This window comes from Corynebacterium aquatimens (genome assembly GCF_030408395.1).
Lineage (GTDB): Bacteria > Actinomycetota > Actinomycetes > Mycobacteriales > Mycobacteriaceae > Corynebacterium > Corynebacterium aquatimens.
Genome location: NZ_CP046980.1, coordinates 172,293 through 402,978, shown reverse-complemented (window position 1 = coordinate 402,978; position 230,686 = coordinate 172,293). Strand labels below are relative to the sequence as shown.

209 protein-coding genes, 7 tRNA genes, 1 other RNA gene and 1 pseudogene (2 of these 218 only partly in view) are annotated in these 230,686 nt (G+C 61.4%); 91 read left to right on the top strand and 127 right to left on the bottom strand.

Features of this window, described 5'->3' with window-relative positions; genetic code table 11:
• Window positions 1-95, bottom strand: the 5' end (the start) of a protein-coding gene (locus tag CAQUA_RS01825) for a hypothetical protein (protein ID WP_196824762.1). It extends 811 nt beyond the left edge of the window; only the first 95 of its 906 coding nucleotides appear in the window; it begins with the start codon at window positions 93-95; its stop codon lies beyond the left edge, outside the window.
• A gap of 31 nt (window positions 96-126) precedes the next feature.
• Between CAQUA_RS01825 and CAQUA_RS01820 the strand changes: the two genes are divergently transcribed.
• The 3 genes from CAQUA_RS01820 to CAQUA_RS01810 are packed head-to-tail and all read left to right on the top strand — an operon-like array spanning window position 127 to window position 4,867.
• Window positions 127-417 carry a rhodanese-like domain-containing protein gene (locus tag CAQUA_RS01820; protein WP_196824763.1) on the top strand — a complete coding sequence of 97 codons (291 nt, stop codon included), beginning with the start codon at window positions 127-129 and terminating at the stop codon, window positions 415-417.
• A gap of 57 nt (window positions 418-474) precedes the next feature.
• Window positions 475-918 carry a MarR family winged helix-turn-helix transcriptional regulator gene (locus tag CAQUA_RS01815; protein ID WP_196824764.1) on the top strand — a complete coding sequence of 148 codons (444 nt, stop codon included), beginning with the start codon at window positions 475-477 and terminating at the stop codon, window positions 916-918.
• Window positions 919-922: 4 nt separating this feature from the next.
• Window positions 923-4,867, top strand: coding sequence for a Pls/PosA family non-ribosomal peptide synthetase (locus CAQUA_RS01810; protein WP_196824765.1), 3,945 nt, complete (start codon window positions 923-925; stop codon window positions 4,865-4,867).
• Between the two features lie 200 nt (window positions 4,868-5,067).
• Here the strand turns inward: CAQUA_RS01810 and CAQUA_RS01805 are convergent, their stop codons facing one another.
• Together CAQUA_RS01805 and ppk2 are read right to left on the bottom strand one after the other, a co-directional pair.
• A complete protein-coding gene (locus CAQUA_RS01805; RefSeq protein WP_196824766.1) occupies window positions 5,068-5,688 on the bottom strand; it encodes an enoyl-CoA hydratase-related protein in 621 nt (206 codons plus the stop codon).
• A gap of 85 nt (window positions 5,689-5,773) precedes the next feature.
• A complete protein-coding gene (gene ppk2 / locus CAQUA_RS01800) occupies window positions 5,774-6,679 on the bottom strand; it encodes a polyphosphate kinase 2 (RefSeq protein WP_196824767.1) in 906 nt (301 codons plus the stop codon).
• Between the two features lie 579 nt (window positions 6,680-7,258).
• Here ppk2 and CAQUA_RS01795 point away from each other — a divergent pair.
• Window positions 7,259-8,443 (top strand): IS1249 family transposase, encoded by a 1,185-nt coding sequence (locus CAQUA_RS01795; RefSeq protein WP_196824321.1) that lies wholly within the window; start codon window positions 7,259-7,261, stop codon window positions 8,441-8,443.
• Between the two features lie 145 nt (window positions 8,444-8,588).
• Here CAQUA_RS01795 and CAQUA_RS01790 read toward each other — a convergent pair whose 3' ends face one another.
• The 8 genes from CAQUA_RS01790 to CAQUA_RS01755 all read right to left on the bottom strand — a co-directional run bounded on the left by CAQUA_RS01790 (window position 8,589) and on the right by CAQUA_RS01755 (window position 14,588).
• Window positions 8,589-8,723: a hypothetical protein gene (locus CAQUA_RS01790; RefSeq protein WP_269208577.1), complete on the bottom strand. Its 135-nt coding sequence runs from the start codon at window positions 8,721-8,723 to the stop codon at window positions 8,589-8,591.
• 48 nt (window positions 8,724-8,771) lie between these two features.
• Window positions 8,772-8,996 (bottom strand): hypothetical protein, encoded by a 225-nt coding sequence (locus CAQUA_RS01785; RefSeq protein WP_196824768.1) that lies wholly within the window; start codon window positions 8,994-8,996, stop codon window positions 8,772-8,774.
• A 342-nt stretch (window positions 8,997-9,338) separates the two neighbouring features.
• The gene (locus CAQUA_RS01780; RefSeq protein ID WP_196824769.1) at window positions 9,339-9,527 is read right to left on the bottom strand and encodes a hypothetical protein; all 189 of its coding nucleotides are present in this window, start codon (window positions 9,525-9,527) and stop codon (window positions 9,339-9,341) included.
• 27 nt (window positions 9,528-9,554) lie between these two features.
• Window positions 9,555-9,773 carry a hypothetical protein gene (locus tag CAQUA_RS01775; protein WP_196824770.1) on the bottom strand — a complete coding sequence of 73 codons (219 nt, stop codon included), beginning with the start codon at window positions 9,771-9,773 and terminating at the stop codon, window positions 9,555-9,557.
• Window positions 9,774-9,856: 83 nt separating this feature from the next.
• Window positions 9,857-10,009, bottom strand: a complete 153-nt coding sequence (locus tag CAQUA_RS01770) for a hypothetical protein (RefSeq protein WP_196824771.1) — start codon at window positions 10,007-10,009, stop codon at window positions 9,857-9,859.
• A 54-nt stretch (window positions 10,010-10,063) separates the two neighbouring features.
• Window positions 10,064-10,336, bottom strand: coding sequence for a hypothetical protein (locus tag CAQUA_RS01765; protein ID WP_196824772.1), 273 nt, complete (start codon window positions 10,334-10,336; stop codon window positions 10,064-10,066).
• A 240-nt stretch (window positions 10,337-10,576) separates the two neighbouring features.
• A complete protein-coding gene (gene groL / locus CAQUA_RS01760; protein ID WP_196824773.1) occupies window positions 10,577-12,211 on the bottom strand; it encodes a chaperonin GroEL in 1,635 nt (544 codons plus the stop codon).
• A gap of 319 nt (window positions 12,212-12,530) precedes the next feature.
• Window positions 12,531-14,588, bottom strand: a complete 2,058-nt coding sequence (locus CAQUA_RS01755) for an OPT family oligopeptide transporter (RefSeq protein ID WP_196824774.1) — start codon at window positions 14,586-14,588, stop codon at window positions 12,531-12,533.
• A 24-nt stretch (window positions 14,589-14,612) separates the two neighbouring features.
• On the opposite strand from CAQUA_RS01755, the gene CAQUA_RS01750 reads away from it, so the two are divergent.
• The 8 genes from CAQUA_RS01750 (at window position 14,613) to CAQUA_RS01715 (ending at window position 23,643) form a co-directional block, all read left to right on the top strand.
• The gene (locus CAQUA_RS01750) at window positions 14,613-15,986 is read left to right on the top strand and encodes a M20/M25/M40 family metallo-hydrolase (protein ID WP_196824775.1); all 1,374 of its coding nucleotides are present in this window, start codon (window positions 14,613-14,615) and stop codon (window positions 15,984-15,986) included.
• Window positions 15,987-16,281: 295 nt separating this feature from the next.
• On the top strand, window positions 16,282-16,836 hold the full coding sequence (locus tag CAQUA_RS01745) for an acetyl-CoA acetyltransferase (RefSeq protein ID WP_196824776.1): 555 nt from the start codon (window positions 16,282-16,284) through the stop codon (window positions 16,834-16,836).
• Between the two features lie 187 nt (window positions 16,837-17,023).
• Window positions 17,024-20,176 (top strand): Na+/H+ antiporter subunit A, encoded by a 3,153-nt coding sequence (locus CAQUA_RS01740; RefSeq protein ID WP_196824777.1) that lies wholly within the window; start codon window positions 17,024-17,026, stop codon window positions 20,174-20,176.
• A complete protein-coding gene (locus CAQUA_RS01735; RefSeq protein ID WP_196824778.1) occupies window positions 20,177-20,677 on the top strand; it encodes a Na(+)/H(+) antiporter subunit C in 501 nt (166 codons plus the stop codon).
• Window positions 20,661-22,451 carry a Na+/H+ antiporter subunit D gene (locus CAQUA_RS01730; protein ID WP_196824779.1) on the top strand — a complete coding sequence of 597 codons (1,791 nt, stop codon included), beginning with the start codon at window positions 20,661-20,663 and terminating at the stop codon, window positions 22,449-22,451. Before CAQUA_RS01735 ends, CAQUA_RS01730 begins: the two co-directional genes overlap by 17 nt.
• A complete protein-coding gene (locus tag CAQUA_RS01725; RefSeq protein WP_196824780.1) occupies window positions 22,451-22,966 on the top strand; it encodes a Na+/H+ antiporter subunit E in 516 nt (171 codons plus the stop codon). The genes CAQUA_RS01730 and CAQUA_RS01725 overlap by 1 nt, the downstream gene beginning before the upstream one ends.
• Before the next feature lie 3 nt (window positions 22,967-22,969).
• A complete protein-coding gene (locus tag CAQUA_RS01720) occupies window positions 22,970-23,248 on the top strand; it encodes a monovalent cation/H+ antiporter complex subunit F (protein ID WP_196824781.1) in 279 nt (92 codons plus the stop codon).
• Window positions 23,248-23,643: a monovalent cation/H(+) antiporter subunit G gene (locus tag CAQUA_RS01715; protein ID WP_196824782.1), complete on the top strand. Its 396-nt coding sequence runs from the start codon at window positions 23,248-23,250 to the stop codon at window positions 23,641-23,643. The genes CAQUA_RS01720 and CAQUA_RS01715 overlap by 1 nt, the downstream gene beginning before the upstream one ends.
• 27 nt (window positions 23,644-23,670) lie before the next feature.
• On the opposite strand, the gene CAQUA_RS01710 is transcribed toward CAQUA_RS01715, so the two are convergent.
• The 3 genes from CAQUA_RS01710 to CAQUA_RS01700 form a co-directional block, all read right to left on the bottom strand.
• Window positions 23,671-24,801, bottom strand: coding sequence for a glutamate--cysteine ligase (locus CAQUA_RS01710; protein WP_196824783.1), 1,131 nt, complete (start codon window positions 24,799-24,801; stop codon window positions 23,671-23,673).
• Window positions 24,802-24,873: 72 nt separating this feature from the next.
• Entirely contained in the window at window positions 24,874-26,061 is a 1,188-nt protein-coding gene (locus CAQUA_RS01705; protein ID WP_196824784.1) for a LytR C-terminal domain-containing protein, read from the bottom strand.
• A gap of 83 nt (window positions 26,062-26,144) precedes the next feature.
• Window positions 26,145-26,372: a DUF3263 domain-containing protein gene (locus CAQUA_RS01700; protein WP_196824785.1), complete on the bottom strand. Its 228-nt coding sequence runs from the start codon at window positions 26,370-26,372 to the stop codon at window positions 26,145-26,147.
• A 15-nt stretch (window positions 26,373-26,387) separates the two neighbouring features.
• Here CAQUA_RS01700 and CAQUA_RS01695 point away from each other — a divergent pair, with 15 nt between their 5' ends.
• From CAQUA_RS01695 to cls, 4 genes are read left to right on the top strand one after another with little or no spacing between them, the layout of a single operon-like run.
• A complete protein-coding gene (locus CAQUA_RS01695; protein ID WP_196824786.1) occupies window positions 26,388-26,960 on the top strand; it encodes a peptide deformylase in 573 nt (190 codons plus the stop codon).
• A 1-nt stretch (window position 26,961) separates the two neighbouring features.
• On the top strand, window positions 26,962-28,047 hold the full coding sequence (locus CAQUA_RS01690; protein WP_196825655.1) for an N-acetylglutamate synthase, CG3035 family: 1,086 nt from the start codon (window positions 26,962-26,964) through the stop codon (window positions 28,045-28,047).
• Between the two features lie 37 nt (window positions 28,048-28,084).
• Window positions 28,085-28,888: an exodeoxyribonuclease III gene (locus tag CAQUA_RS01685; protein ID WP_196824787.1), complete on the top strand. Its 804-nt coding sequence runs from the start codon at window positions 28,085-28,087 to the stop codon at window positions 28,886-28,888.
• Complete coding sequence (gene cls / locus CAQUA_RS01680) at window positions 28,888-30,393, top strand: cardiolipin synthase (RefSeq protein WP_196824788.1); 1,506 nt, start codon at window positions 28,888-28,890, stop codon at window positions 30,391-30,393. Before CAQUA_RS01685 ends, cls begins: the two co-directional genes overlap by 1 nt.
• 538 nt (window positions 30,394-30,931) lie before the next feature.
• On the opposite strand, the gene CAQUA_RS01675 is transcribed toward cls, so the two are convergent.
• The 4 genes from CAQUA_RS01675 to CAQUA_RS01660 all read right to left on the bottom strand — a co-directional run bounded on the left by CAQUA_RS01675 (window position 30,932) and on the right by CAQUA_RS01660 (window position 34,851).
• On the bottom strand, window positions 30,932-31,972 hold the full coding sequence (locus CAQUA_RS01675) for a PDDEXK family nuclease (protein ID WP_196824789.1): 1,041 nt from the start codon (window positions 31,970-31,972) through the stop codon (window positions 30,932-30,934).
• 561 nt (window positions 31,973-32,533) lie between these two features.
• A complete protein-coding gene (locus CAQUA_RS01670; RefSeq protein WP_196824790.1) occupies window positions 32,534-33,301 on the bottom strand; it encodes an ABC transporter permease in 768 nt (255 codons plus the stop codon).
• Entirely contained in the window at window positions 33,294-34,376 is a 1,083-nt protein-coding gene (locus CAQUA_RS01665; RefSeq protein ID WP_196824791.1) for an ABC transporter ATP-binding protein, read from the bottom strand. The genes CAQUA_RS01670 and CAQUA_RS01665 overlap by 8 nt, the downstream gene beginning before the upstream one ends.
• Complete coding sequence (locus tag CAQUA_RS01660; RefSeq protein ID WP_196824792.1) at window positions 34,369-34,851, bottom strand: NUDIX domain-containing protein; 483 nt, start codon at window positions 34,849-34,851, stop codon at window positions 34,369-34,371. Before CAQUA_RS01660 ends, CAQUA_RS01665 begins: the two co-directional genes overlap by 8 nt.
• A gap of 73 nt (window positions 34,852-34,924) precedes the next feature.
• Here CAQUA_RS01660 and CAQUA_RS01655 point away from each other — a divergent pair, with 73 nt between their 5' ends.
• The 3 genes from CAQUA_RS01655 to CAQUA_RS01645 are packed head-to-tail and all read left to right on the top strand — an operon-like array spanning window position 34,925 to window position 40,209.
• The gene (locus CAQUA_RS01655; protein WP_196824793.1) at window positions 34,925-36,430 is read left to right on the top strand and encodes a GlnX family signal transduction membrane protein; all 1,506 of its coding nucleotides are present in this window, start codon (window positions 34,925-34,927) and stop codon (window positions 36,428-36,430) included.
• Complete coding sequence (locus CAQUA_RS01650) at window positions 36,430-37,506, top strand: glutamate ABC transporter substrate-binding protein (RefSeq protein ID WP_196824794.1); 1,077 nt, start codon at window positions 36,430-36,432, stop codon at window positions 37,504-37,506. The genes CAQUA_RS01655 and CAQUA_RS01650 overlap by 1 nt, the downstream gene beginning before the upstream one ends.
• A gap of 3 nt (window positions 37,507-37,509) precedes the next feature.
• Window positions 37,510-40,209 (top strand): serine/threonine protein kinase, encoded by a 2,700-nt coding sequence (locus tag CAQUA_RS01645; protein ID WP_196824795.1) that lies wholly within the window; start codon window positions 37,510-37,512, stop codon window positions 40,207-40,209.
• Window positions 40,210-40,224: 15 nt separating this feature from the next.
• Here CAQUA_RS01645 and CAQUA_RS01640 read toward each other — a convergent pair whose 3' ends face one another.
• The 4 genes from CAQUA_RS01640 to pta all read right to left on the bottom strand — a co-directional run bounded on the left by CAQUA_RS01640 (window position 40,225) and on the right by pta (window position 43,997).
• Complete coding sequence (locus tag CAQUA_RS01640) at window positions 40,225-40,599, bottom strand: hypothetical protein (RefSeq protein WP_196824796.1); 375 nt, start codon at window positions 40,597-40,599, stop codon at window positions 40,225-40,227.
• A 215-nt stretch (window positions 40,600-40,814) separates the two neighbouring features.
• Complete coding sequence (locus tag CAQUA_RS01635) at window positions 40,815-41,270, bottom strand: helix-turn-helix domain-containing protein (RefSeq protein WP_196824797.1); 456 nt, start codon at window positions 41,268-41,270, stop codon at window positions 40,815-40,817.
• A gap of 135 nt (window positions 41,271-41,405) precedes the next feature.
• Entirely contained in the window at window positions 41,406-42,608 is a 1,203-nt protein-coding gene (locus CAQUA_RS01630; RefSeq protein ID WP_196824798.1) for an acetate kinase, read from the bottom strand.
• Window positions 42,609-43,997, bottom strand: coding sequence for a phosphate acetyltransferase (gene pta / locus CAQUA_RS01625; protein ID WP_196824799.1), 1,389 nt, complete (start codon window positions 43,995-43,997; stop codon window positions 42,609-42,611).
• A 131-nt stretch (window positions 43,998-44,128) separates the two neighbouring features.
• On the opposite strand from pta, the gene CAQUA_RS01620 reads away from it, so the two are divergent.
• Complete coding sequence (locus CAQUA_RS01620) at window positions 44,129-45,523, top strand: FAD-dependent oxidoreductase (protein ID WP_196824800.1); 1,395 nt, start codon at window positions 44,129-44,131, stop codon at window positions 45,521-45,523.
• Window positions 45,524-45,700: 177 nt separating this feature from the next.
• A pseudogene (locus CAQUA_RS01615) lies at window positions 45,701-46,879 on the top strand (IS1249 family transposase); the annotation flags it as partial.
• Between the two features lie 175 nt (window positions 46,880-47,054).
• On the opposite strand, the gene CAQUA_RS01610 reads toward CAQUA_RS01615, so the two are convergent.
• From CAQUA_RS01610 to CAQUA_RS01520, 19 genes are all read right to left on the bottom strand, one after another.
• Window positions 47,055-51,401, bottom strand: coding sequence for a YPDG domain-containing protein (locus tag CAQUA_RS01610; RefSeq protein WP_290178544.1), 4,347 nt, complete (start codon window positions 51,399-51,401; stop codon window positions 47,055-47,057).
• 330 nt (window positions 51,402-51,731) lie between these two features.
• On the bottom strand, window positions 51,732-53,078 hold the full coding sequence (locus tag CAQUA_RS01605; protein ID WP_196824802.1) for a Rib/alpha-like domain-containing protein: 1,347 nt from the start codon (window positions 53,076-53,078) through the stop codon (window positions 51,732-51,734).
• On the bottom strand, window positions 53,008-53,286 hold the full coding sequence (locus CAQUA_RS01600; protein WP_196824803.1) for a hypothetical protein: 279 nt from the start codon (window positions 53,284-53,286) through the stop codon (window positions 53,008-53,010). The genes CAQUA_RS01605 and CAQUA_RS01600 overlap by 71 nt, the downstream gene beginning before the upstream one ends.
• A 238-nt stretch (window positions 53,287-53,524) precedes the next feature.
• A complete protein-coding gene (locus CAQUA_RS01595; RefSeq protein ID WP_196824804.1) occupies window positions 53,525-56,524 on the bottom strand; it encodes a hypothetical protein in 3,000 nt (999 codons plus the stop codon).
• A 21-nt stretch (window positions 56,525-56,545) separates the two neighbouring features.
• A complete protein-coding gene (locus tag CAQUA_RS01590) occupies window positions 56,546-60,523 on the bottom strand; it encodes a YPDG domain-containing protein (RefSeq protein WP_196824805.1) in 3,978 nt (1,325 codons plus the stop codon).
• 156 nt (window positions 60,524-60,679) lie between these two features.
• Window positions 60,680-61,666: a cell envelope lipid trafficking protein PgfA gene (gene pgfA / locus CAQUA_RS01585; RefSeq protein WP_196824806.1), complete on the bottom strand. Its 987-nt coding sequence runs from the start codon at window positions 61,664-61,666 to the stop codon at window positions 60,680-60,682.
• Between the two features lie 172 nt (window positions 61,667-61,838).
• A complete protein-coding gene (gene rplL, locus CAQUA_RS01580; RefSeq protein ID WP_196824807.1) occupies window positions 61,839-62,228 on the bottom strand; it encodes a 50S ribosomal protein L7/L12 in 390 nt (129 codons plus the stop codon).
• A gap of 54 nt (window positions 62,229-62,282) precedes the next feature.
• Complete coding sequence (rplJ, locus tag CAQUA_RS01575) at window positions 62,283-62,807, bottom strand: 50S ribosomal protein L10 (RefSeq protein WP_196824808.1); 525 nt, start codon at window positions 62,805-62,807, stop codon at window positions 62,283-62,285.
• 457 nt (window positions 62,808-63,264) lie between these two features.
• Entirely contained in the window at window positions 63,265-64,320 is a 1,056-nt protein-coding gene (locus CAQUA_RS01570) for a choice-of-anchor M domain-containing protein (protein WP_196824809.1), read from the bottom strand.
• A 340-nt stretch (window positions 64,321-64,660) separates the two neighbouring features.
• Window positions 64,661-65,368 (bottom strand): 50S ribosomal protein L1, encoded by a 708-nt coding sequence (rplA, locus tag CAQUA_RS01565; RefSeq protein WP_196824810.1) that lies wholly within the window; start codon window positions 65,366-65,368, stop codon window positions 64,661-64,663.
• Window positions 65,369-65,480: 112 nt separating this feature from the next.
• Entirely contained in the window at window positions 65,481-65,909 is a 429-nt protein-coding gene (rplK, locus tag CAQUA_RS01560) for a 50S ribosomal protein L11 (RefSeq protein WP_196824811.1), read from the bottom strand.
• 228 nt (window positions 65,910-66,137) lie between these two features.
• Window positions 66,138-67,016 carry a transcription termination/antitermination protein NusG gene (nusG, locus tag CAQUA_RS01555; protein ID WP_196825656.1) on the bottom strand — a complete coding sequence of 293 codons (879 nt, stop codon included), beginning with the start codon at window positions 67,014-67,016 and terminating at the stop codon, window positions 66,138-66,140.
• A 390-nt stretch (window positions 67,017-67,406) separates the two neighbouring features.
• On the bottom strand, window positions 67,407-67,853 hold the full coding sequence (gene secE / locus CAQUA_RS01550) for a preprotein translocase subunit SecE (RefSeq protein ID WP_196824812.1): 447 nt from the start codon (window positions 67,851-67,853) through the stop codon (window positions 67,407-67,409).
• A 29-nt stretch (window positions 67,854-67,882) separates the two neighbouring features.
• Window positions 67,883-67,958 (bottom strand) — tRNA-Trp (locus CAQUA_RS01545).
• Window positions 67,959-68,049: 91 nt separating this feature from the next.
• Window positions 68,050-68,121: transfer RNA gene (locus tag CAQUA_RS01540), tRNA-Met, on the bottom strand.
• 45 nt (window positions 68,122-68,166) lie between these two features.
• A tRNA-Thr gene (locus CAQUA_RS01535) sits at window positions 68,167-68,239 on the bottom strand.
• Window positions 68,240-68,448: 209 nt separating this feature from the next.
• The gene (locus tag CAQUA_RS01530) at window positions 68,449-69,357 is read right to left on the bottom strand and encodes a hypothetical protein (protein WP_196824813.1); all 909 of its coding nucleotides are present in this window, start codon (window positions 69,355-69,357) and stop codon (window positions 68,449-68,451) included.
• Window positions 69,358-69,567: 210 nt separating this feature from the next.
• Window positions 69,568-69,649 (bottom strand) — tRNA-Tyr (locus CAQUA_RS01525).
• Between the two features lie 70 nt (window positions 69,650-69,719).
• A complete protein-coding gene (locus CAQUA_RS01520) occupies window positions 69,720-70,730 on the bottom strand; it encodes a polyprenyl synthetase family protein (RefSeq protein ID WP_196824814.1) in 1,011 nt (336 codons plus the stop codon).
• 95 nt (window positions 70,731-70,825) lie between these two features.
• Here CAQUA_RS01520 and CAQUA_RS01515 point away from each other — a divergent pair, with 95 nt between their 5' ends.
• Entirely contained in the window at window positions 70,826-72,109 is a 1,284-nt protein-coding gene (locus CAQUA_RS01515; protein WP_196824815.1) for a geranylgeranyl reductase family protein, read from the top strand.
• 154 nt (window positions 72,110-72,263) lie between these two features.
• On the opposite strand, the gene CAQUA_RS01510 is transcribed toward CAQUA_RS01515, so the two are convergent.
• The 7 genes from CAQUA_RS01510 to CAQUA_RS01480 form a co-directional block, all read right to left on the bottom strand.
• Window positions 72,264-72,953, bottom strand: a complete 690-nt coding sequence (locus CAQUA_RS01510; protein WP_196824816.1) for a demethylmenaquinone methyltransferase — start codon at window positions 72,951-72,953, stop codon at window positions 72,264-72,266.
• An 86-nt stretch (window positions 72,954-73,039) separates the two neighbouring features.
• Entirely contained in the window at window positions 73,040-74,167 is a 1,128-nt protein-coding gene (locus CAQUA_RS01505; RefSeq protein WP_196824817.1) for a glycosyltransferase family 4 protein, read from the bottom strand.
• Window positions 74,168-74,208: 41 nt separating this feature from the next.
• The gene (locus CAQUA_RS01500; protein ID WP_196825657.1) at window positions 74,209-74,613 is read right to left on the bottom strand and encodes a DUF3592 domain-containing protein; all 405 of its coding nucleotides are present in this window, start codon (window positions 74,611-74,613) and stop codon (window positions 74,209-74,211) included.
• Between the two features lie 128 nt (window positions 74,614-74,741).
• On the bottom strand, window positions 74,742-76,457 hold the full coding sequence (menD, locus tag CAQUA_RS01495; protein ID WP_196824818.1) for a 2-succinyl-5-enolpyruvyl-6-hydroxy-3-cyclohexene-1-carboxylic-acid synthase: 1,716 nt from the start codon (window positions 76,455-76,457) through the stop codon (window positions 74,742-74,744).
• Window positions 76,432-77,130 (bottom strand): hypothetical protein, encoded by a 699-nt coding sequence (locus CAQUA_RS01490; RefSeq protein WP_196824819.1) that lies wholly within the window; start codon window positions 77,128-77,130, stop codon window positions 76,432-76,434. The genes menD and CAQUA_RS01490 overlap by 26 nt, the downstream gene beginning before the upstream one ends.
• A 79-nt stretch (window positions 77,131-77,209) precedes the next feature.
• Complete coding sequence (locus CAQUA_RS01485; protein ID WP_231375896.1) at window positions 77,210-78,154, bottom strand: o-succinylbenzoate synthase; 945 nt, start codon at window positions 78,152-78,154, stop codon at window positions 77,210-77,212.
• A gap of 84 nt (window positions 78,155-78,238) precedes the next feature.
• Entirely contained in the window at window positions 78,239-78,442 is a 204-nt protein-coding gene (locus tag CAQUA_RS01480; protein ID WP_196824820.1) for a FeoA family protein, read from the bottom strand.
• A 90-nt stretch (window positions 78,443-78,532) separates the two neighbouring features.
• On the opposite strand from CAQUA_RS01480, the gene CAQUA_RS01475 reads away from it, so the two are divergent.
• Window positions 78,533-79,504, top strand: coding sequence for a 1,4-dihydroxy-2-naphthoyl-CoA synthase (locus CAQUA_RS01475; RefSeq protein WP_196824821.1), 972 nt, complete (start codon window positions 78,533-78,535; stop codon window positions 79,502-79,504).
• 50 nt (window positions 79,505-79,554) lie between these two features.
• On the opposite strand, the gene CAQUA_RS01470 is transcribed toward CAQUA_RS01475, so the two are convergent.
• Together CAQUA_RS01470 and CAQUA_RS01465 are read right to left on the bottom strand one after the other, a co-directional pair.
• Window positions 79,555-80,658 (bottom strand): DUF8462 domain-containing protein, encoded by a 1,104-nt coding sequence (locus CAQUA_RS01470; protein WP_196824822.1) that lies wholly within the window; start codon window positions 80,656-80,658, stop codon window positions 79,555-79,557.
• Window positions 80,659-80,963: 305 nt separating this feature from the next.
• Window positions 80,964-81,731 carry a CAP domain-containing protein gene (locus tag CAQUA_RS01465; RefSeq protein ID WP_196824823.1) on the bottom strand — a complete coding sequence of 256 codons (768 nt, stop codon included), beginning with the start codon at window positions 81,729-81,731 and terminating at the stop codon, window positions 80,964-80,966.
• A gap of 216 nt (window positions 81,732-81,947) precedes the next feature.
• On the opposite strand from CAQUA_RS01465, the gene menE reads away from it, so the two are divergent.
• Complete coding sequence (gene menE, locus CAQUA_RS01460; protein ID WP_196825659.1) at window positions 81,948-83,084, top strand: o-succinylbenzoate--CoA ligase; 1,137 nt, start codon at window positions 81,948-81,950, stop codon at window positions 83,082-83,084.
• Window positions 83,085-83,100: 16 nt separating this feature from the next.
• On the opposite strand, the gene CAQUA_RS01455 is transcribed toward menE, so the two are convergent.
• The gene (locus CAQUA_RS01455; RefSeq protein WP_196824824.1) at window positions 83,101-83,976 is read right to left on the bottom strand and encodes a glycosyltransferase; all 876 of its coding nucleotides are present in this window, start codon (window positions 83,974-83,976) and stop codon (window positions 83,101-83,103) included.
• 51 nt (window positions 83,977-84,027) lie between these two features.
• On the opposite strand from CAQUA_RS01455, the gene CAQUA_RS01450 reads away from it, so the two are divergent.
• Both CAQUA_RS01450 and CAQUA_RS01445 read left to right on the top strand, forming a co-directional pair.
• The gene (locus tag CAQUA_RS01450) at window positions 84,028-84,915 is read left to right on the top strand and encodes a 1,4-dihydroxy-2-naphthoate polyprenyltransferase (RefSeq protein WP_196825660.1); all 888 of its coding nucleotides are present in this window, start codon (window positions 84,028-84,030) and stop codon (window positions 84,913-84,915) included.
• Between the two features lie 33 nt (window positions 84,916-84,948).
• Window positions 84,949-85,884, top strand: coding sequence for an AEC family transporter (locus tag CAQUA_RS01445; protein WP_196824825.1), 936 nt, complete (start codon window positions 84,949-84,951; stop codon window positions 85,882-85,884).
• Here the strand turns inward: CAQUA_RS01445 and CAQUA_RS01440 are convergent.
• Window positions 85,881-86,198, bottom strand: coding sequence for a DUF4229 domain-containing protein (locus CAQUA_RS01440; protein ID WP_196824826.1), 318 nt, complete (start codon window positions 86,196-86,198; stop codon window positions 85,881-85,883). The two genes, CAQUA_RS01445 and CAQUA_RS01440, sit on opposite strands and share 4 nt — an antisense overlap.
• 529 nt (window positions 86,199-86,727) lie before the next feature.
• Between CAQUA_RS01440 and CAQUA_RS01435 the strand changes: the two genes are divergently transcribed.
• A complete protein-coding gene (locus CAQUA_RS01435; protein ID WP_231375481.1) occupies window positions 86,728-87,087 on the top strand; it encodes a hypothetical protein in 360 nt (119 codons plus the stop codon).
• Window positions 87,088-87,138: 51 nt separating this feature from the next.
• Here CAQUA_RS01435 and CAQUA_RS01430 read toward each other — a convergent pair whose 3' ends face one another.
• The 8 genes from CAQUA_RS01430 to hemL form a co-directional block, all read right to left on the bottom strand.
• On the bottom strand, window positions 87,139-87,393 hold the full coding sequence (locus CAQUA_RS01430) for a helix-turn-helix domain-containing protein (RefSeq protein WP_196824827.1): 255 nt from the start codon (window positions 87,391-87,393) through the stop codon (window positions 87,139-87,141).
• Between the two features lie 45 nt (window positions 87,394-87,438).
• Window positions 87,439-88,470 (bottom strand): UDP-glucose 4-epimerase GalE, encoded by a 1,032-nt coding sequence (gene galE / locus CAQUA_RS01425; RefSeq protein WP_196824828.1) that lies wholly within the window; start codon window positions 88,468-88,470, stop codon window positions 87,439-87,441.
• Between the two features lie 12 nt (window positions 88,471-88,482).
• On the bottom strand, window positions 88,483-89,499 hold the full coding sequence (gene ccsB, locus CAQUA_RS01420) for a c-type cytochrome biogenesis protein CcsB (protein WP_196824829.1): 1,017 nt from the start codon (window positions 89,497-89,499) through the stop codon (window positions 88,483-88,485).
• Between the two features lie 70 nt (window positions 89,500-89,569).
• Window positions 89,570-91,243 (bottom strand): cytochrome c biogenesis protein ResB, encoded by a 1,674-nt coding sequence (locus CAQUA_RS01415; RefSeq protein ID WP_196824830.1) that lies wholly within the window; start codon window positions 91,241-91,243, stop codon window positions 89,570-89,572.
• A gap of 24 nt (window positions 91,244-91,267) precedes the next feature.
• Entirely contained in the window at window positions 91,268-92,011 is a 744-nt protein-coding gene (locus CAQUA_RS01410) for a cytochrome c biogenesis CcdA family protein (protein ID WP_196824831.1), read from the bottom strand.
• Complete coding sequence (locus CAQUA_RS01405) at window positions 92,012-92,605, bottom strand: TlpA family protein disulfide reductase (RefSeq protein ID WP_196824832.1); 594 nt, start codon at window positions 92,603-92,605, stop codon at window positions 92,012-92,014.
• Window positions 92,605-93,213: a histidine phosphatase family protein gene (locus CAQUA_RS01400; RefSeq protein ID WP_196824833.1), complete on the bottom strand. Its 609-nt coding sequence runs from the start codon at window positions 93,211-93,213 to the stop codon at window positions 92,605-92,607. The genes CAQUA_RS01405 and CAQUA_RS01400 overlap by 1 nt, the downstream gene beginning before the upstream one ends.
• A 3-nt stretch (window positions 93,214-93,216) precedes the next feature.
• Window positions 93,217-94,551 (bottom strand): glutamate-1-semialdehyde 2,1-aminomutase, encoded by a 1,335-nt coding sequence (hemL, locus tag CAQUA_RS01395; protein ID WP_196824834.1) that lies wholly within the window; start codon window positions 94,549-94,551, stop codon window positions 93,217-93,219.
• A gap of 153 nt (window positions 94,552-94,704) precedes the next feature.
• On the opposite strand from hemL, the gene CAQUA_RS01390 reads away from it, so the two are divergent.
• From CAQUA_RS01390 to CAQUA_RS01355, 8 genes are all read left to right on the top strand, one after another.
• Window positions 94,705-95,103, top strand: a complete 399-nt coding sequence (locus CAQUA_RS01390; RefSeq protein WP_196824835.1) for a helix-turn-helix domain-containing protein — start codon at window positions 94,705-94,707, stop codon at window positions 95,101-95,103.
• 56 nt (window positions 95,104-95,159) lie between these two features.
• A complete protein-coding gene (locus tag CAQUA_RS01385) occupies window positions 95,160-96,176 on the top strand; it encodes a DUF3039 domain-containing protein (RefSeq protein WP_196824836.1) in 1,017 nt (338 codons plus the stop codon).
• A 77-nt stretch (window positions 96,177-96,253) separates the two neighbouring features.
• On the top strand, window positions 96,254-97,177 hold the full coding sequence (locus CAQUA_RS01380; protein ID WP_196824837.1) for an aldose 1-epimerase family protein: 924 nt from the start codon (window positions 96,254-96,256) through the stop codon (window positions 97,175-97,177).
• A gap of 68 nt (window positions 97,178-97,245) precedes the next feature.
• Window positions 97,246-98,889 (top strand): sodium:solute symporter family protein, encoded by a 1,644-nt coding sequence (locus CAQUA_RS01375; RefSeq protein WP_196824838.1) that lies wholly within the window; start codon window positions 97,246-97,248, stop codon window positions 98,887-98,889.
• Between the two features lie 29 nt (window positions 98,890-98,918).
• Window positions 98,919-99,212: a hypothetical protein gene (locus CAQUA_RS01370; protein WP_196824839.1), complete on the top strand. Its 294-nt coding sequence runs from the start codon at window positions 98,919-98,921 to the stop codon at window positions 99,210-99,212.
• 19 nt (window positions 99,213-99,231) lie between these two features.
• Window positions 99,232-100,368 (top strand): galactose-1-phosphate uridylyltransferase, encoded by a 1,137-nt coding sequence (galT, locus tag CAQUA_RS01365; protein ID WP_196825661.1) that lies wholly within the window; start codon window positions 99,232-99,234, stop codon window positions 100,366-100,368.
• Window positions 100,369-100,372: 4 nt separating this feature from the next.
• Window positions 100,373-101,590, top strand: coding sequence for a galactokinase (gene galK, locus CAQUA_RS01360; protein WP_196824840.1), 1,218 nt, complete (start codon window positions 100,373-100,375; stop codon window positions 101,588-101,590).
• A 459-nt stretch (window positions 101,591-102,049) separates the two neighbouring features.
• Window positions 102,050-102,787, top strand: a complete 738-nt coding sequence (locus tag CAQUA_RS01355; protein ID WP_196824841.1) for a hypothetical protein — start codon at window positions 102,050-102,052, stop codon at window positions 102,785-102,787.
• Window positions 102,788-102,866: 79 nt separating this feature from the next.
• Here CAQUA_RS01355 and CAQUA_RS01350 read toward each other — a convergent pair whose 3' ends face one another.
• The 11 genes from CAQUA_RS01350 to CAQUA_RS01300 all read right to left on the bottom strand — a co-directional run bounded on the left by CAQUA_RS01350 (window position 102,867) and on the right by CAQUA_RS01300 (window position 115,400).
• Window positions 102,867-103,649, bottom strand: a complete 783-nt coding sequence (locus tag CAQUA_RS01350; protein ID WP_196824842.1) for a DedA family protein — start codon at window positions 103,647-103,649, stop codon at window positions 102,867-102,869.
• Window positions 103,650-103,673: 24 nt separating this feature from the next.
• A complete protein-coding gene (locus CAQUA_RS01345) occupies window positions 103,674-105,185 on the bottom strand; it encodes a protoporphyrinogen oxidase (RefSeq protein ID WP_196824843.1) in 1,512 nt (503 codons plus the stop codon).
• Window positions 105,178-106,263: a uroporphyrinogen decarboxylase gene (gene hemE / locus CAQUA_RS01340; RefSeq protein WP_376993178.1), complete on the bottom strand. Its 1,086-nt coding sequence runs from the start codon at window positions 106,261-106,263 to the stop codon at window positions 105,178-105,180. The genes CAQUA_RS01345 and hemE overlap by 8 nt, the downstream gene beginning before the upstream one ends.
• A gap of 16 nt (window positions 106,264-106,279) precedes the next feature.
• Window positions 106,280-108,745 carry a heavy metal translocating P-type ATPase gene (locus CAQUA_RS01335; RefSeq protein WP_196824845.1) on the bottom strand — a complete coding sequence of 822 codons (2,466 nt, stop codon included), beginning with the start codon at window positions 108,743-108,745 and terminating at the stop codon, window positions 106,280-106,282.
• Complete coding sequence (locus CAQUA_RS01330) at window positions 108,745-109,230, bottom strand: hypothetical protein (protein ID WP_231375484.1); 486 nt, start codon at window positions 109,228-109,230, stop codon at window positions 108,745-108,747. The genes CAQUA_RS01335 and CAQUA_RS01330 overlap by 1 nt, the downstream gene beginning before the upstream one ends.
• A gap of 14 nt (window positions 109,231-109,244) precedes the next feature.
• Window positions 109,245-109,862, bottom strand: a complete 618-nt coding sequence (locus CAQUA_RS01325) for a hypothetical protein (protein WP_196824847.1) — start codon at window positions 109,860-109,862, stop codon at window positions 109,245-109,247.
• A complete protein-coding gene (gene hemB, locus CAQUA_RS01320; RefSeq protein WP_196825662.1) occupies window positions 109,859-110,908 on the bottom strand; it encodes a porphobilinogen synthase in 1,050 nt (349 codons plus the stop codon). Before hemB ends, CAQUA_RS01325 begins: the two co-directional genes overlap by 4 nt.
• A 46-nt stretch (window positions 110,909-110,954) precedes the next feature.
• Entirely contained in the window at window positions 110,955-112,670 is a 1,716-nt protein-coding gene (locus CAQUA_RS01315) for a bifunctional uroporphyrinogen-III C-methyltransferase/uroporphyrinogen-III synthase (RefSeq protein ID WP_196824848.1), read from the bottom strand.
• Between the two features lie 150 nt (window positions 112,671-112,820).
• Window positions 112,821-113,708, bottom strand: coding sequence for a hydroxymethylbilane synthase (gene hemC / locus CAQUA_RS01310; RefSeq protein ID WP_196824849.1), 888 nt, complete (start codon window positions 113,706-113,708; stop codon window positions 112,821-112,823).
• 25 nt (window positions 113,709-113,733) lie between these two features.
• Complete coding sequence (locus CAQUA_RS01305) at window positions 113,734-115,092, bottom strand: glutamyl-tRNA reductase (protein WP_290178528.1); 1,359 nt, start codon at window positions 115,090-115,092, stop codon at window positions 113,734-113,736.
• A gap of 68 nt (window positions 115,093-115,160) precedes the next feature.
• The gene (locus CAQUA_RS01300) at window positions 115,161-115,400 is read right to left on the bottom strand and encodes a glutaredoxin family protein (protein WP_196825664.1); all 240 of its coding nucleotides are present in this window, start codon (window positions 115,398-115,400) and stop codon (window positions 115,161-115,163) included.
• A 69-nt stretch (window positions 115,401-115,469) separates the two neighbouring features.
• Between CAQUA_RS01300 and CAQUA_RS01295 the strand changes: the two genes are divergently transcribed.
• Window positions 115,470-116,456 (top strand): HAD-IB family hydrolase, encoded by a 987-nt coding sequence (locus tag CAQUA_RS01295; protein WP_196824850.1) that lies wholly within the window; start codon window positions 115,470-115,472, stop codon window positions 116,454-116,456.
• A gap of 383 nt (window positions 116,457-116,839) precedes the next feature.
• Here the strand turns inward: CAQUA_RS01295 and CAQUA_RS01290 are convergent, their stop codons facing one another.
• From CAQUA_RS01290 to CAQUA_RS01255, 8 genes are all read right to left on the bottom strand, one after another.
• Window positions 116,840-116,941 (bottom strand): 30S ribosomal protein bS22, encoded by a 102-nt coding sequence (locus CAQUA_RS01290; protein WP_003855542.1) that lies wholly within the window; start codon window positions 116,939-116,941, stop codon window positions 116,840-116,842.
• 296 nt (window positions 116,942-117,237) lie between these two features.
• Window positions 117,238-117,441 carry a helix-turn-helix domain-containing protein gene (locus CAQUA_RS01285; protein ID WP_196824851.1) on the bottom strand — a complete coding sequence of 68 codons (204 nt, stop codon included), beginning with the start codon at window positions 117,439-117,441 and terminating at the stop codon, window positions 117,238-117,240.
• Window positions 117,442-117,733: 292 nt separating this feature from the next.
• Window positions 117,734-118,546, bottom strand: coding sequence for a pyrroline-5-carboxylate reductase (gene proC, locus CAQUA_RS01280; protein WP_196824852.1), 813 nt, complete (start codon window positions 118,544-118,546; stop codon window positions 117,734-117,736).
• A 70-nt stretch (window positions 118,547-118,616) separates the two neighbouring features.
• Entirely contained in the window at window positions 118,617-119,789 is a 1,173-nt protein-coding gene (locus tag CAQUA_RS01275) for an Rv0497 family membrane protein (protein WP_196824853.1), read from the bottom strand.
• Window positions 119,790-119,943: 154 nt separating this feature from the next.
• Window positions 119,944-120,870, bottom strand: coding sequence for a Ppx/GppA family phosphatase (locus CAQUA_RS01270; RefSeq protein ID WP_196824854.1), 927 nt, complete (start codon window positions 120,868-120,870; stop codon window positions 119,944-119,946).
• A 133-nt stretch (window positions 120,871-121,003) separates the two neighbouring features.
• On the bottom strand, window positions 121,004-121,702 hold the full coding sequence (locus CAQUA_RS01265) for a response regulator (RefSeq protein WP_196824855.1): 699 nt from the start codon (window positions 121,700-121,702) through the stop codon (window positions 121,004-121,006).
• Window positions 121,699-122,982: a sensor histidine kinase gene (locus CAQUA_RS01260; protein ID WP_196824856.1), complete on the bottom strand. Its 1,284-nt coding sequence runs from the start codon at window positions 122,980-122,982 to the stop codon at window positions 121,699-121,701. Before CAQUA_RS01260 ends, CAQUA_RS01265 begins: the two co-directional genes overlap by 4 nt.
• Window positions 122,983-123,000: 18 nt before the next feature.
• Window positions 123,001-123,759, bottom strand: coding sequence for a phosphoglyceromutase (locus CAQUA_RS01255; protein ID WP_196824857.1), 759 nt, complete (start codon window positions 123,757-123,759; stop codon window positions 123,001-123,003).
• Between the two features lie 65 nt (window positions 123,760-123,824).
• Between CAQUA_RS01255 and CAQUA_RS01250 the strand changes: the two genes are divergently transcribed.
• On the top strand, window positions 123,825-125,159 hold the full coding sequence (locus CAQUA_RS01250; protein ID WP_196824858.1) for a chymotrypsin family serine protease: 1,335 nt from the start codon (window positions 123,825-123,827) through the stop codon (window positions 125,157-125,159).
• 19 nt (window positions 125,160-125,178) lie between these two features.
• Here the strand turns inward: CAQUA_RS01250 and mshA are convergent, their stop codons facing one another.
• Together mshA and CAQUA_RS01240 are read right to left on the bottom strand one after the other, a co-directional pair.
• On the bottom strand, window positions 125,179-126,414 hold the full coding sequence (gene mshA, locus CAQUA_RS01245; protein ID WP_196824859.1) for a D-inositol-3-phosphate glycosyltransferase: 1,236 nt from the start codon (window positions 126,412-126,414) through the stop codon (window positions 125,179-125,181).
• Window positions 126,415-126,557: 143 nt separating this feature from the next.
• Complete coding sequence (locus tag CAQUA_RS01240) at window positions 126,558-127,736, bottom strand: MinD/ParA family ATP-binding protein (RefSeq protein ID WP_231375486.1); 1,179 nt, start codon at window positions 127,734-127,736, stop codon at window positions 126,558-126,560.
• 216 nt (window positions 127,737-127,952) lie between these two features.
• Between CAQUA_RS01240 and CAQUA_RS01235 the strand changes: the two genes are divergently transcribed.
• Window positions 127,953-129,824: a long-chain-fatty-acid--CoA ligase gene (locus CAQUA_RS01235; RefSeq protein ID WP_196824860.1), complete on the top strand. Its 1,872-nt coding sequence runs from the start codon at window positions 127,953-127,955 to the stop codon at window positions 129,822-129,824.
• Window positions 129,825-129,955: 131 nt separating this feature from the next.
• Here CAQUA_RS01235 and CAQUA_RS01230 read toward each other — a convergent pair whose 3' ends face one another.
• Window positions 129,956-131,074 (bottom strand): UDP-N-acetylmuramate dehydrogenase, encoded by a 1,119-nt coding sequence (locus CAQUA_RS01230; protein ID WP_196824861.1) that lies wholly within the window; start codon window positions 131,072-131,074, stop codon window positions 129,956-129,958.
• 24 nt (window positions 131,075-131,098) lie between these two features.
• Between CAQUA_RS01230 and CAQUA_RS01225 the strand changes: the two genes are divergently transcribed.
• The 3 genes from CAQUA_RS01225 to CAQUA_RS01215 all read left to right on the top strand — a co-directional run bounded on the left by CAQUA_RS01225 (window position 131,099) and on the right by CAQUA_RS01215 (window position 133,402).
• The gene (locus tag CAQUA_RS01225) at window positions 131,099-131,590 is read left to right on the top strand and encodes a DUF2505 domain-containing protein (protein ID WP_196824862.1); all 492 of its coding nucleotides are present in this window, start codon (window positions 131,099-131,101) and stop codon (window positions 131,588-131,590) included.
• A 67-nt stretch (window positions 131,591-131,657) separates the two neighbouring features.
• Complete coding sequence (locus tag CAQUA_RS01220; protein ID WP_196824863.1) at window positions 131,658-132,473, top strand: class I SAM-dependent methyltransferase; 816 nt, start codon at window positions 131,658-131,660, stop codon at window positions 132,471-132,473.
• Window positions 132,474-132,514: 41 nt separating this feature from the next.
• A complete protein-coding gene (locus CAQUA_RS01215) occupies window positions 132,515-133,402 on the top strand; it encodes an LmeA family phospholipid-binding protein (protein WP_196824864.1) in 888 nt (295 codons plus the stop codon).
• Window positions 133,403-133,459: 57 nt separating this feature from the next.
• On the opposite strand, the gene CAQUA_RS01210 is transcribed toward CAQUA_RS01215, so the two are convergent.
• Genes CAQUA_RS01210 through CAQUA_RS01180 form a run of 7 tightly spaced genes read right to left on the bottom strand, consistent with a single transcriptional unit; the run spans window position 133,460 to window position 139,999 of the window.
• Window positions 133,460-133,738 (bottom strand): DUF2516 family protein, encoded by a 279-nt coding sequence (locus CAQUA_RS01210; protein ID WP_196825666.1) that lies wholly within the window; start codon window positions 133,736-133,738, stop codon window positions 133,460-133,462.
• Window positions 133,739-133,783: 45 nt separating this feature from the next.
• The gene (locus CAQUA_RS01205; RefSeq protein WP_196824865.1) at window positions 133,784-134,383 is read right to left on the bottom strand and encodes a CGLAU_01105 family protein; all 600 of its coding nucleotides are present in this window, start codon (window positions 134,381-134,383) and stop codon (window positions 133,784-133,786) included.
• A 42-nt stretch (window positions 134,384-134,425) separates the two neighbouring features.
• Window positions 134,426-135,841: a DUF445 domain-containing protein gene (locus CAQUA_RS01200; RefSeq protein ID WP_196824866.1), complete on the bottom strand. Its 1,416-nt coding sequence runs from the start codon at window positions 135,839-135,841 to the stop codon at window positions 134,426-134,428.
• 23 nt (window positions 135,842-135,864) lie between these two features.
• Window positions 135,865-136,239, bottom strand: a complete 375-nt coding sequence (locus tag CAQUA_RS01195) for a hypothetical protein (protein WP_196824867.1) — start codon at window positions 136,237-136,239, stop codon at window positions 135,865-135,867.
• A gap of 49 nt (window positions 136,240-136,288) precedes the next feature.
• Window positions 136,289-137,038, bottom strand: a complete 750-nt coding sequence (locus CAQUA_RS01190) for a succinate dehydrogenase/fumarate reductase iron-sulfur subunit (RefSeq protein WP_196824868.1) — start codon at window positions 137,036-137,038, stop codon at window positions 136,289-136,291.
• Window positions 137,038-139,218, bottom strand: coding sequence for a fumarate reductase/succinate dehydrogenase flavoprotein subunit (locus CAQUA_RS01185; protein ID WP_231375488.1), 2,181 nt, complete (start codon window positions 139,216-139,218; stop codon window positions 137,038-137,040). The genes CAQUA_RS01190 and CAQUA_RS01185 overlap by 1 nt, the downstream gene beginning before the upstream one ends.
• 28 nt (window positions 139,219-139,246) lie before the next feature.
• Window positions 139,247-139,999 carry a succinate dehydrogenase cytochrome b subunit gene (locus CAQUA_RS01180; RefSeq protein ID WP_196825668.1) on the bottom strand — a complete coding sequence of 251 codons (753 nt, stop codon included), beginning with the start codon at window positions 139,997-139,999 and terminating at the stop codon, window positions 139,247-139,249.
• Between the two features lie 470 nt (window positions 140,000-140,469).
• On the opposite strand from CAQUA_RS01180, the gene CAQUA_RS01175 reads away from it, so the two are divergent.
• Window positions 140,470-140,919 carry an SRPBCC domain-containing protein gene (locus tag CAQUA_RS01175; protein WP_196824869.1) on the top strand — a complete coding sequence of 150 codons (450 nt, stop codon included), beginning with the start codon at window positions 140,470-140,472 and terminating at the stop codon, window positions 140,917-140,919.
• Between the two features lie 311 nt (window positions 140,920-141,230).
• Here CAQUA_RS01175 and CAQUA_RS01170 read toward each other — a convergent pair whose 3' ends face one another.
• Window positions 141,231-142,088 carry a DUF4352 domain-containing protein gene (locus CAQUA_RS01170; RefSeq protein WP_196824870.1) on the bottom strand — a complete coding sequence of 286 codons (858 nt, stop codon included), beginning with the start codon at window positions 142,086-142,088 and terminating at the stop codon, window positions 141,231-141,233.
• A 426-nt stretch (window positions 142,089-142,514) separates the two neighbouring features.
• On the opposite strand from CAQUA_RS01170, the gene CAQUA_RS01165 reads away from it, so the two are divergent.
• A complete protein-coding gene (locus CAQUA_RS01165; protein ID WP_196824871.1) occupies window positions 142,515-142,970 on the top strand; it encodes a DIP1984 family protein in 456 nt (151 codons plus the stop codon).
• Between the two features lie 667 nt (window positions 142,971-143,637).
• Here the strand turns inward: CAQUA_RS01165 and lpdA are convergent.
• On the bottom strand, window positions 143,638-145,050 hold the full coding sequence (gene lpdA / locus CAQUA_RS01160) for a dihydrolipoyl dehydrogenase (RefSeq protein WP_196824872.1): 1,413 nt from the start codon (window positions 145,048-145,050) through the stop codon (window positions 143,638-143,640).
• Window positions 145,051-145,445: 395 nt separating this feature from the next.
• On the opposite strand from lpdA, the gene CAQUA_RS01155 reads away from it, so the two are divergent.
• The 12 genes from CAQUA_RS01155 (at window position 145,446) to CAQUA_RS01100 (ending at window position 158,417) form a co-directional block, all read left to right on the top strand.
• Complete coding sequence (locus CAQUA_RS01155; protein WP_196824873.1) at window positions 145,446-146,651, top strand: alpha/beta hydrolase; 1,206 nt, start codon at window positions 145,446-145,448, stop codon at window positions 146,649-146,651.
• 22 nt (window positions 146,652-146,673) lie between these two features.
• Window positions 146,674-148,011: a M1 family metallopeptidase gene (locus CAQUA_RS01150; protein ID WP_196824874.1), complete on the top strand. Its 1,338-nt coding sequence runs from the start codon at window positions 146,674-146,676 to the stop codon at window positions 148,009-148,011.
• 5 nt (window positions 148,012-148,016) lie between these two features.
• Window positions 148,017-149,303 (top strand): hypothetical protein, encoded by a 1,287-nt coding sequence (locus CAQUA_RS01145; RefSeq protein WP_196824875.1) that lies wholly within the window; start codon window positions 148,017-148,019, stop codon window positions 149,301-149,303.
• Between the two features lie 113 nt (window positions 149,304-149,416).
• Complete coding sequence (gene rfbB / locus CAQUA_RS01140) at window positions 149,417-150,391, top strand: dTDP-glucose 4,6-dehydratase (RefSeq protein WP_196824876.1); 975 nt, start codon at window positions 149,417-149,419, stop codon at window positions 150,389-150,391.
• A gap of 76 nt (window positions 150,392-150,467) precedes the next feature.
• Complete coding sequence (locus tag CAQUA_RS01135; protein WP_196824877.1) at window positions 150,468-151,412, top strand: hypothetical protein; 945 nt, start codon at window positions 150,468-150,470, stop codon at window positions 151,410-151,412.
• Window positions 151,409-152,767 (top strand): sugar nucleotide-binding protein, encoded by a 1,359-nt coding sequence (locus tag CAQUA_RS01130; protein WP_196824878.1) that lies wholly within the window; start codon window positions 151,409-151,411, stop codon window positions 152,765-152,767. The genes CAQUA_RS01135 and CAQUA_RS01130 overlap by 4 nt, the downstream gene beginning before the upstream one ends.
• Window positions 152,768-152,968: 201 nt before the next feature.
• A complete protein-coding gene (locus tag CAQUA_RS01125) occupies window positions 152,969-154,600 on the top strand; it encodes an HNH endonuclease signature motif containing protein (protein ID WP_196824879.1) in 1,632 nt (543 codons plus the stop codon).
• An 87-nt stretch (window positions 154,601-154,687) separates the two neighbouring features.
• The gene (gene rfbA / locus CAQUA_RS01120) at window positions 154,688-155,551 is read left to right on the top strand and encodes a glucose-1-phosphate thymidylyltransferase RfbA (protein ID WP_196824880.1); all 864 of its coding nucleotides are present in this window, start codon (window positions 154,688-154,690) and stop codon (window positions 155,549-155,551) included.
• Between the two features lie 40 nt (window positions 155,552-155,591).
• Window positions 155,592-156,458: a glycosyltransferase gene (locus CAQUA_RS01115; protein WP_196824881.1), complete on the top strand. Its 867-nt coding sequence runs from the start codon at window positions 155,592-155,594 to the stop codon at window positions 156,456-156,458.
• 53 nt (window positions 156,459-156,511) lie between these two features.
• Window positions 156,512-157,222, top strand: a complete 711-nt coding sequence (gene ppgS, locus CAQUA_RS01110) for a polyprenyl-phospho-N-acetylgalactosaminyl synthase PpgS (RefSeq protein ID WP_196824882.1) — start codon at window positions 156,512-156,514, stop codon at window positions 157,220-157,222.
• Window positions 157,219-157,593: a DUF2304 domain-containing protein gene (locus CAQUA_RS01105; RefSeq protein WP_196824883.1), complete on the top strand. Its 375-nt coding sequence runs from the start codon at window positions 157,219-157,221 to the stop codon at window positions 157,591-157,593. Before ppgS ends, CAQUA_RS01105 begins: the two co-directional genes overlap by 4 nt.
• On the top strand, window positions 157,590-158,417 hold the full coding sequence (locus CAQUA_RS01100) for a DsbA family protein (RefSeq protein ID WP_290178514.1): 828 nt from the start codon (window positions 157,590-157,592) through the stop codon (window positions 158,415-158,417). The genes CAQUA_RS01105 and CAQUA_RS01100 overlap by 4 nt, the downstream gene beginning before the upstream one ends.
• Window positions 158,418-158,435: 18 nt before the next feature.
• Here the strand turns inward: CAQUA_RS01100 and CAQUA_RS01095 are convergent, their stop codons facing one another.
• The gene (locus tag CAQUA_RS01095) at window positions 158,436-159,266 is read right to left on the bottom strand and encodes a GDSL-type esterase/lipase family protein (protein ID WP_196824884.1); all 831 of its coding nucleotides are present in this window, start codon (window positions 159,264-159,266) and stop codon (window positions 158,436-158,438) included.
• A gap of 251 nt (window positions 159,267-159,517) precedes the next feature.
• On the opposite strand from CAQUA_RS01095, the gene CAQUA_RS01090 reads away from it, so the two are divergent.
• From CAQUA_RS01090 to CAQUA_RS01070, 5 genes are all read left to right on the top strand, one after another.
• Entirely contained in the window at window positions 159,518-161,206 is a 1,689-nt protein-coding gene (locus CAQUA_RS01090) for an AMP-binding protein (protein WP_231375490.1), read from the top strand.
• 9 nt (window positions 161,207-161,215) lie between these two features.
• The gene (locus tag CAQUA_RS01085) at window positions 161,216-161,716 is read left to right on the top strand and encodes a DUF4442 domain-containing protein (RefSeq protein WP_196824885.1); all 501 of its coding nucleotides are present in this window, start codon (window positions 161,216-161,218) and stop codon (window positions 161,714-161,716) included.
• A gap of 29 nt (window positions 161,717-161,745) precedes the next feature.
• Window positions 161,746-163,761: a CAP domain-containing protein gene (locus tag CAQUA_RS01080; protein WP_196824886.1), complete on the top strand. Its 2,016-nt coding sequence runs from the start codon at window positions 161,746-161,748 to the stop codon at window positions 163,759-163,761.
• A 188-nt stretch (window positions 163,762-163,949) separates the two neighbouring features.
• Window positions 163,950-165,641 carry a hypothetical protein gene (locus CAQUA_RS01075; protein ID WP_196824887.1) on the top strand — a complete coding sequence of 564 codons (1,692 nt, stop codon included), beginning with the start codon at window positions 163,950-163,952 and terminating at the stop codon, window positions 165,639-165,641.
• 15 nt (window positions 165,642-165,656) lie between these two features.
• A complete protein-coding gene (locus tag CAQUA_RS01070; protein WP_196824888.1) occupies window positions 165,657-166,043 on the top strand; it encodes a hypothetical protein in 387 nt (128 codons plus the stop codon).
• Between the two features lie 31 nt (window positions 166,044-166,074).
• Here the strand turns inward: CAQUA_RS01070 and CAQUA_RS01065 are convergent.
• Both CAQUA_RS01065 and CAQUA_RS11175 read right to left on the bottom strand, forming a co-directional pair.
• Window positions 166,075-167,417 (bottom strand): IS3 family transposase gene (locus tag CAQUA_RS01065; RefSeq protein WP_414600122.1). Its coding sequence is split into 2 segments (ribosomal slippage): window positions 166,075-166,976 and window positions 166,976-167,417, totalling 1,344 coding nucleotides; the frame shifts between segments, so codons are not numbered across the junction.
• An 82-nt stretch (window positions 167,418-167,499) separates the two neighbouring features.
• Complete coding sequence (locus CAQUA_RS11175) at window positions 167,500-167,970, bottom strand: DUF3800 domain-containing protein (protein ID WP_196824889.1); 471 nt, start codon at window positions 167,968-167,970, stop codon at window positions 167,500-167,502.
• Window positions 167,971-167,984: 14 nt separating this feature from the next.
• Between CAQUA_RS11175 and istA the strand changes: the two genes are divergently transcribed.
• Window positions 167,985-169,184 (top strand): IS21 family transposase, encoded by a 1,200-nt coding sequence (istA, locus tag CAQUA_RS01060; RefSeq protein ID WP_196824890.1) that lies wholly within the window; start codon window positions 167,985-167,987, stop codon window positions 169,182-169,184.
• On the opposite strand, the gene CAQUA_RS01055 is transcribed toward istA, so the two are convergent.
• The gene (locus tag CAQUA_RS01055) at window positions 169,143-170,492 is read right to left on the bottom strand and encodes an IS256 family transposase (protein WP_196824891.1); all 1,350 of its coding nucleotides are present in this window, start codon (window positions 170,490-170,492) and stop codon (window positions 169,143-169,145) included. The two genes, istA and CAQUA_RS01055, sit on opposite strands and share 42 nt — an antisense overlap.
• A 105-nt stretch (window positions 170,493-170,597) precedes the next feature.
• Here CAQUA_RS01055 and CAQUA_RS01050 point away from each other — a divergent pair, with 105 nt between their 5' ends.
• The gene (locus CAQUA_RS01050; RefSeq protein WP_196824892.1) at window positions 170,598-171,068 is read left to right on the top strand and encodes a hypothetical protein; all 471 of its coding nucleotides are present in this window, start codon (window positions 170,598-170,600) and stop codon (window positions 171,066-171,068) included.
• Between the two features lie 7 nt (window positions 171,069-171,075).
• The gene (locus tag CAQUA_RS01045; RefSeq protein ID WP_196824893.1) at window positions 171,076-171,873 is read left to right on the top strand and encodes an ATP-binding protein; all 798 of its coding nucleotides are present in this window, start codon (window positions 171,076-171,078) and stop codon (window positions 171,871-171,873) included.
• Here the strand turns inward: CAQUA_RS01045 and CAQUA_RS01040 are convergent.
• Window positions 171,850-172,332: a DUF3800 domain-containing protein gene (locus CAQUA_RS01040; protein ID WP_196824894.1), complete on the bottom strand. Its 483-nt coding sequence runs from the start codon at window positions 172,330-172,332 to the stop codon at window positions 171,850-171,852. The genes CAQUA_RS01045 and CAQUA_RS01040 overlap by 24 nt on opposite strands.
• A 315-nt stretch (window positions 172,333-172,647) precedes the next feature.
• Between CAQUA_RS01040 and CAQUA_RS01035 the strand changes: the two genes are divergently transcribed.
• Complete coding sequence (locus tag CAQUA_RS01035; protein ID WP_196824321.1) at window positions 172,648-173,832, top strand: IS1249 family transposase; 1,185 nt, start codon at window positions 172,648-172,650, stop codon at window positions 173,830-173,832.
• Window positions 173,833-173,951: 119 nt separating this feature from the next.
• On the opposite strand, the gene CAQUA_RS01030 is transcribed toward CAQUA_RS01035, so the two are convergent.
• A tRNA-Thr gene (locus CAQUA_RS01030) sits at window positions 173,952-174,027 on the bottom strand.
• Window positions 174,028-174,090: 63 nt separating this feature from the next.
• The gene (locus tag CAQUA_RS01025; RefSeq protein WP_231375908.1) at window positions 174,091-175,257 is read right to left on the bottom strand and encodes a DNA polymerase III subunit delta'; all 1,167 of its coding nucleotides are present in this window, start codon (window positions 175,255-175,257) and stop codon (window positions 174,091-174,093) included.
• A 197-nt stretch (window positions 175,258-175,454) separates the two neighbouring features.
• On the opposite strand from CAQUA_RS01025, the gene CAQUA_RS01020 reads away from it, so the two are divergent.
• From CAQUA_RS01020 to CAQUA_RS01005, 4 genes are all read left to right on the top strand, one after another.
• Entirely contained in the window at window positions 175,455-176,903 is a 1,449-nt protein-coding gene (locus CAQUA_RS01020; RefSeq protein ID WP_196824896.1) for a hypothetical protein, read from the top strand.
• Between the two features lie 124 nt (window positions 176,904-177,027).
• A complete protein-coding gene (locus CAQUA_RS01015) occupies window positions 177,028-177,645 on the top strand; it encodes a copper chaperone PCu(A)C (protein WP_196824897.1) in 618 nt (205 codons plus the stop codon).
• A complete protein-coding gene (locus CAQUA_RS01010; protein WP_196824898.1) occupies window positions 177,635-178,876 on the top strand; it encodes a Dyp-type peroxidase in 1,242 nt (413 codons plus the stop codon). Before CAQUA_RS01015 ends, CAQUA_RS01010 begins: the two co-directional genes overlap by 11 nt.
• 125 nt (window positions 178,877-179,001) lie before the next feature.
• Window positions 179,002-180,528, top strand: a complete 1,527-nt coding sequence (locus CAQUA_RS01005; RefSeq protein WP_196824899.1) for an adenylate/guanylate cyclase domain-containing protein — start codon at window positions 179,002-179,004, stop codon at window positions 180,526-180,528.
• A 130-nt stretch (window positions 180,529-180,658) separates the two neighbouring features.
• Here the strand turns inward: CAQUA_RS01005 and topA are convergent, their stop codons facing one another.
• Window positions 180,659-183,532, bottom strand: coding sequence for a type I DNA topoisomerase (topA, locus tag CAQUA_RS01000; protein WP_196824900.1), 2,874 nt, complete (start codon window positions 183,530-183,532; stop codon window positions 180,659-180,661).
• 117 nt (window positions 183,533-183,649) lie between these two features.
• Here topA and CAQUA_RS00995 point away from each other — a divergent pair, with 117 nt between their 5' ends.
• On the top strand, window positions 183,650-184,276 hold the full coding sequence (locus tag CAQUA_RS00995; RefSeq protein WP_196824901.1) for a DedA family protein: 627 nt from the start codon (window positions 183,650-183,652) through the stop codon (window positions 184,274-184,276).
• A 37-nt stretch (window positions 184,277-184,313) separates the two neighbouring features.
• Here the strand turns inward: CAQUA_RS00995 and CAQUA_RS00990 are convergent, their stop codons facing one another.
• Window positions 184,314-184,517 (bottom strand): cold-shock protein, encoded by a 204-nt coding sequence (locus tag CAQUA_RS00990; protein WP_196824902.1) that lies wholly within the window; start codon window positions 184,515-184,517, stop codon window positions 184,314-184,316.
• 82 nt (window positions 184,518-184,599) lie between these two features.
• Between CAQUA_RS00990 and CAQUA_RS00985 the strand changes: the two genes are divergently transcribed.
• Window positions 184,600-186,948, top strand: coding sequence for a DEAD/DEAH box helicase (locus tag CAQUA_RS00985; protein WP_196824903.1), 2,349 nt, complete (start codon window positions 184,600-184,602; stop codon window positions 186,946-186,948).
• Here the strand turns inward: CAQUA_RS00985 and CAQUA_RS00980 are convergent.
• From CAQUA_RS00980 to ssd, 7 genes are all read right to left on the bottom strand, one after another.
• Window positions 186,945-187,304, bottom strand: a complete 360-nt coding sequence (locus tag CAQUA_RS00980; protein WP_290178503.1) for an Rv3654c family TadE-like protein — start codon at window positions 187,302-187,304, stop codon at window positions 186,945-186,947. The two genes, CAQUA_RS00985 and CAQUA_RS00980, sit on opposite strands and share 4 nt — an antisense overlap.
• On the bottom strand, window positions 187,301-187,636 hold the full coding sequence (locus tag CAQUA_RS00975) for a hypothetical protein (protein ID WP_196824904.1): 336 nt from the start codon (window positions 187,634-187,636) through the stop codon (window positions 187,301-187,303). The genes CAQUA_RS00980 and CAQUA_RS00975 overlap by 4 nt, the downstream gene beginning before the upstream one ends.
• Complete coding sequence (locus CAQUA_RS00970) at window positions 187,611-187,856, bottom strand: DUF4244 domain-containing protein (protein ID WP_196824905.1); 246 nt, start codon at window positions 187,854-187,856, stop codon at window positions 187,611-187,613. The genes CAQUA_RS00975 and CAQUA_RS00970 overlap by 26 nt, the downstream gene beginning before the upstream one ends.
• Before the next feature lie 70 nt (window positions 187,857-187,926).
• Window positions 187,927-188,514: a type II secretion system F family protein gene (locus CAQUA_RS00965; protein ID WP_196824906.1), complete on the bottom strand. Its 588-nt coding sequence runs from the start codon at window positions 188,512-188,514 to the stop codon at window positions 187,927-187,929.
• On the bottom strand, window positions 188,511-189,290 hold the full coding sequence (locus CAQUA_RS00960; RefSeq protein WP_196824907.1) for a type II secretion system F family protein: 780 nt from the start codon (window positions 189,288-189,290) through the stop codon (window positions 188,511-188,513). Before CAQUA_RS00960 ends, CAQUA_RS00965 begins: the two co-directional genes overlap by 4 nt.
• Entirely contained in the window at window positions 189,287-190,420 is a 1,134-nt protein-coding gene (locus CAQUA_RS00955; RefSeq protein ID WP_196824908.1) for a TadA family conjugal transfer-associated ATPase, read from the bottom strand. Before CAQUA_RS00955 ends, CAQUA_RS00960 begins: the two co-directional genes overlap by 4 nt.
• A complete protein-coding gene (ssd, locus tag CAQUA_RS00950; protein WP_196824909.1) occupies window positions 190,420-191,433 on the bottom strand; it encodes a septum site-determining protein Ssd in 1,014 nt (337 codons plus the stop codon). Before ssd ends, CAQUA_RS00955 begins: the two co-directional genes overlap by 1 nt.
• A gap of 153 nt (window positions 191,434-191,586) precedes the next feature.
• Between ssd and CAQUA_RS00945 the strand changes: the two genes are divergently transcribed.
• The 3 genes from CAQUA_RS00945 to CAQUA_RS00935 all read left to right on the top strand — a co-directional run bounded on the left by CAQUA_RS00945 (window position 191,587) and on the right by CAQUA_RS00935 (window position 193,950).
• Entirely contained in the window at window positions 191,587-192,372 is a 786-nt protein-coding gene (locus CAQUA_RS00945) for an HAD family hydrolase (RefSeq protein ID WP_196824910.1), read from the top strand.
• A 75-nt stretch (window positions 192,373-192,447) separates the two neighbouring features.
• Entirely contained in the window at window positions 192,448-193,014 is a 567-nt protein-coding gene (locus CAQUA_RS00940; RefSeq protein ID WP_196824911.1) for a phage holin family protein, read from the top strand.
• Between the two features lie 78 nt (window positions 193,015-193,092).
• Window positions 193,093-193,950 (top strand): alpha/beta fold hydrolase, encoded by an 858-nt coding sequence (locus CAQUA_RS00935; RefSeq protein ID WP_231375491.1) that lies wholly within the window; start codon window positions 193,093-193,095, stop codon window positions 193,948-193,950.
• Window positions 193,951-193,965: 15 nt separating this feature from the next.
• Here CAQUA_RS00935 and CAQUA_RS00930 read toward each other — a convergent pair whose 3' ends face one another.
• Genes CAQUA_RS00930 through CAQUA_RS00920 form a run of 3 tightly spaced genes read right to left on the bottom strand, consistent with a single transcriptional unit; the run spans window position 193,966 to window position 196,462 of the window.
• A complete protein-coding gene (locus CAQUA_RS00930) occupies window positions 193,966-195,165 on the bottom strand; it encodes a MarP family serine protease (RefSeq protein ID WP_376993193.1) in 1,200 nt (399 codons plus the stop codon).
• Complete coding sequence (locus tag CAQUA_RS00925; RefSeq protein WP_196824912.1) at window positions 195,165-195,869, bottom strand: NUDIX hydrolase; 705 nt, start codon at window positions 195,867-195,869, stop codon at window positions 195,165-195,167. Before CAQUA_RS00925 ends, CAQUA_RS00930 begins: the two co-directional genes overlap by 1 nt.
• Window positions 195,869-196,462, bottom strand: coding sequence for a TlpA family protein disulfide reductase (locus CAQUA_RS00920; protein WP_196824913.1), 594 nt, complete (start codon window positions 196,460-196,462; stop codon window positions 195,869-195,871). Before CAQUA_RS00920 ends, CAQUA_RS00925 begins: the two co-directional genes overlap by 1 nt.
• 259 nt (window positions 196,463-196,721) lie before the next feature.
• On the opposite strand from CAQUA_RS00920, the gene glxR reads away from it, so the two are divergent.
• On the top strand, window positions 196,722-197,405 hold the full coding sequence (gene glxR / locus CAQUA_RS00915) for a CRP-like cAMP-activated global transcriptional regulator GlxR (protein ID WP_196824914.1): 684 nt from the start codon (window positions 196,722-196,724) through the stop codon (window positions 197,403-197,405).
• Window positions 197,406-197,429: 24 nt separating this feature from the next.
• On the opposite strand, the gene CAQUA_RS00910 is transcribed toward glxR, so the two are convergent.
• Genes CAQUA_RS00910 through CAQUA_RS00895 form a run of 4 tightly spaced genes read right to left on the bottom strand, consistent with a single transcriptional unit; the run spans window position 197,430 to window position 199,228 of the window.
• On the bottom strand, window positions 197,430-198,236 hold the full coding sequence (locus CAQUA_RS00910; RefSeq protein WP_196824915.1) for an MBL fold metallo-hydrolase: 807 nt from the start codon (window positions 198,234-198,236) through the stop codon (window positions 197,430-197,432).
• 29 nt (window positions 198,237-198,265) lie between these two features.
• Window positions 198,266-198,724 carry a RidA family protein gene (locus CAQUA_RS00905; protein WP_196824916.1) on the bottom strand — a complete coding sequence of 153 codons (459 nt, stop codon included), beginning with the start codon at window positions 198,722-198,724 and terminating at the stop codon, window positions 198,266-198,268.
• Window positions 198,725-198,880 carry a Sp36 family protein gene (sp36, locus tag CAQUA_RS00900; protein WP_196824917.1) on the bottom strand — a complete coding sequence of 52 codons (156 nt, stop codon included), beginning with the start codon at window positions 198,878-198,880 and terminating at the stop codon, window positions 198,725-198,727. It lies immediately after the preceding gene.
• An 18-nt stretch (window positions 198,881-198,898) separates the two neighbouring features.
• Complete coding sequence (locus tag CAQUA_RS00895; RefSeq protein WP_269208579.1) at window positions 198,899-199,228, bottom strand: WhiB family transcriptional regulator; 330 nt, start codon at window positions 199,226-199,228, stop codon at window positions 198,899-198,901.
• A gap of 195 nt (window positions 199,229-199,423) precedes the next feature.
• Here CAQUA_RS00895 and CAQUA_RS00890 point away from each other — a divergent pair, with 195 nt between their 5' ends.
• The gene (locus CAQUA_RS00890; protein WP_196824918.1) at window positions 199,424-201,832 is read left to right on the top strand and encodes a penicillin-binding protein; all 2,409 of its coding nucleotides are present in this window, start codon (window positions 199,424-199,426) and stop codon (window positions 201,830-201,832) included.
• A 39-nt stretch (window positions 201,833-201,871) separates the two neighbouring features.
• Here CAQUA_RS00890 and CAQUA_RS00885 read toward each other — a convergent pair whose 3' ends face one another.
• Window positions 201,872-202,321 (bottom strand): GatB/YqeY domain-containing protein, encoded by a 450-nt coding sequence (locus CAQUA_RS00885; RefSeq protein WP_196824919.1) that lies wholly within the window; start codon window positions 202,319-202,321, stop codon window positions 201,872-201,874.
• Window positions 202,322-202,381: 60 nt separating this feature from the next.
• Between CAQUA_RS00885 and CAQUA_RS00880 the strand changes: the two genes are divergently transcribed.
• Together CAQUA_RS00880 and CAQUA_RS00875 are read left to right on the top strand one after the other, a co-directional pair.
• Window positions 202,382-203,269: a metallophosphoesterase gene (locus tag CAQUA_RS00880; protein WP_196824920.1), complete on the top strand. Its 888-nt coding sequence runs from the start codon at window positions 202,382-202,384 to the stop codon at window positions 203,267-203,269.
• Between the two features lie 88 nt (window positions 203,270-203,357).
• Window positions 203,358-203,434 (top strand) — tRNA-Pro (locus CAQUA_RS00875).
• A 177-nt stretch (window positions 203,435-203,611) separates the two neighbouring features.
• On the opposite strand, the gene CAQUA_RS00870 is transcribed toward CAQUA_RS00875, so the two are convergent.
• Window positions 203,612-205,201: a GumC domain-containing protein gene (locus tag CAQUA_RS00870; protein WP_196824921.1), complete on the bottom strand. Its 1,590-nt coding sequence runs from the start codon at window positions 205,199-205,201 to the stop codon at window positions 203,612-203,614.
• A gap of 83 nt (window positions 205,202-205,284) precedes the next feature.
• Here CAQUA_RS00870 and CAQUA_RS00865 point away from each other — a divergent pair, with 83 nt between their 5' ends.
• The 6 genes from CAQUA_RS00865 to CAQUA_RS00840 are packed head-to-tail and all read left to right on the top strand — an operon-like array spanning window position 205,285 to window position 211,031.
• A complete protein-coding gene (locus CAQUA_RS00865; protein WP_196824922.1) occupies window positions 205,285-208,122 on the top strand; it encodes a DUF4040 family protein in 2,838 nt (945 codons plus the stop codon).
• A 2-nt stretch (window positions 208,123-208,124) separates the two neighbouring features.
• Window positions 208,125-208,505, top strand: a complete 381-nt coding sequence (locus CAQUA_RS00860; RefSeq protein WP_196824923.1) for a sodium:proton antiporter — start codon at window positions 208,125-208,127, stop codon at window positions 208,503-208,505.
• Entirely contained in the window at window positions 208,502-210,019 is a 1,518-nt protein-coding gene (locus tag CAQUA_RS00855; protein ID WP_196824924.1) for a monovalent cation/H+ antiporter subunit D family protein, read from the top strand. Before CAQUA_RS00860 ends, CAQUA_RS00855 begins: the two co-directional genes overlap by 4 nt.
• Window positions 210,016-210,426: a monovalent cation/H+ antiporter subunit E gene (locus CAQUA_RS00850; RefSeq protein WP_196824925.1), complete on the top strand. Its 411-nt coding sequence runs from the start codon at window positions 210,016-210,018 to the stop codon at window positions 210,424-210,426. The genes CAQUA_RS00855 and CAQUA_RS00850 overlap by 4 nt, the downstream gene beginning before the upstream one ends.
• Window positions 210,427-210,696 (top strand): cation:proton antiporter, encoded by a 270-nt coding sequence (locus tag CAQUA_RS00845; protein WP_196824926.1) that lies wholly within the window; start codon window positions 210,427-210,429, stop codon window positions 210,694-210,696.
• Window positions 210,696-211,031 carry a Na+/H+ antiporter subunit G gene (locus tag CAQUA_RS00840; protein ID WP_196824927.1) on the top strand — a complete coding sequence of 112 codons (336 nt, stop codon included), beginning with the start codon at window positions 210,696-210,698 and terminating at the stop codon, window positions 211,029-211,031. Before CAQUA_RS00845 ends, CAQUA_RS00840 begins: the two co-directional genes overlap by 1 nt.
• 221 nt (window positions 211,032-211,252) lie before the next feature.
• Here CAQUA_RS00840 and CAQUA_RS00835 read toward each other — a convergent pair whose 3' ends face one another.
• Entirely contained in the window at window positions 211,253-212,827 is a 1,575-nt protein-coding gene (locus CAQUA_RS00835) for a catalase (protein WP_196824928.1), read from the bottom strand.
• Window positions 212,828-212,909: 82 nt separating this feature from the next.
• On the opposite strand from CAQUA_RS00835, the gene CAQUA_RS00830 reads away from it, so the two are divergent.
• The gene (locus CAQUA_RS00830; RefSeq protein WP_290178486.1) at window positions 212,910-213,464 is read left to right on the top strand and encodes an RNA polymerase sigma factor; all 555 of its coding nucleotides are present in this window, start codon (window positions 212,910-212,912) and stop codon (window positions 213,462-213,464) included.
• On the opposite strand, the gene CAQUA_RS00825 is transcribed toward CAQUA_RS00830, so the two are convergent.
• Window positions 213,453-214,484: an aspartate-semialdehyde dehydrogenase gene (locus CAQUA_RS00825; protein WP_196824930.1), complete on the bottom strand. Its 1,032-nt coding sequence runs from the start codon at window positions 214,482-214,484 to the stop codon at window positions 213,453-213,455. The genes CAQUA_RS00830 and CAQUA_RS00825 overlap by 12 nt on opposite strands.
• Window positions 214,485-214,516: 32 nt before the next feature.
• A complete protein-coding gene (locus tag CAQUA_RS00820; protein ID WP_196824931.1) occupies window positions 214,517-215,782 on the bottom strand; it encodes an aspartate kinase in 1,266 nt (421 codons plus the stop codon).
• Between the two features lie 144 nt (window positions 215,783-215,926).
• Here CAQUA_RS00820 and CAQUA_RS00815 point away from each other — a divergent pair, with 144 nt between their 5' ends.
• The 6 genes from CAQUA_RS00815 (at window position 215,927) to CAQUA_RS00790 (ending at window position 223,093) form a co-directional block, all read left to right on the top strand.
• Window positions 215,927-216,736, top strand: a complete 810-nt coding sequence (locus CAQUA_RS00815) for a DMT family transporter (protein ID WP_290178483.1) — start codon at window positions 215,927-215,929, stop codon at window positions 216,734-216,736.
• 192 nt (window positions 216,737-216,928) lie between these two features.
• The gene (gene leuA, locus CAQUA_RS00810) at window positions 216,929-218,770 is read left to right on the top strand and encodes a 2-isopropylmalate synthase (RefSeq protein WP_196824933.1); all 1,842 of its coding nucleotides are present in this window, start codon (window positions 216,929-216,931) and stop codon (window positions 218,768-218,770) included.
• Between the two features lie 59 nt (window positions 218,771-218,829).
• Window positions 218,830-220,146: a hypothetical protein gene (locus CAQUA_RS00805; protein WP_196824934.1), complete on the top strand. Its 1,317-nt coding sequence runs from the start codon at window positions 218,830-218,832 to the stop codon at window positions 220,144-220,146.
• Window positions 220,140-221,132, top strand: a complete 993-nt coding sequence (locus CAQUA_RS00800; protein WP_196824935.1) for a DNA polymerase III subunit epsilon — start codon at window positions 220,140-220,142, stop codon at window positions 221,130-221,132. The genes CAQUA_RS00805 and CAQUA_RS00800 overlap by 7 nt, the downstream gene beginning before the upstream one ends.
• 10 nt (window positions 221,133-221,142) lie before the next feature.
• The gene (locus CAQUA_RS00795; protein WP_196824936.1) at window positions 221,143-222,390 is read left to right on the top strand and encodes a MurT ligase domain-containing protein; all 1,248 of its coding nucleotides are present in this window, start codon (window positions 221,143-221,145) and stop codon (window positions 222,388-222,390) included.
• Window positions 222,383-223,093: a type 1 glutamine amidotransferase gene (locus tag CAQUA_RS00790; protein ID WP_196824937.1), complete on the top strand. Its 711-nt coding sequence runs from the start codon at window positions 222,383-222,385 to the stop codon at window positions 223,091-223,093. Before CAQUA_RS00795 ends, CAQUA_RS00790 begins: the two co-directional genes overlap by 8 nt.
• On the opposite strand, the gene recR is transcribed toward CAQUA_RS00790, so the two are convergent.
• The 6 genes from recR to ffs all read right to left on the bottom strand — a co-directional run bounded on the left by recR (window position 223,090) and on the right by ffs (window position 228,945).
• Complete coding sequence (gene recR / locus CAQUA_RS00785; RefSeq protein WP_196824938.1) at window positions 223,090-223,713, bottom strand: recombination mediator RecR; 624 nt, start codon at window positions 223,711-223,713, stop codon at window positions 223,090-223,092. The two genes, CAQUA_RS00790 and recR, sit on opposite strands and share 4 nt — an antisense overlap.
• Window positions 223,714-224,049 (bottom strand): YbaB/EbfC family nucleoid-associated protein, encoded by a 336-nt coding sequence (locus CAQUA_RS00780; protein ID WP_196824939.1) that lies wholly within the window; start codon window positions 224,047-224,049, stop codon window positions 223,714-223,716.
• A gap of 79 nt (window positions 224,050-224,128) precedes the next feature.
• The gene (locus tag CAQUA_RS00775; RefSeq protein WP_196824940.1) at window positions 224,129-225,811 is read right to left on the bottom strand and encodes a DNA polymerase III subunit gamma and tau; all 1,683 of its coding nucleotides are present in this window, start codon (window positions 225,809-225,811) and stop codon (window positions 224,129-224,131) included.
• Between the two features lie 6 nt (window positions 225,812-225,817).
• The gene (locus CAQUA_RS00770; RefSeq protein WP_196824941.1) at window positions 225,818-227,083 is read right to left on the bottom strand and encodes an aspartate aminotransferase type Ic; all 1,266 of its coding nucleotides are present in this window, start codon (window positions 227,081-227,083) and stop codon (window positions 225,818-225,820) included.
• A gap of 38 nt (window positions 227,084-227,121) precedes the next feature.
• Window positions 227,122-228,600 carry an HNH endonuclease signature motif containing protein gene (locus CAQUA_RS00765; RefSeq protein WP_196824942.1) on the bottom strand — a complete coding sequence of 493 codons (1,479 nt, stop codon included), beginning with the start codon at window positions 228,598-228,600 and terminating at the stop codon, window positions 227,122-227,124.
• A gap of 248 nt (window positions 228,601-228,848) precedes the next feature.
• An RNA gene (gene ffs, locus CAQUA_RS00760) (signal recognition particle sRNA small type) lies at window positions 228,849-228,945 on the bottom strand.
• A 118-nt stretch (window positions 228,946-229,063) separates the two neighbouring features.
• Here ffs and CAQUA_RS00755 point away from each other — a divergent pair.
• Window positions 229,064-229,152 (top strand) — tRNA-Ser (locus CAQUA_RS00755).
• Between the two features lie 35 nt (window positions 229,153-229,187).
• Here the strand turns inward: CAQUA_RS00755 and CAQUA_RS00750 are convergent.
• Together CAQUA_RS00750 and CAQUA_RS00745 are read right to left on the bottom strand one after the other, a co-directional pair.
• On the bottom strand, window positions 229,188-229,550 hold the full coding sequence (locus CAQUA_RS00750; RefSeq protein ID WP_196824943.1) for a hypothetical protein: 363 nt from the start codon (window positions 229,548-229,550) through the stop codon (window positions 229,188-229,190).
• A gap of 26 nt (window positions 229,551-229,576) precedes the next feature.
• Window positions 229,577-230,686, bottom strand: partial view of a YPDG domain-containing protein gene (locus CAQUA_RS00745; protein WP_196824944.1) — the 3' end only. The gene runs 1,743 nt beyond the window's last position; only the last 1,110 of its 2,853 coding nucleotides appear in the window; its start codon lies beyond the right edge, outside the window; it ends in the stop codon at window positions 229,577-229,579.

Genomic DNA, 230,686 nt, shown 5'->3' with positions numbered 1-230,686 from the left:
CGCGGGGAATCAGCGTCTTTAGGGCGCTGCCTGGTGCTGGCGCGGCGTGGCGTGCGATCCCGCAAGCGGTGTTCGCGTCGAGTCTGCCCAGCCATGAATGGCACTTTACCTTTAGACTGAAGCGTTATGGAGCATGTAAACCCCACCGACGTGCCGCGCGAGGCGCAACTCATTGACTGCCGCGAGCCGGATGAATTTGCCGAAGTCCACGCAGAAGGCGCTGTTAACCTGCCGCTGTCCAACTTCGCTGCGTTGACGGACCGCATCGATTTCAACAAACCCGTCTACGTGATCTGCCGCTCCGGCGGGCGTTCGGTGGAGGCATCGCAGTACCTAGAGGAGGTCTTCGACGCTGACGTCTACAACGTCTCCGGCGGAACGCAGGACTGGATCAACGCCGGGTTGCCGACCGAATAACCCCCTCAACTAGTTGGGATTACCAACTATCAGAATTCGCCATATATGATCGGCGTTATGCCTGATCAACGTGAACTTCCAGATTCACTTTTGCAATCCCCGTCGTTCCAGATTGAGCGCGTTCGCCGCCACACGAAGGATGAGGTAGAGCGCGCCCTCGCCGCAGCGAGTACCACGATGCGCGAGTTTTGGGCGCTTACCTGCGTCGCTGACGCGCCCGCGAGCCAGAAGGAGCTGGCGGGTCTGCTTGGCGTTGATGCCTCCGACATGGTGCGCCTCATTGATTCGCTCGAGTCCAAATCGTGGGTGAGCCGCGACCGTGACCCGGGGGATCGTCGTCGCCAGATTGTTACTGCGACGAAGAAGGGACGCAGGAAGCTCAGTGACCTCGCGGTGACGGTCGCGGAGGCGGAGCAGCGCGCCCTCGACGCGTCCACGAACAAGCAGCTCAAGCACCTTCGCAAGCTCAGCCAGGCCCTTTTGTCGGAGGACGCCGAGTAAACGTATGTCTAATCTCTTACGCTCCCAGTTCGCGCCGGAGCCTCGCACGCTTGTCGACGTCTTCCGCGCTACAGCTTCCGCCTACCCCGACGCCGCCGCGCTTGACGACGGCGACATTTTGACCTATTCCGAACTCCTCGCCGAAGTGGAGTCACTGGCGTCGAAGTTGAACCGCGACGGAATCGGCCGTGGTGACCGGGTGGGAATCCGCATGTCCAGCGGCTCGCGCGACCTGTACATCTCTATCCTGGCGACGCTGTTTGCCGGCGCGGCCTACGTGCCCGTGGATGCCGACGACCCGGATGAACGCGCCGAAACGGTGTTCACCGAAGCAAAGATCGGAGCGATGATCACTGATGCTGGCGTGCGGGTGCTCAAGCCCAGAACGACGTCGGTGGGTGTTCCCGCTTCTTCCTCGTCGGTGAGTGCGCCGGGATCGTCGTCGTTGGAGGGTGGGTACCCCACCCTCAACGACGATGCGTGGATAATCTTCACCTCTGGGTCCACGGGTACGCCGAAGGGTGTGGCGGTGACGCACCGCAGCGCAGCCGCGTTCGTGGACGCGGAGGCGCGGTTGTTCTGCCAGGACAACCCGTTAGGCCCGGAGGACCGGGTGCTGGCTGGGTTGTCGGTGGCGTTCGATGCGAGCTGTGAGGAGATGTGGCTGGCCTGGGGCCACGGTGCGTGTCTGGTTCCCGCGCCGCGTGAACTGGTGCGCTCGGGCCAAGACTTGGGTCCGTGGTTGATCCGCCGCGACATCACGGTGGTGTCTACCGTCCCGACCCTGGCGGGCCTGTGGCCCGCCGAGGCATTGGATAACGTCCGTCTTCTCATCGTTGGTGGTGAGGCATGTTCGGCGGAGCTCGTCGAGAGGCTGGCCACCGGTGAGCGCGAAATGTGGAACACATACGGCCCGACGGAGGCCACCGTTGTTGCCTGCGCGACGCGGTTGTTCCCTGGTCAGCCGGTGTCCATTGGGTGGGCGCTGGATGGATGGGACCTGCGCGTTGTACGCACGGACGACAACGGCACCGTGTCTGACGTACCGGACGGCGAAGTCGGTGAACTGGTCATTGGTGGCGTTGGGCTTGCGCGCTACCTCGATCCGGAAAAGGATGCTGAGAAGTTCGCGCCAATGGAACCGTGGGAGCGGGCGTATCGCTCCGGGGACCATGTGCGCGCGGGTGAAAACGGCCTGGAGTTCATCGGTCGCGTCGATGACCAGGTAAAGATCGGCGGCAGGCGCATCGAGCTCGGCGAGGTCGAAGCCCATGTTGCGGCACTGGACAACGTGTACAACTCGGCGGTGGCGGTGCAGACCACAGGCGCGGGCGACAAGGTACTCGTGGGATACGTTTCCCTCGACGACCCGGAGAAGGGCTTTGACCAGTCGTCGGCACGCGAAAAGCTCGCGGAGGAAATGCCGAAGGCCCTGGTCCCGCGCATCTGCGTGATGGATGAGCTGCCCGTGCGTACCTCCGGCAAGGTGGACAAGGCAGCCCTGCCGTGGCCGCTGCCGGGCACGGGTGTGGACGCTGCTGGTCTCACAGAAACAGAGGCGTGGCTCGCTGGCCTGTGGGTGGACGTGTTGGGTACCTCTGTGGAGGACCAGAACGCTGACTTCTTTGATCTCGGTGGATCGTCCCTGGCTGCGGCGACGCTGATCAGCCGGATTCGTGAGCGCTACCCCACCATCGCGGTCCGCGATCTGTACGATTACCCGCGGCTCGAAGCCCTGGCGTCGCGTTTGGAGTCCATCGCTGATTCCTCACCAGCGGCTTCGACGCGTGAGCAGCGCCCGCCGGAACCAGTGCGAGGCTGGTTCCGCGCGGCACAGACCGCGATCCAGATCCCCATGATGACTCTGGCTGCTACGCCGTTCGTCGCTGCCTGGCTAGCGGTGGCGAAAATTTTTGGATGGGTCTCTACTCCGTGGTGGCTGGTCATCGCGCTTCTTGTCGTTTTTGCCACTCCGCTCGGCCGGATTCCCATCGGGACCCTGGGCGCGCGGCTGATCCGTCCCCGTTTCGGCGCCCAGCACGACGCCTTAGAGGTAGTCGCCTTCCCGCGCGGGAGCGCGAAGCATCTCAGGCTCTGGGCCGCGCAGCGGTGGTTGGATTGCTCCGGCGCGTTGGCGATGTCCGGCGCAACCCAAGTGAAACTCGTCGCGCGTCTGCTTGGGTGCAGAGTCGGCGCCGGTGTGGACCTTCATTCCATGCCGCCGGTCACCGGTCTACTAACGCTGGGGCCGCGCGCAGCGATTGAGCCCGAGGTCGACCTTTCCGGCTCGTGGGTCGACGCCCATGAAGTACACGTCGGGCCAATCGAGGTGGGCAAGGATGCTCGCGTCGGTGCCCGATCGACGCTGCTGCCAGGCAGCGTGATCGCGCAAAGTGCGCACGTTGAGGCCGGTTCTACAGTCGTTGCTGGTGGAACGCCGGGCGGCAAACCGATGAAGAAGGGCTCACGCTGGTCCGGCTCCCCCGCGCAAAAAGTGGGGCGCTCCAAGCACCGCTTCCCGGAAGAGTTGCCGCCGCGCCGCCCCTACTGGGCATGGATCTACGCGGCGACGTCGATTGGCCTGGCGCTCATCCCGGGTCTGGCAGGGCTGGCGGCCTTCGCCGTTGCGGCCGGCCCGGTTATTCGGCCCGGTGTCGCCCCTTCTGCCGGGGACATCTCAACGGCTCTCGCTCTCGCGCCTCTTGCCGGGCTCGTCGCATTCGCGGTGCGGATGCTGCTCACATGGGCGTCGGTACGCATCTGCTCCATTGGGCTGACCACGGGCGTGGCACCGATGCGCTCGCCGCAAGGGTGGCGCGTGTGGACAGTCACCCGACTCCTCGACAACGCGCGCACGCACCTCTTCCCGCTCTACGCCTCACTGCTCACCCCAGCATGGTTCCGCGCGCTCGGTGCCGACGTGGGCAGAGACGTTGAAATTTCAACGGCGGTCACTATCCCCACGCTCACCACGATCAAAGAGGGAGCATTTCTTGCCGACGACACCCTCATCGGCACCTACGAACTCGGCCATGGTTGGGTGAGCACTGATGAGGTGACCATTGGCAAGCGCAGTTTTGTGGGTAACTCCGGGATCGCTGCCCCAGGCCGCAAGCTGGGCAAGAATTCACTGGTCGCCGTGCTGTCTTCTACCCCGAAGAAAGCTAAAGCCGGCTCGAACTGGTGGGGGTCCCCGCCGGAGCGCATGCGGCGCGTCGAAGCCACGCTGGATTCTGCCGGGCACGGTGAAGGTTCAGAAGAGGCGACGTACCGGCCGTCGATAAGCATGCGTGCGCGACGCGGGCTGATTGAAACCTTGCGTCTTGCCGCTCCCATGACCCGCGCGGCGCTGATCGCGCTGGCGCTGGCCGCGATTCACCTTGCGATGATGCGCAGTGTTGCGATGGCGTTTGTGCTCGGCGGGTTGATTTTAATGGGTGCGGGGCTGATTTCCGTTGTGGTGACGGTCATTGCGAAGTGGGTGTGCGTGGGCCGACACCACGCGGGCGACCACGCTCTGTACAGCTGGTTCGTGTGGCTCAACGAGCTGCAAGATCAGTTCGTTGAAGTCGTCGCAGCACCGCTGTTTTTCAATCACGCGCTGGGTACCGGGGAGATGAATCTGGCGCTGCGCGCGCTCGGAGTGAAGATCGGGCCCGGCGCGTGGATCGAGTCCTACTGGTTCCCGGAAACCGACCTCTGCCACGTCGGCGCGGGAGCGACCGTGGGGCCTGGCACCGTGGTGCAGACGCACCTCTTCCAAGACCGCGTTATGAGTCTTGACACCGTCACCATCGCCGATGGCGCCGCGCTGGGTGCGCAATCCGTCGCACTGCCGGGCTCCGTGATCGGCAACGGCGCACTGGTTGGGCCGGGATCGCTGGTGATGCGCGGCGACCATGTACCGCCGCACACCCAATGGCAGGGCAACCCCATCCAGCCCTGGTAGCTGTAAATTGCCTCGCGGGGCTTACTAGCGAGGCAGACGAAGGACTACACTTTTGCCGGTGGACACCGCCAGCCCATGGAAGCTCGTTCGCGAAATTTGTATCCAACTTTCGGCGGTCCTAGCAAAACTGCAGCTCAGAACGTTGCTTAAAACCGCTGCTGCATCAACAAAGCAGAATTTCGCGAATGCGCGATGGGAGCCTAGGCGAACGCGGCCTTGATCGAGGCGACCGTGCCCGGGTCACCCGTGGCGCAGACCTGCGCGAGCTCCAATGCTGTTCCTACGTCCCCCGCAACGGCCGCGAAACCACACTCCACCGCGGTCGCGGCGGACAGCGGCATCCCGGCGAGCAGCATCGCGCGGGCGCGCGCTCCCCCGACCAGTTCCGCCAGAGTTTCAGCGAAATCCCGGTCAACGTGGACGCCCATCTTGGCCACCGGGATCATGAACCTGGCCGACGGATCAACGACCCGGATGTCACACGCCACGGACAGCAGCGCCCCAGCACCGATCGCTGGGCCATTAACGTGTGCAATCACGGAAATCGGCGCAGTGCGGATTAACTCAACAACCCGCGCAAATGATTCGTAGATCGCGACCGGGTCCCCGTCGGAAAGATCAGCTCCCGCCGAAAACGCAGTCCCGGCGCCCGTGATCACGATGGCCTTGGTCGGGTCGGACGACGATCCGTCGTTAAGTAAGGCCTCGATGATTGCCGCGAGTTCTTCGCACACCTCAACGTTAAGGGCGTTGCGCTTGTCGTGGCGGTTAAGGGTTAAAAGCGCGATGCCGGGCGCGGGGCGGGACGATTCAATCAGCACGCTTTTAAAGACTAGCCGTTCCCTTTATGGCGTGGCCCGAAATGAGAAATGCCCCTAGCCACTAACGGCTAGGGGCACAACCGACTTAGTCACCGATTTGGTCGCGGCCACGCTTCACAATCAGCGGGTCGGGCTCACCGACGAGTTCATGATCCTTGTTGGTGTATTCAAACTTGGACAAAATGTAGCGCATCGCGTTGATGCGGGCACGCTTCTTGTCGTTGGACTTGATGGTGATCCACGGCGATTCATCCGTGTCCGTGTAGCGGAACTGCTCTTCCTTCGCGCGGGTGTAATCGTCCCACTTGTCCAGGCTGGCCAGGTCCATCGGAGACAGCTTCCACTGGCGCACGGGGTCGACCTGACGGATGGCAAAGCGCGTGCGCTGCTCCTTCTGCGTCACGGAGAACCAGAACTTCGTCAGCGAAATACCCGAGCCCAGGATCATGTTCTCCAGCATGGGGACCTCACGCAGGAACTCCGCGTGCTGACTTTCGGTGCAGAAGCCCATCACGCGCTCCACGCCGGAACGGTTGTACCACGAGCGGTCAAAGAACACGATCTCACCAGCTGCCGGGAAATGCTCAATGTAGCGCTGGAAGTACCAGGACGTCGATTCGCGGGGGCTCGGCTTCTCCAGTGCAATCGTGCGCGCACCGCGCGGGTTCAGGTGCTCATTGAAACGCTTGATTGTGCCACCCTTACCAGCGGCGTCGCGCCCCTCAAAGAGGATGATGTGGCGCTGGCCAGTGTCTTTGGTCCAGTTTTGCCACTTCAGAAGCTCAATCTGCAGAGCGCGCTTGACCTTCTCGTACTCATCACGCGTCATGCGCTCGTCGTACGGATAGTTCTCCCGCCACGTCTCAATCGGAGTGCCGTCCGCCTGCAGCAGGACCGGATCATCTTCGTCAGAATCATCGACGTAGTAACCCTCGGTCTGCGCGAGGTCAATCATCGGCATTTCATCGTCTTTGTGCTCTTTGTCGGCCATAAGAACAGTCTAGCCACCCACCGCGACACGCGCCCCTTTCGCTTATCCCCGCCCCAAAACCCCCCGCCCGGCGGCAATCCTGACGACGCTGACACTTTTCCTCGGTGCCATCTCGATTGCTACTTAAACCCGCAGGTCAAAAACATGCGCATCTGCTAATTGGTTTTTTGGTGTCAACACATTCAGGATCCACGCTGGGGGTTCGTGGTTGCGCTGGCCGGGTGTAGATCCGTACGGATTTTCGAGCGCAAAACCGCAGGTGGCGATCGGCTGATTTTCGCACGCATCTACAGGGGCGGCGCACGGCGCGGGTGTGCTCGCGGCGCGGATGAGCTGGGCGTGGAGGCATGGCGCGCGGGTGTGCTGGGCGTGGCGCGCGGGCGTGGCGGGGCGTAGGGTCGGCCGGTTCCCGAGAAAGGGTTAAGTGACAAAATGTGTGTCTGATTTCCGGTATATCTGCTGATCAGGCTGCATAAATCGGGCTCGAATAGGGTTTTTCGCCTTATTCTGGCTCGTTTTTCGTTCAATCCACCGGAATGGCACCTTCATGTGCTAGCGGGGTGTTGGTGTGCTTTCCCGGTGACACCAAACAGACCACGATGCCCCTCATGTCATGGGGAAACAAAGAAAAACGGTCCCACTCCCAAAGGCTCCACTAGGTGGCGGTGCAAAGACTGCGGAGCCACCTTCATACGCCACCGCACCGACCAAACCCAAGCTCGGGACTTCACAGCGTTTCACGCCTACGTCACTGGCACAGCGTCACTTAACGACGTAGCTGGTACCTTGAACGTCTCCCGCCGCACGCTCGACCGCCGGTTCGCCCCGTTTTGGCTCATCGATGTTCCCAACACCCCAGACCCACACCGGGTCTACGACCAGATTTTCATCGACGGCACCTACACCGACGCTGGCTGCCTGCTGGTTGCCGCAAGCCGCGACCACGTCATCGCCTGGCACTGGGCTAAAAGCGAATCAGCCCACGCCTACACTCAACTACTAAGCGGCATCGCCGCACCGTTATGCGTCGTCCTCGACGGCGGCCAAGGCGCCTTATCCGCCATCAAAGCCTGCTGGCCCAACACGCTGATCCAGCGCTGTCTCGTCCATGCCCAACGCGTTGTCCGCCGCTACACCACAACACGCCCCCGCACCGATGCCGGCAAGGCCATCTATGCACTAGCGCTGAAACTGACCACGATCACCACCGTGGACCAAGCCCGGGAATGGACGCTGCGTCTACACGACTTCGCAGTGGTCTACAAGGCCTTCCTCAACGAGAAAACACTCCTACCCAAAGAGCGCCGCACCCTCAACCACCAATGGGAATGGACCCATATCCGTGTGCGTAGGGCTTACAACTCGCTTGTGCACCTTTCACGCAACAACTGGCTGTTCACCTACCTCCAACCCCCGACAGACGCACTCGAACCCGACCGGTGGGCAGCAACCACCAACAGTCTTGAAGGCGGGATCAACGCCCAACTCAAACGCATCGCTGACGCCCACCGCGGCAGATCAGGAGAGCGGCAACGCAAAATGCTCGAATGGTACCTGCACTCGAAAACGCAACTGCCTGACGCCCCATTACAGATCGCCAGGCAGTGCAGGTTCGGACAAGATCAACTCGCCAAAGTTCCCGATCTCGTCACTAAAGACCGAAACGAATCCGACCATCAAACAGGCCGACCAGCCTTCTACGACAACGCTATCCCAACCGACTACGAACACTCAGTAGGAATCAGAAAAGGACCCCTCAAATAACAAAAAGCGTGCCCCACCGGCGACACGCCGACCAGACACACTTTTTGTCTATTAACCCCCGAGAAACACGAAACCCTGCCACAGTAGCGGCAGGGTTAGGCGGTTGTAGCGAGCGGTGCCGATAGCACCCGATTCGCTGACAGGACTACTTGATCAGGTCAAGCAGGGTGCTGAAGCCGGAAGAGGACTCAACGAACGGACGCATGGTCTCGAAGAGCGAACGAAGGCCTTCGATGGAGAACAGCTGGCCGAAGAATGCAGCAATCTGTGCAGAGATCATTGGAAACTCCTTGAGTTGAGACTTGTTGAAATTAGTTCTTGACGGGGCTTAGAGCGGCCAACGATCGTTGCCGAGGCCTTCAGGTTTGGTGGAGCTGAATGCATCGAAGAAGGCCTTCGCACCAGCGCCCGTGTTATCTCCAGCTTCCTTTGCACCGCCGATACCAGCGATCAGGCGCTCGATGACCTGGATCAGACCGTTGAGGAAGTGGTACCAGCCGTTCCAGGTGTTCACGAAGTTGTCAACGTGAAACTGAATGTTGTCAACACCCATGTTGAAATCTCCTTGTGTCGACCGGCCCCAACTGATTGAGCCGGTGTGAAATGAAATCCGTGCAACAGTTTGCCAGATCCTTAACAGCAAACAAAGACACTCCGGCAATCCATGAACTTTGGTGAATTGCATCTACCTTAGACTTTCCTATGCAAACGGTAAGCTTTCACGAATTCACCCAGTACAATCGAAGGAAATTATAGCCACCGGCCGGAAACTCTCTCAGAAACTAAATCGGGGGCCGCGTTCCGATGTGACGCAAATCGCAGAAAAGCTGCGTGTCGCCTGAAAATGGGCATGAAAAAAGCGGGGCATAAACCCCGCTTTCGAGCATCCCGTTCTTTACGGAACGAGCTCCAGAAGGCCGCCGACGCCACCGGCGATGCCGGAGGTCGGAACCATGAAGCCGAAGATCGGCGAGAGAATCTCGTTCCAGAAGTTGATGATGAAGTTTACGATCTTGCCCAGGACGCCTTCAGACGAGGCAGCGCCCATCTTGTCAACGCCATCGAGTGCTTTTTGGGTATTCATTGATGTTCTCCTCCTACAAGAATTGGGTTACTTAACGGCTTCTGGCTTCTTGGAGCTGAAGCCCTCAGCGTTGTCCTTGTCGAATGCAGCCTTCAAGTTTTCTGGCTTCAGGGTCTCGGTGAAGAGCTTCTTCAGCGGTTCGAAGACCTCGAACTTGCCCTCAGAATCCTTGTCGAAGAGGTCGATGAAGCCCTTGATGATGTCGTACAGAGCGGAAATGACATCCTTGATCAGATCAAAAGACATGTGTTTCTCCTTGCGATGGTCCGGCGTGGGCCGGAGATGTGTCGTGGTCGACGCCCAGACCGGGCATCACAGGTTAGTTTTCTTTACAGCAGGCCAGCGAGGGTCTTGATGCCGCTACCCAGGGTGATGATGGGCTCCAGGACCTCCCAGAACGGTGCGAAGAGCGTGTTCCAGATGGTCGCGAGCTGACCAATGAAGTCGTTGAAGCTGGAGGTGGTTTCCACTGCGTTTTCCATTGTGATTTTCTCCTTTAGATGAAGCTGCGATGAGATCCGAGGACGCTCAAAGAGTTACTTGGAAGAGCCCTTGACGCTAGACAGGCCGTTGAACTCGTACTTGCCCTCTTCGTTCGGCTGTGCCGGCTCCTTCAGGGCAGCAGAAAGGTCGTCCTTGTTCGCCGGGTTCAGCAGGCCAGTCTCCGGATCAAAAGCCCGAATGAGGGCCCGAAGAGCGTCACGCCACTCTTCAGAGATGAGCTTTACGATGCTGCTGATCACGTCGCCCCAGCCGCTCCAGGTGTCAGCGAAGTTGGTGAGGTGCACCGAGATGTCGTTGAGGTTCATTCGTATATCTCCTTCAGATGATCCGGACGGGCCGGAAGGATGCTCGATTTCCTGACGCTCGCTAGGAACGTCACTCGGAACATATTGCCATAGATTTCTACGGATTAAGTGACCAATTCGTGACATTTCGGTTAATTATCGCCACAACCTGCGGTGACGCAGATCACAACGGGAGCGCTACCGTAAAAAGGCATGAAAAAAGCCCGCGTGAGCGGGCTCCTTTCGTCGATAAGCGAGTGCTTACATCATGCCACCCATGGCCTCTGGGTCCATGGCTGGTGCCGGCGGCTCAGGCTTCTGAGCAACGACAGCCTCAGTGGTGAGGAACAGACCAGCGATGGATGCGGCATTCTGCAGCGCGGAACGGGTCACCTTCGCAGGGTCCGCGATGCCGTTGGCCAGCATGTCTACGTACTCGCCGGTGGCTGCGTTCAACCCCTGGCCAGCAGGCAGGTTAGCAACCTTGTCAGCCACAACGCCCGGCTCCAGGCCAGCGTTGAGAGCGATCTGCTTCAGCGGAGCAGACAGTGCCTCGCGCACGATCTTCACACCGGTTGCCTCGTCGCCGTCCAAGCCAAGCTCACCCTCGAGCTCCTTCGCAGCCTGCAGAAGCGCAACGCCACCACCAGCGACGATGCCCTCCTCGACAGCAGCCTTCGCGTTACGCACAGCGTCCTCGATGCGGAGCTTGCGCTCCTTGAGCTCAACCTCGGTTGCCGCACCAACCTTGATCACTGCAACACCGCCAGCGAGCTTCGCCAGGCGCTCCTGCAGCTTCTCACGGTCGTAGTCAGAGTCAGAGTTCTCAATCTCAGAGCGGATCTGGCGCACACGGCCAGCAATCTGCTCCTCTTCGCCAGCACCCTGAACGATCGTGGTGTCGTCCTTGGTGATGACAACCTTGCGTGCCTGGCCCAGCAGATCCAGCGACGCGGTGTCGAGGCTCAGGCCGACCTCTTCAGAGATGACCTGGCCGCCCGTGAGGATCGCGATGTCTTGGAGCATCGCTTTACGACGATCGCCAAAGCCCGGCGCCTTGACAGCAACCGACTTGAACGTGCCACGGATCTTGTTCACGACGAGCGTGGACAGGGCCTCACCCTCAACGTCCTCAGCGATGATCAGCAGCGGCTTACCGGACTGCATGACCTGCTCCAGAACCGGGAGGAGGTCCTTAACGTTGGAGATCTTGCCGGAAACCAGCAGGATGTACGGGTCTTCGAGCACAGCCTCGCCGCGCTCCATGTCGGTTGCGAAGTATGCGGAGATGTAGCCCTTGTCGAAGCGCATACCCTCGGTGACCTCAAGGTCAACGCCGAAAGTGTTGGACTCTTCAACGGTGATGACGGATTCCTTGTTCACGGAACCGTTACCGACTGCGTACATAGCCTCGGCGATCTTCTTGCCGATGTCCGGATCGGATGCGGAAATACCAGCGGTGGAAGCAATCTCCTCCTGGGTCTCCACTTCCTTGGCGGAATCAAGCAGGATCTGGGAGACCTTCTCGGTGGCGGCCTGGATGCCGCGCTTGATGCCCATCGGGTTGGAGCCAGCAGCCACGTTGCGCAGGCCCTCGCGGACCAGCGCCTGTGCCAGAACGGTAGCGGTGGTCGTACCGTCACCAGCGACGTCATCCGTCTTCTTGGCAACTTCCTTGACCAGCTCAGCACCGATCTTCTCGTACGGATCCTCGAGCTCGATGTCCTTAGCGATGGTCACACCATCGTTGGTAATCGCCGGCGCGCCCCAGGACTTCTCCAGGACCACGTTGCGGCCCTTCGGGCCTAGCGTTACCTTCACGGCGTCAGCCAGCTGGTTCAGACCAGCTTCCAGGCTGCGGCGTGCTTCCTCATCGAACGCAATCATCTTTGCCATGTGAGTTTGGTACTCCTCTATATATAGGTGCGTTTATCTAGCAGTCTCGTGCAAGCAGTCTCTGCTCATGAGTGTGTTAGCAGTCTCTGCTCATGAGTGCTAACGCCATTTTTAGCACTCTCATTCCCCGAGTGCAAGATTCTACGCCCCAGCCCGGCTGCGGCCGCGCTGCCCCCTTACAAACCCAACAATCCTGACGATGCTGACCAAAATCCCTCCCCGGCGCGACAAAACACCAGGTGGAGTCTTGCCGGGTGTCACCATCGTCAGGACGTCACCCCTGGCGTCAGGGCGCCGGACGCCGCCAAGCCTTTAAAGATCATCGGCTAGTTGACGGGGTTGAGTCTAGGCTGGAAGCCATTCGCCGGGTGAGGCCGTAGATTACCGCCACGGATGCAGCGAAGATGGCCACACCGAAGAGGTTGGCGAAGGTGCCACCTGGGAAGATCTCCAGCGGACTCTCACCTGCCGAAGCTGCAATGATTCCGGCGTTTACCACGCCGAACAGTGATTCACCGACGATGAGGCCCGTGGCAGCAAGCGTGCCCATCCGCTTGGCAACTTCGGAGCGGCTGCCAGCGGCGGTGTCCGTGGAACCGGAGTCCGTGCCCAGGCCGTCGGCCCAGCGGTTGTAGAGCCACCCGATCAAAGCTCCCAGCGGGACCATGACGGAAACGGACACGGGCAGGTACATGCCCATGCCTACTGCGAGTGCGGGCAGTGAGTACTTTTTGCCGCTGGCGCGGGTGAGGATTTCATCGATGATGATCACGATGGCACCGATGCCGGCGCCGAGCAGGATCAGGTTCCAATCCAGTGAATCACTGAAAATACCGGTCGCTACCGAGGACATGAGTGCAGCCTGCGGTGCGGCGAGCGCATCCGGGCCGGCGCCCTCCATTCCTTGGAAGCCGAATCCGGTGAGCATGAGCTGCAAGATCGGCGGGATGACCACGGAACCGAACGCCACACCGATGATCAGCGCGACTTGCTGTTTCCACGGGGTCGCGCCGACGAGCTGACCGGTCTTGAGATCCTGCAGGTTATCGTTGGAGATCGTGGCGATACCGAACACAATCGCGGCGGTGAACAAGGTGTAGGCCACCAGCGATGCCGCGCTGGCCTCAGTGCCGTTCATGAAGGCGGCGATGATCAGTGCGCTCGAGAGCACAGCGATGATCCCGATCGAGGAGATCGGCGAGTTAGACGCACCGATCAGACCAGCCATGTACCCACACACGGACGCGACGATCAGGCCGATGATCAAGATGAACAGCACCGAAATCGTGATCAAGGTAAAGGCGTGCTCATGAATGTCGGTTCCACGCAGGAAGTCCCACAGCAAGAACCCAATGGGGACCAAGGACGCGACGATCGTGCCGGAAACGATAGGGAAAGGAATATCGCGTTCGGTTAAGTCAACCTCTTTGCCAGCAGCGCGGCTTCGCGACGACTTCAAGGATCCCGCCACGCCTTTCACCACCGGACCGGTGATTTTCACCAGGGTCCACAGGGCAGCGACGGCCATTGCGCCCACACCGATGAAGCGGATTTCGGACGCGAACGTGCCGGAAACAAACTCCATGAGTGCCTCCGAACCAACCGCAGCTTCAGCACCGCCCCAGGTGCGCCACGGCAACAGCACTCCGAAGGAAATTACCACGCCGACCAGCATCGCAATACCCACGGTCATGCCCACGAGATGTCCCACGCCAACGAGGGCGAGCGAGAGCGATGCACCCATCATCGTGCCGCCAGCGCCTACTTTAAAGGCCCCTGCGACTTCACTCGCTGCCGCTTTCATTGCAGCGAGTAGACCATAGAGCGCGGACAGGATTCCGCCGATCAAAATGATGTGCAGGCCCTTCTTGTTTTCCTCATTATTCGGGTCCGCGTCACCAACACGCAGAACCTCAGCCGCAGCGACGCCCTCCGGATACGGGAGATCAGACCCAGTCACCAGTGCACGACGCAGCGGCACGGAGAACATCACGCCCAGCGTTCCGCCGATCGCGCAGACCAGCATGGTTGTCCAGAACGGAAACCCTGACCAGTAGCCCACCATCACCAAGCCAGGTAGGACGAAGATGATCGCGGACAGCGTTCCCGCCGCCGATGCGATCGTCTGCACGATGTTGTTCTCTTTGATGTTGTGACCCGCGAACTTCCGCAGAACAGCCATCGAAATCACGGCCGCAGGAATGGACGTGGCAAACGTGAGGCCTACTTTCAGCCCCAAGTAGACGTTTGCGGCGGTGAAGACCAAGGTGATCAAGCCACCAATGATGATTCCGCGTAGCGTCAATTCACGCAGGGAGGTCTCAGCTGTGGGGGTGTGTGGTGCGCTGCTGGCGGTCGTCGATAAGCCGTGGTCCATGGGAAAAAGTGTACCGTCGGGCACATGAGCACCTTTATTCCGCAACGTGACCGTATTTTTTCTGACCTTTCGGCGCTGGTGTCGTTCAACTCCCCGCACTCCGTCCCTGAGCTTGCGGATGAGCACGCCGCAGCCGCCGAATGGGTAGAGGGAGCCTTGCGCGACGCTGGGCTTGACGTTTCCCGCCACCCCACCATCGACAATGCTGACACGATCATCGCGCGGAGCACGCCGCTTATCGACGGACCACAGGTGCTCCTATATTCCCACTACGACGTTGTCCCGGCGGGCGACCCCGCGAAATGGACCTCGGATCCCTTCACCCTTACGGAGCGCAATGGGCGCTGGTACGGCCGCGGCGCCTCGGACTGCAAGGGCAACGTGGCGATGCACCTGGAAACGCTTCGCTTGCTGCGCGAACGTTCTGGTGAGCGCCCGGACAACGGCGGCTTTGAAGGACTGGGGATCAACCTTGTTGTGGTGGTCGAAGGTTCGGAAGAACTCGGCGGCGGCGGGTTGGAAGTCCTTCTGGAAGAACAACCTGAGTTGTTTGCAGCCGACGCTATTTTGATTGCTGATTCTGGCAATGTCGCCGTTGGTGTACCCACGCTGACGACGTCTCTGCGTGGCGGTGCGCAACTGAAAGTGACGGTGAAGACGCTCAATGATGCTGTGCATTCCGGCACCTTCGGCGGTGCAGCACCGGACCCGGTGGCCGCGCTGATCCGCATGCTTGATTCCTTGCGTGATGAGAAAGGCCGCACCGTGATCGACGGTGTGGAATGCACCCAGACATGGTCCGGCCAGCCGTATGATTCTGCTACCTTCCGCGCTGACGGCGGCGTTCTGGACGGGGTTGACCTCATGGGCGGCGATGATGAAGTGGCAGACCTGGTTTGGGCGCGACCGGCGGTAAGCGTGATCGGCTTCAGCTCGACCCCGGTCGATCAAGCAGTCAACGCCATCGTGCCGCACGCTTCCGCGCAGCTTAACTTGCGCACACCTGCGGAAATGGACCCCCGTGCCGCCGCTGAAGCGTTGCGCGAGCACCTGCTCAGCCATGCCCCGTGGAACGTTCACGTTGAGGTAGACATCGAAGACATCAACAACGGTTTTGCCACCGATCCCGCCAAGCCCGCCGTGCAGCTCCTTGGCCAGTGCCTGCAGGAAGCCTACGACGGCGCTGAGCTCGCCGTCGTTGGGTCCGGCGGCTCGATCCCGCTCACTGCCGCTTTGCAAAAGCAGTTCCCCGACGCGGAAATCGCCATGTTCGGCGTGGAAGACGCCTTGGCCCGGATCCACTCCGCGGATGAGTCGGTGGACCCAACCGAAATCGAAGCGATCGCGGTTGCGGAAGCCCTCTTCCTCACCCGATACGGCGCAACAGCCCGCCGATAACCGATTTTTATTCTTCAGAATTCTTAGGCCCCTGAACTGCGCGTTCAGGGGCTTTTTATACGTTGATCCAAAAAGATTCCAAAAACGTATTGCGCGCCCGGGCCAGGTTTTGTAATCTAGCCCACATGTATTCAGCAATCCTTCTACGTGCCGTAGGGCTAGTACTACGGGCCACCGACCCCGACGCGGAGTAACCGACTCCCCAGCGGTACGGGATAGTGGTCGTTAGTAACCCAGCCACCCAAGGAGTCGGATCCCGTACACAACGCACATACGTAGAAGGACTCTTCCAATCATGTCGAACTTCGACGCTTTTTCCACGACCACCATTTCCGACTCCCGCACCTTCACTTCCCAGACTGCACCGGCACCGGCAACGAAGTCCGGTAGCGATCCGCTGAAGACCCGCTTCCCCTCCTCCCGCCCACTGCCGAAGGAACTGCGTGATGAGGCCCAGGGGATGAGCTGGGACCTGTTCACCGCCACCTTCGCGCCGACCCCAATGACGCGCATCACCTTCACTGGTGAGGAGAAAGCCAACTGGTGCTACAACTCCTACCGCGCTGACGTCACCGAAATGTCCAAGACGTTCCCACCGCGCACCGCCCAGCACGAGGTCACAGCCTCTGGCCCCGCCCACGCTTTCGCCCAGATGCTTGGCGACGCCAACCGTTACGTTGAGATCCTGGACTTCCACCAGTGGGAAATCCACGAGGCCACGTTCACCGCGATCAAAGTCGCCCACCAAATCAACGAGCGCCACACCGCCTGGGCAATCGGCTTCGGCGCCACCCCGCAGGCCTCCATCGCCGCCGCAATGTCTTCCGCGGCACAGCGCATCTACGGCTAAAGCATCGCTTATCGACGATCCCGTTATCTGTTCGTTTCCGCTGGCCAAAGGCCACGGTTTTATTGAGGCTCTTCTCTTTTCGTTTCCGCTGGCCAAAGGCCACGGAAATGGAATGTCGGGGCCGTTATGTACTGTGTAAGTGTTGCTTTTGATTTTGTGGACAAGTACGCGAGGAGGTTAGAAAACCGTGCTGGTTTTGCTCTTCGCGTTGATCGCGGCCACCGCCGCAGCACCGTTTTTGATGCGGTCGATTGGTCGTCCTGCTTTCGGTCTTTTGGCACTCGTCCCCTTAGGGGGATTTTTGTGGCTCACCCGCGAGTTCATTAGTGGAACGTTCGCGAACGGGGGTGAGATCCGCGCGTCAATTCCGTGGATGCCTCCGATCCATCTGAACTTGGACTTCCGCCTTGATGCCTTGGCGGGTCTGTTCGGTCTCATCGTTTTGGGAATCGGGGCGCTGGTCCTCTTTTATTGCTGGGGGTATTTCGATTCAAACCCACGCAGGTTGGCGCTCTTTGCCTCCCAGCTCACGATGTTTGCCACGGTCATGTACGGCCTGGTCATCGCGGACAATTTCTTACTGATGTACGTGTTCTGGGAGATCACGTCGCTGCTGTCGTATTTGTTAGTTAACTACTACGGTGAGCGTGCGAGTTCCCGCCGTGCAGCAACCCAGGCACTGTTGGTCACCACCTTCGGTGGTTTGGCAATGCTGGTGGGAATCGTATTGTTCGGCACAAGCACTGGGATCTGGAAGCTTTCGGAAATCTCCCAGTTCTCCACGCTTGAGTCGACGATGCCCATGCAGGTCGCGATCGTCCTGATCCTGCTTGGTGCTCTATCGAAATCAGCTCAGGCGCCGTTCCACTTCTGGCTTCCCGGTGCAATGGCTGCGCCGACGCCGGTGTCGGCGTATCTTCACTCGGCCGCCATGGTGAAGGCGGGAATCTACCTGGTGGCGCGTTTGGCCCCGGATTTCCACACGGTCAGTAGCTGGCACTTGGTTGTCATCCCCGTGGGTATTTTCACGATGCTGCTTGGTGGCTGGATGGCGCTCAAAGAGTATGACCTCAAGCTGATCTTGGCGTACGGAACGGTTTCCCAACTTGGGTTCATCATTGCTGTGATCGGCGTGGGATCGCGCGAAGCAATGATGGCGGGATTGGCGTTGACGTTCAGCCACTCGCTGTTCAAGGCAGCGCTTTTCATGATCGTGGGCGCGATCGACCACACACTGGGTACTCGCGATATTCGGGAGCTCTCCGGCCTCGGCAGGTCAAGCCCGTTCGTCGCTACGTTGGCGATCATTTCTGCTGCTTCGATGGCTGGGATTCCGCCCTTGTGGGGCTTCGTGGCTAAGGAAGCTGCGTTGGAAGCCACGCTGCACGAAGAGCTCTTGGTGGGCATGCCGCGCAACCTGATGATGGTCGGTTTTGTGGTGGGTTCGATCCTGACCATGGCGTACGCGTTGTACTTTCTCTACGGTGCGTTTAGCACCAAGGAAGGCTTCGTCGGGGTCATTGATAATCACCCCGAAAATCGTGGTGAGAAGATCGTCAAAGAGGCAAACCTACACACTCGTGATCTGACGCTGTGGGCATCACCAACGGTATTGACGGTTTTGACCACGGTATTTGGTCTATGGCCAGCGCCGCTATCGCACGCTTTCACCGAGTTTTTAAACGTCCGCTTCCCCGGCATGGAAGCCCATGAGCTCAAGCTGTGGCACGGAATTACGGTCCCGCTGATCCTCACAGTGGTCATCATTGCCGTCGGTGCACTCATGCACTGGCAACGAGAACTCGTGGCTAAAGCGCAGTTTGAACGACCAGCCTTGGGTGATGCTGATGAGCTCTGGGACAACATTTTGCGCACGCTGCGTACGTTGTCGCTGCGCTTGACGGCGTCGACTCAGCGCGGTTCGGTGACGATCAACCTGGCGGTGATTTTCGCGGTTCTCATGGTTGTGCCGCTCGCGGGCTTGATCTTGGGCCAAAGCAACACCGTGCGCATGATTTTGTGGGACAGCCCATGGCAGGGTGCCGCCGCGATCATCATCATGCTCGCGGCGATCGCTGCTACTCGGCAACGCAACCGTTTGTCCATGGTGGCGATGGTCGGCATGGCCGGATACTGCCTGGCCATGATCTTTGCGCTCCACGGCGCACCGGACCTGGCGCTGACTCAGATCCTCGTGGAAACGATCGTGATGGTCGTCTTCATGTTGGTACTCCGCCGATTGCCGACGGAGATTGAGCCGCGCAAGGATGCTGATAACCGCTTACGCGCATGGCTCTCGGTCGGTGTTGGTGTGTCCGTCGTGGTGGTTGCCATGGTGGCGATTTCCGCGCGGACCACCAAGCCGATCTCCACCGCGATGCCGCAGCTTGCCTACGACATCGGCCACGGTCGCAACACGGTGAACGTGCTGCTGGTTGATCTCCGTGCAGCGGATACCCTCGGCGAAATCAGCGTTTTGGTGATCGCCGCTACCGGTATCGCGAGCCTGATCTACCGCACGCGTAGCTTCGACCGGCGCTCCCGGCGCCCGACGTTGGCGTCAACGAATCCGCGGTGGTTGGCCAGCGGTGTCGCGGATGAGAAAGAGCAGAACCGCTCCATCATGGTCGATGTGGTGACGCGGATCCTGTTCCCGTCCATCATGCTGCTGTCGATGTACTTCTTCTTCTCCGGCCACAACGCACCCGGCGGTGGTTTCGCCGGTGGCTTGGTCGCGGGGCTTGCTCTGACATTGCGCTACCTAGCCGGCGGACGTCAAGAGTTGGAAGAGGTTCTGCCCATTGCCCCGGCATCGCTGCTGGGATTTGGGTTGCTGACATCGGGGGTCACCGCGATCGTGCCGATGTTCCTCGGTTACCCACCACTGACCACAGGCTATGTCGAGCCGACCTTGCCGCTGATCGGGGAGGTTGCAATCCCCTCGGCGCTTGCCTTCGATGCTGGCGTGTACCTCATCGTGGTCGGCCTTATCATGCACATCCTCAACGCCATGGGCGCGCAGCTTGACCTCGAAGAAGATCAGCGCAAGGCGCGGGCACGCGACCGCGCCCGTGCAATGCAGGTCAAGAACGAAGAGCGTCAACGCATCAACGCCGAAAAGAAGCGTGCACGCGAAGCCGCCCGTGCTCAAGCCCGCAGTGAGAAGGCCCACCGTGAGAAGGCCCGGAGCGACAGTGCTGGCAGCGGAAAAACAAAGGCAGAAAAACTGTCCGAGCTCGCTACCGCGGGTGTGGGATCGGACGTCGCCCCGACGGCGTCGTGGAAGGTGACGTTGCCTAGGGAGTCGACGATAAGCAAGCGCGAAGGAGGCGAGCGTTAGATGGAAGCGAACCTGTTTCTGCTGTTGGCGTCAGGCGTTCTGATTGCCGCGGGCGTGTATCTGATGCTTGATCGCGCTTTGACGCGCATGCTGATGGGAGTGATGCTGCTGGGCAACGGAGCGAACTTGCTGCTGCTGCAAGCTGGTGGTCAGGCTGGCTCGCCGCCGATTATTTATCGTGACTCGCTGGAGTACGGGGAGAAGATCGCCGATCCGCTTGCGCAGGCGATGATTTTGACGGCGATCGTGATTTCGATGGCGATGACGGCGTTCATTCTCGCCCTGATTTACAGGCAGTATCGCTACCGCACCGACGACGTTATCGAGGATGACGCAGAGGATGCAGCAATTGCGGCCCGGCCGACAACACCGTCGGCGGCGCCGGATGCGGACGCGTCCGATGACCCGGAAACGGGCCGTCTGCGCAGCGGCGGTGACGCGTTTGGGCCAGCAAGTTTCGAAGACCCAGTGAAGGAGGCAGAACATGAACGCCACCGTTGATGCGTACGTGAACTGGCTCCTGCCGTATGCGCCGTTCCTTATCCCCCTGCCGGTGCTGTTGCCGGCCTTGGCTGCAGCGTTAATTTTGCTGGCGGGGCACCGCACGTCGATCCAACGCACCGTCGCGTTTGTCACTTTGTTGGCGTTGGCGTTGATTTCTGGGTCGTTGATTTTGGTCGCGGATATCAAAGGCATTCAAACCGTGCAGATGGCCGGGTGGGATGCACCGATAGGAATCACGCTGGTGGCGGATCGTCTCAGCGGAATCATGCTTTTCGTGTCCGCGATTGTGCTGGTGTCCGTGATGTGGTTCGCCATCTCCCAAGGAATCCGGGACGGTAATGAGAAAGATCCGGTATCCGTTTTCCTGCCCACATACATGCTGCTGACCATGGGCGTGAACTTGTCGTTTTTGGCGGGTGACCTATTCAACCTCTACGTCGGTTTTGAGATCTTCCTGATCGCTTCCTACGTCCTGCTCACGCTCGGCGCATCTCCCGGCCGCGTTCGCGCAGGTATCGGTTACGTCATGGTGTCCATGGCGTCGTCGATGGTCTTCCTGTTCGCGCTCGCGTTGGTGTACGCGTCCGTGGGCACGATGAATATGGCTCAAGCGGGCATGCGCATGGAAATGCTTGATGACGGCACGAGGACCGCAATCTTCGCCACACTGCTCGTGGCCTTTGGTATTAAGGCCGCGGTCTTCCCGCTGGATGCGTGGCTCCCGGACTCCTACCCCACTGCCGCGTCGCTGGTGACTGCAGTATTCGCTGGCTTGTTGACGAAGGTCGGCGTTTACTCCATGATCCGCATGCGCGTGACGGTATTCACCGACGGTTCTTTGGACACCCTGCTGATGTGGGTGGCTCTAGCGACCATGATCGTGGGTGTCATGGGTGCTTTGGCGCAAAATGACATTAAACGTCTGTTGTCATTCACGCTGGTCAGCCACATTGGATACATGGTGTTCGGCCTAGCGCTTGGATCGAAGCAGGGCCTGAGCGGGGCGATCTTTTACGCGGTGCACCACATTTTGGTGCAGACCTCGCTGTTTTTGGTGGTTTCTCTCATCGAACGCACCACTGGGTCCTCGCAGCTACGCCGTTTAGGATCGTTGCTTTACACCGCGCCGGTGATCGCGATCTTGTACTTCATCCCGGCATTGAACCTGGGTGGCATCCCGCCGTTCTCTGGTTTCTTGGGCAAGGTGATCCTGCTTCAAGCTGGCGCCGAGGAAGGCACCTGGCTTGCATGGTTGCTCATCGGTGGCGCAGTGATCACCTCACTGTTGACCCTGTACGCGATGATCCGTGTGTGGTCAAAGGCCTTTGTCCGCGACCGTGCCGATGCGCCTGAAGGGGACGTGACATTTGAACGCCTCAGCCCGTTGGGCGATATCACCGACACAATCTCGGTCGCGGACCGCAATGACGTGGGCCGCACACCACCGGGCATGGTTCTTTCCACCGCGACGTTGGTGGCAGCATCAGTGTCCATCACCTTCCTAGCTGGGCCGATCTCCGCGATTACTGGCCGCGCCGCCGAGAGCGCCTTAGACATTTCGATCTACCGCTCCGCCGTGCTGGGCCCAGAGTGGACGGAAGACACCGAGCCCGGGCGCACGCTGGATAATCCCGGTGGCCAAAACGTTGAAGACGACATCAGCAAGAGACGATCGGACGCACCTGCGCCTAAGGCCGAGGTCACCACCGCGGAGGTCCCCTTGCCCAATCCTGATCGCGTCCCAGCTGAAGCCGAAAGGGAGGTGCAGTGATGCTCTCCAAACTCGGTGACCGCACCCGGCCCTTGAGCGTTATATGGCTGACCGTCATGTGGATCCTCCTGATGGGTGAGCTCACATGGGGAAACTTCTTCGCAGGACTCGCCCTGGCCTTGGCTATCGTGTGGCTCCTTCCGCTCCCACCGGTTCCGCTGTGGGGAATTCGCCTCAACCTCTGGGAACTGCTCAAGTTCGGTGTCCATTGGCTCTGGGAACTGATCGTTGCATCCGTGAAGGTGTCCTGGCTGGCAATCCGCCCGGCTGACCCACCGATGAGCGCAATTTTCGTCGTTCCCATGCGCCTTGCCACGGAACTCGAACTGTACTTTGCGGCCTGTGCGTACAATCTTCAGCCCGGTGGGTGCGTCACCGACTTCGACCTTGCCAACCGCACGTGGACCATTCACGTCCTAGACGCGCACACGCAAAAAGACATCGAACGCGAACTCGCTAACGTCGCTAAGCTCGAGCGCTCTATGCTCGCGATTTTCGAGGGGACAAGGAGCTAACCGATGGACCCGACCCTGTACAACGGAATCCTTGCTATCGCGGCCGTGTTGCTCACCGCGGGATTCTTCATCACAACGTGGCGCATGATCGTGGGCCCGAACTCTCTTGACCGCGTGGTGGGGATGGACGGGATGACCGCGTCACTTCAATGCGCCCTAGCAACCTACATCTGTTGGACGCTTGACACCACCGTGGTCAACGTCATGTTTGTGATCGCCATGCTCAGCTTCATCGGTTCACTGTCCGTGGCCAGGTTCCGCAAGAGGGACGGTGCGTTGTAATGAACTGGGAACTCATCGCGGACATCGCATCCCTGGTCTTCATCCTCTTTGGATCGCTTCAAGTGTTCTTTGCTGCGGTTGGCGTGGTGCGGTTCAACAACACCGTCGCGCGGATCCATGCCATCACTAAACCGCAAACAACCGGCCTCCTCCTGGTGGTCATGGGCACGATCATTCGGCTAGCCGGGTCTCCTACCTTCGACGTGGGCCACCGCGGCGACGCCGGCATGCTCCTTCTCCTGCTGCTCTTCGCGCTGATGACCAGCCCTGTTGTGGCTCAACGTCTTGGACGCGTTTCCCGCCTCGAAGGACTCTACGGCGGCGAAGACCAGCTCACCGTCAACGAGAATCCGTCTCGCTACAAAGACCCCCGGCCCACCAAGCCAAAGCCGTAGCACTCTCGCCCCGGCCCCTATTTGGCGCTAGGTGCGGAGGTTGGATTCGAGGTCGTCGCAGGTGGCGTCGACGACGTTCTTCCAGTCGCCGGTGCGCTGGAAGATCTCACGTTGGCGCTGGTAGGCGGCGCCGTTGGAAATGATGTCGGCGACCCAGCCGAGTTCCGTGACGCAGCCGAGTCGGTGCGCGACTGGTTGCAGCTGCTCGATTAAGTCGTGGAGCTCGTCGGTCACCCAGCGTTCATCGGTATCGCGGGAGGTAATCACTTCGGCTTCCAACCCATATCGGGCGCCGCGCCACTTGTTTTCGGCAATGTGCCAGGGTTGGAGGGTGGGCAGTTCCTTCCCGTCGTCGATAAGCGAGTCGTAATAAACCACCAGGCAGTGGGTGAGCGCCACCACCGCGGCGAGTTCCTTGAGCGACGCCGAACAGTCAGAGATGCGGACTTCGATCGTGCCCCATTTAGCGGCGGGGCGAACGTCAAAGTGCATGGAACCCGTGTGCGAAGTGACCCCGGACTTCGCCTGGTCGCGCATGAACCCCACCCATTCATCCCAATTGCGGAACTGGTACGGCATTCCGGCGGTGGGAAGTTGCTGGTAAAGCATGGTCCGGTTCGATGCATACCCCGTGTCCAGGCCTTCCCACGCGGGGCTCGAGGCGGAGATCGCCAGCAGGTGGGGGTACTTCGTCATGATGGCGTTGATGATCGGCCAGACGCGCTCTTCATGCCTAATGCCCACGTGCACGTGTGTTCCCCACAGCAACATCTGCTGCCCCCAGTATTGGGTGCGGTTGATGATCTCTTTGTAGGTCTCTTTGTCCCCCACGGGCTGCTCGCGGAAATCCGCAAAGGGGTGGCCACCGCTGGCCCACAGCCGCAAGCCCATCTCATCAGTCACCGTTTTGACCTGGCCAAGAGTGCCGCGCAGCCACCCGATCGCCTCGCTCGTCGTGTGGCACACCGGCGTGACAAGCTCAACGGTGTTCTTCAGGAATTCTTTCTCCAGGTGCGTGCCATATCGCTTCTCGACGGCCTCAATGACCGCCCCGGCCTCCGCCACCATATCCCGGCTAACTGGGTCGACAAGCGCAATCTCCCACTCCACGCCCAGGGTGGGCTCGGGTGAGCGGGCAAAATCCTTAAACGGGTCCACGCTGAAATCTTACAGCCCAGCTGGCGTGATCACCTCGACGCCCGCCGGGTGATCTGGCCGGGGCCGGTGGGGTTAAAGCTCCACCGGGCCAACCATGATAAGGGTGATGGTGTCCGGCTTCTTAGCTTCCTCCGGTAGAGACTCAATGTTGGCACGAGCAATGCCACCCACGCGATCCGCGAGGATTCGCGCACGCTCCTCTGCACCCGGGGTATTCGGGTCAAAGAATACGGTGGTTTGCTCCAGAGTTTCGGCGTTGAAGTTACCCACACCACCGACCTCGGTGCCCTGGCCGCGCAGGTTGTCCGCTACGTCCGCGGCAAGCCCGCTTACGGTGGAGTTGTTGTAGACGTTGATTTTCTCATTATCCGCAGTCATCTTCTCACCAGCAGGAATCGAGCCCCGGTTTCCGCCTTCGCCTTCGCGCCCAGCTTCTCGACGATCCCCTTCACGCCCATCTTTCGGCGCACGGTTTTGGGAATCACGGTTGTGATCGGCGTCGTCCTTCGGTGCGTTCGGGTCCTGACCCGGTGCCTGTGACTGGCCCGGCGCGGGAGCGCCCGTAGGAACGGTTTGTCCCGTTTGACCTGGGTCGTTGGCGGTGTTTTGCACATCTTTATTGCCCTGAGTCAGCGCGTAGAGGCCCCAGAGGCCAAGTAACACAGCAACCGCGATGAGCACCATCGCCAGGCCACGCTTCGGAATGCCACGAGGCTGGTCGTCCTCGGGATACTCCTCGTATTCCTCGGAGTACTCGATCGGCTCAGCCCGACTAGGGCGGGGAGCCTCACCGCGCACGGGCGCGGCTGCGGGAGCCGCCTCACTGCGTTGCGTAACCCGTGGATCGTCTTCGACCTCTACTACCTCTTCGAACTCCGCGTCGTGGATATCGCCAGCAGCGCTGGCAGCGCCAGCGACACCGGCAGCTCCAGCAGCACCAGCAGCGGCAGAACCCCCGCGAGTTTCGGGGCGGCGTGCGCCGGAGTCGAACATGGAGTTGAACACCGGGCTGTCCTCCTCACCCGGGGCGTCCGGGCGGGAATGGCGGCCGCGTGGTGCGGGGTCCTCAACGACGGCTTCGTCGTAGTACTCCTCATAGGCCTCGGCGAATGCGCCATCATCGGCAGGTTCGTAGAAATCGACCTCGCCGCGGCGAGCTGAGGCGTCCACAGAATCGGCCTCGACAAAGTCGGCCTCCGGGGCGTTCTTAGGCTTCCCGGTGGGCTTCCAACGGCTGGATCCAGAATTCACATTCGTCACACACGTCACTGTATCCTGGGGATTCCTAACCTTTCGGGCGCGACTCGCCGTAAAATCAACCGAACCAAGGGGCCCGCGCACGCTCACGCCCCGGGATTAATCACCCGCTCATCCCGGATGCGCTGGAGCCGCCGGACCAGTTGGGGGCGGGCGGCTAGGGCTGAGGGATCGTCGATAAGCATGTTGAGGCGCTGGTAATAGCGCACGGGTGACATGGAAAGCTCACGGCGAATGGCCTCCTCGCGTGCGCCGAGGCTGCGGGGGGCGCGGTCGGCGAAATCGAGGACGGCGAGGTCTGCGTCGGTGAGCATGCTTAGACTATAGCCATGGCTATTCGACCAATCGTGATCTACGGCGACCCCGTCCTGCACAACCCCACCGAGCCTGTGACGGAGCCCGTGGAGGAGCTCGCGCAGCTCATCGCCGATATGCATGACACGATGGATGCGGCACATGGCGTGGGCCTGGCCGCGAACCAGATCGGCGTGAACAAGCGCCTGTTCGTGTACAACTGCCCTGACGGGGACGTGATGCGTCGCGGCACGGTGATCAACCCCGTGCTGGAGACGTCAGAGATCCCCAAGACAATGCCGCGCGATGACGGCGAGGATGATGAAGGGTGCCTGTCCGTCCCGGGCGAGGGCTTCCCCACTGGGCGCGCGGACTGGGCGCGCGTGACAGGCACTGATGAAAACGGCGACCCCGTGGACATTGAGGGCACCGGGTTCTTTGCCCGTTGCCTTCAGCATGAGGTGGGTCACCTCGATGGCTTCGTTTACCTCGACGTTCTCACCGGCCGATACAAGCGCGAGGCGAAGCGCGCGGTCAAGGCCAACGGCTGGGGTGCGGCGGGCAACACCTGGATGCCGGGCGATGACCCGGATCCCTTCGGTCACTAGAGTGTCGCGCCTGTTCCGCACCGATGAGGTCAGCGTCGGCGAGCGCGTTGTCGTGCGCCGTTACCTTGATGGCCCCGGCAGCCACGTCACCGACGTCATCGGCCACGTCGTCTCGCTCGACCCGTTGGTCCTCCGCCCGCAAAAGGTCGGCGGCCTGCCCTCGAGCGCGCCCACTCTTTCGATCCCGCGTGAGCAGATCCAGGTGCTCAAACGCTTAAGCCCCCGCCGCGTCCGCAACTCCGACATCCGCGCCATCGAGGTCGCCACGGCGAAGGCGTTCCCAGGCCAAGAGCACACGCTTATCGACGGCTGGTTCACGCGCGCTGGCGCAGACATCGCCGAACGGTCCAATTCGGCTACCCCGATCGGTCCGTCTGCGGGCTTTAGACCCGTGCCGATCCGCGAGATTCATGAGTTTTACGCCTCCCGGGGTTTACCCACCCGACTACTGGTTCCGGAGCGCATTGGGGCTGCGGCCGAGAAGTTGCTCGTTGGTGCTGGTGAAGGGCACTGGAGCGTTGGGCCGGAGATCATCACTATGACCACTGCGTTGCACGGCAGTGCCGCCGCGGACGAACCAATCGAGGCCGAAGAGTTGAGCACCCTCGTTTTCGAGGTAACCGATGAGCCGGATGAGGACTGGCTGGCCATGTACCATTTTCGGGGCCAGCCGCTCCCGCCGGATGCGCTGCGGGCATTAGCAAAAACCATCGACGGAAAGATCACGTTCGGTCGTCTGAAACACCAGGGGCAGACGATCGCGGTGACCCGTGGGACCTTGACGTCATCGAGTATGGATACGCCGAGTTTTGACTCCGGATATGCGGGGGTGGGGATGGATGGCGGAAGGGGGTCGTCGAAAAGCGATGTTGTCTGGCTTGGCTACTCCGCGGTGGAGGTGGCCCCCGCGTGGAGACGTCGGGGCGTGGGGACACTTCTTGGCCGCAAGATGCGTCAGTGGGGACGCGAACACGGAGCGACCAACGCGTACCTGCAGGTCCTAGGGTCGAATGAGGCGGGCTTGCGGCTGTACCGCAAGCTAGGGTTCGAAGAGCACCATCGTCTGCGGTACTTCACGCTGCGATGACTTCGCGGGGCAGCGCGAGGAACTAGAGTGGGTACGCATGCGGATAGCTACGTGGAACGTGAACTCGGTGCGCAGCCGCGCAGATCGCATTCAGGCGTTTCTTCAGCGCAACGACATTGACGTGTTAGCCATGCAGGAAACGAAGGTCGCTGACGCGAAGTTCCCCTACTCGGTGTTTGAGGCAGCGGGGTACGAGGTAGCGCACGTGGGTTACCACCAGTGGAACGGCGTGGCTATTGCGTCGCGGGTGGGTTTAGAAGACGTGCGCGAGGGTTTTGAGCGCCAACCCGGGTTCCACAAAGACATTGCGCATGAGCAGGCCATGGAGGCGCGCGCGGTGGGCGCGAACTGCGGCGGGGTGGACGTGTGGAGCTTGTACGTCCCCAATGGCCGGGAGATCGGCGTCCGCCACTACGACTACAAGCTGGAGTTCCTCTACCGACTATCCGAACAGGTCACACCCGGTTCACCACAGGTATTCATGGGCGATTTCAACATCGCACCGACGGATAAAAACGTGTGGGACATTGCATTCTTTGAAGGCAAAACGCACGTGACGGAACCGGAGCGCGCCGCGTTCCAACGCCTTGTTGAGTCAGGCTTAACACAGGTCACCCACGACGAACTGTACAGCTACTGGGACTACAAATCCATGCGCTTCCAGCGCGGCGAAGGCATGCTCATTGACTTCCAGTTAGTAACGCCGGTGATGGCAGACCGCCTCAAGTTCGCATGGGTCGATGTCGACGAACGCAAGGGGCAGGGTGCCTCCGACCACGCGCCCGTCATCGCCGACTACGATGTCGCGGACCTTGCCGGCGCGCTCGACGAGGTGCGCTGATGTTAGGCCTAGACCTGTCCACGTGGCAGTGGATCCTCTTCGTCATCGATTATTCGATCAAGTTTGTAGTTATCGGAATCATCCCCGAAAACCGCAAGCCCTCGTCTGCTAACGCGTGGCTCCTGGTCATCCTGCTTATCCCCTACCTGGGACTTCCGCTGTACTTCTTCTTAGGCTCGACCTTCCTTAATCGCCGCCGCCACCGCATCCAAGAGCGCGCCGCCGACGCCGTACAGGACGTCCATTCCTCCATCCCCGACTTCCCTAAGGGCACCACGCTTAGCGACGAAAAGATTTCCATGATCACGCTCAACCGGACCTTGACCGGCTACCCGGCGCTGGACGGTCGCGTTCTGGCGCTGTGGGCGGATTATGACAAAGCGATGATGCGCCTGGCCTCGGCCATCGACGATGCCGAACACTACGTCCACGTGGAAATGTACGCCCAGGCCTGGGACCAAACCACCCACATCGTGTTCGAAGCGCTGGAACGCGCAGTCGCCCGCGGCGTGAAAGTACGCGTCTTGTTCGACCAAATCGGATCGCAGAAATACCCCGGCTTCAAAGACTTTAAAAAGCGGCTCACCGCCGCCGGGATCGAATGGCACCAAGCCCTGCCGATCCAACTCTTACGCGGGCGCTTCCGCCGCCCCGACCTGCGCAACCACCGCAAGCAAGTCATTATCGACGACCGTGTCGGCTTCATGGGGTCCATCAACCTGATCGACCGCAGCTACCTCATGCCGGGGCACGTGAAGAAAGGCCGCCAATGGGTCGACGCCTTAGTGGAAGTCACCGGCCCGATCGTGGCGTCCTTTGAATCCATGTTCGCCGTGGACTGGTACACCGAATCTGGCGAAGTCATTGAGCTAGTTCCTCCCCACGACCCCGACCCAGACGCCGCTGAACCTTCCACACTGCAGCTCATCCCCTCCGGGCCCGGCTACCAAACCGAACCGAACCTGCGGATGTTCAACACCTTGATCCACCACGCCCGCCGGCGCCTCGTGTTGTGCTCCCCCTATTTCGTCCCCGACGACTCCATGCTGGAGGCCATCACCACCGCCTGCTACCGCGGCGTCCGCGTCGACCTCCTCGTCGGCGAAAAGGCCGACCAGTTCATGGTCGACCACGCCCAATCCGCTTACTACCAGCAACTCCTCGAAGCCGGCGTTCACATCTGGCAGTTCCCCGCCCCCTACATCCTGCACACCAAGTTCGCCATCGCCGACCCCGCCGAACCCACCGACGCTTCCGACTCCTCCTCCGAGCACCCCAACTGCGTGGCCATCATGGGCTCCTCCAACATGGACATGCGCTCCTTCTCCCTGAACTTCGAAAATTCTCTGTTCATCGCACGCGGCCCGCTTCTCGACGACCTGATGGCACTGTCCCGTTCCTACTTCCACGTCTCCAAACAGCTGACCCTCGAAGAATGGTCGAGCCGCCCCTGGACTCGCCGCTACATCGACAACGTGATGAAACTGACCTCCGCTGTCCAATAGCCCGCACAGCACATCCCTCCCCTTCGCGCCCTCCCCTCTCCTTGGCGCCCTCCCCTCTCCAAGCGCCTTCCCACGCCTTCCCCACTGCACACCGGCCCCCACGCTTCCCCCTCCCCTTGGCGCCCTCCCTGCCCCCAGGCTTTCCCCCTCCCCCGTACTCGGCGACACCAGGCGCTTTCCAAGGCAACATATAAGCCAAAGCGAAGTTGTCCCTGAGCATGCAAAACGGCCGAAAAATGCCGTTTTTCGGCCTTCCCGGCCAACTTTGCTCCCCTGCGAGAAGGAATGAGTCCAGCCCAGTCAAGGACAAACAACCAGCACGATCTCAGGGCCGAGTTCCGGTAGTAAAGTTGGCCCGGAGCACCGGCCGGGCGCGACGGGGCCGAGCGAAGTTGTCCCTGAGCAAGAAAAACGGCCGAAAAACAGCGGTTTTCGGCCTTCCCGGCCAACTTTGCTTCCCGGCCAACTTTGCTTCCCGGCCATCTTTGCTTCCCGGCCATCTTGGTTCGGGACCGTGGGCCGAGGGTGCAGTGGAGCGCTAGCGCTGTTGTCGGCGCAGCTCCTCACGAACCTGCCGAACGATCTTGCCTGGATCTCGGCCGAGTTCCCACGGGGCATAACGCAAAACCGGATAGCCTTCGTTTCGGATGAAGGTCTCACGTCGTCGTTCCCGTAATAGCACTTCGCTGGTTTCTTCGACATATTTGCAGTCACCGTCGATTTCCACCACAACGCACGGAACTACAGCCCGCGCCCCCGAAGCTGAACGGCCCTCGCGGGTCGGCCCAGCGCCAGAACCAGAACCGCGGCCTGAACCCGAGCCACCACCACGCCCAGGACCAGGACCAGCACCCGACCAAGCGCCCGAACCGCCACCCTGACCGGACTCGGTCACGAGAAGATCCGCTTCGTAAGGCCCGATGGGGAATTGGGTGAGGGTGGAGAGGTTGGCGTCGATAAGTAATGCGCGTGCGTAACTCTCCCAGGGCGATCCGGAATTCCCAACCGCATAGGCGAGACTGCGGCGCGCGTGCCCGACGCCGACGAAACGCCCTGCGGCATCCAGACGCGCGGCAAGGTCGGAGCGTGCGAAACCGTGCTTCAGCAGCCAATCGGCCGCGATCAAGGCATGGCAAAAGCCCAGCTCACGAGCGATCTCGAGCCACGTTTCCAGCGGATCGGTCACGCTTACGTCCATGACGCTGCACACCCACTCTGGGTCCAGGGCCCGCTTCACGTACTGGCTTCCCTGCGGCCAGCGATCCCGCGGCGGATGCGAACCACTCGGCAGCGCCAGCCGCACCGGCGCCTGCACGTCGCTGTGAATCGACCACATCCCATGCAGCAGCGCCGCCGAACTTCCCAGCACAATCGCCGAATTCAGCGACTGCCCGATCGCCATAATCCGCGCAATCCGCCGCTGATGGTGCTCCATCGCCCGAAAATCCTCGCGCTCGATGGCCCGCCGGCTCGCCAGCTGCACCAGCTCGCCGCGCCTCAGCCGCTCACGCATCTCAGGCCCCGGATTCTGCGGCACGACCACCAACGTTTTCGCTACTTTTGCTAATTCACCGTTCATAAGTCCCAGATTTAAGCACTTGCTTATCGACGCCACCCCTCCCCCATCCTTCCCCCTGTGGATAAGTCCGGGAATTCAAGCTTCGACTACCGTTACCAGGCATTTTCCCTCGGCTCTGTGCCAGAGTTATCCACAGGCGCGTCCCCTGTCCCCGCGCGGCTCCAATTCCGGCTCCAATTCCGGCCCAGCCTCCCGTTCGATGCCCATTCCAGCGCGAACTCCGACCCCGCCTTGACCGCCCCGCTGAGCAGACCCGCCAGCAAAGTTGGCCGCGAGCCCCCAAAATCGGCGTTTTCCAGCCTTTTTCAGCGTTCCCGGCCAATTTCGCTTTCATTTATATGTCCGGTCAAGCGAAGTACAGGCCAAAACGAGCCAAGGACGAGCCAAGGACGAGCCATGGACAGGCCATGGCCAGGTGACAGGGTTGGAGCTGGGGCATGGCAGCGAAAAACCCGGCCGAAGCCGGGTTGTGCGGGACAAAATAGGCCGGTGAGCTGGGCTGAGGGTGGGCCGGTGGCCAGCCGGGAGGGCCGGGGCTGGGGCCGGTGGGCAGGCCCTAGCCTAGGCGTCGCGGCGTTCCAGCAAGACCAGGCCGATGATGAACGGGATGATGGCCCAGGCGGCGAAGATGCCAAAGTGCACCCACTCATTCCACTCGGTGCCCAAGAACGGCAGTTGGAACTGGGTTTGGTTCTGGAACGGCATGTATTTAAGGACTCTCGGCCCCCACTTGGGAATGAGCTGCAGGATCGTGCCCTCAAGCAGAAGTTGCCAGCCGACGACCAAGGTGATGGCACCGGCGGAGTTACGCACGAGCCAGCCGACTCCCTGACAGAGCATCACGACCAGACCGGTGGTCAGTGGCAGCGCCCACAGTGTGCGCTGCGCAACGGAGTTGGATGTCCAATCGAATGGGTTGGCTGCAATGGCGTCACCGAGGATGTAGGAAATCACCAGTAGGATCAGCCCGAAGACCATCGAGAAGAGCCCGTATACCAGCAGCTTCGCCAGCGCGACCTGCCATCGCTGCGGCGTGATTGTGAAGTTTGTCGACGACACCTTGAAGCGGTACTCGGTGGTGACCACCATCGTCGCCATCACCGTGACCACGAACGTGAACAGCCCGTACGCACCGATTACAGTCACGGGCGCCCACGCGCCACCACCCATGCTCATGGGATCCATCGGGTCAATCGCGCCGTTGTTTCGGTCGATGAACGCCATCATCGTGACCATCGCGAGCATCAACGCCGCACCGATCGCGGACGTCCACCAGAAGGAAGCGGTTGTTCGGAGCTTCGTAATCTCCGAAAGCATCGTGTTAAGCATCGCGAACCTCCTTGCTGTGAGCATTTCTTATCGACGGTTCCCCCAACCGCCCATCCGTCGGAGCCATTGGGCCGGCCTGTTCAGTCGGGCCGGGGGCAACGGGGGCGGGGTGGCCAACCGGCGCGGCGGGCGCAGGCTGCGCGGGGCCGGGCTGGGCGGGGAGGCCGGTGTGGTACTGCACGGCGCCCTCGGTCTTGCGGATGTAGGCCTCTTCGAGGGATGCGCGCTGCTCGGAGAGCTGGGTGAGCATGACGCCGGTGCTGTAGGCGAGTTCGCCAACGCGGTCGGAATCGGTGTTGGGCACGATGATGGTCGGTCGACCGTCCTCATCAGCTGCCACGGAGAACTGGATGCCCTCGGCGCTTAGCGCCTGGCCGAATTGTTCCAGGTGCGGGGAGCGAACGACGGTGGACACAGCAGAGTTCTGTTTGATGAACTCGTGCATCGGCCCGGCTGCAACGAGGCGGCCGCGGCCGATCACGATCAGTTCGTCCGCGGTCTGTGCCATCTCAGCCAGCAGGTGGGAGGACACTAAAACAGTGCGCCCTTCCGCGGCGAAGGACTTGAGTAGCTCACGCACCCAGCGGATACCTTCGGGATCTAAGCCGTTGACTGGCTCGTCGAGGATCAACACCTCCGGATCGCCCAACATCGCGGACGCGATGCCAAGGCGCTGCCCCATACCCAAGGAAAAACCGCCGGCCTTCTTCTTGGCCACGGAGGTCAAACCAACCAGGGACAAAACCTCATCCACGCGCGAGGAGGGAAGCCCAGCCGCCTGCGCCTGCCACAGCAAAGAGCGATACGCGCTGCGGTTCGGGTGCACGGCTTTCGCGTCGAGCAGCGTTCCCACCTTGTGAATGGGGTTGTCCAATTCGCGGTACGGCCGGCCGTCGATAAGCGCGGTGCCCGCTGTGGGATTGTCAAGCCCCACGATCATTCGCATTGTTGTTGACTTGCCCGCGCCGTTGGGGCCCAAAAATCCCGTGACCACTCCGGGTTTCACGGTGAAGCTTAAGTCATCAACGGCGCGGACCTGACCGTACTGTTTTGTCAGGCCGGAAACTTCAATCATGGTTTTTACAGTGCCATAGAAGTGTGTCCAACGACGCTTCGAAGCCACCATGCAACGGGTATTCACGGATTTTATCCAGCTCAACCCAACGTAAGTCGGCGGATTCCGCGTTCGGCTCGGTGGGAAGCTCCTCGCCGGTAGTCGTGTGCGCAAGCACCGTCGTGTACGTCCACGAGGAGTCATCGCCAGCGGCAGTCACAATGCACGTATCGACGACCACCTTGCCCACGTCAATCCCACATTCTTCGACCGTTTCCCGCAGTGCGGCCTCCGCTTCCGTCTCATGTGAATCACGCGCGCCACCGGGAAGGGCCCACGTCCCGCCGTCCGCAACCCAGTTCGCGCGGTGTTGGAGCAGGACCTTGGCGTCCCCACCCGTGCTGGTGCGCAGGAATAATCCCGCAGCCCCGAAACGCCCCCATACAGGCTTGCCGCCGGGGCCCTCTACCCAGCCATTGCCATCACCAACAGTCATGGCTCCCACTGTAACCCGACCCCCTAACCGACGACTGCCCCACGGCGGGCACCAGACGCGATATTCTGGGGCAATGTCCACCGCCCGATTCCCCGCAGCCGCAGCTTCTCACGATGCTGCGGCGACGGAGGCAGTGGATGAAGCAGTGGATAAAGCAGTAGATAAAGCGGGGGAACCGCACGGGGAACCCAGCGAGGACGCCTGGCTCGACGTTGTTGAGCGGGCACCGCAGCGGCGTGGCGCTCGGGCACGGCTGCGGAAATCACTAGGTGGCACCACCGAACTGGCCGTCAGGACGTGGGATTATCTCACCACCACCGTAGGCAGGCTCACCGTCATGATGGTGTTGCTCACCGCTTTGCTGCTCAGCGCAGGCGTGGGCACGTACCAATCCGGTATCAAGCGGGAGGAGAACCTCGCGGCGGTGCTCAGTGATACTGAGCCGATGTCAACAGCGGCGCACGACCTCTACATGTCGCTGTCCACAGCGGACACCCTAGCTACGGGTTCATTTGTTCAGCCCGGGATGCGCACGGCGGAGTCGCACGCTGACTACATTGCGGCGATTGACCAAGCCACGAAGGCGGCCGATGAGGTGCAGCGGGGGTCGTCGACAAGCCGTGAAGATGAAGCTGAGACAACCCGCACGATCCAGAAACAGATCCTGGAAATCAAGCGCCAAATGCCTTTCTACATCGCACAGATGGAGCGGGCGCACGCGAACCAGCGCATGGGCAACCCCGTGGGCGTGAGTTACATGTCCAGCGCGAGCAACCTTATGCGCTCCGTGATCTTGCCGAAGGCGAAGGAAGTTCTGGACGCCACGCGCTCGCAGGTTCTCAACGAGATGGCGCGGTTTAGCGCGCCGCAACGTGCGCCGCTAGCTGGGCTAATTGCCGGGTTGATCGCGCTGATCGCGTGCCAATGGTTCCTGTGGCGTACCTTCCGGCGCCGCTTCAACCGCGGTTTTCTCAGTGCCACGGCCCTGATGCTCGTGGCAATCGTCTGGGTTATCGCAGCCAACTACAGCACCTGGGACGCGGGATCACGCGACTTCACCCGCGCCGTCGGGCCTTTAACCGCCCTCACGGACGCGCGCATTGACGCCCAACTGACACGCACCGATGAGACCCTCTTGCTGCTGCGCCGCGAGTCCCTGCGCGACCGGGCCGTCGCCTTCGACGACACGGAAGCCAAGGTCAACGAGGCCCTTAATCAAATCTCCCGTCCGGAAAGCCAGTACCTAGTCAGCCAAGCTCGCGCGGCCCTGGGCCAATGGCATGAGGCGCACACGCAGCTCATCGACGCTCTGGCCAGCGGCGATTACGATAAAGCCGTCGCGACCGCTGGCTCCGCGCAGGACTCCTCACCAGCCGCCCCCACGGCGGCCGACGCCTTCACTCGACTCGATTCTGCGTTGCGCACGCTCATGACAGCCTCCCGCGCGGATGTGCAATTGCTTATCGACGAAGGGCAAAGCGCCTCCCGCGCCGTCCCCACTGGCGTCCTAGTGCTGGTGATCCTGGCAATCTTGTCCATCTGGCTTGGCATCAGGCCACGCATCCAGGAGTACCTCTAATGGCCGCACGAACATGGCGATTTAGCCGCACAGTCCGCCACCGGGGACTTACCGCCGCCGGAATCGTGGTGGCCCTTGCAACCTTCAGCGCTTGCACGTCCCCGCCGCAGACGGCTCCCACCAGCACAGATCTGACCAATTCGCCCTCACGCAAAGACGCGAAGCGCAACGTCGAAACTAATAAGGATTCTGATGCCTTGAATCGTGCCGGGTTCCCGCTGCCCCCGGAGGCGCGACTGGACAGAGCAGGCATCCCGCCAGCGCAAGAAGAAGCCACGTTGAGCTGGGCGGGGTCGCTTCGGCCCGATAACGCGACGGCTGAGGAACGCGTGCCAGAAATTTTCAAGCGCGGCCGAATCATCGTGGGCGTGGACCAAGCTCAAAACCTGTTGAGCTTCCGCGACACCACAACGGGTGAGCTCAAAGGGTTTGAAGTTGACCTGGCGCGGGAGATCTCCCGCGATATCTTCGGCGACCCTAACCGCGTGGATTTCCGCTTCGTGGAATCATCCATGCGCACCGAGTTTCTTGAAAACAATGACGTGGACATCGTTGTGCGTACCATGTCCGTCACCAAAGAACGCCTGGACAAAGTGCAGTTCTCCACCCCGTACTTAAGCTCCTCTGTGCGCCTCATGGTGCCTAAGTCCCAGGACGTGGACGGACTCGCCGGCTTGGAACCCGGCGCGACGATCTGCGTGGCCGGCGGCACCAGCGTCTTAGACGTCGCACGCCGTGAAGCACCAACGCACCCCATCCTGCGCACCCGCACGTGGCCCGACTGTCTCATGGCACTTCAACAATTCCAAGTCGGCGCCATCATGTCCGACGAAACGATCCTGGCCGGTTCCGCGGTCCAAGACCCACTCACCCGAATTTCCGAGGAGAGCTACGGCGCTGAGCAGATCTACGCCGTGGGCATTGCCAAAGGAAACGACGGCCTAGTGCGCCAGGTCAACTCCACCATCGAACGCATCCGTTCCGACGGCACGTGGGACACCATGTTCAGCACCTGGCTTGGCCCCCACATTGCAAACCGCCCCACCCCACCCGCACGCTACCGGGAGGAGGACTAACCCATGCCGCAGCCCGACCACACGCCTGAATCCACCGAAGCAGTCGCCTTCGATCCCTTCGCCGACGACACCGAAAGCACCGAGCACACCCAGGCGGTTGCCTTCGATCCCTTCGCCGACGACACCGACGACGCAACGGAATCCGCGTACGTCCCGGATTTAAGCAATGACCTGGCCAACGCGGACCTCTACGGCGATGACGTGGTAAGCCTGCTCAAGGACCTGGACAAGCTCAAGGGAACCACAAAGCACGCGGATAAGCAGGGCGGCGAAGCAGGCCTGCACGGAAGCACCGGTGTGCAACAGCAACGGGAAAACACGAGTCAGCGAAGCCGCAGGGAAGCGATCAGCACGTTCCGTGAGCGTCGCGGTACACAGCGTGCGGCACGAACGGTTGCGGACGGCATGGTGGAGTTGCCCTGGATCCCGCCGTTTGATCCCTCCGCAGCGCTTATTGATCCAGCCTCAGCAACGGAAGAAAAAGGCATCCCCGAACCGCAGTTGTCCCCCGGCGATGTGGTAGCCGAGCAGTACGAAATCAAGGGCGTCATCGCCCACGGCGGTATGGGGTGGATTTACCTCGCTACCGACCGCAACGTTGCCGGCCGCGTGGTGGTGCTCAAAGGCCTGCACGCAGAGAAATCCCGTGATGAGGCCTCCGCGGCTGCAGCTGAGCGGGAGTTTCTCGCCGACATCACCCACCCGGAGATCGTCAAAATCTTCAACTTCATCGATGATCCCCGGGTGCCCGGTGGCTTCATCGTGATGGAATTCGTCGGCGGCCCGTCGCTACGCCAGCGCCGCAATGACCAGCCGAACCACCTGCTCCCCATCGATTTGGCCATTGGGTACATGCTGGAAATCCTCCCCGCACTGAGCTATCTACACAGCCGCGGCGTGGTGTACAACGATCTCAAGCCGGATAACATCATCGTGACGGAAGACCAGGTGAAGCTTATTGACTTGGGCGCAGTAAGCGGAATCGGCGCCTTCGGCTTCATCTATGGCACCCGTGGGTTCCAAGCCCCCGAAGTTGCCTCGGAAGGCCCGTCGATCGCCAGCGATATTTACACCATCGGCCGCACGCTGTTAGCGCTTACAATCAATATGCCGCGCGATGACAACGGCATATACGTGCTCGACCTCCCCGGCCCGTCAGACGAACCCACCTTCCGCCGGTACCTGTCCTACTATCGCCTGCTTGCGCGTTGCTGCCATCCTGATCCCAAGAAACGCTTCGCGTCGGTGGAGGAGCTCCAACGACAAATGCTGGGTGTCTTGCGTGAGGTCATCGCGCTTCGCGACGGCCGGTATTTCCCAGCCCGCCACTCCCTTTTCTCCCCGCAGCGTACGACGTTTGGCACAAAACACATCGTTTTTCGCACGGATCAGCTCATCGATGGAATTGAGCGCACCGTGGAAATCACCGCCACGGAAGTTGTCTCGGCGCTGCCCACTCCCCTGATTGACCGCTCCGACGTGGGCGCGGGACTGATTTCTGGTTCCTCGTACGCGGAGCCCCACGAAACACTGGAAATGCTGCGCCAGGCCATGTCGACCCCGGAATATGAGACCTCTGCCGAAATTCCTTTCGCCGTGGTTCGCGCGATGCTTGATTTGGGCCTGACCAGCCAGGCACGCCACTGGCTGGTCAACCTTCCTGACCGGATGCGCGGCAACTGGCGCTTCCACTGGTACCACGGCGTGACCAGCCTCATGCGCGGGGATTTCACCACCGCCCAGGCCGACTTCTCACAGGTCCTCGACGTAGTACCCGGCGAATCAGCACCGAAACTAGCGCTTGCCGCCGTCGATGAACTGCTCCTCCAGGAACAGGGAATGCAGACCAAAGAAATCTTGAGCGACTACTTGGCCCAACACGCCGCCGGACTCGATTGCTCGCTGGCTGAACTTCCTAACGAGTTCTTCCAAGAAAACACCACCTTCACCCACGACTGGTCCACGATCACCGATAACCCCGCCACCCTCCGCGTCAACGCCATGCGCCTGTACTCGCTGGTCTGGCTAACCAACTCCACTACTGTGTCCAGCGCCTTCGGACTCGCCCGCCAACTAATGTTCGAAGGCGAAGTGGAAATGGCCGTCGACGCCCTGGACCGCGTCCCCCAGCAGTCCCGCCACCAGCGCATGGCCAAGCTCACCACCATCTTGGACCTCATCTCCGAACCCGCCACCAGCACCCGCAGCTTCATCCCCCGCGACACCCCGCACAGCCACCACACCCCACAACAACACACCGCGCAAGAAGACACAGCACAACAGCACACAGCACAACAACACACAGCTGCATTCCACGAACACACCGACTCCGTGCATCCGCATTCACGCGGTGCCAACCCACCTGCCCCAGGCACGCTTCACACCACGGCTGCGCACCCGTTGATCGTGGAGGAACGCATTCGCCGCGCAGCCCGCAGGCTCGAGGAAATCCCCACTAACGAGCCACGCCTGCTCCAAATCAAGGTCGCTGTTCTCCGCGCTGCTCTTGAGTACCTCCGCGATACCGGCCAGAAAGAAACAGAGAATAAGGCCCCGCTCTTCGACTACCCGTTCACGCAGCAAGGCCTGCGCACCGGGCTAGCAATCACCCTGCGCGAACAAGCCCGGCGCGCCCCGACAGCCCGCCACCGTCACGCACTCGTGGACACGGCCAACAAGGTCCGCCCCTCAACGTGGTTCTAGGTCCCACCCGATTCGCTATTCGGATATGCCAGTAAGCTCGCGGCGTACTCGTTCCGCAAAGGTGTCACATCCAGCAAGTTTAAGTGCGTCAACCATTGACCCCACCGTTCTTCCTTGAATCTCGTGGTACTCAAACTGACCGGCGACTGCCTGGGAAAAAGCCCGCGCATCAAGCTCGGCTAGCAATATGAAGAACTCGTCCGGACTAATGATTTCGTACGGTTCCCACTCAGCTGTGCCGGTGAAGTCACTCGCTCGGTTCGTGGTCAGCAGATGAGTGGCATTACTGAATAGCGCAGCTGCGTGTACATGGTAATCTCCCCTGTCCTGACCGGAGAACCTGTAATCGCCAGTTTCGAAACTGACCGTTTCATCCATGATTTCAGTCATTTTCTCGAACCGCCGAGTAATCGCTGTCCCCGACCAAAGGGGATTCCTCTTGCGTAGCGCCCGAATCGCTTCTGCTTGTATGTCAAGAGTCCAGATGAGACTGAACCTACCATAGTTGCAGCGGTGCAAGTGGAACAGCCAGTCTTGCAGCGTTCGACTTACTAAGACGCTTGCATCAACTAAGACTTTCACTACCTTCCCCCCCGAAGCGTCATCTATTCCGTCGAACGCTGTTCGTTGATCGGACCGAAGTTTTGGTAGTCGAATTCGCGTAATTCATCGAACGCGGCACCTTGCTTTTCCCGTCGTACGCGATCAAATTCCAGAACCTCATGGAGGTGGAAACGACTGTGGGTGCCCACTTTAAAGCTCGGGATGTGACCTTCCTTGGCCCATTTCATCAGGGTGGGGCGCGAAACACCCAAGAGGTCCGCTGCCATGTGACTGGTTAGTTCATTCGGGATCTGGGAAACAACTACGCGCCCGCCTTCCGCGAAGCTGCGGAGGACTTGCAACAAGACATCGCTCACTGCGGATGGGAGTGCAGTCTCGTTCCCGTGAGCATCTTTTGCCACAAGGCGTCCTCCGTCAGGTACGTCCATTTCACGCATGGCTGCGGATACCGCTTCGTCCAAAAACACGGAACCCGTCCTTTGTACTGCCAAACTCATCGTTGTTCCCCTTACTACGGATGCGCTTGAATGGATCCCAGACTACCTGTTTTCACTTATATCTGCAATTACGGAAGTCAGAAAAACCCGGAAGCAGCTAACTGAACTGCTTCCGGGTTCGGATAGGGCTGGTACTTAACCCTGCTGCTGCGCAACAGCGGCGGCCTTTTGGGCAATCGCCAGCTCCTCGTTAGTAGGAACAACAAGGACCTTGATTGTGGAGTCCTCGGTGGAGATCACTCGTGCTTCGCGGGAGCGTTCCTCGTTCTTCAGGTCATCGATCTTGATGCCGTAGAAGTCAAGGTTCTCCATGGCGCGGGCGCGAACGATCGCGTCATTCTCACCGACACCGGCGGTGAAGGTGATGGCGTCAACGCGGCCCAGCTCGATCATGTATCCACCGATGATGCGGCGCAGCTGGGTGAGGTAAACCTCGAGTGCCAGCTTGGCGTTGTCGTTGCCCATGTCAATCAGGCGGTGAACGTCACGGAAGTCATTCACACCGGACAGGCCCTTCAGGCCCGAGCGACGGTTGAGCAGCGTATCCAGCTCATCGACATCCATGCCGTTGCGGAGCAGGTACAACAGCACGCCCGGGTCAACGTCACCGGAACGGGTACCCATGACAAGACCAGCCAGCGGGGTCAGGCCCATGGAGGTGTCAATCGGCTTGCCCGCACGGATCGCGGAAGCAGACGCACCGTTACCCAGGTGCAGCACAACTTGGTTGGTCTCTTCCGGTGCACGGCCGATGAGTTCCGGCACAAGACCGGAAACGAACTCGTGCGACGTTCCGTGGAAGCCATAGCGACGAATGTTGTGCTCAGCCGCGACGTTCTTGTCAATCGCGTACGTTGCCGCGGCTTCGGGCAGGTGGTTGAAGAAACCGGTGTCAAACACGGCAACGTGCGGCAGGTGCGGCAGGAGCACCTGCGCGACCTTGATACCGGAAATGTTAGCCGGGTTGTGCAGAGGCGCCAGCGGCGTCAGTGCTCCGATCTTCTGAATAGTTTCGTGGTCCACCAGCGCCGGAGCGGAGAAGGTACGGCCGCCGTGCACAACGCGGTGACCAACGGCGACAGCGTCTTTACGGTGCTTGTCCAGGCCGGTTTCGTGCATGAATGCAACGGCGGCGGTCATGCCGTCGTGGTGGTCGTGCAGCTCAAGTTCCTTGACGTACTCCTCACCCTCGGACTTGATGGTGATGCGTCCCTTGGGCTCACCGATCTGCTCCACCAGGCCGCTGACGATCGGGGTGTCGGTGGCGGTGGATTCCGGGTCAACGTACTGGAACTTGACCGAAGAGGAGCCGGAGTTAAAAACTAGGACAAGTGACATTTAATTTTCTCCCTGTGCCTGGATAGCGGTGATGGCCACGGTGTTAACAATGTCCGGAACGGTCGCGCCGCGGGACAGGTCGTTGACCGGCTTGTTCAGACCCTGCAGGATCGGACCAACGGCAAGCGCGTTACCGGTGCGCTGCGCGATCTTGTAGCCAGCGTTACCAGCCTCAAGGTCAGGGAAGATGTACACGTTTGCCTCGCCGGCAACCGGGGAGTCCGGAGCTTTGGACTTACCGACGCCCGGGTCGCACGCCGCGTCGAACTGCAGCGGGCCGTCCACCAGCAGCTCAGGATCAATCTCACGAGCCTTGCCCACAGCGGCGGTTGCACGGTCAACGTCCGGGCCGGTGCCGGAGGTACCGGTGGAGTAGGACAGGATTGCAACCTTCGGGTCGATACCAAACTGTGCAGCGGTCTTTGCAGACGTTACGGCGATCTCACCGAGCTGCGCAGCGGTCGGGTTCAGGTTCACGGCGCAGTCACCGAATGCCCACAGGCGGCCGCGCATGACCATGAGGAAGATCGAGGAGACCACGGTAGAACCCGGGGAGGTCTTGATGATCTGGAAGGAAGGCTTAATCGTGTGCGCGGTGGTGTGCGCTGCACCGGAGACCATGCCGTCGGCCATTCCGCGGTGCACCATCATGGTGGCGAAGTAGGAGATGTCCTTCATGATCTCGCGCGCCTCGGGCACGGTCATGCCCTTCTTCTTTCGCATCTCTGCGAATTCCTCAGCAAAGGAGTCACCGAGATCAGAGTGCTCGAAGTCCACGATCTCAGCCTTGGACAGGTCCCAGCCGTTCTTCGAAGCACGCGCCTCGATGTCCTGCGGGTCACCCAGGATGGTCAGATCCACAACGTCCTGCTTGAGCAGCTGGTGAGCTGCCTCAAGAATGCGGTCATCCTCGCCTTCGGGAAGAACGATGTGCTTCTTGTCTGCCTTCGCACGGCCAATCAGCCAGTTCTCAAAGACCTCGGGGCTCTGCACCTGGTGTGCTTCGACGCCAGCAGCAGACTCCAGCACGGAAGCGTCCACAGACGTCACGGTGTCCGCAAGAACGCCACCCAGTTCAGTCACGCGACGCGACACCAATTCACCGCGCGCAGCGTCGTCCGCAAGCAAAAGCACCGGAACGCCTAGCGACGCAGCGACGGTCGCATCAAAGCTAATGTTGCCGCGGCCGGCGATCAGAGCGTCACCCTCGCCCAGCAGGTCAGCACCAACGAGTTCCGCTACATCAGTAGACAGCGTGGACAGATCCACCAGACGCAGACCCGCAGACGATGCGAGTGCCTCCAAATCGATACCGTCAAAGTTGCGGTTCGCCAGAGTAAGAAGTACGGACTTAGATCCTGAAGCATTGCCGGAATTAATTTCAGACATGTGCCACCAGCCTTTCGGGTGTGAGATGTGCAGCGTGTAGGTGTTATTCACGAATTGACAAAGCCGTATAGGCCTTAGCGCGCCCCAGTGTAGCTTCAACCACGGTTTCCTGGGAGCTTATAATCCACCGCATGACTGAAACCGCCTCTTCTGCTACTACGCCACTCCGCGTTGCCGTGGTCGGGTCTGGCCCGGCTGGCATCTACGCATCGGATTTGCTGATCAAGTCCGGTGTAGACGTAAGTATTGACCTTATTGAGCGCATGCCAGCACCGTTCGGTCTCATCCGCTACGGCGTGGCCCCGGATCACCCCCGTATTAAAGGCATCATTAAATCCTTGCACTCCGTGCTGGACAAGCCGCAGATCCGCTTGCTGGCCAATGTTGAGGTAGGCAAGGACGTGACGGTAGAAGAGCTCCGCGAGTATTACGACGCAATTATCTTCGCCACGGGTGCAGTAGCGGACAAGGACCTTAACGTCCCAGGAGCGGATCTCAAGGGCCACTACGGCGCCGCCGAGTTCGTCGGTTTCTACGACGGTAACCCGGATTTTGAGCGCGACTGGGATCTCACTGCCGAAAAGATCGCCATCGTCGGCGTCGGGAACGTCGCTCTCGATATCGCCCGCGTCCTGGCAAAGACCGCGGATGAGCTCCACGTCACGGAGATCCCGGACAACGTGTACAGCAACCTCAACCAAAGCGCGGCAAAAGAGATTCACGTCTTCGGCCGCCGGGGCCCAGCGCAGGCAAAGTTCACCCCGCTGGAGCTCAAAGAGCTGGATCACTCCCCCACCATTGAGGTCATCGTGGATCCAGAAGACATTGATTATGACGAAGCTTCGGAGCAAGCACGCCGCGACGCGAAGGCTGTTGACCTCGTCTGCCAGACGCTCGAAGGCTACGCAATGCGCGACCCCAAGGGCGCACCGCACAAGCTCTTCATCCACTTCTTCGAATCTCCGGTAGAAATTCTTGGCGACGACAACGGCAACGTCACCGGCTTCGTCACTGAGCGCACCCAGCTCGACGGCAACGGCGGCGTTACCACCACGGGTGAAACGAAGACCTGGGATGTCCAGGCAGTTTACCGCGCAGTGGGCTACCGATCCGACGCGATCAAGGACGTTCCCTTCGACGATCTCAACGCCGTCATCCCTAATGACGAAGGCCACGTGCTCACCGAACCCAACGGCGAGATCGTCCCAGGCCTCTACGCCACTGGCTGGATTAAGCGCGGCCCCATCGGCCTCATCGGCAACACGAAGTCCGATGCAAAAGACACCACGAGCATGCTTATCGACGACTTCCACGCCGGCAAACTCACCCCCGCACCAAAACGGACAAGCGAGGAGGCGTTTAAGTTCTTCACTGAAGAAAAGGGCCTCAAAGTCACTACTTGGGAAGGCTGGCACAACCTGGATGCCGCTGAAAAGGCAGCCGGCGAGGCCGAGGGCCGCGAGCGCAAGAAGATCGTCGAATGGGACGACATGGTGCGTGCGTCCCACCCGGAGTATGAGATTTAACTACATCTACGAAAAAGGGGTGGATGACACAATGTGTGTCTAATCTTCGGTATATCTGCTGATCAGGCTGCATAAATCGGGCTTGAATAGGGTTTTCGGTTTATTCGGGCTCGTTTTTCGTTCAATCCACCGGAATGGTACCTCCATGTGCTTGCTGGGTGTTGGTGGGCTTCTCCGGTGACACCAAACAGACCACGATGCCCCTCATTTCATGGGGAAACAAAGAAAAACGGTCCCACCCCCAAAGGCTCCACTAGGTGGCGCTGCAAAGACTGCGGAGCCACCTTCATACGCCACCGCACCGACCAAACCCAAGCACGGGACTTCACAGCCTTTCACGCCTACGTCACTGGCACAGCGTCACTTAACGATGTAGTCGGCACCTTGAACGACCCCCGCCCCACACTCGACCGCCGGTTCGCCACGTTTTGGCTCATCGATGTTCCCAACACCCCAGACCCAGACCGGGTCTACGACCAGATTTTCATCGACGGCACCTACACCGACGCCGGCTACCTGCTGGTTGCCGCAAGCCGCGACCACGTCATCGCCTGACACTGGGCTAAAAGCGAATCAGCCCACGCCTACACCCAACTACAAAGCGGCATCGCCGCACCGTTATGCGTCGTTCTCGACGGCGGCCAAGACGCCTTATCGGCGATCAAAGCCTGCTGACCCAACACGCAGATCCAGCGCTGCCTCGTCCATGCCCAACGCGTTGACCGCCGCTACACCACAACACGCCCCCCGCACCGATGCCGGCAAGGCCATCTATGCACTAGCGCTGAAACTGACCACGATCACCACCTTGGACCAAGCCCGGGAATCGACGCTGCGTCTACACGACTTCGCAGTGGTCTACAAGGCCTTCCTCAACGAGATAACATTCCCGACTAAAGAGCGCAGCACCCTCAACCGCCAATCGGAATGGACCCAAATCCGTGTGCGTAAGGCTTACAACTCGCTTGTGCACCTTTGACGCAACTACCGGCTGTTCACCTTCCTCCAACCCCGCCGGACGCACTCGAACCAGACCGGTAGGCAGCAACCACCAACAGTCTTGAAGGCGGGATCAACGCCCAACTCAAACGCATCGCTGACGCCCACCGCGGCAGATCAGGAGAGCGACAACGCAAAGTGCTCGAATGGTACCTGCACTTGAAAACGCAACTGCCTGACGACCCATTACAGATCGCCAGGCAGTGCAGGTTCGGACAAAATCAACTCGCCAAAGTTCCCGATCTCGTCCCTAAAGACCGAAACGAATCCGACCATCAAACAGGCCGACCAGCGGTCTACGACAACGCTATCCCAACCGACTACGAACACTCAGTAGGAATCAGAACAGGACCCCTCAAACAACAAAAAGCGTGCCCATCCGACGACACGCCGACCAGACATGCTTTTTGTCTATTAACCCACGAAAAACGCCCGCTGAACCTCAGCGGGCGTTTCTCATGTCGAAACCTTAGCTAGGCCCCCACCCCAGCCTTGCGGCTGGTAGTGCAGGATCCATAGCTTACCGTTCTAGCTACTGCGTCTCTGTCGCCGTCGGCGCAGTGGTAGCAGCGGGAGTGGTCGACGTCGCAGTCGACGTTGACGTCGAGGCCGTGGTCGACTTCGTCGTAGTTGCCGAGGTAGACGTCTTCGAAGTAGACGGTTTGGTTTCCGTCGTCTTCTTCGTCGTCGAGGTCCTCGTGGACTTCGGGCTCAGTTTCGCGAAGCCGGAAGAACCAGTCTTCTCGTTCGGGCTGCAGTTGCTTGCTACAACACCGACTGCGGTAAGACCAGCAGCCAACAGTGCAAGACCGAATGCAACCTGACCAAGGCTGATACGGGCTTCCTTCAGCTGGAGGTCGACCTGTGCAATCGCACGAGCCATATCCGGGTTGAAGATACCCAGCTGTTGCTGCAGTGCGGTGTTAGCGCTCTGGATCTGGAAGCTGACTTGGTCAATGACCGGTCGCAGAGCCGGCAGGCCAGCAGCAAGTGCCAGACCGACCGGAACCAGGAGCGCAAGTGGGACGCCCATCCCGATCAGGGAACCGACGCACATATCCTTCTTGCTGACGCCATCCTTCGTAGCGCCCTCAAGCTGGCTGGACAGGCCCTCGCGAACAACCTTGATAGTTTCAGTGTTCCCGTTGGACTCAACCGTGACGGTATCGCCGACAGCAACGCCGCCAGGAACTGTTACCTTCCAGTTTCCGTTCCCGTCTGTAGTCTTAGTCTCCTTGAACTTCTCCTTACCGTCCTTATCGGTGACGGTAACGGTGACCGAACCATTAGCAGGACCCTTACCCTCAATCACGGTGTCACCGGGCTTAATCGGGTTAACCGTGATGCCCGTCTTGTCCGTTTCCGGCTTGGTGATCTTGACCGGCAGCTCACCGATCTTGTTGCCGCCCTTGTCATTGACAACAACCGTGGCATCCTTCGGATCAGTACCCGCAGGCACCGTCACCTTAATCTTGCCCTGGTCGTCGATCTCAACCTTCGAACCCGGAATCTTAGTGCCGTTACCATCAACAAGCTTCCCGGTCTCCCCACCCTTCGGGTTCGTCACCGTACCAACAGGGTGCTCCTTACCATCAGCAGGAACATTCGTGTTCTCACCAACAACAGCCGGGTTCACCGGAACAACCGCAGTAACCTCACCGTTCGGGTTCGTAGGAGACTTCAGATCCGGATCCTTAATCACAATCGTGATCGGACCCTTCACATCCTCACCCGGAGTCACCACAACTTCAGACTTACCGTCTGCATTCGGATCGGTCACCCGAACCTCAACCGGCTTGCCATCACCATCGGTCGCAGTGACCTTGGTATCCGCATCCGGGTTAACAATCGTCACACCCGTCGGCTGCTCTTCACCATTCGAATCCACCGGCGTGATCTTCGACGGATCAACAACAACCTTCCCGTCCGGATCAGTCGTGGTGTTCTCCACCGTGGTGGGTTTACCCACAAACAGGTTGAAGAACACGTCATCAACCGTGCCATCCGCATACGTCACCTTCACCGGAATCGGGTGAATACCATTGACAACCTCAGCATCATCCGGGATCGTACCCGTCACCACACCAGTGGCCGGGTCAATCTTCAGATTCCACTTGTCCCTCAGCTCATCGTTGCCTGGGGCGATGTTGAAGTCTTGACCATCATTAGTCTTCAGCTCAAACTTCGGCTTAGCATCTGCTGGCAAATCCTTTACCTCACCGGTAGCAGGATCGTGGAACGTCGGAGCCTCAGAGCTAAAGTCCTGCCCCTTCTCCTTACGCACATCACCAAACCGCGGCTCGAAATCATCCGCCGTACCCAAAATGTAGACCGGCACATACGCAATCTCGTGCGAATCCTCAGTACCCGCAGCCTTCGCAGCCTCATCCTGGTAGTACGTCACCAACACCGGAATCTGGTTCAACCCCGGCTTCGCACCAGCAGGCACCTTGGTAATAGTGATCGCACCAGTATTAGGATCAACGGTGATATCGCGAGCGTTCCACCCATCAGGCAGCTGACGGTCTCGACGCGAACCCGGGTTCAACTCAAACTTCGCAACCGGCTTCGCCGCAACCGGCTTACCATCAGCATCGAAGAACTTAGGGGCCTCAATTGCGACATTGTCGTCACCCTTGTGAACCCGCTTCTCGTCATACCGCGGCTGGAGCTTGTTAGCCAGCTTCTCCTCAGTCTCCACCTCAATCTCAAGGAGATCCTTCGTGCCATCTTGATAGGTCACAACCACAGGAAGCTTGAGAATCTCATCCTGCTTGCCGTACGGCACCGCCGGCAACACAACACGACCATCATCAGTGAACTGAATATCGTCGTACTCAAAACCACGATCGTTACGGAAGTTCTCCTTCCACCGATCCAACGACGTACCACGCTGCGCCGAAACCGGACCAAGCTTCGCACCGTCAGGCAACTGATCCGTCGTCGTGCCCGGGTTCTGGTCATCTGTCACCTTCGGCTTACCGGACACCACATTGCCGACCTTGACATCAACCCCACCCACAGTGGAATCAGCAGTCTGCTTACCGTTGTCCCCAGGGTTTGGAGCATCCGCCTTCGACACCCTGTCGTAGGTCACGTCGTAGCGAGCCGATTCACCAGCAGAAACAGCAAACGAATCCGCCGCACGAACCTCATCACCCACGAACAACATCGCGGTGTAAATATCACCATCTTCCGCCGTGTCCGGTACCTTCAAACCGAACTTCGCGGTATCACTTAGATCACCACACGTATCCAGCTTCGTGCCAGCCTCAGAGTGATACGGATCCGTAATCGCCCTCGGACGAGTACCAGAACTCATCTTCTGCGAACCATCCGGGTTCACAACCTGGCTCGTCGCAACAGTCTTGCCGTTAGCATCACGCTCACCGGTCTTGACCCACACAACACGAGTCTCAACCGGAGGCAAAGCACCATCAATCACCAACTCCGCAGTGGCCCCCCGCTTCGCCTGGTGCAACGTCTCGTCATAGTCCTTGACATACATATTCAAATTGCTGTCCTGCGGGTACCCAGTCACAGCAAAATTATTCGCATACTTCAACCCAGACAAAGCGGCCGGAGTCGGAATCGGGCTCCAGTTCGACGGACCCGCAGCATTCGTAAACACCGGACGAGCAAACCTAGTGTGCGCCTGCACAATCACACCATGCGGATCCTCAACCCACATGTACACATTCTGGGTGTAATCATCGAAATTCTTGGCGTACGCAGGAACATCCACATGAATCGCGTAGTTACCCTGAGCATCCGTCGTACCAACGTAGGTCTTCTCGAGGTACTCCGGGTTCGCCTTCAACGCATCACGCACCGCCCTAACCTTGTCAGTTTCAGTGGCACCATCTTGAATATTGGTGATCTGGGCCCTGCCCTCCTCCGTCAACGTCGTCAGGTACACCTTGTACCCCTCCAACGCACTATCACCATGGTTCGAACCCGTCGCATACGCCGGACCCGTGATCAGGTTGATGGAATCCGCACCACGACCCCCCTCACGCCACACACGACCAGACACAAAATTCCCGCCAAACTTCGGCTGCGTACCCGCAGGCGTCTCCACCAACGGACCATTCTTACCGCCCGCACGCATGTAATTCACACCCGTTACCGGATCAATCGGCAACTCACCCATCTTAATGTCCACACGCTGAACATTGACCCCCACAAGCTGGAACTGACCCGTCGCACGACCAGCACCCATCGAATTAGCCCACCGCGGCACAATACCGTTACCAAAACGCACCGGGTAAATAATGCTACCCGTACCACCGTTCTGCGGATCCCCGTTTACACCCGGCTCCGTCCACACACGATAAAACTGGTCATTATACGCCTCATACACATGGTACTGACCATTCGAATCAAAGAAACCCTCACGCAAATCAAACGCGTAAGTACCCGGACTAGCCTGCGCACCACCCACATTGTTATGCGTGTACGTCACATACACCGGCGAAATAGCACCCGTCGCCGAACGCCACTGCATATACACCGGAGTACCCTCAGCAACCGCCTCACCCGTACCGTTGGTCACCGTACCCGTACCAGCCAAGTGAACCCAACCAGAAATCGTCGACTTCGCATTCGTGAAATCCGTCGACGAGTTGATGTAACCAACCTCAATCGCATCACGCTTCTCAGCCGTACGAGCAGCACCCGACACCCACTGCGCAGTATCAGGCGTGAACTTCGCATCCCACGGCGTAAACGGCTGACCACGATCCACACACGTAAGATTCACACCCTCCGGCTCACGAGCAACAGACACCACCGGCTGAACCACCGGAGCAACAAGAGCCACAGACAACGCAGCCGCAGCAACCGTCGTACCACGACGACGAATGACCTTCTTAGACATAAGTTCCCTTCCAAGAACAATCGATAAGGAATCGGCAGAAGTACCGGATTCCAGCAATATAGAGAAATCGGTATTCAGATATCAGGATTCATCGCAACCTAGCCTCGAGCGAGAAAGCGTGTGAGCTACCAAAACGTGAAACCCGAATGGACCGGACAGGCAGAACCAAGGGTCGCGTACGAAACCTCAGAGAGAAGTCTACTCAGCTTCCATAGGTGATTTCAAGCGCTACCCATAGCCTGAACTGCTATTTTTAACCCGGAAAACACTTTCCGAAGCCGTATAACTCGGACAGTCGAGGGCCATCCAGTTTATATAAGAAGCCTTTTATCAGATCCGAATTCCGAATTGGCGTAGAAAATCACGGATCTGCTTATCGTAATATCGGTAACCGAACGCGCCGATGGCAATGAGAGCAATTACCCCGACCGCGACGCCGAACCAGGTTCCCTTGCTCGAACCCGTGTTAGAGGATTCTTTGTCGAAACTGGACGGGTCACTAGAACCTGAGGTAATACGTACAGATGCTAGGATCTCTTCAACCGAGCCGTCTTTGTAGTAGACCCGAACAGGAATATGCTTCACTCCGTTACGGGCTTCCCCATCCGCCGTGATGGTCATCGTCCCGGTCTGCGGGTCGATCTTCACCCGCACGCCCTCGACAGTAGTGACTAGGCCGAACGCCGCATCCACCTGCGAGATCAAGGAAACGTCCGTGGATTTGCCTGGGTTGAGATCAACGGTCGGGTACGCAGGCTGTTGCGTGTCGGCGTGATTCTGCATGGCTTTGACTTTCACCCTCACCACGCGTTGCGAACCATCCGGGTAGTTGGTCACCACGGGTACGTCAGCTGTTTCGCCCGCGTTGACAGTACTCGCAGTGGTAACACTCAGATCGCCAGACTTGGGGTCGATGGCTACCGACCATCCCGCCTGGTTAAAGGACTGAGCTACCCCGTAGGTGGTACCGCTAGGTGCTTTGTTTTCCGGCGAGTAAGTTGCGAGGGTATTTCGTGGAACCTCAAGGTTTGGCCACCGTGTGGCATCACGGCGAGTCTGAGAATCAATCTCGACTTTCAGAGGAATGATGTCCGAGCTACCGTCCGCGTACGTAACTCTGGTCTGAAGCGTATAGATCACGCCAGGCTTCGCATTGGCTGGAAGCGTTACAGTGAGAGCACCAGATTTCTTATCGACGGTTGCATCCAAGCCTCGCGCATCCAGCATCTCAAATGATGAGCCGGCAGGGATTCCGCCGACTGGCTTAACAGTCACCTGAGTTCCAGGAGCAGCAACTTGCTTTTCGTATTCGGGTTCATTCTGCGCCGCCTGATTCCCGCCCTGGGTAACTCCAACCGTAACGTCGACAGTTTCCTGAGAACCATCGATGTAGCTGACGTTAATCGTTACGGCGATGGGTTTAGCATCCGCTGTGGGAGCAATCGCACTGATCTCCCCGGTATTGCGGTTGACGGAAACTAGCCAACCCCGTAGACCTCCGTCCGGCCGAACCAAAGCGAATTCTGTTCCCGCTAATAGGTCAGACACCAGACTTACAGAAATCCGCTGCCCCGGCACAGCCACCCGCCCGGACTCATACGCGGGGTCATTGCTTTCCGCGAGCGTTCGGGCAGCGATGACGAACGTGGCTTCTGCGATCTTCGCCGGCGGGATCATTGAAGGTGACCCTCGCGGACCCTTCATCGTCGTCCAACCGGAGATCCACCGCCCGAACCGAGCCGTCCTCGTCAGGGTCCTTCGTGTAGGACACGGTGCCGTTGGTAGTCGAGGTGATGGCGGCGTCGGCGTGAGGCACCGGTATACCTGCGAAAGTGCCCAGTCCACCGGCGGCCATCGTAACCACCGCGGCGATTACAGCGGCCAAAGATCTACATGATCGTTTCAGAGCGGTTCGCACGAGCTCGACCCTTCCGTAAGGCTGCGTGACACTGGAAAAACGCACCTGCGCGCAGCCTAAAGAAATAATCATCCTTACGTTAATTTATTGCACTTGAGCTGACAAAACGAACTTGGGATAAGAATCTTGGCAACTTCACAGACCGTGCTTACGTGGGTCTTAGTTCTAGCCGCTGAAGCGGGACCGGCCGGGGTGGGCGGTACCGCTAAAGGGCCAGGCCGCCCGCCAGCAACATGAACGCAGCCGCGGCGCCGCCGATCACGGCCAAGACGCCGACCACGATGCCGACGATGGCACCGGTGGAGAGGGTTGGTGGTTTGTCCGGGGAGGCGCCGGGTTTGTTCTGGTGCTGGTCGCTGTTGTTGCCGCTGTTGCTTTGGGTGCTTGTCGGTTGCTCCTGGTTGCTCGGGGTGGGGTTTTCCTTCCCGGTGGGTGTGTTGTTCTCAGTGCTTGTATCGGCGCTGGGGTTGTGGCGGCCGGGCTCGTTGTCCGGTGCGGTGACTTGCTTGTTGGGCAGGTCGGTCACCGGCTTAGCCGCAGGGGGACGGGTCACAGCGGGGGCGTCGTGGGCGTCCATGCGGGTGGGCGCGGAAACATTCGGGGCTGGTGCGGGTTGGGCGGCGTTGGCGTCCGGGGAAAGTGCCTGGTTCGCGGCGTCTTTCAGACGCTGGTCGTTGGAGTTGACCAGCTCTTCACGCACGCGGGCGGCTTCCTCCGCGGTGTAGTTGATCATGGGGAAGGAGTACTCCTCCGCAAGCACGGTCTTGCCGTCCTGGTTGACGATGGCGAAGCTCACCGGCAGGTTGGGCAACGTGAATCCACCAATACCCGTGATGGGCACGTCCACAGCTACCTTGGCACCGGGGCGCGGCAAACCCGAGAGGTGCACGCGCTGCGAGGTAGAACCGCCAGGCCAGGATGCCCGCAGCGTGAAGTCGTGGCCGTTGGAGCCCTTGTTGTCCAGCACCACTCGCACGAAGTTGTCTGTGCGGGCGCGCGAGAGCGTGCGGCCCGTGAGGTGCTGCACCGGACGCAGCCCGGCGATACCGTTCTTCGATTCCGCGGCGAGCAGGTCCAGCTCACTGACGGAGAGCATCTCGGCTTCCACCTCTTGTTCGCCGGCGGGGATATTCTCCGTCAGGGTGCCGATCTGCGGGGAGTAGAAGCGCAGGTTCTGCCAGTCCGCGGGCACGCGGTAGAAACCCTGGAAGCACTCGTCCGGGGCCGAGAGGCTCCTGCACGCGGCCTCAGCCTTGTCCGGCATCGGGGAGGTCTCACTGTCCACTTCGGTGCTGGTGAAGCCGAAGTGGCGCATCTGGTACAGGTAGTTCATCGTGGACAGGTACTTAGGGAAGTAGTTGGCTTCCTGCCCGTCCTTGAGGCCTTCCACCACGTACCCCGGGGCGTGGACGGCTCCGGAGTGGTCCAGACCCAGGATGTGACCGAACTCGTGAAGAATTGTGTTGCGTAGCTGGGACAGCTCCGTCATACCGTCGTTCTTGGCCACGTAGAAGGAGCGACCATACGCGCCCAGGCCAGAGCTCATGGAGAAGTCATACGCCGGGTTCGGGTGATGTGGCGCCAGCTGATCCCCGATCACGCCCACGTGGAACACGCTCTGGCGAGCGCCGAGGAGCCTGTCGCGGTTCTTTTCCAAGCGGCGAGTGGAGTCCAAGTTCAGCGGGTTGTCTTTCGCCGGGGTGAAGTACGTCTTCTCATACGTCTCCGTTTCCCCGCCGAAGCGGTACTCGCTACCGGCATTGTCCGTGGAGTAGTAGGAGCCCGCGAAGATGTGCAGGTTAATCCCCTGTTCCGCAAACACGTTCTCCAGCTGCTTGAGTACCGCGCGCGGCGGGCGGTATTCCTTCACGTCCGCCTTCGCGCAGCGCGAACGCCACTCCTCCAGCGATGCGAAGCCGCTCGCCGTCGCATCAAAGGGCTGATCCCGGTAGCACTTGAGCTGCTCCCACTCCGAGCGCATCCAGTTCAGCTGCAGGAAGACGTCCTTCTTGTTCGGGTCGGCGCCGAACCTGTGCAGGGGCAATGTGGTGCCGTCGCCAAGCGTGACGCCCTCGCGCTCCCACACATCCGGCAAGCCATCGCGGTCCGTATCAAGAGCCGCCTGGTTGGTGTCCACCGTGAATCCCACGGACGCCCTCACCGTCTGGTTGGTGGGGCCGGACTTGACGTTACCCACCTGGAAGCGGGCACCCGCGGCGTCAATGAAACGCTCCGCGCCGTTGTCCAAGGCATCGCTGACCTTGCGGTACTCAAAGCCGGTACCCATGGCGCCAACGTTGTCGGAGAACACCACGGTCTGGGGGTCGCCCTTGCCTCCGGCTGGGGTGAACGCGAAACCACGCCTGTCGCCCTCGAGCACGCGGGCCTCTCCCGGCTTTGATGCGTGCACGTAGTGGGCCAGGTCCACCTCCACCCGCTTCGTGCCCTTCGGGGTGACGGCGATGTCCAGGGTCGCGGAATTAGTACCCACCGTGAACGTGCGCACCACCGTGGCCTTGTCCGTGTCCGAGGAAATAGTCACGATGTACGGACCAGCGCCGCCGGAACCCTCCTGGCAGGTGACCTCGGCGTCCGCCTCAAGGTCGAGCGCGCGACCACCGTTGACCCACACCGAGGCCATGAGTGAGGTACGCATCGCGGCCGCGAAGGTGAGCGGGTTGTCGTAAAGGAAGTCGGAGGTATTCGATGCCCGCACCAACGCCGGGTTGAAACCCGCGCCCGTGTTTGCGGCGGTGACAAACTGGCAGAAACTCGGGCCCGTGGGCTTGGGTTTCGGCGTGTTTGTCGGCGTGTTTTCTAGCGTGGTTGTCGTCGTGGTGGGTGCTGTGGTGGGCGTGACAGGGTTCGGCGGCGTGTCCGGCTGGTCGGGGTTGTGCGGCTCGGCCGGGCGCGTGCTCGTACTCGGCTTGCGCGTGACGGTGACCGTGGTGGTGGTCGTTGTGGTTCGGGTGGTTGTTGTCTTCGGCTTCGTGGGGCTCGGGGTGGGCTTCTTCGTGGGGCTCGCCCAGGTGCTCACCACCACTCCGTCGGTTCCGGCACCCGGCTGGACCGGGACCTGGACGGCCTCGTCTTTGCCCGGGCTCACCGGAGCCGCCGTGGACACCGGGGTCGTGATCGGCGCCGTGGCCGTGGCCACGAGAGCCATCGATGCTGCTACAGCGATGATATGGCGTGCGATGCGCATGATCTTTCCTCGTTCCCCCTCTTACAACCTGATCCCGAAGGAAGCCAGCATGTCCCGAATCTGTGGATTGGTGACGGCAAATGCCGCCGCCCCGAGTACGCCGATGAGAACCGTCAGCGCAACACCGATGCCTACCCGGGCACCCTTGCTCATACCCTGATCGGAGGATGGGTCTTTGGGCTTCAGCGGGTTCTGGGAGTCTGTGTCTCCGGCGTCAGTGTCCCTGGGTGTGGTCGACGGCGGTGTCGTGGCCTGGGATTCGGGCGCGGGCTTGGACGACAGGCCGTCGTCCGGCAGCGGGGCGGGCGGTTCGATAGTGACCGGCGCTTCGATGGTCTTGTTCGAGCCATCCGGGTACCGCGCCTCAACCTCCACGTTCCTCGTGGCGGCCGTGGCCGTGGCCACTGCGGTGACCTTCAACCTGCCCGTGGACGGGTCGATCTTCACCGCCAGGTCCTCAACTTCCCTTACCAGGGAGAACACGGTACCCGGCGGGGCGTCGAGGTTCAGTTCCGCGGATTCGCCCGGGCGCACCGAGACGCCGGAGTACGTCAGCTGCACCACATCCGCGCGGTTCGGCGCAGCCCGCAGTGCGATCGTGACCTCCTTTTGGGAGTCATCCGGGAAGGTAAGCACCACCGGCACGGCGATCTCCGCGCCCGCCTTCACGTCAGCCGACGTGGTCACGGACAGTTCGCCCGTGGCCTTGTCCAGCCCGACGAACCAGCCCGGCGCGTTAAAAGTGCTCTTCACCCCGTAGGTGGTACCCGCAGGGGCGGCGGTTTCCGGTTTTTGCGTCACCACCGTCTCGCGCGGGACCGTGATGCGCGGCCAGCTCGCGGTAGATGTCCGCGCTATTGAGTCCACCTCAATAGAGGCGGTCACGGTCTCCGTGCTGCCATCGCGGTACGTCACCTGGGAGCGCACCGAGTACGTCGAGCCTGGTTGCGCGTCAGTGGGGATCGTGGCGGTGATTGCGCCCGAGTCCTCGTCGATGGCGGCGGCTAAAGCCCAGCCGTCGATAAGCTCGAATCGCGCTCCCTGCGCTCGATCGGCGGGGCCCGGAAGGGTGAGCTTTTGACCGCGCTTAGCCACGACAGGGGCGAAGGCCGGCGCATGCCCATCCGCCTCGCTCGGGCCCGTGGCCACGGAGATTGTGGGCGTGAGGGTGCGCGCGGAGCCGTCGTCGAACGTGAGGTGGATCGTTGGCGTGACCGACTTCGGCGGCTCGGTGTCTGCCGGCGCGGTCGCACGGATCGTACCCGTGCGCTCGTTGACCGTGATGAGCCAGCCGTTGAGCTCGTTGTCCGCGGCGAAGAACGCGAACTCAGCCGATGCCGGCAGGTCCGTATCACCCTCCTGCTTAAGCGTGATCGTCGCGCCCGGCACGGCCTTGCGTTCACTCTCATACCCCGGGGTGTGGCGGTCTGCCGCGAGGAGGTCCTCGATGACGAACGTGGCCTCGGTGGTGACATCACCCTGACCCGGGACGGCGGCGATGAGCTTAACCGTCTCTTTCGTGCCCGGTGTTACGTCGCGCGGGGCTTCGAGGGTGACGGCGCCGGTGTTCTTGTCCACGGTGGCTTTAGGGGTGGTGGGGTTGGCTGGGTTCGCCGGGGTTTCGGCGAGGCGGAAGGTCGTGCCCTCCGGCACCGGCTGGTGCGACACCGCGTTCGTACCGTACGTGCGGGTCACCGCGGGTTTTTGCGACGCGCGCGAGCTGCCGCGACGCACGTACGTCACCGGGTAATCCACCGCGGTGACCGGTTCCTCCTGCGGGTTCTCGATGGTGATATCGCGCGGCGGGCGGATCGTCTCAAACTCCGCGAACATCACGTCACGGGTGGCGTCTTCGTACGTAACCACCACGGGGACCTTGAGGGTTTCCCCGTCCTGACCCCACGGCACCGTGGGTAAGACCACGCGGCCGCCGGCAACCATCGAGATGTCGTCATAGGCGAAGCCGCGTTCCTTTTCAAAGATCACCTTGCGATCCTCCGGCAGGGGCGCAACCGCGTAACCGTCCACGCTCGGGGGCAGGCCCTGCGTTTCGCCGGTGGTGACGCTCTTGAACCACGGGAAGTCTGAAAAGACTTTGCCGCTGACGTCGATGCCGGCATTCTTCGTGCCTTGCGGCTGTTTGCCCGGCGCAGGTTTGTTCTCCCCCAGCGGGGCCTGCTCGCCCCTCGGCGCCACGCCCTCGTAGAACGGGGTGTAGGTGGCGGCCTGGCCGGTGTGCACCATGAAGGAATCGCGGGCGATGACCTCGTCGCCGATGATCAGCTGAGCCACCCAGACGTCACCGTCCTGGGCATCCTCCGGGACCTCGAACGTGGCGTTGTTGATGTCGGCGCAGGTGGTCAGGCGCCAACCGGAGCCGTCGACAGGCAATGGGCGGCCGGTCATGAGCCGCCACTGCACGCGGGCGCCCTGGGGCGGCAGCGTGCCGTCGATACGCAAGCGCGCGGTCTCCCCCGGCTTAGCCAGCCTGTACTCGGTGTCGAAGTTCTCCACGAACATGTTGAGGGTGGCCTGCGGCGGCGAGGACGTGACCGCGAAGTGCACGTCGGTGATGGAGGGCCCTCCGCTGGTGTTCAGCTGTGGCAGTGGCCTGGGGCTCCAGTTGTGCACCTCCCACGCCGGGCGGAACTCCGGCAGCATCCAGCCGGAATGCGTTTGCAGGACCGTGCCGCCCGGGCCCTCAACCCACATGTAGGAGTACTTCACAATGTCCTGGAACGAGCGACCTGGCTGCTCAATCTTGACGATGCGGTAGCGGCCGTCAGCCTCCGTCACGGTGTTGTAGTTGTAACCCACCCAGTACTCGTTACGTTCCTGGGCCTCCACGATCGCGTCGCGCACGGCCTTGGCGCGGGCGCTTGCCGACTGCTCACGCTCCTGGATCGCCGCGATCTTCCTCGCACCCTCCGGCGTCAGCGTGGCGAGGTGCACGGTGTAGCGGGCGGCTGGCTTGTCACCTGTGGGGATGTCGTACACCGGGGTCTGCTTACCCTCGGCATCCTTGCCGCTTTCGAGCCACACCCGGCCAGAAATGGAGTTGGCGTTCCCACCCGCGGCGTTAAACTGGTTGAAACTGTAATTCCGGGCGTGCATGTAGTAGCGGTGGCCAGCTTGGGGGGCATCCTGCGCAAACGGGATCTCAGTGAGGCGCACGTCCACGCGCTGGACGTTCACGCCCCTGTTCTGGACCGCGCCAGTGGTGCGGTTGTCACCACCGGCTCCCGACCAACGCGGCACGACGCCGTTGCCGAAACGCACAGGGTAAAGCCAGTTCTCCGAGACCTGGTTGCGCTGGGGTTCCACCCACACGCGGTAGGACTGGTTATCCGCTGCGGTGAACTGGTGGTACGTGCCTCGTGCGTCGACAAAGCCCTCGCGTAGGTCGAAGGCATACACACCCTTGCCGTCGCCCTTGAGACTGTGCGTCGTGGCGGAATACACCGGGGACACCGCTCCGTTGGCGGACTGCCATTGCAGGTAGACCTTGATCCCGTCCAGGCCCTCACCGGTACCCGGCGCCATCGTGCCCGTACCCGCCAGCGTGACCTTGCCCGACACCGTACTCTTCGCCTGCGCCAGATCAGCTGCCGACGTCACGTAGTCCACATCGATGGCGTCGCGCGCTTGCGCGGTCGTCGACACTGCTGAGGTCGTGCCAAACGGGTACGTGTTGGAGTTACCCGTCACCGGCTTACCGTTGACTGTGCTCGTGTTCGGCCTGTCCTCGCACTTCGGGTCGATCCCGCCTGGCAGCGCATTCGGCGCTGGCTGCGCCTGCGCCTGCGGGACCAGGGACGTGTGCGCCGCTGGGGGCACCACCGTGGCGGACAGAGCCGCAGCAACTGCGGCGGCCGCTAACGTTACGCCGCGGCGGCGGTGGACGGGGCGTCTGCGCGGATCGTTCGCGACTTGTTTGGCAGCGCGCTCAGTTGTTCTCGCCGACCCAGCATCGGCTGACGACGACATCCTCTCGGACATATATTTCCTTCCAAGAAACTAAATGACCAGGGAGTTCCCTCAGTACTTTCTCAAGAAATCATGTTATTACCCTGTGAACGGCGTGGCCGAATGAGTGAGCAGTTTTACCCCGAACGGGGTATGCGCTTTCTTTGGAAATAGGAGGATTGCGCGGAATTAGTCCGTCCGCTCATGCTGCGGGAGCCTACGCTGCGGGCTTCTGCACTGCGGACGCAGCGCGCCGACCAGCCCGGCGAGCGTAAGCAGGCCACCGGTCACCAGAACCGCGATCGTCACGATGCGCGAATCGTAGGCAGTGACCCTCGGCAGCTGACTGGCCAGCGCCTCCACCTGGGCATCATCCATTGTCGCTTCGTACGTTGCAATGTTTCGCAGGCCGCGACCGGTGCGGTCGGCATAGTAATCGTCGATAAGCTCGCTCATGCCCACAACCAACCCGGTGGATTGATCGACCATGAACTCGCGGCGGGCGGCGTGGGTGAGGTACGCCTGCTCGAGCGTGCCGGGTGCGACCTCGACCATGGTGATGTTGGCGGGGTCGTTGAACAGCGTGGCCACGTTAGTCGGCGCGATCTCCTGAACGAAGCTATAGGCCGTTCTACCTGCTATTTCTTTCTCGCCGGTGAAAGTCGCGGGGGCCGTCGTACGCAACGTGGGGTCGAAGACGTTGTACGTGGTTTTCTCCACGTGGACCGGGAACTTCAGCCAGACACCTTCGACGGGGATCTGCGTTTCCGGCATCGCCATCGTGTTCGCCACCTTCACCGGCGAAACAAACTGCCCCGTGTGCCGATCCATCTCAAGCGCCCAGGTACGTGCAGCAATCAGGTTGTCAATGTCGCTTCCGCTACCGTTGCCCCCCGTTAGGCCCGCGGGGCCGCGCAGCAACGAATCCCCAATGCGTAGTCCCGCGACCTTATCCGTCGACGGGTTTTGGACAGTCATATGCAACTGGTGCGTCACCGACGCAGGCTTCCCATCAACTGTCGCATCCGGATCATGAACCGTCCACGTCGTGTGCTCCAAATCCAACGGGAAACGCGCGTCACCATTAAGAAAACGCGGCGCAGCAATCCCAGCCAATAACAGCGCCAGGCCAAGACCGACCAACAGCGCAGAGATGACACGGGACTTAGGCAACATGAGTTATAAGTTTACGCATCAGCGAGACCCGGTGAATCCTGGGCATCGAAAACGCGAAACCCCGCCGGCATCTCCTTCCCTTAGGTGCAATGCACCGCTGGGGGAAAATGCGGACGGGGTTTCGTCGATAAGCAACTCAGGCTCTTCGCTTGAGCCTAAGAGACCCTCTAAATTACTTGAGGGTAACGGTAGCGCCAGCCTCTTCGAGCTTGGCCTTAGCAGCCTCAGCATCGTCCTTGTTAGCGCCCTCGAGGATCGCCTTCGGTGCGCCCTCAACCATTTCCTTAGCGTCCTTCAGGCCGAGACCCGGAACGAGCTCGCGGACAGCCTTAATAACGCCGATCTTCTTGTCGCCAGCGTTCTCCAGAACGACGTCGAACTCGTCCTTCTCCTCAGCAGCCGGAGCGTCGCCAGCAGCCGGAGCGCCAGCAGCCGCAACAGCAACCGGAGCAGCAGCGGTGACCTCGAAGACCTCCTCGAATTCCTTCAGGAACTCAGAAAGCTCAATGAGGGTCATTTCCTTGAAAACGTCGATCAGCTCTTCTTTGGTGAGCTTAGCCATGATGGCATCCTTTCTTTAGTGAGCGGTAGTGGCCGCTCAGATTAAGTGTGTGAATTAAGCAGCTTCGTTTTGCTTGTCTTGCAGCGCGGCAACCAGGCGAGCCGCCTTGGAAGCCGGAGCCTGGAACAGGCCAGCAGCGTTGGCCAAGTTGCCCTTCATAGCGCCAGCGATCTTCGCCAGCGTGGTCTCGCGGTTGTCCATGTCCGCAACAGCCTTAACGTCATCAGCGTTAAGAGCCTTGCCGTCCATGAATCCGCCCTTGACGATGAACTTGTCATTGTCAGACGCGAACTTCTTCATCACCTTGGCAGCGTCCACCGCAGCGTCACCCTTAATAAAGGCAACAGCGGTCGGACCAACCAGGAGATCATCGAGACCCTCAACACCGTGCTTTGCAGCCGCGATCTTGACGAGGGTGTTCTTGGCGACGTGCAGCTCAACATCAAAACCCAGCTGACCGCGGAGATCCTGCATCTGCGTAACAGTCAGACCACGGTACTCCGTGAGGAACACCGAGTCAGCGCCAGCGAACTTTTCGTCCAAGGCTTCCAACTCAGCAACGTTCTTCGGGTTTGCCATTTTTCACACGCCTCCTTCCAGTAACTTCATTTGTTCTGTCCGCCGGGGCAATGTGCGTTTCATGCGCTTGGCTTAAAAACGAACAACGCCCCGTGCAGAAGCACGAGGCGTATCTGGAATGCCAGCTTGCGAATCGCGCGCCAGCGTAGATGCCACGTTTCTCCTGCGTGGGCCACTCCGTGGGGAGTCTTCGATCCCTTCGGCATGGGAACCTTTAGGGATGACCGACGGTCTTTGGTGAAACTTGAGCTCGGCCTAGAATCGGCCGTTCAAACTTCGATTGGGGAGTTTAGCGCGGTGAACGCCTAGGACCAAATCGCCCGTTGCGTTCCACGCGGTGTCGGCTGGTCTTCGGAAGCCGATTCGCTGAGTGGCCGAACCACTCACGGAGATTTCACGATCGCGACCTGCAGTTTTACGAACTTAGTTTCGCTGAGTGGCCGAACCACTCAAGGAACTATCCCTGCTGGCGATCGAGCCGTTGTTCGCGGCGGGCGCGGGCGCGGGCACGCTTCAACGTGACCAGGCTTCCCACACCCAGGATCAGGGCGAAGACCACCAGTCCAACGAACGTCCACATGACACCACTTCCACTTTGCGTGTCTTCGGTCGCGGCGGCCCCATCGTGTTCGGCCCCGCCGTCTGCCTCCGCCGCGCCCGTGCTCGCCGTACGCCACGGATCATCGAACGTAGCCGCGCGCGCCTGCGCCGGGTTAGTGGAATCCCCCACAGCGAACCTTATGACGTTCTGGTGCAAGGTGGTCAAGCCCGAGTGCTCCTTGAGTAAGAACTGCACGGCCACCAGATGCACGCCAGGCTCGGTGAACACCCAGTTCGCGTGGGTGTGAGTATCCGCTTCCACCCACATCGGCTGGTGCCCGCTCAACCGCGAGTTCCACAGTTGTTGCGGCTGACTGGACCCGCCGTCGTGCAGGAACAAAGAAAAATCGCCCGGGCCCTGATGCCCACCGAACGCGATATTCACGCCGCGCTCAGACTTATCGACGACCGCCGGCGACTGCACAGTCCACCCCAACCACGGGACACCGGCGACCTCTGTTTGCGGCACCACCCACACCTTTGCCCCAGGCTTCGCGCCGGTGAAAGAGAGCTCGTCGGCCTCCGGCAGCGTCTGAATGGCATTGTCTGAAACCGCATTGTCGGAAATGGCCTTATCTGAAACGGCAAAGACGACGTCGTCGATATGGCGCCAGACCGGCGGTGCCTGCGAGTCGTCGCGGACCATGAAGTTCAGCTTCCCGTTCACATACACCGGCCCCAAGTCCGCGTGCCCTTCGGAAATGACCACTTTCTCCCCGAGCGGCGCGATCTTTTCATCCGCGTTGACCCTTTGCTGAAGCGCAGGGTCATTGCTTTCCCCCTGGGCCTGCGCGATTCCAGCCGAACCAAGGCCCAGTGCCACCGCGACCGCGTTCGCAGCTACGACGTTCTTCACCACGCCTCGTATCGCACGGAGTGTTCTGTTGTTCTGGCGGCGGTTCTGGCTGTTCATGGGTTCTCCTTTAATGGATTTTCGCGCGCATCAGAGCAATTGTCTGCGGGTCAAGGCTGTCGCCGCGGATGGTACACACTTGCACGCCGGAATGTTCGGTGAGTGTGGGACGCTTCGTCGATAAGCCTGAAGCGGCGATCCACCCATTCGCGAAATTTTGCTTACGACAGAAACGTAATTCTCAAACCTCCGGGTCAGAGCCTTTAGCCTTTTAGATGACGCTTCACCTAAGACGAATTTCGCGAACGCGGCCCCCAGCAGAAAAGGCAAAACCCGCCCCCGACGGCCCATGGGACCGCGGAAAGCGGGTGAAAATGCAAACGGGCGAGTGCCCGGTGAACTACTCGGCGTAGTTCTTCTGCACAGACGGGTCGACCGGGATGCCGGGACCCTGGGATGCAGCGACAGTAACCTTCTTCAGGTAAACGCCCTTGGCGGACGCCGGCTTGAGGCGCAGGACCTCGTCGAGAAGAGCACCGTAGTTCTCAGCCAGCTGCTCCGGAGTGAAGGATGCCTTACCGATCAGGGCCTGCAGGTTCGCAGCCTTGTCAACACGGAAGGAGATCTTACCGCCCTTGACCTCGGAAATCGCCTTAGCAACGTCCGGGGTCACGGTACCGGTCTTCGGGTTCGGCATAAGGCCGCGGGGACCGAGGACACGAGCCACGCGACCGACCTTAGCCATCTGGTCCGGGGTAGCGATTGCAACGTCGAAGTCGATAGTGCCACCGTTGATCTGCTCGATCAGTTCGTCGGAGCCAACGATGTCAGCGCCAGCTTCGGTTGCCTTGGTAGCGTTCTCGCCTTCAGCGAACACAGCGACGCGGACGGTCTTACCGGTGCCGTTCGGCAGGGAGACGGTACCGCGAACCAGCTGGTCAGCCTTGCGCGGGTCGACGGAAAGGCGGATTGCCACGTCGATCGATGCGTCGTAGTTCTTCGACGAGGTCTCCTTTGCAAGAGCCACTGCCTCAAGCGGGCGGTAGAGCTTCTCGCGGTCAACCTTCGCCAGGTTTTCCAGGTATGCCTTGGAGTGCTTCTTGGCCATGATTATTCCTTTTCGTTGAAGTTCGAATCTTCGTCATGAATGCGCCCGCGCCGTCAAGGCGCGAACTGGAATGTGGTACGGGCCTGACCAGGCCCTGCCACGAAATGTTTGTTTACTTTTCGACGGTGATGCCCATGGAGCGAGCGGTACCAGCGATGATGGCGGCACCAGCTTCGATGTCACGAGCGTTGAGGTCGTTCTTCTTGGTCTCAGCGATTTCCTTGCACTGATCCCAGGTGACGGAGCCAACCTTCTGGGTGTGCGGAACGCCGGAGCCCTTCTGCAGGCCAGCGGCCTTGAGCAGCAGCTTCGCAGCCGGCGGGGACTTCAGGATGAAGTCGAAGGAGCGGTCTTCGTAGACCGTGATCTCCACCGGGACGATGTTGCCGCGCATGGACTCAGTCGCAGCGTTGTATGCCTTGGTGAACTCAACGATGTTCACACCGTGAGCACCCAGAGCCGGACCAACCGGCGGGGCCGGGTTTGCCATACCTGCTTCAATCTGAAGCTTGATCAGGCCTGTGACCTTTTTCTTAGCCATCGAATTACCTCAATTCCTTGGTACGGGGCGCACGCCACGATGAAAACGGGCGCCCTTCCGGATGCCAGCACGCCAGCCACCGGGGATATAAAACTTTCACGTCGTGCCCGAAGAAGGCACGTCGGGGAAGTTTACGCTGATAAAGCGTCGAAAAGCAAAACGGTGCCCAAGTCTGTGACTCAGGCACCGCAGATGCTTATCGACGAAAGGCCCCCAACCGCTCAGGCCCTAAATGATTCGCTCGATCTGGTCCGCGGTGAGCTCCACCGGCGTTTCACGTCCGAAGATGGACACGAGCGCCTGGATGCGACCGGTTTCCGGATCGATCTCGTTGATTGTGGCGGAAACGCTGGCCAGCGCACCGGAGAGAATCGTCACTGCCTCGCCAACCTGGAAATCGTGGGCAACCTTTGGCTTTGCCTCTTCTTCCGGCATAGCGATGACGGTCTCGCCCTCGGGGCTCGTTGCGGGTGCCTTCTCGCCTTCGACCGGTGCGGTCTTGGGCATGAGGAACTTTGCAACATCCTTGTGCTTGACCGGGGTCGCGTTGCCCTCGTTGCCGACGAAGCTGGTCACACCTGGGGTCTCGCGGACCACGGACCACGCCGCGTCGTTGATGTCCATGCGGACGAGCACGTAGCCCGGAAGCAGCTTGCGCTTCACGATCTTGCGCTTACCATCCTTGAGCTCCACCACTTCCTCGATGGGCACCACGACGTCATAGATAGAATCCTCTACCTCAAGCGTCTGGATACGCATGTCAAGGTTGGTTTTCACCTTGTTCTCGTAGCCCGAGTACGACTGAATGATGTACCACGAACCCGGCAGCTTTTTCAGTTCCCGGGTATATTCACGCAAGCGGCGACGGTACTCGGCATCCGCCGTGGCATCATCGTCACCGGCCTCGAGCGGGTTGCCCTCTGCAGGCTCAGCCTCCGCAGGCTCGGCCTCCGCAGGCGCAGCCTCCGCAGGATCGGCCACTGCAAGCTCAGCGTCCGGATTCGTCGCCTCTGCGACGGCCGGGTCAGCCTGGGTTGCGCCCTCAGCGCCGGCCTCCGGCTCCGCGGCCTCGGCGGTCTCGGAGTCAGTGTCCGGGAGAGTGTCAATCGGATCGGAGGGGCCGGAGCAGGCTTCAAACCGATCGTCGTTAAGCGTGGGCTCGCCTTGAGTAACCTCCGACGCCTCGTCCGGAGCGTCGGTGGAAGCGCCGGAGTTCAAACTGTCGTCTTCGGAAGAATCGGTCTGGTCTTCCCCGCCAGTCACGGGGCCACCTTCGGCCACCATGGTCTCCTCACGCTGGCCCTCGACGTTGCCGAGGTTGTTGTTTGCGTCGGTTTTGTTGTCAGACATTTCGTCTACTCCTTTCGGTTAATTATTCGTGGGATCACGTGGGTCCCATTATCCCAAAAGTTATCCCGCCTTACCCGGGTGATCCGGGAGGCGGGATAAACAATGTTTGCAATTATAGCGCACCGCACAGCGGCGCTGGAAAAGGACCTACTCGGCCGGGGCTTCTGCAGGAGCTTCGCCAGCGGGTGCCTCGGCTGGCGCTTCTGCCGGCATCTCAATCTCCGGCGCCGGGGCGCCCGGATCAGGAAGCTCAACTGGGTTCATTGCGGATTCCGGAACCAAAATCTTCTCAATCACCCACGCAGAGCCGGTGTCCACGCTCCACACCAGCGCGGTCAGAACGATCAAGAACGCAAACACGATCAACGTGTAGTTGAGCATTTGCTGACCAGTCGGCCAGACAACTTTGCGCATCTCCGTTGCCACTTCGGGCACGAACTGCGCGGGACCGCCACCCAGCTTGTCCTCATCAGGGTTCTCAACCTTGGCGACTTTCTTCGACTCGTACGACTCCGTACTGATGGAAGAGTCACCCGTGAGCTGTCGCTTACCCGTCGGTGTAGCGGATGGGCGCTTCTCTGGATTCTCGGCCACAGTTCTCCTTGGACTGAGTACGTGGAATATGGCAGGGGCGACAGGACTCGAACCTGCAACCTACGGTTTTGGAGACCGTTGCGCTACCAATTGCGCCACGCCCCTACATGTATCACGCGGGTTACCGCGAGTTACACAGTACGCCAACTCTAGCACGAGGCCTGTAACAAGCCCCGCACACCGGTGAGGTGGTGCGTAGCGATGGAGAGAATTGAACTCTCGACACAGCGATTATGAGTCGCTTGCTCTACCACTGAGCTACACCGCCGCATGCAAGCTTTCGCTCACACAAAAAGTTGCTAACAAGCAACAGAGCCCCCTAGCAGAATCGAACTGCTGACCTTCTCCTTACCATGGAGACGCTCTGCCGACTGAGCTAAGGGGGCGCAGACTTTTTCCGTTATGGAATCGCTTCAAAGCTTTCGCTTTTCGACGACCCCTTGACGTTGAAGCCTTGGAAAGATTAACCCGTAAAGTGCAATATGTCCAAATCGCCTGTTCAGCAGGCCGTTTCGGCCCACTGAACAGATACCAAATCGACGCCCTGAACAGATAACAAGAACGGCCCGCTGAACAGATGACAAATCGGCGCCGATTAGCGCGGCTGGTTCTGCGAGGACAACCACGCTGGAACCGCGGGGAGCATCATGATCGGCATTAGGAACTCCTGCAGACCGCGCATCACGCCACGGAACAGGAAGTTCAACGCCCCACCGAGATCGCCCTTGGAGAAGGCTTCAGCGGCGCGGTCGAACAGCTCCGTTGCGGTCTCCTCCCCCGGCTTGATGTTTTTGGAGTTTTGTAGGGCTGCGGTGCCGTCGTTAAGCGGGCGCCCATCGCGACACGCAGCGAAACCGTCCGCCGCGCGCTTCTTGAAGGCGTCCATCTGAGGCTTCGCCGCAGCGTGAGCATCCTGCTGGAGCTTCGTGTAGGCGGCGGAGCGGTTGGTGGTGAAGCGGCTCAAGTCCGCCTGGTAGAAGAGGCTAGGGTTGTCGCCGCGGGCCGCTTTGTCAGCCTCCTCAGTGGCCTTGATGCGATTGAACGCACCCGTGTGGACCTCGAGGCGATCGCGGTTGAACTGATCCGTGTTACGGATCGCGCCGAGAAGCGCCGGACCCGGGTGATCGTAGCGGTCGTAGCCGACCTTGAGCGCGGCCTGATCAATGCGCCACATCGCCTGGCCAATGTGCTCCGGGTTGGGGGCAAACGGCGACAAGTCACGGGTTGCGCGGGCATGGTCAGCCACGGTGTCCACGTCGGCAGCAACGCCGGGGATGCGCTCCTTGAGCAGGCGCTGGAGGGCGTTGAGGTAGGCCTCATCGTACGCGCGCATAGCCGCCAGATCACCTTCCGTGGCAGCGATACGGCAGCCCGCGAATGGCATTGGCGTGACTTCAAAAGCCTGCGCCGAGTTCGCGCCAATCATTCCGGTGGTCAGCGTCGCCGCAAGCGTGGTTGCCAGAGTCATTTTTAGGGCGGCCGCGGCCAGTTTCTTCGATTTCATGGTCGTGTCTCCTTACAGAAGCTGGTGTCCAGTTGTCTTTAAGGTGGTGACCGCTGCCCCGCCGACAGATTGCCCCTGCGGCGACGCGAGCGCTTTCAAAAGTGACATCGTCAACAAAACAATTCGCGTTACCGCCGGGCGCAGAAGAATGCGAAAAACCCGCTGCGGCGTACCGTTTGATCGCGGTGTACCGCAGCGGGTTCGCTGCTGTGCCAGGTAGAAGATTCGAACTTCTGTAGGCAATGCCGACGGATTTACAGTCCGCTCCCTTTGGCCGCTCGGGCAACCTGGCGTGCGGAAGATACTCTACAACACGATGCGCATATTTACGCAAACGCGCTGGTTACAGGGCACACACCTGGCTAACCAACGCGCTCAACGGTGTAACGCGAAATGGTGCGCAGCGCCTCGCGGGCAGGGATGTCGGGCAGGGCTTCCAGGTGCGCATCCACGTCGGCGAGGTAGGTGTGGATGAGGGCGGTGGCGCGCGACCGGCCGTCGGTAAGCGCAATGAGCTCAAGCGCGCGGGAGACGTCCTCGTCGTTGGTGAGAGGCCCGGTGAGCAGGCCGCGGAGTTCGTCGCCGGCGGGCGACTCTTCCTCGAGCGCGTAGAGGACCGGCAGTGTGAACACGCCTTCGCGCAGGTCCGTGCCGGGGGTTTTGCCAGAGTCGTCCGCATCGGAGAAGATGTCGATGATGTCGTCGGCGATCTGGAACACAATGCCGATTCCCGCCGCCGCCTTCGACAGCGCCTCCACGTGCTCGGCTGGGGCGCCGGCGTGACGCGCGCCGAGGTAGGCGGCAGAAGCGATGAGAACGCCCGTCTTTTCCTCAATGACGGTGAGGTAATGCTCCACCGCGTTGGCCTCCCCCGCCCCGATCGTCTCGCGCATCTGGCCGACGACCAACTCGCCGAACGTGTCCGAGAAGTGGCGCACGGTTTCCAGATCAGTCTCACTGAGCAGGCGAGACATCGTGGCCAACAGGTAGTCGCCGGACAAGATCGCCACCGTATTGTCCCAGCGCGCGTTGGCCGACGGCACGCCGCGGCGGGTGTCGGCCTCATCCATCACGTCATCGTGGTAGAGCGTGGCCAGGTGGACCATTTCCACAATCGCGGCGGAGCGGATTACGTTGTCAGCGGCAGGGGTCTCGCCGAACTCGCTGGCCAGAAGCGCAATCATCGGGCGGAAGCGCTTGCCGCCCGCGTTGAGCAGGTGCGTGACTTTCTCCGCAATGAATGGCTCACCGCTGGATAGTTCCGCGACCATCAGGTCCTCTACTTCGGCCAGGCCCTTCTGGATCCGCGCAGTGAGTTGAGAGTCGCCGAAGTCGAGTCCGCCGGCGGCGTGGTGGCTTGCACCGTTGGTCATCGATCTTTCCTTGAGGGTTGAGATGGTGCGGGTCACTCCTACCGTAGTCCACTCCCCGACACCCGCATAGCGAGGGGTCTGGCACAATACTTTTGATGCTTACCCCGTCTTGCTTAGTCATCGGCGCCGGCCCCGCCGGAAGCGCCGCGGCCATCGCTCTCGCCCGCGCTGGCTTGAGCACTTTGCTTATCGACGGCTCCCCGCGCAACCGCGACAAAACCTGCGGCGACGGGCTAACACCGCGCGCGGTGCATTCCCTGCGGCGTTTGGGCCTTTCTTCCGCGCTTCCGGACTACCGCAACAAAGGCTTGAAACTACACGGGTTCGGCGGTTCGGTTACAGCCCCGTGGCCTGCGGGAATGTACGGCGACGAAGGGTCGGCGCGGCCGCGCGTGGGCTTCGATGCCGCCCTTGCGGACATGGCCGCTGCGGCGGGTGCCCGGGTGGAGTTTTCTTGCCCGGCCACATCCGTAGAACGCGGGACAGGCGGCGCGATCTCTGTCGTTCACACTCCTCAAGGTGAAATCCGCCCGCGTTGGGTCATAGTGGCAGACGGGGTGCGTAGTGGCGTCGGTAAGCAATTGGGGCGCACCTGGCACCGCGGCGAGGTCTTCGGAATCGCGGCGCGCTCCTACTGCGCGACACCGTTTTCCCAGGAACCGTGGATGCACTCCCACGTGGAACTACGCTCCGCCGACGGTGAAATTCAGCCTGGTTACGGCTGGATCTTCCCGCTTGGCGACGGCACCGTGAACCTCGGCTGCGGCGCCCTATCCACCGACGCGCGACCGGCCAAAGTGAACACGAAGAAACTGCTCCACTCCTATGCGTCGCAGGTCAGCGCGGAGTGGCAACTCGGCCCCGCGCAATCCGTCACCTCCGCGTTGCTACCGATGGGCGGCGCCGTCTCCGGCGTTGCCGGCCCGAACTGGATGCTCATCGGCGACGCCGCTGCCTGCGTCAACCCGCTTAACGGAGAAGGCATCGACTACGGACTGGAAACCGCCATCCTCGCCGCCTCCCTTATCACTGGCCGCGACCCGCTCTCCCCCACTCCGGCCTCCCCAACCCCGGCCTCCCCAACCCCGGCCGATCGCGACTTCACTCTGCTGTGGCCACACGTACTCCGTGAACACTACGGCGAAGCATTCGTGCTGGCCAGGACACTTGCACGCTTGCTTACCTACCCTCAGTTTTTGCCGGCAGTTGGACCGCTGGCCCTGCGCGGTCTTGGCGGCAAGTTCATCATGCCAGCAGCGGCCCGGCTCATGGGCAACTTAGTTACAGAGGAAGACAAAGATCTCGTCGCGAGGCTGTGGCGCCTCGCTGGATCCGGCGCCTACGCCGCGCGCGCCGGCACTCCCCTCTGGGATCCGTAACCGCCCAGCCCCCGCGGACTTAGTATACTTCGATTCAATATTAGCGTGGGATAATAAGGTTTGCGCAGGTCACGGCGTCGGAGTTGTGGCCCGAAATCATCGAAGTATACCGCCCTCCAGACGACGGGGAGGGCACCGCAGCGAATCGCGGGGGTTACTCGGGTTTCGTGGCGTGATGGAGCGCCACGATGCCGAGCGCCAGGTTCTTCCACGAGGCCTCCGACCAGCCGCTGTTGTTGATGGCGGCGGCGAGATCTGCCTGAGCGGGCCACGCGCGGATGGATTCGGCGAGGTATTCGTAAGCGGGTGCGTTGGAGGAAAAGACCTTACCCAGTAGCGGGATCATGCGCGGCAGGTACGTGCGGTAGAGCTGGGAAAAGCCGGGGACGATCGGGGTTGAGAACTCATTGACAACTAAGCGGCCGCCGGGCTTAGTCACGCGGGCCATTTCGCGTAAACCAGCTTCGAAGTCGTGGATGTTGCGCAGGCCGTAGGAGATTGTGACGGCATCAAAGGTGTTATCCGCAAAGGGCAGGTGCATGCCGTCGCCGCACACTTTGGGCACGTCGCGGTGTGCGCCAGCGGCGAGCATCCCCTGACTGAAGTCGCAGGCTACACACCATGCGCCGGATTTTGCCAGCTCAACGGTGGACACTGCGGTGCCTGCAGCGAGGTCAAGCACCTTGTCGGTGGGTTTCAGATCAAGCAGCTTGCGGGTTGCGCGGCGCCATGAGCGGTCAAGACCGAACGTCATCACGGTGTTTGTGATGTCATAGTTCTTCCCCACGTCGTCGAACATCCCGGCAACGTCGTGGGGATTTTTCTCCAAATTCGCCTTGGCCATAGTGCTGCAAGTCTAGCGCGCCGCGGGCTGCGTTTTCGCGCAGGGTGTTGCGGGCCCAGGCGGGGCGGGCTAGCGGACGGGGCGGGCTAGCGGGCCGCGTGTTCGGCGATCGCCTGTTGGTAGTAGCCGATGAGTTGCTCACACAGGGCGGGCCAGGTCTTGTTTTGAACAGACTGCCGGGCGTTGAGTTTCAGCTGGTCAAGGCGAGAATCATCGAGAATCCAGTGCGCAGCGGCGGGGAGATCGCGTTCGAAGGTTGCTACGTCGAGAAGCTTGCCGTTGTAGTCCTCTTGCACTAGGTCGACGGGGCCGCCGGCGCGGGGGCCGATCGTCGGTACGCCGGAGGCCTGCGCCTCTTGGAGTGCCTGGCAGAAGGTTTCAAACTCCCCGGTGTGGACGAAAAGGTCCAGCGACGCGAACGCGGACGCGAGCGCCTCGCCTTTGAGTTCCCCGGTGAAGACGGCGTTGGGCATGAGCTTGCCCAGCTCGCGACGCTCGGGGCCATCGCCGACGATGACCAGCTGGATCGCCGGATCATCATCGAGTACCGCCAGCCGCCGCACGCCTTTTTCGCTGGCGAGGCGGCCAACGAACCCAACGATTTTCTTCTCCCCCGTCGGGTCCCACACGTCGCGCAGCGCTTGGGAGCGTTTCTCCGGGTTGAACAGTTCCGAGTCCACTCCGCGGCCCCAGTGGTGAACGTTGCGGATGCCGTGTTCTTCCAGCTCTTTGATCGCCATGGAGCTCGGCGCCAGCGTCATGGTCGTCGCGTTGTGCAGGGCGCGGGTCCAGCCCCACGCGGCTTTCTCCAACAGGCCGAGGCGGTACGTCGCGGCGAACCCAGCCACGTCAGTCTGGAACAGCGCGACCGTGGGCAGCTTCAGTGCCTTCGCAACAAACGCGCCAGCGCCGCCGAGCACAAACGGGCTGGCTAAGTGCACCACGTCCGGCTTGTAGCTCTTCAGCGTGCGGTAGAGCCGCGGCATAGGTACGCCAACCGGCAGCGAGTCAATCATCGGAACCATCATCGCGGGCACGCTGACTACCCGGAATCCCTGGTAAGAATCGACTTGCTCCTGGTCGCGGAGCGCCCCCGGCGCGATCACAATCGCTTCGTGCCCCTCTCGCTTGCAATGCTCCAGCACACGCAAAACCGAGTTGGTCACGCCGTTGACGTTGGGCAGAAAAGACTCAGTGACAATGGCAACGCGCATGCGCTACATGTTACTTTGCCCACGCTAAGTACGCAGCACGCTTATCGACGACTCCCCTCACCCTCGTCCGCCTTCCGCGGCGCAAAGGCGGAACTCACGCTGAACCAGGCCAGAGCCGCAACCACGGTGGAGACCACCGCGACCGACAGCGCGGGAATGATGGACAGGGTCCATGTGCGGCCTTCAACCTTCACCAAATCTGGTTTGGAGCGCGCGTAAGTGACCCACACTTGCTGCCCCTCCCCCAGTCCGGATGGGTAGAGCAAACCGGTTTGGGGGAAGTGATAAGAACCCTGGTCATCTTGGTATTCAACGTAGGTACGGACACTGGTCACCCCGGTGACCGTGGCGATCCCGCGGCCCGGGTCTTTGCCGATTACGTAGTCGTTGTAGGCAGGACCCATCACCATCGCGGCGCAGCCGAGCATCGCGCACAGGTACAGCATGATGACCACTTGGTGCAGTCGCCGACGCACGAGTCCGCGGCGCGCATCCGTGAACTCGAATCGCGATGAGACTGAAGAAATTGCTGTACTCACGACTTTGATCCTGGCTGGTGCTGCTCCTGGCGGTTTTAGCGCTTCAGGCGCTGCGCTAATGCGCGGCGCGTCGCGCGGGTAGTGGTGGCCTCGATGATCGTGATTGGGGCGGGTTCGGCGATGGTTTCCACCAGTACGTCGACGAGCTCGTGGATCGACTCGGCCCGCTGGTACGCGCAACCGTAGGCGTACGCTAAGTCCTCAATCACGGCGCCGTGCGGGGTACCGAAGGCCCGCTCGAAATCACGACGGACGTGCGGCGCGCCAGGCTCGAGGCTCTCGAAGATCCCGCCGCCATTGTCGTTCGCAACAACGATCGTCAGGTTTCCCGGGCGTGGCTCATCTGGCCCGATGAGAAGACCGTTCACGTCATGGAGGAAGGTGAGATCCCCCATGAGCGCCACTGTGCGCGGTGCGCGAATCTCATCGGGATAAAGCGCCTGAGTCGCCAGTGCCACGCCCACTGCCTGGGACACCGTCCCATCGATCCCGGCGGCGCCGCGGGCGGCGTAGGTGGCCACCCCGTCGATAGGCATGCCCACGAGCGAGGCATCGCGCACAGGGTTCGAGGAACCAAGCACGAGGGAATCACCGATATCGAGCGTGTCATAGACCGCCGCGGCGACGTGCAGGCCGGTGAAGCCGAATTCGTCCTCAGCAAGGGCATCGCGCACGGTGTCTGCACCGACCGCACCGGCGGCTTCGCAGATCTTGATCCAGCTATCGCGCGGCTGCCCGCTCACCTTCGCGTTCCTGGCAACGCGGTCCGGATTCCCGGTGACCGTGCCGGTTCGGGTGAGGCCGATGACCTCAATCGTGGAATCGGCGAGCAGCGCCAGCACGTCGCGGTGCAATGTGGGGTGCCCCACCACAACGACCTGTTCCGGCTTCGTCGATGCGGTGAATGAGCCCCCGTCATGGCTGATCGAAACCTGGTCTTGGACGAAAAACCCGGCGGCCAAGGGATGGACCTGATGGAACGGAGTCGGGGCAGTCGGCTCCGCGATCGTGGGGACGTGCTCGAGGCCCGGCACCTCCCACGCCTCGTCCCCAGCGATCACTAGGGTGTCGCGGTCAAGATCGATGTCCACCGACTCGGCGATTTCTGCACCGCCGGCACTCGCGGAGGACGCGGCGGATCCGCTCAAGAACCCCGGTCCGACCCGCAGCCGCGGCTCACCAACTGGCGTGGGCAGTTCGGCGGGCACAAGCGGGGTGTCAAACGCGACGTTGATGTGGACTTGTAAGTCGCTGAAGCTGATCGGATCGTCCGGCTGGGTCACCTGCTGCGTGCGGGCGTAGCGGCCAAAGATGCCCTGCTGCCAAATGGTCTGGCTCGCGCCCGTGCCAACGAGGCGCTCGGGCCGGTCGGCGCTAATCACGGCGAGCGGCGTGTGCGACATGTGCGCTTCCACTACCGCCGGCAGCGCATTCGCCACGGCGGTACCGGAGGTCATCACCACACCGACGTGGCGCCGCGAAACCCTGGCCATGCCTAGGGCGGTAAACGCCGCCGACCTTTCGTCGATACGCATGTGCACGCGTATGTCCCTGCGCGCGAGAAGCGCGTAGGTCAACGGCGAGTTGCGTGAACCGGGGCTCACCACAACGTCAGTGACGTGGCCAGCAAGAGTGTCAACGACGGCGGATGCAACCGCCACCGCATTCGGCGCAGTATCGGGCGCAGCGTCGGGCGCAGTGTTTGGCGCAGTGTCTGGCAATGGATTATTGGACGTTCCGGACGGAGTCATTCAGTCGATTCTCTAGCGAGGTCTGCAGGTTTTCTAGCTCGCGGATGTTGCGGTCAAGCTCATCCTGGAGGTCCTGTGGGATCTCATACTCCGGAGCCGGCGGCGGGGTGTTGGCCGGGCGGCGCTCTGGTGCTTCCTCACGGGGTGCTTCGTTCGGCTCTTCGCGCGGAGTCGGCTCCTTGGATTCCTTCGGCTTCTCCTTCGAGGTCGTGGTCTCAGACGTGGTGGTGGTTTCCTCGGACGTAGAGGTCGTGGTCTCAGGTGCAGAGGACTCCTCGGACTCGCCGTCATCGCCGCGGGTGAGGAAGTAAACAAGGCCCGCAATCAGGGCGAGGATCAGCACCACGCCCAGGATGATTAGCGGCAGCATGTTGCGCTTCTTCGGCGGCTGACCGTCAGCGCCGCCCTGCGGCTGGTACGGCTGGTTGTACGGCTCATTGCCGTAATTGTCCTGCCCATACTGGCCGTAGTTGTCCTGCCCGTACTGGTCGTAGCTGCCCTGGCCGTACTGATCATCCGGGCCCGGGAAGTGCTGCTGCGGGCCGGAGCTAGTCGGCGGCATGTAGCCGGTTTCCGGGTTCGGGTCACTGGGGCCACCGAAGTTGTTGTTCGGGTTGGTGGGGTCTTGGCCGAAGCCGTTGCCGTTGCCATTTCCGTTGTGTGGTTGGTTCATACGCGCTACTTTAATCACCGCCGCGACAACGAGCCACGCCCTCTAGCTGAGGGCGGTGTGGATAGGCTGTGGATCGGCTCTACTGAGAACGTGATTCGAGGTAGTCACAGCATTGCCTCACGCGTGTAAACCACCAGTCACGGCGCGGCGCTGGTGCCGCCAAATCCGCCAGTCTGTCGGGGTCCGGCACGGCAGGTTCCACCGCGAGCCCGCCGCCAAAGAGCTCCCGCGGGGCGACGACGTCCTCTACAAAAAGCCGCTGCGTGGCCAGCCCCGCCGCGTTCGACTCGGTCAACTTCGCCGCCACGAGTCCCCCAGCAATCCCCACCGCCGTGTCCAACGCCGACGCGACAGTCACGCTACGCACACCACGCTTATCGACGATCCGTTCCACCAATCCGGCCACCGCACGCACTCCGCCCAGTGGCGCGACCTTCATCACGGCCACGTCGGCGGCGTTGAGTTCGGCCACGCGCAGTGGATCGGTGGCGCGGCGGATCGATTCATCAGCCGCCACCGGTGTGTTCAGTCCGATTCGGTGCAGCTCGTAGCGCAGCTGCGCGAGCTCTTCTACCGTCGCGCAGGGCTGCTCCATGTATTCAAGGTCAACGATCGTGGCAAAACCACGGGCTGCCTCCACGGCTTCGTCGACGCTCCAGGCACAGTTGGCGTCGATACGTAGCGTGGCATCCGGTCGCGCGGTGTGGACGGCGCGGACGCGGGCCAGGTCGTCGATAAGCGACTGCCCTTTCTCAGCGACCTTAATTTTGAAGGTGGAGACCCCCGGAAAACGCGCCAGCACCCCTTCAACCTCGCCGGGCGTAACCGCTGGGACAGTGCCATTGACCTGCACGAATCCATCGGCGTGGGGCAGGCCTTCAAAGGCCGCCTCAATTCCGGAGCGCAGCCATGCGGACGCTTCCGGCGCGGCGTATTCGATGAATGGGGAGAACTCCCCCCAGCCGTGCGGGCCATCGATGAGGAGAGCTTCGCGCGTGGTCACCCCACGGAAGCGGACCGCCATAGGCAGCGCAACGACGTGGGCACGCTCCAGGATTTCTTCGGCTGTGACGATATCGGGGCTACGCAATGTCGTGGATCTTCTTTGTCAGCACCAGTGCGACAGGCCCCGTCGTGCACGCTCCGTCGTGGCAGCCCACCCCGCCATTGACGTTTTCTGCATGACGGCGACGTCTGCCCCAACGCGCAACCCCAGTTCCCGTAACCGGCGATCAAGAGCTGCGTCCACCATCGTTCCGGCGACGGTTGCGTGTTCCCCAACGGGAACGTCGTACAGGGTGTTCGCGGACATATCTTTAGGTTAGGCTCGACTTAGGTAGCGATCAAATATGTGGCCTGTGATTTCCACCGCCACTCACACCCTGCCCGTACGATGGCGGCCATGACGTATTCCACCGCGCAACCCTTCGACGCCTCCCAGTGGCGTGCAGCTGCCAGCCTTGATGGCATTACCCCGGCGAACTTCACTGATATCACTTACCACCGCCACATCGGTGAGGGCCGCGAAAACGGCATCGTGCGCATCGCCTTCGACCGACCTGAGGTGCGCAACGCGTTCCGCCCGCACACGGTTGATGAGCTCTACCGTGCCCTCGATCACGCCCGGCGCGACCCGTCGGTGGGCGTGGTGCTCCTTACCGGCAACGGTCCGAGCCCCAAGGACGGGGGCTGGGCATTTTGTTCCGGTGGTGACCAGCGCATTCGTGGCCGTTCCGGCTACCAGTACGCCACGAACCATGACGCTGACGTCGAAGCAGCCACTGCCGACCACGTTGATGAAGCCCGCGTCAAAGCTGAGGGTGGACGCCTGCACATCTTGGAAGTCCAGCGCCTGATCCGCACGATGCCGAAGGTTGTCATCGCCGTGGTCAACGGCTGGGCCGCCGGCGGCGGTCATTCCCTCCACGTCGTGTGCGACCTCACCATCGCGTCCCGTGAAGAGGCCCGCTTTAAACAAACCGATGCGGACGTCGGCTCCTTCGACGGCGGCTACGGCTCTGCTTACCTGGCTAAACAGGTGGGCCAGAAGTTTGCGCGCGAGATTTTCTTCCTTGGCCGCGCCTACTCCGCCGAGGATATGCACCGCATGGGCGCCGTGAATATTGTCGCCGACCACGCCAACCTCGAGGCCGAAGCGATCCAAGCTGCCCGCGAGATCAACGGCAAGTCCCCCACCGCCCAGCGCATGCTCAAGTTCGCTTTCAATTTGCTTGACGACGGCCTGATGGGCCAACAAGTCTTCGCCGGCGAAGCCACCCGCCTGGCGTACATGACCGATGAAGCCGTCGAAGGCCGCGACGCCTTCCTGGAAAAGCGCCCACCCAACTGGGACGAATTCCCGTTCTACTACTAGGCAGGGGTAAAGATCGGGCACAGGTTCCAGAGCTCGGATTATAACAACGGCTACTCGGCCTCATTGCGGATAAACTCCGCAAAGCCGGGCGCCGTAAACTCCAGATACCCATAACTGGACGCATCTACTAGACCTTTGTCCAACAACGACCGCCGAGCGACCCCGATCGCATCCGACTCAATGTTCATCGCGTCCGTGATATCTTTGCGTTTTACTTTCCCCTCGCCCAGCTCAGCCATTGCTCGCAGCATTCGTGCTTCTGCGGGTGTTGCTTTCTGCCATCTAGCGCGAAAGAATGATGACCTTAAACGCCTGAATCCTTCCATGGCTGCGTCAACTTGTTCACGTTCCAATAGAGTTCCCGCTCCCGGGTATCCCGCTGCACGCCACGTTTCATCCCCGATTACCTGAATGAAGTACGGGTAGCCGTCTGCTTCGTTAAGCGCCCGAAGAATAGCTTCATCGGACCACCGCACGCCGCGCTCTTCCGCGGGTTGTCGCAAAGCTTGCTCAGCATCCGCATAGGGCAGATTCTCAAGTTCATCGTATCGGAAGCGTTCCGCAAAGCTGACAGCGTCAGTAATCACGTCTTGGGAGTGGCTTAATCCGGCCGCGAACGTCGCCATTGCGAGATCCGCTGCATCAGACTGCATATGTTGCCACGCATATGCCAATGCTCGGAGCCCCTCTCCGTCGGCACTTTGGATTTCGTCGATGAGGACGATCAGTCCTGCGTTACGCTCCATAGCCGCTTTTCCCGCAGCAGTTAGTAGGCGTTGAAGAGTGTGTGCCTGACCGGTCTGATCGGGCTGGCCTTTAAGGCTTGATGCCTCGACGTTCACGCCAGCGAACTCGATCCGGACGGAAGCGATGAGCTCCTGGAGCTTCTGCGCAAGCGTTCCGCGCCAGGTATGCGTCAGTCGTTGCAGCCCATCAACAAGGGCGTTAGCCAACGGGCCATCACCCGCCGTAACCCACACGGTTTCGAAACCCTTGCGCGAGGCGTAAGCCTGGATGTTACGCAACAAACTGGTTTTGCCTACGCCTCGCGGCCCAACGATCACCTGCGTGCGTCCAATCAAACGTGGCTCTTCGGCAAGAAATACAAGTTCACGTTTGATGTTTTCAAGAAGAGATTCGCGTCCATACACCACGGACGCGACCTCTCCAGGAGTGTAGGGACTGTTAACCATTGATGCTCAACTTTACGATTCTTTTTACGACTCGCGGGGCTCGTAAACGATCGTAAATTACATTTTCCCAGGAAGCAAGGGTTCGACCAAAATTAGATCCCTGATGCACTTTACGACTTAGGTAAGTCGTAAAGACCCGTAAAGCGCACGTCCACAATGACGATCCGAAACGATCTGGGACGATCTGGATGAAATACAAAAGGCAGCGACCACACGACGCGTTTTCACAACGCGCGGCCACTGCCCGGAGTTAAAAACTTGGCCATCTAACGCACGTATCGATAAGTGGCGTAAATCCAGCCATCTTTGATGTAAAAACCTATCCCACCGGCGCGTGCTCGAGGATCAAGCAAGTTTGCGTTGACGCCTGGATCGCTCTTCCAAACATTGATTGCTGAACTTGGGTCGTCAACGTAGTCCCCCAGTGCCCTAAAAACTAGCTCCTCAAACGGGCCATGGGAATGTGTGATTCGACCGACGTGATACATGTGTTTAGACCAGTTGTATGAACCATTCGAGAGGTTCCTATCCTCCATAACTGGCCTCAACCCTTTGGAAACTCGGTACCCGTTGAGCTCTCGCATGAACTGTGCTGCGTAGTCACGTTCACGCTGAGAAACTCCTTGTGGTTGCGCACTGGGAATGATGTTGTGATCTTGCAAGAACTGCTGAATGAAGGGTCCAGCAAATTGCACAAGCCCTACGAGTGCAGCAATCGCCACGATCCCGCCTACTACGCCACCGATGATCTTCTTGGTTTTCTCATCAAGTTCAGAACTCTCTTTAGAACCACTTGGCGCTTGTTCGCCATCTTTCTCACCGGGAACCTGCGTACCTACATTGAAGTGCTGTGCCGGAAAGTAGCCCGCATTCAATGACTCTCCGGTTTCGGACTCAACGACGGTTGAAATTGGTTCATCCGTACTTGTGTGCTCCCAGTTGTGCGACTTCGCGGTGGCAGCTGGAACGCCAGTTATGGTGACAGCAAGAACAACGGCAGATACTGCCATCTTCGTACGCAGCGTGACGGACACGGATCCTCCTGTGACGGTTGGTGAATTTTTAGGTAGTTAAGCACGGTTTTACGTGCCAGCGCGTCGTTTGCGACGGAATCTTTCACGCACGCGAGGTGTAGTCCCCACAAGTATCTCTTGATGTGTGTTGCGCGGACTGCTGCAAGGCCGTGCTGGGGCGCGCCGCTGGTGGGTTCAACGCGGCAGCAGGCGATACGATGAACTCCCGTGACACACATGCTGGAGATCGTCCCGGTGGACCCCGCGGACCCGGTGGCCTTGATGGATGACCTCGAAGAAGCGATTGCGGGGATGAAGGCGATTCTGCCGGTGCCTGGGGGAATGGCCCCTGGGGATAGGGATCGCGCGGAGCTTCTGCGCACGACGATGCGGGCGGGGCAGTCGATCGACGAGTCGGTGGCGGTCGTGGTGGCTACCTCAGGGTCGACGGGAAAACCGAAGGGGGCGCAGCTCACGCCGGCGAACTTGGTAGCTAGTGCGGATGCGACGCACCAGGCGCTGGGTGGGCCGGGTCAGTGGATGCTGGCTCTGCCCGCGCACCACATTGCGGGGTTGCAGGTGCTCACGCGGTGTTTGGTGGCAGGAGTTGAGCCGGAATGGGTGGATCTGACCCAGGGTTTTTCGGTTGAGGAGTTCGCCTACCGCACGGATGAGCTGGTCAGCACCGGCGAACGCTGCTACACCGCGCTCACCCCTATGCAGCTCACCAAAGCGATGAGCACGCTGGCTGGAATTGAGGCGCTGCGTCTCTACGCCGCCGTGCTCGTCGGCGGTGGCGCGATCAACCCCAAGTTGCTGGAATCAGCGGCCAAGCTGCGCATTAACGCCGTGACCACGTATGGCTCGTCGGAAACTGCTGGCGGCTGCGTCTACGACGGCCGTCCGCTCGCGGGAGTACGGGTCAAGGTCGTCGGCGAGCGCATTCACCTCGGCGGCCCCACCATCGCGCGCGGCTACCGCAATCTCCCGGACCATGAGGCATTCGCGGAGGATGGCTGGTTCGCCACCTCGGACGCCGGCATGCTTATTAGCGACACGCTCACCGTCACCGGTCGCCTTGACGCCATTATTGAGACGGGGGGTTTAAAGGTTCACCCGGAGGTCGTCGAGAAGCATGTGCTTGCGTGCGAGGGCGTGACGGGTGCGTGCGTCGTGGGCGTGCCGGACGAGCGTTTCGGGCATCGCCTGTGCCTGGCTTACACGGGATCGGCGGGAACGGCGCAGCTCATGGAGCATTTTGATGACACGCTTCCGCGCTGGCAGGTGCCAAAGGACATTCGGGTAGTGCGCGAAATTCCCGTGATTGGCCCGGGAAAGCCGGACCGGAAAGCTGTCGCTGCGCTCTTTCAGTGATGCTGTGGCGACTCGTTTAGTCCTCGGCGGGTTTTTCTGCACTGAGGAGTATTTCCAGGTCTTCGTCAGTGTAGGTCGCGGCGATCTGGGTGTCGTTGCGGCCGCCTAAGGTGTTCTTGCGCACGAGCGCGTTCGACTGACTAAACAGAATGACGGAAAATTCACGCGGGTGCGGGAACACCTGGCGGACTAGGTGCCCGGATTCAAGCGCGCAGTGGTGGAGCCAGACGTCGTCCGCGTGCGGTGAGTGATTGAGGAACTCCGTGCCCTGTGCCGCGACGAAATCCACCATCGACGGCGGGTACGCAACGCCGGACACACCCGTTGCAAAATGCAAAACGCTGGGCTCAGTGGTCAGCGTGGGGCGCCAGTCTTTATACGGAGCGAGTTTCCCGTTCTCATGGTCCCGGACAATGGTGTGGGCGCGGTAGGCGACGACGCACTCCGGGGAGGCATCCGCGGCGTTGAGCAGCTTGTCGGGGAACCAACGGGGATACATCATGTCATCATCAACCGTGATGATGCGGGTGCCGGTTCCGGCAAACTCTTGGAACGTGCCGTAATACTTCGTGTGCGGCCCGTATTCGCCATCGGAGCAGCGGATTTGCAGACCCCGTTCCACGAGACGCTTCAGGCCGCGCGGCCATTCGCCTTCATAATCTTCGCGGTCGAGCCACAAGATCACCGGCAGCTTCGGGCTGGCGACGAGCAGCGATGCAATGCACAGCACCGCCGTGGACATGCGGGGACCAAAAGTGGTCAGTGAGATGACCGTCTCCCCGTGTTGCGGGAACGACAAGCCCGGCGCGCGCGTTGCCAGCAGCAAACCCGGCTGGCGCAGCAGCGTCCCGGCGGTGTGCAAGCCCTGCCGGATGGCGTAGTCGATCCACATGAAGGGATACTTTAGTACCCACATTCCCCTGCGGCGCACTTTCGGTGCATGATGGGTGACATGAACGCGACTCCACGCGACTGGTTCGAAGCAGCCCGCCCGCACACGTGGCCCAACGCCATTGCCCCCGTGGTGGTGGGAACAGGGGCCGCGGCGCGCGATGACGGCGCGCAGCTGGGGTACGCACTGTTGGCGCTGGTGGTATCGCTGGCGCTGATCGTGGGCGTGAACTACGCGAACGATTATTCCGACGGGGTGCGCGGCACGGATGAACATCGCACTGGGCCGACGCGCTTGACGGCTTCTGGGCTCGCCCGCCCTGAGCTGGTGAAGTTCGCGGCGTTCGCTGCGTTCGGCGTTGCTGGCATCGCGGGCGTGGCGCTGTCTTTGCTGACGACACCGTGGTTGATCCTGGTGGGACTCCTGTGTGTCGCCGCCGCGTGGTTCTACACGGGCGGAAAGAACCCGTACGGCTACAAGGGCTACGGGGAACTAGCCGTATTCGTCTTCTTCGGGCTCGTTGCAGTGCTGGGCACGCAGTTCACTCAGCTCGGCTGGGTCACGTGGGCCGGCGTGGCCTGCGCCGTGGGAGTCGGGTCCATCTCCGCCGCGATCAACTTGGCTAACAACATCCGCGACATCCCCACCGACACGGTCGCGGGAAAAAACACGTTGGCGGTCACACTTGGCGACGAGCGGGCGCGCGATGTGTTCACTGTTCTCACGCTCGTGCCATTTGTGGTCTCGCTTGGGCTTTGCGTCGTTGCTATCCCCGCGGTGCTGTCCCTAGCCGCGCTGCCGTGGGCACTGGGGTCAATCCTTGTTGTGCGCCGCGGCGCGACCGGGCCAGCACTCATTCCGGTGTTGGGCACAAACGGTCGCGCGATGTTGATCTGGTCCATCCTCGTCGCTGGCGGCCTGGCGTTCGCGGGCGCATAAAACGCATTAAGAAGGTAGAGCAGGTTTTCGCCCGTGCTTGACGTCATCACTGGTTTTGCCATCATCTTCGCCGTAATCGGCGCGGGGTTCATCCTGGCCCACCGCGGGATCATCGGCCCCGGGGACAAACGTCTGATGCTCAACCAGATCGCCTACTACGTGGCATCCCCCTGCCTGCTGTTCACCACCGTGGCACGCTCAGACATCTCCACCTTCACCTCACCCGTGGTGCTCGTCGTGTTCATCGCTAGTGCCCTGACCATGGGCTTGTACTGGGTGATCTCCGCGATTTTCTTTAAACAAGACATCCCCACCACCATGTCGGGCGCATCGTCCGCAAGCTATTTCAACTCCGTCAACATCGGGCTGCCCATCGGCATCTACGTGATCGGTGAGGCCACCTACGTTGCCCCCGTCCTCCTGTTGCAAATGGTGGTTTTCTCCCCATTAATCATCGCCGGTCTCAACGCCAATGCCGCCAGCGGATCAACCCGCACCCGCGCAGTGCTGCACGCCCTATGGTCAGGCATCACGGCCCCCGTCGTTGTCGGTTCCCTTCTGGGACTCATCGTCGCCGCGTGCCACCTCACCGTGCCGGATCCCGTCTTAGCCCCGATTGAGATCCTCGGCGGCGCCTCCATCCCGTTAATCTTGATGAGCTTCGGCGCCTCCCTCTCCGGCAGCAACGTTCTCGCGCCGGGCCCGGACCGTAACCCCACGATCGTGGCAACGGTGATGAAACTCGCGGTCATGCCCGCCATCGCCTTCGCCGTCGGCGTGGCTCTTGGCCTTCACGGCCCGTTGCTCTACGCATCCGTCATTTTGTGCGCGCTCCCCACCGCGCAACAGGCCTTCAATTACGCCGCCAACTACCAAGTCGGTGAAACGGTCGCCCGCGACAGCGTGCTCATCACCACGTTCGCCTCGATGCCAGCGATGATTCTGATCGCCCTGCTCTTCGGCGCTTAACCACGCCCAGCGAGTTCCTCGCGCACCCACTCTTTGCGCGCGCGGCGCTGCTCATTCCACGTTGCCATCGCTTCGACAGCCTCAACGCGTTGTTTGGAAAACACCAGCATGGACAGCGGGAAGGCCACGATGAGCGCCAACAACGCGGACATGATCAGCGGGAACTGGGCGCCGATCAGCATCGCGGCGCCCTGGATCACCACAGTGAGGACCACGAACAGCAGCAGCCGCAGACCCCCGTAGACCGCGGCGGCTTTGTTAGCGCGGCGCCGCGCAGCGGGATCAACCTGTGGGGCCTTGTCTGTTTCATTCATGCGCTCTTCCACGCCCCCAACCCTAGCGCCACTCACAGCCGCCCCTCGTGTTCGAGGGCCCAGCACGGCCTCGCCCGCCCATTTCGCTGAGTGGCCGAACCACTCAAGAAAATCGCCCGGCCGCGACCTGCGGGTTTCCGCATCAACCATCGCTGAGTGGCCGAACCACTCAGCGACTAGCCCGCTATCCATCTGCCGATCGAGCCGTTGGGGATGCTGATCGAGCCGTTGGGGATGCCGATCGAGCCGTTGGGGATGCCGATCGAGCCGTTGGAATTCCGCCAGATCCGACCTGGGGTTTTGCGTCAAACGGCTCGATCAAAAATCAAACGGCTCGATCACGGAGTCAAACGGCTCGATCAACGCATTCCTTAAGTGGGTCTGAATGGCGAGTAGAACCCGGGGAGGAATGGAACCGGGGAGGAATGGAACCGGGAAGGAATCGAACCGGGAAGAAATGGAACCGGGGATGGGTCAGGGCCGTTGGGTCGGGCACAGCCTGGCGAAGCCGCGCGGTAAGGTGTTGGCCATGGGTCGTCTCCTACTTCTCGTTTTGGTCGCGGTGGCCGTGTGGATGTTGTGGCGCGCCTTCGGACCTGGCAGCAATGAGCGCTACGGTTCCCTGCGCCAGCCTGACAAGCCGCCCGCGATCAAGGGCCCGGATGATGATGAAGAGTTCCTGTGGAACATCGAAAAGAATCGCTTCAAAGAGCGCCGCGCCCGCGAGGAAGCCGAGCGTAAAGCAGCGGAAGAGCAGGCTTTACGACGAAAGTTTGAGCAGCGTTACCCACCCCACGACCAGCCTTCCCAGAGTGCAGATCCCGCCCAAGACTTCGGTCCGGAGCAGCACCCCGAAAACCGGCGCGACGGGGACGAAAACCCCGCATAGGAATCGTGCAGTTCGCGTGAGGGCTGCGCAGTTCGCGTGAAGAGCGCGGTCTTAGGGGTTAGCTTCTACCCACGCGAGTTTTAGACCTAGTGCGCCTGCCACGGCAACTACTTTTTCCCACCGCACGCCAGCACCGCCGTGCTCAATGGTGTGCAGAGTGGACCGGGATACACCCGCCGCGGTCGCGACTTCCTGCTGCAGCCGGCCGTCATCACGCCTGCGCTGCGCTAATGCCCCTCCAAGCGCGACGAGCTCGGGGCAATCGCTGGCTGGTTTACCTTGCTTCTTGCGAGGTTTATTCGTCACGGCACTTAACCTAACCCACAGAGCGGAAAAGTGCCGGGCAAGACCCTACGCGGGTCCAGCGGTGCCCTCCCGGGCTAAAGCCTCACGGGCGAGAACATCGGTGAGGCGGGATTCCCACTCCAGGGAGTGCGCCACGCCGTCGGCAAGCGTGAGCTGCGGGGACCAGTCGAGCAGACGGTGTGCTTTGTCGGCGGAGGCGGCGGCACCGACGACATCGCCGGAGCGCGGCGGAGCAGTTTTAATCGGAAGGGGTACCCCGGTGGCCTGGGCGAAGGCATCGACGAGTTCAAAGACCGTCGTCCCGGTGCCCGTGCCCAAGTTGATGACGGCGTGCCCGGGGGTGTCAGCAATGACATCTGCAAAACGCGTCAGCGCAGCAACGTGAGCGCGGGCGAGGTCCCAGACGTGAACATAGTCGCGGAGGCCGGAACCGTCGCGGGTGGGCCACGCGGTACCAGTGACAGTAAAGGGGCGCCCGGCGCGATGGGCGGCGATCATCTGGCCCAGGGCGTGCGTGGGCGCAGGGTCTTGGAGGCCGCTGCGCATCAAGGGGTCTGCACCGATGGGGTTGAAGTACCGCAGGCTGATGGCGGACAGTGCCCCGGTTGCGGCGGTGTCGGCGAGGATGCGTTCCACTATTAGCTTCGACGCCGCGTAGGGGCTTTGTGGTGCCACCGGGGAGTCTTCAGAAGCGACGTAGTCCGGTGCCGGCGCGTAGACCGCGGCGGTGGAACTCAAGATCACCCGCCGCACGCCGAAAGACTGGAGATGGGCCAGCAAGGCGATGGTTTTTCCCACGTTGTTGGCGTAGTAATCCAGGGGGCGTTGCACAGATTCCGGCACGATGATGGACGCGGCGCAGTGCACCACGGCGTCGATATCAGGGTGATCGCTAAAAACGCGGGCGAGGACGTCCGCGGACGCAACGTCGCCCTCATAGTGGGCATAGGGGGCGGCGAATACACGCAGTCCCCGGCTGTAATCGTCCAGGATGACGGGGGTAATCCCAGCCTCTTGGCAGCACGCGGCGATGGTGGAACCGATGTAGCCGGCACCGCCCGTGATCAGTACTTTCATCGAAACGTTTGACTAATTCAGCCCTGCGTAGGAGTGCAAGCCGGTGGCAAAGAAGTTGATCACGGTGAGGTTCAACACATTGACCACGAATGCCGCGATGTTAATCCACGCGGCCTTCTGGTCCTTCCACCCGGCGGTTGCGCGCGCGTGGAGGTAGGCGGCGTAGAGGATCCAGTTGATCAGCGCGACGGTTTCCTTCGGGTCCCAATTCCAGAACCGACCCCACGCGATTTCACCCCAGATCGCACCAAACATGATGCCAATACCAAACAGTGGGACAGTGATGATCGCTGTGCGGTACGCCCACGTGTCCAGCTTCTTTGCGCTCGGCAGCGGTTTGGCGATCTTGCCCCACACCCCTGTCTCTTCACCACGCGGCTGGCGGATGCGCAGCAAGTACAACAGGGAGAAGATGCCGGAGATCAGGCCGATCGATGCACCGGTGGAAACGGTGGAAACATGGAACGGGTACCAGAAGCTCTGCAGCGCGGGCACCAGCGGAGCCGCGGAGACATAGAGCACCGTCGCGTCCAAGAACAGCACGATGATGATCGGGGCGAGGATCCACGCCCACAGGGAGTGCCATTTCTTGCGCTGAATAATCACTGCGATGATCACCATGGTCACCGCGGTGATCGTCAGCACGTACTCATAGAGGTTGCCAAACGGGACGCGCCCGACACTCATCCCGCGCGTCACTACCGCCGCGAGGTGGAAAGCAATGCCCAGCCACGCCAGCGATTGGGTCATCCCGGCTGCTTTCCGCACGCGAATCTCTTGTGCGTCTAAGTCGGTCGCATCCGGCGCTTCGTCGATAAGCTCGGAGCTCTCGCTTCGCCCACCACCAACGGTGACGAGCTCTTTGTGCTCCGCTTTCGCGGTGGATGCGGCAAGCGCACGACGCATATCGACGAGCGTTTGTGCACGCATGTAGTACAGGCACGCAAGAATCAGTGCAAACACGTACACGGCGAAAGCCGTGCGCAACGTGAGATCTGAAATATCAGCGAGAGTGGGGTTGACCGGCATGGTTATAAACTACCCCGTGGCCTGCGAAAAAGTCACCTTCACTCAGCTTATGGATACCCCACATTCGGGCCTAGAGGTCCTCTGTAGTGTCGTAATCATCATCAACTTCATCGGGCTGGCCGGTGATCGCGCGCACGACCGTGTCGAACTCCCCGCCCCAGCCCGCGCGGTCGGTGCGGGCCAAGCCAGCGATCTCCACACGGGTACCAGCGGTGGCCGCGGACGGAGAGTGAGCGGGAACAAAGCGCACCCAGATGCGACGGCGCTTGATCAGCAACGACCCAGCTAAGGCAGCGAGCATGAGCGTGGCCCACACCAAGGTCCACACCTGCGTGGAATCCCGGGAGATTTGGTAGTTGGCGTACTCGGCGGCGCCGTCAAAGCGGACCTTGATTGGCTCGCCGGTGCCATCTGGACCGATTGCAACTTCAGCTTCTTCTCCGGCTTTCAAGTCCACGCGCGTGACCTTGTTGAGCTGGCCGTTATTAATCAGGTCCTGGTCAAGCTCGAAGAGGTTCTGCGGCCGGCCTGTGTCCAAGCCCGCATCGCCGACGTAGATGTTCAGCGCCACCGCGGGGTCTTGCATGGACGGGAACGCGGACGCAAGCTCGGTTCCGTCCTCCCCGCCCCAGGCGGCGGTCGGGGCGAAGGCACCGTCGATGGCAATCTGGTTTTGCCGACGCTCGCCAAGATCCGGGAACATTCCTGCCGGCGGGTCGAAGCGCATAACGCCCTGGGAGAGGAAGAACGTTAAATCAGTCGGTTGGAACTGCACCATTTGCGTCCGCGATTCACCGTTTGGCCAGGTGACGGTGATCTGTGGGGCAAAGCCGTGGCCTTGCAGGTACACGCGGTCACCGTGGATGCGCAGTGGGTGGTTCACGCGCAGCGTGTACGGTTGCCACTCCGATGGGTCCTTCGCCATTGCGTCCGCGTCGGCGTATCTGATGTCGGAAGAGAAAGACTCCGCCTGGCCGTTGGGGAGGTACTTCGCTAAGAAGTTTTCAGACTGGAAGCAAAACGGTGTCAGCCCGGTTCCGTCGAAAAGCGGGCCAGCCTTGAATGAGTCAAAGTTGGCGGGTGACGTGTTGCAGAACACGCGCGATTGTTCCACGGGAACCGCACCGCGGGCTTCGCTGTTAGTTACCACGATGACCTGGCCCTCGTAGTAGGTCATGCGGCCGAGCGTACCGGTGATGATAAGCCCGACGATCGCGATGTGAAACACCAGGTTGGCCAGCTCGCGGCTGTAACCGCGCTCTGCGGCGATACTGACCGCGCCCGCGCGGTCCTCCTCCGCGGTGTAGCGCGCCACTCGCCAGCCTTTCAGCGCCTTCGTCGCGGCGGCGATAGCGTCTTCGACGTTCTGCTCCACCTCTACTTTAGCGTGGAACGGCATTTTATGCAGGAATTTCGGCGCGCGCGTCGGCCTAGCTTTGAAAGCGCGGTAGTGGTCAATCGACCGCGGGATAATGCACCCCACCAACGACACCATGAGCAGCGTCAGCAGCGCGATGAAGACGGGGGATGAGAAGATGTCAAACAGGGCCAACCGATCATAGATCGGCCCCATGGTTGGGTTCGCCGCGATGTATTCATCCACCCGAGCTGTGGACACGTTGCGCTGCGGCAGGATCGCGCCCGGGACCGCGATGAAGGCCAGCAAGAACAACAGCACCAACGCGGTGCGCATGCTGGTGAGCCAGTGCCAGAATTTCTTCCACCATCGCACAGCCAGATCCATGCCTACCTACCCTAGATGCCCTTTTTAAACAGCCATGCCGAAGCCCATAACCAACTGGCGGGTCCAGCCGATGAAGTGGTTCCACGCTCCGGTGAGCAGCAGAATTCCTAAGATCACCATGGTGATACCGCCAATGACCTGAATGGTGCGCGAGTGCCGGCGCAGAAATTCCATGCCGCCTACGGCCCACGATGAGCCCCACGCCAACAGCAGGAAGGGCAGGCCCAAGCCAATGCAGTAACCCATTACGAGCAGGATGCCGCGCAGCGCCGTAAACCCTTCCGTGCCCACGGACAGGGAAATGATTGCGCCCAGCGTCGGACTCAGACACGGCGTCCAGCCCAACGCAAAGACCCCGCCGAGCAGGGGCGCACCGATCCAGGTTGCCCAGCGTTTCGGCTGCATTCGGGTGTCCGTTTGCAACGCCGGGAACGCGCCCATGAACACCAAACCCATGATGATGGTGACCACTCCCCCGATCCGCATGAGCGTTTCCGCATTGAGCGCGATCAAGCTGATGGCCCCGAAGACCGTGACGGTGGCCAGCAGGAACACCACCGTGAAACCGGCAACGAACGCCGCGGCCGCCCCCACCACGGCCATGCGTCGCCGCTCACCACCAACAATGCTGGTCAAGTACGCAAGGTAACCGGGCACGAGCGGGATCACGCAGGGGGAGGCGAAGGAGACCAATCCCGCCAACGCCGCGGCGAAAATACCCATCAGCAGGGGTCCACTAGAGACGAGTTCGCTGAGCGCGTGCCCCATCTACACCGCCTCCGCCGCGAGTTTATCGGTGATGTCCGTGATGTCTTCAGTGGTGATTTCCCGCAGGAACACCGCGGCCGGGCGGTGCTGGGCGTCCAGCACGATCGTGGTCGGGATCACCGAGGTTGGGATACCGCCGAGCGCCGCTGCTGTCTTGAACGGCGGATCATAGATCGAGGGATAGTTCACGCCATTGTCCTTCACAAAGTCGCGGGAGACCTCTGGGTTGTAGTCGCGCACGTTGATGCCCAACACGGTTCCCTGACCCTTTTGCGTGAGCACTTCCTGTACCTCCACCAAGTCATCGACTTCCGCGCGGCACGGCGCGCACCATTGCCCCCACACGTTCAGCACCACGATCTTCCCGTCAAAGTCGCTTAACTGCACCTGCTTGCCCGGCTCCATCAGTGACTCGCCTGAAAAGCCCTGTAGCGGCGCGCGTTCCTCGGGCTCATAGAAGATCTCTACCTGGCCACCCGGTGAGTGAAACGCGTACGTATCCGCGTCCCCGCCAGAAGAGCACGCACTAAGCACACCGGCAGCAGCCAGTACGCAAACCACCGCGGCCACCATACGGTTTACACCCACGCGCATTACACCCTCCTCGCCGGTTCGGAGTAGGTGGTGCGCACCAGCTCGTCGTCGTCGAAAAACAAGCTTGTCACGCTCGCGAGCTCACAGCGACGGTTCAGCGGGCTGTGCGGGAGACGCTTGCCATTGGTGTGACGCTGCACCATCACGATGGGCAATTGATGGCTGACCAACACCGCTTCATGCCCACGGGCGTGCCCACGCGCCGCAGCGATGGCGCGTTGCATACGCTCCAAAATCGCCTCATACGGCTCGCCCCAGCTCGGCTCCAACGGGTTTGTCATGTGGCGCCACCGGATCGGGTTGAGCAGTTGGGAGCGCAGCCCCTTGGTGCGCAATCCCTCAAACGTGTTGGCGGATTCAATCACATCCTCATCCGTGTGGATGCCCACGCCCAGCACCTCCGCGATCGGCGCCGCGGTCTCCTGCGCGCGCTCCAGCGGTGAGGCCGCAAGGTACGTCACGTCGTGGCCCATGAAGCTCACGGCAGTCGCGGCCGCCATCTTGCGGCCACGATCAGAAAGATGGAAGCCCGGCAAACGCCCATACAGCAGCTTGCGGGGGTTATACACCTCACCGTGCCGCACTAGATGCACCGTCGTTTGCACCATCGTTTAAGTCCTCTCTTCAGCCGAAGCGGCAGCCTCCGCCGCGCGCGGCAGCGCCTGTTCAATCAGCTCGAAGTCTTCCTCAGTCAACGCTGTGGAGACAAACCACGTCTCAAAAGCACTCGGCGGCGCGTACACACCTTGCTCCAGCAGAGCGTGGAAAAACGCCGGGTAGCGCCACGTTTCCGCCCGCTTCATGTCCGCAAAATTACGGCCTTCTCCTTCCGCAAACCGCACCGAGAGCATCGTCGCCGCACGCTGAATGTTGTGCGCCACACCCGCGCCCGTCAGCGCCGAAGAAATCGCCGACGCGAGTCTGTCAGCGTTCGCCGACACCACGTCATAGGTCTCCTTCGTCGCAATACTTAACGACGCCATCCCAGCCGCCATGGCCACCGGATTACCGGACAGTGTCCCGGCCTGATAGACAGGGCCTTCCGGTGCCAGTTTGCTCATGACATCCGCACGGCCTCCGAACGCGGCGGCCGGAAGCCCGCCGGATACGACCTTGCCGAAGGTGGTCAGGTCACCGGCCACACCGTCGACCCCATACCAGCCGGAATAAGAGGTGCGGAAGCCCGTCATGACCTCGTCGATGATGAGCAGCGCGCCGTTAGCGTGTGCCAGGTCTTTGAGCGCCGCGTTGAATCCCTCGACCGGCGCGACCGTTCCCATATTGCCCGCGGCTGCTTCCGTGATCACCGCCGCGATCTCTCCAGGGTGCGCCGCAAACGCTTCTGCCACGGCATCCACGTCGTTGTAGGGCACCACGATCGTGTCGCCCGCCTGAGCACCGGTGACGCCCGGCGAATCCGGCAACGCGAACGTCGCTACGCCCGAGCCCGCGCTGGCCAGCAGTGAATCAACGTGCCCGTGGTAGCACCCCTCAAACTTGATGATCTTGCTCCGACCCGTGAAACCACGCGCAACGCGCACCGCGCTCATCGTGGCCTCAGTTCCGGAGTTGACCATCCGGACCTTGTCTACCGAGGTACGCTCCACGATCATCTCCGCGAGCTCAACCTCAGCCTCCGTCGGCGCACCGAAGCTCAGGCCGTCAACCACAGCCTTTTCCACGGCCTCCACCACCGCTGGGTGCGCGTGACCATGCAGCATGGGACCCCACGAACAGACCAGGTCCACGTATTCATTCCCGTCAGCGTCAACGAGCCTGGACCCCTTCGCCCGCTCGATGAAGCGCGTCTGCCCTCCCACTGAGCCAAAGGCCCGCACCGGCGAGTTCACCCCGCCCGGCGTGACCTTCTTCGCGCGGGCAAACAGCTCCGCCGAGCGCGCGGTGTTGGCGAAGGTGTTTAAGGAAGTGTTTGCCGAACCATTCATGCACCCAATCCTAACGGGCAGCTCGACACAGACCCCGAAAGTAGGCTAGTGTCAGTTATGTTAGTTATGACAGATACGTTAGTTAATGCAGATATGGTAGCAATCCCCAAAGCTACGCAATCACGCAACGCCCCACACGAAAGGATGACCGCCGTGCACACACTTACCCCCAGCACATTGAGCAAAACCGACGTGGATGCGCTGGACGAACTCGCCACAGCCGACGTGCCTCCACAGGTGAAAGCGTTCCTTCGCGAGGTCGTTGACTACGTCCGCAGCGGCGAAACTATCTACTTACTGCACGCTGAAGAGGAACTCACCCCAAACGAGGCAGCCCAACATCTAAAAATGAGCCGCACTCACCTGTGCAAGCTCCTCGACCGCGGTGAAATCCCCTCCCACAAAGTCGGATCTCATCGTCGGATTCTCGTGAGCGACCTCGTCGCCTTCAATCGTGAGCGCCACAAGGACCAGCTCGAGCTCGCGGAACGCTTTGCACATCAGCGCGAAACTGCAGATAGCGCTGACGCTGAAATCGCAGATTTTCTTTAAACTGCTTACTTATCCGCCACGAGAGCAGTTCGTTTTGGCATGATCACACTATGCACATGCGACGTGCCCGCCCGACACTTCGGGTGCTCCGAGACGATATCTCGACTGACTGGGAGGACCCAGCGCCGAGAAGAGCGATCGAAGAGCACCGCTACGAGGCATTACATCCCCTAAGTGATCTTCCTCATCCGATTATCCGGAAAGCCGCGGATAGCTTCGGGGAGGATCCAGCTGAAGACAATTTTGAGCGGCCAATTGCCGGTATATCCAAGCTGGTGGTTCAAGAAATCAAGTCCTCCCAATGGCGCGGTGGCGTGTGGGAGGACCCTGACCTAGGGGTGTGCTGGTTGGTAGTAGCTGGCTTAGCTAAAGGTGACCACCTCGATTTTGAGGACTTCTACAAACGAATCGGCCGAGAAAATACCGCAACCGATTTGTCGCAATGGCTCCCGACGAACGAAGATCTGCAGCTTCTGAAACGCGAAACAGCAGCTCGCCTGCGGACAGAATGGGAACTCGAAATTCAACGCCACACGCTGGAGGCGTTGCGAACGGTGCACTCGGGAGGAACGTATTCTTTCAACGTTTCGATGCCACACGATCCATCATTACATCTGGCCAATGTTGAGTTAACAGTAGAACTCGTTCGAACCCACAAGGAAAATAATTCTGAAATTGACGTCGACGAAATTTTCGTAGGCATCACTCCCGAGAAAAAGTTTTCCGCACACCAAATCTTGTGGGTACTGATAATCCGTGTTCTTTCTTCCATCTCCCCACCAGAACAAGGATGGGACAGGTATTCCACGACGTTCTCCAACATCGGTGAGCCAGGTTCGTGGACAAGGCGCGTAGCCGAACTCGAGTTAATGGTGAAAAAGCGCGTGCTGCAACCTACTGAACCAGGGAAGGAAAGCCACTACACGCATCGCGAGCATCTTTCTAAGAAAACAATCGACGGAAAAGCCGTCCGCGCCTTGTGCGGCGTTAGTTTCGTCCCTCTGAATGACCATGAAGATCGGCCAGTGTGCCCAGAATGCAACCAGCTTTACGATGCATTAGGCCGTCAGTAAAACCGATCCGGCGCCGTGTTTACCCATGATTGGGGTTAACGTTTTTCTCACAGCGTGATCTGCCTCATAATTAATGCATGGATGTTGACGCGGTCTCAATTCCCGAAGTGACGCTTCGTAGCGGCAACGTTGAGGCAATCATCACCGCTTCGGGAGCTGCGGTTCGAAGCCTGACCGTCGACGGTCGCCCGCTTCTTCGTTCATTCCCTCCCTCGGTGCGCCCGCCCGGCGCGGCCAACATTGTTTTGGCGCCGTGGCCGAACCGCGTCGCCGATGCGAAGTTTGACTTCGGCGGCACGACGCACCAGCTCGAAGTCTCCGAACCGGAACTAGGCCACGCCCTGCATGGGTTTACGTGGGGCCGGATCTTCGACTTCGTCGCAACTGACGACGGGGAGGCCACGTTGCGCACGGTGCTTGGACCCGAGCCTGGGTGGCCGTGGCCAATCGATGTGACGGTGACCTACACGCTCATCGCCCAAGGCGGGATCCAAGGCGGGATCCAAGGCGGGATCCAGGGCACGATGACGGCAAAGAACACAAGCGATGAACCGGCACCGTGTGCGCTTGGCGTTCATACCTATATCTCTGCGCTGGGCGCACCGTTGGACGAATGCACGCTGCACCATCAGCTCACGCACCGGCAGCCGCTAGATAGCCGCAACATCCCCACTGGTCCCCGCGAACCCTGGGACGAAAACCCCATCGTCATGGACGGCGTGTGGCTTGACGACGCTGGTGTCTACGGAAACAACGCGATCGCCGATCACGGTGCATCCGGCGGGACGCACGTCGCGCGGCTGATCAACGCTGACGGTGAAGGGGTGGCGCTGGAGGCGTCGTCAAGCATGCGCTGGGCGCAGATCTTCACCTCCCCGCAGCGACACCTTGCGGTGGAACCCATGACCGCGCCGCCGGACGCGCTGAACAGCGGCGAGGATCTGACCGTGCTCGCGCCGGGTGAGGCGATGACGGTGGCGTGGTCGGTGACCACGATTTAAGGACTTTCGCTGCGGATCATCGCGGCGAATAAAACCACATAACTATTTGGAAAGTGAGGGTGTCTGTAATGGATACTGCTCTACGGCTTGACGCCACGTGGGTGGACTACCTGCTGGTGGCCGTGTTCTTCGCGTTCGTGCTTGGAATTGGCTGGGCAGCGAAGCGCGGAGTCAGCTCGTCGATTGACTTCTTCCTCTCAGGCCGCGGCCTGCCGGCCTGGATCACGGGTCTGGCGTTCATCTCCGCGAACCTGGGTGCGGTGGAGATCATCGGTATGTCCGCCAACGGTGTGGAATACGGCGTGCAGACGATGCACTACTTCTGGATCGGCGCCGTACCGGCAATGATCTTCCTAGGCATCGTGATGATGCCGTTCTACTACGGCTCTAAGGTCCGCTCCGTGCCGGAGTTCATGCTCAAACGCTTCGGGCCGGCCGCGCACTTGGTCAACGCTGTGTCGTTCGCGATCGCGCAGTTGCTCATCGCGGGTGTGAACCTGTACCTGCTGGCCAGCGTCGTTGAAGCACTTTTGGGCTGGCCGCTGTGGGCAACGCTGGTGGTCGCTGCGATCATCGTGTTGGCCTACATCACCTTGGGTGGCCTATCGGCGGCGATCTACAACGAGGTGCTGCAGTTCTTCGTCATCGTTGCTGCGCTGCTGCCGCTGACAATCATTGGTCTGCGCCACGTGGGCGGCTGGAACGGCCTGCAGGAAGCTATCGCCGAGCCCTCGCACTTCTCCGCATGGCCGGGCCAGGAACTGTCCGGTTTTGATAACCCGGTCTGGTCAGTCATTGGTATCGTCTTCGGCCTGGGCTTCGTGCTGTCCTTCGGTTACTGGACCACCAACTTCGTTGAGGTGCAGCGCGCGATGGCGTCGGATTCGCTGTCCTCGGCGCGCAAGACGCCGATTATCGGTGCCTTCCCCAAGATGTTCGTCCCGTTCATCGTGGTGGTGCCGGGCATGATCGCCTCCGTGATTGTCACGCCGATCACCCAAGGCGCAGCTAAACCGAACGACGCAGTGCTCTACCTCATGCGCGACCTGCTCCCCAGCGGCCTGCTGGGCGTGGGTATCGCCGGTCTTCTCGCCGCCTTCATGGCTGGTATGGCCGCCAACATTTCGTCCTTCAACACCGTGTTCAGCTACGACCTGTGGCAGACCTACGTGGTCAAGGACAAAGACGATGACTACTACCTCAAGGTCGGCCGCTTGGCCACCGTCGGCGCCACCGTCATCGCAATCTTCACCGCGCTTCTCGCCGCCAACTTCGGCAACATCATGGACTACCTGCAAACCCTGTTCGGCTTCTTCAACGCGCCGCTGTTTGCAACGTTCATCCTGGGTATGTTCTGGAAGCGCATGACCCCGCACGCCGGTTGGTCCGGCCTTGTCGCCGGTACCGCTGCCGCGATCGGTTTCTGGTCGCTCACGCTCGGCGCCGACCCGCTGGTGAGCCTGCCCGGCCAGGGCACCGCGTTCGTCGCCGCATCGCTTGCGTTCTTCGTGGACATCCTGGTCAGCGTGGTCGTCTCTATGTTCACCACGCCGAAGCCGGACCATGAGCTCGTGGGCTTCGTCCGCTCCGTCACTCCGAAGGATCAGCTCACGGACGCCGCGGAAGCCACCATGCCGTGGTACCGCCAGACTGTCCCGCTGGGCATCATCGCCCTTGTCCTTGTCATCGGCCTCAACCTGCTGTTCCTCTAGCAGCGCACACTTCATAAGGACTGATTCACATGACTACGAAACACACTGGTTCCGCCGCCAACGCCACAGGTGGTCACACGGAAACCGCCTCCACCTTCGACATCCGCAACGTCATTGGTTACCTTTTGGGCTTCTACGGCGCGGTGCTGATTATCTGCGGCTTCATCCTCGACCCGGGCGTTAACCCGGATACGGGCGTGGCCAAGAGCTCCCAGGACAACCTGTGGGTGGGCATCGCGCTCGCCGTCGCCGCCCTCTTCTTCATCGTGTGGGCGAAGCTCAACCCCATCACCTTTGACGCCGACACGCTCGAAGCGGAATAGGCACACTGGAACCATGGATCTGAAAATCACGCGCACGCAGCTTTCCGACGGCCGGGAGCTCATCTACTACGACACTCCCGGTACCCCCGACCGCACGGCCGTAGACGAGCGCGACCTGCCGGAGGTCCACACCGAGTCCTGGATGCGGCAAGACCCGCTCACCGGCGAATGGGCGATCTACGCCGCGCACCGCCAGAACCGCACCTTCCTCCCGCCCGCCAACGAGGATCCGCTCGCACCCACCCGGGAAGGCCAAAAGCCCAGCGAGATCCCCGAATCGGATTACCAGGTTGTGGTGTTTGAGAACCGGTTTCCGTCGTTAAGCATGCGCCTTGAGCTGCCCGACGGCTGGGAGCCGACCGTCGACGGCGAGGACATCTTTCGCCGCGCACCCGCCGAATCCCGCTGCGAAGTAGTCTGCTTCACCCCCGACGCCGAGGGGTCGTTCAAGGACCTGTCGCTATCGCGCAAGCGCACGCTTATCGACGTCTGGGCTCACCGCACCGAGGAACTCTCCGCGCTTGCTCCGGTCAAGGCTGTATTTCCTTTTGAAAACCGCGGCGAGGAAATCGGCGTGACCCTGCACCACCCGCACGGGCAGATCTACTCGTATCCATTCGTGCCGCCTCGCGCCGCCGCAATCGCGGCGCAGGCTGCAGCCGCCCGCGAAACCGGCACAAACCTCTTTGACGAGGTCATTGCCGCTGAACGGCGTGCCGGCACCCGCGTGATCGATGAAACCGAGCACTTCCTAGTTTTCACCCCCGCCGCGGCCAAATGGCCGCTGGAAGTGATGGTGATGGCCAAAGGCGACGTGCCGAACTTCCCCTCGCTGTCCGACGCCGCGCGTGACGACCTGGCGCAGATCCTGGACAAACTCTACGACGCGGTCGACGAATTCTTTGAGGGCATCGACCGCACCCCCTACATCGCCGCCTGGAACCAAGCCCCCGTCGACGCACCTGCGGACGGACGCCTGCACCTACAGCTGTTCTCCCTCATGCGCTCGCCCGGGCGAATGAAATTCCTGGCCGGCAGCGAATCCGGCCAGGGCGTATGGATCAACGACACCACGCCGGAAACCATCGCGTCAACGCTGCGCGCCGCCTATGGCGCTGCCGACGCAGCCGATCCCAGCCCGAAAGCAGGTGCATAACACCATGATCGTGTCCGAAACCCGCTCTCCGGAGCGCCTCGCCGCCGATGCCCGCGAGTTCTTCGCGGCTCACATCGACCACGCGCTGGACTCCGACGGCCCCGCCAACATCGGCGTGTGGGTCGCACCAGGCCGCATCAACCTCATCGGCGATCACGTTGACTACGCTTCCGGCGTCTGCCTGCCGTTTGCCACCACCATGGCCACTGCAGTTGCCGCCCGCAAGCGTGACGACGGCGCCGTGCGCATGATCTCCCAGTCCCCCACCGGTGAAATCCTCGACGCGTCGGTCGCCCTCGCTGACTTGGATTCCGCCAACGCTGACGCACCCCCGCTCCCCGACTGGCGCGGCTACATCGCCGGCACGGTCCACGCCCTCGGCGCTGGCGGTATGGACATCGCGGTTGTTTCTGACGTACCGCTCGGCTCCGGCCTGTCTAGCTCCGCGGCACTGGAATGCGCCGTGGGCGTCGCCGCCCGCGACCTCTATGATCTTTCTACCAGCGACGACGACCTCATCGCCGCCACCATGCGCGCCGAAAACCACTACGTCGGCGCTAACACCGGCGGCCTCGACCAAAACGCCGTTGTGCGCGGGAAAGAAGGCTACGCGCTGGCGCTCGACTTCCTGGAAGGAACCCACGAGCAGGTCCCGTGCGCCCTGGAGGGCTACACCCTGCTGGTCTCCGACAGTCACGTCGAGCACTCCCACGCAACCGGAGGCTACGGCTCCCGCCGCGGCCTCATCGACCGCATCGCAGCCGAACTGGACTGCACCTTCCGCGAGGACGACATCGTCGAACGCGCCGTCAATGCCTTCACCGGCAACGACACCGAGGCCGACACCGACTTCGCGCCCGATGTCATCCGCCGCCGGGTGCGCCATGTCCACAGCGAGACAACGCGCACAATCGAGGCCATTGAGGCCCTGAAAGCTGGCGACATCCCCCGCTTCGGCGAACTGATGAATGAAAGCCACGCCTCTCTGCGCGACGACTACGAGATCGTCCCCATGGAACTCGAAACCGCAGTTCAAGCCGCTCTTTCAGCTGGCGCAATCGGTGCACGCATCACCGGTGGAGGCTTCGGCGGCTCAATCATCGCCCTGTGCTCCGACCCCGAGGCCGTAGCCACCGCCATCGAGGACGCCACCGCCGAACGCGGCTACCCCACCCCAACCATCTACGCCACGCACGCCGTCGACGGCGCACGGAAGGTCTAACCAACCGCCACCGCCCGCCACGCCCACCTGGCCCGCCAACCAAGCAGCCTGGCCCCGCTAACGCCCTCCAACCAAGCAGCCTGGCACCGCCAAGCCCTCACCTGGGCTTCGATCGGGCTCGACTGGGCTCCAGAACCCGGTCACCGGCGGGCGTCGGCGCCCACTCCTGACGACGCTAACAACACCCCAACCCATAAGCAGAACCGCACGTTTTTGACCTGCAGGTTTCCCAAAATCGGCCCCGGCCGCGCCGGCGAGGTGTCAGGATCGTCAGGATCACCACCGGAAGCCGCGGCCCCGGCCGCGCCGGCGAGGTGTCAGGATCGTCAGGATCACCACCGGAAGCCGCGGCCCCGGCCGCGCCGGCGAGGTGTCAAGATCATCAGGATCGTCAGGATCGACATCGGAGGCCAGCGACGATCAGCGGCGGAGGGCAACGGCCTTCTCTACTGTGGAGTCATGTCTTACTACCTCGCCTCGGCTGGCAACGGTGGCGCTGAGCTCGCCTTCGTCTTGTTCTTCCCCTTTGTGCTGATGCCGCTGATCGTCGGGCTCGCAGTTGCGTTCCTGCGCTACCTGAACACCAACGCGCCGCAGAGCGAGCTGTGGAAATCCGCAGGTATCGGGGCTGCCATCGGTGTAATCACCTTGATGTTGTTCACCGCGGCGTTCCTTCTCCAAGAGAAGAATCCTTTCCCCGGAAGTATAGAAATCGGTACTGCCCTCTTCTTCGTCAGCTGCGCCCTCTACATCGCCCTTAGCTGGTGGGGCGGAAGGGTCACCGGCAAAAACCAGAAGTACCCGCCCGACCCATTTGATGTGGCAAACGCACAGGCAGGAGCGCCGGGTGTTGGCATGAACCCGCAGGTTCTTCCGCCGCAGGCCGTCCCACAGCCGGGAATGCCGCCGCAAGCGCCGCCCATCCAGCAACCAACAATTGGGCAACGCCCACCGACGCCGCGCACATGGTCAACGGCACTCGCCTTATCGACGACCGCCAGCTCCGCCGCAGCAACCACCTTCCTTGTTGTCAACGCGTTGCTTCTGGATTCCGCGCCAAGCACCGACGGCGGGGAAGCTGCATACGGGTACCTCATGCTGTTCGGCCCGGGTTTCCTGTGGACGGCCGCGCTCCCTGCAGCGCTGGTGCCAGCTGCTATCGGGATCATGACCGCCCGTCCCCCAAAGGCGAGGTGAGAAACAAGAACAGCAGCTCCCGAACGGACGGCAACGTCGAAAGAGCTGAACTTCCCACAAACCGTCGCGATGACTGGACCTAGTTCTCAGCAGGCAACTGCCGGGCCCGCTTGGCTTGGCCGCGGAAGACACCGATGAACACGAAAACCAGCAGGCCGATCGCGATCCAGTTGGCAACGCGGGCGTACTGCTCAAGGACATACACGACGGGCTCGCCGATCACCCAGCCGAGGCCAAAGTACAGGAATGACCACATGGTTTTCGCGATGAAGTCCAGCACCATGAACCGCTTCACGCTCATGCCGGTGGCGCCGCACATGACAAAGACAACGAACGCGATGGGCAGCGGAATTGGGACGTACGCCAGGAAGATGCCCACCCAGCCGACGCGGTGGAACCATCCTTCGACGCGTTCGATGTTGCGCCCCATCCGCGGGGACGTCTCGGCCTGAACGTCTAGGATTCCGCGACCCCAGAGTTTGCCGGCCCACCAGTAGACCCAGTCGAACTTGATCGCCACGATTGACCCGATGAACAGGTAGAACAGCCAGTTCGGCGCATCCCCCACGGCAGCCAGCGCACCGGTGGATGCAGCACCGATGCGCGAGCCCGTGAGCGCCAGCATCACCGGCGGGTCGAGGCCCAAAAGCCAGGCGCGCAGCGGGAGCATCGCCATGCCGAACAGACCTACGAACCCGAACCACGCTAGGCACCAGTAATCAGACTTCGTCGGTTTGCCGTTCCATGGAAGGCCGGGCTGTTCCCACCATTCGGGTTCCTGCGCCGCAGAATCCGAGGTACCCCCAGCTTCAGCTGCGGCGTCGACGTCCTTGGGGCGGTCAGCGGGCTCTTCGTGAGACATGGGAACCAAAGTTACCCCACTCGCCTACGCGCGACCCACTCCAGCCGCCCCACCGCGAGCGACGGACGTGGCGACCTCCCGCGCGTTGGCGATGACCGCGGGCACGCCCACGCCGCCGACCCACGCGCCGGTCACGGAGATCCCGGGCACGCTGGCGAGTTTCTCGCGGACAGCTGCGACAGTTGCGAGGTGGTGCTCGTCATAACGCGGCAGGCCACCGAACCACCGTTGCACGTAGATTTCCTCAAGCCCCGCCGCCCGGCCATCGAAGCCGGTGATCGTCTGCAGATCATCTAGAGCCCAGTCCACGAGGTCATCCTCGGACGCACGGATCGCAATGTCGTCGCCGAATCGCCCGAAGCTCGCGCGCACCATCGCCCCGCCTCGCTCACCGATGTGCGGCCACTTGCGCGAAGAAAACGTGAACGCCTTCGCCGTAATCCCTGGCTCGTCCGCCGCGACAAGCACACCGCTGTTGTCAGGCAATTGCTTATCGACGCCCCCCTCCCCGTCAAACCGCAACCCCACTACCACGGAGTTAGCAAGCTTCACGGTAGACAAGGACGCCGAGGCTTCCGGGGCGATCTTCTTCAAAAGAAGGGCAGTCGTGGGAGCGGGAGTGGCCAGGATGACGTGGTCGTAGACGGTGTCTTCACCACCGGTGAGACGGTAACCATTCCCGGCGCGCTCGATCCCGGAGATGAATGCGTCGACGTAGATGTCAGCGCCGGACTTCTCCGCGAGGGTCTCGTACAGCTGAGCGTAGCCGCCCTTGAAAGCAGCGAAGGCTGGTTTTGGTTGGCCCGAGGGGTTACCCGCGGCTTGGGAACGGCGCGCTTCGATGTTCTTCACCGCCGTTGACAGGTGCACCGTGCCATCTCCCTCGCCGGCGCTCTCGCTGGCGAGGCGGTCGAATTCCGCTGCGAGCTGCGGCATCGTGGCGCGCACGCCTAAGTCATCCGCGGCACAGGAGTAGACCCCGCCGAGGAGGGCGGAGACGAGCCGGTCGGCGACTTCATCGCCGTAGCGGGCGCGGACGATCTCGCCCACGTTCGCATCGCCACCGACGGTCCACGCGAAACCAGGTTGCTCAGCTTCATCGTCGATGCGCTGGGCTGTCGCCTCAGAGACGATGTCTTTGACCGGCTCACTGGAGCTGGGGATGCCCATGATCCCGGAGGTGGGGAGATCGTGGGTGGCGCCACCGCAGTAGACCAGGGAGCGGGCTGACGACGAGGCCGTGATGTCGTTCTTGAGTGAAAGCTCCTCGAAGAACTCCATCGCATCGGTGCGGTAGGACAAGAAGGCCTCGGCACCCATGTCGGTGGGGCCAGCCTCAAACGCAACGGTGTAGAGCTTGCCGCCGATACGATCCGTGGCCTCGTAGACATCGATCTTTGTTTCAGGAGCGTTCTCGTTCAGGCCCTGCTTGTTCAGGCCCTGCTTGTTCAGCTCGTAGGCGGCGGTGAGCCCGGCCAGGCCAGCGCCGATGATTGCGATTCGTGCTGTTTGTGGTGCGGCGGGAGTTTCAGTCATTGTGGGCCTCCTGATCGGCGGGTTCGTGGATGATGCGAACTGCTTCGGTGATGGCGTCTGGATCCGTGTCAGGCAAAACGCCGTGGCCAAGGTTGAAGATGTGGCCGGTCGCGTCGCCGGCCGCGATAGCGCGGGCAGCCTCCGCCTTGATCCGAGTTACTTCGGCGCGAACAACATCCGTGCCAGCAAACAGCATCGCCGGGTCAAGGTTGCCTTGTAGGACCTTCGGTTCGTGGAAACGACGGGCAGCCGTGTCGAGGGGCACTCGCCAATCGACGCCCATGACTTCAGATCCCGCCTCCGACATGGCACCGAGCAGTTCACCGGTAGTGACGCCGAAGTGGATCCGGGGGATCTCGGGCACTGCAGTCGTCTCGGAAGCAACGCTGGCGAGGATCTCGGTCGAGTATGGCAAGACGTGGCGCCGGTAGTCGGCTTCGGTGAGGAAGCCGGCCCAGGAATCGAACAACTGCATGGCGTCGATGCCCGCGGTGATCTGGGTGTGCAGGAACGCGGTGATGGTGGGTACGAGCCGGCGCATGAGGGCGTGCCATGTGTCGGGATCGCCGTGCATCATCGCTTTGGTCTTCTCGTGGTTCTTGCTGGGGCCACCCTCAATGAGGTAGCTGGCCAGGGTGAACGGGGCGCCAACAAAACCAATCAGGGCCTGGGTATCGGTGAGTTCGCCCAGGATGATCTCGATGCCGGCAGCGACTTCCGCGACGTCATTGTCAAGGACCGGCAGGGCGGCAACGTCTTCGGCCGAACGGATCGGAGAACCAACGACGGGGCCGCGGCCCGGCACGATCTCCACGTCAACACCCGCAGCGCGCAGCGGCACCACGATGTCCGAGAACAAGATCGCGGCGTCGACATCGTGGCGGCGAACAGGCTGCATGGTGATCTCCGCGAGCAGCTCCGGCATGAAGCAGGAATCCAACATCGCGATGCCTTCGCGCACGGCACGGTATTCAGGCAGGGACCGGCCGGCCTGGCGCATGAACCACACGGGGGTGCGGGACGGGGTGCGGCCGAAGGCTGCGTCGATAAGTGGGGCGTTGCTAAGAGTTCGTTTCATTGGGGTCATTCAAGCGCTAGTAGGTCGGGTACTTCCGGGCCCGCATGGACAGGCCCTCAATGAGGAGGGATGAACCCACCATCAGCACGGTGGCGATGATGGGCGGGAGAAAACCGGCGGCGGCCAGAGTCATGGCGGTGGCGTTGTACGTCCACGACAACGCCAGGTTCCGGTCGATTATCATGCACACGCGACGGGCGTGCTGGATAAGTTGCGGCACCACTGATACGTCGTGGCGCAGCATGACGACGGACAACCCGCGCCGCTTCTTGCGGCTTGCCTCAAGGTCGGAGGTCTGCGCGTACATCATCGCCACATCCGCGGCCTTCAACGTGGACAAAATGGCGCGGTCGCCCACCATGGCGACTTGGCTGCCGTCCACCTGCAATGCACGGATGGTGCCAGGCTTGCGGTCGTTGGTGATGCCCGCCAAGACGCTTGAAATTCCCAGGTAGTTGGCAAAGCGCCGCGCAACGGGGTACATGTCGCGCGTGAGCATGGTGGTTTCCACGCCGAGGGATTCCAGCCACTCGATGGCATCATGGGCGTCGTCTTTGAAGGTGTCAAACATGGTGATGACACCACGGTCCTTGCCCTTCCACCCGACGATGAGCGGGGTGCCGCCGGACGTCGCCGCGACAGCCAAAGGCCCGGGCAGGTAGCTCAAGTTGGTGGGGCGCCACATGACGGCTTCAACAGTGTTGGTGTGCTCGTGGCCGTCCTCATCCACCCGGACGAAGGCTACGCGCCCGCGGACGTCGCCGCTTTTGGCTTCTTCCTCGCTGACGAGCTCGTAGCGCACGGGCAGCTGTGGGTCTCGGCCCGACTGCGTCATGGCCTCACGCGAAGCGCGCACGAGGCCTTCGGCCATCGGATTGTCTAGCTCAATCGACAGGGTGCCGGCGGTGCGCAGCACCATCTCTTTGTCCTCGCCGGGAAGTGCCGTGACGGTTTCGACGGTCATCGTCGGCTCCACCAGGGCGCCGGTGCGGTTAAACACAGCCACGTCAACGGTCTCCAGCGCGCGCAGCACCGCACCATCACGCACCAATACGCCGTGGCGCGCCGCGGCCTCAATGCCTAAGCGCAAGGCTAACGACGGAGACAGTGCTAGCGCCACCGGCGCCACGCACGACAGCACAGCCAGCACGGTGGAAAACGCCGCATTGTAATCCCGGCTGATCAAGCCCCACAGCGCGAAGCTGGCGAAGGCCACGCTGAACGCAATGGGCAAAAGCACCGCCGCGGATTTCTGCGACTGCGCGGTGGCAAACCGCTGCCGGTCCTCAGCTTCAGAGAGCCAGCGGTACACGGACGCCCATCTCGTGGCATGGGCGGTGCGCTCGGCGCGCACCTTGATTTCCCCGTCGCCGATAACGGAGCCCGCGTACACCTTGGAACCCACCTTGACCTCGTTGGGTTCGTGGAAATCAATCAACCCCGGCCGCAGGCTTGCGCGTCCGCCGACCACCTGGCCGTCCACCGGCACGGTTTCACCAATGTGCACAATCACGTCATCGCCGCGAGTCAGCTCAGAAACCGGTACGCGCTCCTTGGACACGTCCGCGCTGCCCCGCCGTTTCACGGTCCGCGTTACTTCCACGTTGGGGTCGAAGTCGATGCGCGACATTTCGTCGATAAGCAACGTGCGCGCGCGGATGGAGTTGCGCCGGCCGAAAAGAAGAAGGACCGTGATTCCGCAGGCCACGTCGAAGAAAAGCTCCGGGCCATGTGTCTGCGAATGCTGCAGCGCAAACCACCTAAATTCCCACGTCCAACCGGTGTAATCAATCGGCCGGGCGATGACGGCGACGGCGGACCAGAAAAACGCCAGCAAGATCGCAACTGAGCTAGCGCCGTCAAGCGCTGTGATGCCGCGGCGCACACCGCCCACGAGCGCCCGGTGGAAGGGGAACGCGCACCAGGTGACAACCGGTATCGACAACGCGAAAACCAGCCACTGCCACCCGGTGAAGTGGAACTGCGGGGTGTAGGACACGATCAGCACGGGCAAAGTGAAAAGGACCGCGATCCACAACCTCGCCGGGGTAATCAGATCCCGCGCAGTGTAGAGCACGTCGGGTTGGGCCTGCGCGCGCGTGCGCGAGGAACGACCGAAACCCGCTTGGCGTGCGCGCGCGTGGTGCGCCGCTTCCTCGCGACGACGCCGGCGAACACGACCCGTCATTGCTTTCGTGCCACGGCGCGGCGCGTAGTACTCCGGCTGCGACAGCCAGGCCTCGCGGCGCAGCACGGACGACTCCGACAAGGTGGCCGTGATGCCGTGCTCCGCAAAGGCCTCGATGAGACGCTCAGGCGATACCGCTGGCGGCGCCGTCACCCACGCTTTCTTCGTTGGGTGAACGATGGTGACTCGCACGCCCTGGATGCTGTCGAGGGCCTCTTCAATCGCAGGGAGGTCGGGCGCGTCGGGGAGGTCCTCCAGCTCAAAGGCATAGGACGCGTGCGGGCGGGACGACATTAGAACTTCGGGCTTTCCCGCTCAATGTAGGCGTTGGAATCGCGGCGGAAGAGGAACAACAACGAAAACGCCAACAACACTACGATCAGCATGGACAACGCCAGAGCCGTCACGCGAAACAGCACCGCAGCGACGTTAAGGAAAATGGCAAGCGCCGCAAGACCCGCCGCGATGTTGCGCGCCAGGCGGCTACCGCGCCTGAAGTACGACGCCACCGACGTAAGTCCCAGCGCCAGCACCATGTTGCCCAGCGCCGTGATCCGCATATTGGTCATGTAGAAACGACGCACCTCTTCCAGGGCCGGATCCGCGGGATCACCCGGGAACCCCTTGGACAACAGCACCATGCCCACGACCAACATGACCACCGATGCCGAGCACGCCAAGTAGAACGACGTGCGCAGGTTCGCTGGCCAGTCCTCCCCCAACTCGATTACTGGCCGCCGGTTGGGGTCATTAGGGTCCGCGACAAAAGTCGGAAACATTCCCGCCATGGTTATTAGATGCTACTGGGTGTATGCCGGTTGTGGGAACCCTTCGCTTCATCGGCTGGCTCAGACCATTTACGCGCTTCATCTTGCGTGGCAAACATGATCGCGCACACCCCAACCACACCGATGATGATCTGCACAACCCCGCCCGTGGCCAACAGCGCCGTCGGGCCGCCGTACGCACTGGGCACCACCATGAACACCATGAGCATCCGCAGCGCGAAGAATCCGGAGAGCACCGCCAGCATCCGCCGCGCGGTCTCGGCCCACTTCTTCCGCTGCGCGTACGCCGTCAGCGCCCACACCATCACCAGCAGCAGGAGCAGCGAAAACATCGCGGCAACGCCCACCGAGAGATACGCGGAAAGATTCACCAGGTTTTCGGATGCTGGCTCCCCCACTCTTTTCGCGGCCTTCCGCGCCTCCTCTTTCAGGCTCGCGGGGTCCGCCAACGACAGCGCAACATCCACCATCAGCCGCACCAACTCCCCGGACAGCATGATCGCCCACGCCACAATCACGTAGCGCACTACCTCCGGGCGTTCCTCTGCCGCCGTCGGACCACCAGGCTTGCCTGCCCCGCCAGCTCCAGCCGATCCTCCGCCAGGAAACCCCAGGGTGCTCATCGCACCTCCTTGGCCAGCGCACGCGCCGCGTCAATAGCAAAGTACGTCAAAATCAGGTCTGCTCCCGCGCGCTTGATCGCGGTCAGCGACTCCATCATCACCCGCTCACCGTCGAGCCACCCGTTCGCGGCCGCCGCGTTAAGCATCGCGTATTCGCCGCTCACCTGGTACGCAGCCACAGGTACTGGCGAAAAATCAGCGACCTTCGCTATCACGTCGAGTGAGCTCAACGCTGGCTTCACCATCACAAAATCCGCGCCCTCGGCAAGGTCTAGTTCCACCTCACGGAGGGACTCACGCACGTTCGCCGGATCCTGCTGATAGGTAGTGCGGTCGCCTTCCAGCGTCGATTCCACCGCGTCACGGAACGGCCCGTAGAACGCGGACGCGTACTTCGCGGAGTACGCCATGATCGCCACGTCCGTGTGCCCCGCGTCATCCAGCGCCTCCCGGATCGCCGCCACCTGGCCGTCCATCATCCCCGACGGGCTCACCACATGCGCGCCCGCGTCCGCTTGGGCCACCGCCATCTTCGCGTACAGCGGCAGCGTCGCGTCATTGTCCACTCGCTTATCGACGACAACCCCACAATGCCCATGGTCCGTAAACTCATCCAGGCAAGTATCGGCGATCAGGATGAGACTATCGCCGAAATGCCCCCGCAGGTGCCGCAGAGCCCGGTTGAGAATCCCATCCTCAGCCCATGCCTGTGACCCCGTCGCATCCTTGGATTCTGGCGTGGGCACACCAAAGAGCACCACTGCCTTAATCCCCACCGCCAGGGCTTCTTCACAGATGTCCACCAAAGAGTCCATCGAGTGCTGGTACACCCCCGGCATCGACGCGATCTCCCGCCGCTGGTCAACACCACTACCCTCGGCGCTGGCTGTGCCAGCACCGCACAGATCAGCGGCGACAAACACCGGCAGGATCAGATCCGCGGGCGCTAGCCTGGTCTCGGCGACCAGCTCGCGCATAGCCGCAGATGTGCGTAGGCGACGAGGCCGTTCAAGGCCCGGCCCCTGTGGCCCCTGTGACAAATTCATTGCAGACTTCACGCCCCCATTGTGTCACGCCGCTAACAATCGGCAGTTACGCTGACTCTGCCTTCCGGCGGGTGCGGCGCTTCTTCCGCGGCGGCGGCAGCTGGCCAGAAGCGCGAAGGGCGGCAACATGGTCCGCCAATGCGTCGACAAGCGATGCGGTGTCCGCGACCTCAGGCACCACGTCGACACGCAAGCCCTGCTCCTGTGCCTCCGCGGCGGCCATGGGGCCGATGCACGCGATGATTGTGCGTGAATGCGGCTTGCCCGCGATGCCCACCAGGTTCTTCACCGTGGACGCGGACGTGAAGCACACGGCGTCAAAACCACCGGTCTTGATCATGTCGCGGACCTCCGGCGGCGGCGGGGCGGCACGCACGGTGCGGTACGCGACCACGTCATCGACTTCCCAGCCGAGCTCTTTTAGGCCATCAACCAGCACGTCGGTGCCCAGATCCGCGCGCGGCAGCAGCACGCGGGAGACAGGATCAATCTCTTCGACGTACTCCGGGAAGATGTCCACAAGCCCCTGGGCGTTCTGCTTACGGCGGTGCGGGATCAGCTCAGGGATCATGCCGCGGGCACGGATCGCGTCGGCGGTCTTCTGGCCCACGGCCGCGAGGTGAACGCCCGCGAACGAGCGCGCGTCAAGGCCGAGCTCTTCGAACTTGTCCCACACTGCGTTGACCGCGTTGACGGATGTGAACGCGATCCACTGGTAGCGGCCCTCCACAATGCCTTTGATCGCGCGGTCCATCTGCGCGGGGTTGCGCGGCGGCTCCATGGAAATCGTGGGCACGGACTGCGGGATCGCGCCGTAGCCATTCAGGCGCGCGCTCATCGGCCCAGCCTGCTCCTTCGTCCGCGGCACGAGCACGCGCCAGCCGTACAGCGGCCGGTTCTCCCACCAGGAATACTTCGAGCGATTATCGACGGCCGTTCCAATCGTCACCACGAGCTGGCCCGCGAGATCCGCATCAAGCTTGCCGACGGTCCCCAGCGTGGCGTCAAAGGTCCTCTGCAAACGCGTGGTGCCGTTGGTGGTGACAGACAGCGCCGTCGAGGCGGCATAGCCACGGGATGTGAGTTCTTGGGCCAGGATCTCAAGCTGCTCTGCCTGCGCCTGAAGCACGAGCGGCTGCGGCGCAGCCGCTAGGCTGTCCCAATCGATCGGCTCGTTGGCTAAGTCCGCCTCGGTGTACGTGGAACCAAGCGCGATACCCGCGAACGACGGCACCGTTGACGGCAATGACATTCCCGGCACCACCTGGAATTCAATGCCCGCTGCGGCCACGGCGCTGATTTCATCCATCACCGCGTTGCGGGTCAGCGGGTTGCCCGCCACCACACGCACCACGTCACCGTCGCCCGCTTCCCCGCGCGCGATCAGATCCGCCGCCTGGTCAAGCGCTTCATTCAGCGCCGCGACAATGTCCGCCCCCGGCGCGAGCTCCGTTAGCTCTGCTGCCGTTGGTGCTTCGGGCTTGGCAGGTTTGCGACGCGCACCGGCCTCTTTTGCCTTGGCGCACATTTCTTCATAAGCGGCTTCTGCGGCTTCGAGCTTTTCACTGGGAACCGGCAGCGCCGATGCAACAACGCTGCGCACGCCGTTGGAGACCTCTGGATCTACGACGGCTACGGAGTTGCGTTCAAGCACCTCTCGTGCGCGGATCGTCAGCAGGTCCGGGTTTCCCGGTCCAGCTCCAACAAAGATGACCTTGCCGCGTGCGGGGACAGTCGACGCGGTCGTGGCGGAACTCGGCATAGATGAAGTCTCTTCTAGAAGATCTAGTCGGCGAACATGTGACTCAACTTCGGGCCCGCCTTAAGCAGACCAAATAAAAACGGCGTAGATGCCGTGTGATATTTACACCTTAATTTGCGAGCCCCGTATTTCAAAACCGCTAGGCCCGGCCTAGAGGTAGCGGGCACAGTCGTCGTCGATAAGCGTGCGCGCGACGTCGCGGCCAAGCGCCTGCGGGTCCGTCCCGCTAGCGGAGGCGGTGGCGCGGCCGGAACCGTCAAGGGCGAAAACCCCGGCGCGCAGGGTGATGACACCACTAGCGTCGCAGGTCGCGGTGGCGGCGACGGGGGCGGTGCAGCCAGCTTCGAGTTCGGCCAGCACGGTACGTTCGGCCTGAACGCAGGCGATGTCGGACGCCACCGCGAGTGCGTCAATCGCTTCCCGCACTTGTTCATCATCGGCGCGGCACTCAACGGCCAGCGCTCCCTGGGCAGGCGCGGGCATGAACACGTCTGCATCAAACAACTCGGTTGCGCGCGCGCCAAGGCCCACCCGGGACATCCCGGCGAACGCCAGCACCACGGCATCCAACTCCCCGGACGTCACCCGGCCCATGCGGGAATCAATATTGCCGCGCAGTGGCAGAATCTCCAGGTCAGGGCGCAGGGCGCGAAGCTGCGCGATCCGGCGTGGCGCGGACGTCCCCACCCGCGCGCCCTCCGGAAGTTCAGCAAGGGTCAATCCGTCACGAGCAATCAGTGCTTCGCGGTTGTCCTCCCGCGGCGGCACGATGAGGTGCGTGCGCGGCTCGTGCGCGGTGGGCAGATCCTTGTGCGAGTGCACAGCCACGTCGCATTCACCGCGAAACAGCGCCTCACGTATCGCGGTGGTGAACACGCCCACGCCGATGCGCTCCACCGGCGAATGGTTTATGTCCCCAGGCGTGGTCACAATCGTCAGCTCCGCCGGGTTCCCACCGCCGATCAACGCGTCCCGGACATGCCCCGCCTGTGTCGTGGCCAGTACAGACCCACGGGTCCCGATCCTCAAGGTACGCATCAGTCTCTCCTATCGTTCCCGCGGCTCATTCCCCATTAGGCGCCTGACGCTTCAAGTCACACAGGCCCGTTAACTGGGACGCCTCAAAGTTGAAGGTGGGCGTGCGGTGCGCGACCACCTCGTCTTCAAGCCCGAAAAGCTCGCCGATCGTCGTCTCAAGGTCTTCCATGTCGCCTGCGCTGGCGATCTCTTTGATCTTCACGGTCGGATGGTGCAGAAGCTTATCGACGACCCTCTTCATCGCCCGAGTCACCTCCGCGAACTCATCGTCCCCGAGCTGCGGCAGGCGCGTGCGAAGCTTAGACAGTTCATCATCGGCGGTGCGGGAAGCAGCAACACGCAGCTCAGTGACCACGGGAGCGATCTCGCGCACGCGCTGATCGGTGGAATACGCCTCCATTTCCTCAGCGACGATGGCCTCCGCAGCCTCACGCGCTGGCCCCGCGACGCTTTGCCCGATGGATGCGGAAAGGCGCTCAATGTTGATCAGGTGAATCCCGGGTAAGTCATCCACGGCATCATCGATATCGCGCGGCAGAGACAGATCCACCAGCACCCGCGAACCCGGCGCGGTGCCCAGAACCTCCGGCGTGACAGTGAACCCCCCGCTTGCCGTCGCGCTGACCACGATGTCCGCGCGCTCGATCGCCTCAGCGCGGGCGTCAAAGTCCACTACCTCAGCAGCAACCCCTGCCTGGCTGGAATGTTCCGCTAAGCGTTGTGCCCGCTCGCGAGTGCGGTTGGCCACAATCAGCCGCTCCACCCCGAGTCGACCCAGCTGTGTTGCCGCGAGCGAACTCATCGCCCCAGCACCCAGCACCACCGCCGTACGCCCGGAAAGGTCCGCGCGCCCCATCGCCGCGCAGGCTTCATCCAGCGCGACCGACACCATGGATGCCCCCGCGGAGTCAATCTCCGTTTCCGTGTGGACACGCTTGCCAGCCCTCAGCGCGGATTGCGCCAGCGCGTGAAGCGCCGGCCCGACGGTCCCCGCCCCCGCGGCGTCCTGGTACGCAGTACGCATCTGCCCCAAGATCTGCTGCTCCCCCACCACCATGGAATCCAGCCCCGCGGCCACCGTCATCGCGTGGTAAGCCGCCGCATCCGCGTAGCGCACATACAGGTATCGCCGCAGGTCCGCGGCATTCACGCCGGAACACCGCACCAGAACATCCATGACCGCGCGCACCCCGGGGTGAAACGCCTCGGCCACCACGTAGACCTCCATGCGGTTGCATGTGGAGATGATCATCGCCTCACTCAGCGGCGCTTCTTCAATCAGCGCGGTGGCGGCAAACACGCGGTGTTGTGCGTCCATGCTGAGCTTTTCCAGCACGGCAACTGGCGCCGAGTGGTGCGACATTCCCACGACTAAAACTCCCACCGCGGTTGTCCTCCTTCCCCGCTCATCCTCGCTTATCGTCGCTTATCGTCCGAAAGATTGAGATACCACTAAACGATACTCGCGGCCCCGCGCGCCCTCAATTCCGCCTCAAGCTCCGCGTCATCGACCTCCCAGCACGCGAATTCATCCCCATCAATCACAACAACAGGCACGCGGTCGCCGAATTCCATCGCCAGCTCATCATCACCGTCCACGTCCACCGCAACTAAACGCGCGCCAGCACGCTTCACGACGGGTTCAATCTGCGCAAACACCCGCTCACACGATCCGCATGTTTCACGCACCATCAATTCCACAAGCGGCTGGGGCTGCCCAGCTTCCTCCACAAGATTCGGCACATGTTTTAGGCTACTTACATGAGCTCACACGGCAACGTCCGCCGCTTCATTGAGGGCACCGCAGTCCCACCGCTTAGCGACGAAGCGCAGCGCATCGCTGGTGCCGCCGCCGCAGCGGCCGCCTTCGAAGAATCCTTTGGAATCCATGTTGAGGACTTTCAGACCGGCATCGATGCCGTCTCCGGTGCCGCTAACTCCGGCGGCTCCATCCGCATTACTGAACCCGACCCGGACATCCCGCAGCACGCCACCGCCGCTGCATTCTTCGACGTGGACAACACCCTGATCCAGGGTTCTTCCCTGATCCTTTTGGCCATGGGTCTGTACCGCAAGAAATTCTTCACCCTAAAAGAAATCCTCCCGGTTGTCTGGATGCAGGTGAAATACCGCGTCAAAGGCAGCGAACTACCCGACGCCATGGTCTCCGGCCGCGCCCTGGCCCTGGAATTCATCAAAGGCCGCCGCGTCGACGAACTCCAGGCCATCTGCCGCGAAATGGTGGATAAGCAGCTGTTGGACCGCACCTACCAGGGCACCCGCGAACTGGCACAGATGCACATCGACGCCGGCGAACAAGTCTGGTTAGTCTCCGCCACCCCTGTCCAGGTCGGCCAAATGCTTGCGGAACGCCTCGGCTTCACCGGCGCCCTCGGCACCGTCGCTGAGGAACAAGACGGCGTGTTCACCGGCCGGCTGATCGGCGACATCCTCCACGGCCCCGGTAAACAACACGCCGTGGCTGCACTCACCGCCATCCAGCAGTTCGACTTGGAGCAGTGCACCGCCTACTCCGACTCCTCCAACGACATCCCCATGCTGTCCATGGTTGGCACCGCCGTTGCCATCAACCCCGACAAAGAACTGCGCCACCACGCAAAATCCCACGGCTGGCTCATCCGCGATTACCGCTCCGTCCGCCGCGTCTTCTCCACCCTGGCCCTCCCCGCCCTCGCCGCCAGCGCCGTCGCCGCCGCCGCCGCCCTCGCCTTCCGCTCCCGCCCCTAACCCCCGCAAATGCTCGTTCCAGCCCCCCGATTTAGCAAATGCTCGTTCCAGCCCTACCCCCCTCCCGCAAATGCTCGTTCCAGCCCTACCCCCCTCCCGCAAATGCTCGTTCCAGCCCCTCGATTTAGCAAATGCTCGTTCCAGCCAGCGGGCTTACTCGCATAACGAGCATTTGCAGACACCAACTACTCGTATAACGAGCATTTAAGAACGAGCATTTGGAAATTCAGCCGCTAAGACGAGCATTTAGAAACGAGCATTTGGAAATTCAGCCGCTAAGACGAGCATTTAGAAACGAGCATTTGGAAACTCAGCGGCTAAGACCGTCGAGGAATGCAAAACGGGGCCCGATCAAATCGGACCCCGTTGAAAAGCAAAAGGTTTTACTTGCCAAGCTTGCGACGCTGAACGCGCGTGCGGCGCAGCATCTTGCGGTGCTTCTTCTTGGACATGCGCTTGCGGCGCTTCTTGATCACTGAACCCATGGGGCACTCCTCATTTCTCTTCGTTTGTTCCAAGCGGGCGTGCGCCCGAAACTCTGACGAGGCGCGAAGCCCACACTGTCGGTGTGAACACTCGCGCCGGTAAAAGCGTTAATGAGGAATCAGTTTACAGGTCAGCCCCGTGGGAGAAAAAACGCGGTTGCTTTACCGCTGCATCCATCTGCATTCATCGTTGGAATTGGGGTGCAGGTGATCCTGCTGGGACTGCTCTGTGGCCAACTCAGCCGACAACCCAGCCGACAAACCCAGCCAACGCCGAAGCCGCGGGCTAGCAAACGCTAGCTGACGTCGCTGACAGCCTCGAAAGTGGAAGCATCAAGGTACTCGCTCACAGCGTTTTCGTTTACGCGGAAGGAGCGACCTACGCGCACGGCCGGCAGTTCGCCAGCGTGGACGAGACGGTACACCGTCATCTTGGAAACGCGCATGATCTCAGCGACCTCAGCGACGGTCAGGAACTTACCCTTATCTTCGTTTGCCATGTGTTTATGACCCTTCAGGACCTCAAAAGTACACGTGGCGCTGTAGGCTTCCCCTCCCACAGGACGATCACTCACGTGCTTTAGCTAGCCTAGCGTGAAAGTAGTGGCACATGCGACTCAAAAGCCAAAAAACTTCCACTTTCTTCACAGCTTTTACACCGCCGCGCGCGCCCGAAGCCCCCGCAACCACGCCGCCAGACGCCTCATCGCAACACGATTTGCCCACTACAACGCCATTTTCCGTAACGTCCGACCCGACCGACAACCGGCACCGCCAAGTGTGCCCAAACCGTTATTTTCCTAGTTCCGCGGAGCGCGCAACGTTGGCGCGAGTCGCGCGGTAGAAGGCGCCGCGGATGCCGGATTCCTCCAATTCCTGGATGGCGGCGACGGTGGTCCCCGCGGGAGAGGACACCGCAGCGCGTAGTTCCACGGGCGACGCGCCGCTGTGTGAAAGCATGCACCCTGCCCCCTCCGCCGTAGCAGTGGCAAGCTCCATCGCGGATTCGCGGGTAAGGCCTAGCGCCACCCCAGCGTCGACAAGCGCTTCAGCGACAAGGAAGAAGTACGCCGGGCCGGACCCTGAAATGGCCGTCGCCGCGTCGATCTGGCTTTCCGGAACAACAACCACCCGGCCGGTGGCGGACAACAGTTCCACGACCATTTCTTTCTGGTCGTCTTCCACGAACTTGCCAAAGGACACCGCGCTGACACCCTTGCCCACGCGCATGGGCGTGTTGGGCATGACGCGCACGATCGGCGTTCCCGCGTTGTGCGCAGCCTCATCGAGCGACTCCAGCGTCACCCCCGCAGCCATGGACACCAACACAGTGGCGGTCTCATTATCGGCCAAAGTTTCCGCCAGCTCCGTGAACACGTCCACGATTGAGTGCGGCTTCACGCACACGAAGCACACGTCCGCCCCGGAAGCGGCCTCCGCATTGTCCCCCGTGACGTTCACCCCGTACTTTTCGTGCAGCTCACGGCTACGTGCGCAGGAGCGATTCGTCGCAGTAATAGTCTCCGGATCGTGCCCAGCGGCCACCAATCCAGAAATCAGCGCTTCACCAATGGTGCCAGCCCCAATGATTGCAATAGTGCTCATGGGGTCCAAGACTGCCACACCGTGGCGCTACATGCCCAGGCAAGCCCCCGGCAGCGCCCGGAGCAGCGGTTTAAAGCAGCAGGACGACAGCCGGCCCGAAGGTCATCGCCAAACCAGCGAGACCCGCCAGCACCTGCGTCAGCGTGTCGCGCCCCGTCTTCATCGACCGAACGCCAACCACAACACCGACCGTGACCAGGCCCGCGAGGATCGACACGATCCACTTCGCGTAGTTCCCCCACAGGTACTGGAACGCCAGGAACACCAGCACACCTAGCACCAGGCCCGCGAACACCATCAGCACCAGGCCGATTGGGTTTACGGCGTTGTCAGCCTCGTCTTGGTATTCCTCAACGTCGTCATACACCGGCTCGATGGGAGCTTTTTGCTTATCGACGATCGGCCCCACCCCATCAGCCCCCACCTGATCAGCGACCGGCTTTTGCGAAACCGGTTTTTCTACCCTGGGCTTGTCGACTGCGGGCTTTTTGACTGTGGCCTTCTCGACTATGTCCTTCTCGGCCGGGGTCTTCTCGGCCGGGCCCTTCTCCGCCAGCGGATTCACCGACTCATCGCGAACGACGGGAACCGGCGCGGTCTCTTCAAACGCCTTCTCTGGCGACGGCACCGGCAACGGCGCATTGCCAAAACCAGCTGGCTTTGCCGCTGGCTTTGACGCTGCCCTCGGTTCAACCGGCTTCTTTACGTCCGGTTTCTCAGCGGTGACCTTCGGAGCCACCTTCGGCTCCAGGGGCTTCGCCGCCTCGGGCCTTGCCTCCGGCTTTACCGGTTCCGGCTTTGCGGTGTCGGTGCGCTTTACCTCCGGCTTTACAGCCTCGGGCTTGTCCGCGGTGAACTTGCGCAGGGTGATGGTGTCATCAGCGCCAGGTGCCTGGGCCTTGGGCTTCTCCGGCGTCTGGGGCTGGATTTTCTTCACCTCAGGCTTCGGAGCCGCAGGCTTCTGAGCGGCAGGCTGCGGAGCGGCAGGCTGCGCGGGAGCAGGCTGGGCGGCGGTGGGCTTCTGGGGTGCAGGGGCGGGCTCGTCGATAGGCACGGAGGAGTGCTTGACCTCGGCGGGGCGGGCGTCGACGGCTTTGAGGGAGCCGGTCAGTTCGGCGACGGACACGCCGCCGTCTTCGAGGCTGCGGCGGCGACGGCGACGGGGTTGCTCACCCTCCGCCTGCGGGTTCTCCTGCTGCGCGCGGGCGAGGAGCTCCGCAACAGTCAGTTGCTTATCCGGCATCGGTCGTCTTCTCCTTATTTATGCCACCGTTTGTACGCCACCGTGAGGTGCCAACACACAACTTCCACGCTACCCCTTAAGCTAACGTTCAAGTTAACGTTCAGCTTACTGGTTGAATGCTGGCCGCTTGAATTAACGCGGCTGAATGCACCACTTATGCGCTCTGATCAATCTGCCGAAGTATCACGCCTTCGCGCAATGCCCACGGGCAAATCTCAAGTTTTTCGAGCTTAAGCGCACGCATCGCCGCCTCCGCAACCAGCGCACCGGCGACAATCTGGTGCGAGCGGTCGGAGCTCACGCCTTCGAGTTCGGCGCGGTCAGAGGCGGTCATGCGGGAAATGAACGCGATCAGCTGACGCAGACCCGGCGCGGTCAGAGTGCGCTTCACGTAGGGCCCAGCGGAACTCGGCGCGGCACCCGTCAAGCGCGCGAGCGTGCGGAAGGTCTTCGACGTACCCACGGCCAGGCCGGCCTCACCCTTAGCCAAGAATTCCTCGGCGGCGGCGCTCAGTTCCGCGTCGATGAAGTCACGAAGGGTGTTGATCGTCTTCTTTTCAGGCGGGTCGTGGTCAAACCACTCGTGCGTCAAGCGTCCCGCGCCAAGATCAAGGGACACGGCGATGTCTGGGATTTCGTGGTCACCAGTGGACATCTCCAGTGAGCCGCCGCCGATATCCAGGTTGGTGATCCGCCCAGCCGACCAGCCATACCAGCGGCGCACCGCCAGGAACGTCAACCGCGCTTCGTCCTCACCGGAGAGGACATTTAACCGAACTCCGGTTTCTTTTTCCACGTGGTCCAAGACATCCTCGGAGTTCTTCGCGGACCTCACGGCGGACGTTGCAAACGCTAAGAAGTCCTCACACTTGAGGTTTCCGGCCAGGTCAGAGGCCTCTTTAACGGCGCTCGTTAGCTTATCGACGCCCTTGTCCTCAATGTTGCCCTTTTTGTCCAGCATCTCCACGAGTCGCAGTGACTGTTTCCAGTCGCTCATCGGGGTGGGACGGCCGCCGTTTTTGGCATCTACTGCTACGAGGTGGACAGTGTTGCTGCCCACGTCCAATACACCTAGTCGCACGATATATAAGCGTAGACCGAAACGGCGTTCCTTACGGAATCGCGCGGCTTTCTTCACACCCGCGCCCGACCGGTTCGATCCATCGTGAGGGCGCTTCCTATCGGCTCGATCCATCGTGAGGGCGCTTGCGCCCTCACGATTCGAACTTGTACCCCAAGCCGCGGACGGTCACCAGCAGGGCTGGGCGGGACGGTTCGGCTTCGATTTTGGTGCGTAGGCGCTTGACGTGGACGTCCAAAGTCTTGGTGTCGCCGACATAGTCGGATCCCCAGATACGGTCAATCAGCTGGCCGCGGGTAAGTACGCGGCCGGAATTGCGCATGAGGTATTCAAGCAGGTCAAACTCTTTAAGCGGCATGGGCACCGGCTGCCCGTCGACAAGCACGGTGTGGCGCTCAACGTCGAGGCGGACCCGGCCGCCCTCAAGAATGTTTTCGCCGTCGGCTGGTTCGAGTTCTTCCACGATGTCCACGCGGCGGCGCAGGACCGCGCGGATACGGGCGATGAGTTCACGGGTGGAGTACGGCTTGGTCACGTAATCATCGGCGCCGAGTTCCAGGCCGACGACCTTGTCGATCTCCGAGTCACGCGCCGTGACCATGATGATCGGCACGTTTGACGTGGCGCGCAGCTTCTTGCAGACGTCCGTGCCGGACATGCCTGGAAGCATGAGGTCCAGCAGGACCAGATCGACGTTGTTTGCTTCAAACTCGCGGAGCGCAGTAGCACCATCGCCGGCGACGATTGCCTCAAAACCTTCCTTGCGCAGTAGATACGCAAGTGGGTCCGCCAACGACTCCTCATCTTCGACGATCAGGATGGTCGTACTCATTGCGTGTCCTTTCTGGCAGGCTTCGACAGAGAGTCTGGTTTCCGTGATTCGGATGTCAGTCGAAGGTCAGTTTTATTGTCAGTATTCACTTCTGGCTTTGCGTCGGCTTTGACCCCACTGATGTCAGAGACCTCAGGAATATCCGCGAGCGCCGGGGGCACGACCGGTGGCGCGGACATGTTTGCGGCGTAAACGGGAAGCTCAATGGTGAACGTTGAGCCTGTTCCCAGCCGGGACCATAGTTTGATATTACCGCCGTGGTTTGCCACGACGTGCTTAACGATGGCCAACCCCAGACCCGTTCCGCCAGTGGAGCGTGAGCGGGCTTTATCCACGCGGAAGAAACGCTCGAAAACTCGTTTTTGGTTCTCCGGCGCGATGCCAATGCCGCGGTCGGTAACGCGGATCAAAACCACAGAATCCCGCACGACCTTCTGCGTGACAGACACTGGTTGGCCTTCAGCGGAGTAATTGATGGCGTTGGTAACCAGATTCGACAGGGCGGTGACCAAGAGCGACCTGTCGCCCATCACGTAGGTATCGGAGGTTTCACCACGGGTGAGCTCGATGTTTTGGTTGTCCGCGGCAACCTGGTTGCGCAGCATGGCCTCATCAATAATGTCGTCGACGCGCACGGGGGCCATCTCCGGCAGAGCCTCTGCACCCTGGAGTTTGGACAAGCTGATCAAGTCAGAGATCATCCCGCCCATACGGTGGGATTCCTTGAGCAGCTTCTCGCCGAAGTACCGCACAACGCCGGGATCTTCAGGATCTTCAAGGAGGGCCTCGGCAAGCAACGACATACCCCCAACCGGGGTCTTTAATTCGTGGGAGACGTTAGCCACGAAGTCACGGCGGGCCGATTCCATGCGCGCGTTTTCGGACTCATCGGTGGCGTACACCGCTACAAAGTCCCCGTCGGGAAGCGACAGCGGCGTGACCACCGCGCGGACGTTGGTGATGCGTGACCCCGTGGAACGCCGTCGCAGCGTGAGATCGATGGACTGGGATTCTTTCTCCGCGAAGACGCCCTCGGCGACAGCCCGTACCTCAGGGTTGAGCGTACGGTCGTGCACGATCGACATGTCGTGCGCACGCGCGTTGGACAAAACTACATCCCCACCGCGACCAATCACCGCCACCCCCGTTGGCGAAGATTGGATCACAAGGTTGAGGATGTAGCCCACCGTGCGCGCTTGGGCATCATCGTCTTCCTCCGCCCGCCTGTTCTCATGCGTGCCGAGGTAGCGCTTGGGGTGCCACCAGCTTAACGACGCCACGACTGCGCTGTATCTGCCTTACTTACCCTGGTTAGCCACCGCGGCAGCACCCGCTGCAGCAGCCTCTGGATCCAGGTACGTACCGCCCGGGTTTGCTACATGTCCGTTCTCATCGAACTCGTAGACCAGCGGCATACCCGTGGGGATGTTCAGGCCCGCGATGTCCTCATCGGAAATGTTGTCCAGGTACTTCACCAGCGCGCGCAGGGAGTTACCGTGCGCGGCCACCATGACATTCTTGCCCTCAAGAACCTGCGGGCGGATCGAGTCGATGTAGTACGGGGTGAAGCGCTCCACCACGTCTTTCAGGCACTCCGTGCGCGGGACGTCTTCTAAGAATGCGTAGCGGGCATCATCGGTCTGGGAGTACTCGTTGTCCGGGTCAATCTCCGGCGGCGGGGTGTCGTAGGAGCGGCGCCATTCCATGAACTGCTCCTCACCGAACTCCTCGCGGATCTCAGCCTTGTTCAGGCCCTGCAGCTTGCCGTAGTGACGCTCGTTGAGGCGCCAGTTGCGCACCACCGGGATCCAGTGGCGGTCAGCCTCATTGAGGGAGATGTTGGCGGTGCGAATCGCGCGACGCAGAAGCGACGTGAAGACGATATCCGGCAGGATGCCCTTGTCCTTCATCAGTTTGCCCGCGTTGACTGCCTCCGCTTCACCCTTCTCGGTGAGGTCAACGTCTACCCACCCAGTGAACTGGTTGGACTCATTCCATGTGCTCTGGCCGTGGCGGACCAAAATCAGCTTGCCGTTGCTGTTTCCTAGTGTTCCCATGCCTTCCACCTTGCCACGATTTTTCTACCCGCGTCGGGAGTTAGGTGTGTTGTACGGTAGGTTTCATGTTCGCTCTCGCCCCGCTTTCCAAAAACTCAACAGGTTCTGGCCGCAGCCCGCGACGTTTGCCCCGCATGGCGCACCTTGCGGCGGCAAGCCTGGCTGCATTGACCGTGTGTGCAGGTGGGTTCGCTCCCGCGGCCCACGCTGGGGGTCCAGCACCAGCGCAACTTCCCCAGACCGCGCCTTCGAAGGCCGCGGGCACGGCGGGCGGCGCCATCGCTGGCCCTGGTGCACCACTGCGCCTTCGTATCCTCACCCCTCCGGAGCCGCTTGACTACTTCGGCACTGAAATCCCCTTACCGCAAGAGGCCAACCTGGCCGCCTGCTCCCAGGGTTTCGTGGGCCACGTCAACGGCAGCCGAGTCATGGTGACTGCAGGCCACTGCCTGAAAGGCACTAACCCGACGGAAGAGCAGCTGGATTCCGTTGTGTACTCCCCGCTGCCCGGTGGGTTGACCCGGATCGGTGAAACAGAGCACGCCTCATTTTTGGATTCGTTGAATGAGGACGAAGAAGACCTCATTGTCGTGGCTAACCAAGTATTCAATTCCAGCGACTGGGGCACGGTGCGCCTTGATCCTGGCGTCCCAGACACGCGCGTTGCGCAGTCCCGCGACGCATTCGGCGGTGACCTGTCCGCCCCAGTTGAGCTAGTTGGCGTGCGCGACTGGCGCACCCTGGGTGAGCAAGACATTGTCTTTGACAATTTCGGGCAACCGATTTGCAAGGACGGCTACACCACTCAGCGCACCTGCGGCACCCAGCTTTTCCGTACCCGCAACGGCGTGTGGTCGTTTGGTATGTACTATGACCACGGCGATTCCGGCGGCATCAACTTTGATCCCGTCACCCGTGAAATCTTGGGCGTTAGTTCCCAGGGAATAGGCCCGCTGGGCCGCGCGCAACCGGCCGATGTCGTACTGGAAACCGCCTACGGTATCCCCGACGGTGAGGTCAACGCACGTTTCAAGCTGACCGACTCCACCGCGCAGCAGCCGGAGTTCACCAGCATGGCTAGTGAACAGCAAGAGGTGGAAAACTACGTGTTTGACACAATCATCGCTACTGCACCGCCGGTCGACGTGGATGCTGAATACGACAAGCTCAACAATGACATCGGCGCAGCGATCGGCGACACCGCACACCGCGCCGGCAACATCGCGTGGGGAGCCGTCACCACCGGCAACGTTGACGCAGCCCGCAAACAAGGTGAGGAACTTCTAGGCCAGACGATCGAAACCGGCATGGGGTTCAATGCCAGGTTCGAACAAATCCAGCTGGCCACAGCGGTCGAGGAAGAACGCGCCGCTAGGCAAGCAGCTCCGCACAACCGCTAGAAGCTAAGAGCCCGGCACCTTAGTCGCCGCTCGCGCCCGCCTGTATCCCTCCGTACACGTCTGCCAATGCGGCTGCCGAAGCGGCCCAGCTGAACGTCATCGCCCGTTCGACAGCGGCGGTAGCCATGGTCAGTCGGCGCGAATCGTCGTCAAGCAGCGCGCTCAACGCGTCTGCCCAATCCGCGGGGTCGTGGCCGTTGACCAACACCCCCGTAACCCCATCGGCGACGGCGAGCGGCAACCCGCCAACATTCGCTGCAACAACCGGGGTGCCGGTGGCTTGCGCTTCCACCGCAACCAGCCCAAAGGACTCGTTGTAACTCGGCACCGCGACGATGTCCGCCGCCTGGTAGATCTGCACGAGCTCTTCTGGCGGACGGGGCCCGAAGAATCGCACGCGCCGCTCGACACCAAGCTCTCGCACGAGCGCACGATATTCCTCGACGGTAGCCTCGCTTCCCGACGCTCCCCCGCAGATGATCACCCGAAAATCGCGCTCGGGATCCCGCTCGAGCATGATTGCTGCGGCGCGGATGAGAACGTGCGGCCCCTTGAATTGCTGAAGACGCCCCACGAACGCGACGACTTTGGTGTGCAGGGGAATCCCCAGGTGGCGCCGCGCCAGTTCTGTGTTGCGGTTGGTCCCCGGCGTAAACAGATCGGTGTTCGCACCGGGTGTGACCACACGAATTTTCGCCGGATCAACGTCATAGTGCGTGGACAGTTGCACCGTCTCATCGGGCGTGTTCACAACCAACACATCGGCGTTGTCCACCAACTGCTGTTCACAAATCCGACGGGCTTCGGTTTCCGGTGAATCCGTTTCCGCGCGGTGCGCATTTTTCACGGCTGCCCACGTGTGCCCGGTATGAACAAGCGGCACGCCCCACAGGTCCCGCAGCAGCCACCCCACCTGGCCGGACAACCAGTAATGCGAATGGATCACCGAGTACCCACTCTCCCCCTTGGCAAACGCGATGATTCCACCGGCAAACGCCGCTAGCTGCGTGGGCAGGTCCTCCTTGGATAGGCCTTCATACGGCCCCGCCACGATGTTGATGACCCGCAGGTTCTCCTCCACCTGCACCACCTCGCCCAGGCTTGGCCGGGTTGCGCGCGTGAAGACATCCACGTTCACCCCCTGTTTCGCCAGCTCCCGCGCGATGTTCAGCACATACACGTTCATGCCACCCGCGTCCCCCGATCCAGGCTGCTCGAGGGGGGATGTGTGCATGGAGATCATTGCTACGCGCATGCGCGCAATGATACGACCCCGCGAGAGGTTCGAGGGCAACCAGTGAAAACGTTTGCGCTCGGTACTCCCGGAACCTGTATTTCCCCTGGTGAAATTTACTTGCACCGGAAAATCAGCAAACGTTTTCACGCACCCGACCGTCGCTAAGGCGCGGCGTGCTTGTGCCAAGCCCCGAAATCCCCGGCAACGGTGGCAGCCAACTCCTCGTAGGCCCGGCGCGTGGATCGCGCAACGCGATCTACATCCACGACGGACCCCTCAGCCAGGTGCGGATCGTACGGGATCACGTGCACAGCCTTCGTGCGTGCCGCGAAGTGCTCCACCAATCGGTCCATGTCAATGGCTGGTTTAGGGGAGGCTGTTGAGGAAATCACCACTACCGCGTTCGCCGCCAAGCGTTCATATCCGTGCAGGGTGAGCCAGTCCAACGTCGCCGACGCTGATTGCGCCCCGTCCAATGCGGGTGAAGACACTAAGACCAGAGTGTTGGCTAGGTCCAGCACACCCGCCATCGCGGAGTGCATGAGCCCCGTGCCGCAGTCGGTCAGAATCAAGTTGTAGTGGTGCTGCAAAATATCCACGGCACGGCGGTAATCAGATTCAGAAAAGGCCTCGCTTACTGCGGGGTCGCGCTCAGATCCGATGACTTCTAACCGCGATAGGCCCTGGGTGGTAAACGCCCGCACCTGCGCATACCGGGTGGTGTCTGAGGCGCTCAGCAGGTCCCGGATCGTGGCGGGCCCCGGCGCGGCCACGCGTTGCGCAAGCGTCCCAAAATCCGGGTTCGCATCTATCGCGATCACCCTGTCCCCCCGCGCTTGGGCGAACACAGAGCCCAGCGCCACGGTGGTTGTGGTCTTACCCACTCCACCTTTCAGCGACATCACCGCAATCCGGTAGTCGCCACGCAACGGCGTGCGGATAGTTTCTTGCAGCGAGTTCCACCCCTGCTCACGCCGTGAGGCTCCCGGATTCACTCTCCCGCCGCTGACGGAATGCACGACCTTTCGCCACCCATTCTTCGGTGGCGCTTTCACCGCCCGCACCAGATCACCGCGGCTCAAGGGAGCGTTGCTTTGCGACGCCACCCTCGCACCCGCATCGGCCCCCACCGGGACATGGTCACCACCCGCAACCCCAGGCGGCTCAACTACGCGGTGGGCACCGGTACTGGCGTCATCTCGGAGCGGCCCTGCCTGGATCCACTGTTCGAGGCCGTACGGCAACGCGGCTGAAGACTCATCACCCAGACCGTGGTGCCCGGACGGTTGTAAATGGTGTGGTGGCTGTGGATCCTGCGCACGGTGGCGGACGGTAGTCATGTAAACCCCCCATTGGTCAAACAGCCAGATCCCCCCGGACCTGAACAAGCTGTTAAACGGATAGTAGCAGCCCTGTAAATGCCGTGCCGCACTTAAAGATGCCTTTAATAAGTGACAGAACTCATAGGTTTAGCCTCGCGGTGACCACTTGGCCCCTATACTTAAGTAGTTAAGGAAAGAAAATAATCTCTACTAACTATTGGAGGGTAAAGACGCATGTCGGCATTCGAAGAGCGCGCCTGGCTGAAGCACTACGCAGAGTGGACACCGCATGAGGTGGAGCTTGGTGATGACACGCTGGTGGACATCTACAAGGAAACCCTGTCGAAGAAGGCCCACAAGAACGCAACTTGGTTCTTCGGCCGCACCATGACCTACGCCGAGCTGGACAAGATGGTTAACTCCGCAGCCGCTGGTCTGAAGGCATTCGGCGTGCGCAAGGGTGACCGCGTTGCGCTGGTCATGCCAAACTGCCCACAGATGGTGATCTCCTTCATGGCCACGCTCAAGCTGGGCGCTTCGGTGGTGTGCCACAACCCGCTGTACACGGAGCACGAGCTGCGCTACCAGTTCAATGACCACGGTGCCCGCGTGGCCATCATGTGGAACAAGGCGGCTGGCAACCTCATCGGCCTGAAGAAGGACACTCCGTTGGAGACCATCGTTGCGGTCGACATGACCAAGATGATGCCTAAGTACATGGAGTTGGCGCTGAAGTACGTGCCTTTGAAGAAGCTGCGCGAATCCCGCGACAAGCTCTCCGGCAAGGCCCCGGACACCATCGCGTTTGAGACACTGCTCTCCCCCGCCATTGGCGGCGACGGCCACGACCTCGGTTGGCCGGACATCACGCAGGATGACACCGCGGTTATCCTGTACACCTCCGGCACCACCGGTGAGCCGAAGGGCGCACAGATCACCCACGGTAACTTCAACCACCAGATGAAGGCCGGCAAGGCCTGGGCCCCTGACCTGGGTCAGGTTGATGAGAAGATCTTCGCGGTGCTTCCGCTGTTCCACGTCTACGGTCTGGCACTGAACCTGGGTCTGGGCATCATGGTCGGCGGCGAGATCACCCTCCTGCCGGCACCGGAGCCGGACCTGATCCAGGACGCTCTGAAGAAGAACCCACCGACCTGGGTGCCGGGTGTTCCTACCCTGTACCAGCGCATTGCTACTTCCGCGAAGGAGAGCGGCAAGAAGCTTGACTCCATCCGCAACTCCTTCTCGGGTGCATCCACCCTGCCGGTCTCCACCGTTGAGATGTGGGAGGAAGTCACCGGCGGTCGCCTGGTGGAGGGTTACGGCCTGACGGAGACTGCCCCGATCGTCACCGCCAACCCCATGGACGGCAACCGCCGCCCGGGCTACGTGGGTATCCCGTTCCCGAACACCCTGGTGCGCATCGTCGACCCGGACAACCCAACGGAGCTCATGCCTGACGGCGAAGCCGGTGAGCTGATTGTGAAGGGCCCGCAGGTGATGAAGGGCTACCTGAACAAGCCTGAAGCCAATGAGAAGGCCTTCGTCGACGGCTACTTCCGTACCGGTGACATGGGCGTCATGGAGCCGGATGGCTGGATCCGCCTGGTCTCCCGCATCAAGGAAATGATCATCACCGGCGGCTTCAACGTCTACCCGGATGAGGTGGAGAACACCCTGCGTGACCACCCGGACATCGAGGACATCGCCGTCGTCGGCCGCCCACGCGAAGATGGCTCTGAGGATGTTGTCGCCTGCATCACCCTCGAAGAGGGCGCCGCACTCGACCCGGAGGGCCTCAAGGATTTCGCGCGTGAGCGCCTCACTCCGTACAAGGTTCCGCGTACCTTCTACCACTTCGAGGAGCTCAACCGCGACATGACCGGCAAGATCCGCCGCCGCGAGGTTCAGCAGGCTCTGATTGACCGCCTCAACGCCGGCACCGCTGCCGACGGCCAGAACAAGGACGGCAAGCCCGAGGCCCCGTCCGAGCAGGAAGTCGAGAAGGGCGAGAAGGAGAACGGCTGGTCCGTCGAGCAGGCCCCGGAGGGCACCGACGCCGACCGCGACAAAGTGGAAGACAACCCCGCCGAGGACGCACAGTAAAAGCTGAAGCAAAAGGAAGCTAGCTTCGCTTAACGACGAAAGTTAGCTACCGCGCAGCCACAAAGGCCGCCACCTGAATCACTGGGTGGCGGCCTTACTGTTTGAACCCAGGCAGCGCTCCTGATCGCCTTTTATTCGCCGATGGTCAAGCCCACCCAAACGGGTTCGGCTTCGAGAGTAACGCTGAACGCATCCTGAACACCAGCACGGATCGTGCGTGCAAGAGCCACGATGTCGTCGGCCGTGGCGCTGCCCCGGTTGGTTAAAGCCAGGGTGTGCTTCGTGGAGAGGCGGGCGGGGGCTTCGGTGTTTGCTTCGGTGCTTGCTTCGGTGTTTGGGAAACCCTTGGGGAACCCGGCGCGCTCGATGAGCCAGGCGGCGGACAGTTTCACGGTGCCGTCGGGTTGGAGGAAGCGCGGCATGGATTCCGCGTCCACGGGGTCTTGCGCGGCGCGTTGTTGCTGGATCGCGTCGGCGTGGGCCTGTGGGACGATGGGATTGGTAAAGAAGGAGCCGGCAGACCACGTGTCGTGGTCCGTAGGATCCAGCACCATGCCTTTCTGCGCGCGGATAGAGATGATCTCCTCACGGGCCTTAGCGAGTGGGAGCTTCTCCCCTTTGCGGTGGCGCAGGGGAATGGAATCACCAGAGGGGCCAACGGCTTCCAGTTGGAGTTCGATGTCCAAGACCACGGCGCGGCCGGTGAACTTGAGGTTGGAGTAGCGGTAGGCCAAGTCCAAATCGGCCGCGGGGACCCACTCGGTGGTCTTGGTCTTCCTGTTATAGAGGTGGACGCGGGCGAGAACGTCAGAAACCTCGGTGCCATAGGCGCCGACGTTTTGGACCGGAGTGGCGCCAGCGGAGCCAGGGATACCGGACAGCGTTTCGATTCCGCGCAGGCCAGCGGCAACGGTCTGGGCGACAACATCATCCCACACAGCGCCGGCACCAGCACGGACAAGGCCGTCCGGGTTGACATGAATGTCATCATTAGCCGCGATCACGGCGGTGAGATCTAACTCCCCATCGGCGACAACCAGGTTAGAACCGCCGCCGACGATGAGGAGGGGGTGGCCGGCGTCGTCGAGAAGCTGCGTGATGAGCGCAAGGGCTTCCGACGAGCGGGCGCGGTAGGCGCGACGGGGTGTTCCGCCGATGCGCAGCGTGGTCAGATCCGCGAAACGAACGCCGTCGAGGGCCTCACAGTCGGGTATGTCACAGAAATTTTGAGTCGCTGGGGAATCAGACACGTAAACCACGGTAGCCTGTATGGCATGGCTACACGTAGTGAAAACACCGCAACGATCAACCAGCCGGCGGACAAGGTCCACAAGGCATTCACCACCCGCGAATACTGGGAGTACATCGCGGCTAACCTGTCGCCCGAACCAGGTGAGGTCGCTGAATTTTCTGACACTGAAGTAGCGCTGTTTGAGGTCCTGCCGCAGACGCTTCTGCCGGAGGCCGTGCGTTCCATGGTTTCCCAGGCGCTGAAGGTCAAGCGCGTTGTGAAGATCGGTGCGCTCAACGGTGAGGCAGCTGATCTTTCTTACACCGCAGATGTCAAGGGCACCCCGGTGGACTTCGGCGGCGACATCAAGCTGGAAGGCAACGGCGACACCACGACGCTGAGCTATGACAACGAGGTCAAGGTCAACATCCCGTTCATGGGCGCTGCCATCGAGCCGAAGGTGGGCGAAGCACTGGGTGACCTGTTCAACCAGGAGGCAGAGCTGACCACCAAGTGGATCGCTGAGAACCTCTAAGAGGTCGCAGCGAGTTCGTAGGGGGGTTCACTCCAAGGGACCTTCCGGGTTTCTAAGGATGTAAGCCATGGCCGACCATGCCCATAACCTGCGTGCAAGCAGGGGGCAGGGTCGGCCTTTTGGTGTCATCACCCGCGGCACCACCGGCGTGAATCGGTTGCGTAGGTCGGATCGGTGGACGAGGTTTCATCCGTCGATAAGCGAGCTGCTCCGTGCGGAAGAGGCGCCGCTGGCGGTGGACGTGGGCTACGGCGCGTCGCACACGACCACCGTGGAATGGGCGCGGTGGCTGAGGCAGATCAACGCTGATGTGGAGGTAGTGGGGCTGGAGATCGATCCGGAGCGCGTATTGCCGCCGCGTGACGGCGTCCGCTTTGAACTCGGGGGCTTTGAGCTGGCCGGGTACCGTCCGCACCTCGTGCGCGCGTTCAACGTGCTGCGACAATACGACGTCAGCGAAGTAGAGACGGCGTGGAACGAAGTGTGCTCGCGGCTAGCCCCAGGGGGATTCTTCATCGAGGGGACCTGCGATGAGCTGGGGCGACGCTGCGCGTGGGTGCTCCTCAACGCCGATGGGCCCCAAACCCTGACTCTCGCATGGGACCCGGAGGATGTGAACGCGCCAAGTGATGTTGCGGAACGCCTGCCAAAAGCGCTGATCCACCGCAACGTCCCCGGTGAGCCCATCCACGAGCTGCTCACCGCCGCCGATTCCGCATGGGAGCGCGCCGCCGGGTGGGCGCCTCACGGCCCGCGGGTCCGCTGGGAGCACGCACGCACGCTGCTTATCGACGAAGGGTGGCCGCTACATCCTGTACGTCGGCGTACACGAGACAACACATTAACTGTGGATTGGCCGTTAGTATCGCCCGCCACTCATTAATGCCTTGGCATACGTGATATTGATCCAGCACAATGGATTTTATGTCTAATTCCACGGGAGCACACTCGACGCGGACGTTGCCTGCGGAGCCCTACGCGCCGGAGACTACTTCCGGGGACGCACCGCACGCGCAGGGCTACTACCCACCGCGCTCTTCAAGCTCCGGGTCTAAGGCGCTGAAGATCATCATCGGCGTCTTGGTGGGGATTTTGATCCTGTTCATGCTCGTTGAGTTTGGGCTCCGCCACTACGTTGCCGCGCAAATCAAGAGCAGCTTCATCGAAAGCGCCCCCGCCGGCGCCGTGATTGATGAAGAACCGGACGTATCCTTTGGGCCTTCACCACTACTTTTTGCGGTGGCCAGCAAGAAAGTCGATAGCGTCACCGTACGAGTTCCCTCCACCCTGACCAGCAACGGCGGAGTGATTGAGGGCAACCCGCCCGCGAAGCTGGAACTACGCGGCTTCACGCTGGATTCTGACCCCGTGGCGGATTCGTTGACATTAACGTCCGACCTACCCAACCAATACGTGCGTGAAATGCTGCAATCCCAGCTTTCCCACGCCATGGATGAGCAAAGCGAAGGCGACTTTGCCATCTACAAGGACATTGTGACGATCTCCGACGTGGAATCGAAACCCAGCGACGGCACCTTTGAAATCACGATCTCCAACGGCGGTGCCACCATTGAACTGAAGCCAGAGATGGAAAACGACACCCTCTACTTCACCGCCGTACGCACCAAGATCATGGGGATCACCCTGCCCGACTTCGTCTCCGAGATCATCACCCAACAACTGCGCAAAGCAATGGAAGAGCAAGTCATCGGGTCACTAGCAGTAAAGAACTTCGATGTTCTGCCCGACAACTTCCGCGTCACGCTATCCGGCGACAACGTCCCCCTGAAGGAACTCGCGGTCGCCAACTAGCGTGTGGCCTTTACAGGCCACACGACAATCGGACCACGCGACAATCAGGCCACGCGCTTACCAGCCGTAGTTGCCGCTGAGGATGTTCTTGAGGTGCGGGCGCACATCGAAGAAGTAGATGCCGATCACCACGGCGCCGATGATGCCAAAGAACGGCCGCATGCTTAAACACGCCAGCGATGCGATGAGCAACAACGCCACCCAGCCGACCTTTGGCATACGGTCTGCCGCCGGGAAAGCGTCCGCCCGCGTCAGGCCCACCTGGACCGCACCGACGATCCCGCACACGCCCACGAGCGCCAGCAGCCACAACCGCAGCAACTCCGGGATCAGCATGATCCAGGTCTCCAGTGAGTAGTTAGCAAAATCAGGGATCGGCATTTAGCTGTTGTCTTCTTTCTTTTCAGCCGCGTTTCCGGGCTCGGTCTCGCCGTCGGTCTTGCCGACGCTCTCGCCTTCGCTGGAGGAGGGCCAGAACTTGTTCATTGCGGACTGAATGCCGTCGCGTGCTTCCTCCAGCGCGGAGCGAAGTGCCTTCTTGGCTTCATCGGCTTCGGTGGACTCGCCGGTAGAGTACGCGGCGCGGGTGACGGAGCCAGCGAGGTCCCGCAGGATGGAATCAGCGTCGTTCACAAAAGATGCGCCAGCCGCACGGACGTCATTGTCGTTCTCTGCACCCTGGTAGGCGGCCCGCGCGTTATCCACGGCGGCTTTCAGCTGGCTGATCACACCGTCATGATCTTCCACCACGGAGTCCTCCGCGTGGTGGGAGCCGCCGGTGTTGGCGGATTCGCGGTCTTCCTTCAGCTTTCGCCCGAAGTCCCCCAGCACGTCACCGATCCGAGCAATGGCTTCCGCGGAAGCACCGCCCACGCCCTTCAGGGCGTCGAGGAGTTCGTTGTTGTCTGTGTTGTTTTCTCGGTTGTTGTCTGCGTTGTTGTCTCTGTTGTTTTCGCTGTTGTGCGATGTGGCGTCGGTCATGGTGTGTCCCCTTCTGTTTAGGGCTGGAGGAGTTCCTGCGGGCTAAAAAAGTGCTTGGGTAACAATGTAGATAAGCACGCCCACGAGTGCACCTACTACGGAACCATTGATGCGGATGAACTGCAGGTCTTTGCCCACGAGGAGCTCAATCTTCTCGCTGGCTTCCTTGCCGTCCCAACGTTGGATGTTCTCAGAGATCAGGCCGGTGATGGTGTCACCGTAGTTGTCCACGAGGAAGCGAGCGGTGGCCTCAATACGGCGATCAAGCTGGGCCCGGACCTGCGGATCCGTGTTGATTCGGCCGCCCCAACGCTTGCAGGTTTCAGTGATCTTGCGCCGCAATACCGAATCCGGGTCCTCCGCCGCGTCGATAAGCGCCTGCGAAACTTGGTCCCAGATGGACCCAGCGGCGGACGCCATCGCGGGGGACCCCATGACGTCGCCCTTGATTTGCTCGATGCGCGCGATCATCGCAGGATCGTGCTGGAGGTCCTGGGCAAACTGCGCGATAGTGCGCCGAACGGCCACGCGGGCATCATGGTTCGGGTTGGTGTCCACGTCCGCCATGAAAGAGACCAGCTCGCGGTAGACGCGCTCGCCCACCAGGTCTTTTGCAAAACGCGGGGCCCAGCGAGGCATCTTTTCATCAATAAGCTTGACGACGCTGTCCTCCATGCCCGCGACCTTCTTACGCGCCCAGCCGACTACCTCATCGACGATGGGTTCGATCTTGCCGTCATCGATGAGGCCTTCCAACAGGCGGCCGAGCGGCGGGGCCCACTCCGGCTCAACAGCGCGGGAGAGGAACTGGGAGTTGATCAGTGCTTCGGCATCGGCGCGATCGGCGGCGCGCACCGCATTAGCCGTGAGCCGGCCAATTTCCGCGGAGACTTTCTCAGCGTTATCCGGCTTGGCCAGCCAGGCACCAACCTGCTGCGGGATGTTGGCTTCCTCGATTTTCTCCGTAATGGCCTGGGCGTGAAGGAAGTTCTCGCCGACGAACTTGGAAAGCTCATCACCAATCTGGTCTTTCTTGTTGGGGACCAGCGCCGTGTGTGGGATGGGGATGCCCATCGGGTAACGGAACAAAGCGGTAACGGCGAACCAATCCGCTAAGCCACCGACCATGCCGGCTTCCGAGCCCGTGCGGAACAGGCCCAGCCACCAAGCGAATGTGTTCGGGCCGGTGTTCGGAGTCGCACCACCAGCGTGCGTGTGCAGCCACCACGTACACGCCAAGTAAATGACGGCCATGATGACCAGAAGGGAGGTGGCGCGCAGCTTCCAGTTGCGCAACAGCCGGCGCTTCTCCGCCTCAACTTCCGGAGACATGCCAGGGACCTCCAGCGGTTCCCGCACGGCCGGAGCCGGGGAATCGGTGGAGGTCTCCTGAAAATCGGCGATGCCGCCTGAGCTCACCTGCTCATCGGCGGCATCGTGGGCACTGTGCCTACCCATCTAACAACTGCGGTGACGGATAGTTAGTTCCTGCGACCAGTCTCAGAGCGGTAGTTGCGGTAGTTGGCGCGGCCCATGTGGATGAACACAAAGCCCAGGATCAGGGTCGCCAGCGTGACCACCGCACCCACGATGATCACCGTGGAGGAAATATCCGGGCTTGCGCCGTGGCCCCAGATGCTGCCAGCCGCGCCGTAGATGAGGGTGCCAAAGCCAGCCAGGCATGACAGGACAAGGCCCATGCCCACCCAGGTGATGTTCTTCACCAGGGAAGAGTGCGGTGCGTGGAGCGAGACGGGATCATAACCGTCGATGTAGCTGTCATGCAGCCGCGCGCCGTAATCCGGGAACGACTCTGCCGACACGTCGGCTACTGGTGCGGGTCCTTCAACAGACATCGGGGACCTTTCTTCGTAGAAGGGAAATTGGGTACTACTCTAGTCGGCTCTAGTCATCCTTGCCGCGGAATGCTGCGCGCGCACGCTCAGCATTGATCGCGCCAACGGCGTCAAGCGGAATACCAGCCGGGCACACGTCGGCGCACTCGCCGAACAGCGTGCAGTGGCCGAAGTTGGTCTCCAGCTCGTCCACCATCTTGCGGGCACGGCGGCCGCGCTCTTCCTTACCCAGCGGGAGCAGCTTGAGGTGCTTCAGCTTCGCGCCGGTGAACAGGTGCGCAGCACCGTTCGGGCACGCAGCAACGCAGGCGCCACAGCCGATGCAAGCGGCGAAGTCAAGAGCCTTCTCAGCATTGTCGTGGTTGACGTGCAGCGTGTCAGCGTCCGGTGCAGTACCGGCCATGACGGAGACGTAGCCACCCTGCTGCATGACGCGGTCCAGTGCGGAGCGATCCACGGTGAGGTCCTTGATCACCGGGAATGCGCCGGAGCGGAAAGGCTCGATCTTCAGGGTGTCGCCGTCTTTGTAGTTGTACAGGCGCTGCAGGCAGGCCGTGGTGTTCTGACCAGCACCGTGCGGACGGCCGTTGACGGACACGCCACAGGTACCACAGATGCCTTCGCGGCAGTCGGAAGCGAAGGTGAAGGGCTCGAGGCCTTCCTCCACGCGCTTCAGGTTGACGTGGTCGAGCAGCTCCAGGATGGACATCTCTTCAACTGCGTCATCAACCTGGACGGTCTCGAAGTTGCCTGGTTCGTTGGGTCCGGCCTGACGCCAGATCTCAAGTGTGAGTTTCATTACTTGTAGTTCCTTGTCATCAGCGGGATCGAATCGAAGTAGAGGGGTTCAGCGTGGCGGATGAACTCGCCTTCGCCGCCCGGCTCCCAGGCGGATACGAAGCACCAGTTGTCATCATCACGCTCAGCCTCGCCATCCTCGGAGAGGTGGTCAGCGCGGTAGTGCGCACCACAGGACTCGTCGCGGTCCAGGGCGTCGATGCACATGAGCTCACCCAGGTTGATGTAGTCCGCCACGCGGATGGCGTTCTCCAGGGTCTGGTTCATGTCCATGGCGTGGCCCGGGATACGGACGTTAGCCCAGAAGTCCTCGCGCAGGGCGCGGATGTTTTCAATACCGCGCTTGATGGACTCCACGTCGCGTGCCACACCACAAGATTCGTAGAGGATGTGACCAAGCTTCTCGTGGTAGTAATCCGGACCGTGCGGGTCCGCACCGCGAATGTTCATCAGGCGGTCGATCAGCTCCTGGGAGCGAGCAACTGCCTTCTTCACGTCCTCCGACTCAATGTCCACGATCTCCTCGCCGAGGTGGTCGGCCAGGTAGTTCGGCACCGTGAACGGGAGGGTGAACCAGCCGTCGACAGACGCGGACAGCAGCGAGTTCGCACCCAGGCGGTTCGCACCGTGGTAGGTCCAGGAGCACTCACCGGCGGCGAACAGGCCGTCGATGGAGGTCATCTCGTTGAAGTCGGTCCACAGGCCACCCATGGTGAAGTGGACGGTCGGGGCGATACGCATCGGCTCGTGGTACGGGTTACGGCCCACGGAGTCTTCGTACATCTCAAAGAGGTTTCCGTAACGCTCACGAATCGTGTCCTCACCCAGGCGCTCAATAGCGTCGGAGAAGTCCAGGTATGCGGAGTTCTTCAGCGGGCCAATACCGCGGCCGGCGTTGATCTCCTGGGAGATTGCACGGGAGGCGACGTCACGCGGGACGAGGTTACCGAAGGCCGGGTAGCGGCGCTCCAGGAAGTAGTCGCGGTCCTCCTCCGGCACGTCCTTGGCGTCGCGGGAATCCTCCGGGTCCTTCGGCACCCACACGCGGCCGTCGTTACGCAGGGACTCAGACATCAGCGTGGTCTTTGCCTGCCAGTTCGCGTTGACCGGAAGACCGGTCGGGTGGAACTGCACGAAGCACGGGGACGCAAGGTATGCGCCGTGCTCGTACGCACGCATGATGGCGGAAGCATTGGAGTTCTTTGCCAGCGTGGTCTTGTGGTACACGTTGCCGTACCCACCGGTGGCCAGCACAACAGCGTGGCCGGTGAACGGAACGATCTCACCGGAGATCAGGTTGCGGGTGACAATACCCACGCACTTCTTCTTGCCGCCGGCTTCCTCCGCGTCGGTGACGATCAGGTCCACCAAATCGTTGTGCGTGAAGATCTCCACGTTGCCCAGGTGAATCTGGCGCTGCAGCGAAGATGCCGTGGATAGCTGCAGCTGCTGACCTGTTTGGCCACGGGTGTAGTAGGTACGGGAGACCTGCACACCACCGAAGGAACGGGTGGCCAGGGTGCCGCCGTACTCACGCGCGAACGGTGCGCCGATAGCGTTCATGTGGTCGATAACGCGAACGGACTCAACAGCCAGGCGCCAGCAGTCGGACTCGCGGCAGCGGTAGTCGCCGCCCTTAACGGTGTCCTTGACGTGGCGGTACGCACCGTCATTGTCCACCTTCTTACCGCGGGCGGAGTTCACACCACCCTGCGCCGCAATGGAGTGCGCGCGGCGCGGTGCGTCGTGGTAGGTGAAGGCCTTGACGTTGTAGCCGAGTTCACCCAGCGCGGCAGCTGCAGCGCCACCGGACAGGCCGGTACCCACCACGATCACCGTGAACTTACGGCGGTTCAGCGGGGAGACCAGGTTCATGTGGTCCTTCTGGTACTCCCACATGTCGCGCATGGGGATGCCCTTAGGCTCGTTGTTTTCCAGGATGGTGCCCGGAGTCACGCCCGGAACGACGGAATCCGGGTTACGGAAGTCCTTGCCCGCTGCGTTCGTTTCATTATCCGCACCGCCAGAAACGTTAGCGTCAGCTTTCGGCGCGTGGGTGTTGGTCGTGTCGGTGTCCGCGGTCCTCGCACGACCAGCGGTGTTGTGGGCCTCAGTGTCGGTCTTCGCCACTACGCGAGGAGCGTCTTCACGCGCACCGTTGCCGTTAGATGCAGTAGTCATAATCTTTTCTCCAGCTTATGAAGACGTGTTAGCTGACCCAGCCAAACGTGACGGACAGGGGCATGATGATGTTCGCGATCATGACGATCGCCGGGATCCAGTAGGCCAGGACAACCATGATTGCGTGGCCGCGCTTACCCAGCCAGCCCAAGTCGGACACGGCCAGGTACACACCGTGGGTCAGGTGCAAGAACAGGCAGAGCTGCGCCACGACGTAGAACAGCGTCACGAACCAGCGCTCAGGCGCGAAGGTAGCAAGCATGTTGTTCTTCACAGCGCCGTGCTCGAATGCCTCAGAGGCGACCAACTGGCCGGTGGTCAGGTCGAGGATGTGGAAGATGATGAACAGCAGCAGCACAACACCGGTGACCAGCATCGCGCGAGCCGCGGTGGACTGAATACCACCCATCAGGTTCGTCCTCTTGAACTTGCCACGCGAACGCTTGGAGCGTCCCGCCAGCGCAAACGCACCAAAGATGTGCAGCGCCAGGCAGGCAAGCAAGATAATGCGCAGAATCCACAGGAATCCTTCACGCGGGAACAATGGCTCACCGATGGTGCGCAGGAACTCGCCGTAGGCGTCCAATGCGGGCACGCCGGCGTGGTCCGGCATGAACAGCTTCAGGTTTCCTACCATGTGGCCCAGCACAAAGAGGAAGAAGATTAGGCCCGTTACGGCCATACACAGCTTGATTGCCCACGTTGGGAAACCAGGCTTTTCACGCAGCGGCTTCTCAGTGATCTTGCCGTGGCGCAGTGATTCACGGTCTACGGCATCCATCGCCGCAGTATTGAACCCGTGAGCCTGGCCAACGTTTTTATCGACGTCTTTAACAGTCATGGCACCTCCAGTTTCACCCTATAAGTTTAGGGCTCCCCCGCACCCCTAACCGACTCAACGACACAACGCGTCTACACACCCCCCAACCCCCGCCGCACACGCGCCCATACCCCGCCACCCATGTGTTCCACACCACACCCCAAGCTCCCTCCAAGCCGCCCTATAACTCCAGCTCAGAAACATAAACACGCGGGCTTTGTGCCCCACGCCACAGTCACGCCCGACCCACCCTCACAAAGCACACGCTTATCGACGCCACCCCCACACCCCACAGTCCCTCCCCCGTGGTTTCACCCCGTCCGGCGTAAACCTTTTGTTTGTTAGCACTACCTTAGGTTTCACCTGTTCCGGATGCCCCAACGGCGATCGCGAACAAAACCCTCCATCTAAATTTCTGTACCGTGGGGCGCATGACTGATACAAACTCTGCAACCCGCGACATCGCTGCCCCGGCAGCGGACATCTACGACCTGCTGACCAACCCGGACCGCCACAATGAGACCGATTCGTCCGGCATGGTTGTTTCCTCCGACACGGGAGACCGCTTTGAAAAGGTCGGCCAGCGCTTCACCATGAACATGACCAAGGAAGACGGCGACTACCAGACGCAGAACGAGGTTTTTGCACTCCAGGAGAACATGGTCGTCGGCTGGAAGAACCTGAAGAACACCACCGCTGACGTGGAGGTCGGCGCGAAGTGGCTCTACGAGCTCGAGCCGATCGATGCGGAGAACACCCGCGTTACCCTGACCTACGACCGCAGCGAGATCGAGGCCGACTTCGTCCGCAAGATGAGCGAGAACTTTGACGACGAGTTCTGCGCCAACTCCCTGAACACGCTTGCTGCCGCACTGGACTAATCAGCTGCGCAGCCGCGGTGCGTTTGGTGCCTAGGTAGCACCGAAACGACAACCCGCATCCTTCACCCCGCGCCGTTACGGGCGGGGCAGGGATGCGGGTTTCTTGTTTCTTTTCCTGTTTCTCACCGCGGTGCCCCGGCGAGGCGATTCGCGAAATTTGCATCCAACTTTCGATAGCCCCCGTAAAACCCCAGGTCACGGGCCCGCGGTTTTTTGATGATCTATCAGCAAAGCAGAATTTCGCGAATCGGGCCCCGCGACCGGCGCGGCCCCAGGACCACGCCGCCACATGCCCGTCGTAAAGCGGTGCCTTATTTCACGCTGAAGAAGCGCTTCTCTGAGCTGATGGTGGGCTTGATTGCGATCGTGGAATCATCCACCGTGGCGGAAGGAACCTCAAACACAATCTTGCCGGTGTACGTACCACCCTTGTAAAGGGTCTTGCCCGTGGAGTAGAACCTATCGTCGATCACCACGCTAGCGTCACTATCGTCGAATGTGGTGCCGTCAGGATTAGTCCACTCCACCTCCACGAAGGGGTTATCCCCCTGCGGGTCATCGCCCAAGTACGTGACCGTGAGGCCAGCCATCACGTAGACATACCCCGCCTTCGGCGGATCATTGAACTCATTCTCATCGTGGATCTCACGGTTAGCGTCAAGGTCCACCGAATCCAGGGACACGCGCCACTCACCGGACTCCACCCATGCGCCAATCGGAAGGGTGTCATCGCGCGATTCACCGCCTGAGCTCACCCCCGGCCCGCCGACGCTGACCTCCTTCGATTCCGTGTAGCTGTCGATCTCCTTGTCGAAGTAGTAGAAGAATAACGCCACGGGAATTGTGATCAACAGCAGCGTAATCACAATCGCAATGACGCAACCGATCGCGGCGCCGTTACCCTTCTTCGGCATTGGCTGGTTCGGCGGGACGCCATAGGCACCGGACGCCTGCTGCGGGTAGGGTTGTTGAGGTGCCTGTTGCGGGTAAGGCTGCTGTGGAGCCTGCTGCGCGTAGGACTGCGCCCGGTAGTCCTGACCGAAAGGCGCCTGACTCTGCCCCGAGCTTGTGTAGTCGTAGTAGTCCGAAGGGCTGGACATGGGGATGTTGTCCTCCGAATTGTCCTGGCCGTTACCCCGGCCGCCGGACGGCGGATACATGCTCGACATTGCGCACCTCTTCCTTACCTGCGTATTGCATTCGTTCCGTTAGGGGCTTTTTAGGGGCCGCGTAGGGCCCAGACCCTGCATGAACTTAGTGTATATCCTTGACTTCCGCCTGTACTGGGTTAAGCTGGGTTCCCTTAACTGCACAAAACTAAACCATTAGCTACAAAGTCGGTAGCGCACCGACCTCGAGTGAACGCCAACCCCACCCGGAGGGAAGACGGGTTCCATTCTGGCGTCCCAGTGGCCGTAAGGGACTTAAGGAAGTTCGATTCTTCCAACCGCACTATTTAGGCGGCCCGCACATGTCACACTGGCACACCTTTTCATCCCCACACCAGGGGTTTACCAGTTACTACCAGGCGTTGGCGGGGTCGGTGCGTGAGGGTTGGGTTCGGGGACTTAAAGCATTTCACACGAGGTGATCACATGTTGTTAGCAGAAGCACTCGCCCAGCGCGCAGAGGCCCAGGACCGGTTGAACCAAGTCACCGAACGCCTACACCGGGTCGCGCGTATTCAAGAAGGCGACCAGCCTGATGAGGATCCGACGAAGCTCCTCACCGAAGCCGACGCCTTGATGCAGCAAATCGAAGACCTGGTGCGCCACATCAACGCAACCAACTCTGCCACGCCATTCGACGAGACCCACTCGCTTACGAGTGCCCTTGCTCTCCGTGATTCACTCCTGCGCAAGCGGCGCTTCTACACCGGCCTCGCCGACGCCGCCGGCGCCCGCCAGGACCGCTACAGCCGCGCAGAGATCCGCTACGTCTCCACCCTGGACGTCGCTGCCCTACGTTCGCGCGCCGATGACTTTGCCAAACAGTTCCGCGCCATCGACACCCGTATCCAGCAGCTCAACTGGAACACCGAGCTGCTCTAACCTTCCCCCCAAAAAACCAACCCCTGCCAGACCCGACTCACCCCATACCCGAGCCCAAATGCTCGTCTTAGCCGCCCGACTTCCAAATGCTCGTTTTCAAAAGCTCGTTTTACGGGATAGCAAATAGCACAAATGCTCGTTATACAGGTAATTTGCACCTCCAACTCGGAGCCAAAACGAGCATTTGTCCTGAGGCGAGAATTTAAAACTCTCTCGCTGGCCTGAAGCGACCATTCGGACCCAAACAAGAGGCAGGTCTTTTCAGTGGGTGTGAAGCGTCAGGTTCTGAAGTCGTAGATCCGCGGGTTTAGCGGGGCGAGTACGGAAAGCGTAGATCCGTTCGGGTTTTGGCTTGTAAAACCCCAGGTCGCTAATCCCCATTTCCCGAACGGATCTACAGTGTCTGGGCGGCAGGCCGGGTTTGGGCTGGGGTGTTGGCTTAGCGGTGGCCAGGGTGGGCCCGTTGGGCTGGGGTTTAGCTTGACGGGCCGGGTCAGGCTAGGGGGTTGGTGCGCTAGGGGGTTGGTGCGCTGGGGGTAAAACGAATCCACCCCGCTGCCGGGGAGGAGCGGGGTGGATGGAGCTTTACGGATGGGCGCTTAAGGGCGAGGCGCCCAAAGGGGTGCTTGGGGGGCTGTTTGGAGGGGCCCCGTCGTTAAGCGTGGGGCTAAAGGTTGATCATGTGGCCCTCGACGCCGTGGGCGACTTCCTTGAGGACCTCGGACAACGTCGGGTGGATGTGGACGTTGCGGGCGATCTCGCCGGCAGTGAGGTCGAAGCGCTGCGCCAGGGTCAGCTCCGGCAGGAGTTCGGAGACGTGCGGGCCAACCAGGTGGGCACCGATGAGTTCACCGAACTCACCGTCAGCAACGAGCTTGGCAAAACCGGTGGCCTCCGCCAGACCGACTGCCTTGCCGTTTGCGGAGAACGGGAAGACGGCAACCTTGATGTCGCGGTCAGCGAACTTCTCACGAGCCTGCTCCTCGGTGTAGCCGAAGGAGGCAACCTGCGGGTTGCAGAACGTCGCGCGCGGCATCATCATGTAGTCGCCCAGCTCCTGGGTCTCCGCGCCGGCGATGGTCTCAGCTGCGACAATGCCCTGTGCCTCAGCTACGTGCGCCAGCTGGAGCTTCGCGGTTACGTCACCGATGGCGTAGATGCCGTCGACGTTGGTGCGCATCCGATCGTCGATAGCAATGGCCCCGCGATCCGTGAGCTCAACGCCCGTGTTCTCCAAGCCGAAGCCCTCAACGCGCGGGGCGAAGCCCACGGAGATCATGACGCGATCAACGGTAAGCGTCTCGGTCTTGTCCGTGCCATTCTTTTGAATGTCCACCTCAACGGAAGAACCGTTGTCGCGCACCGCGGTGGTGGCGTGACCGGTCAGCAGCTTCACGCCCAGCTTCTTGTACGCGCGGGCGATCTCCTTGGAGACATCCTTGTCCTCATTCGGCAGGACGCGATCCATGTACTCGACGACGGTGATGTCCACGCCGTAGTTGGACAAAACGTAGGCGAACTCCATGCCGATTGCGCCCGCACCGACGATGACCATCTTCTGCGGGGCCTGCGGGTTGAGGATCTGCTCCTCGTAGCTCACCACGTTCTCGGAGTACTCCACGCCCTTCAGGCCGCGGACCACAGAACCGGTCGCGATAATGCAGTTATCAAAGGTCACCGTGGTGCCAGCGTCATCGCCCTCGGTGATCTCCAGTGTCTTTGCGTCCTTGAAGGAGCCGAGACCGTTGATCTCCGTGATCTTGTTCTTCTTCATCAGGTAGTGGACGCCGCCGACGATCTTCTCGGAGACCTTGCGTGAACGCGCGTGCGCATCCGCGTAATCAAACTCCACGTCACCCTTGATGCCAAAGGTCTTCGCTTCCTTGGTGAAGATGTGGGCAACCTCAGCGTTCTTAATCAACGCCTTGGAGGGAATACAACCCACGTTGAGGCACACGCCGCCCCAGTATTTCTTCTCCACGACGGCAACTTTTTTGCCAAGCTGCGCCGCGCGAATGGCGGCAACATAACCGCCGGGACCTGCACCGAGTACTACTACGTCAAAATGTTTATCAGCCACGCACCCAAGGATACGCAGGTTTGTTAGAACATGCCGAGGCCCAAAGCGATCGTCGACGAGGTCGACGACATACCGTGGGCCATCATTCCAAGAAACTCGTTGAATTGGACGATGAGCTGCTCCAAGGGGGTCATGAGAATCCTTTACTCGGGTTTGTAGGGGTGTTTTGTAGGGGTGTATAGCGATTAGTTTTCAGATAGCGCCTCGTGTCACTAACCAACGCCACACTAGTAACACCAGTATACTTGCGCAACAGGAAGCTTACGTTGGGGAACTGCTCCCCAGCGGGTAGCTTTATATAGGTATCGCCAGGTAACGTTTAACCGTTACCAAGCGAATTATGTTGTGGTCCATCAAACTGATACCCCGAAGCACAGAAGCATAAGGACGGATCCATGAAGCTCTCCCGGAAGGTCGTCGCCACCGTCTCAGCGCTAGCGCTGACATTGGGCGTTGCCACTGCAACGCAGGCTGAAGCTGTGGACACACAGACCGCAAAGACTATTTCGCCAGACGAAAACCTCTGGGGCAAGCTCCGGCCCATCACTAAAGATGATGCGCGAAACGTGGTAAGAAAGACGGAACCCGAAGCGTGGTACTCCTTAATCGACGGTAATAAAGTGAAGGCTTTCAACGTCTTCTCCCCATCCATGGGCCGCGAAATTCCCGTTGCAGTGATCCCGGCGAAGGATGCCAACGGTAAACCCGTACAGGGCGCGCCGATCATTTACCTTCTCAACGGCGCTGGGGGCGCTGAGCAAGGCAATGACTGGCTGACCTACGCGAAAACCCAGCAATACTTTGAAAAGCAGGGAGTAAATGTAGTTATCCCGATGGAAGGTGCGTTCTCCTACTACGCGGACTGGGCAACAACGCCGAAGGTGAATGGACCTGACCAGTACTACCGCGGCCCACAGAAGTGGGAGACGTTCCTAGCCAAGGAACTTCCGGGCCCGATCGAGCGAGAACTGGGTGCAGATTCCCGTCGCGCAATCGTGGGCTTCTCCATGTCCGGCACCCCGGCGCTGGTCATTCCTTCGCACTACCCCGGTTTCTACACGGCAGCTGCGTCCTTCTCCGGCTGCGCTGCTACGTCCTCCCCTGCTGCGAACTTCTTTGCCCGACTCACGGTGAACCGCGGCAGCGGCACCCCAGAGGAAATGTGGGGCCCTGCCGGCGGGGAGTACAACCGCTACAACGATGCTCTGGTGAACGCCGAGAAGCTCAGGGACACCAAGCTGTACATCTCTGGTGCATCTGGTCTTGCTGCAGAGACCGATATGCCCGGTTACTTGAAGTCTAAGATCGACAAAAACGACCAGAACAGGGCTACGAAGGAACTGGCGGCTTCCGCCGGTGCAGCTACCCTCATCGTCGAAGGTGGCGTGATTGAGGCCGCGATCAACTCCTGCAACCATGACTTCAAGGCCAAGATGGACCGCATCAACGGCAGCCAGAACGTCAATTACAAGCTGCGCAACGCGGGTACGCACTCGTGGCCGCAGTGGCGCGAGGACTACAAGTTGTCCTGGGAAGAAACCATCGCTCCAGCTTTCGGTATGAAAGCTAACCCGTCGGTCCACGTGGACCGCGGAGCCTAACCACAAGGGCTTAACTTCACCAGTGAGCAATCTCCGACTACGCTCCACCCCCATCCCCGGTACGCGCGACGGGTACACGGGGGTGGATTTCAATTTAGGGTTCCACGTAGCACGCTACCGCCTGGACCTGCGGTATAAGGTGGCGCCGAATCGGCTGGAGGGCGTCGCTAAGCTTGAATGCTCTGCGTGGCGCGATCTCCCGCACATGACGCTGGACCTTGAGCCGAACATGGTGGCGCGCCGCGTGACCGCGAGCGGCCGCGGGGACATCACCGTGAAACGCTTCAAGCAGTCGGGCGGCAAGCTCCGCATCACTTTTTCGGAGCCCGTGCTTGTCGACGAAGAGTTTGAGCTGACCATCGTTTATGCCGGTAATCCGCGCCCGAGGCGTACCCGATGGGGGACGATTGGGTGGGAGGAACTGACCAACGGGTCGCTGGTGGCCAGCCAACCGAATGGTGCGCCCACGTGGTTCCCCTGCGATGACACGCCGGATGAAAAAGCGCGGTATGAAATCACGATCGAGACCGATCAGCCCTACACGGTGATCGCCAACGGGGCGCTCACCGAGCATGTGGGCAACCGCTGGACTTTCACCGCGGGCCCGATGGCGACGTACCTCGCTACGGTACAGATCGGCGAATACACCCGCCGCGAGCTTGGACGCAATACATCCGTGTGGCTTCCCGCGGGGGTTGAGGTCGGGGATTTTGTTCTCCAGCAGGAGATGCTGGACTTTTTTGAAGAGACGTTTGGCCCGTACCCGTTCCCTGACTACCAAGCGGTGGTCACCGAAGATCCTTTGGAAATTCCGCTTGAAGCTCAAGGCCTGTCGATCTTCGGCCGCAACCATGTGCGGCGCAACGAGAGACTGATTGCCCACGAGCTCGCCCACCAGTGGTTTGGTAACTCGTTGGGCGTGGCGCAGTGGGACGATATCTGGTTGAACGAGGGATTTGCCTGCTACTCCGAATGGCTCTGGGCGGCACACCGCAACGCCACGACGGGCGCGGGCGTACCTATCGAGGAAAGCATCCGCCTGCACTACAACGCGTTGGCTCTCAAACCGCAGGACATCATCGTGGGCAACCCTGGGCCGCGGCTCATGTTTGATGACCGGGTGTATAAGCGCGGAGCACTGACACTGCATGCCCTGCGCACTCTGATCGGCGACGAAGCGTTCTTCACCGCCGTGCGAGACTACGTTACGCGCGGTGCACACAGCGTGGTTGAGCCGATCGACCTGCGCAACGCATTGAAGTCCTTCGCCCCTGACCGCGCCGCGGATATCGACGCGACGCTAGAGGCCTGGCTCCACCGACCTGAATTGCCGCCCCTGCACCCGGTTCGGGGCCGCTAAATCCGATGCGCGCTCTGTCCATAGCCACCCTCTTCGCGGCGGCCTCCGGCTTCATCGTGCTGTGGGTGGCCTCATGGTCCCTCGACCCGGACACACAGTTGCGTTTCTTCCAGGCCTACTGGGCGCTGTTCTTCGCATCCGCAGGGTTCATCGATGGCATCACGCAGGAAACAACGCGTGCTGTCGCGGCCGCGGCCGGTCCTGACGCTGCCGGTTCTTCCGGCAACGGCGCAACGCCGCCCCATCGTTTGGGGTTAAAACGCGCGGACGCGTGGCAAGTCGGTGCCGCTCTAGCCCTGGTCGTCGCCGTGGTGGCGCTAGTTGCGTCAATGTTCTGGATGCCGGGTACGGTCCCGCCCTCGCCTGAGCTGGCCACGGGATTATTCGTGTTCGGTCTGGTCAGCTACGTGTTCCAGGCGGTTCTGTCCGGGATATTGAGCGGGACTCGATTATGGGACCAGTACGCCGGGTTAGTGGCATTGGACTCCGGTATCCGATTGGTACTAGCTGCCTTGGCGTGGTGGCTCGGCTGGGGCTTGCCGGCCTTTCTACTCATCACGGTGATCGGGGCGCTCAGCTGGGTTGTCATTCTTGGTCTATCTACTCACGCGCGTAGCCGGATCCGCGCGGCCGTAGATGTTGGACGCACCGAATTCACCCGCCGCGTCCTGTCCGCGATCGTCGCATCCGGCGCATCGGCGGCCTTGATCACGGGATTCCCGTTCGTCCTTAATGCTGCTTTTCCTGCGGACGCTCCGGCAACAGAGATGTCGTCCGCACCACCAATTGCCGCGGCGAGCCTGGTGGCGGCAATCAACCAGGCGGTATTGCTCACGCGGGCGCCGGTATTGGTTCCGCTACAGCGATTCCAATCCGCTCTTGTCGTGCGCTTCGTGGACAATCGCCACCGCATCTATTCTTCATTGATTGCCCCCATCGGGGCGGTGCTTTCCCTCGGTGCCGTTGGCTTTGTCGCGGCATGGCTGGTCGGGCCATGGATCCTGCGCGCGCTCTTCCCGCCGGAGTTGTTTGTGGACGGCCTTACTCTTGGCCTTCTCACCTTCGCCTCGGCCGTGATGGGCGCGCTGATCATCACTGGTACTGCCGTTCTCGCTTCCGAGCGACACGGGTGGTACGTGGCCGGCTGGGTTGTGGCGTCGATAAGCGCCTTTGCTCTGCTTTTTATCCTCGCGCGCGCTGGCTTTGGGGTGGCGGAAGCGGTGATTCTTGCACTGATGGTGGGACCGCTGACCGGCGCGCTCGTTCACATTGGGGGTCTTGCGCGGCGATAGCTTTGTGAAAACGTTTGCAAAAATCCAGTAGTTCAACTGCATAAGAGCAGGTCGCCTCTCGCGAACACGTGTGCAAAATCAAACGTTTTCACAGAACCGATACCATCGAGGCCATGACCATGCTTGTCACAGGCGGCGCTGGCTTCATTGGCGCGAATTTTGTTCGGATGGTGTTGGAGAGGGATCCTGGCGCGGACGTTATCGTGCTTGATGCGCTGACGTACGCGGGCAATCGGGAGAATCTGGCTGGTCTCGATGTGGAGTTCGTGGAGGGGTCGATCGCGGATGTGGAGGTCGTTGATGCGCTTGCCGCGCGAAGCGATGTGATTGTGAACTTTGCGGCGGAATCCCACAATGACAATTCTTTGCGCGACCCGTCGCCGTTTGTGACGACGAACCTGGTGGGGACGTTTACGCTGCTAGAGGCGGTGCGGCGCCACGGGAACCGGTTCCACCATATTTCCACCGACGAGGTGTTTGGGGACTTGGAGATTGATGATCCGGCGAAGTTCACGGAGGCGACCGCGTACAATCCTTCGTCGCCGTATTCCGCGACGAAGGCTGGGTCAGACCATCTTGTGCGCGCGTGGGTGCGGTCGTTTGGAATCACAGCGACGATCTCAAACTGTTCAAATAATTACGGCCCCTACCAGCACATTGAGAAGTTCATTCCCAGGCAGATCACCAACATTCTGACCGGCCGGCCGGCGAAGCTGTATGGTGACGGCCGCAACGTGCGCGACTGGATCCACGTTGATGACCACAACGATGCGGTGCTAGCAATTATTGAGCGAGGATCAAAAGGCGAAACCTACAACATCGGCGCCGATGGTGAGGCCTCAAACAAGGAAGTCATTGAGATGATCTGCGAGATCATGGGTGGTGAATACGAGCATGTCGCCGACCGCCCCGGCCACGACTTACGGTACGCGATCGACGCGTCGAAACTGCGCGATGAGCTTGGGTGGTCGCCGGGAAACATCCGGAATCTACGCGAGGGTCTGGAACAGACTATTGAGTGGTACTCAAACAACCGAGACTGGTGGGCACGCGGCAAGGACGCGGTGGAGGCTGGCTACGAGGCGTAGCTTCCCTGCATGCGCCCGGCTTACAGCTTTTACGGTTAGACTCGTTTAACACCAGCTAGAGGGGAAGGTATCTGCAATGAAACGAACACCGAGAATTGCGGCCTTGGCAACGGCGCTGGCCACGTCCGTTACAGGAGCTAACGTTGCCTACGCAGCACAGGTCGGTCCGCGCGAGGGCGATCACTGCGTAATTGAATTCTCCACTGAGGAGCGGACTGCGTACTTGTGGGGCATTCTGCAGGAAGAACGACTGCTGGATAGCGGTCATTCCGCACTCGCGCGAGGCTACGAGGGTGCATTCCCAGGGCTGAAGGCGGTGGGCGATGAGCTCGTCGCTAAGCCAAATGTGCGCGAAATCATCCGTCAGATCGGGCGCACTTCCGGGGCGGACCGGCAGAGATACCTAGACGAGCATTACTACCCGTTCACCGACCGTGCGGAGGAGCTCGGGCTCGACCTCGATGGTCAAGCAGGCTACTACCTTTCGTTACGCCTGTGGGAGGCCCACCCGAATCTGTATACGAACTACTACCCGCCAGTTTCACACGATGAGCTGGCAGAAATGGTCGAGGCTGACCGGAACGCGGAGGGGAAAATCGTCGATCAGCTCCGCGTGGACGCGGGATCGCTGAAGGACGCCCGCACCCAAGCGACGTTGAGCTATGACGACTACCTGGCCGCGACGATCGGCACGCAGGCGCCTGGCCGCGAGGCGCAGTTCGCCGCAGCTTTCAAAAACACGGACTTTGCCAAAGAGGTCTATGAAGCCAACCGCTACCCCTTCGTCACGGGGCTCGCGAAAGCTCAGCTGGCCTGCAAGGACGGTGGATCTAAGAGCATTCGCTTGACGACGAAAGCCGGGGAGCTCCCCACGGACCCACCTGGGGAATCCTCCGCTGAACTGTCCCCGGGAGCGATCGCGGGGATCGTGATTGCGGTACTGGTTGCGGTCATCGCAGCTGTGGCCGTTGCGATTCCTGGGCTATCGCCGTTGATCCAGTCAGTACGCTTAAGAGCATGACTGATTCTGGCATCTCGGGGCTGATTGTTCGGCCGCTGAACGTTCACGGGGACAACCGCGGGTGGTTCAAGGAGAACTGGGCGGGCGAGCCGCCGATGCGGGTCGCGCAGAACAACGTCAGTTTCAATGCCAGCCGCGGGGCGACGCGAGGCATGCACGCGGAGCCGTGGGATAAATACGTCTCTGTGGCCACCGGACGCGTGTGGGGCGCGTGGGTTGACCTGCGCGAAGGCTCCCCCACCTTCGGCGCGACGTTCGGCTGTGAGATCGGTCCCGACACTGCCGTATTCGTTCCCCGCGGGGTAGCCAACGGGTTCCAGGCCCTCGAGGACAACACGACCTATATCTATCTGTGCAGTTCACGGTGGTCGCCGGATGCACAGTACTCATTCAGTTCCTACACGGAGATCGACTGGCCGCTCGAGCCCACGGAGGTATCAGACAAAGACAAAGGGCACCCCTTGCTTATCGACGCTACCCCCGTACCGCCCAGAAAAGTCCTCGTGACCGGGGCTAACGGCCAGCTTGGAAGGGCACTTCAGTCCCTCCCGGGGACCGAACACTGGGATTTTGCGGGGAGGGAGGAATTAGATGTAACGGGGTCCGTCGATAAGCTGCGCGCTTCGCGTGATTGGGGACAGTACAGCGCGATCATTAATGCGGCGGCGTACAACGACGTGAATGGAGCGGAGACTGGGGAGGGGCGCGCGGGGGCGTGGGCGGTCAACGCCGTGGCGCCGGGGAAATTGGCCGCGATTGCGAATGAGTTCGGGCTCACTTTGGTGCACGTGAGCACCGATTTCGTATTCGACGGATCGGTAGAGGTTCACCCGGAATCAGAGGTTCCTTCGCCGTTGTCGGTGTATGGGGCGTCGAAAAGCGCCGGCGAAGCGGCCGCGATGGTCGCCGCACAGCACTTCATCGTGCGGACCTCGTGGGTGTTTGGGGACGGCGCGAACTTCGTTGCGACGATGGCGCGGCTCGCGCGTGGTGGCGTCGATCCGGCCGTGGTGAGGGACCAGCGAGGGCGGCCAACCTGGGCCGATGACCTGGCGAAAGGCATCGTTCACCTCATGGACACGGGCGCGGCATACGGGATCTACAACCTGTCGTCTGGCGGCGATGTTGTCGGGCGCGATGAGCTCACGATGGCCGTGTTCGCAGGCGTTGGCGAGGATCCTGCCCGCGTGCAGCCAGTGACCACGGAAGAGTGGGCGCGGATTAGTGCCGCTAACGGCACGCATGAGGCCGACCGTCCGAAGGAATCAACGTTAGCGCTGGACAAAATCGAGGCAACTGGGTTCACGCCCACGAATTGGCGCGTTGCGCTGGCGTTGTATTTGGCCGATTTATAGCGCTTTTCCTCGCGGCCGCGCCTAGGTCGGATCATGTGTTTTGGTCGAGATTCGAAAGCGTTTTCGCATATATGTTCGAAATTTTGATTTTTTTAGGCTTTGGTGTCGGGGGCGGTTTGTATCGTGATGTCAACGTCTAAATAAAGGGCGCCGAAAAGAACGGAATACGTCTCGCAGATCGGAATCGAAGGGAGGGAGATCATGCGAACACAGACCGATAGTGCAAAGGCGGGCGGTGCGCTGACTGGGGCCGTCGATAAGCTGTGTGATGCGATAGCGGAGATTTCGCGCGTGTTCGCCGACCCCTCTCCCCTGCGATTTACTGATGTGCGCAACGACATGGAGCGGTTGGAGGCCGCGGTGTCGGGGCAGAAGGCGTATGTGGATGCGGCGTTTGCGTATTTGTGCGAACGTGACGGAGCGGGCAAGGTCGTCGGCGCGAATCACGCGGTGGCGTATCTGCGGGACGTTTTGGGGCTGTCCCATGCGGAGGCCATGGGTCGGTTACGACGCGGGGCCGATCTTTTTGAGGAAGTGCCTGAGTTTGATGTGGAGGAGGATTCGCTTTTTGACGATGTGGATCCGGACACACCAAACGCCGCCGAGGAAGCGGCAGCCGCTGCGGCGGCAGCGGAAGAAGCACGCCGTAGGGCTGAGGAGGAGCGCGCCGCGAAAAAGAAGGCCAAAGAGCGCGCGAAGAAGGTCGCTGAGGAGAAACAGAAGATCATCAACCTCGAGCTGATGAAGCTGCGCGATGGCGCAGATCCTGGGCGTGCAACGATCCTGGCTGAAGCGCTCGCCGAGGCCGAGAAGCGTTCCCCAGAAGATCTGCGGAAGTTCGTTCGGCGGCTCGTTCGCGATGCTAATAAGCGCGGCCGGAGGAAGGCCGCGAACAAGCCACAGTCTGATTTCCACGCTCGCAACCTTCACTTCGGGCAGCAGGACGCGGACGGAATGTGCTCGATCACCATCAAGGCACCGGCTGGGGAGGCTGCCATGTTGAAGGCGGCCCTCGATTACGGTCGGGGTGGCGGGCAGAAGCCCGGTGATCCCCACGCGAAGGACACCCGCACCATGGGCCAACGCCACTTCGACCAGCTGATGGGGATCGTGCGGACGTGGTCGAACTCGAAGTCGACTTCCCAAAACGGTGTGGGAACGGTTGTTTTGGGAATTACGCTTGATGATTTGGCCGGGGCGGACCACACCTCCCGGTTTGCAACCAACACTGGCATTGAGGTCTCTGTGTACGACCTCCTGCGGCTGGGGTTTGTTGGCAATGACTTTGTGGCACAGCTGGACACGGTGACCGGCGTGCCACTTTCGCTGGGCCGGACGCGTCTTGCCTCGGTGTACCAGCGCATTGCACTGCTGGCCATGCAGGGAGTATGCGCCTGGCATGGGTGCGACAAGCCGTTTAGCGAGTTAGACATCCACCACATACTGCCCTACCTCGACGGAGGCCCGACAGACATCGACAATCTGGTCGGATTATGTCGCGCCCATCACAGATGTAACAACGACCGAAGAGATGGCACCGGGAACAAGGGATACGTTGACAGAGATCCCGAAACCGGACGGGTCGGCGTTGTTCCCGCCGATGGCGGCCCCATGAGATTCAACGACACCGTGGGTTATCACGATAGTTGCGGACATAAGCTGCGAAAACGTCGCGACCAATCAGGTGGGAATTCCAACCCGCCACCAGATACCGAATCGCCGCCGGATTCGGAACACCGCGATGTGCCGCGCCAGGAACCTTCAACCTCAACCCCCTCGTGCCCGGACCCAGTGTTGTTCCCCGTGCCGGATACCCAGGCTCGCACTGCCTAAGTAGACCCGTGCCCATGGTCTGGCGTGCCTGGGTCTGCCTGGGTCTGCCTGGGTCTGCCTGGGTCCGCCCGGCTACACTTTGTCCCCATGAAGGGCATCATTCTCGCGGGCGGCTCCGGCACGCGCCTGTACCCGATCACGAAGGGCATCTCAAAGCAACTGATGCCGATCTACGACAAGCCCATGATTTACTACCCCCTGACCACCCTGATTAACGCGGGTATTCGGGAGATCCTCATCATCACGACGCCTGAGGACCGCGAAGCGTTCGAGCGCCTGCTTGGAGACGGCTCGGCGCTCGGCCTCATGATCGATTACGCGGTGCAGCCCTCCCCCGACGGTTTGGCGCAGGCCTTCATCATCGGCGAAGACTTTATTGGTAGCGACTCAGTAGCGCTGGTTTTAGGCGACAACATCTTTGACGGGGGCCACCTTAACGCGCTCATGGCCGAGGCCGTTGACCCCGACGGCGGATCGATCTTCGCGTACGAGGTATCCGATCCGCAGCGCTACGGCGTGGTCACGTTTGATGAGGTAGGGACGGCGACATCGATCGTCGAGAAGCCGAGGGAGCCGCAATCCAACTACGCGGTGACGGGGCTGTATTTTTACGACAACGATGTGGTCGACATCGCGAAGACCATCGAACCTTCGGAGCGCGGCGAGCTGGAGATCACCAGCGTGAACGAGGAATACCTCACTCGCGGCAAACTTCAGGTCCACCGCCTGCATCGCGGCGACGTGTGGCTGGACACCGGCACGATCGACTCGATGAGTGAGGCCAGCGCGTACGTCGAAGTGATCCAAAAGCGCACCGGCACGGTGATCGGATCGCCCGAGGTCGCGGCCTTCACACAAGGATTCATCGACGGCGAGGCCCTCAAACGCCTGGCGGAGCCCATGATGAAGTCCGGTTATGGGCGCTACCTGCTCGACGCCGCGCGGGAGTAGAGCCCGCGAGAATTGAACCCGCGAGAAGAGAGCCAAGCCCATGGAAAAGAACTCGACTGGCGCAGGGGATCTGACCCCCGGCGCGGTGACCGTGCTCATGGCCGTCTACCGGGGCACCACCGCTTCGGAGCTGGAAACTGCCTTGAACAGCCTTTATAGCCAGAGCCGGCCGGCGGAGGAGATTCTGGTGGTGAGGGACGGGCCGGTTGAGGGGGGCGTCGATAAGCTTTTGCGCGACGGGCGAGTTGAGACGCTGATGTTGGAGCGCAACCAGGGCTTGGGCAGGGCCTTGGCGCACGGTTTCGCCCGCGTGACGACAGAGTTTGTTGCGCGCCTCGACTCAGACGACGCGGCGACGGCGCAGCGGCTGGAAAAGCAGCTGGAGTTCATGCGCGCGCACCCCGAGATTGCCGTGGTGGGCTCGGCGATGCAGGAGTTCAGTGTTGAAGAGGGCGCTGATGGGGAGGCTGACGGAGACGCGTGGAAGTTGGGCGGGGTGCGGCGGCTGCCGGAGGAACACGCGCAGATTGCACAGTATACGCGGCTCAATTCGCCGATGAATCACCCGTCGGTGATGATGCGCACCGCGGCCGTGCGGGCGGTCGGCGGGTACCGGCCAATGCACAACATGGAGGACTATGACCTGTGGGCGCGGCTCATCGCCGCCGGCCAGCGGCTTCACAACATGCCGGAACCGCTGACCTACTTCCGGGTGAGCGACGCGCAGTTTCGGCGCCGCACCACCCGGGAAACGCGGGCGGCCGAACGAGCCATGCAGGACGCGCTGGTCAGCTACGGACTGATCAGCCGGCCGCGCGCGCGGGTGAACCTGGCCGTGCGGAACCTGTATCGCGCGCTGCCGCTCGGCGTGATGCGGCGGGTGTACGCGCGGCTGTTTCATGCGTGACGCACCCGCTGCCGCGCGCCGATGATGAGCGCGGGTGATTAAAGTAAAGCCTCGTGAACACTAGGCGCGCTTCGGGGGCAGACTTTGCGGACACGTGGCTCATCGTCCCCTGTTATAACGAGGCCACCGTGATCGGCGACGTGCTGGCCAACGCATTGCTCACCTTCCCCAACATCGTGGCTGTCAACGACGGGTCCGCGGACGACTCGGCGGCGCGCATCCACGAAGCCGGCGCGCACCTGGTGAATCATCCGGTCAACCTCGGCCAGGGCGCGGCGATCCAAACGGGCATCGAGTACGCGCGAGCACAGCCCGGTGCGAAGTTCTTTGTCACCTTCGATGCCGACGGGCAGCACCAAGTCAAAGACGTTGTGCGCATGGTTGCGCGGCTGCGGACCGAACCGGTGGATATTGTGGTGGGGACGAGGTTTGGGGAGGCGTCGATAAGCAAAGTGCCCTGGTTGAAGCGCGTGGTGCTGAAGACCGTCGTCTTCTTGTCACCGCGCACGCGGCGGCTGGGGCTTAGCGACGCCCACAATGGCCTCCGCGCGTTCAACCTCACTGTGGCGCGCGGGATGAATATCCGCATGAACGGCATGTCGCACGCCTCCGAGATCGTGCAGATGATTGACCAAAATGGGTGGCGCGTCGCCGAGGAGCCCGTGGATATTTTGTACACGGAGTACTCGATGTCGAAGGGTCAATCGCTGATCAACGGCGTGAACATCATCGCCGACGGGCTGGTGGCAAGGAGGCTCCCGTGATTCAAGTTTTGCTTCTGCTCGCGGCGCTGGCGCTCGCCGGGTACTTCTTTACCAACCGCAAGAAAGCCAATGCAAAAGCGGGCGTCAAGATCGGCTTTGCGCTTCTGGTTGTCGGCGCCGTGTGGGCGATCCTGCGGCCAGACGACCTCACGGTCGTGGCTAACTGGCTCGGCATCGGCCGCGGCACCGACCTGATGCTGTACGTGCTGGTCATCGCGTTCTTCTTCACCACCCTCTCCACATGGGTCCGCTTCCGCGAACAAGAATTGCGGTACGCGCGCCTCGCCCGCGCCGTCGCGCTCAGCAACGCGGTTCCTCCGGGGCCTCCGCTTATCGACGATCCCTCCGCTCCATTAGGGTTGAACGAGTGAGCAACTCAGAGCAACCATCGAAACCGGCGTCCCGCAACGCCGCTGTGGATACGAGCAATGCAGGAACGAACCCATTTAAAAGCCCCCTGGTGTGGGCAACCGTGCTGGTCGTGGGCGTGGGCTCCGCCGTCGGCGGCTACGTCATCGGGTTCCGGGAAGGCGAGGAAAAGGCGACGGCGATACACGCCAGTGCGGCTGGCAGTGCTGATGGGAGTGCTGCTGGGAGCGCTGAGGCCGCGAGGGGCGGCGCGAACGAGGGGCGCTTTGAGGGGATTGCCCGTCGTGAAGCCGGCGATCCCTACGCCTTGGGTGAGGTCGACGCGCCGGTGGTGATTTCGGAGTTCTCGGACTTCGAGTGCCCGTACTGCGCGAAGTATTCGGTGGAGACGGCGCCGGAGATCGTGAAGGAGTACGTGGACAAAGGTGTCGTGCGCATCGAGTTCAACGACTTCCCGGCCCAGGGGCCGAAGTCGCTGACGGGAGCGCGGGCGGGACGCGCCGCGGCCGAACAGGGAAAGTTCTTTGAATTCGCGCAGGCCCTGCATGAGGAGGCGTACGCGCGCGGGGGCCACCCCGACTTTGAGATGGAAGACTACGTGGCCGCGGCGCAGAAGGCGGGGGTGGCCGACCTAGAGAAGTTCAAGGCCGACGCCGCGAGCGATAAGTTCGACGCCGCCATCGACGCAGACCGGAGCAAGGGCATGGCGGCGGGGGTCAACGGAACGCCAGCGTTCGTGATTGGGAACCAGCTGGTCGCGGGAGCGCAGCCGTTCGACGTGTTCAAGGACGCGATCGAGCAGGAACTGGCAAAGGCAGAAAGCTAGCGGAGCTAGCGCGGAAAACTAAGAGCGCGCGATCACATTCGAAATGTGCTCGTGGCCGCGCTGGTTGATGTGGATAGGCATGTGACCAGGGCCGGCGGTCAAGTCGATTAGTCCAGCAAACATCCGGGCGTTATCCGGCGCGCACATGTTGTTAATTCGGGTAGCCGGTTTCAGGTCAACGAACTGAACTCCCGTCGCGCGCGCGAGATCGACTTCCATCCATTGCGCGAGGTTTTCCCATGCCGCGACCTGAGGCATTGGAATGCGATCCGCCAAGTTTGGAATAACGTGGATCGCGCAGATATCGCCGCGGCTCGTGATTGAGGGGTAGCCAATGATCTGGATTCGGGCGTTCGGAGCTGCGCGCCGGATCTGATCGATAGTCGGGCGCAACGCGTTTACAAAGTCACGGCGAACAGCCATGGGGTCACGGCCAGCGTGATTGTAAGTGTCGTTGAATCCAGCCTGGATCAAAACGCGACGCGTATTTTTGTCAAGGGCACGGACGCGAAGTGCGTGGTTGACCTGGTCTTGGAATTTCGGGCCCGGGCTAATCGCAACCGCACCTGAGCATGAGAAATCACGAGGCTGGAGACCTAGCTTGCGTGCAGTGAGGACACCAAAGTTTTCGTTGCTGCGCGGGCACCACCGGTTAGGGTCGGCTTTACCGTTGGGGTGAACGCCGAAACGCGCGCCAGCAACTTCCAACGCGGGGGCATCGTTCATGATTGAGTCACCGAACATCACCATGTTGCCGCGTTGTGCTTCAGCATGTGGCGCAATGGCCATCCCAATAGCAGCAAGGATTGCGGTCACCGCCACTGCTACGCGGCGCGATTTAATGGTCATTTCTCACACTTTCTGCTGGGTTTCTACTGAGTTTGTGCTGGATCTGTTCTGGACGGTTTGTAGCCTAGTCCTCTTTTTCAACATACGCACCTTTGGTAACATGCGTATTGTTTTGAATGCCTCAGAATTTTAGATTGGTTGTGGCGCAACGTTACGCCACACAGTAGCGATATTTCCCCACAAAGTCCCTTCAAACAACCGTTGCGGGCCCAAACCCCCATACGAACCCTCACTCGACAGAAAGAATTCTCATGAAAAAGGCAATGCTGAGTCCAACGGACCAGGCTAAAGAACTTCTTAACCTCGCAAAGTTGGTCCTTGGGCGCGGCGTGGTCAGCTTGGAGGGCGGGCCTGGGGTTTTCCTCACCGGCTTCCAGGACCTGCCACGTTGGGGCCTTTCCACCGCGCGTGAGGTGCACCAAGGCGCACGCTGCTGCCCGCACCGCAACGCGATCATTGATGATGACGGGGTGATCACCTACGCCCAGCTGCGCGATAACTCCCGGAAGCTCGCTCAGTGGTTGGTGAAGTATAAAGAGGAGGAGCTGGGTGGGGATCCGTCGAGAAGCGAGCTGCGCATTGGAATTATGGCGCGCAACTCCCGCTACTTCCTGTACCCGCTGACCGCCAAGGGGTATGCGGGCGGCGCGGTGTTCCTGCTCAACGTGGGGTCCTCGCCCGAGCAGATCACTGGGTGCGTTGAGGAAAACAAAATCAACATTGTGTTTGCGGACGACGAGTTCGAGGATAGGATCCCGTCTGACCTGGGCATTCCCGTGGTGTGGGCGCACACCTCGCGCGATCATGGGCGCACGAACGAAGCTCCGCTGACGATCGACAAGATCCTGCTCTCCGACGAGGAGCTACCGAAGCTCCCCGTGTTCCCTAAACACGGCGACCTGGTGCTGATGTCGTCGGGCACGACGGGGATTCCCAAGGGCATTCTTCGCGACGAGCCGAAGCTGCCGTTCGTGGTGTCGGGCCTTTTGGGCGCTGCGCCGTGGCACTCGAACATGACGCTTCAGCTGTCCGCGTCGATGTTCCACACGTGGGGCTGGAGCTGCATTAACGTGGCGCTCGCGTCGCGCTCAACGATCGCGATGATGCGACACTTCGATCCAGAGAAGGCGTTCAAACAACTCGCCGATTATAAGTGCGACGGCATGATTTCCTCCCCGATCTTCTTCAAACAGATGACGGCGTTGGAGGGCAACGAGCGCTTTGATACCTCCAACCTGAAGTTCATTCTCTCGGCGGGCAACGCGCTGACTCCGCAAGCTGTCGCGGACGTGCATGAGCGTTTCGGCCCGATCCTGGCGAACATCTACGGCTCGACGGAGCTCTCGCTCGCGACGGCAGCGACGGCCGAAGAGATCGCGGTGGACCCGACCGTGGCGGGTCGCGTCGTGCCCGGCACGGTGCTCAAGCTTTACGACGATGAGGGCAACGAAGTGCCCAAGGGCCAAATCGGGCGCATCTTCTTGAACAACGAAACCGCCATGAAGGGCTACTCCAACCCGAACACGAAGGTGGACATCATCGACGGGTTGATTGAGATGGGAGACCTTGGATACTTCGACGATGAAGATCGCCTGCACGTGCTGGGGCGCAGCGACGACATGATCATCGTCGGCGGTGAGAATGTTCACCCGCAGTCCGTGGTGGAGGTCCTAGAAACCATGCCCGGCATCGGGGATGTTCACGCCGGCGGCGTGGACGATGAGCAGTGGTTTAAGCGCATCGCGGTATGGGTCGTGCGCGGCGACGACGAGCACGGTCGCGCGCTCACGCCCGAGTCCATCCGCACCTGGGTAAAGCAGACACTGGCGGATCACTCCGTGCCGCGCGACGTCAACTTTGTGGACTCCCTTCCGCGCAACGCCACCGGCAAGGTCATGGCGCGGTTCTTGCCGCCGAGCCAGCGGGATCAGGGCGTATAGTGCTCCTACATGGCTACTCCAAAATTCTTGCGTCCCGAAAACCTGTTTTCCGCCAATAACCTGCGCCGTTTCATGAGCTACTGGCCTCCGTTCCTCGGCGCCGGGGTGAAGATCCGCGAGTTCGACGACGATGGAACCCGCGTGCTGGTCACCCACAAGCCGAACGCTTTGACCAGGAACGCGAAGGGCACCGCGTTCGGCGGCACGATCATGGCCATGACGGACCCCTTCTTCATGCTGGCCGCCATGCACCGGCTCGGCCCGGAGTACAACGTGTGGGACACCCAGGGGACGGTCAAGTTTGTCAAGCCCGGCAAGGGCCTGCTTACCGCCGACATGCGCATCTCAGACGAGCTTTATGACGAGATCATCGCGAAAACCGCCGACGGCTCGAAGTACCTCCACTGGTTCGACGTGGACGTCACCGATGAGAAAGGCGACGTTGTGGCCCACGTCAGCCGCGAGGTGTACTTCCGCCGCAAAAAGAAACAAGTCTTAAACGCGCGGTAGTTTCATGCGCAAGAGTTTAAGATGTGCACATGACTTTCTTGCGCCGCGCTAGTGCCGCCACCGCTCTTGCCGTTGCCCTCGGGGGAGCTGCGGTTTCGGTTCCGTCCGTTTCCCCCGTCTTCGCCGCGACTACCCAGGATAGCCCGGATGATTCAACCGTTGGTCTTCCGGGGAGCGGTCCAGCGGGTGAGCCGACGCAAACACCCACGCTCACCCTCGCAGAGTGGGAGAAGGAGCGCGGCCCGGCTGCAGAGAAACTCGTGGATGCGAAAAAGACGGCCGAGGAAACACAGCGGGAGCTTGACAAACGAAAGGAGGACCTAGACACCGCTGTTAAGAATTATGTCAACCCCGCCACAGAGGCCGCCAAGATTCAAACCGAAGTGGACCGGGCTGTAACCTCGCTGACTCCCGAGCAGCAGGAGGAAGTAAAGAAGCTCACCGCCGCGGTCAAAGAGGCCCAAGCCGCCGCTGACGATGCGCGCAAGAAGCGGGATGAGCTAGCGGGCAGCGTCGTTACGCTCGATGCGGCGCGTGCGGCGCGCGAAAGTGAGCTCAAAACGCTTATCGACGAAAGGGATAACCCCTCTACCGAACCTTTCACCCAGGATGAAATGCGCTGGCTGTCCGCACAGGCAACGCTTGAGATGACCAACGCCTACCGTGAGAAGCACGGACTGCACCCGCTGCGCACCCACCCCGCGTATTACCCCAAGGCGTACAACTACACCGAGTACATCTCTAAGGAATACGCACGGGAACCACATAAAACCCCGCACTCCACCAACGAACAGATCCCCAAGGCCGGGGAGAACCTAGCATTGCGCATGCAGGCCACGGGAGGAGACGACAAAACCTACTGGGCTAACGTGGCACGCAGCGGGTTCAACGGGTGGAAGAACTCTCCTGTCCACAACTTCAACCTGGTGGAGGAAACCTTTGACGCGTTCGCGCTCGAATACGTCCGCGACGATCGTTCATACTACTGGGGGACCCAGACCTTCCACCGCGACCAAGTAGCCGCCATGAGCGGCACCTTCCCCGCGGATGGTTCCACGAAGGAAGCTTTGAAGGAGCCGAAGAAGTTCTACGTTCCTCGCGGCGCCATGGAGGTCTTGGGGATCAGCAACCAGCCGCCGAACGCGATCGGCAAGGTCCAGCAGGGCGACAAACCCGTAGAGGAGGGCGTGGTCGACTACTCCGCGATCATTGGCGGCAAGAAAACGATGGATGCCCGCTCACTGACCGTCGTACGCGGCGGCGACCCGCGCATCGACTGGCACAAGGCGCAAAGCAAGGCGGCACAAGACGCACGCAACGCCCGGATCGCCGCGCTGGAGCAGGAGATTCAGGCCACCAACGACGCAATCGATGCCCTCCCCCAGGCCCTCGAGGATGCCGACGCGGTCATCGCCAACGCTGAGCAAAACGTCGCCGATGCGAAGAAGAATCGTGACGAGGCTCGTCTGGTCAACGTCTCGCCCGAGCTGAAAGCCAAGCTCCAAGCAGCGAGGGCTAACGAGAGCAAGTATCGCGCCGAGCTGGACGCCGCCAGCGCTGCATACGCGGAAGCCGCTCGCGCTCACGCCGCCGCCACCGTGGAAAAGAACGAAGCTCAACGCGCGTACGACGAAATCGTGGCGCGCAAACCTAAAACGGAGACCACAGCCACATCGGCCACAGCCACGTCATCCACGGCAACATCGACCACCGTCCCGACATCGGTGGCTGAGCCTACGAAGGATGGGGAATCGTCGACAAGCGAAACGACGACTACGAAGAAGTCACCTCTCGATGGGCTGTCTTCGTCGAAGGGGGACAAGAATACCCCGGCTCCGCAGACTGTGACCACCACCGTCACCGCGACGCCGTCGCCTTCCGACACCCCGAAGAAGGAGAACAGCAGCCGCACCGAGGATGGCAAACTTCAGCCGATCGCCATCGCGGGGATCGTCATCGGCGTGACGTTCATCGTGTCGACGCTGGTGACCTTCGGCCTGCCAGCGCTGCGACCAATCCTCGAGCGGTTCGGGATCCGCGTGTAGGACTTACCCATACAACTGCAACTAATGCAGCCCTGTCGGGGAAATTTCCCCGGCAGGGCTTTACTTTCCTGCGAAAGGATTTATGATTACCGTGTAATTTCCTGCAGGTAATCGGCGGCGCGCATTGAATCGACCCCTCGACGCACGAGCGCCTGCACTCCCCGACATCGTGTGATTAAAGGAATACTATGCGCTCCTACAAGCGGATTGCCCTCGCCGCCCTCACCTCCGTCACCTTAGCGACCTCCGCCGTCGCCGTGCCCCAGCTCTCCCCCGCTTTTGCCCAAACCGCGAGCCAGGGGGCGTACACGTACCAACAATGGCGGTACGATCTCGAGGACGCTGCGTCGAAACTTGAAACAGCGAACGAGGAGCTTGACGCTGCTCAGCGCAACCTGAAACGCGTCAAAAACGCCCACACTGAGCTCACTGCGGCGCAGGAGCGAAGGGCTGCGCTTGAGAACCAGCAAAAGGGCGAGCTCACCACCGCTGAACTGAGCGCCCTCGCAGGCCAGGCGACAATGGAGATGATAAACCTATACCGCGTCCAGAACGGGCTCCACCCGCTGCGCTCCCACCCGCTATTTACTGACCGCGCATCCTTCTGGAATATGGAAATGGCGAAGCTCTATTTAGACAAGGAAGGAAAAGATGCCGATGGCACTCCGACCGACCATTCTTTCCGCCACTCCACGGACGAGGAGTTAGAAAAGGGTGCTGAAAACATCCTTGTTTACAGCGGCGACCTTCCGTCAACGAGCAAGAATAAAGAAGACTGGGGCAAGCTCGCCGTAGAAGCTTTTGAGGGGTGGCGTAATTCCCCTACCCACAACGCGAACATGATCACCGAGTGGCTCGATGGCGCCAGCGTCGCATACTACGCCGATAGCAAGAGGAATCTATGGGGAACAACGCTTTTCCACAACGAAGAAGTTAGGCACACTCCCAATTCCGATGGAATGTACTTCTTCCGCCCTACCGATGGCACGATGGTGGAAGCGTTAGAGCGTCCCCAGGACTTCTATATGCCTACTGGCGCAATGGAGGCGCTGGGCATCACTAACTGGTCGGCCCCCACCACCCTAGGAAAGGTGCCGAAACGTGATAAAGACGGCAACTACGTTCCTAGCGGCAACGAGGAGATAATTTCCGAAGACGCGGATCCTGTTTCTTACACCGACATTGTCGGCGGGAAAACCGAGATGGAAAACCGCGTCAACAAGGTTCCACTAGGGGGCACGCCCGACGTCGACTGGGGCAAGGTGAAGACCGAAAGCGGTAATGAAAACGCGAACAAGGCAATCCAGGACCTGAACAACCGGATCACCGAACTGACCAAGATCGCCGGCGATAGCGATGCGGTAGCCAAGGCTGAAAAACAAGTTAGGGATGCTAAGACAAAGGTCGCCACAGCAAAGCAGAACCTAGCGAACATCCAACACCGCGAACCGCGTAAGGCGACGCCGACCTCGACCTCGACCAAGGCGACCTCGACTGCAACGAAGGCGACCTCAACGCCGACCTCGACGAAGACAACGCCGACCTCGACCTCGACGAAGGCTACGCCAACCTCGACTGCGCCGAAGACAACCTCGACCTCAACCAAAGCAACTCCGACCTCGACTGCGACCAAGGTGACGCCGACATCTACCAAGACATCGCCGACCTCGACCTCGACGAAGGCAACGTCGACCCCAACCCCGACCTCGACGAAGACGGCGCCAACGCCGACCTCTGAGCCTCGTGGCGGCAGCCGCAACCCGGATGGGTCGCTGTCGCCGGGCGCGATCATCGGCATCGTGATTGGAGTCCTCGTGTTGATTGGCGCTGGCATTGTCGCCGCTGCTCCGATGCTGCGCCAGTTCGGCATCCGCTTCTAAACGCTTGTGAGACGGTTGGCGTTGGTTGCCGCCGGCGCCGACGTGTACGCCGTGCAGCGGATGTGCGGCCACGCCGACGCCTCCACCACCCTCAACGTCTACGGACACCTCTGGGACGAAGGCCTCGACGCAATCCCCAATGCGATAGACGCTTACCTCACCGCCGAACGCGAACGTGACGCCGCGCGCGAAACGCCGTCTCGATCGCACCGCCCGACGCGACGGACTACGCGCAGTGCCGGACGCGGGGTAGAAACGCCGCGTAGTTCGGACGCAAAAGCCGAGTTGACGATCTCGTCCGGTTTGTCCTCTTGTATCCAGTTGTTGTTATCCATTATGATTCTGGGTGTAGAGATTGCATATTGTGTGCAACTCCACATTGCCAAAAACCCCGGTTCGTGAACTAGCCCCCGAAAGTTGGACTGGTTTAATTCTAGGCGGTTAGGGCTTCAAGGGTCTGATTCCGATATTGCATCGGGGTCAGGCCCTTGAGTCGTTGTTGGATGCGTTCGGTGTTGTACCACTGGATGTACTCGTCGATCGCCTGGTTGAACTCTGCGACGGTGTCGAAGACTTCCCCGTGGTACATCTCGGCTTTCAGGTGGCCGAAGAAGTTCTCCATCACCGCGTTGTCGTAGCAGTTGGCTTTACGCGACATCGACTGAACACCACCGTTATCGCCGATCAGGTCACGCCACGAGGAATGCTGGTACTGGAAGCCTTGATCGGTGTGCATCATCCACCCGGGTTCAGGTGCACACGCCGCGATTGCCTTGGATAAAGAAGCGGCGGTAAACGCTGTCGACGGCGATGTAGCCACGGTGTGGGCAACGATTGAACGGTCGAACAGGTCCATCACCGGTGACAGATATACCTTGCGGCCTGCGACCCTGAACTCGGTGACGTCGCTGACAAAGACGGCATTTGGCTTATCTGGGGTGAACTTGCGGTCAAGTGTGTTGGCGGCAATGTGGCTGATCGTCCCGTTGTAGGAAACATATGGCCTGCGCTGGCGGACCTTGGCTCGAAGCCCCATCTCGCACATGAGCTTGTAGACGAGCTTGTGGTTGACCACCCAGCCCTGGTTGCGCAGGTCAAGTAGCACTCGTCGGTAGCCATAGCGATGCTTATTACGCTCGAAACTTTCCCGGATCGCGTCTTTGAGCGCAGCGTGCTTATCCGGCTCGCGCAGGCGTTTCTGGTGGTAGAAGAACGTCGATCTCGCCATGCCCGCCGCATCCAAAAGGTATTGCAGACGATGTTGTGACTTGAGGATGACAATCGCCTGGACTTTCAGGCGCGTCCCTGGTTCCTCAAGTCCCGCAATTTTTTTAGATATGCGTTTTCCGCTTCCAACCGTGCGATCTGGCGGCGCAGCTTCTCTTCCTCCGACAGCGGCTTCGGTGCGACCGAGCCTCTGGGCCTACCCTTCGGCTTCGGTTTTAGCGCCTCATCGCCACCTTTACGCCATTTCCACGACCACCCTTTAACTAGCTGGTCTGATGACAGGCCAAACTCACGCGCAAGATCCATCGCCGTCTCACCGGCAAGGTGGCGTTGGACAACTTCCTTCTTGATTTCGAACGAATACTGCTGCTTAGTCGGTTTCTCCACAAGACATAGCTTGCCATGCAGCGTAAACCGACGATAGAGCATACGGGCGGCGTATCTGGAGACACCAAGAGCAATGGCAGCGGCCTGGCAACCCATCCCCTGCTCGAAAAGCTCCACTAACTGTTCACGCTGAACTTCACTGAGCGAACTACGTGCTCTCAAAGGAACTGCTCCCCACTAGTCGGTAACTGATTTCTCAGTCCAACTAATGGGGAGCAGTTCATCGCGCGGGGTTTTTGTGCATCTACGGCCAGACTCGTTGCCTTCCGCGCAATATAATGTCGCTGATCGCTCCCCACATTTTCTCTTGCGTCTTGAGCATCTTCTCGTTCCCCGCCTTGACATGCATTCGTCGCTGGTAGATATAACAACATAGGTCTGCGGCTTGGAGTCCGCGCTTCTCCTTCGAATCGTAAAACTCGAGCTCATCGATGCTCGCTAGTTTTGAACTCCGATAACCAAATTCGCCGGTTGCCTTGTACTCGACAAATTCTTTACGGCCTTCCGGTGCTGTGTAGTGATCATCGAGATAACACTTCGCGGTATCGCCATTATTCAGTGCGTAGCTGTTGACCCGTGACCGGGTTCGGTTTTTAGTACCGGTCGGGCGGGTATCGGGTACTGGGTGTGCGGGTATCGGGTACCGGGGGTAGTTAGGTTGGCAGTCTGTGGTTGACGGCCCTGCGCAGTGTGTACGCGCGGGCCGCGTAACCATGGAAGGAGTTTGGTGTGGTCACCAATTACAGGCTGATCATGCTGGCGCTTGTGCAAGGCCGCTCGTGGTCGCAGATCACGTCGGATTTGGGGTGTTCGCGCAGCAGTATTGATAAGGCCAGTCGGGTGTTGCGCTCGACTGGGATGGACGAGGACACGATCACCGCGTTGTCGGCGCAGGAGCTTTCGGAGTTGTTTCCGGATAATCGCCGGCGGGATTCAGATGCGTTCGTGGAACCGGATTTCGCAGGCATCGCTGCCCGGCGCCGACGTGGTGAGCGGGTGACGTTGAAGGTGGAACACCATAAATACACCCGGCGTCAGGCTGCTTCTGGTCAGCAGCATTATTCCTACCGGCAGTTCTGCGCGCTGTTTGAAAATTACGTCGATGTCAACGACCTGACTGCGCTTTTGACCCATGCCCCTGGTGAGGAGCTGTGCGTTGATTGGTCTGGGGAAACCATGGCAGTTGTTGACCCGTTGACAGGGGTGTGTGCGCGGGCGTATGTGTTTGTGGCGTCGCTGCCGCATTCGGGGCTTATCCATGCCAGTGCGTGGCCGGATATGCGGATGCGGTCGTGGCTGTGTGCCCACCGCGACGCGTTGGACTATATCGGTGGCGTGCCGGTGCGCATCGTGCCGGATAACGCCTCGACCGCAACCAACCAGGTCACACGTGGCACGACGGTGCGTGAAGTCAATGAGCGCTACCAGCAGTTTGCCGAGTTTTACCGGTGCGGGATCACCCCGGCTAGGCCGGGTAAACCCAGGGATAAGGCCCATGTGGAAAAGGCGGTCGATATCGTCCAGACTTGGGTCGTGGAAGCGTTATCGGGCCAAGAGTTCTCCACGTTCGACGCTCTCAACGCCGCTATTGCGGCGCAGGTCGACTGGATCAACGACCGGGAAGGATTCCGGGGCCGCAACGCAAGCCGCAGGCAATTGTTTGTTGAAAGCGAAGCAGAAGCATTGCGCCCGCTGCCTCAACAGCGCTGGTCGTATTCCACGTGGCGTAAAGCCAAGGCCGGGGTGAACTACCACGTCCAAGTTGAGAAGCATTTCTACTCTGTGCCGTGGAGCTTCGCCGGCAAAAGCGTTGACGTGCAGATCTTCGACGATGTCGTCGACATCTTCAGCGGAGGGTGTCCGATTCTTTGTGTGCGGGGGCTTGGTTTACAAGTAGTCCGCGAATCGGTCGGGGTAAGCCACGGCTAGTTGGTTGATGGCTTGTTTCCACCCGGTGGCTTTCGCTCCTTCAATATAGCCGTTGCACTCAACGTCGCGCTTGGCTTTCTTCGCCCGCTGCGCAGCGCGCTTGTCCTCGATGTTGCAGATCATCAACCACAGCGTCTTCAGCGCCGCGGTATCGTTCGGGAACTGGCCCCTGTTACGGGTAGCTTTACGCAGTTCAGCATTCAGCGACTCGATCGAATTGGTGGTGTAGAGCACCCGCCTGACCGCAGGCGGGAACTGCAGAAACGGCACGAACCGCTCCCAAGCGTCGCGCCAGACTTTGACCGACTGCGGGTATTTCCGGCCCAGTTCACTGGCCTCGAAAGCATCAAGGCTGGCACGTGCCGTCTCCTCATTGGGAGCGGTGTAGACCTCACGCAGCGCCCGGGAAACTCCCTTGCGGTCCTGATACGACACCCACCGGTTCGCAGCCCGAATCAGATGCACGATACAGGTCTGCACCAAGGAATTCGGCCAGGTTGCCTCCACGGCTTCCGGCAGGCCTTTAAGCCCGTCGCAGCAGACAATGAACACGTCCTGGACCCCGCGGTTGGCCAGATCTGCGCACACCGATGCCCAGAATGCGGCGCCTTCATTTTCAGCGATCCACAATCCCAGGATGTGCTTGATGCCGTCCATGTCGACACCAACCGCCATGTAGCAGGCTTTGTTGACCACGCGGTGGCCATCGCGGATTTTCACGCGTAGCGCGTCGAGGAAGATCACCGGGTAAAACTCGTCGAGCTGGCGGTTTTGCCAGATCATGACCTCGTCTAACACCGCATCGGTAATGGTGCTGATCGTATCCGGGCTCATATCCACCCCGAGCGTGGTCGCGAGGTGGTGCTGGATATCGCGCACTGTCATCCCGCCGGCGTAGAGCGAGATGATCATGTCGTCGAGTTCTGTGAGTCGGCGTGCGCCCTTGGGCACCATCCGGGGAGTAAACGTGCCGGCACGATCCCTGGGCACGGTCACTTCCACCGCGCCGTACCCGGAGTTGACGGTTTTGGTGTACGACCCGTTGCGGTGATTGCTGCTCTGTGTGGTTTCCACCTGGGCTTTCGTCTTGCGGTCGGAATGGCTATAGCCCAAGTGCGCATCCATCTCCGCCTGCAGACCAGCGTTGATTGATGCCTGCAGCAGGCCTTTGACCAGCTCGCTGGCATCATCAGCGGAAGCCGACAGCTCGCTGATCAAGCTGGCGAGCTCAGGATTTTCCATCAGCTTCTCGCTGATCTCGTTGACCCTCGCCGGGTCATGGCTTTTCTTCGGTGACACCGTAGTCATTATCGGTGAAACTCCTTCTAGATCAGAGCCTCACACACAAACTTCCTGACACCCTCCTTCAGCGCGGGTGAGCATATCGCTTCCCACCGTAAAAAGCCTGGCAACATGCAGTACTCCACAGATAAAGAGCATGTGCCGGCAAAGCACCAGGACTTGGCCACGAAGTGGGATCGGGGCCGGATTGAGTCATGGGCTCAAAGTATTGGGGCCGCAACCTACGAACTCATCCGCCAGATGTTTCACGCCCGCCAAGTTGAAGCCCAAGCCTACAATAGCGCCCTTGGCGTGCTGAGCTTGTCGAAGAAGTACTCCCGCAGCCTGCTTGAACAAGCCTGCCAAGACGTCCTCGACTCCCACATGGTCCCGTCGGTGCGCAAAGTCCACGACACCATCAAAGACCTCGCAACCCGCACCACCACCGCCACCGCCACCGCCACAGGTGGTGCGCAATCACCTACATCATCTGCCGCGTCAACCAGGCCGGTGATTCGTCCCGCACCACCAGCCCAGGCGTCGCACGTACGGGGTAAAGCAGCGTTCGAGTTCAGTGAGCTTGAATTCGGTGAGGAGGCGTAGAAGCATCATGGCGTTAACCGATGAAGATTTCGACAAGCTCGGCTCGCTGCGCGGGATGCGCGTGTTCGCCGCGACGATCCAGGAGATCGTCAACGACCCCTCGCGCGATAACGATTCCTTCGAAGACAAGATCAAAGAAGCCCTCGAAGCCCAGCTCACAGCCCGCGACAACAAGGTCATACAGACAAGGTTGCGTGAAGCGAAACTCCTTGGCTCAACCGCCGCACTCGAGCGCTTCGATGCCTATCCCGGCCGCGGTGTGACCCAAGACCGCATCGACCGGCTCGCAACCTGCGAATGGATCGACTACGGCAAAGACCTCATCATCGTGGGAGCTACCGGCACCGGTAAAAGTTTTCTCGCTCAAGCCCTGGCCGTCGCGGCGTGCCGCAAAAAGCTCACCGCCCGTTACTACAGGCTCAACGACCTGGCCAACGACTTCGACGCTGCGGCTGAGCATCCCCAGGCCCGCAAACAACTCCTCACCGACCTGCAGGCTCCCGCACTCATCGTCATCGACGACTTTCTCGCCACCGATGTCTCAGCGCACGCGTTGAACCAGGTATTCAACCTGCTCGTCGGGCGTGAGCATGCCTCTACCGTTATCGCCAGCCAACACGAACCCGATTACTGGTACGACGTGTTCTCCGAGGCAGCACTGGCAGACGCAGTCATGTCCAGACTCGCCAACCACGGCTCGAAACTCACCCTGACAGGAGAAGACATGCGAACCCGCGACGACATCAAACAAGAAAGGATGGCCCCTACGACACCCACACGGCTACGTCAACCCCGAAAGCCGTAACCGGGGGTAAAAACCGGGTACCGGCAACCACCAACACCCCGGTACCCGATACCGCCCTACCGGTACCGAAAAGAAACGCCCGTCAACCCGTTCCAATATGTAGTTAATCGCCACTTTCCGAGCATTGAAAACATATCGGTATTTCTTTTCCTGAGCGCGCCTGTCAATTGTTTCCACAAACATCGCCGATGCCCACCGATTGATGATTCCTAGCGCTTTTAGGTAAATCGAGGTCGCAATATTAAGCGGCACGCCATCCCAATCGCATTTTTGCTGCATGATGTCGTACCCGTGAAACTCAGCGGTGCTTTCTACCAGCTGGGTTGTCGTAGCATATTGCGCGATCAACGCGTCCAATTCGCGTTCCAGGTGGGGCAAGTTCTCCTCGGTCACGATTAGCGCTGTGAGGGTGAAGTATTCGTCTCGGTGTTCGGATTCGTCAATGAAAGCGTGGAGCACGAAATTACCCTATCAAGGGCCTTGGTTGGGCTCACTAGCTATTTCGGCGTGCTCGGTCTGTGCGCGTTCTGTGCGCGTTCTGTGCTCGGTAATAATTCAGACAACCTGGGACAACTCGGGACAACTCGCGGAATCGAAAACGAGCAAAAACCCGGGTTAAGTGACAAAATGTGTGTCTGATTTCCGGTATATCTGCTGATCAGGCTGCATAAATCGGGCTCGAATAGGGTTTTTCGCCTTATTCTGGCTCGTTTTTCGTTCAATCCACCGGAATGGCACCTTCATGTGCTAGCGGGGTGTTGGTGTGCTTTCCCGGTGACACCAAACAGACCACGATGCCCCTCATGTCATGGGGAAACAAAGAAAAACGGTCCCACTCCCAAAGGCTCCACTAGGTGGCGGTGCAAAGACTGCGGAGCCACCTTCATACGCCACCGCACCGACCAAACCCAAGCTCGGGACTTCACAGCGTTTCACGCCTACGTCACTGGCACAGCGTCACTTAACGACGTAGCTGGTACCTTGAACGTCTCCCGCCGCACGCTCGACCGCCGGTTCGCCCCGTTTTGGCTCATCGATGTTCCCAACACCCCAGACCCACACCGGGTCTACGACCAGATTTTCATCGACGGCACCTACACCGACGCTGGCTGCCTGCTGGTTGCCGCAAGCCGCGACCACGTCATCGCCTGGCACTGGGCTAAAAGCGAATCAGCCCACGCCTACACTCAACTACTAAGCGGCATCGCCGCACCGTTATGCGTCGTCCTCGACGGCGGCCAAGGCGCCTTATCCGCCATCAAAGCCTGCTGGCCCAACACGCTGATCCAGCGCTGTCTCGTCCATGCCCAACGCGTTGTCCGCCGCTACACCACAACACGCCCCCGCACCGATGCCGGCAAGGCCATCTATGCACTAGCGCTGAAACTGACCACGATCACCACCGTGGACCAAGCCCGGGAATGGACGCTGCGTCTACACGACTTCGCAGTGGTCTACAAGGCCTTCCTCAACGAGAAAACACTCCTACCCAAAGAGCGCCGCACCCTCAACCACCAATGGGAATGGACCCATATCCGTGTGCGTAGGGCTTACAACTCGCTTGTGCACCTTTCACGCAACAACTGGCTGTTCACCTACCTCCAACCCCCGACAGACGCACTCGAACCCGACCGGTGGGCAGCAACCACCAACAGTCTTGAAGGCGGGATCAACGCCCAACTCAAACGCATCGCTGACGCCCACCGCGGCAGATCAGGAGAGCGGCAACGCAAAATGCTCGAATGGTACCTGCACTCGAAAACGCAACTGCCTGACGCCCCATTACAGATCGCCAGGCAGTGCAGGTTCGGACAAGATCAACTCGCCAAAGTTCCCGATCTCGTCACTAAAGACCGAAACGAATCCGACCATCAAACAGGCCGACCAGCCTTCTACGACAACGCTATCCCAACCGACTACGAACACTCAGTAGGAATCAGAAAAGGACCCCTCAAATAACAAAAAGCGTGCCCCACCGGCGACACGCCGACCAGACACACTTTTTGTCTATTAACCCACACTTTTTGTCTATTAACCCAAAAACCCCAGCTAAAACACCGTTCTAGCTGGGGTTTCGATGGAGCCACCTGCGAGAATCGAACTCGCGACCTTCTCATTACGAGTGAGATGCTCTACCGACTGAGCTAAGGTGGCGCGGCGGAGATCCGCCAGGGGAAAAGCATAACCGACGCCCGCCGCGATCGCGAAATCGGGGGCTCAGTGAGCGTTGCAGGCGATGCGCAGCCGGCCGATCAGGCCGTTGAAGGCCACCGGGGGAAGGACGGACTGGTCGAGGTGCTCGCGGCAGATCGCGATGGCGTCTTGGCAGGCCGTGAGGCCGCTGAGGCCCACGCGGTCGGCGAGCTCGCGGGACAGCGGCTCGAAGTCGGGGTGGTTCAGTTCGACGCGGGCGCCCGAGCTGATCATCATTGCGTCCCGGTACAGCGCGGCGAGGTCGACCAGGGCCATGTCGAGGATGTCGCGGGTACGGCGGGTGCCGCGGGCCTTTTGTTTCTTCTCTAATTCCTTGATGGCAGCGGCCGCGCCCGACAGTGCCTGGGCGGCGCCCTTGCCTTTCGCGCCGACGCCGAGGGACGTTGCTAAGCGATCGAGCTCCGCGGCATCCGATTCCCCATAATCCGTCTTGGCTACCTTTTCCGCGTTGGCCACGAAACTCGCGACGGCCTTGAAAGCCTGGTCACCCTCAAACACCAGTTCAGCGAGGTTAATCGCGGCGGCGCGGCGCTGCTGCGCACCCGGGTCACGGATCAGACGCCGCGCGCGGCCCACGTGCCGCAGCGACGTCGCGGCGGCCAGCTGCGCATCGGACTCGCTGGCCCCCTCAGCCATCAAAAGACGCACAATTTCGCTTTTCGACGGGGCGGGAATGTACACATGCCTGCACCGGGAACGCAGCGTGACGGAAAAATCCTCCGGATCCGTCGACGGTGCACACATGATGATCACCGTGGATGCGGGCGGCTCCTCTACCGTCTTGAGGAATGCATCGGCCGCAGGTTGGGAGAACCGATCGGCATCGTCGATGATGATGACGCGCCACGCTGAGATCGTCGGCAAGCGTGACGCCTGCGCGATGATTCGGCGCACCTCCTCCGTGTGAATTACCAACTCTTTGGGCACGATGTGCACCACGTCCGTGTGGCGATCAGCGAAGACATCGAGGCAGTTCTGGCAGCGGCCGCAACCGATCTCATCAGGGTCTGTGCACACCAGTGCGGCGGCAAACGCCTTCGCGGTGACCGAGCGCCCCGCACCCGGCGGGCCTGTGAACAGCCACGAATGGGTCATGGAACGTTCATCCGAGCCCGCGGCACCCCGCGCGGCCGCCGCGGCATCGAGGACGACCGCGCGCACGCTGGGCATATCCGCCAACCGCGCGGTCACGGAGCGCGGAGCGGAATCGGGTGCCGGGGTGGGCGTGGCGGGCTGGGCAGTAGGTGGCGCGGCTGGCATGGCACTTACTCTACGTCCCGAATCCGACACCGACTGCCGGTGTCGGGGTGGCGCACTATTGTGGGCGCTACAAGCTGGGAATTATTAAAAACACGGAGGTGCCAGCCATGGCGGAGACTGATCCCTACTCAGACGCTCACACCGGCGGTGCAGCGCCAGCTCCGCAGGGGCGACAGGAACTGAGGCGCCTAGACGTCGGCAGGCCGGACAGATCGGTGTTGAAAACCCCTGCTGAACTACGGGAAGAAGAATCCAGGGCAGCAGCCGCCCAGCACGATGCGCGGACTAGGGAAGCCACGTCACCTGATGCAACCACGGCGATGGAGGCGACGGGGGGTGTGACGTTCGTCGATAAGCGGCGTGCGTTTTTCAACCCTCAAGTTCACGCGCACTCGGACCAGATCGACCTCGCAATAGTAGTGGCCACGGGGTTGTTTGTAGCCGTGGTGTGGCTCGCGGGGGACGAGTGGAAGATAGATCTTGGTTCGCTATTACTTCTTCTTATAGTCGGTCCGTTCTTGTGGCTCTTTCTTTATGCCCTGGTGAATCCCCGGTGGCTCAAACGCGCACGTAACCGGTTCTTCCGCCGCCGCTACGTCGCGCGCCTGGCGAAAACGGAGCTAGCAGACCTTGATCGGTTGGAGGGAGCTGCGCGGGAGGGGGCGTCGAAAAGCAGGCTTGTGCTCCCGCAACTTAGTGAACTCGGCGGGGCGGACCAGCTGGAACGCGATTTCCAGCGCCTCGAACAGGAAGTGATGATGGCGCTGCCAGCGGCGCGGCACATTGCGCCGAAGGGTCGCTTCACGCAAGGCGAGCAGGACGCGATTTTCCGCGCGCACGATGCGCTAACAATGATGATCAACGCGGGGCACAACCTGGAAAAAGAACTCGGTGTCCGACGCGGCCTCCCCGCCTCGCAACGCGCTGACCTCGACCGACTGCAGGCCGACGTGTACTACATGCAGCGGACACTGCACGAACAGCAGATGCGCGGCGAAGCCGAAGCCATCGATGCGGAACTCACGCAACTTGCGGCGCGCGTGGGGGCGCCGGATTTCCAGCCGTGTTTCGACGAATTGGCGGCACGGCAGAACGCGCTGTGCCGCACGCTGGCGAACACGATCGCGTGGACCTCGCAACAAGATGAGGACGCGCGCCCGCTGGTCTACGCCCTGCCGGCGCCCAGTATCGGCGACCCGATTTGGGTGCACACCGGCCCCGTAACGTACGCATCGCTGGTGCGGTGGAAGATCATTAACTCCCACGTCATGTATGACTACATGCTCCACGGGCGGCCCGAGAGCAACGGGGACTCGACGACTAGCGGCGGGAACACCGTCGTGGTGTACCCTCCCGGTGAGACCGGCGACAACGGCCAGAGCGTGGGCGTCGGTTTCTTCGCCGGCGAGTACGAGTTTTCCCACGTTGGGGACCCGGACACGATCGGTGCAGGATTTGATTCGAGCTTCTCCTCCGGCTTCGACGGCGACGGCGGATCTGACGGTGGCGGAGATGGCGGTGACGGTGGCGACGGCGGCGACGGCGGCGGAGACTGACCGAATCCGGGGGTCGAGCACCTGTCCGGCCGGGAACTATCCTTCAGATGTGCGCGACTAAATCTGATAACCGGCAGGACACTCAACCGGGATGAAACGTTCTTCGCAGACAAAGGAGACCCCTATGAAAAAGACCATCACCGCTTTCGCACTGTGCGCCGCAACCGCCGTGGCGATCACGGGATGCACCAATTCGTCCGAAACGAACATGAGCTCCTCCCAGGGCCAGACCACCACGGCAGCCGAGGCTGCTTCCGAAAGCGCGACGACCGACGCCGTGGAAGGCCAAGCCGCGCACCTGGTGTTGGTCGATGGGTACTGCAAGGCGAAGCCCGCCGATGATGCAGCGGCGCACGAGGGAATGGACCATGAGGGGATGGACCACGAGGGAATGGACCACGGCAGCGCCGGCATGACCGCCTGCTTTGGCGAGCTCAAGAACGCAGGCGACACGGCCGTCACGGTGACGGAATGGACGTCTATCTCTTTAGAAGGCGCCCGCTTTGAAATCCACGAGGTTGTGGATGGCAAGATGCAGAAGAAGGAGTCGTTGACCATCGAGCCGGGTGGCACGGCCAAGCTGGTGCCTGGCGGCGACCACCTGATGGCGCTTGACCTGCCGGGTGAAGTCGCTGCCGGCGACCAGGTCACCGTCACCGTGAAGTGCGAAGACGGCTCCGAATTGACCACCGACGTGCCCGTGCAGGAACAGCCTGCGGGCAAGGAAGAGTATGACGGATAGACCAGTTTCACGCCGAACGTTCCTCGCGGGAAGCGCAGCAGCCGGAGTAGCTGGCGCCGGTCTCGCGGGGGCGGCCGGCTGCGCGAGGGAGGATTCGGGGGCGGAAGGGGGGCCGTCGAGAAGCGAATTGCTCCAAGACTCCCGCGTTGATTTTGACGGCGAGCATCAGGCGGGCATTGCCACGCCGCACCCCTCATTTTTGAAGATGGTGGCGTTTGACCTGCGCAAAGACAGGGAGACGCGGCGTGATGTGGCGCGGCTAATGCGCGTGTGGACAGAGGACGCGCGGCGGCTGTGCAGCGGTGTCGCGCCGCGCGCTGACCTCGCGCGGGAGCTTGACACGGTGACCGCGAACCTCACGATCACCGTGGGGTACGGGCCGGGACTGTTTGAGAAGCTGGGTATGAGCGACCAGGCGCCCGAGTGGCTTGCCCCCCTGCCGAAGTATTCGCGCGACAAGCTTGACGACGAATGGTCGGGCGGCGACCTCGCCCTCCAAATCTGCGCCGACGACCCGATGATGGTGGCGCACGCCGCACGATTCCTCACCGCCGCCGGGCGGACCTACGTGGCTCCGCGGTGGACCCAGGATGGGTTTTTGCACGCGCACGGCGCTATTCCATCCGGCTACACGATGCGCAACCACTTCGGGCAACTCGACGGGACCGGCAACCCGGGGGTCGCGGATTTTGGCGACGTTGTCTGGATTGATAACGGGCCAGAGTGGCTGCGCGGCGGCACCGCGATGGTGGTGCGGCGCATTGAGATGCACCTGGACACCTGGGACATCCTCGACCGGCCGTCGCGTGAGGCCGTGATCGGGCGGAAGCTGGATTCCGGCGCGCCGCTGACCGGCACGGATGAGTTCGACGAACCTGACTTCGCCACCCGTGACCACTACGGCCTGCCGGTGATCGACCCGAACTCCCACATGGCGTTGGCGAAAGCGCGCTCCGACAAGCCTGATACACCCGAGATGCAGGCCCGCATCTTCCGGCGGCCGTACAACTACGTCATGCCGGTGCGTGCGGGGGAGGAGTCGTCGGAAAGCGGGCAGATCTTCGTGTGTTTCCAGAAGGACCCGCTGAAGCAGTTCAACGTGATCCAGGAACGGCTCGATGCCTCCGACCGGCTCAACGATTGGATCACGCACATCGGCTCTGCCGTCTTCGCCGTCCCCCGCGGCACCCGGGAGGGCGAAGTGTGGGGCGGTTCGCTTTTCGACGAATAGGTGTGGGGTTTTTCTTTACACGGTCGTGCCCGCTAATGGGTTTTTTCTCTACGCGGCTGTGCCCGCTAATGGGTTTTTTCTCTACGCGGCTGTGCCCGCGTAGAGGAGGACTAGAGTATTAAAGCGTGAATAAATTCCTGCGTGATCTGAGATGGCTGTGGTCGACGCCATGGCCGCTCTACGCAGCGGTTCTTTTGTTCACCAACGTCGTGGGTGCCGTGGCGATCATGTACTACGTGCGCTTCCTCATCCCGATGCCGGAGGCGAGCCTGCTGGGCGACGTCGCGGTCGGCGTGTCTGAGGTGGGGATCATCTACCTCTTCGTGGCCGTGGTGCTCGGCGGACTGGTGTCGTTCGCCCTGTTCAGACCGGTGTTGTACTGGCAGCGCAACCCGCAGCGTTATAAACGCTCGACGGTGCGGCGCCTCATTTTGCGGATCCCGGTGCTGCAGACGCTCGTCGTTGGTGTTGTGTGGCTGGTGGGCATCCTGATCGCGACAGCGGCGTCCGGGCGCGAAAGCCCGCGGTTGGCCGTGGTGGTGGGCATCGCGTCGACGATGGCGGGCCTGATGAGCATGCTGCTCACCTATGTTCAGGCGGAGCGTTTGATGCGCCCGATCTCTTCGAGCGTGTTGGGGAGCGACGCCGATGAAGGCGGACTGGAACCGCCGGTGCGCCAGCGCATGTACTTGACGTGGGTGATGACGTCGGCGCTGCCGCTCGTGGGCATCCTCTTGCTCCTCGTGGCGCAGTACAACGGCTTCTTCCGCAACAACCCTGGTGAGCTGATGCCGGCGATTTCCGCGCTGGCGTTCACCGCGTTGATCACCGGCTTCGCGGGCACTGCGTTTACCGTAATGAGCGTGGTGGACCCGATCATGGACCTCCAAGACGCGATCAACCGGGTGCGCAAAGGCGAAACCGACACGCAGGTGGACATCTATGACGGCTCTGAGCTGGGCGTTCTCCAGGCCGGGTTCAATGAGATGATCCGTGGGTTGGGCGAACGACAGCGCCTGCACGACATCTTCGGCCGCTACGTGGGTTCGGAGGTCGCTGCGAAAGCGCTTGAGGACAAGCCGGAACTCGGCGGCGAGCTCCGCGAGGTCGGCGTGGTCTTCGTTGACGTCATGGGCTCGACGGGGCTGGCGGTTGAGCGTTCACCAAAGGAAGTCGTTGAGGCCCTCAATGAATTCTTTGAGATCGTGGTCAGCGTGGTCCACCGTAATTCCGGTGTGATTAACAAGTTCGAAGGTGATGCGGCACTAGCTGTTTTCAACGCGCCTCTGAGCTTGGAGGATTACGCCACCCGCGCCCTGGCATGTGCGAGGGAGCTGCGCCAGGAGTTGCGTGGCCTCGAGCTTGACGCGGGCATCGGCGTCGCCGCTGGCCAAGTCGTTGCTGGCCACATCGGCGGCGAGGATCGCTTTGAATACACGGTCATTGGGGACGCCGTGAACACCGCCTCCCGCCTAACCGATCTGGCCAAGGACACCCCGGGCCGCGTGCTCACCAACACGTCCACGCTGGAACGCGCCGACAAGGAGGAACAAGAGCGGTGGACCCGCATGAAGTCCATCGAGCTGCGCGGCCGGTTCAAAATGACCCAACTCGCGCGCCCCGTGCGGCCCACCATGGCCGATAAGCACTAGCGAGCCCGACAGTCCTGACGATCCTGACACCTGAACCCACCTCAGCCCACCGCGACCTGGGGTTTTCCACGGCCGGGGTCGCGCGAGGTGTCAACAAATTCAGGATCGACCCGTGGGCCGCGCGCCGGGGCTACTTCTTTTTGGCCTTGACGACGCGTTTTGTGGTCCGCTTTGGCTTGGCGGCGGCGGTTTTGCCGCCGGATTCGGCTTCGCGGGCGCGGCGGGCTGAGAGGAGCTCGTTGGCGCGGGCGTCGGTCATGGTTTCGGGGGTGTCGCCGCGTTGGAGCGACGCGTTGGTCTCACCGTCGGTGACGTAGGCGCCGAAGCGGCCTTCCTTGATGCTCATGGGTTTGCCGGAGACGTCGTTGTCACCGAGCATCTTCAACGGCGGCTTCGCGGCGGCGCGGCCGCGGCGCTTCGGTTCCGCGTAGATGCGGCGGGCCTCCTCAAGGGTAATGTCAAAGATCTGTTCTTCGCTGCTCAAGGAGCGCGAGTCGCTGCCCTTCTTCAGGTATGGGCCGTAGCGGCCGTTCTGAGCGGTGATCACTTCGCCGTCGGCGGGGTCCACACCCACTTCGCGGGGCAGGCTGAGCAGCTTGAGCGCTTCTTCTAAGGTCACGCTGGATGGCTCCATGGACGCGAAGAGGGAGGCCGTGGCGGGCTTGAGTTGCTCGTCGATAAGCTGCTCAATGCGCTTTTCCTTCGCCGCGGTGGCGGTTTTGGTCTCCCAGTTCTTGGCGCGCTTGCCCTCTGCCGCGCGCTGGGCGTCTTCTGCCGCGCGCTCTTGGGCAATGACTTCGAGGGCGGAGGCCTCGGCGGTGGCGCGCTCATCGTCGCGTACGAGCTCGGTGACGTAGGGGCCGAAGCGGCCCTCGCGCGCGACGACGGTGCGGCCCGAGGCGGGGTTGGTGCCCAGCTCGCGGCCGGACGCCGGGGTGGCGAAGAGCTTTTCGGCCATCTCCAGTGTGACTTCGTCGGGCGTAGTGGCCTCGGGGAGGTTGGCGCGTTGGTATTCGGGCTCGCCCTCGTCGGTGACGCCGACCTGGCGCTCGATGTAGGAACCGTAGCGGCCGACGCGCACGTAGATGGGGCGATCCTGGTCATCGCGGAACAGCTCGAGCGAGTTCACCGCGCGGGCGTCGATCGCTTCAAGGTTGTTGTCGATGATGTGCTTGAGTCCACCGTGACGCGCGACGGCTTCGGCGATCGTGTCGGACGCGTTGTCATCGCCGAAGTAGAAGCCGGTGAGCCACGCGGTGCGGTCCTCGTTGCCGCTGGCGATTTCATCGAGCTCGTCCTCCATCGACGAGGTGAACTCGTAGTCCACGAGTGCTTCAAAGCCTTGCTCCATGAGCCCCACGACGGAAAACGCCACCCAGGTGGGCACGAGCGCGTTGCCGCGGGTGACCACGTAGCCGCGGTCCTGGATTGTCTTAATGATCGACGCGTACGTCGATGGGCGGCCAATCCCCAGTTCTTCCATCTTTTTGACCAAGGAGGCCTCGGTGTAGCGGGCCGGCGGCTTGGTGGAGTGGCCCTCGGCCGTGACTTCTTTGGCCGTCACGGTGTCTCCCGTGGACAGCTGCGGAAGCTGGTTGGCCTTAGCCTCGGCGGTGTCGGAATACGCGCGCTCCCAGCCTGGGAAGGTCACGGAGCTTCCGCGGGCTTCAAACTCAACGTCTGCGCCACCCGTGGAGGTAGCGGCGAGGGTGACCACCATCGTGGTGCCGCGCTTGTCCTGCATCTGAGAGGCGACGGTGCGCTGCCAAATCAGCTCGTAGAGCTTGAACTCCTCCGCGTCCAGCGAATTTGCCAGCTCACCGGGGGTGGCAAAGCGCTCACCGGCCGGGCGGATGGCCTCGTGCGCCTCTTGGGAGTTTTTCACCTTGCGGTCGTATCGGCGCGGGGCGGCGGCCACATACTCGGGGCCGTACAGCTCGGTCGCCGCGGACCGTGCAGCGGAAATACCTTGGGCGGACAAGCTCGTCGAGTCCGTACGCATGTACGTGATGTGCCCGTTTTCGTAGAGGCGCTGCGCAATTCGCATCGTGCGCGCCGACGTGAAGTGCAGCCGCGCACCCGCCGCCTGTTGCAGCGTGGAGGTCATAAACGGCGCGAACGGTCCGCGCTTGTACGGCTTTTCCTCAACGTTGGACACGCGCATTTCCGCATCAATGAGGCCATCGGCTAAAGCTTCAGCACGTTGCTTATCGACGACAACCACGCGGCCTTCGCCGCGCGGTTGTTTGAGGTTGCCCCGGTCATCAAAGTCGCGGCCCTGGGCAATGCGCGCGCCGTCGACGGTAGAGAGCTTCGCGTCGAACGTGTCGTTGCCCTCGCCTTTCCCATCCGGGGGCAGCAACTGTGCTGCCAGATCCCAGTATTCGGCAGAGATGAAGGCCATGCGCTCGCGCTCACGCTCGACGATGACGCGGGTGGCCACGGACTGCACGCGGCCCGCGGACAGGCGGGGCATGACCTTCTTCCACAGAACCGGGGAAACCTCGTAGCCGTAGAGGCGGTCTAAGATACGGCGGGTTTCCTGGGCGTCGACTAAGTCCATGTCCAGCTCGCGCGTGTTGGCGGCCGCCTCCTTGATGGCCGCTTCGGTGATCTCGTTGAACACCATGCGCTCGACCGGGACTTTGGGTTTCAGAACTTCCAGCAGGTGCCAGGCAATGGCCTCCCCCTCGCGGTCCGGGTCTGTCGCGAGCAACAGCTTGTCGGAGTCCTTCAGCTTCGCCTTGAGCTCACTGACCTTTTTCTTGCGGTCCGGTCCGACCACGTAGATCGGGGCGAACCCGTCTTCGGGGTTGACGCCAAGTTTTGCCCAGGGCTCCTTCTTGTACTTGGCTGGGATGTCAGCTGCGCGGCCGGGAAGGTCGCGGATGTGCCCCACGGAGGCCTCGACGACGTAGTCGCTGCCCAGGTAGTTCTGGATCTTCTTTGCCTTCGTCGCGGACTCCACGATGACAAGGGTCTTCGATCCGGTATTGCCTGCCACGTTAAATGTGACTCCTTAATATAGGTCTGACTTTTCCAACCAACGGGTTTCGCTTAGACACTACACTCGCTTAAAGCGCTGCCGGGTACAAATCTTAAGCAAGGAGGAACGCGCACCGTGATTGATTCGCTCATCAGCTTCCTCGAAGAGCTTATGGTGCAGCCAATCTTCTACCCTCTGCTGGGCCTGCTCATCACGATTGATGCACTGTGCCCCCTTGTCCCCTCCGAAACCGTGATTAACCTCGCGGGCGCCTTTTCTGGCTCCCGCGGCGTGCCCAACCCGTGGGTATTGATCGGCGCGGTCACGGCGGGCGCGATCATCGGCGACAACCTGTGTTACATGCTGGGTTCCCGCCTCATCGGGGTGGTCAACCGGCTCGACCCGGAATCGAAAGCCGGCAAGGCCATGGAGTGGGTGCGGGTGAATATGAACCAACGCGCCGGAGTCACCATCATCGTGGCACGCTTCCTGCCCTGGGCGCGGTGGATTGCCACGATCGCGCTGGGCAGCGTGAGGTACAACTGGTTCTTGTTCTTCTTCTACGACACGATCGGGGTGCTTCTGTGGGCATCCATCGGCGTTGGCGTCGGCTACCTCGGCGGCACCCTGTTCGCCGACTACCCACTTCTCGCCATGGCTATCGGAGTCACCCTAGGCGGCCTCGTGGGTTGGGGCATACAAAAAGCCCAGCAGGCGTTCTTTGAATGGAACGACGTCCGCCGGGGAGTCTCGGCGCTGTAGGCCGAAACGCTGCCCCCAAGCGTCGATAAGCGGGCGCTTATTGCGCGCGGACTTGCTGGGCCTGCGGGCCTTTCGCGCCCTCACCCACCTCAAACTCGACGCGCTGGTTCTCTTCCAGGGTGCGGAAGCCGTTGCCCTGGATCTCCGAGTAGTGGACAAACACGTCCGCAGAGCCATCATCAGGAGCGATGAAGCCGAAGCCCTTCTCCGCGTTGAACCACTTAACCGTACCGGTAGCCATGAGATATAAACCTTTCGTTTGGAGCGCACACCAGTGTGCCATGATTTAGCAGGAAGTGCTGGGCGAGCGGGAAGGAGGACGCGTGGATTCCACCTTTGCGGGCGAACTCATCGCCGCCCTATCAAGCGCGCTGCCCAGCGGAACAATCACGCACACGCGGGTCATCGCGCCTCGCCCTTCGCAGCACGCGCAGTGGCCGTCGTGGGTCGAGCCGGGCGTGCGCCGCACGCTTATCGACGACGGGATCACCCAGCTGTATTCCCACCAAGCACACTGCGCCCAGTTGGCGTGGGAGGGCCGCGACGTGGTGGTGGCGACGGGGACGTCGTCCGGAAAATCGCTGGGGTACCAGCTGCCGGTGCTCTCCGCGTTGGCGGATGACCCCACCGCCTGCGCGATGTACATCACGCCGACGAAAGCACTGGGATCAGATCAGCTGCACGCGGTGACGCAGATGGTGCGTGGCAACCCCGCGCTCACCGGCGACAATGCCATACACCCGGCACCCTATGATGGCGATACCCCCGTGGATGCGCGGCGAGCGATCCGTGAGTCCACGCGTTTCGTGTTCACCAATCCGGACATGCTGCACGCCGGGATTTTGTCCTCCCATGCGCGGTGGGCGCGGTTTCTGCGGCGGCTGCGCTACGTGGTCGTCGACGAATGCCACAGCTACCGGGGTGTGTTCGGCGCACACGTAGCGCTGGTCTTGCGGCGATTGCTGCGCCTGGCTGATGCCTACGGGTCCGCACCGACCGTGATCTTCGCGTCCGCCACCACCGCCGATCCAGCGGCGCACGCGGCGCGCCTGTGCGGCCGCACGGTTGAGGCCATCACGGACGATGGCGCACCAACGGGTGAGCAGACCATAGCGTTGTGGGAGCCGGGGTTCATCGAGGGCGCCGAGGGCGAAAACGGCGCGCCCGTGCGCCGCCCTGCGACCACAGACGCCGCCGCGATCATGGCCACCCTGATCGACCAGGGCGCGCGCACCTTAACCTTCGTGCGTTCCCGGCGTGCTGCTGAGATCGTGGCGATGCGCGCGGCCGAGGACCTCGTCGCCGCAGGGCGCGCGGACTTTGCTTCGCGTGTCGCCTCGTACCGTGCGGGCTATCTGGCCGAGGACCGGCGGGCACTGGAACGTGCGCTGGACAACGGGGACTTACTGGGCATGGCCACGACGAACGCGCTGGAGCTCGGCATCGACGTCGGCGGGCTAGACAGCGTGGTCATGGCGGGTTTTCCGGGCACGATCGCGTCGTTTCGTCAGCAGGCGGGGCGCGCCGGGCGCCGCGGCCAATCCTCCCTGGTGGTCATGGTTGCCCGCGACGACCCGATGGACACGTTCCTCGTGCACCACCCGGCCGCGCTGGTTGATAAACCAGTGGAAAACAGCGTGTTCAACCCAACAAACCCCTTTGTCTTGGCGGGCCACGTGTACTGCGCGGCCGTGGAAAAGCCGCTGAGTGAGGCGGACGTGGACGTCCTTGGCGCGCATGAGGTGGTGCGCGACCTCACGGAGCAAGGTTTCTTGCGCAAGCGCCCACGCGGGTGGTTCCCCGCACCGCTTATCGACGGCCCACTGACCCCCGAAACAGCCCACGCCGCCGTCAGCCTCCGCGGCGGTTCCGGGGAGCACGTGATGATCGTTGATTTAAGCGATGGACGGCTGCTGGGCACCGTGGATTCCGCGCGCGCCGCGAAACAGGTTCACGAAGGGGCGGTGTACATCCACCAGGGCGAATACTTCGTCATTGAGTCCTTAGAGCTAGATGACTACGTGGCGCTCGCTCGGCCGGAGATGCCGGACTACACGACCCAAGCCCGTTCGGTGACCGATATCCGGATCATCGGCCCTAGCGATGGCGACTCGGTGAGTGCGCCAGGGCTGTGGGTGGCCAACGTCGACGTGGAGGTCACCGACCGCGTGACCGGCTACGTGGTCCGGCTTGCCGACGGCACGGTGAGCGAACACATCCCGCTAGACATGCCGGAACAGACCCTGGTGACCCGCGCGGTGGCGTACACCATCGATCCCCTGGCGCTCGATGCCATGGGCATCGCCCCCGGGGATGTTCCCGGCACCCTCCACGCGGCGGAGCACGCCGCCATCGGCCTGCTGCCCCTGCTAGCCACCTGTGACCGGTGGGACATCGGCGGCGTATCCACCGCCCTGCACCCGGACACGATGCTGCCCACGGTGTTCGTCTACGACGGCAATCCCGGCGGCGCGGGGTTTGCGGATGAGGGCTACGCCCGCTTCCACGAATGGATCTCCGCAACGCATGAAGCAGTACGCTCCTGCCCCTGCGAATCGGGCTGCCCGTCCTGCGTCCAGTCACCGAAGTGCGGCAACGGCAACCAGCCTTTGGACAAGGCCGGTGCCATTACGCTTTTGGGCGCATTGAGCACGATGACGGCCGCGCTTTAGAGCGGCCCGGCGCGCGCAACCGCCGTGGCGCGGCCTACCTTCACCGCCACTGTGGCATCGGCTCCGTCGAGAACACAGGACGTGACATCGGCGCGGTTGTGTTCCGCCGTGCGACGGCCGACCGAACAGGGCTCCCCGCTCCCGGGAAGCCCGGACAGCGCGAAGACCGCCGTCGCCGTGGACACCGCCGCCAACTCGGCTGCGACCTGTGCCCGATGCGAGTTCACCGTGTGGCTCGCCGCCGCCACGACCACGAGCGCCACGCTCACCACCGCGGAAATGATCCCGGCGGCAAGAATCGTGGCGTACCCGCGGTCATTGCGCAGAATTGTTGCAGCCCTCGCGGCGGTACTCACTCGAACTCCACGGGGTAGGACGCGTGCGCACTCATCGTGCGCAGCGGGGACGGAACTCGCGCCGTAGCGGTGACCATCCCGTCCGATTGCGTGATCACCACCGCGCCACGGGGCGGGTTGTAGTCCACTCCAATGGCGTGGGAGCGCGCAGCCGCGCCGGCGATGTCGATGGCGGAAAGGTAGGCCGCCATCGTCGATACGCCAGCGATAATGGCCGCCGCGACGATAACCAGCGAGGCCAGCGCAAGCGCCGCTTCGATGGTGACCGAGCCGCGATCGCCAACCAGCGCCTGCGCCACGCGGGCTCTAGGACGGGGTGCGCGACAACGCATCAGTAATGATCCCTTCGATCGCGGAGACCACGCCCGAACCGTTGACCACGAGGTAGAGCACCGCGGCGAGCGCCGCAGCGGCTAAAGACCCCATGGCGTACTCGATGGTCGACATCCCGCGGTCATTGGCCAGCGTGGCCACGGCACGGGACCTGGCTTTCTCCAGCGCCGCGGAAAGGTGAACGTTCAGGTAGTCGTTGGTTGTGGTGAGGATTTTCATTGGTTTTTTCTCCTATTTGTTTTCGTAGTTGTTTTTGTTTGTTGTGGGCAAGTGTTGATTTGTTGATTGATTACTGGGTAAACATCTCCGCGCCCAGGCCGATCACCACTGGTGCCAGGCCTAGGACGAAGAACGCCGGGAGGAAGAACGCGGCGAGCGGAATGCTGATGAGTACGCCCGCGCGTTCCGCCGCGGCTGAGGCATCGTCGGCAGCGCGGTCGCGGAGCTGGCCAGCAATGCGGTCGCAGCCATCCGCCAGTGCGCTTCCGGACGAATGGGATAGCGCCACCAGTGACGCCAGCTCCTCACACCCGGGGATGCCGTCCATGACCTCCCACGCGGTCTCCGAATCAATCCCAAGGCGCAGGTAGGACACCAGACGGATCCATGGCTGAGTCTCACCCGAGGTTGACGCATCCGCCGCAGCGTAGGTTTCCGCCACTGCCTCAGCGGCAGTCAGCGTGGGAAGCCCGGCGCGGTAGCAGGCGGCAAAGAGCTCGATATCGCTGGCGATCCGATGGCGATCCACCGGGCCATCGCGGGGCGTCTTTGTCTTCAGCATCCGGGTGTGCCCGCGGGCAGTCACGAGCCGCAGGGCGGGGCTCACGGGGGCAAGAATGAGAAGCACGCTGGCGATAATCAACACGGGCACGCTCATCGCGTTGCCCTCCTGATGATATGTTGGGACGAGGCAAAACCGGCGCAGACCAGGCACGTTCCTATCAGAAGCAGCACGCCTCCCAGTCCCCCGCCGAAGAGCAGATGCACCGGCGCGGCCCCCATGGCCTGCCCCATCATGATCCCGGCGAGCGGGAGGACGGAGAGCACCACCGCCGTCGCTTTCGGTCCGGCCAGTGCTGCGTTGGTGGCGTCGGCGTGGCGCAGCTGTTGGTCGATCCTCGTGCGGGCGCTCGCTAAAAGGTCGGCGACGGGGATTCCCAGTTTTGCCGACAGCGCCCACAGGGCACCGACATCGCGGAGCTCACGCAGAGTAGATTCCCGCAGCAGACTCGCCCCGTCGCCCCCGGTGCGGGTGTGCCCCACCAAGCGATCCAGCTCCCCGGCGAGAGCCCGCGGCGCTGAATCAGGCAGTTGGTCACGGGCGCGCTCGCACGCGTACGGCAAGGTAGAGCCCGCCTTCAGGGCGGCGACAACGTGGCCTAGATACCCAGCGAGTGCGACGCGCCGGGCCCGTTGATTCGCGGCGTCGCGGCTGGCGCTTACCGCCCAACACACGGTGAGTACCGCGACGCACGCGCTGGCCACGACCGTGAATCTGCCGGCGGCCATGCCCGCCACGGTCAGAGCGACGGCAGCGACCGGCAGCAGCGCGGGCGGCACGTGCAGCGGTACTGGCGGAGCGATCCGCAGCGCGGCCCGCGGCGGGGCAATCGTTATGGCGGCGGCAAGGACAACGGCTGGTAAAACACTCATGGCGCCAGCTCCTCGTAGCCGTCGAGCGGCCCGCGCGTGGAGTCCCACACGACCTTGGCGCTCACGGGGTTGCCTTCCAACACCCCGATCTGGTGCACGATGCGCGCGCCCGTGCGGGTCCGCTTCATCACCACAACAACATCGACCGCCGCAGCCAGCTGCGAGTGCAGCGCCGCCCGGTCCAGCCCACCCAATGCGGCAAGCGCTTCCAGCCGCGCTGGGACCTCATCGATTGAGTTCGCGTGCACGGTGCCCGCCCCACCGTCGTGGCCGGTGTTCAACGCCGCGAGCAGGTCAACGACCTCCGCCCCACGGATCTCCCCCACCACGATGCGGTCGGGGCGCATGCGCAGCGCCTGCCGCAAAAGATCGGACATGCTGATCTCCCCCGACCCTTCGGTGTTTGACCCGCGCGTGGTCAGATTCACCACATGGGGGTGCGCAGGCGTGAGCTCCACCGTGTCCTCGATCGCGATGATGCGCTCGTGCTTCGCCACGGCCGCGAGCATCGCAGAGAGCAGCGTCGTCTTGCCTGTTCCCGTGCCGCCCACCACCACGAATGCTTGACGACGCTCAACCACCCCCTTAAGTAGCTCCAACCGCTGCGTGTCCATCGCCCCGCGCGCGTGGAGTTGTTCCAGAGTTGCCGTGGAACTGCGCAGCACACGCAGTGAAATACACGTCCCGGAATGGGACGTCGGGGCAAGGACTGCGTGGAACCGCAGCATCGTGCCATCATCACGGGTGATGTGCCCGTCCGCGAACGGTTGGGCATCGTCGAGCCGGCGCCCGCAGCTCGTGGCCAGGCGGGTCGCTAGCTTACGCACGTCGGCATCGCTGCTAAACGCCAGCGAGCTGCGCGCGAGTCCGCCGCCCCGATCGACGTAGATCTCGTCTGGGCCGTTAACACAGATATCAGTGACGTCCCCCGCCGCTAAAAGGCTCTCCAGCGGACCGACCCCAATGGAATCGTCGCGAAGCTTGCGCATGATCGCGAGGACATCCACGTCGCTGATCACCACGGCCTCTTCACGGATCAGCGCTGCCAGCGTCGCCGGACTCGTGGCGGCAGGGTCATCTGCAAGGCGCCTCTGTACCTTCTCAATGATCTCGGTAACGTGCACAGCCATCACATCCACACCTGCTCTACGACGGCAGCGGCCGCTCGCCTTAATCCACGGGGAAGAGTGGACGGGAGCCCAGAGGTCTCCACCGCTTTCACCAGCCGGGGCAGGGTGAGAAGCTGCGCAATGCACTCAGCTTTCGCCGCGCGTTCGATGTCGCGCACGTCCATCCCCGACCACCCCCGATGGCGCACTACCAGCGCGCACGGGATGGAACTGCGCGCGCACTGTTCCACGATCAGCGCCGCCGCGGCGGTCGCCCGGACCTCCGCGGGCACGACGATGGCCACGAAGTCACACCGCTGCGGGATCGCGGCCGGCGGAGCGTCCACCACCGTGAGTCCCTCCGCACCCAGGACATCAACGGCACGTTCCACCGCCGCCGCAGTGGCAAGCTCCATTCCCCCGCGCGCCGCGGTGAGCACCGCGATGCCGTCGCGGGTCTGCGGCAGCGCCCGGCGCAGCGTCTCTGGATCCACGGCGCCTTCCCCTAAATCCATGTCGCCCCAACGCACCCCCACCTGATCCTCAATGCCAAGCAGCAGGTCGGTCCCGCCGGAAAACGGGTGCGCGTCTACCACCGTGGGCGCAGCCTCGTACCCAGCCACCCGCGCCACCGCGCACGCCAGCGTCGAGGCCCCAGCTCCGCCGGCTGCGCCGACCACGGCGATCACCCGGCCGTCGCCATGCGTAACGACGGCCGGGGCAGCCTCATGCAGCCGCCCCAGCGCGGCGAGCACGTCCGCGGCTTGCGCGGGCAGCACAAAAGCCCCCTCCGTATCCCCATCCCCGTCGTTTGCCAGCAAAAACACCCCGCGCCGTGGCGGCAAGCCCGCAAGATCCTCAAGGCGGGCGGTGTCCACGAACACCGCGTGTGCCCGCGAATAATGGCGCGCGAGTTCCGCGGAGCTTACCGCCTCCACGATCGGCCTTCCCGTCGCTGCAGCGATGTGCGTCGCCTCAGGGTGAAGCACCGCGTCATCGATGGCGATCACCACTGGTGTGAGTTGAACAGTCATGCCTTCACCATGACCGGATTTTTCGTGCAGCGCAATGACCAGCGAAAATGCTGTGGATAACTCGTCGATAAGCGGATGCTTCAACAAAAATCTGTGGATAAACCTGCGAAAACTCACGGTTTTGGGCTCTGCCGCGGCGCTACACTGACACTCATGGCAAAAATCGCGGCCTTTTTTGACTTGGACAAGACGATCATCGCCACGTCGTCTGCCTACGCATTTGGTCGCGGATTCATGGCCAGCGGATTGATCTCGTGGCAGCAAGCGCTCAGCCTCTACCTGGCCAAAACCTCATACATGTTCTCCGGCCACTCCCACGAGAAAATGGATGCGGAACGCGACAGGTTATCCACCATGGTCAGCGGCTGGCATGTCGCCGACGTCCAAAGCATCATCGCCGAAACCATGAAGCGTGTGGTCACGCCAGCGATTTACAAAGAAGCGCGCGAGCTAATCGACGTCCACGCGGCCGCAGGCCACGACCTCATCATTATCTCCGCATCCGCGTCGATTCTGGTGGAGCCGATTGCCCGCGAGCTGGGGATTTCCACCATCATCGCCAGCGAAGTGAAGGAAGAAGACGGCGTTTTAACCGGGGAACTCACCAGCTATCTCAAAGGCGAGGCGAAGGCGGAGGCCATAGCTTCGCTCACCGCCGACAACGGCTACGACCTGAAGCGCAGCTACGCGTACTCCGATTCGGTTACTGACGTGCCCATGCTGGAAATGGTGGGAAACCCCGTTGCCGTGAACCCCGATCGGGCGCTACGCAAGCACGCGCTCGACAACGAGTGGCAGATCATGACCTTTAAAAACCCCGAGCCTCTCGTATCCAAACCGGGGATTAAAGAGGTCGGTATCGGGGCATCCGTCGTGGCAACCATTTCCGCGCTCACAGCCGTGGGAATGTGGATGCGCCAACGTGGCAAAGAGACGTAAAAACGTTCTGTAACTGTGCAATCCGCTAGGATTCGCTAGTATTAGCACGGGCTGAAAAAGGAAGGTTTTTTAAACGTGAGCAACAAGGGTCTCTACACCAGCGGTTCGACCAGCTACAAAGTTCAAGGCTCCGTCGATTCGATCCCGCTGCGCGACACTGACGCGACGCAGCCGGAGACGGACTCCCTGGGCACGCTGGTGTCCAACGCAACCGAGCAGGTTTCCACGCTGGTCCGCAGCGAGATTGAGCTGGCCAAGACCGAGGTCATTGGCGAAGTCAAGAAGGGCGTCATGGGCGGTGCTCTCCTGGCAGTTGCCGGCGTGATCGGCTTGTACTCCTCCTTCTTCTTTTTCTTCTTCCTCGCCGAGCTTTTGAGCAAGTGGATGGACCGCCCGTGGGCGTTCCTCATCGTCTTCCTGCTCATGCTGGTCACCGCCGCGGTTCTCGCCCTCGTTGGCGTGAAGCGTTTCAAGGCCATCAACAAGCCGGAAAAGACCATTGATTCTGTCAATGAGCTGAAGAACCTGGTGCCGGGCTCCGCGCAGAAGAACCTGGCCAAAGATTCCACCGTGCTTTACACCTCCACCGGTACCGGCTCGACCGTTCCGGGCAACCGCACCGGTTCCACGAAGGTGAAGTAAACCCTGGCTGTCTCGCCGGAAGAGCTTCGGCTCCCAGGCCCGTGGGAGCATCAGCTTCTGCACACCCGCGGCATCCGTTTGCATGCCGCTACCGCAGGGGATCCCAACGATCCCCTGCTTCTTCTTATCCACGGCACGTTTGGCGCATGGCTCGACTTCCGCGAGGTCATCGCACCGCTTGCCGACGAAGGGTTCTACGTCGCCGCCGTAGACATGCGCGGCTACGGACTGTCCGACAAACCGCCTTCACGCCACGGCAATGATGCCCTCTACGCGCTGGGTGATATCGATGGGATCATCACGGCCCTCGGGCACGAGCGCGCGGTGATTGCCGGCCACGACACCGGCGGCGCAATGGGCTGGGGATTCGCGGCCTGTTACCCGCACCGCACGACAGCGCTGATCTCCATCTCTGCTGCTCACCCGCACGATCTTCGCACCTATCTCATGGCCCGGCCGTGGCAGCTCATCCCGATGTTGATCCGCATTAGCGTAGGGCGGCTCCCGCGCCCGTTACTTCAGCGCTTCTCATCCCGCATCCCCATGCTGTGGCGCCGCGAGTTGCTCCTCAACACCACCCGCGCCTTCCACAACACACCCGCCTTCGAGGAGCTTTTGGACGCACGCATCCTTGCCGCGCGCACCCCCAATGCTCTTCGCGGAGTCATCTTGAATTCGCGCTTGCTCACCCCGAAGATCATCTCGCTTCCCGACGCAGCCGCCCGGCGCGCAAGCGCCCCGGTCGCCGCCCCCGTTTTGGCCATTCATCCGCCACAAAGCGTGTGGACGGGCATCGATCGCCTCGCGCGCACCCGGACGACGGGTCCTTTGCGCACCGCGAGCATCCCGGGCACGAAGAACCTGCCACACGTGGAAAACCCGCAAGGTTTCGTCGAAGAGATCAGCCGGTTCCTCCGCGGGATCGACGCTGTTTAGGAAACGCAGCACCGTTTAGGAAACACAGCGCTGCGTATCCACCGGCGTCTTAAGCGCTGTGTAATCCCCAATGACCTTCTTCACGTGGTCCCAGGTCAGCGCGTACCCAGTCTCGGAGTCATCCACGGCGGCGCCAAAGACCACGCCAACGACTTCGCCCTTTGTGTTCAGAACTGGCCCGCCGGAGTTTCCTTGGCGAATATTGCCGCGCAGCGAGTAGGCCTCGCGCTCAATTCGGCCCGTGGCGTAAATGTCCGGGCCGGAGATGTTCATTTTCTCCCGCACGCGCGCCGCAAGAGCAACAAACGGCCCGGACTTAGGGAAGCCCATGATCACTGCGGGTTCGCCCCTGCGGAGGGCCTTATCGGTCTGCGGAACCGCGTCCAAACCGAGCTCAGGAGAGTGCAGCACCGCCAAGTCCGCATCCGGGTCGTAGAGCACAACGGACGCGGACTTCACGCCAAGCACCGTATCCAAGGTCACTGAGTTCGTGCCGGCGACCACGTGAGCATTGGTGATCACATAGTCGGGCGCCGCCACGAAGCCGGAACCGGACAGTCGCCGGGAACACCCTTGCGCGTCACCCACAACGTGGACGATGGAGGGGCGAACCCGTTTCACCATGGTCGGGTCCACATCCGCCGGGTTCGGCGCATCGACGTTTCCACCCTTGGCGGACTGGAACGGTGAGACGAGCGGGGGCAGGCCCGATTCGTCGAGAAGCGCGGAGAAATGCTCCGGAATTTGCCGCATCCATCCCGGCGCGGCGGCATCAGCTTTGGCCAGCACACGGGAGTTTCGCACGCCGTCACCGAACTGACCGGGCGCGTTGGCCGCAAGCGGCATGGAAATCAACCACAATACAACGCTGACCACGATCACCTGGAGCACCGCACCCACTGCGGAATCCCACCGCTGACCGGTACGCGTGCGCATGTTCTCTCGTACTCGCGCGCCGACAGTCGCGCCGACCATGTTGCCCAGCCCCACGAAGACGATGATCGTGGCCAACGTGACCAAAAGCCGAACGTTGTGCACGGTGAACAGGTTCACCAGCACTGGCACGAAAGCGAAGCCGATGATCAACCCAGAGACCACGCCGACCACCGACAGTCCCGCGGTGAGCGCACCCTGGCGCCAGCCGCTGACCATCGCGGAGATCAGGGCGATGATGATCAAAACATCAATCAACACGCCGCTAGAAAGCAGCTCCATCATAGGCTGTTCCCCTCACCGTTGCGGGACTTAGACAGAGCTTCACGCAGGTCAACCGGGGCGGCAGTATCCCACTCGCGCTCCCAACCGCTTTCCTGAATCAACGCCGCGATCAACGACGCCGTGAAACCCCACACCACGTACCCATTGATGTGGAAGGCCGGGCCTGACCAGCCGAAACGCCCCACCCGGAAGCGGTTTTGCGGGTCGATCAAATCCTGCATGGACGCGAAGAAGACGTCGTCGTTTTCCTCCGGGCTGGCGGACCACACATCCCCGGGTGCTTCCGCATACGCCAGCACTGGGTTCACGGGGTGCCCCGAGGGCCCTACGCTGATCGCCTCCAACACCAGGAGAGGGGTGACAACCTCAGGCTTGAGCCCCGTTTCTTCGTTCGCTTCACGCAGCGCCGCGTCAATCGGCCCCGAGTCCTCCGGCTCCAACCGTCCCCCGGGAAAGCTCATCTGACCAGAGTGGTTACGCATAGAAGAATTGCGGTGGGTGATTAAAATCGCCGCATCCTCGGGCAGCGTCGCGGATTCGCGCGTCCCCGTGAGGCACATCAGCACGGCAGCATGCTTCGGCTTCTTCGACGCAAAGCGCATGTGGCCCTGGATGCGGTTCACAACTCGCGCGTTGCCGGGCCGCGCCAGCGAGCTCACCGCTTGGCGCATCCACTCCGGTGCCATCTCGGGCTGCAACATCAGCGACCATCCTCCTTAATGGCATCTTCAACAGCTTTAATAATGCTTGGCGCATCTACGAACGGCTCAGGGAAGACCGCCAGCTTCTCCTCACCTCGAAACACAACCGTAACCGGAACCACGCCCGGAAGGCCCAAGGCGCCCGCAAACGCACCGGAGGTATCTGAGTAGCTCGCCAAGCCCACGCCCATTTCATTGAGCAGGTTCGCCCCCGCCGCCGGATCGCGGTCCGCGTGCACGCCCACGACGGTCCACTCCGGCCGTTGCCGGGCCACGGCATCCAACGCCGGCAACTCATCACGGCACGGTTGGCACCACCACGCCCACACGTTCGCGACGGTAATGCGGTCATCGCTGGCGTCACCAGCGCTTTTCGCCCCCAAACACTCCAGCTCAACGCCGCCCACGCTTGTCGACGGACACTCGGGCCGATCCGGCACCGGCACCTCACCTGTCGTCGATAAGCGAGCGCCCTGCCTTGAAGCATCACCCGGTGTTTCACCGCCTGGGCCAAGCAGCCAGATAGCCGCCGCAACGACAAGCGCGGTCGCCACTACTAGCGCAAGAGCGCTGGCCACCGCGGTTTTCTTCATCACGTCAACTATAGCTGGTCCAAGCCCGCTTATACTCGGCTGCATGGTCGTTGCAATGCTCGCGTTTCTCGCGCCCCTATGCCTAGCCATGTTTCTAGTCATGATGGAAAAGCTGGAAGAGACGATTACCACCAAAAAGGTGACGTAGCTCGCACCGTCCGTGGTAGCGTAGACGTAAATGTGACCAATTCAACTCCAGCGCTGGAAAGTAACTGTTTCGCGGTGACTTCTTCGCGCTGATTTAAGGAGCTCGTACTTCATGGACGGCGTATTCGACACGCTGGCGCGCGCCGGCATCTTCCAAGGCGTCGACCCCAACGCGGTGTCCACCCTGATTGGCCAAATGAGCTCCGAAAGCTTCTCCAAGGGCACCACGATTTTTGATGAAGGCGAGCCCGGCGACCGCCTGTTCATCATCACCTCCGGCAAGGTCAAACTGGCCCGCCACGCCCCCGACGGGCGTGAGAACCTGCTGTCCGTCATGGGTCCGTCGGACATGTTCGGCGAGCTGTCTATCTTCGACCCCGGCCCGCGTACGTCCTCAGCCGTCTGCGTCACCGACGTGGATACCGCGACGATGGATTCGGAGATGCTCCGCGGCTGGATCAGCGACTACCCCGAGATTTCCCAGCAGCTCCTCCGCGTGCTCGCGCGCCGCCTGCGCCGCACAAACGCAACGCTTGCAGACCTGATCTTCACCGACGTCCCGGGGCGCGTGGCCAAAACACTTCTGCAGTTGGCCAACAGGTTTGGCATGCAGGAAGGCGGCGCGGTCCGCGTTAACCACGACCTGACCCAGGAAGAGATCGCGCAGCTCGTCGGCGCCTCACGCGAAACCGTGAACAAGGCACTGGCAACGTTCGCGCAGCGCGGCTGGATTCGCCTTGAGGGCAAATCGGTGCTCATCGTGAACACCGAGCACCTCGCGCGCCGCGCGCGCTAGCCAGCGCCAAGTAGCGCTGTCTAGTTATAGGGAATCGAGGTAACGCAGCGCCACGCGAGTGGACTGCTCCGCGGCGCCGCGCAGCACCGGATCCACATCGTCATACATCGCGTCCACCAGTTCACCCAACGAAAGCTGGCCGCGTTCCTCGCGGATCTCGCGGATCTGGTTCAGGCGGAACTCGCGGCGATCAATGTATTTACGGGCGAATGCGGAAATGTCCTCACCCTCAGGGCCGTGGCCCGGCAGCAGGGTGATGCCTGCGCCGTCCTTTTCCAGCTTGTCCAGGGAAGTCAGGTACTCCCCCAGGTCACCATCGGTCTCAGAAATTATGGTCGTGTGACGGCCCGCGATCGTGTCGCCGGTGCAGATGCCCTCCAGCGTCGAGTTATCGGCCTCACCCGTGTAGATGTAGAACGACACGCTGTCGTGGGTGTGGCCTGGGGTGTGAACCACCTTGATCTGCGGCGTGATGCCGTCAACAGAGATCACCTCGCCGTCAACGAGCGGGTCGCCCCCGTGGCAGTAGCTTTCATCGAACGCCCGCACGGGGGCGCCGGTGAGCTGGCGGAAACGCTGCGCGCCATCCGCGTGGTCGTGGTGGCGGTGGGTGAGCAAGATCAGCGCGACCTTCTCCCCCTTCGCCTGCAGCACGTTTAAGTGCCCCTCATCCTCCGGGCCGGGATCAATGACCACGCTGAATTCATCTTCAGAGTCGCGGATGACCCACGAGTTGGTGCCCTCCAGCGCCGCGTAGCTGGGGTTCATGGCCAGCACCACGGAAGCAGAAGGCGTAACGGGACGTAGTTGGCTATAAGCGGGATGCTGCATACCCCTAGCCTACCGCGCCTGCAAGGGGGTTAACCAACCTCTACAACCAGCTCGATTTCCACGGGGGCATCCAGCGGCAAACTCGCTACCCCAACGGCGGAGCGGACGTGGGCGCCAGCATCACCGAAGATCTCACCAATGAGCTCACTCGCGCCATTAACGACGGCCGGCTGACCAGTGAATTCAGGGGCGGACGCGACATAGCCGACAACTTTTACCACACGGGTGATGGAGTCGATCCCTACCTCCGCATCGACAGCGGCAATCGCATTGAGGACCGCCGTACGTGCGTACCCGTAGGCATCCTCGGCAGCGACATCTGCACCCACCTTGCCGGTAGCAGGCAGCGCACCGTCGATAAAGGGAAGCTGGCCGGAGGTCCACACCTGGTTGCCCACGCGGGTGGCAGGAACGTACGCCGCCACCGGGGCCGCAACAGGCGGAAGAGAGATGCCTAGTTCTTTCAGGCGTTCGGAGTGTGAAGCCATTTACTCAGCCTCACGCTTCATGTACGCAACGACGTTTTCCGGGTTCGGACCGGGCATGACGGTGACCAGCTCCCACCCTTCCTCACCCCAGGTATCCAGGATCTGCTTGGTTGCGTGAGTCAGTAGCGGCACTGTGGCGTATTCCCATTTCTTCATGGGACTCAAGACTACAGCCTAAATGCCAACGATTTCCTCACCAGAGGCAAGGTGCGCGGCCCAATTGGTCACGTGAGGATTCTTCCGCAAGACCGCGCGGCGCTGACGCTCCGTCAGGCCGCCCCACACGCCGAACTCCACCTTGTTATCCAAGGCGTCAGCGCGGCATTCCATGAGAACGGGGCAGCGACGGCAGATCGCTGCGGCTTTGCGCTGCTCAGCACCGCGGACAAACAACGCGTCTGGATCCCCAGACCTGCACACAGCAAGGGTGACCCATTCCCCGCGCTCATACGAGTCATATCGAGGATTACCCATGTGGGTTGGACGGCCGATCGTGGCGGTCATGTCAATCTCCTTGGCGGCTGGAATAAACCTGAAAGCGCGTGTGCGAAAACCGGGGGAATCTCTTGGAATATCCGTAAATATTACAAGTCCCGCATGTAAGTGTATTCACGTACAAAAGGAATTGTCTAATGGATCACACTCATAGGGGGTAGGTGGCCATTCCCCCGCGGAGCTTCAACCCGTAGGGTATGAGGGGTGTCGTTTCTGAACTCGCTGGGAAAGCTACTTATCGGGCTCGTGGCAGCCACGCTAGGTATCGCTGCGTGCATTACCCCCTTTGCGGGTATCGGCGGGGCTACCGTTGCCCGAGTTGACGCAACGATGAAATCCAATCTGGCGGACCTCACCGATGGTTCCGCCCCGGGCGTCACCACCATCACGGATGCCAACGGCGAACCCATCGCGTGGCTCTACCAACAGCGCCGCTATGAAGTAGAAGCCGATCAGATCAACCAGTCCGTCAAAGACGCCTTGGTTGCCATCGAGGACCGCCGCTTCTACGAGCACGAGGGCGTGGACATGCAGGGATTCGCTCGCGCCATGGTCACCAACGTGCTGGCCGGCGGCGTCGAAGAAGGCGCGTCCACCATCGACCAGCAGTACGTGAAAAATTATCTGCTCCTGGTTGACGCTGAGTCCACGGAGCAGCAGACCGCCGCCGTCGAGCAGTCCATCCCCCGCAAATTGCGCGAGATGCGCATGGCTTCGGACCTAGACAAAACCCTGTCTAAAGATGAGATCCTGACCCGCTACCTCAACTTGGTTCCGTTTGGTAACCACGCCTACGGCATCGAAGCCGCGGCGCGGGTCTACTTTGACAGCTCCGCCGAACGACTCAGCGTGCCGCAGGCCGCGCTGTTGGTGGGCATGCTGCAGTCAGCCGAAATGCTCAACCCCTACACCAACCCGGACGGCGCCACGGCGCGGCGCAATGACGTCCTCCAGGCCATGGTCACCTCCGGCTACCTCAGCCAGGCGGACGCGGACCGCTACAAGTCCGAAGGCCTGGGGGTCCAAGACAAGCCAGACCGGCTTCCCCAAGGTTGCTTCGCCGCCGGCGGCGCCGGGTTCCTGTGCGATTACGCGATCAAGTACCTCGAGGGCAAGGGCATTAGCCGAGCGGAGCTTGAACGCGGAGCCTATACGATCCAGACCACCCTGCAGCCGGAAGTACAAGCCGCCGCCCACAACGCGGTCACGTCAGGCGTCGCACCCAGCACCGTGGGCGTCGCCCAGGTAGTCAACGTGGTGGAACCCGGTGACAGTACCCACAACATCTTGGCCATGACCTCATCGCGCGACTACGGGTTGAGCCTGGAGGACAACCAGACGGTCCTCCCCCAGCCCGCGTCACTCATGGGTAACGGCGCTGGCTCCGTATTCAAGATCTTCACCGCGGCCGTTGCATTGCAGAACGGCTACACGCTGGATTCTATGCTCCCCGTGCCCACCCGAAGCATCAAGTACAACATGGGCTCCGGCGGCGCGGCAGGCTGCCCGCCTGGCGCCTACTGCGTGGACAACGCTGGCGTCTACGCCCCGCAAATGTCGCTCAAAGACACCTTGGCCCAGTCCCCGAACACCCCGTTCATCGAGCTGATTGAAAAAGTCGGCGTCCAACAAACCGTGGACATGGGCGTTAAGCTCGGCCTTCGGTCTTACGAGGACAAAGGGTCCTTTGACGGCGAGCACTCCATCGCGGACTACTTCCGCGACAACAACTTAGGTTCCTTCACCCTTGGCCCCACCCCCGTCAACGCTCTAGAGCTGTCCAACGTCGCCGCCACCTTGGCCTCCGGCGGGCGTTGGTGCGAGCCCAACCCGATTTTGAAGATTGAGGACCGCCACGGCCGCGAGGTCTTCCTCGACCGCGAGAAGTGCGAAGATGTCCTCGACGAGAAGGTCGCCGCATCACTCGCCAGCGGCATGAGCCTGGACGCAATCAACGGCACCGCCAAGGACGCAGCCGCTGGTGCGGGCTGGCGCTCCCCCGTCGCCGCGAAGACAGGCACGACTGAATCCCACCAATCCAGCGCATTTTTGGGATTCAATTCCAAATTCGCCGCAGCCACCTACATCTTCAACGACGGCACGCAAACCACGCCGCTGTGTACCGGCCCGGTCCGCCAATGCCCGTACGGCAACCTCTTTGGCGGCAACGAGGCCGCCGGCTCCTGGTTCCGCTTGGCCAACCAGCTCCCCGGGGTCCCGGAGGCTGGGCTTCCGGCCGCAAGCCCGCTTTTCGACGAAGGATCACGCAACGCCTTCTTCGACCAAGTCACTGGCATGGACGCGGCAGCAGCCCGGTCGATGTTAGAAGGCGCCGGTTTCACCGTGATCGAAGTCACGGGTCCTGGCAACGGCGCACCCGCCGGGCAAGTGATCTCCGCCCGCGCGTCCGGCACCGTCCCTGGCCAGCAGCCAACCGTGACAATCACGGTCTCTGATGGATCCCGCGGATCAGGGTGGGGCAACTGGGGACGCACCGATGACACAAATCCCGACGATAATGGCGGCGGCTGGGGCTTTAACAACCCCCCGATCACCCGCGATGAGTTTGAGCGCCGACTCGATAACTTCGGCCAGCAACTCGATCTCTGGTAGCGCTCTGGTAGCGCTCTGCTGGCACCGGGCTAGCAAGCCCTAGCTCAGCGCAGCCTTCACCGCAGCACTCAGACGCTTGCCGTCAGCACGCCCCGCAGCCAACGCATTCGCCACCTTCATCACCGCACCCATGTCCTTCATGCTCGTGGCCCCAACCTCAGCAACGGCGTCCTGGACCAGCGCAGCAACCTCGTCGTCGTCAAGCTGCTTCGGCTGGTACCCCTCAAGAACCGCGGCCTCTGCGAGCTCCGCGTCCGCGAGCTCCTGGCGACCATTGGTGGCGTAGATCTCCGCGGACTCGCGGCGCTTCTTAATCTCGCGGGCGATGATCTTCAGCACGTCCTCATCAGTGACCTCGTGCTTGGTCCCTTCCGTCTCCGCGGTCTGAATCGCGGCAAGAAGCATACGGATCGTGCCGGTACGCTCCTTTTCCTTCGCCTTCATGGCTTCTTTTAGATCTGCTCGAATCTGGTTCTTCAATTCACTCATAGCTACCGAATTTACAGTCTCTACCCAACACCTTTCGCTGCGGCAGGTACCGTTGGTGGGATGAAACACTCCACCGCCACCGCACTCGCGGCCGCGGCCACAGCAGGCTTGACGACGATTGGTTACGGCGTCTCCCAGCTCACCAACTTCCGCCTTAAGCAGTACGAGCTGCCCCTCCTGCCCCCGGACGCGCCTGCTGAATTCAAGATCCTCCACGTCTCTGACCTGCACATGATCCCCGGCCAGGAGGAAAAGATCGCCTGGGTCAGCGCACTCGATGCGCTGCAGCCGGACCTGGTGGTCAACACCGGCGACAACCTCTCCGATGAGCACGCGGTGCCCGATGTTCTGGCTGCCTTAGGCCCACTCCTTGATCGCCCCGGCGTCTTTGTTTTTGGCACCAACGACTACTGGGCCCCGCGGCCGGTGAACCCCTTGAAGTACCTCACTGACACGAAGCGGGAGCCCAGCTACGTCGACTTGCCGTGGAAAGGCATGCGCGCTGCGTTCATTGAGCGCGGTTGGCAAGACGCCACCCACACCCGCCTGGAATTCAAGGCCAGCGGCGTCAAACTTGCCATCGCTGGGACCGACGACCCCCACCATGACCTGGACGATTACTCCCTCATCGCCGGCCCGCCCAACGAGGACGCCGACCTTCCACTCGCAGTCACGCACGCGCCGTATCGACGGGTCCTCGACGCCTTCGCAGCCGATGGCTACCAGCTAGCCATGGCTGGCCACACCCACGGCGGCCAGATCTGTCTACCCGGCGAACGCGCCCTAGTCACCAACGCCGACATCGACCGAAAGCGCGCATCCGGCCTGCACCGCTACGGCGACATGTGGCTTGAGGTCTCCAACGGCCTAGGCACCTCCAAGTTTGCGCCCGTGCGGATCTTCTGCCCGCCGTCCGCGAGCCTGCTCACCATCACGCACAAGAAGTAAGCACCAACCGCGCCCAACAGCGCGTTTTGGCGCCCGCGGGCCGGTGCGCTAAAGTATCTCCGGTACCCAGGCGCAAGCCAGTACACCTCGGGATATGGCGCAGCTTGGTAGCGCGCTTCGTTCGGGACGAAGAGGTCGCAGGTTCAAATCCTGTTATCCCGACCAAATACAAAAAGAAGGGAAACCAGCCGGTTTCCCTTCTTTTTGTTTGATCCGCGCAGCACCCCCAGCGCCCCTAGCCCCCAGAGCGAGCTGTGTAGATCCGTTCAGAAATCGGCCGAATGCGACCTGCGGTTTTACATTCGAAAAACCGGACGGATCTACACGGACCAAGCGTTGGCCCTAAATGCGGGTCGAACCGCCGGGTTCTTGGGGCTCCAAGTAGGCAGTGTCGTCCGAAAGCTCCGCGTCGTACTCGTCGTCGCCGTACTCTTCGCCGTACTCGTCTTCGCCGTACTCGTCTTCGCCGTACTCGTCTTCGCCGTACTCTTCGCCGTAGTCCTCGCCGTCGTAGTCCTCCCCGTAGTAATCCTCCCCGTAGTAGTCCTCGGTGTCGCGGTCACCGGCAATGGACATCAGGCCAAGGGCGGCAAGTGCTGCGGAGAGAACGATGCCGATCCACATGGACGTCAATGAGCCGCCGTTGCCAGCTGCGGACATCGCGACGGTTGGCCAGTGCATCGGCAGGGCGGCGGAAGCCATGCGCCACAGCTGGGTGACCTCGCCGGAGGCTGCGGTGGACCAGGTCCAGCCGACCACGCCGATTTGCAGAAGGGCGAAGGCTGCTGCGATTCCGGTACCAACCTTCGGTCCGGCCACGCGGAGGAACAACCAGGACAAACCTGCGGAGGCCAGGGTCGCCAGGGCGAGCGCAAACGCGGAGATTGCCACCGCAGCCGCGGGCAAGCTCACGCCCAAGATCATGATTAAGACCAAGCCGGTGACGGTAATGAATGCGGTGCCAATTCCCAGGATGGACCATCGGGAACGGTAGACAGCGGACGCAGCGATGGCCAAGGCCACGCCCCCGAGGACCGCCATCGCGCTGATCAACATCGCAGCCAACGGCGCAAGAGCTGAACGCGGCGCGTTTTCGTCCTGGGCCTCGGTATTGGTGACGGGAGTCGGGGCAGGAATTGCGCGTTGGATTGCGGAAAGACGGTCAGCCGTGTTGACGGCCATTCGGTCGATCTGGTCGGCCCCGTCGATAAGCTGTTCAATGCCCTCGACTGCGCCGGTGGTGCCGTCGCTGAGTTCCGTGAGGCCGTCGGACAGCTCCTGGGATCCGCTCACGGCGGCCTGGACGCCGTCGTAGTAGCTGTATCCGGGGGTCGACAGCTGGTTAGCCAACTCACGCGAGCCGTCACGAAGCTCGTTGATTTGCCCGGACATCTCCTGGGGGAGCTCAGCGGTCTCAGCCTGTTTGCGCAGGTCTTTGAGCTGATCACGGATCGCGACCACCTCCGGCTCATTGCGGTCCTTCAGGCCCTCCAGCGTGATGTCGATGTTGGCGATGATCTGGCCGCGGACGGCCTCGAAGGCAGTCATCTGGCCCGTGACTTCCCCGATGGCATCCGCGATCCGGGTGGCGCCGCGGCCCAGCTCGCCGGTACCGGATTGCAGTTCCTGTAGGCCATTCGCAAGCTCCGTGCTGCCGGCGTCCGCGGCACTTAAGCCCTCGGTGAGCTGGCCGGAACCCTCGTCGAACTGGCTCGTGCCCTCCTTTAGCTTGGCCGTGCCTTGGGTGAGGAAGCTGGCTTGAGCCGCGGCATCACCAGCCGCCCGACGTATTTCCACGTACGGGTCAGGGCCAGCCGCAACTGCCGGGGCGCCGGTAGTGGCATCCCCCGATTGCCAGGTAGACGACGGCGCAAGGGGAAGGAACGCGGCTACGAAAAACAGCAAAATTGCTGGGACAATGGGCCATTTCATAAAGCAAAAATGTAGCCGTAGCAGTCCGGTACCGGTGCAAGGCGCACCGAATGTCGGCAGCGCTGTTATTGTTTATAAACGTTATGACTCTTCTCATCGTGTTCGCCATCGTCACAGGCACCGTGGTGGCTTCCCCGCCGCTGGTTGCTCTGATGGATAGGCGTGCCGGTTGGATCCTCGGCCCAGCGCTCCTAGTGGCGGCCGGTGTTTTAGGATCGAAACTGCCGCAGATCTTCGCCGGGGACCCCCTGACTGCGCGCTACGTGTGGGCGCGTGACCTAGTCGGTCCAGGCTCAGAGGTCGGCTTGTCAGTGCATGCGGACGGGCTCAGCACCTTCTTCGCGCTGTTAGCCCTAGTGATTGGCGGAATCGTGCTGATTTATTCAGCGGCGTATCTGCATAACAATGACAACAACACGAGTTTCTACACGATCATGACGGCCTTCACGTTGTCGGTGCTGATCCTCGTGTTGGCCGGTGACGTGGTGTTGTTGTTCATCGGCTGGGAACTTGTTTCTTTAGCATCATTCCTGCTCATCGCGCGGGCCGGCTCGGGTGGTGAGGCCGGTTCGTTCCGCACGCTCGCTGTGACGTTCGTCGGCGGCCTACTGCTGCTTATCGGCCTTGCCATCGCGGCGGTGTCCGCCAACTCCACGGACCTTTCCACGATTCTGCGCAGTGATGTCTGGGCGGCAGAACCGGGCCGCACCACAGTCGTCGCGGTTCTCGTGGCGCTGGGCGCGTTCACCAAGGCAGCGCAGTTCCCGTTCCACTTCTGGCTCCCGGAGGCGATGGCGGCGGCGACACCTGTGTCCGCGTTCCTGCACGCCGCAGCGGTGGTCAAGGCCGGTGTGTACGTCCTGCTGCGCTTCTCCACGATCTTCCACGACAACGTCGTCTGGAACGCGCTGCTCATCATCACCGGCCTGTTCACGGCGATCATGTCCGCGATCTTCGCGGCAACGAAGACTGACCTCAAGCAGCTCACCGCCTACTCCACGGTTTCCCACCTGGGGTGGATCGTGGCAACCATCGGCGTGGGCACGCAGGTCGCCCTCGCCGCGGCTCTAACCCACACGCTGGCCCACGCTCTCTTCAAATCCTCGTTGTTCATGCTCATCGGCGTCGTGGATCACCAGGCTGGCTCGCGCGACATCCGTCGTCTCGGCCCTTTGCTAAAGCAAATGCCGTTCACGTTCGTCTCCATGACTATCGCCGTCGCCTCCATGGCCGCAGTCCCGCCGCTGTTCGGCTTCATCTCCAAAGAGTCAATGCTCACCGCCTTCTACGGCGGACCCTATGGCGGTTTGCTTCTCTTCATCGCCGCCATCGCCGCATTCCTCACGGTTGTCTACAGCGTCAAAGTCATCTTCGGCACCTTCGTCGACGGCCCGCGCGACGTCTCCCACGTCACGGAAGCCCCCGCCTCAATGTGGGTACCCGCCGCCCTACCGGGCCTTTTCTCAGTCCCTTTAGCGTTCACGCTCCCGCTTATCGACGACCCGGTGACCGCCGCCGTCCACTCCATCACCCAGGATGAGACGTACCACTCCCACCTGCACCTCTGGCACGGTGTCACGCCGGAGCTGATGGTCTCTGTATTGGTACTGGCAGCCGGCATCGGCTTCATCTTCGTGCGTCATCGCGTCTTTGACGGGTTGAACAACCGCGAATTGCTGCCCTTCAACGGTAAGACCGCGCTGCGGGTGATTATCCGAGGCGCGAATCGAATCGGTGAGTGGATGGCGCGCCCCGCGATCAGTTACAACCCGGCCCGCCACCTGATCTGGCTCGTCGTCATCGTTCTGATCGTCGGCTTCAGTTCGCTGAACTTGGAGGTCGCACCGCGGGTCGACGGCCTGGACAACTACTGGGACCTGGTCCCGCTAGTCCTAGTCACGGTGTCGGTGGGCTGCCTGGTTCTCACCCGTTCACGCCTCACCGCTGCGGTCCTGTTGGGCACGGTCGGCGTCGGCGTGAGCCTGCAGATGCTGATGTTGGGCGCCCCGGACGTCGCGCTGACCCAGTTCATGGTCGAATCGCTCACCGTCGTGGTGATCATGATGGTTCTGCGCTACCAGCCGGATAAATTCCCGCCCGTAAGGCGCCGTCGAAAAGCGCGTGCCGCAGTGGTGGCCGCACTCTCGGGCTTCATTGCTTTTGCTGGCGTCTACGGCCTACTCGGCCGCCGCGAGCGCTCTGACCTGGCAATGTGGTACTTGGAAAACACGACGCCGCTCACCCAGGCTGACAACATCGTGGCCGTGATCATCGTGGAATTCCGTAGCTTTGATACCTTGGGCGAGCTGTCCGTGCTGGGCATGGCGGCCGTGGTGATCATGGCCGTGACCAGCTCCGTCCCGCGGCACAAGATCACCCGTGGCCTGCGCCCGGAGCCGTTTGGCCAATCGCAGATCAACACCATGCCGATCCGCAAGGTCGTGCGCATGACCTTGCCGATCATGATCGTGCTGTCCATCCTCATCTTCTTCCGCGGCCACCAGGCCCCCGGCGGCGGCTTCGTGGCAGCGCTCGTGCTGGCCACGGCCTTCGTAATGAGCTACCTGTCCAAGGGCCGCGATGAGAAGGTCGTGAGCGAATCCACTCCGATCTGGCTCACCGGCATCGGCATCATCATTGCGATCTCCTCCGGTTTCCTCGGCCTGATCGAGGGTGGGTTCATGTACGCCATCCACGGTGAAATCGCTGGAATCCACCAATCGACGTCGCTCATCTTCGACGTGGGCATCTACATGTGTGTCATCGGCATGCTCACCATGGCCATCAATGCGCTCGGCGGCTACGTCCGCCCCGGTAATGAGAGGGAAAACTTGGACTACCTGCGCGATGGGGAGAACCCCCTGCCGGACGTCCCCGCCTTTCATACGCCCACTTCCGTGGCTCAGAAGGAGGAGGACTAACCATGTTTATGGCCTTGACCATCTCCGTTCTTGTCGCCGGCGCGGTGTATCTCATCCAGCAGCGCGGCATGGTGCGTGTCGTGTTCGGCATGATGCTGTTCGGCCACGCCACCAACCTCACTCTGCTGGCCGCGGGCGTCGGCGCATGGCGCGGGGAAGCCTTCCCCTCCACCACACCGCTGGACGAAATGGCGGACCCGCTCCCCCAAGCGTTCGTGCTCACCGCGATCGTCATTTCCATGGCTACCACGACCATCCTTCTGATGCTCGCCGCGCTTGGGCGTGACGACGACACGGTGTACGGCGACCACTTCAACCACGGCGGCCCCTCCCCGCTGACCACCGCAGGTCGGACAGCCAGACTCAAGGAGGATGCCGAATGACCGCCGATGTGCTTCTCCCCGTCTTCGTCGCAATTCCGCTCATTGCTTCCGCATTTACGGTGCTTATGCCGTGGCGCAGGGTCAACGATGCGGTTGGCCTGCTCATCCCGGCGCTGAACCTCATCGCCGGCCTCTGGCTATTCGGTCAGACGTCCACGCACGGGACGATCGGTCACGTCATCGGTCTCTACGTGGGCAATGCCGGTATCGCGTTCGCTGCCGACCAACTGTCCGCGATCATGATGGTCACCACCATGTTGATCGCCTTAGTGGCCAACTGGTTCGCCATTGCTAGTGGTGAAACACGATCAAGTTTCTACATCCCGCTCAGCCTAGTGCTGATCACAGGCGTGTCCGGCGCACTTCTGACCGCGGATCTGTTCAACTTCTTCGTGATGATTGAGGTCATGCTCCTACCGTCCTACGGTTTGATCGCCATGACCGGTACGCGCTACCGACTGGCGTCCGCCCGCTTGTTCGTGCTGTTCAATCTAGCCGCATCGACGTTGCTGGTCTTGGGCGTTGGCTATGTGTACGGCGTGACCGGCGCGGTGAACATCGCGGCGCTTCGCGGTGTTGCTAGCGACGGCGGTCCCGCAACGGTGGCCATGGGCATCATCATGATCGCTATCTGCGCCAAGGCCGCGATCTTCCCCCTGCACACGTGGCTTCCGCGCACCTACACCTCGACCTCGGCCGCCGTGATGGCCCTGTTCTCCGGCCTGCACACCAAAGTCGCCGTGTACATGATCTTCCGCCTCTGGGTTGTGGTGTTCGGCATTGACGTCACCCATGGCAGCGCTGAGAATTGGATCATCATCGCCGTCATGGTGGCGTCCATGCTCGTCGGTTCCTTCGCGGGCTTGGGTGAGTCCACGATCCGCCAAGTCCTCGCCTACCAGATGGTGGCTGGCATGCCATTCATCTTGGTCATGCTCGCCTTTACGGACATTGAGCCCCGCTATGCCCTCGCCGCTGGCCTGCTGTACACCATCCACCACATGGTCACGATGGGCTCGCTCATCCTCAACTCCGGCGCGATCGAGGAGACCTACGGAACAGCTACCCTGTCCAAACTCTCGGGCCTGGCTCGGCGCGACCCACTAACCTCCGCGGTCTTCGCGGCCGGCGCTTTCTCTCTGATCGGTTTCCCGCCATTTTCCGGCCTGTGGGGCAAGCTCACCATCGTGTTTGCTGCGGCGGCTGCACGTGATGCCCGTTCCTGGGTCGTTCTAACCGCGATCGTTTTAGGCTCCATCGGTGCCCTGCTGTCCATGTTCCGCATCTGGAAGGAAGTCTTCTGGGGTGCCCCGATGAAGAAATTTGATTCGCGGTTGACAATCCGTTTAACGCACATGCTGCCGTCGTTAAGCCTTGCGCTCGTCTCGATGGCGATGTTCATCGGCGCTGGCCCCGTGTGGGAAGCCGTGACTGGCTCGGTAGATGCGCTGCTTGACGTCGATGCCTACACCTCGGCGGTGCTCGGGGACTCGCCAGTGGGGGTGCCGCGATGAAAATTCTCCACGGCATTGGCTACTTCTTCTGGATCGTCAAAGAGATCTACGCCGCCGGTACGTCTGCCGCCATCGCAGCGTTCAAGAAAGACCCTGGCCTGCGGCCCATCATCATCTTCTATCCCCTGCGGCTCACCACGGAATGGGAACTATTTTGGTTCTCCACCTCCATTACCGCCACCCCTGGGACGATGTCAATCGGCTTCCGTGAACCCGAAGATTCAACCGACCCCACGCTTCTCCTCGTCGAAGCAGCGTTTGGCGACGACCCGGCCGACATCATCGCCTCACTGGCGGATATGGAGGAACACGTCAACCCCAAGGTCAAAGGCATTGCCTTTGACGTCGACAGTGTGAAATGGGAGCCCTACGTTCGGTTGGACGTAGACCCCGGGAAGGACGCCTAAATGAGTATCCACACCATCATCATCGTGTGCATCGCCATCGTGGCGCTGTGCATGGTCGTCGGCCTCATCGCCATCGTGTCAACCAGCGACCGGCTCTCCCGCGCAGTCATGGCTGACATGATCTTCTACGCCATGGTGGCCATGTTCTTCATCTGGACCCTTCTCTATGACACCTGGATCGGCTACGAAATTGCCATCCTCGCGGCACTGGCCTCCGGCGCCATCCCCACCATGTCCATGGCCCGCGTGATTGCTAGGGGGCGGCGCTAATGACCATCGCCCACATCCTCGTCGCCATCTTGGTCATCGCCGCGACCATCTACACCGTGGCCGCCACGATCCTCCAACTCCGCGCACCCGATGCCCTCACCCGCGCCAACCTGCTGGGCACCCTCGTTGTCAACGCGATCCCCCTGCTCATCCTGGCTAAGTTGATCTACAGCTGGTCCACTGTCGGCTTCATCATCGGCGATTTACTCCGCGCCGTCATCGCCATCCTCGGCGTCTGGATCGTCGGCTCCGTCGGCAGCTTCGTCATGGGCCGCTCCATTTACGGTGTTACCGTCACCGATCCACAGCGCACAGATTCCGGAGAATCCGTCTAGCCGCGCACATTCATCCCCGCGTCGAGCCGCAGCGGGGGAGCTAGTATACTTCGATGAATTTTCCCCGGTTTTCAATAACGTTCCCGCAGGTCACAAGCCTGCGCCCACCAGCCAAAATCATCGAAGTATACCGCCCCAATCCAGACAAAGAAACGGACCCGCAGTAAAAACCGCGGGTCCGTGTTCCTAGGTGCGCTTGGGGGCGCTAGGGGCGTGAAGCTTTAAGCCTCGCCGCGCTTGCGTGCGAGCTCAGCGCGCAGCTTCGGCTCGAGCTCGGCGTCCACCTTGCCCCAGTACGCGAAGGTGCGCTCTTCAACGTCCTTATTAGTGATCGGCAGCATCTTGTTCGTGATGTTGTTCACGAAGCGCTCCTTCTCCGCGTCATCGAAGACTTCGCGGTAAAGGATGCCTGCCTGCATGAAGTCATCGTCGTCGCGGTGCTTCACGTACGCTGCGCGAACCAGGTCGGTGCCGTGCGGGTCCGGGTTCACGTACAGGTCAGAGGCCTGGCCATAGTCAGTGTGGTTGGAGGAAGAATCCTCACCGTTGTCTAGGTAGCCAACGCCCTTGTCCGTGTTGTTCGGGGAGTAGTTCGGCTCACCCTCGTTGGAGAAGAAGTACTGCATCGGGCCACGCTCTGCGTAGGTGTTCACCGGGTTGATCGGCTGGTTCACCGGCAGGTCGCGGTAGTTCGGTCCGATGCGGTAGCGCTGCTGGTCAGCGTACGCGAACACGCGGGCCTGCAGCATGCGGTCCGGAGACAGGCCGGTGCCCGGAACAATGTTGGACGGGTCCAGAGCGAGCTGCTCAATCTGAGCGTGGAAGTTCTTCGGGTTGCGGTTCAGCACGAAGTACCCAACATCGATCAACGGGTAGTCCTTCTGGGACCACGTCTTGGTCAGGTCAAACGGATTCCAGCGGTAGTCTTCCGCCTCTTCCGGCGGCATGATCTGAACCTTGACGTCCCAGATCGGGTAGTCGCCGTTAGCAATAGCGTTGTAGAGGTCCTCGCGGTGGTGGTCGGCGTTCTTGCCAGCCATTTCCGTTGCTTCCTCATCGGTGAAGTTCTCAATGCCCTGGCGGGTCTTGAAGTGGTACTTCACCCACACCGGGTCCCCAGCCTCGTTGACCCACTGGAAGGTGTGGGAACCAAAGCCGTCCATGTGGCGGCTGGTCTTCGGGGTACCACGGTCACCCAGCAGGTAGGTCACCTGGTGAGCAGACTCCGGAGTGCGGGTCCAGAAATCCCACTGCATCTCATCATCACGCAGGCCGGTGTGCGGCTGGCGCTTCTGGGAGTGGATGAAGTCAGGGAACTTCACGCCGTCGCGCAGGAAGAAGGTCGGGGTGTTGTTGCCCACGATGTCAAAGTTGCCGTCTTCGGTGTAGAAGCGCAGAGCAAAGCCGTGAACGTCGCGCCAGGTGTCCGGCGAACCAGCCTCACCAGCGACCGTCGAAAAACGCGCGGCCATTGGGGTCACCGTGCCAGGCTGGAAGAGCTTGGCCTTGGTGTACTGGGACACGTCGTGCGTAATGTGCAGCTCACCGAAGGCACCGTGGCCCTTTGCGTGAGGGATACGCTCCGGCACGTTCTCACGGTTGAAGTGAGCAAGCTTTTCAATCAGGTGGATGTCATCCAGCACGTTCGGGCCCTGGCGGCCGACCGTGACGGAAATGTTCTCGCTGGCGACGGGCTGGCCACCAAGACGCGTGGACTGGCCGTTGCCCGCTGGGCGCTCGCCCTTAGCGAGGATCGGTTCGGATGCAGATTCTGGGGTACTGGGATTGTGTTGCATGCCACCCCAGGGTAGGCACGATTTCACCCATTCGCATCAACCCTTTGTTTGCCCTTCATCGGCTGCTACTACGCTCAATCACGTGGGCACGCACGACAGGCACAGCGACGACGGGTACATTACTCAGCTCGCGCTCGCCGCCGGCCGCGGAGACAAGCGTGCGCTTAGTGAATTCATTGAGCTCACCCACGATGATGTGTGGCGCCTACTCGCTCACCTCGCTGGTCGGGAATTCGCTGATGACCTCACGCAAGAAACCTACCTGAGGGTGCTGGGGTCGCTGCCGCGCTTCCAGGCCCGCTCGTCGGCACGCACATGGCTTTTAAGCCTCGCCCGCCGCGCGTGGGTTGATTCCGTGCGCCGCGACATGGCGCGCCCGCGAAAAGCAGCAGTCCAATACGAAGAGGCCGCCGCCACGCGCCCCAGCCCCGACGACACAACCACGTGGTCTGAGGTCATGGACGCCCGCATGCTTCTCGACGAGCTACCTACCGAACGCCGCGAAGCCCTCATCCTGACCCAGGTGCTGGGCTATTCCTACGAGGAGGCAGCAAAAATTGCGGGCGTGCGCGTGGGAACGATTCGCTCCCGCGTCGCGCGCGCCCGCAGCCAGCTAATCAGCGGATTAGACCAATAGTTCCGCGATCTGGATCGTGTTCAGCGCCGCGCCCTTGCGCAGGTTGTCGCCTGACACCACGAAGACGAGTCCACGGTTGCCGTCGATAGCCTGGTCCTGGCGGATGCGGCCAACGTAGGAATCATCCTTGCCAGCCGCCTCGAGCGGCGTGGGGACCTCAACGACGGTCACGCCCGGCGCGGAGCCAAGAACTTCACGTGCCCGGTCCGGGGTGATTTCATTATCAAACTCGGCGTGCACAACCATCGTGTGGCCTGTGAACACCGGAACGCGCACGCACGTGCCGGACACCTTCAGCTCCGGCAAGCCCAGGATCTTCCGGGATTCGTTGCGCAGCTTCTGCTCTTCGTCGGTCTCCTCCGTGCCGTCATCGACCATGTTTCCGGCCATGGGCAGCACGTTGTACGCGATCGGCGCCACGTAGGGCCCGAAGTTCGCAGTCTCATTCGCCGAGCCGTCGTGCACGAAGTCCGTCGCCGCCTCACCGATTCCTTTGACCTGGTCAGCCAATGCGTCGACTCCGGCCAGACCCGACCCGGACACCGCCTGGTAGGAGGCCACTCGCATGACCTTCAGGTCTGCCGCATCCGACAGGGCCTTCACTACCGGCATGATCGCCATGGTGGTGCAGTTCGGGTTAGCCACGATGCCCTTGGGAATGTTCTTCAGCGCATCCGGGTTGACCTCAGACACAACCAGCGGGACCTCATCGTCCTTGCGCCACGCGGACGAGTTGTCCACCACGGTCGCTCCGGCTTCCGCGAACACCGGCGCCCACTGCTTGGAGGTGGAACCACCCGCGGAGAACAACGCAATGTCAACGTCAGCGACGGTTTCCGGCGTAACCTGCGTGAGGTCTTCCACGACGATGTTTTCGCCGCGGAACGCAAGCTCTTTACCCGCCGAACGCGGAGAGGCAAAGAAACGCACTTTATCAGCCGGGAAGTTGCGTTCCTCCAGGATCGTGCGCATCACGCGGCCGACCTGGCCGGTGGCACCAACAACAGCAAGAGTGGTCATTGTACAGTTCCTTATTTCAAATCTTCGTGCAGCTAGCGGCCGGTTCCGGCGTAGACAACAGCGACTTCATCGCCGCCTAAGTCAAACTGCTCGTGGATCGCGCGCGCTGCGTCCGCCATCTCCGCACGCCTCACGACGGCCGTAATGCGGATCTCAGACGTATTCATCATGTCGATGTTGATGCCGTTGTCCCGGAGAGCCTCCGTGAAATCGGCCGTGACGCCTGGGTGGGACTTCATACCGGCACCGACCAAGGACACCTTAGCGATCTGGTCGTTGTAGGTAACGTCTGTCCAGCTCTCCCGCTCCTGAAGGTTCTTCAGCAGCTCCATCGCGCGCGGCCCATCCGCAATCGGCAGGGTGAAGGTCACGTCCGTGGTGTGGTCTTCCACAGAGGAGATGTTCTGCAGCACCATGTCGATGTTGATTTCAGCATCCGCCAGCAGGCGGAACACCTTCGCTGCTTCACCCGGCACGTCCTTCATGCCCAGCACGGTGATTTTTGCCTCTGAATCGTCGGTAGCTACACCAACCAGAACTGCTTCTTCCACGGGGATATCCTCCATCGCTCCGGCGACGAGTGTGCCGGGATCATTGCTGTAAGACGAGCGTACTCGCATGGGCACGCCAAACGCGCGTGCGTATTCGACGCTGCGCAGAACCAAAATTTTTGACCCGGATGCAGCCAGTTCCAGCATTTCCTCGAAGGAAATCTGGTCAAGCTTCTTCGCGTCCGGCACGATGCGTGGGTCAGCGCTGTACACGCCATCGACGTCCGAGTAGATCTCACACACGTCTGCGCCCAGCGCCGCGGCGAGCGCCACCGCCGTCGTGTCCGAGCCGCCGCGCCCGAGCGTGGTCACATCTTTCGTGTCGCGGTTAACTCCCTGGAAGCCGGCGACGATGGCGATCTTGCCGGCGTCAATCGCTTCCTTCACGCGCCCCGGGGTGACTTCCAGGATGCGCGCGTTGCCGTGACGCTCCGTCGTAATAACACCAGCCTGGGAGCCTGTGAAGGATTGCACCGGCGCACCAAACGACGCGATCGCCATTGCCACCAGTGAGTTTGAAATCCTCTCACCCGCGGTGAGCAGCATATCCATCTCGCGTGGCGGCGGCACCGGGTTCACCTGCGCGGCAAGGTCCAGTAGCTCATCGGTGGTATCGCCCATCGCGGAGCACACCACCACTACGTCGTTGCCCGCCTTATGCGTATCGACGATCCGTTCCGCCACCGCCCGGATTCGCTCCGCGCTCTCCAACGACGAACCGCCGTACTTCTGCACAATCAGTGCCACGGTATTCCTACCTCTATATAACGAAAAAATGTTGCGGGAAATACTCTACGGCATTCCCCCGACATCGTCTTCTAATAGATTCGTCAGCACTGGGTGCCATAGGATGGCAGGGTGCAAGTTGACGCGCATAGCAATGTTCTCGCAGTGACTTTCGCGCTGCTTTCAGCGCTGACGATCGCTGTGGGCACTGTGTGGCGCCACCAAATCGTGGTTCAGCACGACTCCTCCACGCTCGGGACCTTCAAGAAGCCGACCTGGTGGTTGTCGCTCTCGCTGGCATGGCTGGCGTACGGGTTCCAGGCGGTCGCGCTCGCGTACGGTTCACTCCTTGTCGTCCAGCCGGTGCTCGTCTTGTCGCTGTTGATGACGCTTCTTCTCGCCGCCCGCGTTGAAGGCCGGCACATGGACGTCGATGAAAGTTTTTGGGCCACCGTCCTCACGGTCGCTGTGGGCGCGCTCGTCATCATTGGACGGCCACTACCGGGCACGCGCGCAGTGACCGGCGTCGAATGGGGCACCGCAGTCGCTGTCGGCGCGGTCACTATGGTGGTCACGTCCTACCTCGCCGCTCGTCAAGACCGAACCACCCGCGCTTTTCTGCTGGGCGCGATCTGCGGTGCAATGTTCGGCTACCTCGCCGTTTTTTCTAAAACTGCCGTCGATGAGTTCGTCCACGGCGGAATCATTGGCCTGGTCACCACTTGGCCGTTGTACGCGCTCCTCGCCTCCGCAGTGATCGGCACCGTCGTCCAGCAATATGCGTTTAGCTCCGGCAACCTTGCTCAATCGCTGCCCGCAATGAAAGTCTTTGAGCCTCTAGTCGCGTACACGTTGGGCATTTTGTTGCTCGGGGAGTCTTTCAAGGTCGAGGGTTTTGTCGGCTACCTCATCATGGTGGTGGCGGTCCTCGCGATGTTCGCCGCCACCTTTGCCCTCTCGCGCAAGCCCGCGTGACGACGGACACATTAAGCGCGTATAGTAGCCAGCATGTACGCCCCGATGCACGCGCGCGGAAGCGCCCTACTTCTACGCCGCGGCGGGTTCTAGGTCTTCATCTCTACGGCCAGCGCCCCGTCGCGGAGTTTGTCATGCTGGCCGAATCCCCCACATCCTTTAGTTCAGCTTTTAGTTAAGGACTTTTTAAGCATGTCTCCCGTTAACTCCAACATCCCTGCTCCCGGCGAAATCGTGACGCCGTCTGGCCCGCGTCCTGATGGGCAACCCGCGTGGAATATGCAGCGCAACTCCGCAATGCCGTCGAACCGCTACTTGAGCTTCGCCGAAGAAGTTGAGGACATCACCCTGCCGGACCGTACCTGGCCGGATAAAAAGATCACCCGCGCTCCACAGTGGTGCGCCGTGGACCTGCGCGACGGCAACCAAGCCCTGATTGACCCAATGAGCCCGGAGCGCAAGCGCCGCATGTTCAAGCTGCTGGTGCAAATGGGCTTCAAAGAGATTGAGGTGGGCTTCCCGTCGGCAAGCCAAACTGACTTCGACTTTGTGCGCGAGATCATCGAAGAGGACATGATTCCGGACGATGTGACCATCCAGGTATTGGTGCAGGCGCGCGAGCACCTGATCCGCCGCACGTTCGAAGCGTGCGCCGGCGCCCCGCGAGTCATCGTCCACTTCTACAACTCCACGTCGAAACTGCAGCGCGAGGTGGTCTTCCGCAAGGACCGCGCGGCGATCAAGAAGCTGGCGACGGACGCTGCAGAACTGATTAAGACGGTGGCGAAGGACTACCCGGATACGCAATGGCGCTGGGAGTACTCGCCCGAATCCTTTACCGGCACGGAGCTGGACTTTGCGGTCGAGGTGTGCGACGCGGTGGCGGACATCATGGAGGCGACTCCGGAAAACCCGATCATCATGAACCTGCCGGCAACGGTGGAAATGATCACGCCAAACGTCTACGCAGATTCGATCGAGTGGATGCACCGCAATCTGGCTAAGCGCGACTCCATCATTTTGTCGCTGCACCCACACAATGACCGCGGTACCGGCGTTGCCGCGGCTGAGCTGGGTTACCTGGCGGGCGCCGATCGCATCGAGGGGTGCCTGTTCGGCAACGGCGAGCGCACCGGCAACGTGGACCTGATCACCCTGGGCCTGAACATGCTGACCCAGGGCGTGGACCCACAAATTGATTTCTCCGACATCTCCCACATCCGTGAGACGGTGGAGTACTGCAACCAGCTCCGCGTCCCCGAGCGTCATCCATACGGGGGTGACCTGGTCTTCACCGCGTTCTCTGGCTCCCACCAGGACGCTATCAACAAGGGCCTGGACGCCCTGGCGCAGAAGGTACGCCCCGAGGCCATGTCTACCGAGGTCAGCTGGGAAGAGCTGCGCGAGACCGTGTGGGAGGTCCCGTACCTGCCGATCGACCCGAAGGACGTCGGACGCGATTACGAAGCCGTGATTCGCGTGAATTCACAGTCCGGCAAGGGTGGTGTGGCATACATCATGAAAACCGATCACGGGATCAACCTGCCGAAGGAAATGCAGGCGGAATTTTCCACCATCGTCCAGGCCATCACCGACTCTGAGGGCGGAGAAGTCAACAGCAAGCAGATGTGGGACATCTTCGCGTCTGAGTACTTGGACGTGGAGGACCCGCTGGAGCTCGTGAGCGTTTCCGTTCAGGCTGTGGATGAGTCCGCCGACCCTGAATATGCAGCAAAGTCCCAGGTCAACTACAAGGGCGAAGCCCATGAGATTGAGGGCCGCGGCAACGGTCCGATCGCCGCTTTCGCCAACGCGTTGGAGACAATCGGCATCGATTTCGAGGTTCGCAACTACCGCCAACAGTCCCGCACCGCGGGCGATGACGCGGATGCGGCCTGCTTCATCTACGCGGACGTGAACGGCTCCGCCGCATGGGGCGTGGGCATCGCGGGATCGACCACTCGAGCATCAATTCACGCGATCGTCTCTGCGGTCAACCGCGGCTTTATTGTAAGAGAAACGTTGGGGCGCTAAGATAACCCTACGGTGCAGTAAGAAAACTTGAGAAAGACCTCGTGATCGAAGGAGGGGCGTTGACGTCGACCAGTTACAAGGTGCCAGACCTTGGCCTTGGCGCTATTCGCACTATCCCCGTTAATGATCTCAATGAGGACCTGCTGCGCGAACTGCCCGCAGGTGACTACACCGTCTCCATCGAGTTTCCCGAAGGCCACGACAGCCCCTTCGCGGTTGTGCTCGAAGGCCACACCCTCGGCACGCTCTCCGCGTCCGATAGCCGCGAGTACGCGGAGCTAGCAACGATCGCCCAGGCTGGCCTGTCCCCGCAGGTCACAGCGCGGCTCGAGGTCGCGGATTACGACCTGGATCTGCACCTGCGCCTCCCCCGCCCGGGTTTGTGTACGCCAGCAAACACACCCCCCGAGGAGCCCTGGGTGCTTCTCCCCACCGGGGCCCCGCGCCAGGTGTCGTACCTCCCCACCGCAAAGTTGGCCACGTCTACTGAGCGCAAGCATTTCCTCGTCGAGGTGGGCTTCGACGCGGCTGGAGATGTCATCGCGCTTATCGACGGCGAGCAGGTGGGCGAGTTCGACCTAGCCACCGGCGCCGAACTGAGCCCGACGTTGCGCCGCTTAGAGAAGCGCGGCGTGATTCCAATGGCGCACGGTTACCACGCACCGAACGGCGGAGCTCCGTCCCTGACGGTGTCCGCCAACCCAGTGGCCAAGGAAGAACACCCGATCACTTCTCCGATCCCCGTCCTGGCTCCTGAACCCCAGTTCGCCGCTGACAGCGTCGCGGAAGCCGCAGCATTGGCAGCCGACGAAGATGATGATGAGCCGGAGGCACCACAGAGAAAGAAGCGATACACCAGCTTCCAGGTCGCGGCGTGCCTCACGGTCGCGCTCGCACTCGGCGGCGTGGGCTTGATGGCTGTGAACTCCCAGGACATCACGGTGAGCTCTAACCAGGTATCCGATACCTTCACCGGGTCCACCTCACCCACGAAGTCGGAGCCAAAAACGTCTGAAGAGAAACCAAAAGACGAGGCAAAAGAAGAGCCCAAAGACAAGCCAAAAGAGGAGCTAAAGAAGGATCCCGCGCCGCGGCAGAACCAGAACCAGCCACAGAACCAGCCACAGAACCAACAGGTCCAGCAAAACCAGCCGGCGCCGGTGCAGCAGGCCCCCGCCCCGGTGCCGCGGCAACAACCGCCTGCGCCCGCTCCGGCCCCAGCTCCCACACCCGCGCCAGCGCCAGCCCCGGCTCCTGCGCCGGCACCAGCCGCACCCGCACAAGCGAACCCGCGCCCGTATGTCAATGACGTCGGCGGTGTGCGCGTGGAATCGAACATTCCGCCTGGCCAACCCCTGTTCCAGTTGGGATGGTAAGCGCCATCGATTATCCTTTCGTCGCCGTCTACCTCCAGGCCACGGGGATCCATCCCAGCTCAGGGCATCTGCTCACGCTCGACGCGGTCGCGTTCGACGCTGAGGGCAATGTTGGCGAGGATTTCCACGCAGTATTCAACCCCGTCACCGACCCGGGTCCTCTGCACAACCACGGTGTGCCACGGTCAGATTTCTGCCAAGCCCCGCGTTTCTCCCGCAGCTTAAAGAAGCTGGACAAGCTTATCGACGGTCGGACACTCATCCTCCACGACGCCCCCACGAGCTGGGGTTTTATCGTCGCTGAGGCTCGGCGGGCAATGAACGCTGCGGCGCGCGCGAACCGGAAACGCAACGGCCGTCGTCGCCAGCGGGTGGGGCATGTGCCGACGCCGAAGGTGATCGTCGATACGCTAGCGTCCGCGCGACTCCAAGGCGTGATCCCGGTTGACCAGCGACTCGAGGCCGTGGCCCGCGATTCTGGCCTTACGGTTGAGCCTCCTACCGCGAGCGCCGAACGCGCCGCGCGCGCCGAAGAAGAGACCTCACGGTCGCGGACGCACACATTGATCGAGCTCTACCGCTGCTTAGCGGCAAGCGGGGAGCTAGCAACCCGCAGCCCGGAAGAGCTTGCACCGGACCGATTTGGTCTCCAGCGCGCGCGAATTCGCGTCGATGCCCATAAGGCTTCACCTGAGGTAGACAACCCGGGCCCCTACTCCCCTGTGACGGGCCTGAAGCCGGGCATGGAAGTCGTGATCACCGACGATGTGCAAACCTGCCACGACGACCTCATCCAAGCGGCGCTCGACGCACAACTTACGTATTCAGAAAAGGTCACCCGCGAAACCTCCCTGGTTGTGACGAACGCGAGTGACCCAGCCGCCCTGCGCGGTAAGGCCATGCACGCGCAGCGCAAGGAGATTCCGTTACTCACGGATAGCCAGTTCACCGCCGCCGTTGCGGCTGTTTCAGACCCAGCGCATTAAACTTCCCCTTATGCGATTGCGCACACGCCTAGCAGTAACGGCCGCGAAGATGGCCACGTTTGCCTCCCGCGCCACTGGCCGCGGGGCCGGCGGAATGATCGGTGGCTTGGTAGCTAACGCTATCGACCCAACGATCCTTGCCCAACTCGGCCGCGGCCGGCCCACCGTGCTGGTCACCGGCACAAACGGCAAGTCCACCACTACGCGCATGCTGGCTAGCGCTCTGCGCAGCGCGCACACGGTTGCCACCAACGACGGCGGTGACAACATGGACGCTGGCATTATTTCTGCGTTGCTCGCCAATGAAGACGCCTCTCACATCGTCCTGGAAGTCGACGAGCTCCACGTCCCGGCGGCAGCGGACCGGCTCGCCCCGACCGCCCTAGTCCTGCTCAACCTCTCCCGCGACCAACTCGACCGTGTCGGCGAGATCAACAAGATCGAGAAGGCGTTGCGGGCGGCCGTCGATAAGCATCCTGCGATGACCGTGATTGCCAACTGCGATGACGTGCTCGTGTCCTCCATCGCCTTCGACGCGCCCAACGTCGTGTGGGTATCCGCCGGCGCCGGGTGGGTCGAAGATTCCATCACGAACCCCCGCGGACCTGGTTTCATCGTTCGTGACGGGGAGGACTGGTACGCGACAAAGCCGCTTGCCGACGGCCGGGAGTTCCGCCGCCCCACCCCGCAGTGGCGCGTGGACGCGGATGGCCTCCACACGCCCGACGGTGACGTTGAGCTGAACCTCACTCTGCCGGGCAACGCTAACCGGGGCAACGCTGCCCAGGCCATCGCCGCGGCCGTTACCGCCTTCGACATTGACGTACACGCTGCCGTTCGCGCGGCTGAGTCCGTGGACAACGTCGCCGGGCGCTACTCCACGATGACCCTCGGTGAGCACGAGATCCACCTGCTTCTGGCCAAGAATCCCGCGGGCTGGCAAGAGGCGCTGTCCATGGTGGATCGCTGCGCAGATGGCCTCGTCATTTCCGTCAATGGCCAGGTCGCTGACGGTGAAGACCTGTCTTGGCTGTGGGACGTCAGCTTCGAGGATTTCGAAGGCACCCACGTCAAAGCCGCAGGTGAGCGCGGCACGGACCTCGCCGTGCGCCTGCTCTACGCGGGCATCGACCACGAACTCATCCACGACCCAGTGAAAGCCATCCGCGCCTGCCCGCCCGGTCGTGTCGAAGTCTTGGCCAATTACACGTCCTTCCGGGACCTCAAGCGTGCTCTAGAAAGGGAAATCAATGCCTAAAATTCGCATCGGCCTCGTGCTCCCTGACGTGCTTGGCACGTACGGCGACAACGGAAACGCACTGGTCCTGCGCCAGCGGTGTGCGTTGCGCGGGATTGAGGCGACCGTCGTCAAGCTTGCGCTGGGCGACGCGGTGCCCGACAACCTTGACCTCTACTGCATGGGCGGTGGCGAAGACTTCGCGCAAGTGCTCGCCACAGAGCATTTGCTTAACGACGGTGGCCTCTCCCGCGCCGCCGCCAACAACCGCCCAATTTTCGCAGTGTGCGCTGGCCTGCAGGTACTAAGCAAGACCTTCCACGCTCATGGCGAAATCGTCGACGGCGTGGGACTCATCGACGCGACAACCGCCGCTATGCCGTCCCGCGCGATCGGCGAAGTGACCTCACGCCCCACCCTGCCCGAGCTCACCGAACCACTCACCGGGTTTGAAAACCACTTGGGAGCAACCATCCTCGGCCCCGGCGCGCAACCTTTAGGCACTGTCACCCGCGGGACCGGCAACAACGTGGTGGAGCACTCAGGCGAGGGCGTCGTCCAAGGCAGCGTGATCGCAACATACATGCACGGCCCGGCGCTAGCACGCAACCCGCAGCTAGCGGACCTGCTGATCGCCCGCGCCCTCGACGTGTCGCTGGCAGATCTTGAGCCGCTCACCCTCCCCGAAGTCGACCGACTCCGCAGCGAACGACTCCGCGGCTAAAGCGTCAGGCGGCCAGTCAGCGCGCGGGACAACGTCAACTCATCGACGAATTCAAGGTCCCCGCCGAGCGGCATCCCCGACGCCAATCGCGACACCGTTAGCCCCGGGAAATCCTTGAGCAGGCGTGCCAGGTAAGACGACGTTGCCTCGCCCTCCGTATCAGGGTCCGTAGCGACGATGACCTCGTGGATCTCCGGCGCTGTGTCCCCCGTGTCTGGCAACACCCCGCCAATGCGTTGCAGCAGCGGCGCGATAGCCAAGTCCTTCGGCCCCACGTTTGCCAGCGGATCAAGTGCCCCGCCCAAAACGTGGTAGCGGCCGTTGTATTCCCCCGTGCGCTCAATGACCTGGATGTCCTTGGCGTCTTCCACCACACAGATCAACCCAGCGTCCCGGTTTGAGTCCGCGCACACCCGGCAGACCTCTTCCCGGGAGACGTTGTTACAAATCCTGCAAAACGTCACCCCGTCACGCACAGCGCCCAGCGCGTCACGCAATCTGTCAATGTCCTCTGGGTCGGACTTCAACAGAAAGAACGCGATACGCTGGGCGCTTTTCGGCCCGACCCCGGGAAGACGAGAAAATTCGTCGATCAGATCTTGGAGCGGGCCCTCAAACATTTACTGCAGACCGCCGCCAAGACCCGTGTTCTCGGTGAACGGAGCGATCTTCGCCTGCGCGATCTCCGCAGCACGGTTGTGAGCGTCACGGTATGCAGCGAGGATCAGGTCCTGCAGCGTCTCCACATCATTCGGGTCCACTGCTTCCGGCTTAATAGCCAGGTCCTGGATCTCCGCACCACCGGTCATGGTGATGGTGACCAAGCCGCCGCCTGCGGTGCCCTCCACCACGGTCGCAAGAATTTCTTCCTGCGCACGCTGGATCTGCGCCTGGACCTCGGCTGCCTGGCGGATGATTTCTTCCATATCCGGCATACCCTGCTCAGGAGTAGTCATTGTATCGACCTTCTACTTTCTTCCTCTACTTCGAGATTTTGCTTTTCCCAGTGTACCCACCCGCCTTGCCTTACTTGCCTCAGACCGGCCGGGCCCCCAACTCATCAGCCAGCAAGTCCCTCGCCATCTCAGTCGGGTTACGGTGGTCCAGCTCACCAGCTTCCTGGGACTGATTCACCATGTCCTCTTCCTCGGCCTCCCTGGAATACGGTTCTGGTTCTGGTTCTGGTTCGGGTTCGGGCTCTGGTTCTGGTTCGGGTTCGGGCTCTGGTTCGGGTTCCGTGCTGGACCCCGTGCTTTGCCCAGTGCTTGACCCAGTGCCTACGACGAAGCGTGCAGAGATTGCCGTGCCAACCACGTCCCTTAACGCACTCTCAATGGCGCTTCGATTCACATCGAGGTTGAGACGCTGCGCCAACGCACCCGTGTTGTGCCCGATAACCAGCGTTTGGCCATCCAGCTCCACCGGCTGCGCTTCGGCAAGGAGGATCCCGGCGACCTTATTGCGCCCCTGCACCTTCCCGCGGATCTCTTCCCAGGACTCCCGAATCTGGGCAAGGGAATCTCTGGGTGGCTCAGGTCGCGGCGGTGCTGGTTGCGGCGGCGCTGGTTGTGGTGGCGCTGGTTGCGGCGGACTCTGCTGCACAGCCGGGACCGCAGTGGGATTCGAGCCACTACCCACCAAGTGCGCCATCATGATCTCGAGCAACAAACGAGGAGAGGTGGCGCCTTTCAGATCGCTCACGCGGTCATTGACTTCGGTGGCGAGATCCGCAAGCTGCGCCCCAGTGAACAGCGCGGCCTGCTGCTTCAGTGTTTCGCCGCGATCCGTAGGAGCGTCGACAAGCCCCTGCTCAATCGCGTCAGGAACGAACTGCAGCACAGTCAAATCACGGAGGCGGTCTAAAAGATCCGTCACAAACCGGCGCGGCTCATGGCCCGCCTCAATCACTCCATCGACCACGGAGAAAAGTCCGGCGGCGTCGTGTGCGGCCAGGGCATTCACCGTCGCGTCGATAAGCGAAGAGTCCGTAACCCCAAGCAACAGCAAGGCGACGTCGTACGTCAGGCCTTGCTCCCCCGCGCCGGCCAAGAGCTGGTCGAGGATCGAGAGAGTATCGCGCGGCGAGCCACCGCCAGCCCGAATCACCAGCGGATACACGTCCTCATCCACATGGACGCCCTCCGCAACCACGGTACGGTGAATCAACTCGCGCATCGCAGGCGGAGTAAGCAGACGGAACGGATAGTGGTGCGTGCGTGAGCGGATCGTTCCAATGATCTTTTCCGGCTCCGTCGTCGCAAAAATAAAGATGAGATGTTCCGGCGGCTCCTCCACGATCTTGAGCAGCGCGTTTGATCCCTCGCGCGTGATCATGTGGGCCTCATCCACGATGAACACGCGATAACGCGATTCCGCCGGGGCGAACAAGGCACTCTCACGCAGCGATCGCATGTCGTCGACACCGCGGTTCGACGCCGCGTCTAGCTCCTTCACGTCAAGGTTGCCGGGGCCACCGGGCGCCAGCGACACGCAGGAGGAACACACGCCGCACGGGGTCGACGTAGGCCCCTCGACGCAGTTCAAAGAGCGCGCCAAAATGCGTGCCGACGACGTCTTACCCGTTCCCCTCGGCCCCGAAAACAAGTAAGCATGATTGATCCGGCCATTGTCCAAGGCTGCGCACAGCGGCTTGGTCACTTGCTCCTGGCCGATCATCTCCGCGAAAGACGCGGGACGGTACTTGCGATATAGCGCCACCGACGCCTACCCGAGTTTTTCAAGCGCAGCCAGAAGCACGCAGGTGGCCACGCCATCCATCGCGGTACGCACTTCCTCGAGCGGCGGGAGCGACGGTGCAAGCCGAATGTTCCGGTTGTTCGGATCCTGGCCCAGCGGGTACGAGGAACCAGCCTTCGTCAACGTGATTCCTGCGTCCTTCGCCAGCTCCCACACTCGCGTCGCGGTGCCGTCCACAACATCGAGGGAAATGAAGTAACCGCCGGTCGGCTTGGTCCACCGCGCCACCTCATACTCACCGAGTCGGTTCTGCAGAATCTCGTCGACGGCAGCAAACTTCGGCCCCATCGATTCCGCATGCTTGCGCATCACGTCACGCACACCCTCAGCGTCACCGAAGAACTTCGCGTGCGCGAGCTGGTTCACCTTGTTCGGACCGATTCCGCGGATCCCAGCGATGTCTGCGTACCACGCGAGATTTTCGCTTGACGACGCAAAAAACGCCACGCCCGAACCTGCCTGCGTAATCTTCGACGTCGAGCTCATGACCCAGAAGCGGTTCGGATTGCCCGCTTTTTCTGCCGCGCTTAAAACGTCAATGATCGGCGGGAACTCGTCAGTCAGCGTGTGGATTGCATAAGCGTTGTCCCACACAATGCGGAAATCTGGAGCCGCAGTCTCCATCTCACACAGACGACGAACAACGTCTTCAGTGACCGTGTATCCAGTTGGGTTGGAGAACATCGGAACAACCCACATGCCCTTGACCGCTGGGTCCTTCGCGAGTTCAGCGACGGCATCAACATCTGGGCCGTCTTCAAGCATGGGAACCTGGATCATCTCAAAACCGAGCTTCTCCGTGATGGAGAAGTGCCGGTCATATCCCGGAACCGGGCAGATCCACTTAATGGTTTCTTCTTGTGACCACGGGCGTGGAGAATCGTTGTTACCGAACAAGCATGACCACGACACGAGGTCGAACATGATGTTCAGCGACGATGAATCGCCCGCGTAAATGTTCTCCACCGGGATGCCGATGACGTCCGACCAAAGTTCACGGATGTCCTGGATACCTTTCAGGTTCCCGTAGTTGCGCACATCTGCCCCTGTGGCGTCCGTGTGATCATCCCCGGGGAGTGAAAGGAGGCCGGAGCAGATGTCGAGTTGCTCCGAAGACGGCTTTCCACGGGTCAGGTCTAAGTTCAGGTTACGGTCCTTCAGCTGTTGGTATTCGGCCTGGACCTGCGCAGCGAGTTCTTCGCGCGCGGAAGTATCAAGATCAAGCAAAGACATGGCGTTTCATCCTCTGTATGTTGTCGCTTTTCTGGTGCCTATCGTACCGATTCCGTGGGTCCCTGTTCGAGGCGATCCCAGGGTTCAAACTCCACTCCCTCTGGCGCCACGGGATCGAATGGGAAGAATCTTTCATACTCTTTCTCCAACGCTTGCAGGGCTTTAATGCCCTCCCAGAACTCGTCCTCATCGGCCGCTTCTTCGCAGGCGTCGAGGATTGCGTGGCCCCGTGCCAAGAATTCCGCCTCGACGGCGATTTCACGCCGCTTTTCCGCGAGCGACGTACTTCCCCACCCTGCGGTGCGCGTGGATAGCTGGTTGTACAGGAAGCCGTCCTGCATGACCTTGGAGTACGTCCCGTCGTTAAAAAGCCACACGATTTCACCGGACTCCGGATCCGGGATGTACGTTGCGCGCCGCTGGGTCTTGAGGTTGTGGTGGTGTTGGCATAGGGCGAACAGGTTATTCGGCGTGGTTTTGCCGCCTTCATCGAAGGGAACGCGGTGATCTAACTGGCAACGCTCTGCCGCCATGCCGCAGCCGGGCCAGATGCACGTACCGTCCCTAGCGATGACGTACGCCCTCATGCTTTCCGTGGGGACGTACGCTTCGGTCTCCTGGTCCGCCACGTCGAGGAGATTCACGATGGCGCAGTCTTCCTCCGCCACCAGTGACTCAAAGGCTTCGTTGCCGATCGCGTCCGTCCATCCGAAACGTGGGAAGTAGATCGACTCACCTGGAACTGGGGCACCGGTGGCATCCAGCGCGACGAAGCCGTAGAGCTTGGCTCCCAGCGCCGGGTCAGTTTCGCCCAGGATGATCTGGCGCGCGGCCTCACCTTTTCCTAGCTTGAGTTCCCGCGCCGTCTTCTCAATCACGGCGGTGAGCGCCGTAATTGTTGTGGAATCAGCGCTCAGCGTCATCGCGGCCCGCCCGACCTCTTCCGCGGAGGAGACAGTGAGCTCAATCGTCTTCTTGGCGGCGTTGCCCTTCTTCTCGCGCTCTTCCCGCTTCTCTTCGTCGTGCGCAATGCCGGCGTCCATCGAGGCAATCAATTTCTTAATCCGCTCTTTGATCACCCGCGGCGACGGCAATTCTTGTGCTGGCCGTTGCGGATCAAGCAAGCAGCACAGCATTAAATCGAATTCGCACATCACGCTGTATCCGGCGTCAGGCCCCAGCTGGTTCAGCGTTTCGTCGATAGCAATCAAACGCCCAAGATCCAGCCTGTGATGAACCTCCTGCATTTCCCGCAATAACGGCAAGTCATCGAGCCTTTTGTACGCGAAAATTCCCTTGGTTACGCGCTGCCTACCCCAGCCCGTCGAACGCGCCAGCGATTCAACGTGGACTTCCAAATCATCGATGTCCATCCAGCCATGGGCGTAGTCACCGAAGATCTCCGCTTCCATCATCCGCATGAACGTCGCAGCCTCCGCGACGGGATCCGACTCCAGTTCCGTCCTGAAGTAGGCGCCGCCTTCATCGTGGTCCGTGCCCGTGTTGTCTGTTGTCATTGTGCATCCCTCCCTACAATCTCAATTGTACACTCGTACGTATGAACGATTCAAGGCTATTTTTGCAGCCTTAGAGAACTTTTATACGCTTGTTTGTTCTATGTCTTTTTGACATGCTTTCACGATAGCAACCGGTCCCGACAACACAACGGGACAAGAACCTCCCCACCTGTGGACAAAACGCAAATCCGCAGGTTGAACAGTGCGTAGGCTGTGGATAACCCCAATTTCCCGCCCATCTTGCGCACAAAAAAGGGACCCCACGCACCTGCCAGAGCTCGCTGACCCTTGCTGCGTTCCCGCCCTGGGGGAGTTCACAAGATAAGCACCGCGTGGGATCCTGTTGGGTAGTCTAGTTGGCTTTCTCAAGGCTTTCAAAAAGCACGCTCAGAGCACGCTTATCGACGATTTTGTCACCACCGTCCAATCCGCTAAAGTGAGTGCTCGACGCTTTAGCGTCCTAGGAGGATTCGACTAGCGGCCTATGTCACACGCCTGGAACGCGTGCGGGTAGCAATACCCTCGTGGGTTCAAATCCCACATCCTCCGCCAAAGCCCCGGCTCATGCTGGGGCTTAATTTTTTGCCTTACTCAGGCATGAGGTCGTAGCAGAGCTGAGTCAAACCCTTCGTGCCGTCGACGTAGTAGGTCGTTCCACGCTCTTCTTTGCCCGGGTTACCGCAGCGTGCGACCACTTTTTCGGGTTCGGGAAGAAGTGTCGAGCTGAGGGACGAGCTGCTCGGCACGGTACTGCTCGGCACAGTGCTGGACCCAGCAGTCGGCTCCAATGACGATGACGACGGCGGGACCTCGCCTGGGGACAAGGTCGCCGTCGTCGTCATGGTGCTGGTCACGGTCGGCCGGTCGTAGTAGAACGTGCAGCCAGAAAGGACGATTGGGGTGAGGGCAATCGTCGATAAGCAGAGTGCGAAAAGCTTTCGTTGGGGCACGCGCTGAGTCTAGCGCGCTAGCTGGCTCACTTGCTTCGCGACGAAGAAGCCCCGGCTTTCGCGTGCTCCTCCGGCGTGGCATTGCAGTACCAACCGATGAAGCCGATCAGGCTGGACAATCCGATCAGCGCGAGGCCGATGCCTGCGGCCTGAGCGATCTGCTGGCCAAACATTTCGTTGAGACGCTGCGCCTCGATACCTGCCTGGATCTCCGCTTCGGAGCGTGGGCGACCGTGGCCACCGTTACCGAAGTCCGGGGTTTTGATGCCCAGCTTGTCGGTTACGGCTCCTATGGATTTACCAAGCTCGTGGCTGAATGGCCCGGCGATTGGCAGACCGATCAGGAAGAGCAGACCCAGCGGAAGCAGTGCCATCCATGGACCAGCCTCCGAAGACATGTCCTGGAAGCATTGGTTGATTTTGTTCGAGGACCCATTGTCGCTGGAGCCGCCAGCACCAGGCCGTGTGACCTCGACGTTGATCTTGATCTCGCCGCCTTTGCCATCGGGGATCACCACGGTGTTGTTGCCTGAGTTAGCGCCGGGCGGGACGATGATCGTGATTTTGTCGCCGTCGCGGGCGTAGCTCCAGCCTTCGGGAAGCTTGATCGTGCCCGCGTTCGTGCCGCCTGGCACGTACACGATAATCGGGTTGCCCGGCTGCCCAACGACTGTGCCGCCGCCGACCACGAACGGAACCTCGATGATCTTGGTTTCACCGCTGGGCAGGGTGACCTTGACCGGAATTGTTACCGTCTCACCGGGTTTTGCCGTGCTAGGAACAGTCACCGTCAGCTGGCCGGTGCTCGGGTCAACGGTGACTACCCAACCCGCAGGTGCCGTCCACTTTGGATCGAGTTCAAACTTCGTGCCAGCGGGGTTGCCGATGATCGTTGGGTTGATCACGTACGGTCCACCTGGGTAGACGATGATCGGATTCGTCGGGGTGCCCGGTGTGCCTGGCTTTTCCACCACGACCGGAATCTCAATGACCTTGGTGCCGCCACCTGGCTGCGTCACCGTGACTGGAATGGTGACCTTGTCTGGCCCGTTGTATCCCGGGGGCACAATGACCGTGAGGGTCCCATCGGGCCCAGGGGTGATGATCCAGCCAGCGGGGATCTTCGACGGGTCGAT

Bases quoted from the DNA above. Each gene is read 5' to 3' on its own strand.
- CAQUA_RS01820 (WP_196824763.1), top strand. From the start codon at position 127: ATGGAGCATGTAAACCCCACCGACGTGCCGCGCGAGGCGCAACTCATT.
- CAQUA_RS01815 (WP_196824764.1), top strand. From the start codon at position 475: ATGCCTGATCAACGTGAACTTCCAGATTCACTTTTGCAATCCCCGTCG.
- CAQUA_RS01810 (WP_196824765.1), top strand. From the start codon at position 923: ATGTCTAATCTCTTACGCTCCCAGTTCGCGCCGGAGCCTCGCACGCTT.
- ppk2 (WP_196824767.1), bottom strand. From the start codon at position 6,679: ATGGCCGACAAAGAGCACAAAGACGATGAAATGCCGATGATTGACCTC.
- CAQUA_RS01790 (WP_269208577.1), bottom strand. From the start codon at position 8,723: ATGATCTCTGCACAGATTGCTGCATTCTTCGGCCAGCTGTTCTCCATC.
- CAQUA_RS01785 (WP_196824768.1), bottom strand. From the start codon at position 8,996: ATGGGTGTTGACAACATTCAGTTTCACGTTGACAACTTCGTGAACACC.
- CAQUA_RS01780 (WP_196824769.1), bottom strand. From the start codon at position 9,527: ATGAATACCCAAAAAGCACTCGATGGCGTTGACAAGATGGGCGCTGCC.
- CAQUA_RS01775 (WP_196824770.1), bottom strand. From the start codon at position 9,773: ATGTCTTTTGATCTGATCAAGGATGTCATTTCCGCTCTGTACGACATC.
- CAQUA_RS01770 (WP_196824771.1), bottom strand. From the start codon at position 10,009: ATGGAAAACGCAGTGGAAACCACCTCCAGCTTCAACGACTTCATTGGT.
- CAQUA_RS01765 (WP_196824772.1), bottom strand. From the start codon at position 10,336: ATGAACCTCAACGACATCTCGGTGCACCTCACCAACTTCGCTGACACC.
- groL (WP_196824773.1), bottom strand. From the start codon at position 12,211: ATGGCAAAGATGATTGCGTTCGATGAGGAAGCACGCCGCAGCCTGGAA.
- CAQUA_RS01755 (WP_196824774.1), bottom strand. From the start codon at position 14,588: ATGGACCACGGCTTATCGACGACCGCCAGCAGCGCACCACACACCCCC.
- CAQUA_RS01750 (WP_196824775.1), top strand. From the start codon at position 14,613: ATGAGCACCTTTATTCCGCAACGTGACCGTATTTTTTCTGACCTTTCG.
- CAQUA_RS01745 (WP_196824776.1), top strand. From the start codon at position 16,282: ATGTCGAACTTCGACGCTTTTTCCACGACCACCATTTCCGACTCCCGC.
- CAQUA_RS01735 (WP_196824778.1), top strand. From the start codon at position 20,177: ATGGAAGCGAACCTGTTTCTGCTGTTGGCGTCAGGCGTTCTGATTGCC.
- CAQUA_RS01730 (WP_196824779.1), top strand. From the start codon at position 20,661: ATGAACGCCACCGTTGATGCGTACGTGAACTGGCTCCTGCCGTATGCG.
- CAQUA_RS01725 (WP_196824780.1), top strand. From the start codon at position 22,451: ATGCTCTCCAAACTCGGTGACCGCACCCGGCCCTTGAGCGTTATATGG.
- CAQUA_RS01720 (WP_196824781.1), top strand. From the start codon at position 22,970: ATGGACCCGACCCTGTACAACGGAATCCTTGCTATCGCGGCCGTGTTG.
- CAQUA_RS01715 (WP_196824782.1), top strand. From the start codon at position 23,248: ATGAACTGGGAACTCATCGCGGACATCGCATCCCTGGTCTTCATCCTC.
- CAQUA_RS01700 (WP_196824785.1), bottom strand. From the start codon at position 26,372: ATGCTCACCGACGCAGACCTCGCCGTCCTCGATTTCGCCGACCGCGCC.
- CAQUA_RS01695 (WP_196824786.1), top strand. From the start codon at position 26,388: ATGGCTATTCGACCAATCGTGATCTACGGCGACCCCGTCCTGCACAAC.
- CAQUA_RS01685 (WP_196824787.1), top strand. From the start codon at position 28,085: ATGCGGATAGCTACGTGGAACGTGAACTCGGTGCGCAGCCGCGCAGAT.
- cls (WP_196824788.1), top strand. From the start codon at position 28,888: ATGTTAGGCCTAGACCTGTCCACGTGGCAGTGGATCCTCTTCGTCATC.
- CAQUA_RS01675 (WP_196824789.1), bottom strand. From the start codon at position 31,972: ATGAACGGTGAATTAGCAAAAGTAGCGAAAACGTTGGTGGTCGTGCCG.
- CAQUA_RS01670 (WP_196824790.1), bottom strand. From the start codon at position 33,301: ATGCTTAACACGATGCTTTCGGAGATTACGAAGCTCCGAACAACCGCT.
- CAQUA_RS01665 (WP_196824791.1), bottom strand. From the start codon at position 34,376: ATGATTGAAGTTTCCGGCCTGACAAAACAGTACGGTCAGGTCCGCGCC.
- CAQUA_RS01660 (WP_196824792.1), bottom strand. From the start codon at position 34,851: ATGACTGTTGGTGATGGCAATGGCTGGGTAGAGGGCCCCGGCGGCAAG.
- CAQUA_RS01655 (WP_196824793.1), top strand. From the start codon at position 34,925: ATGTCCACCGCCCGATTCCCCGCAGCCGCAGCTTCTCACGATGCTGCG.
- CAQUA_RS01650 (WP_196824794.1), top strand. From the start codon at position 36,430: ATGGCCGCACGAACATGGCGATTTAGCCGCACAGTCCGCCACCGGGGA.
- CAQUA_RS01645 (WP_196824795.1), top strand. From the start codon at position 37,510: ATGCCGCAGCCCGACCACACGCCTGAATCCACCGAAGCAGTCGCCTTC.
- CAQUA_RS01640 (WP_196824796.1), bottom strand. From the start codon at position 40,599: ATGACTGAAATCATGGATGAAACGGTCAGTTTCGAAACTGGCGATTAC.
- CAQUA_RS01635 (WP_196824797.1), bottom strand. From the start codon at position 41,270: ATGAGTTTGGCAGTACAAAGGACGGGTTCCGTGTTTTTGGACGAAGCG.
- CAQUA_RS01630 (WP_196824798.1), bottom strand. From the start codon at position 42,608: ATGTCACTTGTCCTAGTTTTTAACTCCGGCTCCTCTTCGGTCAAGTTC.
- pta (WP_196824799.1), bottom strand. From the start codon at position 43,997: ATGTCTGAAATTAATTCCGGCAATGCTTCAGGATCTAAGTCCGTACTT.
- CAQUA_RS01620 (WP_196824800.1), top strand. From the start codon at position 44,129: ATGACTGAAACCGCCTCTTCTGCTACTACGCCACTCCGCGTTGCCGTG.
- CAQUA_RS01610 (WP_290178544.1), bottom strand. From the start codon at position 51,401: ATGTCTAAGAAGGTCATTCGTCGTCGTGGTACGACGGTTGCTGCGGCT.
- CAQUA_RS01605 (WP_196824802.1), bottom strand. From the start codon at position 53,078: ATGATCCCGCCGGCGAAGATCGCAGAAGCCACGTTCGTCATCGCTGCC.
- CAQUA_RS01595 (WP_196824804.1), bottom strand. From the start codon at position 56,524: ATGCGCATCGCACGCCATATCATCGCTGTAGCAGCATCGATGGCTCTC.
- CAQUA_RS01590 (WP_196824805.1), bottom strand. From the start codon at position 60,523: ATGTCCGAGAGGATGTCGTCGTCAGCCGATGCTGGGTCGGCGAGAACA.
- pgfA (WP_196824806.1), bottom strand. From the start codon at position 61,666: ATGTTGCCTAAGTCCCGTGTCATCTCTGCGCTGTTGGTCGGTCTTGGC.
- rplL (WP_196824807.1), bottom strand. From the start codon at position 62,228: ATGGCTAAGCTCACCAAAGAAGAGCTGATCGACGTTTTCAAGGAAATG.
- rplJ (WP_196824808.1), bottom strand. From the start codon at position 62,807: ATGGCAAACCCGAAGAACGTTGCTGAGTTGGAAGCCTTGGACGAAAAG.
- CAQUA_RS01570 (WP_196824809.1), bottom strand. From the start codon at position 64,320: ATGAACAGCCAGAACCGCCGCCAGAACAACAGAACACTCCGTGCGATA.
- rplA (WP_196824810.1), bottom strand. From the start codon at position 65,368: ATGGCCAAGAAGCACTCCAAGGCATACCTGGAAAACCTGGCGAAGGTT.
- rplK (WP_196824811.1), bottom strand. From the start codon at position 65,909: ATGGCTAAGAAAAAGGTCACAGGCCTGATCAAGCTTCAGATTGAAGCA.
- CAQUA_RS01530 (WP_196824813.1), bottom strand. From the start codon at position 69,357: ATGAAATCGAAGAAACTGGCCGCGGCCGCCCTAAAAATGACTCTGGCA.
- CAQUA_RS01520 (WP_196824814.1), bottom strand. From the start codon at position 70,730: ATGACCAACGGTGCAAGCCACCACGCCGCCGGCGGACTCGACTTCGGC.
- CAQUA_RS01515 (WP_196824815.1), top strand. From the start codon at position 70,826: ATGCTTACCCCGTCTTGCTTAGTCATCGGCGCCGGCCCCGCCGGAAGC.
- CAQUA_RS01510 (WP_196824816.1), bottom strand. From the start codon at position 72,953: ATGGCCAAGGCGAATTTGGAGAAAAATCCCCACGACGTTGCCGGGATG.
- CAQUA_RS01505 (WP_196824817.1), bottom strand. From the start codon at position 74,167: ATGCGCGTTGCCATTGTCACTGAGTCTTTTCTGCCCAACGTCAACGGC.
- CAQUA_RS01500 (WP_196825657.1), bottom strand. From the start codon at position 74,613: ATGCTGTACCTGTGCGCGATGCTCGGCTGCGCCGCGATGGTGATGGGT.
- menD (WP_196824818.1), bottom strand. From the start codon at position 76,457: ATGACTCCGTCCGGAACGTCCAATAATCCATTGCCAGACACTGCGCCA.
- CAQUA_RS01490 (WP_196824819.1), bottom strand. From the start codon at position 77,130: ATGAACCAACCACACAACGGAAATGGCAACGGCAACGGCTTCGGCCAA.
- CAQUA_RS01485 (WP_231375896.1), bottom strand. From the start codon at position 78,154: ATGGCGGTCCGCTTCCGTGGGGTGACCACGCGCGAAGCTCTCCTCATC.
- CAQUA_RS01480 (WP_196824820.1), bottom strand. From the start codon at position 78,442: ATGTCCGCGAACACCCTGTACGACGTTCCCGTTGGGGAACACGCAACC.
- CAQUA_RS01475 (WP_196824821.1), top strand. From the start codon at position 78,533: ATGACGTATTCCACCGCGCAACCCTTCGACGCCTCCCAGTGGCGTGCA.
- menE (WP_196825659.1), top strand. From the start codon at position 81,948: ATGCTGGAGATCGTCCCGGTGGACCCCGCGGACCCGGTGGCCTTGATG.
- CAQUA_RS01455 (WP_196824824.1), bottom strand. From the start codon at position 83,976: ATGTGGATCGACTACGCCATCCGGCAGGGCTTGCACACCGCCGGGACG.
- CAQUA_RS01450 (WP_196825660.1), top strand. From the start codon at position 84,028: ATGGGTGACATGAACGCGACTCCACGCGACTGGTTCGAAGCAGCCCGC.
- CAQUA_RS01440 (WP_196824826.1), bottom strand. From the start codon at position 86,198: ATGAATGAAACAGACAAGGCCCCACAGGTTGATCCCGCTGCGCGGCGC.
- CAQUA_RS01435 (WP_231375481.1), top strand. From the start codon at position 86,728: ATGGGTCGTCTCCTACTTCTCGTTTTGGTCGCGGTGGCCGTGTGGATG.
- galE (WP_196824828.1), bottom strand. From the start codon at position 88,470: ATGAAAGTACTGATCACGGGCGGTGCCGGCTACATCGGTTCCACCATC.
- ccsB (WP_196824829.1), bottom strand. From the start codon at position 89,499: ATGCCGGTCAACCCCACTCTCGCTGATATTTCAGATCTCACGTTGCGC.
- CAQUA_RS01415 (WP_196824830.1), bottom strand. From the start codon at position 91,243: ATGGATCTGGCTGTGCGATGGTGGAAGAAATTCTGGCACTGGCTCACC.
- CAQUA_RS01410 (WP_196824831.1), bottom strand. From the start codon at position 92,011: ATGGGGCACGCGCTCAGCGAACTCGTCTCTAGTGGACCCCTGCTGATG.
- CAQUA_RS01405 (WP_196824832.1), bottom strand. From the start codon at position 92,605: ATGCGCGTGGGTGTAAACCGTATGGTGGCCGCGGTGGTTTGCGTACTG.
- CAQUA_RS01400 (WP_196824833.1), bottom strand. From the start codon at position 93,213: ATGGTGCAAACGACGGTGCATCTAGTGCGGCACGGTGAGGTGTATAAC.
- hemL (WP_196824834.1), bottom strand. From the start codon at position 94,551: ATGAATGGTTCGGCAAACACTTCCTTAAACACCTTCGCCAACACCGCG.
- CAQUA_RS01385 (WP_196824836.1), top strand. From the start codon at position 95,160: ATGCGACGTGCCCGCCCGACACTTCGGGTGCTCCGAGACGATATCTCG.
- CAQUA_RS01380 (WP_196824837.1), top strand. From the start codon at position 96,254: ATGGATGTTGACGCGGTCTCAATTCCCGAAGTGACGCTTCGTAGCGGC.
- CAQUA_RS01375 (WP_196824838.1), top strand. From the start codon at position 97,246: ATGGATACTGCTCTACGGCTTGACGCCACGTGGGTGGACTACCTGCTG.
- CAQUA_RS01370 (WP_196824839.1), top strand. From the start codon at position 98,919: ATGACTACGAAACACACTGGTTCCGCCGCCAACGCCACAGGTGGTCAC.
- galK (WP_196824840.1), top strand. From the start codon at position 100,373: ATGATCGTGTCCGAAACCCGCTCTCCGGAGCGCCTCGCCGCCGATGCC.
- CAQUA_RS01355 (WP_196824841.1), top strand. From the start codon at position 102,050: ATGTCTTACTACCTCGCCTCGGCTGGCAACGGTGGCGCTGAGCTCGCC.
- CAQUA_RS01350 (WP_196824842.1), bottom strand. From the start codon at position 103,649: ATGTCTCACGAAGAGCCCGCTGACCGCCCCAAGGACGTCGACGCCGCA.
- CAQUA_RS01345 (WP_196824843.1), bottom strand. From the start codon at position 105,185: ATGACTGAAACTCCCGCCGCACCACAAACAGCACGAATCGCAATCATC.
- hemE (WP_376993178.1), bottom strand. From the start codon at position 106,263: ATGAAACGAACTCTTAGCAACGCCCCACTTATCGACGCAGCCTTCGGC.
- CAQUA_RS01335 (WP_196824845.1), bottom strand. From the start codon at position 108,745: ATGTCGTCCCGCCCGCACGCGTCCTATGCCTTTGAGCTGGAGGACCTC.
- CAQUA_RS01330 (WP_231375484.1), bottom strand. From the start codon at position 109,230: ATGTTTCCGACTTTTGTCGCGGACCCTAATGACCCCAACCGGCGGCCA.
- CAQUA_RS01325 (WP_196824847.1), bottom strand. From the start codon at position 109,862: ATGAGCACCCTGGGGTTTCCTGGCGGAGGATCGGCTGGAGCTGGCGGG.
- hemB (WP_196825662.1), bottom strand. From the start codon at position 110,908: ATGAATTTGTCACAGGGGCCACAGGGGCCGGGCCTTGAACGGCCTCGT.
- CAQUA_RS01315 (WP_196824848.1), bottom strand. From the start codon at position 112,670: ATGCCGAGTTCCGCCACGACCGCGTCGACTGTCCCCGCACGCGGCAAG.
- hemC (WP_196824849.1), bottom strand. From the start codon at position 113,708: ATGCGTACCTTGAGGATCGGGACCCGTGGGTCTGTACTGGCCACGACA.
- CAQUA_RS01300 (WP_196825664.1), bottom strand. From the start codon at position 115,400: ATGGTGCGTGAAACATGCGGATCGTGTGAGCGGGTGTTTGCGCAGATT.
- CAQUA_RS01295 (WP_196824850.1), top strand. From the start codon at position 115,470: ATGAGCTCACACGGCAACGTCCGCCGCTTCATTGAGGGCACCGCAGTC.
- CAQUA_RS01290 (WP_003855542.1), bottom strand. From the start codon at position 116,941: ATGGGTTCAGTGATCAAGAAGCGCCGCAAGCGCATGTCCAAGAAGAAG.
- CAQUA_RS01285 (WP_196824851.1), bottom strand. From the start codon at position 117,441: ATGGCAAACGAAGATAAGGGTAAGTTCCTGACCGTCGCTGAGGTCGCT.
- proC (WP_196824852.1), bottom strand. From the start codon at position 118,546: ATGAGCACTATTGCAATCATTGGGGCTGGCACCATTGGTGAAGCGCTG.
- CAQUA_RS01275 (WP_196824853.1), bottom strand. From the start codon at position 119,789: ATGCCGGATAAGCAACTGACTGTTGCGGAGCTCCTCGCCCGCGCGCAG.
- CAQUA_RS01265 (WP_196824855.1), bottom strand. From the start codon at position 121,702: ATGAGTACGACCATCCTGATCGTCGAAGATGAGGAGTCGTTGGCGGAC.
- CAQUA_RS01255 (WP_196824857.1), bottom strand. From the start codon at position 123,759: ATGGGAACACTAGGAAACAGCAACGGCAAGCTGATTTTGGTCCGCCAC.
- CAQUA_RS01250 (WP_196824858.1), top strand. From the start codon at position 123,825: ATGTTCGCTCTCGCCCCGCTTTCCAAAAACTCAACAGGTTCTGGCCGC.
- mshA (WP_196824859.1), bottom strand. From the start codon at position 126,414: ATGCGCGTAGCAATGATCTCCATGCACACATCCCCCCTCGAGCAGCCT.
- CAQUA_RS01240 (WP_231375486.1), bottom strand. From the start codon at position 127,736: ATGACTACCGTCCGCCACCGTGCGCAGGATCCACAGCCACCACACCAT.
- CAQUA_RS01235 (WP_196824860.1), top strand. From the start codon at position 127,953: ATGTCGGCATTCGAAGAGCGCGCCTGGCTGAAGCACTACGCAGAGTGG.
- CAQUA_RS01225 (WP_196824862.1), top strand. From the start codon at position 131,099: ATGGCTACACGTAGTGAAAACACCGCAACGATCAACCAGCCGGCGGAC.
- CAQUA_RS01220 (WP_196824863.1), top strand. From the start codon at position 131,658: ATGGCCGACCATGCCCATAACCTGCGTGCAAGCAGGGGGCAGGGTCGG.
- CAQUA_RS01215 (WP_196824864.1), top strand. From the start codon at position 132,515: ATGTCTAATTCCACGGGAGCACACTCGACGCGGACGTTGCCTGCGGAG.
- CAQUA_RS01210 (WP_196825666.1), bottom strand. From the start codon at position 133,738: ATGCTGATCCCGGAGTTGCTGCGGTTGTGGCTGCTGGCGCTCGTGGGC.
- CAQUA_RS01205 (WP_196824865.1), bottom strand. From the start codon at position 134,383: ATGACCGACGCCACATCGCACAACAGCGAAAACAACAGAGACAACAAC.
- CAQUA_RS01200 (WP_196824866.1), bottom strand. From the start codon at position 135,841: ATGGGTAGGCACAGTGCCCACGATGCCGCCGATGAGCAGGTGAGCTCA.
- CAQUA_RS01195 (WP_196824867.1), bottom strand. From the start codon at position 136,239: ATGTCTGTTGAAGGACCCGCACCAGTAGCCGACGTGTCGGCAGAGTCG.
- CAQUA_RS01190 (WP_196824868.1), bottom strand. From the start codon at position 137,038: ATGAAACTCACACTTGAGATCTGGCGTCAGGCCGGACCCAACGAACCA.
- CAQUA_RS01185 (WP_231375488.1), bottom strand. From the start codon at position 139,218: ATGACTACTGCATCTAACGGCAACGGTGCGCGTGAAGACGCTCCTCGC.
- CAQUA_RS01180 (WP_196825668.1), bottom strand. From the start codon at position 139,999: ATGGATGCCGTAGACCGTGAATCACTGCGCCACGGCAAGATCACTGAG.
- CAQUA_RS01175 (WP_196824869.1), top strand. From the start codon at position 140,470: ATGACTGATACAAACTCTGCAACCCGCGACATCGCTGCCCCGGCAGCG.
- CAQUA_RS01170 (WP_196824870.1), bottom strand. From the start codon at position 142,088: ATGTCGAGCATGTATCCGCCGTCCGGCGGCCGGGGTAACGGCCAGGAC.
- CAQUA_RS01165 (WP_196824871.1), top strand. From the start codon at position 142,515: ATGTTGTTAGCAGAAGCACTCGCCCAGCGCGCAGAGGCCCAGGACCGG.
- CAQUA_RS01155 (WP_196824873.1), top strand. From the start codon at position 145,446: ATGAAGCTCTCCCGGAAGGTCGTCGCCACCGTCTCAGCGCTAGCGCTG.
- CAQUA_RS01145 (WP_196824875.1), top strand. From the start codon at position 148,017: ATGCGCGCTCTGTCCATAGCCACCCTCTTCGCGGCGGCCTCCGGCTTC.
- rfbB (WP_196824876.1), top strand. From the start codon at position 149,417: ATGACCATGCTTGTCACAGGCGGCGCTGGCTTCATTGGCGCGAATTTT.
- CAQUA_RS01135 (WP_196824877.1), top strand. From the start codon at position 150,468: ATGAAACGAACACCGAGAATTGCGGCCTTGGCAACGGCGCTGGCCACG.
- CAQUA_RS01130 (WP_196824878.1), top strand. From the start codon at position 151,409: ATGACTGATTCTGGCATCTCGGGGCTGATTGTTCGGCCGCTGAACGTT.
- CAQUA_RS01125 (WP_196824879.1), top strand. From the start codon at position 152,969: ATGCGAACACAGACCGATAGTGCAAAGGCGGGCGGTGCGCTGACTGGG.
- rfbA (WP_196824880.1), top strand. From the start codon at position 154,688: ATGAAGGGCATCATTCTCGCGGGCGGCTCCGGCACGCGCCTGTACCCG.
- CAQUA_RS01115 (WP_196824881.1), top strand. From the start codon at position 155,592: ATGGAAAAGAACTCGACTGGCGCAGGGGATCTGACCCCCGGCGCGGTG.
- CAQUA_RS01095 (WP_196824884.1), bottom strand. From the start codon at position 159,266: ATGACCATTAAATCGCGCCGCGTAGCAGTGGCGGTGACCGCAATCCTT.
- CAQUA_RS01090 (WP_231375490.1), top strand. From the start codon at position 159,518: ATGAAAAAGGCAATGCTGAGTCCAACGGACCAGGCTAAAGAACTTCTT.
- CAQUA_RS01085 (WP_196824885.1), top strand. From the start codon at position 161,216: ATGGCTACTCCAAAATTCTTGCGTCCCGAAAACCTGTTTTCCGCCAAT.
- CAQUA_RS01080 (WP_196824886.1), top strand. From the start codon at position 161,746: ATGACTTTCTTGCGCCGCGCTAGTGCCGCCACCGCTCTTGCCGTTGCC.
- CAQUA_RS01075 (WP_196824887.1), top strand. From the start codon at position 163,950: ATGCGCTCCTACAAGCGGATTGCCCTCGCCGCCCTCACCTCCGTCACC.
- CAQUA_RS11175 (WP_196824889.1), bottom strand. From the start codon at position 167,970: ATGGTTACGCGGCCCGCGCGTACACACTGCGCAGGGCCGTCAACCACA.
- CAQUA_RS01055 (WP_196824891.1), bottom strand. From the start codon at position 170,492: ATGACTACGGTGTCACCGAAGAAAAGCCATGACCCGGCGAGGGTCAAC.
- CAQUA_RS01050 (WP_196824892.1), top strand. From the start codon at position 170,598: ATGCAGTACTCCACAGATAAAGAGCATGTGCCGGCAAAGCACCAGGAC.
- CAQUA_RS01045 (WP_196824893.1), top strand. From the start codon at position 171,076: ATGGCGTTAACCGATGAAGATTTCGACAAGCTCGGCTCGCTGCGCGGG.
- CAQUA_RS01025 (WP_231375908.1), bottom strand. From the start codon at position 175,257: ATGCCCAGCGTGCGCGCGGTCGTCCTCGATGCCGCGGCGGCCGCGCGG.
- CAQUA_RS01020 (WP_196824896.1), top strand. From the start codon at position 175,455: ATGGCGGAGACTGATCCCTACTCAGACGCTCACACCGGCGGTGCAGCG.
- CAQUA_RS01015 (WP_196824897.1), top strand. From the start codon at position 177,028: ATGAAAAAGACCATCACCGCTTTCGCACTGTGCGCCGCAACCGCCGTG.
- CAQUA_RS01010 (WP_196824898.1), top strand. From the start codon at position 177,635: ATGACGGATAGACCAGTTTCACGCCGAACGTTCCTCGCGGGAAGCGCA.
- CAQUA_RS00990 (WP_196824902.1), bottom strand. From the start codon at position 184,517: ATGGCTACCGGTACGGTTAAGTGGTTCAACGCGGAGAAGGGCTTCGGC.
- CAQUA_RS00975 (WP_196824904.1), bottom strand. From the start codon at position 187,636: ATGCGTTGTCGCGCACCCCGTCCTAGAGCCCGCGTGGCGCAGGCGCTG.
- CAQUA_RS00970 (WP_196824905.1), bottom strand. From the start codon at position 187,856: ATGAAAATCCTCACCACAACCAACGACTACCTGAACGTTCACCTTTCC.
- CAQUA_RS00965 (WP_196824906.1), bottom strand. From the start codon at position 188,514: ATGAGCGTGCCCGTGTTGATTATCGCCAGCGTGCTTCTCATTCTTGCC.
- CAQUA_RS00960 (WP_196824907.1), bottom strand. From the start codon at position 189,290: ATGAGTGTTTTACCAGCCGTTGTCCTTGCCGCCGCCATAACGATTGCC.
- CAQUA_RS00955 (WP_196824908.1), bottom strand. From the start codon at position 190,420: ATGGCTGTGCACGTTACCGAGATCATTGAGAAGGTACAGAGGCGCCTT.
- ssd (WP_196824909.1), bottom strand. From the start codon at position 191,433: ATGACTGTTCAACTCACACCAGTGGTGATCGCCATCGATGACGCGGTG.
- CAQUA_RS00945 (WP_196824910.1), top strand. From the start codon at position 191,587: ATGGCAAAAATCGCGGCCTTTTTTGACTTGGACAAGACGATCATCGCC.
- CAQUA_RS00930 (WP_376993193.1), bottom strand. From the start codon at position 195,165: ATGGAGCTGCTTTCTAGCGGCGTGTTGATTGATGTTTTGATCATCATC.
- CAQUA_RS00925 (WP_196824912.1), bottom strand. From the start codon at position 195,869: ATGTTGCAGCCCGAGATGGCACCGGAGTGGATGCGCCAAGCGGTGAGC.
- CAQUA_RS00920 (WP_196824913.1), bottom strand. From the start codon at position 196,462: ATGAAGAAAACCGCGGTGGCCAGCGCTCTTGCGCTAGTAGTGGCGACC.
- glxR (WP_196824914.1), top strand. From the start codon at position 196,722: ATGGACGGCGTATTCGACACGCTGGCGCGCGCCGGCATCTTCCAAGGC.
- CAQUA_RS00910 (WP_196824915.1), bottom strand. From the start codon at position 198,236: ATGCAGCATCCCGCTTATAGCCAACTACGTCCCGTTACGCCTTCTGCT.
- CAQUA_RS00905 (WP_196824916.1), bottom strand. From the start codon at position 198,724: ATGGCTTCACACTCCGAACGCCTGAAAGAACTAGGCATCTCTCTTCCG.
- sp36 (WP_196824917.1), bottom strand. From the start codon at position 198,880: ATGAAGAAATGGGAATACGCCACAGTGCCGCTACTGACTCACGCAACC.
- CAQUA_RS00895 (WP_269208579.1), bottom strand. From the start codon at position 199,228: ATGACCGCCACGATCGGCCGTCCAACCCACATGGGTAATCCTCGATAT.
- CAQUA_RS00885 (WP_196824919.1), bottom strand. From the start codon at position 202,321: ATGAGTGAATTGAAGAACCAGATTCGAGCAGATCTAAAAGAAGCCATG.
- CAQUA_RS00880 (WP_196824920.1), top strand. From the start codon at position 202,382: ATGAAACACTCCACCGCCACCGCACTCGCGGCCGCGGCCACAGCAGGC.
- CAQUA_RS00870 (WP_196824921.1), bottom strand. From the start codon at position 205,201: ATGAAATGGCCCATTGTCCCAGCAATTTTGCTGTTTTTCGTAGCCGCG.
- CAQUA_RS00865 (WP_196824922.1), top strand. From the start codon at position 205,285: ATGACTCTTCTCATCGTGTTCGCCATCGTCACAGGCACCGTGGTGGCT.
- CAQUA_RS00860 (WP_196824923.1), top strand. From the start codon at position 208,125: ATGTTTATGGCCTTGACCATCTCCGTTCTTGTCGCCGGCGCGGTGTAT.
- CAQUA_RS00855 (WP_196824924.1), top strand. From the start codon at position 208,502: ATGACCGCCGATGTGCTTCTCCCCGTCTTCGTCGCAATTCCGCTCATT.
- CAQUA_RS00850 (WP_196824925.1), top strand. From the start codon at position 210,016: ATGAAAATTCTCCACGGCATTGGCTACTTCTTCTGGATCGTCAAAGAG.
- CAQUA_RS00845 (WP_196824926.1), top strand. From the start codon at position 210,427: ATGAGTATCCACACCATCATCATCGTGTGCATCGCCATCGTGGCGCTG.
- CAQUA_RS00840 (WP_196824927.1), top strand. From the start codon at position 210,696: ATGACCATCGCCCACATCCTCGTCGCCATCTTGGTCATCGCCGCGACC.
- CAQUA_RS00835 (WP_196824928.1), bottom strand. From the start codon at position 212,827: ATGCAACACAATCCCAGTACCCCAGAATCTGCATCCGAACCGATCCTC.
- CAQUA_RS00825 (WP_196824930.1), bottom strand. From the start codon at position 214,484: ATGACCACTCTTGCTGTTGTTGGTGCCACCGGCCAGGTCGGCCGCGTG.
- leuA (WP_196824933.1), top strand. From the start codon at position 216,929: ATGTCTCCCGTTAACTCCAACATCCCTGCTCCCGGCGAAATCGTGACG.
- CAQUA_RS00800 (WP_196824935.1), top strand. From the start codon at position 220,140: ATGGTAAGCGCCATCGATTATCCTTTCGTCGCCGTCTACCTCCAGGCC.
- CAQUA_RS00795 (WP_196824936.1), top strand. From the start codon at position 221,143: ATGCGATTGCGCACACGCCTAGCAGTAACGGCCGCGAAGATGGCCACG.
- CAQUA_RS00790 (WP_196824937.1), top strand. From the start codon at position 222,383: ATGCCTAAAATTCGCATCGGCCTCGTGCTCCCTGACGTGCTTGGCACG.
- recR (WP_196824938.1), bottom strand. From the start codon at position 223,713: ATGTTTGAGGGCCCGCTCCAAGATCTGATCGACGAATTTTCTCGTCTT.
- CAQUA_RS00780 (WP_196824939.1), bottom strand. From the start codon at position 224,049: ATGACTACTCCTGAGCAGGGTATGCCGGATATGGAAGAAATCATCCGC.
- CAQUA_RS00770 (WP_196824941.1), bottom strand. From the start codon at position 227,083: ATGTCTTTGCTTGATCTTGATACTTCCGCGCGCGAAGAACTCGCTGCG.
- CAQUA_RS00765 (WP_196824942.1), bottom strand. From the start codon at position 228,600: ATGACAACAGACAACACGGGCACGGACCACGATGAAGGCGGCGCCTAC.